The sequence below is a fragment of the Roseimaritima multifibrata genome (genome assembly GCF_007741495.1).
In the GTDB taxonomy this organism is placed as follows: Bacteria; Planctomycetota; Planctomycetia; order Pirellulales; family Pirellulaceae; genus Roseimaritima; species Roseimaritima multifibrata.
On record NZ_CP036262.1, the window covers coordinates 1,441,786 to 1,672,471 of the forward strand.

Below are 230,686 nucleotides of genomic sequence, written 5' to 3' on the forward strand. Positions count from 1 at the left end.
CGCTTGGCATTTTGCCAATGTGGGGCGGCTGCTTGAACGCGCCGATAAATCACTGCGGATCCTGGACGTTAAGTACTTCAATATTTTGCCTCGCGTCGAAGACGTTGGGACCGCGGTGGATGACCTTCAGTGGTCCGCCCTGCTGTCTGCGATCAGTGGGTTTGAAGCCTATCGCCACAAGCATCATCTGATCCGTGTTGAGAAAGTGATCGAGTTCTTTCTGTTCAACCCTATTTTTCCTCGGTCGGTGTTGTTCTGCGTCTTGTGGTTGCGAGATTCTTTGCAGCAGATCGAAACCGTTTCCAAGCAAGATTCAGAATCTGCTGCACTTCCGCTTGCGGATCGCCTATGCGAACACCTGTTGGCAACGCAGGTTGAGCAGGTTCTTGAAATTGGTATGCATCAATTCATCGATGACATGCAAACGGAATTGAATGAAATTGGCAAAGCGATGAACCTAGACTTTTTTCAGGTGGAAACTCACTGATATGACTATTCGCGTCGCACTGCACCACGAAACCGAATACTGCTATTCACGACCAATTAAGGTTGGCCCGCAGTTGGTTCGATTGCGTCCTGCCTACCATGGCCGGACTCCAATCGATGCTTACAGCCTGCGGATCGAACCGGGGGATCACTTTCAAAACTGGCAGCAGGATCCCTATGGAAATCCAATCGCTCGCATGGTTTTTCCCGATCCTTGTTCGCACCTGAAAATCACGGTCGATTTGGTCGCGGATATGACCGTCATCAATCCGTTTGACTTCTTTGTCGAAGAGGAAAGTGATTGTTGGCCCTTTGAATATGATGCCGATCTAAAGAAACAACTGGATCCTTATTTGGCGGTTTCTGAACCAACGCCACTGTTTGCCAAATGGGTTAAGTCCCTGCCGACCAAAGCCGACCGAATCGTCGATTTTTTGGTCGAAGTCAATCAGCAATTCAAGGACCGCGTCGATTACCTTGTGCGAATGGAACCGGGCGTCCAGTCGCCGGAAGAAACGTTACAGCTGAGCAGTGGATCGTGCCGTGATTCGGCTTGGCTGATGGTGGAATCCTTTCGCCAGATCGGTTTGGCTGCACGGTTTGTTTCAGGGTACTTGATTCAATTGGCTGCGGATGAAAAACCGTTGTTTGGCGAACCCGGCCCCGATACCGATTTTTGTGACCTGCATGCCTGGACCGAAGTCTTTCTTCCCGGTGCCGGTTGGGTCGGGCTGGATGCGACCAGTGGACTGTTTGCTGGTGAAGGGCATATCCCCCTTGCTTGCACTCCGTCATACACCGGGGCGGCCCCGATTACCGGGGGACATGAGGCATGTGATGTCGAATTCCACCACGCTATGTCGGTATCTCGCTATTACGAAGATCCTCGCGTTACCAAACCCTACTCCGATTCCCAGTGGGCCGAAATCCTAAAGGTCGGGGAAGAGGTCGATGCGAATCTTAAAGCGGAAGATGTCCGTCTGACGATGGGAGGCGAACCGACGTTTGTCTCTACCGACAACATGGAAGACCCGCAGTGGAATACCGAAGCGGTCGGAGAAGAAAAACGGGTCCTTAGCAATGTGCTGCTGCTTCGCTTGCGTGATCAATTTGCTCCCGGTGGGTTGCTGCACTACGGCCAAGGGAAATGGTATCCCGGGGAATCGTTGCCGCGCTGGGCTTTGTCCTGTTTGTGGCGTCTGGATGGAGAACCGATTTGGAAAGACCCGCAGTGGATCGCCGATGAAGGGAAAGACTACAAGCACACGCCCGAGGATGCTGGCCATTTTGTAAAGCACCTGGCCAGAGAACTAAACATCAGCGCGAAAATGACGTTTCCCGTCTATGAGGATACGTTTCATTACCTGTGGCGCGAAAACCAGTTGCCGATCGATGTTGATCCCAAGGACCCCAAGCTTGCCGATCCCAACGAGCGGGCGATGATGATCCGCACCTTCCAAAGTGGATTGGGAGCGGCCGTTGGGTATGTGCTGCCATTGCGACGAGCCTGGTGGCAGGCTCAGGCGGGCTGGATCGGTGGTCGTTGGCCTGTCCGTAGCGAAACGGTTTATCTGATCCCTGGGGATTCCCCGATTGGCTTGCGTTTGCCGTTGGGGTCGTTGCCGTCCTCTAGTGAGGCGACGGCCAACTTAGATACGCTGCCATTTGATCCGATGGCTCCTCGAGGCCCGTTGCCCAGCAGTGGGCATCTGCCGAAGGGGAACGAACCTGAAGTCGTTCGCGATGGCGCACGTGCCGATCCAGAGCGTGATCACTCGCACCCAATCAATCCACAAGTCTTGGATGAGGAAGATCAGGACAACCTGCCAACCAGCGATGTGGTGGTGCGGACGACGCTGTGCGTCGAATGCCGGCACGGTCGCCTGCATGTCTTCATGCCGCCAACGCAACGTCTGGAAGATTACCTCGATCTGATCGAGGCCGTCGAAGCGACCTGTGCGGCGTTGGATTTACCGGTGATCATCGAAGGCTATCTACCGCCTCCGGACCACCGCGTCGAAATCTTTAAGGTCACTCCCGATCCCGGAGTGATTGAAATCAATACGCAGCCATCGGAATCATGGAGTGAACTGGTTCACCTGACCGAAACGCTTTACGAAGAAGCGCGTCACTGTCATTTGGGAACCGATAAATTTGACTTGGACGGTCGGCATACCGGTACAGGAGGCGGCAACCATATCGTCCTAGGAAGTAAAACTCCGGGCGACAGCCCATTTCTGCGGCGTCCCGATCTGTTGGCAAGTATGCTGCGGTTTTGGAACAACCATCCCGCATTCTCGTATCTTTTCAGCAGCCGGTTCATCGGCCCGACCAGTCAGGCTCCGCGGTTCGATGAAAGCCGTCGTGATGCTGTCTACGAAATGGAGATTGCCCTTCAGCAGGTTCCGTCGCGTGAAGAGAAGATACCGCCGTGGTTGGTCGATCGACTGTTCCGCGATCTGTTGGTCGACCTGACCGGGAACACGCACCGAGCGGAAATTTGCATTGATAAAATGTATTCGCCCGATAGTGTCACCGGCCGATTGGGGTTGGTTGAATTGCGTGGGTTTGAAATGCCGCCGCATGCTCGTATGAGTCTGGCTCAGCAATTGTTGATTCGGAATATTGTGGCGGCCTTCTGGAAACAGCCCAACCAACGGCCGCTGTCGCACTGGGGGACTGCCTTGCATGACCGGTTCATGTTGCCTCACTTCGTTTGGCAGGATCTATGCGACGCCATCGCCGAATTGAAGACTTTTGAAAACGGTGCATCGATCGACCCGATGTGGTTTGTGCCACACCATGAATTTCGCTTCCCGAAAATTGGAGAAGTCGTCTACCAAGGGGTTCGCTTGCAATTGCATTCAGCGATCGAACCTTGGTACGTGATGGGCGAAGAACCTGCCGGAGGGGGGACCGCTCGGTTCGTCGATTCGTCGGTCGAACGCATTCAGGTTCTGGTCGATCAATTCGATGCGACTCGGTACGGGATCCTCTGCAACGGAGTGCCCGTTCCGATGCACCCCACGGGCGTTGAGGGGCAATATGTTGCGGGGATTCGATTCCGCGCTTGGCAGCCGCCCCGTTGCTTGCATCCGACGATAGGGATTCACGCTCCGCTGCGTGTGGAGATTGTCGATCTTAATAATGCCCGTTCGATCGGTGGGTGTACGTACCACGTTGCTCATCCGGGCGGGCGTGGCACCGATCGCTTCCCGATTAATGCGAATGAAGCGGAATCACGGCGGGCGGCTCGGTTTGAAACCATTGGGATGACCAGCGGTGTGATCGCCGATCTCCATCCGGCTCCGCCTCATGGTGCACTTGATTACCCGGTCACTCTGGATCTAAGGCGAATCGCTCGCTAAATCCTCCGTAATCGGTAAATTAAGCTAGCCGCAGCACTTGCTGCGGCTAGATCACCCGATTCATGCTTTGCCAGAGGAGGGTTGCGATCTAAAATGGGCCCGGGCTTGGGGGCGACATTCGTAACTGCGCTTCCTCTATTTTCCCTCCAGTATGTGGTCCTCCTTTGCCAGCCCCTCCTGTGGTCCAAGCCGCCCCTCCATTCGACGTTCAGCGTCCCGTCGGCAAAGCCTACGATGAATGCCGTCTGGCCGATGGCACGATTCGACCTGGTTGGCAGCCGATCGTCGATGGATTTAATCGACGAGGGACGCAGGGGCTGCAAAATGCGGCGGCGGAAACGGAGCGTTTGGTTCGAGAAAGTGGAGCCAATTTCCAGACGGTTGGAAGTGGCCAAAGCTCCCTTCGGCCGTGGCAGCTTGGCCCGATTCCGCTCGTTTTGGATTCGCAGACCTGGTCTCATTTGGAAACCGGTCTGCAACAGCGGGTCCGACTGTTGGAAGCGGTACTGGCCGATTTGCTGGGGCCGCAACACTTGCTCAAAGAGCGGATCTTGCCAGCGGAATTGCTGAGTGCAAATCCGGAGTATCCGAGGACCTATCATGAATTGCCACATCTTGGTCCACGGCTGAATATCAGCGCGACCGATTTGGCTAGAGCAAGTGATGGGAAGTGGTGGGTGACCGGCGACCGCACGCGGGCTCCCAGTGGGCTGGGGTATGCCCTTGAGAACCGAGTGATTACCAGCCGTGTTTCCCCAAAATTGATTCGTCGCAGCAATGTCACACGGTTGGCTGGTTTCTTCAGTACGCTGCAAGAACATCTCAATTCCTTGTCGCCCCACAGGAATGAAAACCCTCGAGTCGCGATTCTGACGCCCGGGAAAGAGAGTTACCGATATGTCGAAGATGCGTATCTGGCTCGCTACCTTGGATACACGCTGGTTCAAGGCCGAGATCTAGCGGTTCGTGGAAATCGACTGAACCTGAAGACCCTTGGTGGCTTGGTGCCGATCGACGTGCTCTGGCGACATATCTCGGACCGACAATGCGATCCGTTAGAATTGAATCCCAGTTCCCAGCAGGGCGTCACTGGATTGCTTCAGGCGATACGCGCCAAACGGGTCGCGGTCGCAAATAGTATCGGTACCAATCTGTCGCAGATGCCCGCTTTGCTTCCTTTTTTGACGGCGGCTTCACAGTTCCTCTTTCAAGAAACCCCGATTCTTCCCAGCATCGCCACCTATTGGTGCGGCGGGGAGCAGGAATGTAAGTACGTTCTTGAAAATCTAGATTCTCTGATGCTTCGTCCGGCGTTTTTCGTCACCCGCCACTCCGCGTTGGTGCCCGCAGAGATGACCGCGGAGGAAAAATCAGAATTGGTACGGAAGATCAAAGCCAATCCCCATCAGTACGTCGCCCAGCAACGTCCTTCGCGAAGCGTTACGCCGGTCTGGCACAATGGACAAATGCAATCATGGCACGTCGCCCTGCGATCATTCCATGTTCAAACCGAATCCAAAATCGCCGTTTTACCGGGCGGCCTGGTGCGGGTCAGCCCCGATTCCGCGTCGCTGGATCAAAACCCGACCACCGGTAGGTTAGGGCAGGATTGCTGGGTGGTAGCGAATGAACCGGTCGACCATGAAACGTCACTGCTATCTTCTTCACGCCAGCCGGTTCGTTTGGTGCGTGGCGGAGCAGAACTGCCTAGCCGTGTCGCAGAGAGTCTTTTCTGGTTTGGCCGAAGTGCGGAGCGGACCGAGATCATTGCTCGCCTGTTGCGGTGCATCTTGTTTCGGATCGCTGGTGAAACCGAAACAAGCGAAATGCCGGAACTGCCTCGGATGGTCGCGGCACTGGCTGCCCTTGGGCAAATCGAACCCGATCATGCGATCGAAGAATTCGGTAGCCTCTTGCCGGCACTTGAATCGGCGCTGCCTGAATCGCTTTATCGTCAAGACAATCCCTATAATTTGCGAGCTGGGATTGTCGGGATGGTGGAGAACGCGGCGGCCGTCCACGATCGCATCTCTTTGGATGCGTACCGGATGATTCACAAAATTCACGAGCATCTGGTTGCACCGCGAGCCGACTTGCAGCTGGATATTGGGACCGCAATCAATCGGTTGGATGGATTGATCTCGGACCTGTTGGCTTTGTCAGGGGTCGCTAGTGAAAGCATGACTCGGACTCACGGTTGGCGATTCATGCAATTGGGCCGGCGGATCGAAAGGGCTTATCAAACAGCCGAATTGCTGTTGGCAACATTGCAGAATCCTATTCTCGATGAACGCCCTCTGTTGGAATCCCTGCTGCAAGCGACCGATAGCCTGATGACCTATCGAGCACGGTATCTTTTGCAGTTACAGCCTTGTGCGGCGATCGATCTGATGATCAATGATGATTCCAATCCCCGCTCGATCCAATTCCAGTTGAACAAGATGTGCTGGTTGTTGAACGAGCTGCCAACGGAAGACAGCCAGTTCGGCCTTGGTGAGGATCAGAAACTTGTCCGTCAGTTGGCTCACCAAACTTTAATGTCCGATCCTCAGCAACTTTCGGAAACCGATGCCAAGGGGAATCGACCGGCTTTAGAGGCACTGCTCAGCGATTTAATTGAACAGTTGCCAAGAGTCTCGGATTTGATCGCCGCTCGGTACTTGCTCCATACCGGTGGACGCCAGGAATTGACTGGTCGCCTAACCGCTGCCGCCGCCTCCACTCTGCCGAAATAGCCGTAAAATCATGACGATTCCTGAATCGGCACACTATCGTATTGCTCATCGAACACACTATCGCTATGCGTCGATGGTTGCGATCTGCCAAAATCAATTGAGGATGATGCCACGCTCCTTTACCCGACGACTGTCGGGGTTGGAATGCCACCAAGTGGAAACTTGGATCGATCCTGAACCGACCGTGCTGCATGAGCATACGGATTACTACGGTAATCGAGTCCTTTCGTTTGCGATTGAATCGCTCCATCAAGAATTAACCGTGATGGTCAACAGCGAAGTGACGGTTCATCAGACGGGCGATGTCCTGAATCAAGAATCGCCCGCGTGGGAATCGATTGTCAAACGGATCAAAGCGACCGAAGACCGACGCTGGTTGATCGCGCAGGAGTATCAGTTCGATTCGCCTCGGATCACGCTTGGTCCGACCTACGAAGAATACGCCCGGCAATCGTTCACTCCGGGACGACCGTTGGTGGAAGCCGGAATCGAACTGACAAAACGGATTCACGACGATTTCAAGTACGATGTGACGGCGACCGACGTCAACACAACCACGGACAGAGCCTTTGAGCTCCGGGCGGGGGTTTGCCAGGATTTTGCACATGTTCAGATCGCTTGCCTGCGTTCTATCGGGATTCCTGCAAGGTACATCAGCGGATACCTAAGGACCGTCCCTCCACCAGGGGAACCGCGGTTGGTCGGTGCCGACGAATCTCACGCATGGATTAGCATGTACGCAGGGGACGCACTCGGATGGCTGGACATGGATCCAACCAATGCCTGTCCGGCCAATACCAATCACATCCCGATTTGCCTGGGACGCGACTACAGTGAAGTCACTCCAATGCGAGGTGTTGTGTTGGGTGGCGGAGCTACCAAATTGAGTGTTTCCGTAGACGTCGCTCCTATCTAAGCAGGGGCGAGCGATATTGTTAGCGGATCGGCGCAAGCCGACCGGCACATTCGTTTGGTTTCCGGAGCGACTGCCGGACGGCTCGCGCCGTTCCGCTAAGAAGGGGCGGGCGATATTGTTAACGGATCGGTGCAAGCCGCCCGGCACATTCGTTTGGTTTCCGGAGCGTCTGCCGGACGGCTCGCGCCGTTCCGCTAAGAAGGGGCGGACGATTTTGTTAGCGGATCGGCGCAAGCCGACCGGCACATTCGTTTTGTTTCCGGAGCGCCTGCCGGACGGCTCGCGCCGTTCCGCTAAGCAGGGGCGGACGATTTTGTTAGCGGAACGGCGCAAGCCGACCGGCACATTCGTTTGGTTTTCGGAGCGACTGCCGGACGGCTCGCGCCGTTCCGCTAAGAATGGGCGGACTTGGAATTGCCTTGTTTGGGATCGATTCTCCCGGTGGCGAGAGCGAGCGAGTAAAATCATTGAGTCCCCTCTTTTGATGTTCCTTTCCTTGACGAGAACCTTTTATGTCCGCTCGCTTCTTGCTTTGCTCGCTTGGGATACTACTTTGGGCTGGAGCGGTCGCTGCCGCTGACGACAGTCGTGCAAGTCGTCCCAATGTTTTGATGATTGCGATCGATGACCTGAATGACTGGGTGGGGCCACTGCGTGGGCATCCGCAAGTTCAAACCCCGGCGATGGATCGCTTGGCGGCTCGTGGTGTCACGTTCGCCAACGCACATTGTCAATCGCCGCTTTGTAATCCATCACGGACCAGTCTGATGACGGGGCGACGTCCTTCTTCGACGGGCGTTTATGGGTTGGCTCCCTGGTTTCGCAAGGTTCCCGAATTGAGCGACTTGGAAACCCTTCCGCAGTACTTTGCCAAGCATGGGTACCACACGGAAATCGGCGGCAAAATATATCACGGCCCCTACGGAAGGCAGGAGCAGGGAGAAGCGGATGTGTGGGGGCCAGCTGCTGGCGTTGGTGTGAAGCCACCTAAAAAACTGATCCCTCCAACCCCGATGGGAAACCATCCTTTGATGGACTGGGGAACGTTCCCGCATCGTGACGAAGATAAGGGGGACTACAAAGTTGCCAGCTGGGCGTGCGATCAATTGCAAGTCCAAGATTCTTCGGAACCGTGGTTCATGTCGGTCGGTTTCTTCTTGCCACATGTTCCCTGCTATGCGACGCAAAAATGGTTTGACCTCTATCCGCTGGAGTCACTGGAACTGCCTTCGATTCTGGCCAATGATCGCTCCGATACCCCGGACTCTTCTTGGTTCATCCACTGGACACTCCCGGAGCCTCGTACGAGCTGGCTTCGCAAGCACGATCAACTGAAGCCATTGGTCCGGGCCTATTTAGCTTCGGTCAGTTTCGTGGACAGTCAGGTCGGTCGGGTATTGGATGCCTTGGAAGAATCAGGGCAAGCCGAAAACACGATTGTCGTGCTGTGGTCCGACCATGGTTATCACCTGGGCGAAAAAGGGATCTCCGGGAAGAATTCGTTGTGGGATCGCTCAACTCGCGTCCCCTTGATTTTCGCAGGGCCCTCGATCCCTCAGGATCGCCGGACGGGCCAGCCAGCTGAATTGCTTGATATCTATCCAACGCTAGCTGACTTGGCTGGCTTAACGCCACCAAGCGACGTTGAAGGGATTTCTTTAAAGCCGCAGTTGCTGGATCCCGAAAACGCGATTCGGCAGCGGCCAGCAATCACGACGCATAACCAGAACAACCATGCCGTTCGCTCGGTCCGCTACCGCTACATCCGCTATGCGGACGGAGCGGAAGAACTGTACGACATGCAAACCGATCCCAATGAATATGAAAACCTAGCGGGCGACCCGCAGTACGCGGATGTCATTGCCGCGCACAAGGAGTGGCTGCCGCTTATCAATTTGCCGCCCGCTCCGGGGAGTGCTCACCGGATTTTGGTAAAAGATGGCGAGCAGTTCATTTGGGAAGGAAAACCCATCGATCCGGACAACCGATGGGAATAACATTCTGGCGTCCTATTTGTCGGCCGAGGGATTGGCATCGGCGATCTTTTTAGCATCGGTCAGGTTGAGGTAGTGACCATGGTCGGCGGTCAGGATGATCGCCGTTTCGTCCCACGCATCATGGGCTTCGACCCACTTGGCAATCGCGGCGAACGCTTCGTCGCCGCTGAGTACCGCACCGATTGAATTGTCCAGATTGTTGGCGTGGTTTGCCCAGTCAACATCGCCCGATTCGACCATCAACCAAAAACCTTCTTCGTCTTCGTTCAAGACATCGAGGGCGGCGGTCGCCAGTTCGGCCAAGTTAGGATTCTCTTCGATATCGGCGGCGGAGTATTTTTCGGCTCCTTTGACGTCGACCGTTGGGTTGTAGTTCTTGTCGGCTGTCTGGAAGGGAAGGTGTCCACCTCCGACGCCAAAGAATCCGACCAGGCGTCGACGTTCTTTGCGAGCCGTTTCAGCAGCATCTTGGAGAATTTGGTTTCCCTTTTTGCCGGGGGTTCGTTGGACGACGACCGCTCCTTTTTCAGCGACTCGATCAAGGTCACCGTCGGCGATGATTCGGTTGCCGGGGACAAAGTTCTCGCCCTGGTTGCTGTCCTTCGCTTTTATTTCGCCCCAGCCTCCGCCTAGCAACACGTCGACGCCAGGAAGCGGATCGGTGCGGTGCGAACTGGAGGGCAGGCCCAGTAAATCGCGAGAGATGTCTTGGTAGTCGTTGCGAGTCACGTTGTGGGCATATGCAGCTCCGGGCGTTGCATGGCTGACCGGGACGCTTGTCACGACGCCGATGGCAAATCCGTTCTCACGCTGCAGTTTGTGAGCAATCGGTTCAGCATGGCTGCTGTCGGCTTTGAAGTTGATCGACCCGTTGTAGGTTTTGACGCCGCTGGTCAATGACGTTGCGGAAGAAGCGCTGTCGGTCACGGTGTGTGGCTGCGTCCGATCTTGGCCCAACAGGTAGTCTCTGGATGCTGCTGGAGCCCAGGGAGTGTCGCCTCCTAGTTTGGGGTTGTAGCCGCCCGTAATTTCCCCCGTCCCACCGAGCACAATCTGCCCGTTCACGTCGGTTTTGACGCCGCCACGCAGTGGAGAGGTCACGAAAAATCCAAAATCGGTTTCGGTGCCCGGGTAATCTTGCCAGAACAATCCTGTCCCACGACCTTCCTTGTAGCTGACGGATCCTTTGTTGTAGATCGCAGCCGCACGCGTGGTTTGCCAGTCCATGCCGTCAAAGACAATCAGAATGACTTTCTTTTTGCCTGCTTTAACCGCCTGCTCCTGCAGACGATAGACATCGGTTTGGTCAAAATATTTGGCGTCGGGGTTCAGCGTGTTTTCGGGGACCGCGCCAAATAGCTTTTCCAGTCGTTCTTCGTCTTGATAAAGGCTCCCTTCGTTCCGCAGTTTGTCCATCGTCATCCCAAAGGTGTAAACCGGGATCAAGCGATTGGAGTGACTGGTCCAGGCGGAGTAGCGGCTAGGGGCGGTCCCCCAGTGTCCGAAGGAAACTTCTTTCGATTCCATCGAAGCTTCCTGCATTTCTCGGATGGGGTCTCCCTCAAGCGAGGTCGGAACCGAGGCCGGTTTTGTGGCTTCGCTAGCATCTGGAGCAGGCGGGGCTGCAAAGATGGCTGAATTTAAGCCAAGGGAAGCCGCAAACAGGGTGCTGGCAAGTCGGGTGGTAAGATGCATTTGCATTGAAAAAACCTAGGGTCGCAAGGTGGGATGGTTTTCTGAATGGAGGGAAACTAGAGGGGCTTCTGTCCGCAAGATAATCGATCGGACCATCATAGCTGGAATTATTTAACTGGATTTATTTAGCTGGTCGGCACCCAATAGCCGAATAATCGTTACGAGCGTCTTGGTCACGTGACTGGGACGGTTCAATGACCTCAGCCCCGAATCCGTATGCCACGTCATAACGTCTTGTCGATAGTGACGCTTGGCTGCCTAATGCTATGGGTGGGGGGCTCCTTCTCCAAATGTCTGGGGCAGGACGCGATTTCGTCTTCGCTGATTCAGACCATTGGTGAAGCCGATACCAGTCAGAGAACACGCCAAGAGGCGACTCGGCAAATTCCCATGGACCGCCTGACCCAAGTGGCTCAGCAGCGAATCCAACGAATTATAGCCTCTCCAACGCTCTTCCGCCGTTTGCCGTCGCAAAGAATCGACTGCGACCCCGAAATGTTTATCTTTTTGGTCCGGCATCCTGAAGTCATGGTCGGGATTTGGGAGGTCATGGGAATTACCAAAGTCCATACCCAGCGAACCGCTCCATTTAAGCTGGAAGCGAACGACAATGCGGGGACCGACTGCGTGATGGACCTGGTTTACGGGGATCATGCCACCCACCTGTTTTACGCCGAAGGTGAATACTCCGGGCCAATGGTCGCCAAACCGATCAAGGGGGCCGGCGTCTTTGTCTTGCATAGTCGCTATATCAAGCAGCCCGATGGGACGGTACACGTTGTCGGGACCTTGGACTGTTTCATTCAGCTGGGAAGTCTGGGGGCCGATCTGGTCGCGCGTACACTAAGCGGGCTGATTGGTCGGACCGCCGACAATAATTTTACCGAAACCGCTCGGTTTATTGCCCAGATCTCTCGTACGTCCACAACCAATCCGGAAGGAATGGTCGATCTGGCTAACCGCCTGCCACAGGTCGATCCGTCGATCCGAGAGAAATTCGCCGAACAGAGCCGCAGTGTTTATCAACGCAGCACAAGAACTGCCGCTTTGCTGGACACCGCGCGACCGGCTAGGTAGCCTTCTCTCTCGGGGCGCACGTTCAGTGCCCTTCATCATGCGACAGGACGGCTTTCGCCCAATGCCCTCTACTTTGGCACCTGCGGGCGGTTTTCCTCGCGGATCGGCGCAAGCCGACCGGCAAATTCATTGTGTTTTCAATACGATTGCCGGACGGCGCGCGCCGTTCCGCTAAGAAAGTAGATGGCATTGGGTTTTCGCCGTTCTCTGCTTACAGCCCACCCGGTTCCGGCTCGCTATGGCCGGTTTGCCGAACCGCGGCAGGAACCAGTCCGCTTGCGAAATTAGTGGTCAGACCAAACAATGCCAGCAAGTCTGCTGGATGTTTTGTTCTTGTTTTTTCGTTACTCCTAGCGCGGAAGCTCCTTCTCGCGTGGGCGCTTTCTCTGGGTCGCTATGTTAGCCCTGTTCTCTGGACCAAATTTGCCGATCACGATCTTGGTGGCGTACTGCGTCGCGGTGGTCGTTGCTTCGTTGGCAGGGGGAGGGATCACTCAGCGACTTCGGATCACGCATACCGGTATGCAGCATATTATCAGCCTTGTGGGAGGCGTGATGCTGGGAACGGCTGTCTTCCACCTGCTCCCCCACGCATTACACGATGTTGGTCGCACCGTCTCGGTCGATAACGTCATGCTGGCAATGATGTTGGGAATTGTGATGATGTTTGCCATGCTGCGGTTGTTCCATCATCACCACCATGGCGAGCAAACGGCGTTTCAGCCGACCTGTGACCACGAAGACCATGATCACGACCATGCGGAACACTCACACGATCACGGCCATGCCCATGCCCATGCGGACTCCGGCTCCGGCGACCATTCGGGACCTGCCGCCGGGGGCCATGTCAAGAAGTCCGGAATTGGTGGCAACGCCAAATGGCTTGGGGTTTTGCTTGGCCTTACGATCCATACCTTGATCGATGGCGTAACCCTGGCCGCTGCAGTCATGATGGACGCGTCCCATCCCGGACGGTCGAGCTTGTTGTTAGGGTTCGGAGCCTTCTTGGCCGTTTTTCTGCACAAGCCACTCGATGCGATTTCCATTACCTCGTTGATGGCCGCCAACGGAAAATCGGAATCGGCTCGCCGAATTGCGAACTTTGCCTTTGCACTTGCGTGTCCTTTAGGGGCGGCCCTGTGTTACGCCGGGCTTAGCCTGACCGCAGGGCCTGCGGTCGCTTACTTGTTGGCGTTTTCCGCCGGGGTGTTTCTCTGTATCGCACTAAGCGATTTGCTACCGGAAATGGAATTTCACTCTCACGATCGATTTTCTTTGACTTCCATGCTGCTGCTTGGCTTGATCGCCGCCTGGTTGCTGCGTTTTCTCGAAGGTGATCTGCACGGATAACGGCTATGTTCGAAACCATTGCTATCGCTCCACCCGATGCCATCCTTGGGCTTACGGATGCTTTTCAGCAGGATACCAATCCTGAAAAAATCAATCTGAGCGTCGGTGTCTATAAAGACGCCAACGGCCAGACGCCGGTCTTGCGCGCGGTAAAAGAAGCGGAGCAAAAAATCTTGGAAACGCAAACGTCGAAATCCTATTTAGGGATCGACGGCCTGCCGGGTTATTGCGACCAAGTTGCCAAGATGTTGTTTGCCGACCAGATCGATCGAAAGCGACTTGCGATCCTGCAAACCCCCGGTGGGACCGGAGCGGTTCGGATCGCCGGAGAATTTGTGGGATCACAGTTTGCCGGTAGCAAGGTCTGGATTTCGAATCCGACATGGGCCAACCATCCGGCGATCTTCCATTCCGCAGGAGTCGCCACGGAGCAGTATCGGTATTTAAATGGCGATCGCACCGGTCTGGATTTTGACGCCCTGCTAGAGGATCTTTCTTCGGGACCCGTTCCAGGCGACGCGGTGCTCCTGCACGCCTGTTGCCATAATCCCACGGGCGTCGATCCGACTGCCGATCAGTGGCGGCAGATCGCCGAACTATTAAAGGCACAGAAGCTGCTTCCGATTGTGGACTTCGCCTACCAAGGATTTGGGCAGGGCTTGCAGGAAGACGCCGAGGGACTGCGGATCCTGGTCGAAACCTGTCCCGAAATTCTTGTTTGCAGCTCCTTTTCGAAGAACTTTGGACTGTATAGCGAACGGGTTGGAGCCCTGACTCTGGTGGCTCAGGAACCTGCTGCGGCCTCCGCGGCGCTTAGCCAGCTGAAGCGACTGGTGCGAACGAATTACAGCAATCCACCACGCCATGGTGCCACGATTGTCGCGACGATTCTGCAGGACCCGCAGCTGACGGAAACTTGGGAAACCGAGTTGACGGAAATGCGAAACCGAATTGCAGGCATGCGAACCCGGTTCGTTCAGCAGATGAAAACGGCGGGCGTTAACCGTGATTTTCAATTCTTACTACAGCAGAACGGCATGTTCTCCTTTAGCGGTCTGAATCCTATGCAAGTCGATGAACTTCGCTCGAAGCACAGCGTCTACATCGTCGGTAGCGGACGAATCAACGTTGCGGGGATGACCGAGCACAATCTGCCTCGACTGGCTACGGCTATCGCAGCCGTTCTTTAACTTTCAAACCCTGCACTCCCTGCAAGCGATTTCCAATGACCGAATCCGCATCAAAAATCCACTTACCACCGCTGGCGCTGATCTTTGATTGCGACGGGACATTGGCCGATACCATGCCGCTTCACTATGAGGCCTGGGAACGGACGATGGGCGAGCACGATATTCCATTTCCCGAAGATCGGTTTTACTCGTTGGGAGGCAGGCCTAGCCATTCCATCGTCGCTTTGCTGGCGGAAGAGCATGGCAAAACGCTCGATGCGATGGCTGTGGCGGAATTGAAAGAACAGCGGTTCGTCGAGCAATTGGATAGGGTTCAGGCAATTGAACCGGTGGCTCAGATCGCTCGTGAACAGTTCGGCAATATGCCGATGGCTGTCGCTTCAGGAGGGACGCGACTGGTGGTCTCCCGGATTCTTGAACAGTTGGGGATCAGCCAACTGTTCAACTGCGTCGTCACCGCCGAAGATACTGAAAAGCATAAGCCAGAACCGGATGTTTTTCTGTTTGCTGCCCAGCAGCTTAATATCGCGCCGGAAAGATGCCTGGTCTACGAAGATGCAGACCTTGGCGTCGAGGCAGCTCGCCGAGCCGGGATGCAGTGCATCGATATCCGGCTTTGCGATTAAGCGAAGTGGCGAAGCACGCGTTTAGTCCTTGTTTGCGGCAAGGACACGCTTGACTTCTTTTAGTAGCAGCGGATAAGCGGCTTCGCTGATCCCATGGCCATATCCGCCCAGTTCTAAAATCCGTGTCTGTTTATGTCCGGCAACCTTCATCATCCGCATTAAATATGCATTTTCCTCGTAGCGTCCTAACATTTCTAGTTCACGGTCGCCGGTGATCAAAAGCATCGATGGAGCGTCCGCTCGGACATGGTACAGCGGTGCATACTCGTCGATGATCGGTTGCGTCCCTTGGATGTTCCGTTCGGCTCGCACCGTAAAGTGAGTGATCGCGTGACCGGTTAACGGGATCAGGCCCGCGATGTCATTGGCGTCGATTTCATGGGCCGCCAGCAATTGTTTGTCCAAGCCGACCATGCTGGTCAGGTATCCGCCAGCGGAGGCTCCCGAGATGAAAATCTTGGAGGGGTCGCCACCGAAGTCCTCGATGTTCTTAAACACCCACGCCACCGCCGCCGCAGCATCCTCGATGTAAACCGGAGCTTTAACTTTGGGATGCAAGCGATAATTGGGAGCGACGACACAGTACCCTTTGCGTTTTAGTTGCGCCGGGAGCGACTTGTTGCCGGCCTTTAAGCCTCCTCCGTGAAAAAAGACGATGGTCGCAAAATCGGGCTTGTTTGTTGGGAAATAAATGTCCAGTACGCAACGTTCTTGGGCGTATTCGTCCGCCAAATCGGGGCGATATGGAACGTTGGTTTTGGTTTCATATTCGACTTCGGCCGCAGACAGTGGAACGGCCGACATCATCAGCAGTGCGACGAAAATGAAGCATTTGCGGTCGGTTAGCATGGTGGTGCCTCTTTGCAGATTGTTCGTGAGTATGTTTGGGAATCGCAGACGCGTGAGCTATCTCTGTGAAGAGTTCTATAGCTTTGCGTTAAGGGGGGGCAGAAACATTGGGTAAGTGCCAATTCTACAATTGGGACCGTGGGCTCGTCCGTAAGGACGGTGCCGATGCCTGTTCCTGATCGTCCGCAAGGCATTCTACATGGAATCGAGCAAGAAGTTCGGCCCCGCATCCCAAGGCGGTTGATGGCTGTCTTATATTTTTTGAGAAAAAGCCAGGTCCTTGCTGCGCCGCGCCGAGGGGGGCTATCACAACTGGAATTTAGAGGCTCCGCTTAGCCTTTTGGGCCAAGTTCGGACAATGTCCCGTTGTCGTTCCGGCGACCTGTCCGTGCCTTGTAAACCGCACGTTCTGCGGGGGCGGACTTCGTGTGGGCTGTCACTGAGATCTAGTGGTAGGGCAATGCCGGGCGGCGATGCTTTCCGGTCGCCAAGGGGCGAAGGAAAGTCGCCCTGTTGCGCGGCTGGGGAATCCTGTGAATCGCACCGGCCCAGGGATGCGTATTTACGTCGAGACGCGGCCGTACTCAATTAATTGGTGTTTTTTTGAAGTTTTTTCTGCGTCAGCTAAGGCGGGTTTTTCGGGCCGTCTAACGCACCTCTTCGGAGTGGTGCTACGTCTCGGTTTGGAATGTTGGCGTTCGGTACGTACGTGCGCTCACCCTTGCTTTCGCCCTGCAAATTGCAGGTGAAAGCTCATTGAACGCGCTCCATTCGCGGTTTCGTTGCTGGAAGTATTTCAGCGGGGCTCCGCCTAATGCGCACCTGTTCTGACGCAAATGGCTTGCAGGTAGTTCCCGGGATTTCCTCATCCTTCCCGAAAAAAACTTGACTTTTAGCAGTCGGTCCTATCTAACGGCTTGCGTGGGGCAGTTGGGGTTTGGTTTGTTTTGTCAAGGGATAAACCGTTTCTTTTTCATTTATTTGAGGTGCTTTCTATGCGGGTTTCTAAGCAGGAAAGGGGAGCTTTCACACTTGTTGAATTGCTCGTGGTTATCGCAATTATTGGAGTCCTTGTAGGGCTGTTATTGCCGGCCGTTCAAGCGGCACGTGAAGCGGCTCGACGGATGAGCTGCACGAACAACATGAAGAACTTGTCGCTGGCGATGCACAATTACCACGACACGCTGGGAACTTTTCCGGCAGGGTCGTACAACTTGCGCACTGCCTGGCCGAGCAGTGGGTCGAATTGGCGTGCGCTGATCCTTCCCTACATTGAACAGCAACCTCTGTATGACCAGTTGCAGTTCGTGTCGACCGCTCCCTACACCTTTATGGCAGGTGGTGCAGCTGGCTCGAACGCATTGTTTGGCAATGAGGTCCTCGAGGGGCTAACGATTTCAACCTTCCGTTGTCCCTCCTCGGCCATCAAGGAATTTGATATCGCACCGGTGTCGAACAATAACGTGAAGCCAACTCTGGTGATTAGTTATGTCGGCATCCAAGGGGCCGCTCGTCCGGTTCCTGGTCTCGACCCCAATCGCGGAACCGCTGACCTTGGGCACGGCTGGTCGAGTGACAATGGGATGATGTTGGTCAACGAAGCGACGAAGATGCGGGACTGCACCGATGGTCTGTCCAACACCATGGTCCTTGCTGACCAATCCGGCTTGGTTAATGGAACTCACATCAGTGCAAATTACTATGGCGGCTGGCATGGTTCCCGGCACGGTCAGCCGGTTAGCGCTGGTGCAGGTGACCTGTGGCAAACCGGTACCACATGCGTCCGTTTTGCTCCGAACAGCAATATCATTCAAACCGGTGCAACCGACCGAATGTATCGCAACAATACGGTGATCAATTCGATGCACCCTTCGGGGATCTCAATCGCATTAGGGGACGGAAGCGTTTCGTTTCTTAGTGAGACTGTCGATTTCTTGACGCTTAAGAAAATGTGTTGCCGCTACGATGGGCAGCCTTTTGATCGACCGTAGGGATCGCCATTTTCTTTATCATTTACTCCTTTGTTGTAGAAAGCTAATCATTTGCTAATGAAGACTTTTTGTCATTCTTTGATGCCGGTTGCCTCCCTATTTTTTGCCGTAACTGCCGTTGGAATCGTCGGGTGTTCACCAAGCATTCCCCAGGGAACGCTGAAAGGAAATGTCACCTTGAATGGCGAACCTTACGAAAATGCGGCTATCATGTTTCTCGACCTGAATAGCGGTCAGGCGGCCGGAGCTGACATTGATGCGGGGGGTAGTTTTACCATTGCCGAACCAATGCACACCGGAACCTACAAGGCGTACTTGGCACCGCGAAGTTTGCCTCCGGAAGAGAATGGCCAGCCGATTCCTGTGTCTGCGGATTCTGCCGTTCCTGAGAAGTATTGGAACGAGAACACCACCGATATCGAAGTCGAAGTTAAAGAAGGTGAAAATAGTACGACGATCGCTCTAGAGAAATAATCGCTCTCTTGCCAATCTTTGTCGAACTGTTTTTCCGTTTATCGAACAAGCCGCGCCGTTTACGGGGCGGCTTGTTTTGTTGAGTGACGTCAGCCTTGTGTGCTTCTTGAGAGCCATGCTAGCGAGGTATGTCGCCGCGAAATTCAGCGTTCTGTTGCGGGCCAGCCATTTTTTAGGATCTTTTTCATTGCTTGGAGCGTTTCTTTGCTGACGTGATGTTCGATCCCTTCGCTGTCGATCGCCGCGGTACGCGAGCTGACGCCCATCGCTTCCAGAAAGGATTTGACGATTTCATGCCGCTTCCTAGCGGCAGTGGCGAGCCGTTTTCCTGCGGCGGTCAGTTCGATCGGCTGGTACGGCTGGGTTGTCACCAGTCCGTCACGCTGCAATCTCGCAACCGTATTGTTGACCGTTGCATGGGTCACCGAAAACTCTTGCACCAAATCCATCGATCGGCAAACCCCGTTCGCGGCGATCTTGTCTCCGATCGCTTCCACGTAGTCTTCGGCAACCTCGCTGGCGTGATCGTCTCGCGTACGTTTGTGGACTCGGTTGGTCAACGCTGAAGCTCGCAGGGAAGAGGAAGGGGGGTAACGGGCAAGTTGGTTCGGGATTCAGCGTAAAGCTGCAGAAGGGGGACATTGGTGGGTGAGCGAAAAGTCGCCAGCCGGATTATTCATAAACGATTTTGATACCGTGGTAAACCCTTTGTCTTGCCAGCGTTACGTCGCCGCTGGATCCCCCGTCACACTGCCGGCGGTGACACCGCCACTGGTTCCGGCAACCTGGCGATACCCTGCGCTCACCCTCACGGTCGTAGCGTCCGTCGCCAGTCGATGTGCCTTAGTGGACTGTCGCCGCTCCGGTCTGCCCGCCATCCTCCGTGTCACTTTTGTCGGCATACCCCTTTACCTCGCCGGGCATCGCACCTAATATCCCTAAAGTTAGCTCTGGCTAACTTTAGGGCCGAGCGATTTCGCTGCGGTCTTTTGTTTGACTTTCGAGTTAGCTTCGGCTAACTTTTGCTCGTTCGTTTTGTATAGGGAATGAAATGATTGTTGCCCATGAACATCGCAAAGTTCCACCTGTCTTGCAGTTCGCTCCGCAAACCCGGCCAAAGTGTTTTCGAGTTGGGTTCACATTGGTTGAACTGTTGGTTGTGATTGCCGTGATCGGAGTGCTGGTGGGGTTGTTGCTCCCTGCGGTGCAAGCGGCACGCGAAGCCGTTCGTAAAGTTTCTTGCAGTAACAATTTGCGGCAAGTGGGGCTGGCGATCCAGAACTATCATTCAACCTTCAACCGGTTGCCGGCCGGTTACGTATCGTATCCAACCAGCAATGGCGTTGCACCTGCGAATGTTATGATGGACGCGGTCACGTGGGACGCTGGTCCCGGTTGGGGATGGGGAGCCGCCATTCTGCCTTTTGCCGAAGGGACGACGATCGCGGACCATTTGCAGATGGAGCGTCCCCTTTGGTCGGTCGTCAATTCCCACGCAATTGCCTCTACCATTCCGATGTTTCTTTGCCCTAGTTCCAGCGGCAAAGATTCGCCGTTCACGATTGCCAACGCTTCCGGAGGCCCCTTAATCATCGATGGGCATTCGGTGGAAGTGGGACGCAGTCATTATGTTGCCAGCCATGGGCAGGAAAGCTGTTGGGGGGAATGCGGCAGTGTGGCAACCGGCGAAGTTTTTACAAACATCTACACGTCGGAAACGAAAATCGTGGCGATCGATGGCGATGCGGGACGTGTCGCCGATGGGCCTTTCTATCGCAATTCAAAAACTCGCTTTCGTGATGTGACCGATGGCTTGACCAATACCATTTTCTTTGGTGAACATAGCTCGTCGCTCAGCGATAAAACTTGGGTTGGGGTCGTGCCAGGGGCATACGTCCATCCACGGTTCTTGTCACCTGAGAATGGCTATGATGCCGCGGCGACGCTCACCTTGGTTCATGCAGGTCCATCGGGCGGTGAATTAGATATCACAGGCAGCCCGATCATTCACCCCATTAACTTTCCGACCTATCACGTCGGGCAGATGTTTTCAGAACATCCCGGCGGGGGCTACATCGGTATGGGCGACGGTTCCGTTCGGTTTGTCAGCGAAGTTGTGGATCTGTATCTCTGGGCCGAACTGTCCAGTATGGATGAGCACGAAGTCATCGACTGGGAGCGTCTTTAATGTCAAATGATTCTCTTAGTTCCCAATTGTCCGAAGTGCCATGGCGACTGGTCGTATGCGTGCTTCTTGTTGGTGTCGCGGCCATTTGGTGGCTAAGTCGACCACCGGTCAAGCTTGACGACAATCAGTATGCGACCACGATTGCACTTTACCGGATTTGCAATCAACGGAGCGATGCGGGACTTGATCAAATCGAGCTCCTTCTGGAGGCTTCGCTTGAGGAAAGCGGTCAGGTCGACGCGGCAGTGAAAGCGATGCAACGTATTATCGAGGACGGCCGGGAGGGGCATTGGCAGCAGGCGACCGCGGATTGCCGGCTTCTGCTGGACAGCCAAGTGAAACGTTGACGCCTTGAACGCTTTAGCGTTGCTTGTGGCAGCGTTATCATAGAGGTGTGAATCGTTTAGACGCGGTTCGTTCCAATCATACGCAATGTTCATTCCTCGCAGCGTGGTCCCGTGGTCATCGCTGCGAAAGGCAAGCTTAGGTGTTAGGTCGAATGCAATATTCTTCTTTTGAAGCACTGGATGTCGAAACCATTCGTTCGATTGATCGCATCGCGATGGAGCGATACAAGATGAGTGGTCTGGTCTTGATGGAGAATGCGGGCCGCGGGGCTGCCGAATATATCGATCGCTGGCTGGCCGCTAAGAGAGACCCGTTTGGCGATTCACCCAGTGAACTGAAGCGAATGACTGGTGAGACCGTCGTTTTGTGTGGTGCGGGAAATAATGCCGGCGACGGATACGTCGTCGCTAGGCATCTGCAGACCATGGGGCATACCGTAGAAATTTTCCAGTTGGCCGATCCCGAGAAGTTGACTGGAGACGCCGCGGCTAACTGGGAAATCGCTCAGTTAGCGGACATTCCCACAACGGTCCTTCTTACGCCCGATCAAATTCCAGCGGAGCTGTCGGCTCGGGACGCGAGTTGTGTTGTCGATGCGATGGTTGGAACAGGCGCGAATGGTCCGCTGCGCGAACCTTACGCTTCGGCGGTGGAAGTGGCAAACCAATTGCCTGCACTTCGCGTCGCACTGGACATTCCCAGTGGACTGGATGCGAACAGCGGCAAAGCGGATGGCATCTGCTTTTTGGCCGAGCGAACGATAACATTTGTTGCGGCAAAAACAGGGTTTCTCCAGCCAAGTGCTAAGCGTTGGTTAGGGGAGGTTGTGGTGGTTCCGATTGGTGTCCCACAGAAGTTGCTAGATGCGGTGTGCGGGACCGACAAGGCGAACTAGCATGCTCCGTTTGCTATAAGTTGCGAATCCTTCACGCTGGATTCTGCTTCGCCGAGGGAGTAGGCTTGGTTTGCATTCGCTTGCCGTAGAATCATTCGCTTGCCGTAGAATCATTCGCTTGCTGTAGAATTCGGATCGGCAATTCTGGTGGGTGCGAAATCTCTTGTGATTTGGGATGGGGTGCTTATGTTCGTTACTCGAATGAATGACCAAGAAAAGCAGGCCTTGTACAACGTCGTGAGCGAATGTGGTCGCCTGCTTGATTCGCTTGGTCACCCTTGGTGGCTTTCGCATGGGACGCTTTTGGGAGCGTGGAGGCATCATGATGTGATCCCCTGGGATGACGACCTGGACGTTGCCTTTCCCCGTGAGAAACTGCCTGAACTGATTGCAGCTGCGGCGGAAAGTGGTTGGAAGTTTTGCCGGTTGGGACCTTTTCTTGCCAAGATTTGGAATCCCAGCCTTGCCTTGTACCATACGAATCATCCGTGGACATGGCCATTCGCTGACATCACGCTCTACGATGAAACTTCCACGACGATAATCGTCGAGTACATGTATCATCGCAAGTTTGCCGTTGTTGAAAAATCAGACGTGCTGCCTTTACAGGACATCCCGTTTGGTCCGCTGCAACTTCCTGTTCCCAGGTCGCCCGAATTGCTGCTTAACCAGGTTTACCCCTACTGGAACAGCCAGCCCTCCTCCAGTGACTATGGCCATCGCATGGAACGCTCGTATGACGAGCCATCGGAGCGGCGCCGGATCGCAGACTTGGCGAAAGATTTTCAGATGTTCAATGTCGATGTCAGTGATTCGGATGCGACTTTAGTGGAGGTCTGCCATGGGGAGCACCCTCAATGGGCAGGGCCCGTCCACTTCTTTTCCGATGGGCGGATGTGCCGACCGAACAGCGACGAAGGGCGATATGAAAAAATCGGAGATCACGGAATGGTTCTCTTTTGGGATCAGTGGGAACCAGAGATTCTCATCCGCAAGGATTCGACCTCCCCGTATCGTGACCCCACAAAACCTTTCTTTCTGCAGGCGAGATAAGGTTCGCTGTTCAATGTCGATTTTTTGGGGGAGCCTAAAAGCGACCTGTCCCTGAGAAAGACAAGCGGTTAAGCTGAACACTGGTCTAATAGGTCTTTTGTGACGTCGATATTAATGAACCGTATTCTCTCGCTGCTACTGATTCCTTTGTTCATGCTGGGGCACATTTTGCCTCATTCGCATGCTGGGGTTGGTGTGGATGAAGCGCACGGGGACGCATATCGTCCGCATATTCATGTGTCTTCTGGGCATCATGACGGACACAACCATCATGCCGCTGGCGAACATCATCATGCCGGTGATCATACTGCACCAGAGAGCGCACCGGCTTCGGCGACTCTGGTTCTAACGGCTCCCGTTGATCATGATTTTGGGGCGATTTATATCGCCGATACGGACTGGACGACAATCCGTACAACCGCTGCTCCAACGGTCGCATCGGTTCCAAGTGTTTGGGGCTCGCTTGCTTTCTCGCTTGACCTTGATTCATGCTCGATAGGCAGGTGGGACGAACCGGTCGATCACTACGGCAGGCTACCGATCTATCTTCTCACTGCGTCGCTTCGGTTGTAGCAGGCCGGTTCACCGATTCACGGCTATCTAGATGCCGCGTATCTGTATCGGTGATTTTACCTTTCTAGGTTTTTCCTTGAGACATCTTGAACGTTCGCGTTTGCGCGCCCGGTTCATCGATGCGCGATGGGTGTTGCATGCTTTTTCGGACAGGACTCGTAAAATGAATCGATTGGTTTCGATTGCCAGATCATTGCTAGGGCCGGTGATTGTGCTCGCCGTTTTGTTTGCGGGGTGGACGTACCGCGAGCAGTTGTTTCCGCAACAAGAAACAGCCGAAGCGACGGATGATAATCCGAGGAAGGCGTCGGTGGAAAAACAAACGGTGCTTGAGATCAGCGAGCAGGCTCGTAGGAACCTTGCACTGGTCTCCAAAGCGGCGCGTCCGCAATCTTACTGGCGGACGATCGTGATTCCGGGGGAAGTTGCGGATCGACCGGGGCTTTCGGATCGCGGTGTCACCTCGCCAGCGGTCGGAGTCGTCACGGCGATTCATGCCTTTCCCGGCGATACGATGCGACCGGGGGAACCACTGTTTTCGATCCGTTTGTTCAGCGAATATCTGCAAGCCACTCAGACTCAGTTGTTCAAAGCACGGCAGGAAACCGTCATTGTCCAAGCCGAAATCGATCGCTTGGCGGCAGCCGTTCGTACGGGGGCCGTGTCGGGGGCCAAAACGATTGAATTGCAAAGCGAAATTAGTCGCCAAAACACATTGATACAAGCGGCGCGGCAAGAGCTGTTGACGCGTGGCCTGACACCCCAGCAAGTCCAACAGATCGAAGCGGGGACGTTTGTCTCGACCGTCGAAGTTGTCGCGCCACCGGTGCGTGATTTCGATAAGTTCACCGATGTTCAGCCTGTCGAAAAAATTCAACAGGTTCATCAGGTCAGCGAATTGGTGCAGGAGGTGCCGATTGCATATGAGGTTCAGGAATTAGCTGTCGAACTTGGGCAGCAGGTGCAAGCGGGGCAATTACTTGCGAATCTTTCCAATCACCAAATGCTTTATATCGTCGGTCACGCTTTTAAGAGAGAGGCGACGTTTCTTGAACTGGCAGCACAGGAACGACGCCCCGTCGAAATTGAGTTCGCCGAAGATGACCAGGGCGGTTGGCCAGAACTGCAGCAGACCTTCAAAATTCGACATCTATCGAATTCGATCGATACGAACAGTCGGACGTTTGATTTCTACGTCCCGTTGTCAAATCAATCCCGATCGTATGGCGACGAAGGGCGTGTTTTCCTTGTCTGGCGTTTTCGCCCAGGACAACGTGCTCGGATTCATGTCCCGGTCGAAAAGTTCGATAACGTGTTTGTGCTGCCTGCCGAGGCCGTCGTGCGAGAGGGGCCCGAGGCATACGTATTTCGCCAGAACGGCGATCTGTTTAAGCAGATTCCTGTTCATGTTCTGCACGAGGACCGGCGATCGGTTGTGCTTGCCAATGATGGCGGCATCACTGCGGGAGCTTTCCTGGCACAGAATTCGGCGGCTTCGCTGAATCGGGTCTTAAAGTCACAGTCCACTGGCGGACAAGAACCCGGGGTGCATGTGCATGCCGATGGCACCACCCATGCGGCCCACTAAGGAAAACCAATCATGCTGGATGCAATCATTAAGTTCTCGCTGCGATATCGCATGCTGGTCGTCGTGGTCAGTCTGTTTGTGCTGGTCTACGGATCGTATCTGGCGACGCAGATGTCGATTGACGTTTTCCCCGACCTGGATCGTCCTCGTGTTGTCATCATTACCGAAGCTCCTGGATTAGCAACGGAGGAAGTCGAAACACTGGTGACGCAGCCGATTGAGATTGCTCTGATGGGAGCCAATGGGGTTCAGGCAGTTCGCAGTCAATCGACAGCCGGGTTGAATGTGATCTATATCGAATTCGATTGGTCCACCGAAATTCGTGCGGCTCGCCAAACCGTGCAAGAACGCTTGTCGACACTTGAAGGTATTTTGCCGGATGGAATTCGACCGCAGATGACTCCTCCTTCTTCGATCATGGGGCAGATTATTGTCGCGGGGATTTACCGGCAAAGGGGGCCTGGCGGTGGACGATTGGTTCAGGTCGGCAATACGGAAATGATGGCCGAAATGGTCCGCGCTGGAAAAAAGAACATGCAGTTCGCCATTTGGAATCCAGGCGATCGCCATGATTTCGCAAGCTGGAAGAAAGTTTCAACACAGGAAATTCAGTGGGAACAGGATCCCAGTACTGACGCTCGGCTCCAAAAGTCCACCGTCGGAACCGCTGCAATCCGAATCGATGGGAAAACTTACGACGCTTATTTTTACAGCGACGCAAAACAGCAGCTGGAACTGCGAACCGTCGCGGACTGGATCATTCGTCCGCGGTTGTTGAAAGTAACCGGAGTGGCCGAGGTCTTTATGCTTGGCGGAGATCGCAAGCAGTACCAGATTCTGATCGATCCCACTGCATTGCTCGAATACGATGTCACCGTGCAGGACGTCGAACAGGCACTGCGATCCAGTAACATCAATACCAGCGGCGGCTTCGCCGTTACGGGGGAAACCGAGCGGCCGATTCGTATTCTAGGACGGTTGGGGCCAGAGTCACGCGTTGTGATCGAAGACCTGAAGAAAGTCCCCGTCGGTAACCATCCGAAACGTGCCGTTTTGCTGGAACAGGTTGCTCGAGTCATCGAGGGGCCGCAGATCAAGCGTGGTGACGGCAGCGTCGATGGGCATCCTGGTATCGTTTTCACAACCGTCAAACAGCCTCATGTCGATACACGCGAACTGAGTGACGCAATTGCAGCAGCGTTTGACGAAGTCGAAGCATCCCTGCCCGCCGATATCGTTGTCAATTCGGAACTGTTTCGACTGAGGAACTTTATTGACCGGGGTATCTTTAATGTTGCCGAAGCGCTTGCGATCGGAGCGGTGCTGGTCATCATCGTGCTGTTTTTGTTCCTGCTGAACTTTCGCACGACTTTTATAACGTTAACCGCAATCCCGCTATCGCTTGTCCTGACCACTCTGACTTTTCGTGTGATCGGTTGGCTAAGTGGTAGTGAACTGTCAATCAATGTGATGACGTTGGGCGGGATCGCCGTGGCGATGGGCGAATTAGTCGACGACGCAATTGTCGATGTGGAAAATATCTTTCGACGGCTTAAACAGAACAATCGCCTGCCGCTTGAAAAGCAGAAGTCACCCCTACTGATTACTTTTGAAGCGAGCAAAGAGATTCGGACTTCGATCGTGTTTGGAACCGCGGTTGTGATCCTTTCTTTCATGCCTCTGTTTGCTTTGTCAGGCGTGGAAGGTCGCTTGTTTTCGCCGCTGGGGTTCGCCTATATCGTTTCGATCCTTTCGTCATTTGTCGTGTCGATGACCGTCACGCCGGTCCTTTCTTACTACCTGCTACCGAATTCGCGTGCGACGCACCATGAAGGAGACGGCTTTCTGTTGCATGGGTTAAAGGCGATCGTGACCCACATGATCCGCCTAAGTATGGCGATGCCGCGAACGCTGTTTGTGTTGACATGGTTGGCCGTTGCATTGGCTGCGTGGCAAATGTCGATGTTAGGGCGAAACTTTTTGCCTCCTTTTGATGAAGGAAGCATTCAGGTAAACGTGACGCTGCCGCCGGGGTCATCCTTGGATGCTTCCAATGAAGTTTCGGGGGCGATTGATTTGGTCTTTCAATCGATGCAAAAAAACGCTGATAATCCGACGGGGGAAATTTTGCATTTCGTTCGTCGTACGGGGCGCGCTGAAATGGACGAGCATGCTTCTCCGGTGAACTTTGGCGAATACATTCTTAGTATGAATCCCGAATCGCCGACCGAACGGGAGCAGATTCTGGCGACCCTTCGTGAAAAAATTAGTGACGAAGCTCCTGGAGTGGACATCGAAGTCGAACAGCCATTGGCCCACTTGATCAGCCATATGATCTCGGGCGTTTACGCTCAGATTGCGATCAAGATTCACGGCGACGACCTGGATACCCTGCAGCGTGTCGCCGAGCAGGTTAAAGCGACCATTCAGGACGTGCCAGGAATCACGCCGCCGATCGTGGAACCCATTCAAGAGACGCCTGAGCTGCACATCGCACTTCGCGCTGACGATCTAGCGTTGCATGGAGTGACTCGCCAGTATGTCGCAGACGTTTTGCAGACGGCGTTACAGGGGGAGGTCGTTTCTCAAGTCTTGGAAGGCCAGCGGCGGTTCGATTTACTCGTCCGTCTGGAGGAAGAGTATCGCACGGATTATGCAAACCTGGATCGGCTTCGAATCGATTTGCCCGACCGTGAGGGGCAACCAGATCGAGGACAGATCGAACTTCGTGAAGTCGCGGATGTCGGGGTCGGAACCGGACCGAATTCGATCAATCGCGAAAACGCACGCCGCCGGATCGTGATTCGCTGTAACACCGAAGGCCGCGATTTAGCGGGCGCCGTCAATGATATTAAGAACCGTATTGGTAACCAGGTTGAAATGCCGGTAGGCTATTTCATTGAATATGGAGGCCAATTCGAAAGCCAGCAACGGGCGACGCGAATGATAGTTGTGTTGGCCGGAGTTTCGGTGATCGGGATGTTTGTGGTGCTGTTGATCTTGTTTCCCTCGATTCGCATTGTGCTGCAAATCTTAAATGCACTTCCCACAGCGTTTATCGGCGGCGTGATGGCACTGGTGATCACCCAGCAAAGTCTGACGGTGGCAAGTCTGGTTGGGTTCATCTCGCTTGGGGGCATCGCGGTACGCAACGGTATCTTGTTGGTGACTCACTACTTTCACCTAATGAAAGAAGAAGGAGAGGACTTTACAGAGGAAATGGTTTTGCGAGGCAGTCTGGAAAGGCTTGCACCTGTGTTGATGACCGCGTTGACAGCCGGTATCGGTCTCATACCACTTGTGCTGGGTGGGCAAGAGCCGGGGCGTGAAATTTTGTATCCCGTCGCCACCGTAATCCTCGGCGGGCTTGCAACATCGACCTTCTGTGAATTTCTGATTCACCCAGGATTCTTCTGGAAATTCTCTGGCAAGGATGCCGCTCGACTTGCCACGCTTGAAACGGAGGATGATGAATTTGGAATGAAATAGGCCAACCGTCGTACCGTCACTATTTTGTCTTTGCCTGCGTCAGAAATTGTCTGCCGAACACTTAAGGAATTTTTAATGAAACTCTCTGCCATCACATGCTCGATCATTTTTTGTGGGCTCATCGGATTCACTGGTTGTAAAAAGCAAGAGGAACCCAAAGCGGATCCGGCGGGCTCCGGTTCTGCAGCGTCTGAGGAAGGAAGCCATGTTCATGCCGATGGAACCGCACACGCTGCCCATGATGGGCACATGGCAGGCCCGCACGGCGGCACTGTGGTCGATTGGGGTGGCGGAGAGTACCACGTCGAATTTACCGTCGATCACGATAAACAAGAAGCGACTGTCTATATCCTCGGATCGGACGAAAAGTCCCCGGTCCTGGTCGACACTAAATCGATCGATCTGAGTATCAGTGATCCTGTCCTACAGCTCACGCTCGCCGCGGCCCCTCAGGAAGGAGACCCCGCAGGTGAAACGTCGCGGTTCGTCGGCACTCACGAGAAACTTTCTGTCGTCAAAGAGTACTCGGGAACAATTGTTGGCGTCATCGACGGAACCCCGTTCTCCGGTGATTTTGAAGAGGAAGCCCATGACGATGGCGAGCATGCACATTCGCACGCTGGGGATGATGCATTGGTCTGGGAAGGCGAGCCAAAGAAGCATTCCGGGTTGCTGATTCAGCTTGGGCACCACGGACAACATCTGCACGCAGGTGAAGAAGTCGAGCCCGCCGTATCGATTGTCCGCGGCGGAAAACCTGTCGCCGACGCCAAAGTCTTTAATGCCTTGGTAAGTGCGGATGGTGAAACCGTTTTGGCAAAAGAAGTCGCCACCGTTTACGAACCGGCCACGAAGGCGGAACCGGCTCACTACGCACAAGGAGCCCTCGCAATTCCCGCTGGAGTCGCAAAAGTCATCCTCCGCTACCGCATCGTCGTCGCGGATGGCGAGCCCGTAACATTCGACGTCCCAGTGGACGTTGAATAGGTCTTGCTACGCTCTGCCCAGCGTAGTTGCGTCATCACCGTAGCTACCGTCGCCAGACGGTGGTTCCGGCTGGATGATTGTCACGATGGGCACCACCTCATCAGGCCTTGGCGAAAGAATCCCTCGATTGCCAAACGCAAAAGAGCCCACGGTCCATGACCGTGGGCTCTTGTTCTGAAGTTAACCGTTCGAAGCACTTGGGGAGAAAAGCCTTCGAGGGAGCGTTTAACGCAACAGAGTCAACGAGAAGACAGGGCCAGCTAGGGCCACGTCGACATCTTCGGGATCGATGCCTGGCACTACGCTTAAGCTGCTGTATTGTTGGTGCTCGAAACCGACTGCTGCGACCATTTTGACACCGCGACCAAGATTGCGGCTGTAGTCCAGTCCCAAACGCATTTCGGTGATGGGCACGACAGAGTTGTCGATGGAGTTCGCCGGTGCGTTCATTTTGCCGTACAGTGCGCTATAGCGAGCTCCGGCATAGAAGCCCAATCGGTTGCTGATCGAACGACGTGCTTCTCCGTTCAATGTGAAGCCCACGCCATCCAATGAACGCGCTCCGGAAGCATTTTCGTCGGTGAAATCGATCGATCCCCAGCGGATACCACCCGAACCCAAGAAATTCCAGTTGTGTAGTTTCAGGCGGCTGGTTCCCTCGATGTCATACATCCGCACATCGAAATACTCATTGGGAGCTCCGCCGTCGGTATCGTATTTGAAGAAGCGGCCGCGAAGTCCCAAACCGTGCGCGCCTTCATAGCCAGCTTGTAGTCGGAAGCCTGCTTGGGTGTCGAAATCGTCAAACCATCGGCCTCCACCGCCACCGGCACCGTGATTGGCGTACAGTGACAACAACGGCAGTTCGAACGTCGCCGACCAGTCTCCGCTCCGATGTGGTCTGCAGTGCCCTTCGCAGACGTCGTAGTCCGCGTGGTTGACCAGTTGAATGGGTTCGTCAACAGCATTCAACGCTTCTTTGAAACTGACAGGCTGAGTCGTTTCGTCGGCCTGTGCTGCAACTCCGCACAACATGCCGATAGATAGAATCGTTGAAAAAAATAGCTTCTTCATTGCGACATTCCGTTGTTCGTTGGGGTCATTTGCGCCGGTACACCTGACGCTTTGAGCTCTAGCAAGGTCGACGCATTGGTGTGTGTTTGTGCACTGCGAAATCGCGGCGTAGTGCAATGCCCGCGATCGTTAGAACATCGCCAATGGTTAAAATCTGACAACGGCCTGGAAAGTGCCTCGGTAGAGGGTTCGCGGAGGCTCACTGGGCTGGTGGATTTCGTGCGAACGCCCCTGGGGGAAGTGGAATTCACCGGGCTGACTGTATGATCTCTTTTTAAATCACCAAACCTTTTTGTTTGGATCATGCAGTGGCCCACATTGGTCGGGTTCTTTCGTTTGTCGATTAAGAACCGTAAAAGGCACTAGCTCTTGCAGGCTGATTAATGCCCCTCTGTCGCGGCAGAGAAACGCCGCGCTGCCTGCCGTCGGTAAAGGTGCCGTTCGTACCTGATGCTTCTTCGGACTTCGCCCCTTCTTTGGCGGCGTTGAACGACCGTTCTGAGATTTCGCCACAAGGGGCATCCGAACATGGAATCAGAGACGAAATGACAGGGGGGCGTTTTCGCGTGGCAAAGCGAATCCGTACGGCGAACTTGAACGGCGAATCCTGTGCATCTGGAGTCGTGATCTTTATATCAGCCGTTCAGTTGTCATGGCGTTCTTCGCACCCTGCATGTATTGGTCTTCTCAAATCGCCCCAAGGAAGTAGTGCCCTGCTACTAGATAAATGGCTCCCGCCAGCGTTGCGGTTAGGAGGGCATAAGGCAGCTGGGTGGTGACGTGATCCATGTGGTCGGCGCCTGCGCCAAACGATGCCAAGCAGGTGGTGTCGGAAATCGGTGAGCAATGATCGCCAAACAATGCGCCTCCGGTGAGTGCACCGATCGTCACCAGCACACTGCTGGAGACAAGATCACCCGACAGGGCCAACGATAGCGGCATCACAAATGGAGTTAAGATCGCGTAGGTTCCCCACGACGTTCCCGTGAAAAATGAGATCAATGCCGCGGTACCAAACGTCATCAGTGGTAGCAGGCCGGCGGTCATCCAGGGACCAACGCTTGAGAGCACAAACTGAGGAGCTCCCAATGATTTTGAGATCGAATTAATGCAGTAGGCTGCGGCTAAAATTAGGACTGCGGGCAGGACGGCTTTCATCCCGCTGATCGCAACCGACATCCCCTCTTTAACGCTGCTGAAGTGCTTTCCAAGGGCCATCGCAATCGCCATATAACCGATGGCTGCGAGGAACGCCTCCAGGATCATCGTCGATCCGATAAACCAGAATGTCCCAAGCGAAATGCCGATAATCATCAGATTGGGAATCAGGAAAAAAAGAAGCAAATTGGGCGTTCCACGATCGCTGGGCGAAATCAAATCGAATTCGATTCCGGTCAATGGTGTTGCTCCGTCGCGAAGCACTTTGCCTGTCGTTCGGGCTCGCTTTTCGGCTTTTCGCATCGGTCCAAAATTTGGGAAAATTTGGAATGCGATCAATCCCGCCATGATCACGGTCAACCAACCATAGATGTTGTAGGGAATCGACTGTATGAATACCGCCATTCCTTGTTCGGCTGTATCGATGGGGCCATAGCCTTGAAGCAGGGCTGCGATATAGACCGCCCAGCCGCTGACAGGAATCAACGTGCAGATCGGAGCGCTTCCCGAATCAAGGATGTAAGCGAGCATTTCACGTGACACCTTATGCCGATCCGTCAGCGGACGTGTGATCGGCCCGCTGAACAAAGGGCTGAAGTAGTCACTGAAAAAGACACAACCACCCAGGATCCAGGCAAAACCTGTCGCCGCTCGTGGGGATCGAACTTTCTCCAACGCCCAAGCGGTAAATGCCTGTATCGCTCCGACGCGAATGTAAAAGGCAATCAATATGCCGACCGAAAGTTCGATCAACATCACCCAAATAAAGTCTTCGTTCCCCAGCGAGTGCCGCAGCAGTTGCGCCAACCCGGAAACCGGATCGTATCCTGCCAGAACCACGCCGACGATGCATCCGATCAATAAGGATATGACGGCGTCTTTCAGCACAAACGCAACGGCCAACGCAACCACGACAGGCAGTAACGATAAAAATCCGATCTCAACTTCGATACCCACTGGCGGGTTGCCTTTCATTCAGTGCATTCTAAAACCGCATCCGTGCACGATTGGTGCAGTACGTTGCGCCCTACTTCAGCATTTGCGTCAGTTGGTCCGCTGAATGTTCCCCTAGTCCATAGCGGTCCATCGTTCGTGGGGCCTCTGCCAGATAGTCTCGGTCCATCAAAACCGAAACGATTTGGATCAGGGCGGAAATATTGGAAACATCGACATTCAATTGTTCACCCAAGGACTTCAGGAAGACCAACCCATAGCCAACATCTTCTTGGAAATAGCGGTTATCAAGTTCGCTTTGTGCCTTGATTCCTGCAAATCCTCGAGCGGTCGAGAAACCTTTGTCATAGTCGGCGATCTGCATGTAGCCTTGTAGGCACCCCAGTTCTGGGTCGGGGATAATCTGCAGTCCCAACTTGCTTCCGATTGCGACCCGTTCTTTGTCGATCGCCTCCATCAATCGTCCGACTGCGGGTGTGACTCCCTCTTCATAGAAGAAGAAATCGCCGCCGGTGCGTTCAATCAAGGCAGCGTTTAACAGGGTGACCGCTGGATGGATTACGGGGTTGCCGTTTTGCAAACTGGTTTGTAAGACGTTTGTCGCCGGACTAATACACGGGTAGACGTCCTTCACACGGCTGAGCACCTGATCGGTGTTTTTGGCAGGATGAGCCGCCAGAAAGACGCCCGCTTTCAATTTTAGGAAGACGCGAATTTTTCCAGGTTCTGTCAACCGCACGGCATAGGGCAACGTGGAGGTCTCGGCCACGATAATTCCATCGTTTTCAAGATCGATTTCAGCGGCTTTGACGAATTCAAAGCTGCCGCCGCAAGAACTTGGGCAGATCACCACGGTTTGCCCTGGGCGTAGATGTGGTTTGCACGCTTCTGCAAAAGGAGCAGTGCTGTAAGCAGGTCCCACAGCAAAGATCATTTCGGCCCCGTCTAGCACATGGGCAATATCCGCTCCGGCGTACTCTATCGGCGCAAAACCTTTTAGTTGATCTTCGGAATGGATGCCGCCCGCTTCACTAATAGCGTTAGTATTTTTGGGAAACCGATCAAAGTCGAACAGTCGTACGGTATGTCCGTGCTGAGAAAAATCAAAGGCCATGGCGCAGCCACCATTGCCGGAACCCAAGATAGCAATCTGCATGTCATTTCTTCTTTCGTTGGTCAACGTTGTTGGTCAAAAGGATTATGAATTTCGTTTGCGGTAGGAAAGAGGTGTCTCCCCAAGCATTTTTTGAAATCTACGGCAAAGCTGCGAAGCACTGGAATATCCGCAAGACGCCGCAATGCGTTCGAGTGTCATGTCAGTATTCGCTAGCTGAGTCTTTGCCTTCTCAAACCGAACCCTGCGTATTTCATGGCCCAGCGTATGCCCGATTGTCTGCAGGAATAGTTGCTCTAGTGAGCGTCGAGAAATGGGGATCTGGTTTAGGACGTCCGAAACATTGATTCCTCGACTGGCATTTTCGCGAATGAACCGAATCGCTTGAACCACTTCTGGACGGTCGTATTTTAGGATGTCCGTCGATTGACGAACCGCAACGTGCAGTGGTTGGATTCGAATGGGCTGCCGAGGTGCTGCTGCTCCATCCAGCATTTGGTCCAGTAAAGCAGCCGCCTCAAAGCCATGTTGTTTTGCGGCCAGTACAATTCCGGACAATGGTGGGCTTGAAATCGCACTAAGCAGGGCATCGTCATCTCCGGTAAGGACGGCAAGGTCCTCAGGGACGCGGAGGTTCAGGAAGTGACACCACTCTGTGACCAGTCGTCCTTGCCGTCCATCCGCCGTGAATAGGCCTGTGTTTGCTGGTAGTTTCAGTAGCCACTTTCGGATTAAATTCTGCTGGGATTCCCAGTCATGTTTGAACCATACCTTGTCCTGGAACTTCCAGAATAGATCGCACTCGTGCCCCGCCTGTTGTAGTTTGGCTTGAACCTTCGCAACACGATGCTGTGAATATTGTGGGTGAGGAGGGTTGAAGCAGGCTAGCTTGTCACGCTCCAGTGATAGTAGGTGTTCGACAATCAAGTCCGCACGCGCTTCATCATCGGTTACCACGTTCGCAATGAGTGGATTGTAGGTTCCCGGTGTAAGCGTTTCTAAGTCGACGATGGGGATTTTGTAGGCAAGGTGCTGGCGTCGGCTTTGATGAGAAAGGAACCGTGAAATGATTCCATCGCCTCGCCAGCCAGGCGGCAATTGCAGTTTGCCATTCGAATCACGAGGAGCACACAGCAGTCTCCATCCACCATGTCGCTTCGCGTATTCAGCGATACCCTCAATCGCGGCAAGGCTCCATGAACCCTCGGGGTCAAACAGGATTGCCACCGATCGTTCACCGCGCGATGAAGTTGTTTCGGTTCGCGGAATTGCCATGGGTTAGCTAGGGAACTGCGGTCATAAGGAGCCTGGTGGAAAAACGAGAGTACTTGCCGGAACCTATCTAAGCAACCGTATCGAACGAACTTTGGTGGCTTGAAGGGTTGCGCAAATTGCTGTTGTGTTTGCGCAAATTTATTATTGTGGCAAAGCGTATCCAGACCTAAGCTTGGTCAACGTGGGGCAGCTGGCATCATCAAGGTAGACCTCGGTTCAAACCGCTACCAAGCCATGGCTTTGTTTCTTTCGTGGAATGTTGCCGAGCGCCAATTCACTGTCTTCGACGACCTAAAGGTAGGCCAATGCCCTCTGATAAACTCACATCCCGCTCCCGCTATTCTGGGACTCACGGCTTTACGCTTGTTGAACTTCTAGTGGTTATCGCCATTATCGGAGTCCTCGTTGGTTTGTTGCTGCCCGCGGTCCAGGCAGCTCGTGAAGCGGCTCGGCGGATGAGTTGCACGAATAACTTAAAGCAGATCGGTTTGGCGTTGCACAATTACCACGACACCTTTCAAACGCTCCCGCCAGGGTTAATCGATGATTCGAGCAGCCAGTCCAGTGCGGTTGCAGGCTGGGGATGGTGCGTCTTTATTTTGCCGGGGATTGAACAGTCGGCATTGTTCGATTCGATGCAAGTTAACCAGAAAACACTAAACGAACATCGTGGCAGTACCTCCGAAACGGTGACAACGGTCGAAACGACTACGCCAATAGCCGTGTTTGAGTGCCCTTCCGATCCAGGCCCAAGCATCAATGTCAAGCGTGGAGGGCATGCGAAATCGAACTATGTGGGCGTCTTCGGCAGCGGTTTTTCAACGTCCAGTGCCGGTGGCGGGTATCACGATTCAAATGCGAAAAGTTCTCAATTTAACGGAATGTTTGCGGGCAATAGTAGGGTTCGTTTTCGAGACATCCGCGATGGTTTGAGCAATACGTTTGCTGTTGGCGAGGTCCAGTCGGATGATAAGAACGCAGGCGTTTGGGTAGGAAACTTTGGGGCGAATCGTTGGGGAGGCGTATACTTCGACGCCCGGATTGGGTCGCTGATCAATGCGACCTCCGGGACCAATCCAAGCTGGGCAAGCACCGCCAACTTTAGTAGTTTTCATCCAAGTGGTAGCCAATTCGTCAAGGCGGACGGGTCGGTTGGTTTTGTCAGCGAAAATATTGACGGTCGAACGTACGAGAATCTAGCCAACCGCAAAGACGGTAACGTGATTGGCGAATACTAGGATCCATGTGATGATGAATCGTGACTCGGTAAAGGATCCGCAAGCAGATGGGGGCCCCGACGCAGCGCTGGGCGTGTTGTGTTGGCAGGAGGCTGGGTGTCCGCGCGGGCTTCAGCAATTAGAAACGCTGACTGGAAATAGCACCAATGCGGATTCCTATCGCTATCCTGTCTTGTTTCGACGGGTGCCGGGGGCCAACCTCGATTCGGTAGTGTTGTCGCCCGATTTTCGTGTCATGCAAGCGATGATTGATGCCGCCCATGAACTGGTGCAGGCTGGCGCGAAAGCGATCACGACCAGTTGTGGGTTTAACGCGGTCTTTCAGCAGGAGATTGCAGCTGCGTTGGACGTGCCTGTGTTCACTTCAGCTCTCCTTCAGATTCCATTCGTCCGTGCGATGCTGGGGGTGGACAAAGAGATTGTTGTTATCACCGCGAGTGGTCGCTCGTTGACAAAACGGCATTTTGAAAGCGTCGGTGTGTCCGACCTGCGTGGTTTGAAGGTGATCGGATTGGAGGATAACAAGCAGTGGAACAAAATCTTTTCCGCTCCCGAAGAAGAGATTGACATTCGTCAGTTTCGTGCCGACCTCGTGCAACTTGCTTGTCGTGCTTCGCAACAGGGAACAACCCGGGCGTTCGTCCTTGAGTGCACCGATCTGCCGCCATTTGCAAATGATATCAGCCAGGCTACGGGCTTGCCGGTTTTCGATTTTATTTCGATGTCCAACTTCGTGTTCAACGCCACCAATCATTCTTGAATGAATTTTGTACTGAAAGTCGTCACCCATGTTTGTTAAGAAGAACTATCAGTCCGTTTTGATTGCCGCCGCTATTTGGGTTTGCCAGCTGTCGTCTACAGTGGTCGCCGCGGAACTGAATGTCTCTGACTTTAGCTTTGACGGTGAGTATGGGTCCGCGGGGGCCTCCCTTGAAAAATTGGGAAGTAACCATTTCTTGATCCGCCTGAAATCGGTGCCAGAATTTCCAGCTTGGACAAACATGGTTCAGTTTGTCATCAAAAGCAATGCAAAGGGAAATCCATTGCAGATTGATTTGGAAGTGCCACCGTCGGGGAAAGGGTTAAACGAAAAGGGGGTGCGAGGATTTGTCAGTTGGTCCGCGAATCAAGAACATTGGAATCCCATTCCGCGAACGCTTATCGAACGTGATGGAAAAAAATACGTCAGTTTAGTTTTCCCTGAATTCACGCATGACAAGATTTATGTCGGTGGTGAAGTTCCGCTTTCCTACGATCGCTGCGTTGCACTGCTGAAGGAGTTCCAGTTGGACCCCAATGCTGAGTTGCATGAAATTGGGAAATCTGTTGAAGGGCGAGCCATCTATCGTCTGACAGTCACCGATCCTGCCGGCCCCGTTCCTGCAGAGAAACGTTGGGCGCATCATTTCGTCAATCAGCATTGCTATGAATACAACGCTCAGTGGCGAATGATCGGCATGATCCGCTATTTGTTAAGCGAAGCAGGTGCCGAATGCCGTCAACAGCACGTCTGGCATTTTGTTGTGCAGATGAATGTCGACGGGCCCGCTTCGGGGTTGGGACGAGTGAATTTGCAGGGCCGTGATATGAACCGATCCTATTCGGCGAAAGGGTCGGGGGTTGAGAATCAAGCCTATGAATCATTCGCCGTCCAGCGGGATCTTGAGCGGTTGATGACGTCGGAAACGCCAATCACGACTACATGGTCGATGCATACCTGGGATGGTCCCGTCGTTGAAACGATGGTTCGCCCAGGCTCCGAAATGGGCTCGAAGGTTGGCGAGTGGAAAGAGCTGCGTGACATCATCGGCGAGTTGGATACCAAGGGGCAATTTAAAAAATTGTATAGCCTTGGTGATAAGGGGCTCACACCCAAAGCTTGGTGCAGCGGAACGTATGTTCAATTTGGTGTTACCGCCTTTTGTTGCGAGGGTGGCGGGCACATTATGCGTCTGGAGCAGACACTACATACCGGCGAAGTGCTGGCCAAGGCACTGCACCAGTTTTATGGAAAAACCACGCCGTAAGTAGGCTCTTTACCCGTTCTGTTCAAGGCGTGTTTGCTTGGCATCGCGTCGTTTTAATCAGCTCGTGTTGTCCCGGTTGTAACATCCCTTCATCGCATGAATCGATGGTGGGGGCGAGGCAGCACGTCGCGGTACATTGAGATTCGAAAGATGAAAATTTCAGGAACGTTTTCTGTTCTTTGTGCAGTTGTTTTGCTTTTTGTGGGATGCACTGGCAACAGTGATCGTCCTGAGCTTGGATTGGTTACGGGGGTTGTCACCGTGGGTGGCGAGCCGGTCGAGAGTTTGTTGGTAACGTTCGTTCCCGATGAAGGACGCCCTTCCTCGGGGGTGACCGACGCACTTGGGCAATACGAACTTGAGTACATTGGAGCGAGCATGGGGGCCAAGCTTGGGCACCATCAGGTTCGGATCACAACTCTGGACATCGGGGAACCCAATCGTCCGACTCGGGAGTTGGTACCAAGCAAGTTCAACGTTCAGACCGAACTTACGGCGGAGGTCGAGGCTGACGACAATCGATTTGACTTTGCGTTGTAGATCGCTGACTCAGCCGTTTTCTTCTCGGTTGCGGCGGTCAAGTTCTTCTTCGTAGGCGATGTCGATCATGTGAAGGATCGAATCGACGTCGGCTGACTTTGTTGAAAATTTGAATTTGCCGGTCAGTTTCAGATCGGGATCCAGTTCACTCTTTTCGTGTAGTTCCCACATCTCTTCGGCGTAATGGGAATTCGCTAATTCGGGAGCGTACTGCGCGTAGTACTGTGTGATATTGCGAACGTCACGCAGCAACATGTCCTTCGCATTGTTGTTTCCCGAGGCACTGACGACCTGTGGGAAATCGATAATGACGGGGCCCGTTTCATCCTGGAGGACATTGAACTCCGATAGATCACCGTGGACCAAGCCGGCACACAGCATGCGCAGTACATAGGTCATGACGGTGGCGTGATCTTTTATGGCTTGCTCGGCCGACATGGTGATGTCGTTCAGCCGCGGTGCCACGCCCCCCTCTCCGTCAGTGATCAGCTCCATCAATAGCACGCCATCGAAGAAGCCGTATGCCTTGGGGACTCGGACACCCGCTTCGGCAAGTTTATACAGTGCGTCCACTTCGGTCTGTTGCCAGACGACTTCCTGCTGGTCTCGGCCAAATTTGGAACGCTTTTCGATTGCCCGTTGCCGGCGGCTGTTCCGGATTTTACGGCCTTCCTGGTACTGCACCGCATTCTTGAAGCTCCGTTTCGCCACATCTTTATACACCTTGGCACAGCGAGTCTCTTCGCCGCAGCGGACAAGAAAGACCTGGGCTTCTTTGCCGCTCATCAGCGATCCCAGGACCTTGTCGACAAGCCCGTCTTCGATAAGTGGCTGAATACGCTTAGGGACTTTCAAGATGCTACCGATTCAGAAGCATGGAAGCTTCCGCAGGAAAGGATGGGTGAATAATCAGGAGCCAGCGTCCCTAAAGTAACACCGCCACCTAGGCGTAGCGTAGCATGACCCCGTAAATCTCGTAAAGAGGCTCTGAATTGCCGCCGTCTTAGGGGGGGGCCTGGTCGAAGACGTCAAAGGGGGCGGCGGGATGGCCGAACCCCCGTAGCCTGGATATGTTGCGGTGGACTTGCCAGAATGGGCCTGGTGATCGATACATCCCTCAACGAATCCAGGAACGAAAACGGATGGGACAACTTAACGACGTGGGCGAAGCCGACGGATGGCGGTGTTGGTTGTGCGACGAGCCGGTCGACCCCGAGATGTCTCCCAACGACCCTCGTGGAGCCAGTTTGGATTCGCGAATCACCAAAGCCAGGGCGAAGAAAAAGAAACAGGACAAGGGAAACGTGCCGTCCGAACGCTTGGCACACAAGAGCTGCAACACGGGTAAAGGGGCCAAGGATGCGGTGGTCCCTTGGCCCGATCACCTGATTGTCGCTGACCCCGCACCGATCATCGCAGCTGCCGAGCGGCTTGAACGAAAAGGGGGCCGTGAAATCATGGCCCGTTGCCCTACGCATGAAGACGCTGTCGTCGTCGGTGCTTGGCTGATCGATCGGCTCTCTCGTCTCTCTCCCGGCTTGAACGTGCACTCTGACGTCGCGAGCACCGGCGGCCAATACCTTGTTAGCTTGCACGCGAAGTAGCAAACGCTTTTGAGCTTTTCCTCTCACAGCACTAGATACGACAAGTCTCTTTAGAAGCTTCCAGGCTGAGAGGTTGGCAGGAAAAAGAGGGCAGAAAAATCGAAGCGGATGTAGTCCGTCGCTGCACGGTCATCCATGGAATGGTTTTTCATTTCATTCCTAAATTTTCTTGCCCCCATCTTCTTGCCCCATTTTTCTTGCCTCCTAAAAACAAACGATAACCGGTTCCGTATTCCGGGCAGCGCGGCAGCCTGCAGTTTCCGTCGGTCCTTACGCGTTTGTTTTCTAGTCGTCTGAATCTTGGTGATTGCTAACCGTCGGAATTTCTTTACATTCAACGTGCACGCTCATTTTCTCAACCAATTAGGAAACATCATTATGGCTTCGACAATTGTTGTCTTGAAATTCCATTCACCCGAAGGTGCCGAGCAAGGATTGGCCATCGCTGTCGATCTGCAAAAGCAACATCTACTTGAAATACAGGATGTTGCAACGGTGACATGGCCCGAGGGCAAGAAAAAACCGAAGACCGTTCACGGGCTGGATGCATGCGGCGGCGCCTGGTACGGCGCGTTTTGGGGCATGCTGATCGGCTGTATCTTCTTTGCTCCTTTCTTGGGGGCGGCTTGGGGGGCAGCCATGGGCGCACTCAGTGCGAAGTTTGCTGACTATGGTGTTGGCAAGGACTTTATCGAGAACGTGCGTGGCAAGGTCACCGAAGGTTCGTCCGCGTTGTTTTTACTGGTTGGTCAGGTAACGACCGATCGCGTTGTGGAAGCCTTTAAGTCCGCTCCTGATTTCGAAGTTATCTCGACGAACCTTTCGGAAGACCAAGAAGAAAAACTGAAGGAAGCGTTTGCCCACTAGTGGTTTACGTAGGCTGAAGTCAAAGCGCAGGGGAGCTGGTCTTTCTCGATAGTTTGTCGGGAAAGAAGCGTTCCCTGTGCGTTGGGCTTCTTGCAGGTGGCTTTCGACGTGTGGGCATTGGGTGATCTTTGTGTCCTGCCCGCCCCGGGCTGTCGTTTCAGTCGGAAGCGGAGGCAAATTGTTGGCTTTCACTCTGCGAAAGTAACTCCAAAAGGAAGTTCGTTTGCGGAGCGAAAGGCGACAAAGTAGGTTCTCTTTAATGAATCTGCCGCAGAAAAGCTGCTGATTGTGCGTGTCGTGCGGGCTGGAACGATAATGCCGCGCCGATGGGAACTGCTGTAGCAGATAGAGACGTCCTTCCGATGAAGCTGGTGATGCCGACCGTGCGATTTGGAAGAACCAATGCAGTTCAAACGATACAGCCTAAATTTGATCCCTGACGTGATTGTGCGGCCTGCTAGCAAGGTTGCAACGAACGTACTTACATTCTGTATGGCCGGTATCGTTGTCTTGTCTGGATGCACGACCTCGTTGCGGCAATGGAAGCAAAATGGGTTTAAGGTTGGCCCGAACTACAACCGGCCGGTCGCGCTTGTTGAATCCGATTGGATCGATTATGCCGTCGATGATCGAGTCCTGCAGGTCTCCGATGACAGTGACATGTGGTGGCACGTCTTCAATGATCCGGTGCTGGATGATCTGATCGAAACCGCGTCTGAGTCGAATTTGACGCTACGCACCGTTGGGACTCGAATCACACAAGCACAAGCGGTGCGAGGGATTGCCGCCGGTAATCTGTTCCCGCAGGTGCAACAAATGTTTGGTGGATACGATCGGGTTCAGGTCAGTCGAAATATTGCGAACTCGGCACCCATTAAACACTTTGACCAGTGGGATACGGGCGCTAATTTGTCGTGGGAAATCGATTTCTGGGGACGTTATCGGCGGTCGTTGGAATCGGCCGACTCCGCTTTGGATGCCAGCGTAGAAGGTTACGACAATGTGCTGGTCCTATTGTTAGCCGATGTTGCGTCGTCGTACGTTCAGATTCGAACGCTACAGGAAGAGCTGCGACTGGTCAACGAAAACGTGGCGTTGCAAAAAGAGTCGCTGAGGATTGCGGATGCCCAGTTCCAATCCGGAGCGGCGGATCAGTCGGATGTGCTGCAATTGCGGAACAACGTTCAGCAGACCGAATCGCTAATTCCTGCACTGGAGGCGTCGCTGCGTCAATCGAACAATGCTTTGTGCATCCTGTTGGGCTTGCCTCCACAGGACCTGGTTGCACAGCTGGGGACCGGTCCTATTCCGACAGCGCCCAAGCAGGTCGCTGTGGGAATGCCAGCAGAACTGCTTAGACGCCGTCCGGATATCCGACAAGCGGAACGATTGGTGGCCGCTCAGTCGGCACAGATCGGAGTCGCTGAGGCTGAGCTCTACCCCGCATTTGGTATCAATGGAGTATTGAACTGGCAGGCAGACACACTGGATGGCGTCTTCTCACCGGGCAGTCTAGCTGGATCGGTTGGGACCGGATTCTCCTGGAACATTCTGAATTACGGTCGCATCAGGAATTCGGTCCTGCTGCAAGATGCAAAGTTTCAGGAGACGGTGTTTTCTTATCAGGAGACCGTGCTGAAGGCACAGCGTGAGGCAGAGGACGCCATCGTTGGTTTTCTCAAATCACAAGATCAAACAGACAAATTGCAGCTTGCCGTCGCCGATATTTCCGAGCTGAATGATCTATTACTTGTTCAGGCCAATGCGGGGGCGACCGACTTCAATCGTGTCTTCGTTGTCCAGTCTCAATTGACCGCCCAACAAGATAGTTTGGCGACCAGTCGTGGGGCGATCGCGCTGAATTTGATCCAGATTTATCGATCGCTTGGAGGCGGCTGGCAGATTCGGCTGCAGCCAACGTCGCAACCGTTTGCAGCTAATGTGCAAGGCGGGGAGGCCGATCAAACGTTGATCGGCGACGGACTTATCTCCGATCCCGTTCCGCAACCCATCGAAACGATTGAAGGAAACTAGCCATGCATCAACGCAATCAGGGAACAACTCTTGCAGGTCGGCTGGCCGTGTTGCTTATGGCGTTTGCCGTAGCCCCAGCGACGGCTGAAGATGCTGGCGGTGACGTGGCTCCGCCGGTAAAGCTGGCAGCGCCAACGGTTTTGGCGGCGCCAGCAGGCTTGGCAGCGCCGGTAACGCTGCCCACACCAAAGACGTTCAAGCCGCCCATCCTGGTGTGTGCTCCAGTCTATTGTCGCAAGCCGTTGCCTTGCTTGGCTCGTCCGCTTACTGGCTGTTGCCCCACCGTCGCGGAGCACTCAATACTACGACGGTTAGCGTGGAAATCGTGGGCCGACTGTGGGAGCCCCGCTTGCCATGGTGCGGACTGTGATGCGGTTCCGTCTATTGGTCATTCGCATGCGACGGTTGAGGAAACCGCTGCTTACGGAATTGGCAAAAAGTAGAGCCATTTCTTCAGTCGGATGGTCACTTTGCTGATCATTGCGAAAGGTTGTCCGTGATCGGTATAGATCGCGACCGCCCCTGGAGTCCCCATCGGCAACGAGTCCGCGTCGGTTGGGTTTTCCATTTTGAAGCGGACCGCTAGAAATCCGGCCGATCCAATCGAAGCGGCCGACGGAAGTTTTCCGCCTGTTTCAAATTGACCTTCGCCCGTTGCATCGATGATCGTGTCAACCGTTCCCCGGAACAGGTATCCAGGGCGGCTTTTGAAAACCATTTCAACTTGCTGTCCTGGTTTGACGTACATCAATTGATTTGCTGGGTAAGAAGCAACGATGCCTGTTTGGGAAGTATCGATGAACGTTCCCGCCGCAGCCAAGGGGATCGACGTGACGAAAGTGCCAGGTCGAATTTGCCAGTTGGTGATGAAACCGTCGGCGGGGGCTTTGACGGTGCACTGCTGCAAATTGAACTCAGCGATTTCGACTTGAGATCGCAGTCCATTGACGCTGTCATTGGCAGCGGTGACTGCGATTTGAGCCTGAGTCAGTCCTGCCTCTGCAGATGCTAGTCCTGCCTTGGACGCTGAATACTGGTTGCGTGCTTCTTCCAGTTTTAGTTTGGCGATTGCAGCTGGATTCAGTTTGTCAATGCTCATGGCGACATCCAAGCTGGCTTTGGCTTGAGCTATGTCCGCATTCGCTTTTTCGATGCCTGCTTGTGCAACCTTCACCGCAGCTTCCAGTTGCAGCACGTTGCTTTCACCCGCTTTTAGCTGAGAACTGGCAAGGTCCAGCGAGAGCTGGTATGGCGTCGAATCGATGTTGTACAGCACGTCCCCCTTTTTGAGTGGGACGTTAGGCTGTGCGGGGATACTGGTGACTTGTCCTTTGACCCAAGGCACCAACTGCACCACATAACGCGAAACAATGGCTTGCGATGAAATCGGGGCGGACGGTACCCACAGGACCACGACGGCTCCGATCATCAGCACTCCGGCAGCGACAGTGAGCGCAACAGGGTACGGACGCGGCTTTACTTTAAAGACGATGAACACGACAACAACGAAGGCCGTGTAAATCAAAGTTATGAAGGCGATCATTCAGGTGCTTCTTCCTTAACGGAACGTTCACTTCCCTGTTGATGCAGAAAAGCCCATACAAAAGCGAGTGGCCATAGTGCTCCGAGAGTCGCCAGGCTCATCCAGGAGGCCGCATTGATTGCGCTGGCTTGAGGATGCCCTCGTTTCGCTGCGATCTTTCCTGGAAGGGCGCCGATCGTCACGATCGCAACAAGCCCGATGACTACAAATGTTCCCAGGACGGCGAAAGCCATGATGTCAAATTTATCGATTTCCATCGCTGCTGTACTCCTCGTGACCACGTGTTTGCGATCACGTCCGGGACGTCGAATTTGCCACGCCCTGTACTCTTTGTGCCGAAATGGAGCGTCGCTGTAAATGAACATTGGTGATGCCATCTGTTTGAACAACTACTCTCTGAAATATTGCTCCCACTTTCGGTGACAGTCGTTCGGGAAGAACGGGTTGTGTCGCATGAGAATGCCATGTCGCGGTTCATGGACGGACGGGCAAGCCGTTCTTCTCAAGGGATCCGTCGGGTCGACCAAAGCGTTATAAACCCTACAGACGTTCCATCTTAAAGATCCTTCTATTTTGCTCCGGTTCAGGTCGATGAGGACTCTGGTGTGACCTTTAGGTGTGAAGGGTTCGGTTCCGGGATTGGATTCGGCTCTGTCTTTTATCGCAACAGCGGCCCTGGTCATAACGGCGTTCATGGAAGATCGGTTTAACGATTGTCACCATGCGGGGTCCGTTGTGCATACGCACCGTTTCATTGTAATTTTCTGCTTCTCGATGCTGCTGATCGCGGCCTCGGGCGGATGTTGCTGTGGTCGGTCCGATCAGCTCAAGGCACCTGGGATTGTGGCTCCTCTAGGGGCGGCTTGCTGGTACGATTGGCTTGCAAAGACAAGCGAACAGTGCCAGGACCCAATTGACGATTTTGAACTTGCTCGATTGCAAGCTTCGATTCGACCGACTCAATCCTCTTCGGTCTCTTTGGGTGAGCAAGCATTTGCAGTAGGGGAACGCCTGCACGCCAATCACGACCCGCGGGCTGTCGACTACTGGGCGCGATCGATCGCTTGGATGGACGACGCACGACGACAAAACAGCGACGTGCCCCCTTCGCGCTCATGCCGAACGTCACGCGTTCGCCAGAGTGCATGGATTCGAATTTTATCATGTGGGAAGGCCTATGGCCGGCTCGATCCAACATCGCATTTGCTGGTAAATGGTATTTCAGGAACCTGTCGCATTCCGGTCGCCCATCAAGGGTTCGCTTGGAAATCCAACGACTTTGATCGTTTGCTTGTGTTCGAACCTCCCACGGGTGAAATGGGGAACGTTCGTGGGCGAGGGATCCCGTTGGTCGTTCTAACTCAGAGCAAATCACCTGGGCTGATGCAGAATCAGCGGTGTGATTGCAGCTCTTCGGATGGGCAACATTCGGCCAGTTGCGATAAGTTCTTGCTGTCGCAAACTCCGTTTGCAGCCACGGCGTTGATCCATTTGCCGATTTCGCTATTTGAGGAAACGATTGCTTGCGACGAAGTCTGTTCAGGCAACGTCGATGTTGCCACCGTGACGCTCGTCAATCCGCTTACGGTCAATCCGATGGGCGGCGACGTCCAGATCGCGCAGAGTCCTGCGATGCCGCTGCTCTATGCTCGGCAAGCCAGTCAGTACAATCCCATCGCAGCATTCATCCGCGGTGACAATGGCGTCGATCGTCCAGAGCTGCGTTTTCTTGAGCCCTACCAAACCGACAAAATTCCGCTGATTTTGGTCCACGGCCTGGTCTCGGATCCAGCGACGTTTCTTGAAATGGCGGATGCGGTTCGCGCCGATCCGTTGTTACGGACGCGCTACCAAATTTGGGTTTTTAGATACCCCACCGGTGACGACTTCTTAAAGTCGGCGGCCGCCCTTCGCCAGAAGCTTGCTGAGGCGTTTGCATGTCAAAGTGCTGGGGCTGTGGAATGCGAGTTGCCCGCCACAGATCATCCATCGCAGCGCGCCGTGATCGTCGGTCACAGCCTGGGGGGCTTGTTGTCCAAGCTGCAGGTTACCAACAGTGGCGATCGATTGTGGCGTGCCGTTTCCAGTAAGCCGCTGGATCAGTTGCAGGGGACGCCACAAGACATTGCCGACCTTCAGAAATCTTTCTTTTTCAATGCCAGTCCGCATATCGGACGTGTTGTTTACATCGCGACACCGCATAAAGGCTCCCCCTGGGCGTCTCGAGGTATCGGCCGCTTGGCATCACTCTTAGCCCGCGGAAAGGCGAGCGATGGACGCGACTACGAAGAAGTCGTAGCGGCCAACCCCGGCGTATTCTCGGACTCGTTTTCTGGGACAGTGCAGTCCAGTGTGCAGTTGTTGCGTCCGAGCAGTTCATTGCTGCAGGCGCTTGCAGCGACTCCTTCCTCACCCGATGTCATCGTCAATTCAATCATCGGTGAACATTGTCGCTTGCCCCGCGCCGGTCAGTCCGATGTCGTTGTGCCAGTCGACAGCGCTTATCGCGAAGAAGCGGAAACGACCACGGTCGTCGATGCAACGCATACCTCAATCCTGCGTTCCAGCACAGCGCAGTACACGCTGCTGAAGATCTTGACCGAGCATCTTGCGGCGCCAGGCACGAATTGTGAACCGGACGAACATCCCCGCCGCCAATACTTGTCGTTGCCAGCGGAAGTCCAGCCCCCAAACCTCATTCCAGCTCCAATCCGCCTGTCAATTTAATCAAAAACAGTGGAAAAGGGGTCAGGAGCCTTTTTTGCTGATTTGCAAATGCTGGGACAGTTTTTAGCCGTCCCAGCGGGGTTGCAATCTAGACTCAAAGCAACTGATGTCATGCTTCGAGAAACGACTGGCGGCGGTTGCCTGCTTTCCGATCTTTCGTCGTCTAGCGACGGACCGCACCGCCAAGGTCGTGTTTCAGGTTGGGCCCAAGAGTTTTCTTGACTTAAATGGACCTGATCCAATATCTGCAAACGTCACCATTCAGATTACGGGGACGGGATGGTTTCGTTGCCGTTCCTGCTTCCCATAGCGTGGTAGACTTGCAGGTCGGTGGTGTCGGTAATCATTCGTACGGATCCATCGGCCAGAGTGTGGTTAACTCCACCGTTGTGACGACTGCGTGCTGGATAAATGCCAGCGCTACTGCCGTGGGCGCCCGTGCTAGTGCTTTTGTAACAACCGGGATATCTCCAGTTCGGTGTCGCGACGGTATTGAACACGGTGTAGGTGAAGATTCCGCGGCTATAGCGAGAGCCTGACACGCTGCTGTGACTGCTAGGGTTGGCGTCACATGCGGCTCCGGCAGCTTCGAGTTGAGCTTGCGTAATCGGTCCCTGCTGAGTCGATTCGTTGCCGCTCCAAGAGAGCCCGCGTACGTTGTCCGTCTCGCGGCGATACGATGAGTCGTCGTTGTCGCCGGTCAGCTGCTCAGCAACCATGATCGTATTGGACGTGCCGTCGGTAATGGCCGACATGTTGGTTCCCATTTGCGGTTGGAACACGCCGTTGTGTCGTGTCAATGGTGTGAGATCCCACCCGAGGTTGGAGCCCGCTGAGACTACATAGTTATTGTATCCCAAGCGACCGACAATCGGGTAAGGCATGTCCGAGGGGCAGACAAAACCCGGCACCTGAACGCCTTGGGTCGTAGAGTCTGCGCCCGCGTTGAGATAAAACTCGCGAGAGTTTGTTCTGATCTGGTCGTAGAGTGGAGATTGTTCGATGAAAGGCAAGAATTTGAGTTGCGCTGGGTAGCTGTACATCCCGATGCCACCTCCCACGCCCGGCACTTGGGTGTAGCCAGGAAAGGTAAGGTGTGTGTCGTGGTAGTTGTGCAGGGCCAATCCAAGTTGCTTCAAATTGTTGCTGCACTGCATGCGGCGGGCTGCTTCGCGAGCCGCTTGGACTGCTGGCAACAGCAACCCGACCAACACGCCGATGATCGCGATAACAACAAGAAGTTCGACGAGGGTAAAACCTCGCTTGAGGGAATGCTTTTTCATTTTATAAAACCAGAAAATAGAGGGATCGACCATAGCAGCTTATTGCTGAATCGGTAGAGTCAGCGAGATAACGATCCACGTGATGGAATTCGTCGAAAACCATTGGTTAACCTGAAAGCGAAAGTCGACGATGACATCCGTTCGGGCTAATCATGCAGTTTTCGACTGCGTTAACTCTAAGCTGGTATCGACCGTGTCAGGTCGATCGAAGGGGGGGGGAGGTGAGGTGGGGAGTGAGGTGGGCGCCCGAGGGCGTTTCGCTTCGGCTGTCAATATAAATACTGTAGTTTCAGCGTCGTCCATGTCAAAGTAACAAGCGATCGCTTGTTGCCAAATTCGGCTCACCAAGATGTGTCGTAACCGAACTATCGTATCCTTGTCTTTTCCTAAGCCATTGCTGCTTTGAAGGCATTTGGCAATTCGTCTCGTTGTTACGCTCATTTAAAAGCGGCGAGAGACAAGGATAAGTCGTGTGTGAGCGGACTATAGTTTGTCAGCCATTTCACGTGCTTTCGCCTTAATGGCTGCCGCATCGGATAGGGAGGTCAGTTGCTCGTAGTCCGTCAGGAGCTCTTGCGACTTCTCCGGGGCGCTCTCGCTAAGTCCCATCAGTTCTTCATGTAGCTGTTTCTTGGCGGCAGGTAGTCCTCCCGTGGTGGCAATCTTTTCCAACGTAACCTTCGCGTCCAAAGGTGGGGGGGTAACTGCAATGGGTGCTTCTCGTCCATCGCCGCAGCCGATGACCGCAGTCATCAACAGCATCACACAGACAAACCGAATTATCGACGTCATACATCATTCCTCGAAAGAAAGCCTGTCAACTTGATTTAACTAAAACAATTTTTTTGCGAACGTCACTGTCCGAATCACGAAGCTGAAACGGCGTGTCACCGTTCTTTTTCTTCTCCTTCGGCCGTGCTGGAATTGCCGTTCAATGCTGTCGGTAATGACTCGCATCGCTCCGTTCGCGAAAGCATCGTTAACGCCAACGTTGTGGCGGCAGCGAGCCAGATCAACGCCCGGCTGTTTGCCAGTTCCCGGAGTTGGTGCAACTGTCGCAGTCTAATAAGCGACTAATGCGTGTCAACAACCAAACAAACGCCTCGCGATGGGGCGATCTAATCGAAAACATGCGTTCAATTGGCACCGAATAAATTATGGGAAGTGGTCGCTTCTTAGTGCGGCGATAGTGGTGCGGTAATGCTCGCATCGATGTGATGTGTCTTTGTTGTGAGCGAGAAAATATATCGAAAAACTGCCATAAGCCGGCGTCGGATTTATGCGGATTAAGTGCCATTCAGGTCGGGCCCCTGCAGCCCCAGTTCACGTCTACTGCGACGCAAGCGTTCAGCCATTTTTTAGGGCATTGTTGTTGGCGGCGGATAAGACTCGCAAAGGAATGTCGTATTTTTGGGGGAGGAAATGCATCGCAGGATATAGCTTCGCCTTAGCGGAATCTATGGCGATTACGGGGAGGGTGGCAGGAGCCGTTTTAGTTGATTGGGCAAGCTGCTAAGGGTAAGTTGGTGTCATCACTCGCTTAAGGATATTGCTGTGCCACGCCCGCTCCGCTCTGATGTTGCTGGACAGATTTATCATGCTTTGAATCGCGGCAACAAGCGACAAACGGTTTTTCACAAAGCCGAAGATTACGAAGCGTTCGAGAGAGTCATTGCTGAAGGGCTTGCGAATCATCCGGTTGACATGCTGAGTTATTGTTGGATGCCCAATCATTGGCACATGGTTCTTGTCCCACAAGAAGACGGTGCAATGGGCCGGTTCCTGCACTGGGTTACCATGACGCACTCTGCGCGGCACCACGCACATTTTCAGACAACCGGCACAGGGCATGTGTACCAAGGTCGATTCAAAAGTTTCCCCATTCAGGACGATGAACATTTTTTCGTGGTCTGTCGTTATGTTGAGCGAAATGCATATGCAGCGGGATTGTGTGAGACGGCCGAAGCATGGAGATGGGGAAGTCTGTGGAATTGGGCCACCGGCCGGAGTCCGATTTCGTTGGCGAAATGGCCGGTTCCGCGACTGCCAAACTGGATTCAACGTGTCAATCAAGCCATCGGAGAGAAGGAACGGAAGCAACTCTTGCGATGTATTGAGCGAGGCCAACCGTTTGGGGAGTCAGGTTGGGTCGAATCGACCGCTCGTAGCCTCAATTTAGAATCCACGCTTCGGAATCGGGGGCGACCGAAAAAAATTATCCAAATCAAGAAATAGGCTTCTGCCCTTTTTCTCTCTGCGGGACGGAATCGTCCATGTTGGGGCTTGAAGTGGTGGCAAAAAAGTAGAGCATGAAAATGCAGCTGAGCCAGGTCCGTGTAGTCTTCGTTGTTGACGGACGGATTTAATCTCGTCCATCATCTTTTGCTCCTATTTTCTTGCCACTCAGAAAACGAACCAAGCCCCGCGTCGCATTCCACCGGTACGCTGATCCAGATCTCTAGTCGCCGGACTGGTGCCTATTGTTCGATGGATGCCGCTCGCTTTAAGAGGAGCGGTATGATCGCTTGCACCGTGGTCGCTCGCTGAAGTCTAGCGACCGACAAAAAACAGGTTCGTTTAATGGTTGCTGGTCTGCCGTACGCTTATTGATCTTTTCTCAGCGTTGCGGCTAGCTCAAGCGGATAGTCGGTCAGGATGCCGTTGATTCCGACATCGACTGCTTGTTTCCAGTTGTCAGGAACGTTCCCGCTTACTGTTACTCCTGCGATGAATGATCGCTTTCCTTCACTGCGAACGGCTTCCAATTGTTTTTTCGGAGGGAGGTATCGGAAGTAAATCCAATCGGTATTCATTGCAGCCAAAGCTTTTGGAAATTCGTCGATGTTGTTTGCGACGACTGCGGTTTCCGCTTTCACGGATGCCATTTTGAGTTTCTCTCGGACCCGCGGTTCAGAAATCGTTTTGCCGATGAACAGCAATCGGTGAAGTACCTTATGCTTCTCTGCCATCCGTATTATGTTCTGTTCGATGCCTTCTGCTTTTAGGTCAACTGCGATCAGGACATCGTGATGTTGGTACTCAGCAACTAGGCTTAGGACTTCGTCAATGGTCGGGACTTTTTCCCCGGCGAACTTGGCGTCAAACCAACTTCCGGCATCAAGGCTGCGGATTTCTGCAAGTGTTAAGTCAGCGACCTTGCCAGTGCCGCTGGTCGTTCGATCAACGGTGTCATCGTGAATGCAGACCAACTGGTTGTCCTTCGTCTTCTCTATGTCAAACTCGAAACCCAGCCGAAGTTCGAGGCACGCTCGGAAATTTGTCAGCGTATTCTCAGGAGCGTGATGCAGGAGTCCACGGTGCGCGACAATCCGTTGGTCACCATCGCCAGCATTCGCGGTGACGGCGAAGCAAATGAAAGCGGTCTGCAGGATTCTTTGAATCTTGGTCATTAAAAGTCGTGCTCCTCGTTAAGGATGAATCGTGTGCCTGCCTGACTTCGAATAGCGTCTCATACTTCAGGGCAACGCTGAGCATCCGTTCCTCGGGCTCTTTGTCGGTCAACTGTGCAAGCTCTTCAAAAAACTGCCAACAGCACTTAAGTAGTCTTTTTCGTTGGCTTCAAAAATCGTGTTGTGATTGCCCCGGGGAAATCGAATAAGTTGCTTCTGCCGTGAACCTGCCCATTTGTGATTTCGTTCGGCGTGAGCGATATCGATCAATCCGTCATTCTCGGTGTGAAGAGTCAGCAAAGGTTTAGTGTAACCCGCCAGCTTTTTCTTGTGATTGAAGTATCGCTTGACCTCTGCCTGAACATCCGTCTTATCGAATCCTGCCGACTTTAGGTTTGCATAAGTCAGAAATCGTTCCGAGGGATCGGCAATTCCGCTCTCGATGATCAAACCGGCAATGTTTGGCTGACGCTTGGCTAACTCAATGGCATAGAGTGATCCGATTGAACGCCCGAGCAGAATCGCATTTTGCGGGACAATCTCAGCGGCGATCATTGCTGCTTCGCCATCGCCGAGCATTTCAACTAGCTTTGCTTCTCCGGTCGAACCGCCATAATCTCGATACTCGACGAACAGGGAGTTTAGTCTCAGTTCAGCGAATGTATCTGCCATGAACGGCACGTAGTCCGCAACCGCTTCCCCGTTTCCGTGGAAGTGAATCAACGTAAACGCATCAGGATCGACGATTCTGCGATAGCACGCCAATTCTGCACCATCGGTTTTGACCAAGAAAGGATCGTCAAGCGTGCGATCTTGTGGAAACAAGTAGCGACCGCTGATCGCCGGATCGTCCAGTATGCTTTTCACTTCCGCATATCCTTTTCGTTAGGATTTCTCCCACGGGCCATCCTCTTTTTATCGGATGGAAAGAAACTACGCATCGCTGGTGAATATCGGTTGAGCTGCGGACGATCCCTCATCTCAGCGTTGCGTTCGGGCAGACACCCAACCATGACCGTTCATCCTCGCTGAGATTCAAGTTCACCGTTTCGCCTGCAACGACCGGATGTCTTGTGTTCAACCCAATGTCGCAGTCACACAGCAAGGCTCTTCGGTCTTTCGATCACCGATGAAATCCATTGTTCGCCCTGTCAGTTCTTGAAGTAGTCAGTATACGTGTTGCCGTCTTGTTGGGAAACAATCGGAGGCTCGCCGCTGCCCGTTGCTCATGCCCCCTTTTCTTCGAGCGGTTGTCTATCGCCCAAGGCTATCGCGTTCAATTCGGCCAGACGATAGTCTAAGCAGCTCATTGATGCTATTTTGAAACACCAGCGTTCGATTCTGGAAGATGAAACTTATCTTGATGGACCGATTCAATGATCTATGAAGTCTCCCATCGAATTCGTTTTCAATATGACGAGCCGGTATCGATTCAGCCACTCACCATCCGGTTGCAGCCGCGAAGCGATGGTGTCCAAAGAGTCCGAGACTGGAATTGTCAACTTGACCCTGCTCCTTGTTCATCGACATCGATTCTGGATGTGTTCGGCAACACGGCGTTACAGGTCGCATTCGAGGGCCTTCATCGCGAGCTGACGATCCAGACGAAATCGGAGGTCGAGGCGACACGAACCAATCCATTTGATTTTGTTTCGCTCGATTCAAGAGTAACGAATTTGCCCGCGTTTTATGATCTTCGCATCGGGCAGGCTCTCGCGCCCAACCTCCATCGGCAAGTGATGGATATTACGATCGGACATTGGGCTGGCGAGATTTCCGGAAGCGTTGCTTGGCAAACACAACCGTTCCTCTTGAAGCTCTGCGAAGTTATTCGTCGTGACTACTCATCGGAGACTCGCTACGAGGGAGCGGCGTTTTCGCCGACCAAGACATTTGCTGAAAAACGAGGTGCCTGTCGTGACCTAGCAGCCCTCTTTATGGACGCATGTCGCAGTCAAGGCTTGGCAGCGCGGTTTGTAAGCGGGTACGTCTATGAACCAGGGCGAACTCACGGCTCCGAACTACACGCCTGGGCCGAAGTCTATTTGCCAGGAGGCGGCTGGCGTGGCTACGACCCAACCCTCGGCATCGCTGTCGCCGACGCCCACATCCCGGTCGCCGCCGGCCCCGAGCCTGAGTGGGCTTCCCCAACCGAAGGTTGCTATCTCGGCAATGGTGATTCAAAAATCGACTATCAGGTGCAGGTGACTCGCAACCTGAAACCGACTGATTCTCATCGGAATTGATCTGGGAATCGCCTTGTAGATCAAGAAAAGGCTCCTGACCCCTTTTTCACTTGAGTGGTTGCACAGACCAGCCTCGGAGGTTGGTGGTGGGCGTGCGGGCTTTGCCGATCGGGTCGCCGGTTATCTTGAAAATCGCCCAGGCCGAGCGTCGGCCGATAAACGAATTTAGCTGCTCCGAGTCCCTCCATCTGATTAGATGCTGCAACGAGGCCTTGGACTGCATTTTCCCCAAAGAGACGGCCGCCATGCCGCGAACGATTTCGCTCTCTGGCAGGGTGGGGCTGTTGTCGTTCAGGCGTGACTGCAATTCGGATACTACATCCGCATTGGGCTGACCCTGCAAAATTTCACCAATTGCCCACACCGCTGCACCGCGAACCGAAGGCGAAAACGGCGAATTTTTGGGAACAAATGTCCGCAGCAACTCTAAGGATTCCGGCATTCGCAGCACCCCCATGGTTTCCACCAAGTGTATCAACGCATCCAATTTGGCTGCCGTGGGGGCGTCGGTAAGGTTTTGCAAATGTTTCCGCAACGCTGCCAAACTTTGTTCACTCCAGTCTGGCTGTGCTAACTCCTTAATGCTCCACGCGGCCGTCTCCATGACTTCACCGCGATCGTGCTCAAGCAGCTGAAACAGTCGCTGCCGTGCATCGCGTTGTTGTAATTTTGTTAGCAGGATCAGAGCCTGCTCGATACCGCGCCAATCGTTGCTGTCTAGCACGGTTGTGGCTTTTTGTACAACTTCTGGCGTCAGGGCTTCTTCGCTGGCGAACTGAAGCAGCCCATCGCGGGCGGTGCGGCGAGTCGTTAACACAGGGTCTTGTAACGCTCGAGCTAGTAATTCAATGTTTGCGAGTGTGCCTGTCGTTATCAACGCGTCGACCGTCACCGCCCGAATATTCGCGTCGCGATCGTCGATGTTCTGCTTTGCTCTGGCGATCACTTTCTGCGGGGCCACTTGCAGTAATTGGCGTAAAGCTTCGCCCGCGACCGCTGGAGCATCCAGATCCGCAAAGCGTTCCAGCAATTGAATCGCTTCGTCGGACTGTTCTTCGCCCAGCAACTGCACTCCCAACAGCCATTGCATCGGAGCGGACAAGGGGGCGTCTAGCATCGCTCGAGCCAGATCGACTCGGTGGGGTCCGGGCAACCTCGATAAGGATCGTGCCGCGACCATTCTTAAACTGAAGGGCTGATGGGAAGACTGTAGCAGTGCTGTCAGCGCCGTTTCGGACGCGGGGTCACGAACCGTGCCCAACGCTTCCACCGCCACTCGTAGCAATGCCGGATCTGCTTGGTCGGATTGCACGCGTTGCAGCCAAATGTCTCGCATCAAGTGGCTATCCCACGCTGCCAACGCGGGCTCCAGCACGATTGCCAACGCAGTTGGCCAGCGGACAACGGCCGCTGATAGTTCGTCGTTCGCTGGAGGTTTCCCCATTGCGATGTAGGCTTGAGCGGCCGACACGCGACAACTGACTGGAGTGTTGTCATCGTCGATGATTTGCCACAGCACGTCACGGAATTCAGGCAATGCCTGCATGCCCAGCGATTGGGCTAGCGTTAACGCGTCGGAGGCTTCACGTTTAAGGTCGATTTCATCTAGTAACAGAGATTGCATCCAACTGTTTTGTAAGTCTGGCGACCAGCGGATTTGAGGCTTTTTTAATTCAATCTTCGGTTGTTCAAGATAGCGAGGGGAAACGATCGGATCGTTTGAGGATTGATCGTCCGCGGCACGGCACGGCAGCGCCAAGCACATCCAGATGGTTGCCCAAGTCAGCCACGCCATCACTCGGGATACAGTAACTTTCATTCGGGCCTTGTCAAACGTTGGACTTGCAGACGCATGGCAAAATACATGGCAACGATTAATGCCGCGGACACGTACCAGGAGTACGGTAGCAGATGGTAAGCAGCGAACCCGGGAATGCGAAAAACACTCAATGCGGCAGCCATGGGGTTTAGGATCAATACGTTTTCAACCGTTTTAAATCCAAACGGTGCATCGCGAGCCAGCCATACCAGCAGCGAACCACCAAAAAGTGTGAGCACACAGATATAGGCAGCCGTGGTGGCCGCGGCGGTACGCCTGAAAATACTGCCGGCCGTTGCACTGATCATCAGCGCCAACAACCCCGCCAGGATCAAACAGACAAACCCTTGGGCGACTTGCACCCAGACCGTGGGCTGGATGTATAGCATCACCAGATAGCCGGGGATTGTGGAGGCGATTAGCAAAAGCATGGTCCAAAACACGCTCAGCAATTTTCCCCGCACGATCGCTCCGCCTGATAGGGGCGTACTGCGGAGCAATGGCCAAGCACCGCTTTCCCGTTCGCTGCTGATCAAGCCCGCTGCCAAGCTGGGCAAGAACATTACCAGCAGTCCCACTTGCAGCATCACTAGCGGCCCTCCCACGGCTTCCAGTTCCAGCCTGACCGTGCCGGCGGTCACTGAGAACGCGATCAACAGCGAAAGCACAGCACAGACCATCACCAGCCGAATCATCCAGTGGGACCGCCCGAAACGTCGTGAGCGGAACTCTTTGATCATCACCGGGTTACTCCAATTTCCGATGCTGCCACTGCGGCGACTGGGGTCGACCAAGAAAGCGACACGACGGATCGCCCGAATCCCTAGACTCTTGTCATCGGTGACCATCCCCTGACTGCGACTGCGGTCCATGCAACGAAAATGCAAGCGATATACCGTCCACATCGACATCCCCAATGAGGAGACCATCGCCAGCACAACATAGCGACCGAGCGCACTCCAGCCCTGCATCTTTTCCAGCGAACCGATATCCCCCTGGCCAGCGATTTGCATGACAGCCGGAATCGGTGATAGACAGCGAACCCAGGCGACCGTCGAGGAAACCAGCCCCGGATCGGACTGGAACAAAAAGTACGGCCCCAGCGTGATAAGGGACAATCCTAGCACGCAGCCATAGGTCAGTCGCACAGCGGAATCGGCGCTTGCCGCATAACTGCTGACCAGTAACCCAACCGCTACGTACTGCACGGCGACAACCAGCAAGAGACCGTACAACGTTACCAGTTGATCTTGGAGGTCAACGCCGCCCATCGCGTAACAGGCGGCGGCCGACGGTAGCGAGATGGCGATCATTAGCACTACAAATCCCAGCACCCCCAGTAGTTTGCCAAGGTAGATGGCTGGGGTTTTGAGCGGTGAATTAAGCAGCAAAGCCAGCGTCCCTGTCCGTCGTTCCATGACGATCGAGGTGGCAGGGAAGATCGGCGTCATCAACACCACGACGGCCAATAAACCGTAAGCGAACAAGCCGAACACGTTCTGCGAATTTGCGCCCGAAAGGTCCGCACGCGCGTCACTGGGCCAACGGACCACGATGATGGCCGTGTAGCAAACCGCCAGTAGCCACTGAATGATCGCGGCCCGACGGGTCCTCAGAATGGCAACAAATTCTCGTCGAATGATCGGAAGCATCTGAAATTTCAAAAACCGTTCGAGGAACGTCTAGCGGGATGGAGTGGACGCAGGGAGTGGAGATTCTTGCGATTCCTCGGTTTGTCGAATGACCGATAAAAAGGCGTCTTCCAAATCTGCTTGGAGTTCGCGGAACTGAGCAATTTTTACGCCCGCTTGAATCAATTTGCCCAGCACTTCGCTGAGCGCATCGTCGCTTCGCAGAGTCTCAAATCGCACCATCGATTCGGCTTGCGAAACGGTCACCGGTTCATCGGCTTGCAAGATTGTTTGTAACACTTGCTTGGCTTGATCAGGCGGTTCACCGGCAAGCAACTGGATTTCGATCATTCGCCGCTGGCTTAGGTCATGCATGATTTGCTCAAGCGATCCTGCAGCTCGCAACCGTCCGTGCGTCAGGATCGCCACCTGATCACAAATTCGAGACAATTCGGGCAAGATATGACTGGTCACGATCAACGTTTTGTCGCAGGCGGCCAAGTGCAGCAACAGTTCTCTCATTTCGATACGCGCTTGTGGATCCAGCCCATTTGCCGGTTCGTCAAAAATCAGAACCTCGGGATCATGCAGTAGCGTACGGGCAATCCCAACCCGTTGTTGCATGCCATGGCTGAGGCTTTCCACGAAGCGATCCTGCATATAGGTGCTGGACGTGATCTCAAGTACTTCGGCAATCCGGCGTTGGCGTTGGCGACGTGGAATCCCAAACGCAGCTCCGAAGAAGTCGAGGTATTCGCGGACCCGCATGTTGTCGTAGGCGCCAAACCCATCGGGCATATAGCCAACCAGCCGCTTAATGGTTGATGACTGCTTGGCACAATCCACGCCAGCGATACGGGCCGTACCCGAAGTCGGCTTAGCCAGTCCCACCAGAATTTTGATGGTCGTGGTTTTACCTGCGCCATTGGGGCCGATAAATCCCAAAATCTGTCCGCGGTGAACGGTCAGGCTGAGGTCGTCGATCGCTACGAAGTCGCCGTAACGTTTGGTCAGGTTTTGAATTTCAACAATGGGTTGAAGTTCACTCATCGTTGGGGCTCAACTTCCGCAGATTGCATTGTGGTTCCGGAAACATCCAAACGCATCGTTCGAATCGACCAAGTGTTGCTGGCTTGTTGTGCTTTGTCGTCCGTCGGCGGCGATTCACCGATCGTGAATTCAATCGTCAGGCCGCCTTCCGGATCAAGTTTTAGAGGAGTCGGTCCGGCCAGATCAAACGTCAGTTTTCCAGATTGATTTGCCCGCTCGACGATCGTTCGGCGTTGCTCGCCTTCGATGACTTCGATGGTCAATGTTCGCGAAGGGATACTGCAATCGAGAAACAAACTGGCCGAGTCCACTCGTAGCGGCAAGGCTTCCGCAGGCAATTGAAAACGCAGCCTGTTTCGGGCGCTTCTCCCATACGGAAATATCCAACGAGAGGTGGCATTTTCGAACGTGTTGGAGCGGCCGGATTTCGACACTACCGATTGGACCTGAAGCGTTGATCCGGGCAGGCTGATGTTTGTTCCTGGAGCGGTGCGTTGAATGGTCAGCGGGATCGCAACCAACGCCCCGCCGATCACGTTAACATCCTCGTCCCAGATCAGCCCGCTACCAAGCGATTCCGTCCAGCCGATCAAATAGCTGGTCGAATCCAGTCGAGCTTGGTAGCTGTCGTACCAGGCTTGGTAGATCGCCCGTCTTTGTCGCTGCGTCGAATCGACGAAGGTTGAACTGAAGAATTCATTCGGTGGCAATAGGTCATCGATGCCCGCAGAAAAGTTTCCTTCGGGCGTCAGGTTGGCGGCTAAAGGCTGGGATCGTGGAAACACCAACACGCCATCGACTAATCGCACCGGTTCTGTCCGGCCGGTGCCTCGCAAGGCGTCCGCGTTGACCACGCCGGTCAAACCCTGCGGTCCAAAAGCGGCGGTTGCGGTGACGGGCTGGGACAGCGTTTGATAGCGATCAAATTGAAACAGCTGCACACCCGTTGGCATTATGGTTTTGTCCCATCGCCAACGATTGGTATCGGTCCAAACAATGTTGCGAATCTTTCCAGCCAACCGTGGCGACTGCGGGTCCAGTCGGGTCGATCCATTGGACGACATATTGGCGGCGGCCAGTTTCGGCTGGTAGCTGGCGATACTGCCCGTCGTGGCAATCTCGTCCATTTCCGGCAAGACTTCCACGACTTGAAATGAGGACGCGGTTGCTGGCACAGCGTGGTGACTGGCCACTCCCATGGCGACCACCGTGGCAGTGGCTAATCCGGCAGTCGCCAATGTGACCCAAAGTAGATGCTCACGCCAACCCGCATAACTCAAGCCGACTCCGGCAACCCCGATTAAACCGCAGAAGCCCAGCAGTACACCGACCACGAACCCTCGTGACGGGATTTTGTAACCAATCCTCTCCGTTACATAAGCTGCACGGACGTCTACGGGGACGACCTCCGGAATCTCACGCGGTCGCATGCCAATTGCCACTTCACGCAATGGCTCCAAGCCTATGTAATCGGCATGAAACTGTTGGTTCTTGGCTGGCGGGTCCTCACTGCGACGGGGACGAATCAAGCCTCGCCCTTCGAGCATGCTGAAATAAACTTCTCCCAACCCCACCTTGGCTTTCATCAGCGCGGGCCAACCATCGATCTGATAAATCACCTCGACGCCCTCCGCGATCACCCGTTTGAACTGTACGGGCTGTTCCAGCAGTACCTCTGTGGGATCGCCTTGGAAGTCTTTACTTGCATGTTGGATGGCAAAATCGTGTATCGCCACTTGGTCGACCTGTTCGATAGAAACGGCCGATCCCAACAGCAGGCGGATCGTATCGATCGACGTCTTGTCGGCCTGAATCCACATGCATCCGCCTTTGCTGAGCCATTCTCGCAATGCTTGCCGAGCGGCGGGATTTTCGGCCAAGCGGTTGCCGGAAAGGATGACGCTGCCGACCGCATCCCAACCCTCGTACGACGAAGGCAACATGCGTTCGCTGCAGAGCATCATCCTGCGATCCAGACCGTTTGCCGCGCGTAGCGCGAGGGCCGCTTCATACGCAAAATCCAAATGAGGTTCGCTGGGCTCCAACGAAATCGGATGATCTTGGATGTAGGCTGTGTCGCTCGGGGACACCAGCCTCACGATGCCATCAAATTCCGCTTTGGGAATACGAGCGTCCGCAGCGACGTGTCCCAATATTTCCAGTTGTGCGTTCGGCGGCAGTTGTTCTGGCAGGCGAATTGGGATGGTGGAGTGTCGAACGGATCGCGCGGGCACCAATACGTCTCGCGAGAATCGTAACTCTTCCGACCCTTTGATTTGGACTGTCGCTTGCACGACCTGCGGTTCCTGCGTGCGATTGCCCACGACCACAGACACCTCGCCCCACTCTCCTGACGCATAGGCTTTCAGCCCGGTCGGTCCGCCCACGGATGATACAAAAATAGGGGGCAGGTTTTTGGCATCGCCGTCAGCGTCCTCAGCCCAACCGATTGCAGGTCCTGTCCAAATCGCTAACCCGACCAACAAAAAGAGCAGCGACGGTGGCTTCATGACGACGGGACCGAACAAATAGATGATCTATGCGAGGAACGCGGAATTGATCGGCCAGCATATCGTCCCAAGAAGCCCACAGCAAATCATCAAGGTCGTTCCTAGCTCGGGACGTCGATTCTTTTAGTGGTGGATAAGTTTTGCGGCGTGAGTGCCTCACTCACTTCACTCTCCCCTCGGGACGTGAAATCGATAGGTGATGAATCCTTGGCCCCGGCATGCTTCCGCTGAGAGGTGATCGCGAACTCAAATTCTTAGCGGAAGGGCGCGAGCCCTCCTGCCCAGAAACCAATTTTCAAGAGTCGCCTTTCGTTCGCATCGCCAGTTATAAATTTCACGTCTCAGGGGAGAGTGAAGCCTGAGACCAATTCAGAACCAATACTTGTTCTCTTCCCTTCTGCCGCGAACAAAATGAATGAGCGGTATGTCAAAGAAAGTGACTGGCGGTCGCACGCGACCGCCGTACCGTACTGTGGAAAAGGATTACTTGCCCAGCAGTTTAGTCAACGACGGTTCGATCGATTCGGCCCAAATCGTGTAGCCTGGCTCGCTCAGGTGCAATAGGTCGGGCATGATGTCTCGCGACAGGTTGCCGTCGTCATCTAAAAATTTGTCGCCAATGTCTAAATAGAACACGTGCTCGCCGTCCGCCAGTTTCTCAACGATGGCATTGCTCTTTTCGTTTACCTGGCGTTTGGCATCGGCGGGATTGGGTCCGCGTGGGAAGGTCGCCAGCACAAGAATTTTGGTTTCTGGCGTTTTTTCTCGAAGCTGTTTGACGATGACTTCAACGCCTTCGGCGATCTCTTCCGGCGAATTGCTTCCTGAGTTGTTGGTACCGATCATGATCACGGCAGCCTTGGGCGAAATGCCCTCTAGGTTGCCGTTGTCCAACCGCCAGATCACGTGCTGAGTCCGATCGCCACCGATGCCTAGGTTGACGGCGTTGCGGTCTCCATAGAATGTCTTCCAAACGTTTTTGCCATTGCCCTCCCAGCCTTGGGTAATCGAGTCGCCGATGAACACCAGATCGACATCGCCTTTTTTGACTCGGTCGTTCATCGACTGGTGGCGGTTCATCCATCCGCCCGCTCGCGGTACAGGTTTGACGGTATCAGGGGCAGTGGCGACGTCCTGTGCCGAGGCGCTGACTGCAATCAAAGCAACCAGAAGAAACGAATTCATTACAGATCGAAAACGGAGAGGCATCGTGGTAGGTTCCCAAGTGAGGTTAAACAGGAAGGGGCAAACAGAGACCTATGATAATTGACCGAGGCGCCCAGCGGGGCGGCCGGGCCCGCTTACGTTCTTCTTTGAGGCGGGAACTGGCCGCAGTAAGAAAACGGGCAGGGGCCGATTTGTTTGATTTCGTTGGCCAAATAGCCGGTTTGCGATGATCAAACGGGAGTCAGTTGAGCCATCAGTAAGAAAGGATGGCTGCAAAATTTATTCTGCAAAGCGCGGAACCAACCGTTCGAGGAACCGCATTTTGGGGAAGCCCATGACGCGCAGTTTCCCCTTAGAATCCAGTGTCTTCAAAGCGGGTGCGAACGAAAAAGTTTACCCAGCCCTCCGAATAGGCTCCTGACCCCTTTTCCGCCTCCGCGTACCGTAAGCGTTGGGAAGACCCGTTTATTTTCCGCACCGGTTTCGCCACTCGATTTCGCGCACACTGACTGGAATCACCCCGACATCTGGCTAGGGCATCTGGTTAGAATGTGCTTTTCTGGTTTCTGCTCAGGATCGTTGATTAGGAAGAAGGGCAAGCGTTATGAAGTTCCGATTGTTAATGGCTTTTGCCCTCGGGCTAGCGTGTTTAGACGTCGCCTCTTCCGCAGAAGAGGCTTCCACACGAAGGCCCAACATCGTCCTCGTGATGGCTGACGATCTGGGGTGGTCCGATGTGGGGTGCTACGGTGGAGAGATCCGCACGCCGCAAATCGACTCGCTGGCCCGAGACGGGATGCGATTCACTCAGTTCTATAACAATGCGATTTGCGGACCGACGCGGGCATCCCTGCTTACGGGCCTCTACTGCCAGCAGGTTGGCCATCGGGGCGATCGTTGGAATGAGCCCAAGAACTTTGACAAGTGCGCCACAATCGCGGAACTGCTGCAGGCCGGCGGATACCGTACGATGATGGTCGGGAAATGGCAGGGTCGTGACTTGGCAGTCGATCGGGGGTTCGATCGTTTTTTCGGTCCCATGTGTCAGGCAAAGATCAGTTACTTCCACCAGGTCGCGAAGAATCCTTTCCGACTCGACCGCGATCACTGGAAACTCCCTTCGGATTTCTATCTTACGGACGCGATCAACGAATTCGCGGTTCAATTTCTCGATGAGGCGGTCGGGCAATCCCAGCCCTTCTTCCTCTACGTGTCGCACATCGCTCCGCACTGGCCATTGCATGCTCGCGAAACGGACATCGCGGCCTATCGGCAGCAGTACCGGGAATCTGGCTGGGACCAATGGCGGCAACGACGTCTCCGGAAGCAACGCGAGTTGGGGGTCATCCCTGCTAACTGGGAAATGTCCCCTCGGCCGGCAAACATTCACGATTGGTCTGCAGACACGAACAAGGATTGGCAAGCCGAACGCATGGCGGCGTACGCCGCTCAAGTGGAGGCGATCGACCGCGGCCTGGGAGAGCTTCTGCAGATAATCCAGAACTCTGGTCAAGCCGACAACACTCTGGTGATGTTCCTCTCGGACAACGGGGCCGCTCCGGACGGCGGACTGAATCCAACGACCGGCGGCTTTGGGTTCACGCCCAAGACGCGGAACGATCGCTGGCGAAAGGACGGGGAGCCAATCCGCCCAGGCAGCGGTCCAGGCAATCCGCCCGGTCCGCACGATACCTTTGCCGCCTACGGATTGGCGTGGGCCAACCTCAGCAACACGCCCTTGCGTGGGACTAAACAGACCGGCTACGAAGGCGGCATTTGCACCCCGCTGGTCGCCCGCTGGCCTGGGGAGATTCGCAGTCGCGGAGAGGTTACGAATCAGGTGGGGCATGTGATCGATATCATGGCGACGTGCCTGGACGTCGCAGACGTAAAGTATCCCACGGAGTTTAACGACCGCAGGCTTTTGCCGATGGAAGGAAAGAGCCTACTGCCGATCCTCCAGGGGCATGACCGCGACGGGCATGAGGTGCTTTGTTGGAGTGTGCCGAAGCACCACGTCGTCCGCATGGGGCGATGGAAAGCCGTCCAGCCAAGGAGTGGGGGCGCATGGCAACTCTTTGATCTCGAAGCCGACGGCACGGAGACCGTTGACTTGGCCGAGCAGCAGCCGGAGCGAACGCGAGGGCTTGCCGATCGGTTTCACCAGTGGCGTCAACGTGTAGAAGCTCGATGATGAAATGACACCGACGTGGATTGCACACCTCGTTACGAAGTTATTGATCCCGCCGAAGCTCAAGTCTCTCATGCCTTACAGCGATGCGATCAAGGGCTTTCCCGTGCAATGCATGAGGACTTTACTTCGATCTGTGCCGCGATGGCTGAAGCACCAGAGATATGTTGTCGCACCGGTGTGGAAGGCCGGACCGACGACGTGGCTGAGCGCGAAAATCGAACTCGCCCAGCACTCAAGGTCAGCCTCCCCGTGAACGTTCCAAACAACCTATTTGGCTTGCATCGTTTTGGGAGCGTAGAGCTCTTTGACGCCCTCTTCTAATCCATAGAGATGTTCCACTTCCTCGCCGTTAAGCACACGGTCAAAGACGGCTAAGTCGTCCATGTGCCCCACGTACGAGGCCCCCAGAACCATCAACACAGAGGCTGGGTCCCAGTCAAACGTCAAGTCCCAGTCTTCGATGGACCCCATCAACTTGCCATTAAGATATAAACGTCCCGATGGCTTGGCGTTTCGGTTGTTGATGTTCTCGAGTGTAAAGACCACGTGCGTCCACGATTCGCGCGAGAACGACGGTTTTTCCACTTGTACCATCGGACGCTCATCGAAGGGGATATCGGCCCAAGAAACATTGTTCGGATTCCAAATCGAGGACAGAGGACGAATCGCATAACGGAAATAGCGTGGCGTTTCGTCTTTGGAGAACTCCAAAAAAATGAAACCCTTGTCGCCGCTGTCTCCGACGATTTGGATCGGATCACAATACCCCGGCTCAAGGTCTTTGTCGGGATCGAGTCTCAACCAAGCCGACACGGTTGAGTTCCACTCTTTGCCGTTGTAGTCCAGTACCCCTGAGTTGGTGAAAATCGGTTGGAACCGGCCCTTCTTTGTAAAATGAAGCGATCCGCCGTAGCGTCCTGACTCTGACTCAATTTTGCCCTCCTCCGTGGGTTTGGCGCGGTGCAGCTGTTTTCCTGCCCGCACGTAACACGTTCGATCTCCTCGCGAGAAATCTGCATCCAATCCTTGGTCAAAGGAGGCGTGTAGCGTCAACGAATTCGATAGATCGGACTTCTTTTCTTCTGAGGCCTGCAATATCTCGTCCGCTTCGTCCGCTGGGATGTCACGCACAAAAAGATTTCGCCAGCGAATCTCGCCACCATGGGTTTGTAACATGATCGGTCCGGTTGCTGGGAGCGACTGGTCGCGATCCCAATAGTTCTCCATCACGGCGCCGTCGACCACCAAGCAATCGTTCAACCAGACCCAGGTGCGGTCACTGACTTGGCGGATTCGCACTTGATTCCATTCGCCCAACGGATTGTCGGCGAACACCAGCGGGTCACGCCCTGAATTGCCTGGCGTGTTGTTAAATAATGCTCCTGAACCGAGGTGAGGTTTCCGGGTCGGCCTTTTAGGATCGAAGGTTTGATGCCAGTCCCAAATTTGAACCTGCGGTATGCCACGCAAATAGATCCCGCTATCCGCTTTGGCGATCGTCTTGTATTCAATGAGGAATTCGATGTCACCGAACTCTTCTTCACTGGTGGCATAGGGGCCATGCCCATTGTTGACCAATTCACCGTTTTCAATACGCCAGTGCTGGGAGAACTCCTCCCGCTGAGCCTTCAGGCTCGCCTCCTTCTTCTCACCGCTCAACTTGGTTACCAGGTGTGGGTTCAAACCGTACCATCCGGAGAGGTCCTGCGCATTGAAAATCGCCCGGAACCCTTCGGGGGGATTGAGGTCGGGCTCCGCGGCACAGGTAATCAGGGGCGAGAGAATGACGGCGATCACCATCGCCAACGATGCAAAATTGCGGGTCATGTTTCGGGGCCTATGCAATTTTTATGAAATCATACGAAGAGGAAGAATTGTAACTGAAACTTTCCCTTTGAACCCACGGGAGAACGAACGTTTTGAGGACTTTGGCTTTTCTTTGCCCGGATCGAGTGAATCAGAATCGATGATTTCAGCGATCACGAAAAGGGATTAAGATCAGGAGAAACACAAAACTATGGTGAAAGCTATGAAAATGAGAAAACGGACAACAATCATTACAGCGTTCTTGCTGGTGGGAGCGGCAATCCCGGCGGTGTCGGCAGATTCGCAAAACAAACCGGCAAGGCCGAATATTGTCCTGGTCATGGCGGATGATCTTGGGGGACGCGATTTGCCAGCGTACGGCAATCGTTTTAACGAGACACCCAATATTGATCGCTTGGCCGTACAAGGAACCGTGTTTCACAACGCTTACGCCGCCCCCGTCTGTTCGGCGACGCGGGCGAGTATCCAGTCGGGGCAATATCCCGCTCGGGTCGGGATCTTTGATTTTATCCCGGGACACTGGCGTCCCTTCGAAAAAGTGATTGCCCCCAAGCACAGGACCCAGCACTTGCCGGAAGATATTGTGACCCTTGGCGATGTGATGCAAAGTGCCGGGTACAAGACTGGATATTTCGGGAAATGGCACCTCAATAACGGCCGTGAAAATTTACCGAACACCCGTGGCTACGAATTCGCACACATGTATGCAGGCGGCGGATTCTATGCGCCCAAATTTGTACCCCCATACGATGCCGGTGGCGACAAGCGTCTGAGCAACCAACTGACGGAAATGAGCATTGACTTCATGAAGGAAAACAAGGACCAGCCATTCTTTCTCTTTCTCTCTCACTACGACGTGCATGTGCAGTTGGATGCTGACAAAGACCTGATCGATAAGTATTTGGATAAGAAAAAGACCCCCGACTATCCTGGCAACGCCGTCTATGCCGCGATGATCGAGCACGTGGACAATAGCGTTGGCGACATGATGCAAGCGACCGATGAATTGGGACTGACAGACAATACCATTTTCATTTTCTATTCTGACAACGGCGGAGTAGACAATCGCTTCGACAACGTTCCATTGTTGACCGGCAAGGGGAAAGCGGCTTATCCAGAAGGACATCCCCTGACATATATCGCTACATCAAACACACCGTTACGCGCAGGAAAGGGGACGCTCTATGAAGGGGGCATCCGAGTGCCGTTAATTGTGCGTTGGCCTGGGAAAGTAGCTTCAGGTGCCACCTCCGAGGCGATTGTGTCGAGTGTCGATTTCTATCCCACGTTTTTGGATTTGGTCCAAGGGAAAGCACCCGAGAAACAAGTCCTCGATGGCTTCTCCATGCTTCCCGCGTTGACCAAAAACAAGTTCGACACGGAACGCGAGCTGTTTACTCACTATCCGGTCTTCCACCACGAGCAACCGATGTCGGCATTGAGGAAAGGGGACTGGAAGATTGTGCAGAATCTGGTGTCGGGAGAATTCGAACTGTTTAACCTGAAATATGACGTCAACGAAATGACCGACCTGAAATTCAGTTACGCAGAAAAAACCGCTGAAATGAAAAAGGCCCTGGCGAAGTGGCAAAGTGACACGAACGCACAAAATCCGGTGCCAAATCCGGACTTCGATCCAAGCAAACGTTACGAATGGGGAACCCACCCCGACCGGAAGTAAACTTTTCGGCATAGTCCCACGTAGGCGAACCTCCCGCGACATGAGGCATCAAAGGGGTCAGGCCTCTTTGATTGTTGATTGGTTTTTCTTAGGATGCATCGATGCCAAGATCACCACGAGCTGACGAAGCGGGCGGGTTGTATCACGTCCTGAACCGCGCAAACATGCGATTGCCGATCTTTAAGAAGGAGCTTGATTATGTTGCCTTCGAGAAGATCCTGCATGAGGCCTTAGCGATTCATCAAATCGAACTTTATTGCTTCCAGCTGATGCCGAACCACTACCATCTCGTGCTTCGGCCGCTTGTGGATGGAGAAATGAGTCGGTTCATGGGCTGGGTCGGTGGTACGCACACAATGCGTTATCATTCGCATTACCACACCAGTGGTCAGGGACACTTGTACCAGCAGCGTTACAAAAGCTTTCCCATCCAGGATGACGATCACTTTTTTGTTGTTTGTCGATACGTTGAACGCAACGCTTTGCGAGCTGAAATGGTCGTTCGGGCCGAGGATTGGCGATGGGGATCTCTCTGGCATTGGTTGCAGAAACCTCCGGTGGAGCCGAAGCTGCTTTCCCCATGGCCGATTTCGCGGCTTCCCAACTGGGTCGATCGAGTCAACGAGCCGCTTACGCAATCCGAGCTCGATGCGGTTCGTTTGTCAGCGCAGCGAGGAAGACCGCTGGGCGATGAAGGCTGGGTAAATACCATTGCCAGACGGCTCAAACTCGAATCAACAATGCGCCCTCGAGGCCGGCCAAGAGTCCGTTTTCCCAAGCAATCTCAGAACAAAAAGGCCTGACCCCTTTGATCGCACCCTGCTTCAAGTGAGAGACGCAGCTAGTGATGTTGCCATATTTCTAGTTGGAAATGGATGGTCCCAGCTCACTCCGACGCTATTTGAATGCTAGTGTTGAGTACTCTTGTCTCCTGCAAAATGGATTTTTGAACGCACCTTGGTTGCTGTACGCTTCGAGTTCCGGTGCGGTTTCCCCTTATTAGCCACGGTTTTAAGTTCGCCCATGACTGATTTTTTCTGTGCGTCACCGGTTCTTTGCGAGAGAGGATTGATGTCGGTGGTCGGAATCCGTCGAATGGCTCGACGGCTTGCCTTGTACGGCGTGGCGTTTACCCTCATCGTGGCCGCTTCTTCAGGATCGTCCGATGCTGCGGATCGCGGTTCATCAACGGATCAGGCAGCCACCAGCCCGCCGGGCAATCCGCCCCAAAGCGTCAGCCGAGCGGATGTCGACGCGGCCCTTCGACTCATTCCCGAACGTGTGGAGGCGATGCGTCAGAAAAGCGGTGTGCCCGGTTTGGCGGTCGCCATCGTGTTCGACGACGAGGTTGTTTACTCCGCAGGCTTTGGCGTGCGCAAACTCGGCAGCGACGACCTGGTCGGACCGGACACGGTCTTTCAGATTGCCTCGTTGTCGAAGGCGCTGAGCGCCACGGTAGTTGCCGGGGTCGTCGGCGACGGCACAATCGCCTGGAACGACCCGATTGTTGAGAACTTCCCGGGCTTCGTGCTTTCGGACTCCTATGTCACTCAGCGCGTCACCTATGCCGACCTCTTTACTCATCGTAGCGGCTTGCCCGCGCACGCGGGGGACCTACTCGAAGATCTCGGCTTCGACCGCCAGCAGGTTTTGACGCGACTCTTTCGTCAGCCACTCTCTCCGTTCCGCGGCCAGCACCTTTATACCAACTTTGGGCTAACCGCCGCCGCCGAGGCCGCCGCTGTCGCTGCAGAAACCCGATGGGACGAATTGATGGAGGACAAGTTGTTCGCCCCCGCCCAGATGAGCAACTCGTCGGCCCGGTTCGACGATTACCTCGCCGCGGACGACCGGGCGGTACCGCACCAACGCGACATCCACGGCAACTGGATCGTGACGACGAACCAGCGTGATCCCGACGCGCAGTCGCCCGCCGGGGGCGTGTCGTCGACTGCCAACGATCTCGGCCAGTGGCTACGCCTGCAACTTGCTGGCGGTGAACTCAACGGCCAACGAATCATCGACCCGACGGCACTGCTCACCATGCAGACGCCGCACAGCATTAGCGGTCCACCGAACAATCCGAGTGCCCACACGAACCTGTACGGACTCGGTATGGGGATCAGCGTCCGTGACGATGGATATACCACTTGGTCTCATTCAGGAGCATTTCTGCTCGGGACCGGGACGAACTTCTCCATGATCCCGGGACAGCGTCTTGGGGTGGTGACGCTCACCAACGGCCAGCCTGTTGGGCTCGCAGAGGCGACGTCGGAGACAATACTCGACCTGATCGTCGACGGCGAAGTCGCGCGAGATTGGCTCGGCGGGTACATGGGCCGGTTCGCGGAACTCTACGAATCGGACACCCCGACCGACTGGACCGCGAGCGTTGCCGACCCGATTCCACCATCGCCATTGTTGACCTACGCCGGCACGTACGACAACGACTACTACGGTCCCATGACCGTCGATGACTCGACCGGGATCCTGGTGATGACGCTCGGGCCTAAATCGATGACGTTCGACTTGACTCCCCATGACGGTGACACCTTCCTCTTCACTCCGCCCGGTGAGAATTCGGTCGGGCCGACAGGGATCACTTTTGACGTCAAGGACGGACAATCGGTCTCGGCGACAGCGGAATTTTACGACATGACCGGCCTCGGTACCTGGACCCGACAAGACTGACCAAGTCGCATTTTTTGCCCTGAAAGGACGCAGCATTACAGCCTTGGGGAACGCCCAAGGATTGAATACCCAAGGTCCAAAAACGCCCTGACCCCTTTGATTGTACGTGCGTTTTCCACCACGCATTACGATCCACATGCCCGAGTAATGTATTCACGATGAGTCGTACCCCATCTAGAATAGTCTTTGAAAAGCAGGTCGACGGTCGAAAAGCAACCTGTGAAGTCAATTGTTTCGATGACGGAAGTGCTTGCCTGTCCGGAGAAGGCATTGACAGTTGGATTTTTGAGTTCACCGATGAAGCCATGGAGAGGGCTATCGTAAAGGCTGAAAGTCAGGGTTTTGTTCGCGTGACCAAAGAGTGATCGTGCGCCTCCTGGCAACCGATCAAAGGGGGCAAAGAAAACGCCGCAAGAAACCGGTTGTGAATGAAAGAGTCCTACAGAGGCATCAAAGGGGTCAAGGCATCAAAGGGGTCAGGCCTCTTTGATTTGACCGGTTTATCTGTCTTGCACGCAACCTCATGCCGTCGCGTTCGCGACTTTTAAGGTGCTAGGGGGCATGTTCCTGGGACTTGCGTCCCAGGCTTTCGCATGCCGTCGCGTTCGCGACTGTGCCCTTTCGAAGAGAATTGTATTCGTGGTGAATAAGTGCATCGCCCATATCACCCACAAAATCTTCTGAGGAGGCCATTTTTGTTGATTGTCGATAGGTTGAACGCAACGCTTTGCGAGCCGAAGCTGCTTTCCCCATGGCCGATATCGCGGCTTCCCAACTGGGTCGATCGAGTCAACGAGCCGCTTACGCAATCCGAGCTCGATGCGGTTCGTTTGTCAGCGCAGCGAGGAAGACCGCTGGGCGATGAAGGCTGGGTAAATACCATTGCCAGACGGCTCAAACTCGAATCAACAATGCGCCCTCGAGGCCGGCCAAGAATCCGTTTTCCCAAGCAATCTCAAAACAAAGAGGCCTGACCCCTTTGATCGCACCTGACCCCTTTGATCGCACTCATGTCATTGGTTCTGTTGATGGGGTCCGATGTAAGTGACGTTTGCGAGCAGCCAACCCAGTTAATCCGATCATTCCCCAAATTGCAATCGAGAATGGTTCGGGTACGTTGGCGTTGGATGTTCCAGGGGCTGAAAATGTAGAGATCGTCGTTGTTGCACTGCCGAGTGCGTCGTCAATTGCTTGGGCGCGAAAACCGAATACGTCACCTAACGAAACGAGGAATGCCGTGTTGCCTGATTGTGAAATTGAACCGGCGTCGTCAGTTAATTGGATGAACGTGCCGTTTAGTACGTAGCCGAACGGATCCCATTCAGCACTCGCATATGAGTCAGTTGTAAGATACTCCCAGGCAAAGCTGACCGTGCCTGACTGTGTCACTATCGCGGAAAAGTCAGTATTGACGAAAACTCCTGAACCGGTGTTCGAGGAGGTAATCGAAACGCTTGCAGGCGCGCCACTAATGGCAACGGACCCGTCGCCGCTATTTTGGTCTAATGTCCAGTTCATTGGCGCGTAATCCCCCGTGAAACCTAAAACGAGACCTGCATTCGCAAAAGAACTGGTTCCGATGGTGAGAATCGTGAAGAGGGTAAAGTTTACAATCGAAAGGTGATTCGCGAACATTTAATTCTCACATGCAAGGTGGTGAGTGGTATTTGCTAACCCCCTTGGTATTGTAGCGGTCTGAATCGATGACGCAATTAGCGGGCTGGAATTTTTTAAAATAGGTGAATTGAGCATTTTTGATGGGAATTGGCGAAGTGGAATGGGCAGGCTATGAAAGGGAGCAGGGCCGTTAGTGTGTTTTTTGCTCGTCTCCGTTTTTTAAAAAACTCGCGTCCGAGGATTAGGGACCGGTGAGTGTTCGCGTTTGTTTCTTTCTCACGCTGAACTGTGTGCTCACGTAAGGAGGACCGCGAAAGAGTCGAACGACGGCTCCCCTGTTTGTCTAGGGTGGGTGCCGAACGTGGTGCGGCGCTGGGCAGGAAAACTGGGGTTGGTTCGCCTGTTGGCGAATTGAGCCAGTCGAGTCGACTGGTTGCCGATGAGGAGCCTTCAGAAAACGGTCCTGCACCTTTAGTCGGTGGGGGAACCGAAGGGGGGGCACGGTGAATGGAAAAAGAGTTTACCGGTGAGCGGTTGTAAGTCCTCGATAGACAAAGACTTAAGAAGTGGGCGATACAGAATTCGAATCTGTGACCTCTGCGGTGTGAACACTGCGGATGCACGTCCAAAAACGTTGGTTTCCTAGTGTTTTTGAGGTTTTTCTAGCCCGTCGTTTTCATCCAGGGGCGCCATTTCGTGCACGTTTCGTGCATTATATCGTGCACGAATTTCCGTGAAGAATCGGAAACTCAGGCAGACAGTTCGTCTCGATCGCGATGAAGGGCTCATCACCCGTTTCGCTGTCATTGATCAGCTCGTCGAAAACTCTTGCGCGGCAGAAAAATTTCGTGTAGCGTGAAAACTCAACAACGTGCCAACGGCTGCACAGAAACACGACGACCATGATCTATTCATTCCTAAATCAAAAAGGCGGAGTTGGCAAAACGACCTTGTCGATTCACACGGCTTCGGAGTTTGCACGCCGAGGGCAGAAGGTTCTATTGATCGACGCCGATCCACAGGGGAGCGCACTGGCGTGGTCGAACTTCCGCGAGAGTCCAGAGTTCACCGTCGTGGGAATGCCGAAAGCAACGATCCACAAAGAGATCGAAATGCTGGCGGAAGACTATGACCATGTTGTCATCGATGGCCCACCACGCGTGACCGAGCTTGCTCGGTCAATCATCCTCGCGTCTGACATAGTTATCATCCCGCTGCAGCCTTCGCCAATGGATGTCTGGGCGTCAGCCGAAACGGTTGATTTGGTCAAGGAGGCCCAAACGTTTCGCCCGAAAATCAAAGTTTGCATGGCGGTCAATCGAAAGATCGCAAATACGGCCATCGGCCGTGATGTCCGTAAGGCACTGAAAGAACTAAAGGTGCCCGTACTCAAGAGTGATATTGGGCAGCGAGTCGCCTACGCGGAATCGGCAGCGATCGGATCGACGGTGCTTGGGAAGCGAATGTCCAAACCCGCACAGGAAGTCAAAAAATTCGTTAACGAACTGAGGAGGATAACATGAGCAAGCAGGTCAATATGTCAGCACGGCCCAAAGTAACCCCAAGCCCTGACACTTGGGTCGAAAGCCGCCAAGTGCCGGAGGTCAAATCGACGACCAAGCCGAAGCGATTGACAATTGATCTCGATCCCCAGCTGCACAAAGCTCTAAAATTGAGTTGCGTCAAACGCGAAATTCAAATTGCCGACTTACTGCGAGGATTAATTGAAGAAGATGTGAAGCAAGCCAAGGAATTGCCGTAATAGCCATAAGACATATCATCACACAATCGAAGGCATGGATCGGCCACGGAGTGCATGTTCTCGACCTGGGGTGTAATTTGCGTCTGTGATCAGAATCTCGTAAAACTTGGACTAACTGCTGAATCGCTTCGTTCTTGATAAGGGGTACCACGTGCCGCATTACTACGATTTGTTACCAGCCCAAGAGCTTGAGGAGCGCGGTTATCCAAGATTCGTCTCTAGAATGAGCGTTTCGGAAAAGAAGCGAGCGATAAAACAGGTGCTTGCGATCAAGGAGCATATTGTCGCCAGCGGCGTGCCGCGAAAACAAGATGGAAATCTCGTTTTCGCAACTTGGAATCTCAAAGAGTTTGGACAGGCCAAAAAGCACCCGGAGTTCTACTGCTATATCGCAGAGATAATGTTTGCATTTGATCTTGTAGTCATTCAAGAAGTGAGAAGATCGATCAGGGAGCTACAGATTCTGTCCAACATGTTGGGCGACAGTTGGACTTACGTGATCAACGACGTTACGGAAGGAAATGCTGGCAACGGTGAGCGAAGCGCAATCCTCTACGATACAAAGCGTGTCGATTTCAGCGGCTTCTCGGGGGAACTCGTGGTGGCGGACGGTCACCAGATAAAGCGAACACCCCACATCACAGGGTTCATCACGGGCTGGAAGCATTTCTCAATCATCAACGTCCATCTCGATCCAGGAAATTCCTCTACCAACGCCGCAGAAAGGAAAGGCGAACTCAAACGGATCATGAATACGCTTGAGCCGAAGGTTGGCATAGGTGGACTTGGATTCGAGAACATCATCCTAACTGGTGATTTCAATTTCTATCCGCAAGTAGATGACGCGAGCGTTGCGATGCTGAAGAATGACTATGGATTCGAGCAAGTGGAGAACTTGAGCGATGTCGATACAACCCTTGCAATGAACACCCATACATATGACCGAATGTTCATTCGTAGGGACGAGTTCTTCGAAATCGCAAAGGACAAAGACGGCAACGAAAACGGCAGAGTTGTGGAGTTTCGAACTTTGTTTGAGAGCAACTTGATAACTTACAAGGCCAAGGCAAAAGCGGACTACGAGAGCAGGAATCCAACCAAGACGTTAGACGATAACGCGTACCCGAATTATTTCTGGGTTCACTGGCTATCGCGACAAATCTCAGATCACTATCCAATCTGGCTGGAAATCAATACTGACTCCGCCGTAAGGTATTTGGAAAACAAGTTGGACGCCTTGTAAAACCGCTTACAAGATAGAGTCGATAAGCAAGCCAGGAGTGACTCATGCGATCGTGCCGAAACTGAACAGGTCAACACTGACGCCACTTATGCCAGCCATGGAACTTCCTCATCATGCATAACCACATCTGCCATACTAATAGCTAGGCCGTAGTCGATGCCAACGGCTTCCGCTTTTTCTAGTTCATGACCTTCACAACACACAGTAAAGGATCTGCCTCACAATCAGCATGCCTGCTCACCGCTAATTCCTTGAGTGGCCGGCAGGCTCATAAATAACAAGGCGACGAAGAAACGAAGCAATGACTCAGCATCAGGATGCACGAATGATGCAGTTAAAGGTAGAGTCCGAATCGAAAATAGACAACCAACTAAACAGGCATCATCATCCTCATTTAATTGATGTCGATAAAAGTCACCAAAATCCGGAAGTGAGTGCAGATGGCAGACTGGATAGAGAATCACAAGATAGCTTGGCCTGCGATCGTCGCCGTTGTTTCGTTTTTCGGAGGTGGCTTCTTCCGGTTCCTTTATGAACGATATTTCTCGGAGCGGGCAGTCCCAACCGAGAAACTCCTTAAACGCTTTGCAGGCAACCGTTTGGGAAGCTATGGCCGACGAAGGCTTCGCAACGAATCCCTGCAGGCCCTTGCGGGATGGCATGCAGAACTGGTCCCTCCGGCCATCGGCCACAAGCTCCGTGCTTGGCCGGAAACCGAATTTTCGGTCGTGGAGAAGGATTTTTCGGATGGAGTGACGGCCAGTCGGTGTCCGAGGTTGGAAGACGAGGAACCGTCGTATCGGCCACTTTACATTTCGGCTACTTCAGCTGCCGAAAGTTTAGCAGACTCCCGATCGGTCGTTCAATCGGTAATCGGGCAGATAAAACTGGTCGCTGATAACCAGGAAGGGTCGGCGGCACTAATAAAGTATCGGGTTGCGGATGACCGCCGTCCTGCTCGGCTATGGGTTTCTGCCCCTCAACTGCAAGTCACTTCAACACACCAGATTTATTCCCTCTCCCAAGACCTTGCCAAAGAAGTAAGACGCTGGATTCCAAGCGTCTCGATTGTCGTCGAAGTCTACATGTCTGATGACATTCAGTTAGACTTCGAGAAAGCGGCGGAATCCAATTCCGCAACCATCGTGAAGCAACTGCTCGGCGAAGACGTATTTGATGATGCTTTCTTGCGTCAGGCGTCAAATTCGAGCGAGGCATATGCAATTGCAAGAACATTTGCTTTCTACATGCTCAAACAGGGTGCGATTCTCGATGTGGCGGAACCGTCGATGTCTTATCCGGTTACGGACGATATTCTCGACGAGCGGTTCAAAACGCACTTCGCTAATGGGGTTTTGACCCCAGGCAAGTGGGAATGCGTTTCAATATTCGGTCCACCCGGATCGGGCAAAACCGACCTGGCTCGAAAGTGTGCTGCGTATCTAGTTTCGGAGCATAAGTCACTAATCGTTGCTCTGAGTACAGAAGGGTCACTTGCTGCGTTGGATTTTCTTACCCGTGGCCAGAACGAAGAAGAGGCGCGTCAAGCTTTGTCGAGCGCCGTGAAGAGGTTTGTGCCGACGGAACGGTCTGAGGACGCCAGTTGGGTGAAAGGGTGCCTGGACGCCTTCGTTCGTTGCTCACAAGTCAGTCCCGACCGACTTGTTTTCCTGATTGACGATCTGTTACCTCGACCGAACCTCAAAGAGATAATAACTGGCATCACCTCAAACGATTCGGCGAGGAAGCCGAAGCTTATACTGATAGGTCGGCCACGGCTCGACTTCCTGCCTAGGCCAAATTCAGTGTACGTAGAATGTGAGCACTGGGGGCGTGGAGATGCGACCAAAATGCTCAGGTCATGGGTCGAAGAAGGACTCAAAACACATGCAGCGAAAGCCTTGAAAGCTGGTTGGGCAGCAAAACGCAAAGCATTTTCCATATACCACCTTCGTGTTCTCGTTCAGTACGTGGATCGCCCGGACCTTGCTCCAAGCACCTTCATGCGGGAAGAACTTCAACGTATGACGGCTCCGCTGACGGAACATTTCGTAGGATTAAGTAGGCCACCTGAACAGACGCTTAGCGATATTCGGACAATGATAGAAAGTGCGATTCCCTCGTCAGAAATTCTCGAAGCGTTAGACGATCACAAGCCGGTAGACATTGTAAGCCTACTCGGGCAGCTTTCGTGGAATAGCAAGTACCACGAAGTAGCGTGGTCATCTGGTCGGACCAGCGGTGATCTGCAAGCTCTGATGAATCGTGACCGAGTGCTTAGTTGGTCCGGCAAAAAAATTCGTGACGTAGAAGAGGCGGACTCGTTCATCCGAACCTGCGTCGAAGCCGGAATCTTTCGACAGGTCCGAGGTGAAGGAGGTGCCCATTGGATCGACAATTTCATCGCCGATGGATTCGCCGCAAACTATATCGGCTCGGATATGTTGGAGGGCTCGTACGAAATTGGTGATCTGACAATCGCAGATATGGTCGAAAAGCTTCACCAGCGGAATTCACTTGACATCTTGCCGTTCGCTCTTCGCTCAAACCAACTCATGCGGGTAATTAGAGCCGTTGTGTTGAAGAAGCCCCACCTTGCCGATGCAGTTAACTCGCTTCTGACCGACGAGACAGTCTCAGCATGGCTGAAGGAGGAGCCACGATTGGCGGATGACCTTACGGGAGCACTGCTTGCAATGGCTAGTGAAATTGACTTAATACAAATCGGTCCATTGGGGGTCGCATTCTCCGAAATGACTGCCATTAGTGAAAACGCTGCAAGTTTAGCGAAGGAACGGCTTGGCAAAAGTGATCCAGGGGGAATGTTGGCACTTTCTGGTGTGGCGGCCGAATCCGATTCGATTTCCGGCTTTTTTGAACAAGCAGATTCTCTCGGCGTTGACAAAACAGATTCCACTGAGATCGCGTTTTGGTCTGCCCACAAATCTCGCACTCCAGACTTTCGCAAGAGAATCATCCAGCTTATCGAGGGCGGAACCTCAATGGGCGAGATCAATAGACTGTGGGGTCGTTGGTGCTCGAGTTGCGAAGGGCCAGAACTTGCAAACGAACTGTATGCGCTGCTGGAGGGTGGTGTGAAGGATACCAGCGCACTGTCCGAGCTTGTCGATCAGACTTGCAATGCAATTGCCGATCGTTCTCGGGGAAAGCGAATTCTGGATCGAGCGGGCTTCGTTGCTGCAATCCAGCACCTGCATTCCCAAAATGAGATTGATGTCGCAGAAGTTGCGGTTGGGTGGTTGGGCTACTTTTGGAATTCCGGGGTTTGCTCTCGTGCCGACCGGTGGTCTTTGGATAAGGTTGGGAGTGTCGCAATCCAGTTAGATAGCCAGATGCCGGCGAAAGTCAGTGAGGTGTTTTCCAAGTTGCGGGCTGGGGAAGCGGTGTCCCTTCCCTCATCGAGCCAGCTGAAACAAATCGGCGCTGACACCAGCACATGTCCTGAAATTGTTTCAGATAGGCTTCCAAAGAGGTTCTCATACACTTACGAGTTGCGACCCGGATGGCTAATGTGCGTGGATAAAGGAGAAACTCGCTATGTGGACCTAACGAACGAGCTAAACAAATTGAAGTTTCAATGGCGCATAGAGATGATTGTCCAATGACCGAGTAATAGGATGGGCTGAGGCGTAACAAATCGTTACCTTGTAAAGTTGAGAAGTGGTCGTCAGTATTCGCACTACCAGCTGCCGGACTGGCATCCCAGTCGGTTCGACGGTGCTCGGAAAGCGAATGTCCAAGCCCGCCCAGGAAATCAAAAAAATCGTTAACGAAATGAGGAGAATAACCTGAGCAAGCAGATCAACATATCAGCACGGCCCAAAGCAATCCCAAGCTCAGACACTTGGGTCGAAAACCGCCAAGTGCCGGAGATCAAGTCGACGATCAAGCCAAAGCGGTTGACAATTGATCTCGATCCTTAGTTGCACAAAGCTCTGAAACTGAGTTGCGTCAAACGCGAAATCCAAATTGCCGACCTGCTGCGAGGATTAATTGAAAAGGACTTGAATCAATCCGAGTAAATGCCGTAGTTTCCATAACGAACATTATCACACTGACCCCATTGTGATGGGCTAGCAGAGACTTCTGGGGTTACTTGTTCTTAAAACGGTTTGGTGGCATCCTCTGCAAATTCTATTTGATCCCCGTCAACCATTCTCGTTGCAACTTCCTTCATCTCTCTTTCGATTAGTCTATCGAGTGTCCAACCCTGAGCAAACTTTGCTGAGTTAGATTTAGGAAGCTGGTCGCTTCTCAGGTCTCGAACTCTAACCTTTGCCGGCATGGCGGCTCCTTCTCCCACAAAAATAGCCTCTTGCTGCGCGAGATTCGGAAGCGCCTTCGTCATGCCCGAAAGCCCATCCGGAAGAAACCTTGCTACTTGCTGCTGATCTCCGGCGTTAGTCAATCGAAGAACTAACCATGTTCCGCACTGCGCAATTACAGTGCTCTCAATATCTGAAGGACGTTGACTGACGAGCATAAGGCCAATCCCATATTTTCGTCCTTCTCTTGCGATGCGACGAATTGCAACCTGGGCTGCTGCGTATTCCGCTTCACCTCGGTCGGGAACATAGCGATGAGCCTCTTCGCATACTAAAAGGACAGGGTCTCGTTTCCGTTCAGTGTCTGTTTGGTAGAGTTTGTATTGAAACAATAGCCGTGCAAGCATTGATGCGAGTGGGCCAGCGACTTCGTTAGGAAGTCCAGAAATGTCGAGTATCCGAATAGGCTTTTCTGATCCATCTGCTGCTTGCGATGGACCTACGAGTTGGCCGATAATTTGCTCAAGTCGGAGGCTGTTTTTCGCCCAATTTGACATGAGGAAATCGATTCGTGGGTCTCGCCTTATAACAGACAGCTTGTCAATAATCGACTTGAACGACCTGGAAAATTCCGTCGCTGTTATAGGTCTCATCGTTCCTTTATTGTCTCTAGCAGCTTGCATGAACAGAATATGCCGATAAAGCTCATCGAGGCAAAAGGGACGCGGTTTGTCTCGATCGAATGACAAAAGCCGATCTGAATGTGAAGCGGTTTTGGGACGGGGGGAATCAAACTCAAGTCCATCCGTTGGTGCAGGGCTGCCATGGCTAGATGGAGCCTTGTCAACGAGTCCGGCAGCCACCATGCGAGCGTGGGTTAACGCTTTGTAAATGATATTGTTTTGAGACGTTGCTTCCTGTTCTGTCTTGCCGATTACAAGCATCCGAAATTCGTCTGCTGACATCAGCCAGTAAGGTAAGCTGATAGGTTCCCCTGTCGCAGCCTCATTGTTCAGTGGGTCGTAAGCACGGTAACGAACCGAACAACTTTCAAACGCTCGGCCGTATTCACCATGCGGGTCGAGGATCACAATCCTGGGATCAGAACGACTTCCGTTGGGCTGCTTATGTTCCACCATGCTGTGGAGCAGCGCGGCGACTGCACCAGATTTTCCTGAGCCAGTTGATCCGAGGACGGCACAATGCATCCCCAGCATTTTGTCTACGTTGGCTCGACATACGGCATTGTCTGCGCCGGAATAGTGAGCGAAAGCCACCAGAGGGCTGTAGTTTTCGTCGCATCGATCAGCTTCTGCGGTATCGTAAATCGATAGAGTTTCCTCTCGAGTCAATAAGTGAACGGTCTGACGTGGTAAGGGATAGGTGGTAACCCCTCTTGATAGGTGGAGCTTGGCATCTGTTGAGTTCCAGACAGCTTCAGCGAACAATTCGACTTCCATCAGTCGCTGGTCTGCTTCCGGTGGAATCGGTGACTGCAGATCTGTTTGTTCTTCTGATCGCATCCGTAATAAAGTCACGAATCCAAAAATCAGTTTTCGACCAAAGTGAATTTTAACCATGCTCCCAATCTGACCGATGGGATAAACCCTTCCTTCGTGGGTCCTGGTTAGTTCCGTCACATCACCTGAAAGTTCGACCTTGATTGAGGAGCCCGTAACCTCGACGATATCACCTACTTTCAGGTCTGCAACTAATTCAAAAGTACTACTCATCAGACACACGCCTCCGGTCCACTCTGTAATAATCGAGTCACCCCATCGAGTTTCCACCAGCCAAGTGTTTGTTCTTTTAGTGGTTGGGCAAATGGACCATTACCACCTACGAAAATCCCTTTCTCGGTAATGACGTACAATCGCTTGCACCAAGTCGAATTGGCCCAGTCATTTAGTACTCCGCTCATTTTTGATGCAAACGCCAAGATTGTCGTCTTGTTTTCGCGACGTTCCATTGCCAGTTGGATTTCCTGGTTGATGTGTTCGTCGCCAAAGCTGTATCCGCAAATTGCAAATACGTTTTCCTTGGTGCTGTTTAGTGATCTGCGAAGCAGGTCAAATTGAGAAGCAAATGGGTCACGTTGCGTCGCTACATATTTCGTAGATTGGGGGTAGATAAGAACTCGCGAAGTTTTTTCAGGATACACGTCACTGTCCCGCACTCGCCAAACTCTACCGTCGGATCCTAGGTGCCAGTCTATCGACCCGTGCAACTTAATGACTTGCGCTCGAATTCCGCTGACGGGCTCATCGTCTCCAAATCGTAAAGATCTAAAACCAATTGCTCCACCTTCGAAACCGTCCCAGTATGAAATACACTCCATAGCCAGTGCATCTTCAATAAGTGTGTCGTAGTTCGTCGTGAAAATTCGTACAGGTTTTCTGCGTTTGTCAACATTCGTCTGCCGGTGATTAAACACAGCACGAACAAAAGCAGTTTGATTGTCGATGGTGACAATCGGAGCGTGTGATGTTCCAACTCTCTCGGGGCGATCTTCTCCGTTGTAAGCAATATAGCCCCAGCGAACAGTTTCAGCGATTGAACAAAGAAGTCGTCGATGGAACTCTTCGAGCGTAGTAAGGTCGAATTTCGCCTTGCCAAACTGAACTTGCTTGTTTTTGCATCGCTCAGCGATTGCTCTGCGGTCTGCAATATGGCTTAAAATGTGCTCAATATGACAGTGTGGGTCAAGTTCTTCTTGTATTCCCGCTAACGCCTGGCCATCTGGCGCTTCGTTTGCTCGAGCAATTACCCGATCCGTTAGCGCCCTCATTAGCGGGATCCCTGAGTCGATGCTCGTGCCTGCTCCGAATAACCAAGATTGGTTGCTAGAACTTAATAAGTTATCCAGCTGTTGCAGCACATCAGACGTTCCGTTCTCTAATTCCATCCTAAGTCACCATAGTGTTTTTCATGTTCGTGAGGTGCGATCAATATAGCCACTTCTTACGCCCTAAAGAGAAGTGGGTAGGTTTCTTTCTCGCCTGCTTCTCGTCTGGTATCTTTGAGGAAAAAGGCCCTTGAAGTTAAGCTTTATGGGTTTCGGGCGCACTCGCTGAGCGACGTCGAAATCGCGGTTTGCTGTATGGATAGTCAAATGGTGGTCTCCAGCCGTTACCGCTAGGACGAGTAGGCGTCAACCATTAGGCGGAGGCATTTTTCAAGAAAGCCGCACTGGAACCCCGGTAATCTGCATTTAGGCACCTCAGCCAGTTTTTCCATAGGCAATGAGTATCCTCGCGGTATCTTGTCCATCAATAACCAGCAGGCTCGCTTGTTTTCCAAGTCGTCGCAGATTTTGTGCTTTCTGTTCTGCATCCCGAACAACCGACTCCGAAATCTTGCCAACAAACTGAATAGAAAAAATCTCGGCTGGCGAGTCGAACAGCTTCAACAGTTGGTTCCCTTGAGATCCACAGTGTTTGATCTCAAGCGTTGAGACCTTAACTCCTGGCCCTTTCAACATGAATGCGGTTGGTACTCGTAATCCATCCAAAATGACATTTGCAGTAATGAGGTCGTTCAGTTCAGCAGGGGAGTGTCGGGACGTAAATGGGATATCAAGGATCTCCTCGAATGCCGTGCGAATTCTGTCTTCGGGCCAATCGAGTACACCATTTCTTAGCATTCCATTTGCCGCCCTGGAGGAAACGTCCTTCACGAGGGAGAACGAATCTAAATCGTCAACATGCAGCCGATGTGGCCGAGTCAGATCATGCTGCAACTCGTTTTTCTGCTGGTCGATCCAGTCTCGCAATTCATAAATTGCGTTTCTAACAGCAAGCGAAATGTCGTCTTTTAGCTCCTGCTCGAAGCCTTCTCGCCGTGCACTCCCCAGTGGTAACTGTCCACTGGCTACCAACAGCTTTCGAAAATTGCGTCCTGGTTGAGCTTTCTTGTCAGCGGGTAGTCTTGCGATCCCGAGTTCCCTGCACAGGCTGGTTGCCGCCACGTTCAGTGCGTGGTCACGCGTGATCTTCTGATGAGATTGAGGAATAGGAATGTCCTTAGGGCAAATGCCATCCGCCGCTTCCAATTCACAGTCAGGCCATTGACAGTCACGTAAAGCACATTCGTAATGGCTCTCTACAGAAAAGTGTTGCTCATAGTAAAATCTGAGTTGGTCATCAAAATCGTCGTACAGCCTGATCAGTTCAGAAAACGCTGTTTTGCACATTGCGTTTGTCTCGTTAGGGGGAACTTCCGACTCTTGCCTCGAAATTATTCTACTCAAGCAATCGTGAACGCTTCGTGATTAATCAGCTGTCCTGATAAACGAATTCGCAAGACACCTTTTCCGCCAAGCTGCGAGCTTCGTTAGCGAGCCGACCTGACTATCTTACTGCCGTAAGTACGTCACTTCGAAGGCTTTGCAGGATCGGTGTTTTTGTAGGCGGTTGGAAATTGCAAAAGAATCGTTCGTGTCGTAGCGTTGGAAAACATCGAGGCCTCGGTCCAGGAGGATCTTCCATCCAGTGTCCGTGACGATGTGTCGAGCATGAATCGTCGTATCGAATGTCCATGAAAACAGGATTCCGATAGGCAGACAGTTCTTCTGGATTTTTTCAAAAAACTCGAGCTGCTTTTCGGGGCTGAATTCTTCTTCAGACGTGAGCAATTCGATTTCGACTCGTTCGTCATCGGGCTTTACACGAGCTATCGTCTCGATGAATTCCATCAAGTTGCGTGCTTGATGAAAAATTCGGACATATGGATCCGTTAATACGATCTTTTTCGCACCTACAACGTAAGGTCCAAATAAAGTGTCGAAGTCGATGCCTCGTTGATTCTCTTTCACCGTTACGTGCCCTTCTTCTGCCCCCGACTTTGCTGCCGTCGGCGATTGTTTTGTTGGCTCGATCTTGTGTGCTACCTCCTCTGTATCAGATTCGGGCTCGCCACTCTTGTAATAAATTGCTGGATACAACTCCTCTTCAAGCGTCTTCACCACCTCTTCCTGCCCCTCGGCGTTTGTGTAAGCGAAACGCACGTCAGCATACGTTTGATCGATACGCATTAGCTGGTCTTTGACTCGTTTCCGGCCCTCTATCGCAAACACGAGCAATTCTTCTAGCTCTTTCGTCGTTGCGTCTTGGTTTGGAAAAATGATCTTTACCAATCCCGAGAACGTTTTGTTGATCGCGTCGCGATCACGAGTTGAGATCTGTTCGGAGAGCTGGAAATCGTTTGCGTAGAGATGTGAGTAATCGAAGTTGCGTTGTTGCTTAAGAATCTCGGCTAGGTAATCGACCACGAAGCCGAAGTCTGACGTGTACATATCGCCGCGTAGAATATCAACTTCCCAGCCAGGAACAAAGAAATGCATTCGATCCAAGAATGCCGAGTCATGGAACTTTGTCGGTAGCTCGTCGAATAAGTCGCTGTGCCGGAGCATGTGAGCGACTGTGTGTTGTGTATTGCCAACGAACGCCATCGATGCTTCGGCGCCAAGCGTTTCAATACCTCGTGAGAACGTCTTGTTGGCCATGTAATTTTTCATGATATCGACGAGCGATTTGTCGACACGTTTGGCCTTGCCTGCGAATTCGTCGAATGCGACACAGTCCCAGTATCCCACTAGGCCAATTTTATAAGGGGCACGATTCTCGACAAATAATTTTGGTACGGACACCTCGCCCCCCGAAATCAGCATGCCATGAGGCGAGAACTCGCCATAGATATGCGATTTGCCTGTCCCTTTAGGCCCCAATTCGATCAAGTTGTAATTGCGTTCGCAGAATGGAATCAATCGCACCAGTTGCAGAAACTTGCTGCGACGCCCAAATGCGTCTGGGGTAAAGCCAATGCTTTGGATGAGAGTGTCAATCCATTCGTCGGTCGTGAACTGCTTTCGTGCAGCCAAGTACCCGTCGAAATCGAAGCTGGAAAGCTGAATCGGTTTCAGTGACTCTAAAACCCACGGTATCGATTTATCGTCGTCGTCGTGCTGGTATTCGATATCGGCGATGCACCAAACACCACCCACGAGCAATTTTTGATGCTTTTTCACGGTGCTGGCCGGCACCGCCACTTTGTTGATTCCGAGGTTGGCGAAAGTGGCTTCGTAAATATCATGCTTGTCATTCAAATTGACACTGATTCGATCGATTACTTTTCGCAGTTTTTTCTCGCGGATTTGTGAACGAACCAACCCCGCTTCACTTCGCGTCACGTAATGCTTGGCAACGATGTCCTTGACAGTTTCGATTCCCGTTTCAATCGAGTTTTCGTCGGCCGTCGCGCAGTATTGGCCAAGCAAGTATTCGAGCACGTAAGACGGCAGGACCGCATTTCCTTTAACGGCTTTGACCAAATCTTTGCGAACAACGAGACCGCCAAAATGTTCGTTGATTTTTCTGTCGAGCGGGCTCATTTGGGATGGGCTCATTTTGGATTTCCGATTCTCGATTTTGGATTATTTGCGCGAATGGTTTTTTGTGAGGCGACGACCATTGCGGTAATTTCGTCGAACTCTTTGAGAAGTTCGTTAGTCAAAATCGCTTGTAAAGGACCGCCGTAACGTGAACGGCACTGATTTGTAATCCTTGAACTGCGAAGTATCCGAGATCGGTTCTTCCATCTTCAGCATGATCTGCTGCTGGTTGTAATTGTCGGCTTGTTTGGACAGTAGCAATCGCACCTTTAGTTCTCGCTCGCGAGCGTTCTCGCTGGTCAGATCGAAAGCCAGTTCATGGCTGTCCGAAATCAGTTCTCCATCGGTTGCGTATAAACCGACTCGTAAATGGCGTGCCTGCACTTTTTCGGTTACTGGTTCCGACTGATAGAAGACCAATGCCAGCTGGCCCGTGGAGATCACGCTCGATGGCGTCGGAATCATGTCTACGTTCACCGCAGACACGTCCGACCCACGGCTCTTCTTGATCTCGATCACCGGGATAACTATTTCCTGCAACGTGCTCCCCCCATGCATGAATCGGGTGCTGCTTCCGCTCTTGCGGAAACGATTGATAGACTTCGGGACGGCAATCTGCAAATCGCCATCCAAGCCCAGTGCTTCAGATGAATAGAGATTTGCTCCCCCCGACACTTTTAAGTCTCGTCCCACGATAAATCGCCGGTCCGACGCCAAAATCTCTCCCTCGACCTGGGCCGCTGAGAAATCGCTCTCATCCACTTCATCCTGATACAAGAATCCATGGTCAGCAGTCACCACCACATTCGTGGCGTTCGCACTGGTCAGCTTTCGCACCACGCGAACCACGTCTTCCATGGCTGTCTCAGCCGCTTCAAACGCTTTACGCTCTGTCTTTTGAGTGTGTCCGATTTGATCGATCGAGTTGTGATAGATGTAGATCACGTCGTGGTCGCGGACCAGTGCTCGGACCTCCTCTTTGTTTTTATCCAAGATGTCGACTGCCTGCACAGCGAGTGCTGAGGCATCGGAAGCGATGCTCTTCGCGGCAGCTTTCAGTATTTTGTCACGGTTCACAGTGCCTGCGGTCGAAACGTCGTCCGCAATCACCGTGGTCGATTTGTCCTCCTGGATTCGTAATTGTTTGTGAGGCAGCAGTGCCCCCATCCCCAGTTGCGTGTAACTGGGAAGCGTAGTGATCATGTGATCCAGCTCGGCTTCAAATCGATCTTCCTGACGTACCCGTCGACATAATTCCTCGCCGACCTCGAAACGCATTGCATCCGAGATGATTACATAGACCTTTTTGTTCTTCTCCAATACGCGGCGCACGTATTTGTCAAAGAATCCGGTTTGCGAACGATTGCCTGGGATCCCCCATTTTTCCAATCCGTCCACTAATTCCTGCCACCGATCCCCCAGAGGCATCAAAAACGTGTTCGTGTACCGTTTGCAGATCTCGTTGGTCAGCGGTCCCAACAACGTCGCCCCGCCCGATTTGACGTTGTGGAAAATGAATTTCCGATAGACCTGGTCCAGCCTGTAGAACGATTGAATATAGGCCGATACGCCCTGCTGGAGTGAATCCAATTGAATTGAGAGTGTGTCGAGCAAATGCAGCAACTGGGCCGCATGATCCACTGCTTCATAGTAGTGTTCGTACTGCGCATACCAGTGTCCGCGACGTCGGCCACGGATCAACTGAGTGCACTCGCCAGAGGAGATCGTCTTTTTTCCGACTGCCGACGCCAGTTCGCTCAGAATTCGTTGGTCAACAAACTCAAAGTAATCCACTTCAGCCAGAGCTTTCAGATCACGGTTTTCAAGATCCGAGGAAATGCTTAGCATTTCGGCAGCCTGATGGGACAGAGTTTTAAACGCTGCTTCATGGTTTCGTGAGTCCTTCCATCTTTTCAGAAAGACAAGGGCTTCGCTTCCGAACCGAACTTCGCCGCCGACGTCCATACGGTAACAGGACTTGAATAGCTCGATCGCAAAATCCTTCACGGTGGGCGAATCGGCCGCGTACTGGTAGACGTTCTTGGTTTGCTCCCACAGAAATCCATCAAGTCCACATTTGCCGATCAGGTCGTAACGCTTTGCACCATCCCCCTTGGCAAGTTCGGCAAGCAGGTTCTCGATCACGCTATCCAAACGCGGTTCGCTGTCTGCACAATCGGCGCAGACGCCCAGCATCTTCATTGCGACCTGAGTCAATGTGTCGTTCTTGGTGACCTTCTTCTTCAGCGAGTCACGGCGTTTGGCACTATTGAAAAAGAACTCATGCCGCGAAACCAATGGCCGGAACTCATAGGGCAACTCTAACTCCGTCAGCCACAGTGAAGCCTTGTCGGTGCGAAAATCGGTGTGAGCCAACTGGACATCGAGCAGCCAGTTTTCCTTGTCCTCTGGAGGACCGCCGGTTTTGAAGACGAGGAACTTCTGCTTCGACTGCTGCCGTAGCATTCGGTACTTCAGCCCGAATTCGTTGTTGACGATTTCAACTTTTTCGACACCGGCGACCTCGACGGCGTCAAAGTCTTTGCGCAGTGAATCCTCTTCGTCGTACCAGAAGACGATACGATGTTTCGTGAAGAGTTTTTCGAGAGCTTGAATTATGCGTTCGGACATATTGTTTCAGTTTGCGTACAGTATCATTCTAAAATGTCGAAATCGACGGTCGGCAGCTACCTGCCAAGCCATCCCCCTTTCCAGACGTTCAAGCTGACTGTGATCGAATCCAACATCTCTTGGTTGGGCCTGCTGGCCTCAAAAGCGTCAGCACGTATTAAATCCGCAGCCGTGCTTACGCCTATCGCGTTCATCACCGCGAGCAGCAATTGGGTTTCGGAGACATTTCCGCCAGTTGCACTGTACAACTTTATAAAAAGTCTCAAAGCCAATTTACACTTGGCACGTAGCGTCCAGCTATTCTTTCCGAACTGTTCAATGATAGAAGTAAACGGCCATTTTGTCGGCTCCCAATTACTCAGCCGAGCGGCGGCTAGGGCGACATACGAATCCCAGAGCATTGGGGTGTAGTTCCACCCCATTAGCTTGGCAACGAATTCGTCTCTTTGCAAAGGTGTGATGGCTCCATCTTTTCGCAATTGAGCCAAAACTTTTTGTACACCGATTGAAGGCAGTTCGAAATCATGCAAAGCAGTCGTTTGAACAAACGCTTCATCCGACCAAAGTAGGTACCCCTCAACGTTGTCTGCAACGGCCATCGAATCGAGAACTGGAAATGCACCTACGTCGTCAAACGCCTCTCGGAGGTCAAGGGCAACTGAAGCTGCTGCAAACGAATCCACGACCGTACAATGTTGTTTAATATTATCGACGATCCCATTGGCAACCTCGATCCGTGTGTGCGATTCGCCCTCGGAGATCTCCTGAAAGGCAACCTGTCCACTTTCCGCGAGTGTCAGTGTTCCGGTCGAGCGATTCACACTTAGGTTTTCGGCCTCTAGTCTGAAATGCTCGAAAACCGATCGTGTAGCAACCAGCTGATATGTCCGAAGCGACTTCCACAAGCCCAGCTTCTCAATCGTTATGACCGCACTCAAGTCAAGCACCAAATGCTGGTTTTGCGTAAACGAGTTAGTCGCAAGCTCTTTTCCTTGTAACTTAACGAGATCGAAACTCGCGCGGATTCCGATGTCAGGCATCGACGCCAACACCTCATGGGCGTCGTAGAATCCAATTCCCAACCACTCGGCCAGAGCGGAAATCGGTAACGGATGGTTCCGGAACAGAGCCAAGATCGACTCGCAATGCTTACGTCGTTCTTCCAAGCTCCTTCGGATGGGGGAAAGATCCATGTCTTCGCCGTCCAACACACGGAGCATTTGAATCGTATTGGAGTGCGGAAATCTCAGCTGGAACTCCGTTAAGACTCTCTGGTAACGATAAACAAACTTTGACGAGATGGCTTCAATTGTAATTTCACGCGGCTGGATCGACTCTGGCGAGATAACTGCGATGTCGCCGATGTTTTTGCCGATAATCGCTTGAGCGAAGCCGCTATCCTCTGCAATTTCACCGTCGAAACGCTGCTCGGCAACATGCTGTTCAATGATAACGGTTTTTTTGTCACCCCCGAATTCGCGGAACGTCACCGCGCAATCAAGGCGCACGACGGTTGCATCAAGATCAAGATCACTCTTCCGCGCATGCTCCATGAACAACCATAGATAGTTGCTGTGCGATAATTCGTCTCCTTGGTTGAAACGCAACACGTCATAGGCATATCGTACTGCTGCTGAGTAGCGTTCCAAAGCAATTAGCGGGATCAGTACGCGTTTGCTCTCGTATGCCGAAACATCGTCGGTCATGGGCAGTCGAGACTCGTCCAGTTGATCGTAGCCCCCGTTCAATCGGGTTTCTGTTAGGCAAAGCCAAGCGTACAGACTGCGATCGTTTGGATGTTCGACAACCAGTTCGTGAATCAGTGCCGCCGCCTTCTTTGGCGTATATGCAAATAGAATCTGCATTTCTAATGAACGAGTCGCTTCGTTGTCGGCTTTGTTTGCCCGTAGCAACTCACAGGTTTTCAACATCACGTCATGCTGTTGAAGGCGTTGGGCACAATCCAGCAATGTCTTCGTCTCACTATTTAGTCGCGTGCTGTCTGTCCTTTGCTGCAGAAGCGGCAAAGCCTGTGCATCCTCGTCCAGATCGATGAAGACTTGAGCCAGCAGGCCAATGTAGTTCTCTGGCGAATCGGCCCTTAAATTTCGCTTGGCTTCCGCCGCGTGTTTTTTCGCCGCGACACTGTTCTTGCTCACATGTTGCAACCACGCCATGCAGCATTCAAATTCGAACGGATCAAGACGATCCTTAAGTGCATCTAATTGAACAATCGCCTCCTGTGTTTGGCAGTCGTCAATCGACCACTGAGCAACGAATCCAAGGCATTCATCCCGCCTTTGAAACTCCCCTTCTGAAAACAGGTCCAACATCGCGCCGATGAAGTCGACATCGCTATCTGGTTCACGATTGTACCGGGCGACGACAAGCTTTAGAAAACGCTGATTTAGATTGGCGTCATCAATCCCATGTTCTTGAAGAATGCGATTCGCGGTCTTGAATTTTCTCGTCGAGCACAAAAAACTGAGACATTGCTCAACATAGGGCCCTTTCTGGTCCGCCTTGTGAATGGCTTCTTCAAATGCCTCTGCGGCGTTGGGACGTCCTAACAGAAATCGTACGTTCCCTAAATTACGGCAAACGTCGGCGACTAGTCCATCAGGCAATGGCTCTACCGTCATGTCGTGGACAAGAAGGTAGTCGCGTTCGGCATGGACTAACCGCTCGGCTTTGAGTTTGGGATCGCCACTGAGGGCAAGGTTGTGATGGGCGAAGCCTCGTAGCAAATAGCCACGTGCTGAATCATTGTTGATTTCGATCGCGCGGTTGCTGTAGCGGATCGAATCCTCTGGCCGTTCGTCTTCCCTCGCTTCATCAGCCAGTGTTAGATTTAATTCCTCAGACGTGTCCAGTTGATCTTCGTACCAACTTTTTACCTCGTCGGAGTGGGGACGCGGTGCATTACGATAGGCGATCGTTGGCAGTGGTTCGGTGCGAATACCCTCTCGCAATAGTTCGCTCGCTTGTTCCCAAGCCTTGGCCTTTTTACCGAGCAGTTCCAACGCAAGCGAGCGGTTGATCCGTGCTTGGTCCAATTCTGGACGCGCATCGTATGCCTCTAGAAACCGATGGGCTGCCTCGTCAAACTGTCCGACCAGCATCAGGTATTTCGCATTGAATCGATGGACCAAGTAACGGTCGTCGGAACTCTGGTTCTCGGCGGGCATCGCGTCGATTTGCTCTAGTTCGTACTTGGCCAGCGATCTGTCATGGTTTTTTAAGTGCGTTTCGATGAGCTTGAACTTCGATTGCAGAATGTAATTTCCGGACTGAACCGAGTTTGCTGCAAACTCCGGCATTAGTTCCTTCATCACCGCCCGAAAAGATTCCACGCTTCCGTTCTTGCCCGCATTCTGCACGCGATCTCGTGCAACCGGGTCCAACTCACGCAGCTTGGTTTCGATCTCCTGCCAGGTCCATACAAACGTGGTGAAAGATTGACCGTGTTCTCGATCACGGTTGATTTCCAATACCGCGTTATCCGTATAGCGAGTCTTTTTCGCAGCGGTCAGGATATAAAACTCATCAAGCTTGAAATCACAGCTAGCGGCTTTCCTGACTTCCTCTCGGATCTCCGCGGGCGGACAAGTCTTGTGCGGTTCATGCAGTTTGCACTGTGCCGCGCGCAACGGGGTACCATGCGCCATATCGATGATGTCGATGCCGTTCTGCGACTCTCCCCGCTTGGCGTATTTCTCAAACGACTCGCACTTTAGGACAGCCTTCAGCAACCGCACGCAGAAGTCTGCAAACTCTTCGTCATGAGCGAATTGATTTGAAAAGGTCACGAATGTAGCCTCATTTACGAAAGTCCCGTCACTTTCTTGAGAGCTTTGCCGAACAGCGGGTAGTTGTGTTTGACGCCGTCGTCGAGGTCGATTTCGATCTTCTTTTGGGCGAGGGGGAACAAAGTGTCGCGTTCGTATTCTTCCAGGTCTTTGAGTTGCTTTTTGATCGCGGTGACTTCTTTGAGGGCTTTGGTTTGTTCGGACTTGGTCGATCCGCCGCTGTCGGCGACCATTTGGGCGTGGTCAGCGGCGTGGGCCAGTTTATCGCGGAAGTCGCGAAGGTATTGCAGCACGCTGCTGACGCAATCGGGACGGTAACGGTGCATATAGATCAAAGCGTTGAACGTCCCCTTCGGGCTGCTGAATAACCAGTAGATCGGCCGCTTCTTGTAAAGCTTGACGTGGTGGTTGTAGAACTCCTTGAGGAAGTAGTCGCGGATCGTCTTCCGCTTACGAGCCGTCGCGTTATCGGGATAGATTGCGTCTTCGAGAAACTTCAAGTTCTCGGCGTAGTGCTCCGTGCCGAAGGTGACCTTCAAGAACTCCTTAAAGCGTTCGCTAATGTCATCGGTGAACCAGTCCCCATCGAGCATTGGAATCACGTTGTCGTCATCGGGCATGAATGATGGCTCGGTCACCTGCTCCAGATATTCGGCCAGCGTGTCGCCCTGGTTGGCAAGGATCAATCCTGGTTTGTCGAGCGAGTAACGCCCCAGCATGCAGCCCACCGCGTAGCTGATGAACTCAATGCCATTCTTTTCGGCACTGGATTCTTCAACGGGAACACTTCCATCTAATTCTGTCTCGATTTCAAGTTCTGAAAAACTAAAGGCATCTCGAAACAGGTTATCGTTAGCATCTTCTGTTTCCTTTAGTTGCTCAACGTCACACGAGCGTTTCGCTGAGAGGGTGATCCAAGCGTTTTCTAAAAATTCGCATTTCTCCGCGATTGTTGGGTTGTGTACATAATCCCACGAAAGTTCTGATTGGTCCCAGTGGTCCTTACATAGTTCGACGCATTTGGCAGCCAGTTCACCCGCTGACTTGCTGTCGAATTTATCAGGCATTGGAACCTTTTTTACCGTCCCACATCGAAAACTCAAGCTCGGCATTACTAAGTGTGTTAGATATCTGAATGATTTGGAATTCAGCAGTGCCAGAGTTCCAAGAATGTCGTCCCCAACGACAACTGGTCCTTTCTGATCAAAAAGAAATCCGGCTGGAAAGAACTTTACCGCGAATCCGCGTGACCCAATATCTGGCCACGTGCCTCCAGCTTTGAAATAGAGGTTTTGGCTGGGCCTGACATGGCTCTTTAGCAGCTCCATTTGGCAACGGGTGATCTTGTCAAAAGCGATCACCCATTCAAGTTCGCCATACCATCGCGTAGCGGTTCCACCCTTATTGTATGGAACCCATTTCTTCTTTGATTTGTCTAGCGATTCATAGTCACTGGAGTGGGTCGTGATCCTATCACGGCTTACCTCGTGCCAGTGCCTAAGAAAACGGGGATTGTCACCTGTGTGGATTCCTTCGCGAAAAAGACCACGTGAGTCAACGCGTGGAAGCCGCTGGAATGCAGCGACGACTTGTTTCGGTGCCCAGTAGACCATGATGTCGTCCGGGAATTTTTTGAAGTCTTCTTGCAAGAAATCGAACCGGAGCTCTTCTGAATCTAGTCCGAGAGCCTTTTGCTCACCCTGACCATCCACGAGTCGGAAGAATGCCGACGTTCGGTCACTGCAGCGTTGGTCTTCAATAACAAAGGCGCAAGTCTGAACGATCTCACCGCTGATTTCAGTAAACGCACGTGTACCTAGCTGAGCAAACGTTGTGAAGCTAATTGAATCTAGCAACGTGCGTCTTAGTTCCTTGTAGGAGTCCTTAAACATCCATGTTTGCATAGTAATCATGGAAAGGAATCCACGTTTCGTGATCAGCGCCAAGAAGCGTTCAATACAGATTGCGAACAAATCCGATCTACTAACCTTATGGTTCTGACCTAACCCCTTCTTTAAGCGAGGGTTGAAGTTGGACGTCTTCATGTACGGCGGGTTCGCAACAACGACGTGATAATTGGGACTCAGATAGTCGGCTTGCCGCAGCGCCTCGAGTACTTTCTGGTGTGTATCCACCAAGAACAGGTCTTCGTCCATCTTTCGCTCGCGAAGTAGCTCCAGTACGTCGCTTACGTCCGTCACCAAGGGACGAATCAGCGAACCAAAGTTGTCCGCTTCTTCCCACTGATTCAGCGTGCCCTGCAAGCCCCCCGTGAACAGGTCGCGGCCGACCTTGTCCATGTAGTCGTCCAGTTCCTGCGGGTCGAACTTGACGTTCTCTAGCACGCAGATGTTTGGCTGGACAATTTTGCCCGCTGACAAGAAGCGGCGATATTTTTCGCGGGCTTTCATCTGCAACGCGAACGCCGCCAACGCCCCGGCTCGCTGGTCGATCTCAATGCCGTGCAAGTTATGCTTCAGGATCAACGCGGCTATCTCCGACGCTTGGTATCCCTGTTCCTCGTAGATCGCGAACAGCAGATCAAACGCGTACGTCAACATGTGACCGCTGCCGCACGCCGGATCGCAGACCTTCAATTCCTCTGGACTGGTAATCTTCAGAAAGTCCGTTTCTGGCTCCTCGGGACGGATGTAATAATCCATCCGATCGGCAAGTTTCGAGTCGGGATGGTTGAGCACCCACAACCGGCCCAATGAGTTTTCGACCAGGTAACGCACGATCCAGTGTGGTGTGAATAACTGCGTCGCTGCCGGGATGTTTTCGGGCGTGATTTTCTTGCCCTTCTTCAGCGCCGCGAAGACATCGTCTTTTTTGTCAGCGATGTAAAACTGGTACAGCCAGCCGATCACCTCGACCGATTCTTCGGTGTGCTCGGGCGAACAGTTCGCCGGCAACAGAGCCTCTCGCGCGTAAGTCGGGATGGCGCTACCGGAGAGTAAGTCTTCGGGCAGGAGCAGCTCGGTGTAGTCTGCAATCTGCTCGAACATGAATGGCATCAACGAGTGGTAGTGATTGCATGCAGCGACGAGTAATAAGCGATAGGCTTCGCCCTGCGGATCGTTACTCGGATCGGTTTCATCCAGGATGCGGATGACTTTCGCACGCGTCGCAGCCGGCACGATCTCGTCATCGATATGACCCGCCTTGGCTTCGCCAAGAATCTCCGGCAAGAACTGACCTTCGGCAGGCGATAGAATGCCGATCTTGGTATAGCGATTGACGTCCATGTAACGCAGCGCACAGAACCGGTTAAACCAGGTGTAAGCGACCGTTTCGATCGTCTGCTGTTTCCCCAGATCCGAAATCTTGGCTTCCAGATCCGCAACCGCCTTCGCATTCTCTCGCCGCGCAAGGCTCCCCTCAGCCAAGACCGCTTTCATCTTGGTGCCGACCTGCTCGATCAGTGCTTTACGAGCGAAGGAAGCGAACTTGCGAAGTTTGGAGGTTTCCATGTTCGGATTTTGGATTTTCGTTTGGGGATTTTGAATTGAGTTAGTTGAACAGGTCGGTTATTTGGGGTGGTGGTCAATCGTCAGTCGAAAATCGCCAATCCAGAATCGCTTTGTCCAATAGACGAACAGAGGAACCCTAAGAAAAACGGGGTTTCCTGCACATTTCACGTCCGATACGGCATCGCTTTGTCCGAGACATGAACAGAGGAAACCAAGCAAAAGACACGATTTCCAGCTTTTGAATGCGGCCAGCCTGGCAGTGCTGTCCGCGAGAAAAACAGAGAAAATGCCGAGGAAAACGCCTTTCACGGAAAACCATCCTCGATGAACCAGTGCCCTTTGTTCGAGAGCGAAACAGAGGATGCAAGTACCTCCGGTAGGTGGTGCACAATGCGAAAGGTTCATCATTCCATGTCCTCCGGGGGGCCGGGGAAATACTTCGTCCACCGGTTTTCCCCTTGTGAGTGAGCCCGTCCTTCAGCTTCAAGTTCTTTCAATAAACGACGAAGCGTTTTCCGCTCCTCGCGCGCCAGTACTTTCTGCAACTCGCTCATGTGCAGTCCATCAATCCGGTACTTCGTCAACTCGTTTTCGAGACGCTCCTTTTTTAGTTCCCTTTCTCGGAGACGATCGTAGACTTGGATTCGATCGGTAAACTCGTAGTACAATCGCGGCAGGATGAATCGCCCGCCCGAGGCACGTTCGATCAGCCTGAGTTCACGCAATCGCTCCAACGCCTCTTGCGAACACGACGGACGCTCCTTTTCCAGACTGAATGCCTCTAACGCAAGCCACTGCTCAGTAGAGAGCGGTTCGAGAACTTCTCGCTTGCATTTCAGAATGAATCGCACAAAGGCCCGATTCAGTACTTGGCCCGCCATTACGACGCTTACGGTGTAGGCATCTGAGCCCGAATAATCGGGCGTCCGTTTGCTGTCGCGAATCGCGAGTTGGTACATCAAATCGACACCTTGGCCGGCCCGCTCGACCAAGCCGCATTTTCCGAAGACTTCAGCAATGCGCCGGTTACGCGGCGATTGACGAACGAGAATATTCGCGGGGTTGATCTCAGGAACAAACCCGCCTGGACTGTCGAGTTCAATGTGCTCGGGATACTGCCGAATGAAGACATTACTTCCGAGTTGATAGTTGCGGTGACTGACGGCGTTCAGAATTGCCTCGCGCACCGCACGTTCCTGGAACGTCTTGACCTCAAGGATAAAGGGGCCGTCTTCGTAATGCTGTTTATCATTGCGTAAATTGACCAACTCCCACAGACGATCGAAGTAGAGGAAAAATCCTTCGGTGAATTCCTCTCGCTGGTTTGCGGCACCTGCTGCGTTGCTGGACCGGTACTCGAACACAACTTCTGCGCGGGCCAGATGTTTTCGGACTGCTTCGCGTGTTCCGAATAAGATCAAAGCAGCGAAGGTCACGCCGTCGTCACTGGCAACTTCGATATCACGCAGCAACTGATCGAGTGACAACGAGGCCAATTGTTGATTGCTCGTTTTCAACATCCATCTTGTGCGAAAATCTTCGATCGCTTGTTTTGATAGATCTTCGATTTTCAGTTGCGGGCAAATGTCGGCAGAAAAATCGTGCCCAGCTTCGGCGTAGATCTCTCGCAGACGCTCGCCAGACATGCCGACCAAGCTTTCATCTTTCCGTACCAAAAATTTGCCGCGAAACTGCATTGGAATTCCGACTGGACGACTCGGAACATGAAAAACAAGCACTCTGCCAGCCGGGTGATTGATGATGTCAAAACGGATCCCCAGATCGAGCCGCTGGTTGAGTTGGCTGCGCGTCTGTTCGGGCTGTGGAAAGGCGGTTGAACCGACGACTTCTCTCGGACGTCTGTCTGAAACGCCGAGGATGATTTTCCCGCCGCCTTCGTTTGCGAGCGCAACGCAATACTCCGTCAACTCATCGAGACCGTACCGAGTGCGTGCAGTCTTGAACTCCAGGTTTTCCCCTTCGGTTTCCTGCATCCATTGTTCAAGCTTGGAGGTATCTGCCATCTGCGTGCTTATCAGAAATTAATATTGGGGCGTTGGAAATTTACGTTGACTGCGATGAAGTTTCACTGATGCGCCGTGCCGGCCAGTTCGGAAAATTTGCATTCCACAATTCCAAGTCGTATACCTGGCAATCCTCGATGAACGCGCGTTTCCATCGGTTCGTTGGGCAGCCAAGCGGCGGCAAGAGAGCAGCTATCTTGTCGCCAAACTCGAAGGCTAGTTCGGAGTCGATGGTAAACAGGCTGTAGTACCGAATCGGCTTCAATGCTTTTTGCTCGGCCCATCCGTACACGAAGGAATCAATCAATTTGTTAGCGAAGCTCTGCGCTAACGATCCGTCTTCGTATTTCTCGATAATCTGTTGGATCCCTTCTGGCCTGGCATTTGGATGGGATGGATCTTTGATCTCAACGTAGGTAACGAATTCAGGCATCTCGACGATCAAGTCAACACGTCGCATGGCTCCAAGTCCGTGAAATTTAGGAAGTTCGGGCTTCATCTGATCGAACACAAACCCGTCTATCGCATCGGTAAAGTCGATCTCAATGTCTCGATCATCGGTCAAAATCATTTCGTTACCTCGCCGATTCGTTTTTTCAATTGAGCCTTGCTCAGTTCATCAAAGGTATCGGCGATCGGGTTTGGCTCGATTTTTCGATAATCCTCCGTTGCAGATACACGGACGCCGCAGTTTTCTTCCGCTCGATGTAACGAGTGGAACCGTACGTGGTCTCCTTGCGTTCTGTCGGTTAGTAAGTCGATCCACTTCAGCATGAAATAATCGTGTGTAGCGATAATGACTTGTTGATTGCTTCGTGTGAGAACCAGTAAGACATCGACCAGCATCCTCATCAGACGAGGATTCATGTTGCATTCTGGCTCGTCCCAAAATAACGGGCCGCTGACGCCTGGATCTAGCGACTGGTTCGCCAGTAAATGTTGCAGGACTCCTATCTTGCGGAAACCTTCGGCTGTCATATGCCCCGATAACTCTTCAAATGTTGCCTTTTTGAATACGGTCTCACGTAAGATGCCTAAATCTTTTTGCTCTTTGACGCGGCGGTCGTCATAAATGCCGGGAATAAACCGCATTTTTCGATTGACCATCGAAAATTTCCCGCCTACTGCCTCAGCGATTTCAGGGAAGACATGTCCAAAACGCGGATCGTTGTTGAGCCGGTCACTGATTTCATCGGGAGCGGGCTGGCTTAATGAATCTAAAAGGTCTCGATAGGTAGCATCGAAAATCAGGTCGAGCGTTGAATCATCAGCATCTTCGGAGGTCGTGCCGTCTAAAAAGGACAGAACTTCTTTTGTTGGGATAAAAACTGGTTTCCCCATCGCCGCTGAGCTTGGCCTTTCTCGATGCACAGTCGCGTACGTGTCGCGAGATGAAAATCTCACTTCTAAAGACTCACCATCGGCATACAAGGCGTTGATATAAGTCTCATCCCGTGCACCAAAGCGAGCCATCCGACCTAACCTGTCGTTTGCAGGCTTAAAGATTCGGACAAGATTGTTGCTGATGTCCCTTGCAACGGTCTTATTTGGTTCATCACTACCAACAACTAGCTTGCTTTTGGCGCATGCGAGTCCGTATCCTGCTTTTAGAAGATGCGTCTTCCCCAGGCCATTGGACCCGATGATGACATTCATCTTAGGCGATAAATCGAGCTCAACCTCACCCATGGTGGTTAGATTAGCGATGTTCAGTTTGTCGATCACAAGCGAATCCGTTTCCCTTCTTTGACGGCCCCTGCCATCGCGTTGCGTAATTTGCCGATGTAATGGTCTACGTCTTCGGTTGTCTCCAACCAAGGCTTGTCGAAATTTACCTCAAGGTGACTCAGCCCGATGAACTCAATGGGCGGTTTCCATTCCGGTTTGAGATCCCCATTCTTCGGTTCGTCTTTTGGGTCGGGCTTGGGAGCAGTCCACTGCGTGACCTTGCCGAGAATCTGGGTGTAGGACTTGTTCTCGAACCGTGCCGCAGCTTCGCGGACGACGGCGATGATGGGTTGCTTTTGGATCTGATCGACCGTGTCTTTAACAATCGCGTCGATTTCGTCGCGTTGCTCGGTTGTCAATGTGTCGTAGCCAGGAATTGCTTGCAGTTTTTTAACTCGCGATGTCACAGCTTCCTCAGCGGCGGCGCGGGCTTCGTTCGCCAACGTCTCCAAACGCGACTTCAATGAATCGACGAGCGTACGGACCTGCTGCATTGAGTTACCTGCGTAACACTTCGGGTCGGCCAGAATTTTCTTGAGATCTTTGGATTCATCGCCATCGAGATAGGCGAAGTTTGTTTCGTTGCGGGCGAGAAATTGTTTTGCCTCGGCGAACAGGCTAGCGTTCGGCCCCGACATGAACCGCCGGATCGGGTCGAGCAAGTCTTCTTTCAGATCTAGCAAGCGATCCCGCTCGCCATCGAAATCGGAAAGGAAATGTTTGTACGACTTCTTGCCGAGTTTTTTGAGCTCATCGATCGGGTCGGTGAGGGCATCGAGAAACGGGTAGGCGTGTGCTTGGACAGCAAGGCCACGCAAGTCGTCGCACAACGTCACAAAGGATTCGGCGGTTTCGCTGCCAAGTGCTTTGGCTTCGTTAGCATGCGGAGGCTGGTCGAAAAATTGTTCGTGGAATTCTCGTAGAGCTCGTGTCTGGCTGGCACTGAAGACCACCTGAGGCTCCAGCACCATATTGCCGAACTTGCCAGTGTTCTTCAGATGTGCGAGCAATGAAGAGCCGCCTAGCAATTGACCGTCGCTGCGGACTTCGACCTTGCCGCGTGCGATCAATTTGGCCAGAACGCACTGAATCGCAGGCAACGGCCATCCGTACGGTTTGGTTTCAAAGTCCTCGACCAACTTCTTGACGGTCGGGCGAATGCCTTTGTTCACACTCAGAGTGATAGAACTAAGCATTTCGCTTTCGGGCTCGGTGATGACGGCGGCGTCGTTACCGAACAGCCCATCACTGGATTGGTTCAGGCAATCTTCGATTTGGGCTTCGGTGAAGTTGACGCCACGAAGCATCCGAAGATTGGTGTAAGTTTGCTCGACGAGTATTTCAAAACCGTCGTGCAAACGCAGGCCAGGATCTTCTTTGGTCGACTCGACCTCACTGCCGACAACAAACATTGTTGACTTGCCCATCAACGCTTTGACATGCTCGACGAGTTGGCGTTCACGGTCCTGGTTGGCGGTCGTTTTATTGCTCAGAATCCGTTTGACGTTTTCTTTTTTGGTCGTTTGATAGTTTTGGCCGACGTACTTAGCAGTTTGCTTCATCAGCGTCAGGTCGCGGATTAATCGAGCGTCCGCTGGCAACATCACGGTCACTTCGTTTCGACCGATGTAAGCCATTTTGATTTGATCGGGATTGTCGCAATGCTCGTGGAACGGGCTGATGACGTGAACACCAAGCTCGTATTCTCGGCCGTACATCTTGTCATCCAACTTCCGCGTGAACGAAAAGTCTCGCTTGTTGGGTTCGTAGCGGAGCTTTCGACCTTTTAGCACTTTTTCAAAGATGATCTTGTGCAGCTCGTCAGCGACTTCGCTTGAGTCAACCTCGGTGTTCTTGATCTCCTGCTCGACATTTTTTTCTTCGTCGGTTAGGAATTCGTAATAATCCCCACTCCGTTCAATGTAGACCTGGCTTTCAAGCAAGCTTAATGCCTCCTCCACATCCTTCTGCAACAGGCCGACATCCTGATCGAAGCTCTCGATCATCAGCACGCTAAGATTATGGACGGATGCCCTAAACTCTTTAACGTACTTGACGAGTAGCAGCACTTTCAAAAGTTTGACTGCCAGTGCATTGTCAAGGTTTTTCTCCGCAATACGGACCGACAATAGGTGGCTTTTCAGTGCTGAACTGATCCCCTTGTACATCAGGTCGAACGTCGCCAATTTTCCGATTGGGTCATCGGCAATCGTGATGGCGACTTCTTGGAAAACGCCCAGCATGGAACGCTCGCCGACACTGCTGTGTTTTCCCTCAAACGCATTGTGAGCAGACAGCCCACGAATGGCCAACTGGAATAGCTCGAACTGATACGGGATAAACGGGTAGCAGTTGAAGAAGTGCTCTTCGTCTTGAAAGTTACGGTACTTTTGACCGTCCGCGAACTCAAACAGAGTCCGAAAGTTGTTGACCTCTTTATCATAGACCGGCTTTAGCTGCTGCTCGCCGTTTGCTGTTTTTAGCAGCAATCGTTTCTGGATGACCTCCGCAACGTTGGTGCTGGTCAGTTTCATTCGGTTGGCAAATCTAGCTTGGATTTTGGAGAAGTCGTTTGACTGCCCTTTCGTCATTTCACCAATAACATTGGTCATGTCCTCCTGCGCCGTGACGATGATCCAAGCGCGGCCACGGCACTTTGTCGCTAAGCTTTCTGCGATCGTTTGCAGGTTGGTCATTAGCTTGGTGTTGTCGGCAATATACTGCCCTACTTCGTCAACGAAGAAATTCAGCCGAAAGTCCTTCCCTAGGGTACCTTCTTTGCTGTCGATGTAGGATTTGACTTGCTCTGCAAAGTCCTCGATCGACAGGCTGTAATCGTCCTTGTGCTTCCCGATCACACCGCTGACGCTTTCACCGGTCACGTCAGTAAATGCTTTATCGACATGACTTCCAACACGCAGGACACGCTCTCGACCTATTTCCCAAGCGATCCCCGCATGTTTTTCGAAAGCTTGACGAAATGGCAGCAGTAAGCCGTCCTGATCAAGGTGACGCTCGAAGTTCGCGATATAGCCTTGCTTTCCGTAATATCCGCATTTCTCGTCGAACACTTTCACGAACACAGCCAACAATGCATCGACGTCCTTCTTGCTGATGACGTCCGCCTTTTGATCGATGTTAAACAGGATGCTTTCACTGGGGATAGCAAGTCCTTTGTCGATCCGGCCGACAAGCATGGTGTCCTTAATTTTGCTGCGCAGCGTTTGGCCGACATCCAATCCGTCGACCTGGCGACCGGAGAGCAATAACGCTAGCATTTTTAACAGATGCGATTTGCCAGAACCGAAAAAGCCGGAGAGCCAAACTCCATTGGCATTCTGGTAATTGGTGTAGGCTTCGAGAAAATCGTCTAGTCTACGTTCGATCTCGTCGGTAAAGACGTATTCTTCGACTTCGGTTTTCAGCCCCGCATCGTCATCGGCTTTGATGACACCTTCGATTGGCCGGTCGATTTTGTATTCAAAAATGTCGCGCAGTTGCATAGTTCTGTGTTCCGTTTGGCCGATGGCCATGTCATCGTTGCCCGGAGCAACGCCCCGTGAAATGGTCTAGATCTCTCGCTCATAGAGATTGAACGCACGATAGTATTTGTCGTCGCGAAGGCGGCCAAACAGATCGAGCGACGCTCCCTCTTCAAGTGAGTGGGAGTAATCTCCAGGGAAAAACATGATCGTGGGACGTTCCTTCGCTACACGCTGTAGGTTATTCAAGACCGTGTGGGATCGGATGTAAGGGAAGACCTCTCCGACTCCAGTCAAAAACATCACCTCGAATTCAGCATCTTTTATCTTAGCCTCGATCGCGGGCGCCAACTTCGTCTCCGCGTCTGTCAGGCTTTGCAACGCTTCTTTCAAATCGTCTTTGCTGTGTTCGGCCTCGTGTTCAAGCCAGAAGTCCCAGTCGCCTAGCTCATCCGATAGTTCCTTAGCGAGGTCGTAAAGGTTGACCTCGATAATGTGAATACCGTCTTTCTTCAGTCGCTTCATTAACATTTGCTGGAGCCCCTGCATGTCATTTTCTTCCGTGGGGCAGTATGGAACAACGAAAAACGGCACTTCGTTGCCGATGCCTTCCATGCGTTGAAACCGCTGACTGCAAATCACTTTACGGATGTGCTCGAAGCGTTCAGGGATCGATGCGGTTTGTAAACCACGAATCATTCGCGGCGACTCCTACTGCGGTATGGCGACGGGGAAGAACTGGAAATGGTCGCGGGAGTCTTCCAGAATCACGGACTGAACTTCTTGCGACATCAACGGCGGCAAAATGATGCCGTCGGCCGTGACCATCTCGGACTCACGGAGCATTCGCATCATAACACTTTGTAATTTGGTTCGCGTGCTATCCGCGAGATTTTCGATTTCATCATGCCAAGCGGATTTTGCGTCGAGAAAACAACTTACGTCAGCCGCAGCGATAAAGAGGTCTAGCTGTAAATATTTGGCTCGCAAAACTTCGCGTGCGAAGTCGGCAAGTGCTTGGTAACGCAGGCAACATGCAAGCCACAGTAAAAGCTTTTGGTCTAGGCGGGACCCGCTAGCCAATAAAGCCATTTCCCTCGCTGTCAAATGCTCCAGTCGCTTACGCACCTCGCGGAGCTTTCGCTGTGTCGTACTGACTGTCCGGCTCTGCAGCAAATTCCCTTCAGCAATCTCATCGACCACATGCTGCCAGTCGCCACGTACACTCGCGTAGACTTCCGCAACCACAATGGATTCGTGGTAGAGAAGTCCTCCAGCGGAAAACGATAGGACGTAGCGGTTTTCGATCATCTAGGGCTAACGAGCGTTTTTTGTCGGGTTTGCGGATTGGCCCAATTGCAGCACTGCTATCAGCCTTGCACCTGCCACCCGATCCACACTATGCAGGCGTCAGCAAATCATCAAGCTCTTGTTGTTCGAAGGAGCGATAGCCATTCTCCGGGGCGGCGGTGGGCGTAAGTTTGTTGACGTTTCCCCATTGCACCACGATTTTGGTCCCCCCCCAAGATACTTTGTATCGCCCGATACGCGAAGAAAGTCATGTAGTCTCGCCATTCCCCGCTTTTGTGGCCACCTAGATACTTGCCCCTGTCATGCAAACCCTACCAAATCGCCGTGTTCTTGCCCATCGGAGGGAGGTCAATTTGGTAGTTTCAGGACAGCCTGAGGTCGTCGCAGTGGTTGGTGGAATTAGAAGTTAGCGAGTAGTCCCCGCAGTCGCTTGGCTAAGTAACGGTCATCTTCCGGTCGTGATCGTATCCGGGAGCGGAAGGGTCGTTGTAGACGCAAAGAACTACGGAGTTGTACCAGTCACTGACCAAGTGATGCTGCCGTAAGATTTCATGGACGTCTTGTCGAACTCCACCAGGGTTGTGCCATTCACCATCGACCATGGTCTCGATAATATCTTGCCCGCCAGGATCGACGAAGAGGCTCTTGCCTAGCCTCGTGACCTGGGCTGACAACCCAAACGCAATGTGTGGTTCCACCGATGGATTGTAGATGTCCCAGTCCAGTGGCTCTGCTCCCAGTTCAACTAGCTTTTCAAATGCCAGACGGGCTTCATTCGTCATCATGTTTTGACTCCGTGTTTTGTGAGGCATGAACACGATCATTTTAGCAATGGAAATCACAAATGAAACAGGTTCATAAATCTGTGGATAGGTGCATCGTGAACCGTTGCGCGTTCGTGTCATGCGTGTCAGGTTGGTTGGGGCCTAAGCAGTGCTTAGGGGACAAGCCTATCTCTAAATTCTTGTTCTAGTTCTTCGTAATGCTATTGTCATTTGACCCTTCATGAGGTGGTCCATATCCTTCTACATGCTCATCGCCACACAGTCCCGTAACATCGCATCAACCAGCCAGTACTTCGATAAAGTGCTGACCCAGGGTGACTACTACTTGGGACAAGAAATCAACGGTCAGTGGCACGGAAAAGGTACCGCTCTACTCGGGCTTCAAGCCGGTGCTGACGTTACTAAAGAACAATTCACGCGTCTGCTCTCCGGTCATCATCCAATCGATGACACGCAACTGACGCAGCGAAACCGAAGTGATCGACGACCGGGAATGGATTTGACATTTTCGGTTCCTAAGAGCGTTTCACTAACTTGGGCGATCAATAGCGATGAACGTCTTGTGGATGCTCTTCGTGAAACAGTGCGAGAAACTATGGAGCTGGATGTTGAGCCGCTGATGCAACGTCGCGTCCGACAAGGAAAGCATGCGGTAAGCGAACAAAAAGCGACCACCGGCAAATTGTTGTACGCCGATTTCTTACATAAAACGTCACGTCCCGTCGATGGTCATCCTGACCCACATTTGCACGTCCATGCTTTCGTCATCAATTGGACGGAGGATGGCGGGAAACACTATGCAGGCCAATTTGAAGAGATTGTCAGGCAGCGCCCATCGTTACAGGCAAAATTCGAATCAAGGCTTGCACGGCGTCTGCGAGATCAATTGGGGTATGACGTGCGGCCGACTCGCTACGTTCAATCTGGACGCGTAAAAGCAGGCTGGGAGATCACGGGGATCGAAAGATCGACTGTTGAAAAATTTAGCCGTCGCACTGCCCAGGTAGAGCAGCATGCACTTGAAAAAGGTGTTTTTGATGCAGGTTCGAAAGCTAAGTTGGGCGCAAAAACTCGGGAAAAGAAGAATAGCGGCGAGAATGTTCCTTCGCTTCGGTCGCAGTGGAGAAATCGACTATCGCAGGAAGAGATTGAGATGTTTTCGAAGCTGAGCAAGCAAAGAGGTGCAACGCGTGCTGACGACGGGGATGCGGAGCGATCCCTGAAATACGCTTTGGATCACCACTTGTATCGCAGCAGCACGGTAGAACGCCATCAGATCATTGGAACGGCACTAGAGCATGCGTTGACGATATCACCAGAAGCGATGGAAAAGGCATTGGACCAGCTGAAAGTGATTCGCCGCGACACGAGCCACGAAGGTATCCAACGGAGCTACATCACGACGCGTGAAGTTCTGGACGCGGAGCGGCAGATGATTGCCTATGCTCGTGATGGCAGAGGCACCCGAGCGGCAATCAGCGAAACGCCGCATGAATTCAAGCGTGATTGGTTGAATGAGCAGCAAAAGAGTGCGGTTCAGGACGTGCTGAAATCACGGGACACGGTGACTGCAATCTCGGGAGGTGCGGGGACTGGAAAGAGTTCATTGATGGAGGAAGCTGCCGAAGCGATCGAGAAAGCCGGTCGCAGTGTTTTCACTTTTGCTCCCAGCACCGGCGCAAAGGAAGTCTTGGAGAAGAAAGGATTCAAAAACGCACAAACGGTTGAACACCTTATCCGCAACGAAAAACTACACGTGGAGTTGAAGAACCAAGTGATTTGGGTCGATGAGGCTGGGTTGCTGGATGTGCGTTCCATGAACGCTATCTTTGACATCGCGAAAAATGGAAACTCGCGTGTCGTCCTCTCGGGCGACACGCGGCAGCATGCCTCGCCCCGCCGTGGTGAAGGCATGCGGTTGCTTGAACGCGAAGCAGGAATGAGGATTGCACGGGTCGAGACCATTCAGCGTCAGAAGGGGCGGTATCGGGAAGCGATCGCCCAGATTAGCCGTGGGCATGAAATCGACCCGGCGTCGGGCAAGAGCGGTCTAATTGCTGGCTTTGATGCACTGGATCGCATGGGGAAAATTATTGAAATTGATCCCGAGAAGAAAACCGAAGCTCTGGTCGAAAACTATCTGAAAACGAGCGACAAAGGAAAGTCATCGCTTGTTGTTGCTCCAACGCACCGTGAAGCAGCCGAAGTCACGGAGCAAATCCGTGACAGTCTGCGTGAGCGAAAGGAATTGGCGGAGGATGAGCATCGTTTCTTGCAGCTGAAATCGCTGAATTTGACGGAAGCCGAGAAAGGAGAAGCGACCACCTATGAGCATCAGCAAGAGTCTGTTGTGCAGTTTCATCAAAATGCTTCAGGGGGAATTAAACGCGGTTCACGCTATTTGATCGCGGGGGCAGCCGGTAAGGAAATTTTGATGCGTCCGGTTGATGGTGGCAAAGAGCAGCCGTTGCCGCTGTCAAATCCGAGTCGATTTGAAGTTTATCAACGAACCGAGATCAAACTAGCTGCTGGGGATCATGTTCGGCTGACGCTCGGTGGAAAGGCACTGAATGACAAGCGGCGCCTAAGCAATGGTCGCCTGGATCAAATTTCGGGTTTCACCGAAACGGGAGATCTGAAAATGAAGAGCGGTGCAGTCGTCAGCCGCGACTACGGTCACGTCGATCATGGCTATGTGATAACAAGTCATGCTAGCCAAGGAAAAGATAGGGATGTGGCAATCGCGTCGATGGGAGCCGATTCATTGCCGGCCGTGAATGCTCGTCAGTTTTATGTTACTGCGTCCCGTGGGCGTGAGGATCTTAAGATCTACGTTGATGATAAAGCGAAAGTGCGGCGGGCAATTGTTCGGAGTGGAGAGCAATTATCCGCCAGCGAACTAATTCGCTCGACCATGCCCCCGGAATCGCCTGCCAAAACCGTCGTCCCAAATTTGGGACGAGAGCGCCAACGGCAACGAGCTGTCGCTGCATTCCGTACCAGAATAAGAGCGTGGTGGACGCAGTCACGGAGCCTCGTACGACGACAAGATACCCGAAAGCCAATTGCTGACCACGGCGAGCGCCCCAACCGTTCAGTGTTTCCTCAAACCGACCGCGACCGGAGATAACAATGGGAATTGCAAACAAAGCGTTTCAGCGTCAACAATCGGGGCGTCTTCACGCCGTCCCAAATTTGGGACAAGAGGATTTTCCGTATGAGAGGATCCAAAATGGAGAGATTCCACCGATGATGTTCCAGTTGCGATTTAGCGATGGGCGACGGTACAGCTACGCTTATAGCGATGTTCGGGAAATCTACCGCCGTGATGCTGGACATGTCGAAATCATGGTCTTAGGACGCACGGACTTGCTGTTGACTTTCCAAGGTCGAAAACTAGACGAGCTGGTCAACCTGTTTGGCAGCGGAAAAATAAAGTGGGTTCGGGAACGCGACCCCCGCAGCATTGCAGCGCAAGATGACGCAATTGAAGTGGATCGGCTAACGATTGAAGTTGCACCACCTCCAGCACCTAACAGCGTAACAGCGTAAACACGTTGTTACGGCACGTCGTGCTCAAGTTTGGCGAGCACCCTGCTCTGCCAAAGAATGCGATTAATCTGTTGGGAGAACCAACTGGGACCGATTAGGCCCAGTTGGTGTCTGCTTTAGTGTTCGCTTGGCAAATACAGAGTCCAATGCTCACCATCGAATGCAGCCCAAATATCGATTTTGGGGAGCGGGAAATCAGTGAATTCGATCTCCTGGGTGATAAAGGGTGCATCAGGACTGTCAGCCTTTGCGAAGAGTGTTGCGGCAGTCCCTTCCGTTCGTTGAAGCGTCCAGAAGTGCATCTCTTCGATGCGTGAATCTTTAAGAGCTGCCTGGCGAAAGCTTTTGCTGCCGATCCATGATGCTATCGCGTCGATTAGCCAGTACGCTTCACCTCGTTCAGCGACATGCTGAACTCCGAGCGTGTAGATCACTCGTCGATTGAATGAGTGTCTGTATCGCTCCAAATCCCCAGTAAAGTGCTGTAGTTGTGAGTAGGTTAGCTGTGTCATGATCTTGTCTCCTTTCGTTTGTTGGATCATGCCAGCTGACTAGCCGCTCCGTTTGGCGTTGGTGCAAGGGTCTTCGCGGGTACCGCGACATGGCGAAGCCTAGCGCAGCGACGTGCTGCAGCCGTGCCCTTGCAGCGTTGCCAAATGGAGCGGCAAGCTGCATGAATATCCAACCAATGGAAGGAGATAAAAGAAACATGCCAATGCCACACTCTGGAACTGCATCGGTTGGAGATTTGTGAATGATGCAGGAGCTAAGAAATTCGACGATGACGCTACTGAGAGTTGTACGTTGAAATCCGCGCTAAAATTGTGGAAAGAGAATGAAGCGGCAAGGTTGTCCCAAATTTGGGACAACCTCTTTTCAGCGTGTGAGAGCTGGCCAGCGGGCGAGAGTTGTGTCGCGAACGGCGACCACATCATCATCAGTAATGCACGCGAACGGAACACTTGTTTCAGAAAACGACCACTCGTAACGGGCCAGTTCCCATCCGGATGCGTCGGTGAAAACTTCGATCAGTGCCCCGCTCGCACAGGCTTGCCGTCTAAATAGTGACGGAGCCCGCTTGGCTCACGCCTAAGTTCCAGACGCATCGAGTTTCGTTGCTGTTCAGTCATGGTCCGTCCTCTTGGGTTTAGATTTTTCAGTTCCCGTAATCGTTCCGGACAGCAGTAGCACCGGCAAGTTAGAGACGCAACAAAATTGTTGGCTCCGTGCGGAGTCACAGGTTTTGACTTAGGCTCCCATTAGAAGATCGCAATTTGCGACGATACGACAGTAAGGAAAACCGCACCGCCGTGTTGTCGGCGATACGGTTGGCGTTTGCCGGGATGCAGAACTACTGCTCTCCTTCGCCCACGTTGTCGTCGGCGTCGGTTGATTTGCGGTCGGCGGCTTTGAGCTCCGTGATCCGATCGGCAATCTTGGCGTACAGAACACCGAGCTTCAGGTTATCAATCTCGCCGAGACTGTTGGTATCTTTCCACTGCCCGTCTGCGGTGGTATATCCGCGGGAGTAAACAACGGAGTACATCGGCGGTTTCCCGTCTTTGCCCTGGTTGCTCCAGATCGTGCCTTTCAGCAGTCCGTAGCGAAGTGTGTCGGCTGGTTGTTTTGAGTTTGTCTGTGTCATGGTCTTGGTCCTTTCTTTGTTGGTTGACCTGGCCCGTGTTCCCGCCGCGTGACGGATTCCGTCTGCATGGGGTTGGTGCGGCACGCAGGCGAAGCCGAGTACACGGCCCCATTGCGGATCGGAATCCGTTTCGTGGCAGCGTGACATGATCGTCATCCCATCAAGGCAAGGAGCAACGCCACTGCTCACTGTTCAATGCCACATCAGCTAGAGCAAATCAAGCTCTGACGATTAAAAGCAGACGTTTGTGTGCATTCAGAGAAAACGAACCGTTCGCTTGCCGCTTGTTTCGCCCGTCGCGGCTATTTGAGGAAAGGTTGGCGACATCATCGCGAGAGACTAATCGCTCACTCGGTGGTTGTACGGCGAAGCGATGATCGGTATCGCGGGGATCGTACCGATCGCAAATCAGCCGATGCTGGCACCCACGCGGTAAAGTAGGAGAGTGATAGTGCTCTGCCATACCGCCCAACCGTTCCCGCCGGAACGGTTGGGCGTTTTTTTGGGGGATACCGACACGGCGATTTGAATTCGCATCAATCTTTGAAAAATATTGTGCGCGGTGGTGGAAGCGGTATACTGGAACGTAGGCATGAACGCACTGCCCCGCGTTTGTCCATGTGAAAGCCGCCGTCCACTGCCCCGGATGACGGCTTTTTTTCTTGATCAGGCTAGCACCGAACGCGAAAAAGGGGGCAGCCGGAATTAAAGCAGGCGCGAAACCGCTGCTAAAACAAGTCCAGCTGTGATGTTGGCTGTGGCTTCCCTCCTCCTTCGTCTTGAGATATTTCAGGTAAGGCTGCTGGCTTCGTTTCAGTTTGTCGTGTTGATTCCCCGTTGAACGTCTCCCCCAGGATCAAATCAGCCGATTTCTGAGCGGCGCCCGCAGCTCCGATCACCAGACGCTTGTCACCTTTGAGAACGTCGATCCAGCTTTGCAAGTAAGAGGCTGACTGCTCAATGGTTGGTGGACTAATCCCGCTGGCGGCGTTTAAGAACGCCGCAGACATTTCCGCGATCAATTCCTCGCGGCTGTAATTTGGACTTCCAAAAGGTGCAAGTGTTTGATCGAGACCACGGTCAAGGCGGCTGCTGTGTCCTGTTGAATGGGAAAGCTCGTGAAATAGGGTGCTGTAATAGTTTTCGCGACAATCAAATTTTTCAGGATCAGGCATGTGAACGCTATCGGTGCGAGGACGGTAATACGCCCGTAGTCCTCCGTCGTGCTCAATGATCGGTTTTGACAGGTATCCGTTTATGATGCGTTCAGCTTCGACAAGCGGTTCGAAGGGAACGGCATTTTGATCCGCTTTCGGAGCGTCGGGAATCTCGATCCCATCAATTTGCTGGACATTAAAGGCGGTGTAGTGCTTGAGAACCGGAAGGGTGACGTCTTTTCCGGTCTCTTTGTCTTTGGTTTCGTACATTTTCCAGAATGTGACCAAGCTGCCTTTTTCGCCTTTGCGGACTTGCCCGCCATTGGCAAGTGCCTGTTTGAACGTCATCCAGTAGTCGGATGAATAACCGCCACTCCAGGCAGCCATGCCGAGCAGCAGGACATTGATCCCTCGATAGCGTTTGCCGCTATCCATGTTTTTGGGGAACCCGTCGCCGCTGCCGCGTTGGATCGGATTGCGCCAGGGTGGTGTCCCCTCTTCCAGGTAACCAATGATTTTGTCTGTAACCTCCTGATAAATGTCGCGTTTCGGTTTCTTCGCGTAGTTCTTCTTCTTTGCCATGCCGCCCTACCTTCCGGTGGCGGCGATCTCTGATGTGCGTCTCATGGGACTGCCCTTTCTTTAGTTGGTTTGACCCGTGCCGTTTTTGGCACGGATTGATTTACACTGTCAACGACATTTGATTCATGTCTACGGATTCCGTCGACGGCTCCCGCGACCATGCGACCGCCTCCCAGGACTGGGGAAACCCATCGAGGCTCAAGCGTCCGCGAAACATGACCGCGATGCCCTCGGCAAGCTGTGATCGACCGCAGCAATTTTCTGAGCGTTCGGCATAGGCTTTATGCATCAGTGCGAAAACAACTGCGTCACCGTCCCCTTGCTCGAAGCAATTGTCGAATCCGCGTGTATAGATGTTCGCCCAGGGTTCATCAGCAAGTTTGCGGATTGATTTTGCGGCATGGTGGACACGGAGACCGAAGCCTGGCAGGGTTGGATAGGGGTTCTTAGGTTTGTAAATGGTCATGATGTTGCCCTCCTTAAGGCTGCTGTGGGGTTTTGTCTGTGAGTTCGTGGCACGGCTCGGTGTTAGCGTGTGCCCTGATTTCTTTCTCGTAGGATGAGAGTTCGTTTTCGAGTTGGTTGATCAACTCGGTTAAATGTTTTTGAGGAGAAGCAGCATTCAAAAATGCGTTCAACCGATATCCAGTGTTTGCGATTTTGGTCAGATGGATTTCCTCCTCGTAGGATGAAAGTTCGCACAATCGTTCCTTAATGGACTCCGCTTGGTTCGCAACGTCCCGTAACTTTTTTGCTTGTCGGGTGAACTGCGAGAGCGGAACTTCGCGAATGTGAATGATTTCGTTGTGTGGCATGATGTTGTTTCCTTTCAATTAGAGATTGGGGTTTATGAACGAACGTGAAGCCAAAGGCGTAACGGGTCGCTCATAATCCCCATGCTGGAAAATGATTAAGCGGGGGGAGCACCGCCAGTCCCGAATTGCCGGAGGGGGATCACCCAGATTCCGCAGCACAGCGGAGAAATTTGGGGACACCGGCAAGAGCCGAAGGAGAGCGAAGCGAAGGACTTGCGAGGCGGGACCGAAGGGGTCCTAACGACTCAGCAGCAGCGTCTCTCTGCCGTCTGGCACACCGCCAAGTGAAAACAATTGACAGCCCTTCCGCAGTTGTGCTTTTGTAGCGAGCATGGACCCGACGAGTACATTCAATGCGATGCTGGAAGCATACGCCAATAGCGACCATGAAGAGGCTCGCGAACACGCGACCAACCTGATGGACTGGCTCCTGAAGGGCGGATTCCCGCCACGATTCTTCTTGGCCGCCAAAAGCCAGAGCGTCTTTGAACTTTCAACGAATTTCGCTGAGCAAGCATCTGCAGAAGTGTGCCGCAGGATTTTGCGCGACGACAATTTCGGACCGGATGAAACGGGAGGCGAGTACTGCGATCCGGAACCGTCCGGTCCGTGCCATCCGTCAGAGCTGATTCGCAACCAATGTGATCTGCCGTAAAGATGCAGAGCAATGATTCACTCAAAGAGCAGGTCAGCCAGCTTACCGGCGAGGTCAAAGTCCTGCGAGAAAGCGTGGACGAATTGAAGACGGCGCTCGAGTGGGCAATCCGCAACGCAAGGATTACTGTTCACTTCGATGAGACGGCAAATTCACAACCAAGCCAAGTTGCGGAGCCGCCCCCTACTCCCGCAACGCATCAAAAACAACTCACGCTCAATTTCGAAACCCAAGCGACATTCAAAGTTGCCGAGCAGCTTACAGCGAGTGAACAGCCGGGTAAAAACGTGTTGTCCATTGAAGATTACAAAGCCCGGACGCGAGCGATTTGGGACGCGGTGAATGCCTGGATCATCGAATTCACACCCAGCATCGAGTTTGATGCCCATGAACTGGGCGTCTATGAAAAGATCAAACCCGAATCGCAGGGCAGTTTTTCCGATGAAGATCAGGAGCGTTTGCTAAAGGACGACTATGCCCTAGCATGCGGCGTCGCGATCGCCGTTGAAGACGCTTCGATCCTGATGGAGGACCACGGTCACGCTGACGATGCGGAATCGCTGACACGGGCCTACTACCTGGCAATAGCTCTAAAGTCGGCCGATTTCGACCTCGAGCACTACTTGCCTGGATTTCCTGTCCACTGCATGGAACGTCCATGAACGAGAAAAGCGGTCAACCTTTCGGCAACCGCTTTGGTGGTTCAACAAAATGCCAATTATCGGACGATGGATCCGTTTTCGATCCAGAATATCCACTGGGTTCCACCTTGAGCCAATCGTTGATGACCTGGATTCATCGACCAGCAATGCCCTCCTTGATTCCCGCGATTACCCGTCACCGGGCACGAGCAGTGGAGAAACCAGCGCCCGGACGCGGGGCCGAGTGCTCCGCGTGAATGGCATTGTTACGCCGAGCATTTGTAGCCGCAAGTCGTGCAGTTGCGATGGGCAGGAACCCATGGTTCGCCAAGCTACCTATTGCCAGTTTTTACGCCAATCAGCGCGCGTGCAAGTCGGGCATCGTCGGCAAGAGCAAATCGAACTATCTGCTCAAATTCGGTATTCGAGATGCTCGACTCCAAAGTCACAAGAACACGATGTTCAGCAGTTGGTATACCCGTAGACTGATGGGGGCGATTGTCACGATCGACTGCAGCTACGAGTTCCCGTGCTAGTTCTTTGTCGCGTTCCAATAGTAACTCGATTCCAGCTACGAATGTCGGCAAAGACACATCAGACACCGCAACTGAGACACGAGATGCCGCGATAGACGGTATATTGCGGTGAAGTGATGTCACGTCGAACGCTGGTGTCGCGACTTGGCCCTGCTCGGGTTCGTCCGCGACCAAGATAGACGGAATACCAACAAGCATCGTCAACAGGGTGAATACGGCTGTCCTGTACATTGAAGTCTCCATTTCAAATTTAGGTTTGTGCATGCACTGTGGCGAACGTTAGAAATCACGTGGAACGGGCGAAAGAGTTGCAAGCAGACAAGTAAACGCACCACCCGTTCTCGCGTGCATTTCATGGTTCTGTCCCGAGGTTTCTCAATTGGACACTTTGCAATTCGGGAGCTCTGCTTGAAGCCAATTTCGCCCGGCGTCGGTAGTTTCCGTACCGCGCAATGATAATTTTTTTAAGGATTTCAGGTTGGAAAGATGCTTGAGACCATCGTCGGTGATGGCAGTATCGCGCAGCTCAAGGCTCTCCAACTTAGTCAGTCCGGAAAGATGAGACAGGCCCTGATCAGTGACTTGAGTGCCACTAAGTTGAACCCACTCAAGACTACCAAGATGTGAGATATGGGAAAGACCAACATCCATGAGTGGTGTGTTGTTCATGGGCAAACCCTTGAGTCCTTGGCAGTTCCGCAGATGCGACAGGCCTTCTCCCGACACGTTCGTGCCATTGAGCGCGAGCACTTCTAGTTCGGTCAGACCAGAAACATGGCGCAGTCCTTCGTCTGTAATCTTCTTGCGGTTCATTAAAGTTAATTGCTTCAGGGCGTCGAATCGCTCGACCACCTCCAAATCGTCATCCGATGGATCAGACTTATCATCGAAGTTCACGATCCAAACCGTTCGCACGTAGTCCTCGCCGGTCAGGTCGATCAGCCAAACGGGAGCCGGGAGATTGGGGCCTTTCCTCCAGTTCATGTTTGTATCGAGTGTGTAGTCATATGAAACGAATCCACCAAGCTGCTTGACTCGGTCAATCGCTTGCTTCTGTGACCGCGCCCGACTCGAAACGACAGCAAGCCAAACGCTGACGACAGTGACGACGAAGAGAAGAGACCGCATGCTGAAACGCAGCCAGCGACGGTGGCTCACTTTGGTAGACGATTCGAGACTGGATTCGGCCAAATTCATGTGAAGGTTCAGAGACAGAACGGTGGACATCACGGGGCACGGAAGGTTGACGATCCATTGCGAGAAATGCCGCAAGCCGTGCTCCCATGCATGTACGCCCAACATGGGCGTGATGTTGTGGGGTGCCCCTGCCTTCGGGCAGGTCAGTCCCCTGTGTTTAGTTCCGGTAACTCTTTCAGGGAGTCATCATACCAGATGAATAGCTCGTAAGAAAACAACACGAGGTGAGGGCAACTGCGGGGAGGTGACGAACCGTGGGAAGGAAGCCTGCGAATGTGTCGGTAAGCTGGCAAAGAAACCGTCGCCAGCCACATTCTCACCAAGACCCGTCAGGTGACGTACAGAAACCACATAGAGGCCGGTAGCTCCAGGCGAGTGTCCATGCGAATGCGAAGCCGAACCGGAAGACGGAGTGCAGGTAGATGTGGCACTTGGGCGGGGATACATCACGCTCTTATTTGGGGAGATCTGCCAGCGTACCCGTGAGTAGGGCTTGCCCGAAAGGCGGGGCGACCGAGGTAACTTGGCTCGTGCTCGGCAGAAGTCAGCAGAGGCCGTAGTACCGGACTTTCGCAACCCAGCGAAACCGGGAAGGGCTGAACGATTCTTTACAAGGCAATACTATCCATGACCTCGACGCGTTCGAAACACATAGAAGCCAGCTCGCGCAACCAACAAGGAGGCGAGCACTCAAAGGCCCCGTGCTCTTCGCAGCTCCAGTCGGAGAAATCGTCGTCGGCGGCCGTGGAACAGCTAACCTTGGACATTGTTTCAGAAGATTTGATGGAACAGATTGTGGACCCTGAAAACTTCGAAACCGCTTGGGCGCGAGTCCGAGCCAATCGTGGGGCTCCGGGACCGGACGGGATCACGCTCGACGAGTTCCCCGAGTTGTTCCGCTCGCAGTGGGCGGAGATACGACAACAACTGTTGGAAGGAACTTATCAGCCGGGCCCCGCCCGGCGTAAGTCGATTTCCAAAGACGACGGCGGCCAGCGCGATCTCGGAATACCAAACGTAATCGATCGCCTGATCCAGCAAGCCGTTTTAATAGTTCTGACACCGATCTTCGATCCGACCTTTTCGGATTCGAGTTTCGGTTTTCGACCGAACCGCTCTGCTCATGGAGCAGCTAAGCAAATACAGTCTCACATCCAAGCCGGTTATCGTCACTGTGTGGATATGGATTTGTCGAAATTTTTCGATCGAGTTCAACATGACGTGTTACTCAGCCGAGTGGCACGGAAGATTCGCGACAAACGATTGCTTGGTTTGATCGGACGGTACTTGCGAGCGGGCGTGATGGTCGACGCTCAGTTGCAGCCTTCGATCGAAGGGACGATGCAAGGCGGACCGCTTTCGCCGTTATTGGCGAACATCTTGTTAGACGATTTCGACAAGGAGTTGGAATCGCGCGGACTTCGCTTTGTACGCTACGCGGACGACTTCCTGGTGTTTACCAAGACCAGGAAAGCGGCCGAGCGCGTATTCGATTCGGTAGGTCGTTATTTGACACGGAAACTGAAGCTGGTTGTCAACCAGCAGAAGAGTCGCATCTGTGGTACGCACGGAGTCGAGTTTCTCGGCTTCGAATTCCGCGGCCTCGGAGGCAGCATTCGTGTGAGTCCTAAGAATATCGCCAAGTTCAAGGAGCGGGTGAAGGAAATCACACGCCGCAATCGCGGCGTGTCGATGACCAGTCGCCTGCGCGAACTACGGCCGTATTTCAACGGCTGGGTAGGTTACTTTCGTTGGGTTCCGATCAAGAGCACCTTCGGTGACTTGGACAAATGGGTTCGGCGGCGCATCCGCGCGTGCTACTGGAAACAGTGGCGTAAGCCCAAGGCCCGCGTCCGGAAACTGTTGAGCTTAGGAATCCATCGCAGGGTGGCATGCTCGCATGGTAACAGCAGCAAAGGGCCGTGGTTGATGTCCAAAACTTGGGCCGTGCATCAAGCACTGTCTATGGACTATCTCACGCAGTCGGGACTGCCTAGTCTGTTAGAGATCTGGAGCAAGTTTGCTGCGAAGAAACGAAACGCCTAGTGCGGATCCGCATGCTAGGTGTTGTGGGAGGGGTCCCGGGCAACCGGGCCCCTATCCCGATGTACGCCCAACATGGGCGTGATGTTGTGGGGTGCCCCTGCCTTCGGGCAGGTCAGTCCCCTGTGTTTAGTTCCGGTAACTCTTTTCAGGGAGTCATCATACCAGATGAATAGCTCGTAAGAAAACAACACGAGGTGAGGGCAACTGCGGGGAGGCGACGAACCGTGGGGAGGAAGCCTGCGAATGTGTCGGTAAGCTGGCAAAGAAACCGTCGCCAGCCACATTCTCACCAAGACCCGTCAGGTGACGTACAGAAACCACATAGAGGCCGGTAGCTCCAGGCGAGTGTCCATGCGAATGCGAAGCCGAACCGGAAGACGGAGTGCAGGTAGATGTGGCACTTGGGCGGGGATACATCACGCTCTTATTTGGGGAGATCTGCCAGCGTACCCGTGAGTAGGGCTTGCCCGAAAGGCGGGGCGACCGAGGTAACTTGGCTCGGGCTCGGCAGAAGTCAGCAGAGGCCGTAGTACCGGACTTTCGCAACCCAGCGAAACCGGGAAGGGCTGAACGATTCTTTACAAGGCAATACTATCCATGACCTCGATGCGTTCGAAACACATAGAAGCCAGCTCGCGCAACCAACAAGGAGGCGAGCACTCAAAGGCCCCGTGCTCTTCGCAGCTCCAGTCGGAGAAATCGTCGTCGGCGGCCGTGGAACAGCTAACCTTGGACATTGTTTCAGAAGATTTGATGGAACAGATTGTGGCCCCTGAAAACTTCGAAACCGCTTGGGCGCGAGTCCGAGCCAATCGGGGCGCTCCGGGACCGGACGGGATCACGCTCGACGAGTTCCCCGAGTTGTTCCGCTCGCAGTGGGCGGAGATACGACAACAACTGTTGGAAGGAACTTATCAGCCGGGCCCCACCCGGCGTAAGTCGATTTCCAAAGACGACGGCGGCCAGCGCGATCTCGGAATACCAAACGTAATCGATCGCCTGATCCAGCAAGCCGTTTTAATAGTTCTGACGCCGATCTTTGATCCGACCTTTTCGGATTCGAGTTTCGGCTTTCGACCGAACCGCTCTGCTCATGGAGCAGCTAAGCAAATACAGTCTCACATCCAAGCCGGTTATCGTCACTGTGTGGATATGGATTTATCGAAATTTTTCGATCGAGTTCAACATGACGTGTTACTCAGCCGAGTGGCACGGAAGATTCGCGACAAACGATTGCTTGGTTTGATCGGACGGTACTTGCGAGCGGGTGTGATGGTCGACGCTCAGTTGCAGCCTTCGATCGAAGGGACGATGCAAGGCGGACCGCTGTCGCCGCTGTTGGCGAACATCTTGTTAGACGATTTCGACAAGGAGTTGGAATCGCGCGGACTTTGCTTTGTACGCTACGCGGACGACTTTCTGGTGTTTACCAAGACCAGGAAAGCGGCCGAGCGCGTATTCGATTCGGTAGGTCGTTATTTGACACGGAAACTGAAGCTGGTTGTCAACCAGCAGAAGAGTCGCATCTGCGGTACGCACGGAGTCGAGTTTCTCGGCTTCGAATTCCGCGGCCTCGGAGGCAGCATTCGTGTGAGTCCTAAGAATATCGCCAAGTTCAAGGAGCGGGTGAAGGAAATCACACGCCGCAATCGCGGCGTGTCGATGACCAGTCGCCTACGCGAACTACGGCCGTATTTCAACGGCTGGGTAGGTTACTTTCGGTGGGTTCCGATCAAAAGCACCTTCGGTGACTTGGACAAATGGGTTCGGCGGCGCATCCGCGCGTGCTACTGGAAACAGTGGCGTAAGCCCAAGGCCCGCGTCCGGAAACTGTTGAGCTTAGGAATCCATCGCAGGGTGGCATGCTCGCATGGTAACAGCAGCAAAGGGCCGTGGTTGATGTCCAAAACTTGGGCCGTGCATCAAGCACTGTCTATGGAATATCTCACGCAGTCGGGACTGCCGAGTCTGTTAGAGATCTGGAGCAAGTTTGCTGCGAAGAAACGAAACGCCTAGTGCGGATCCGCATGCTAGGTGTTGTGGGAGGGGTCCCGGGCAACCGGGCCCCTATCCCGATTTTTTTGTTCTGCCGCGTTCTGCGTATGCCCGGACAATTTTTGGCATCGTGCAACCGTGAGTGTCCTGACGCAGCCGCACGATTGTTGATTTCGGTTTTCCTCTTCAATTATCGCCATGGACGCCGGACACATACGGAGCCAGTTGTTCTTCGGTGAATCCGGTCTCACGTAAATGCGTGACTATCAAGTGAAGGTATTCGGCAACCAAGTCGAGGTAAACATGTTTGTGCTCTTTTGCGATGTCAGCGTGCGTATTTGTCGCACGCATGACGAACACGGGAATCACATCGTAATTGTCGCTCAGGTAGAGGGCAATGATCGTGTTGATATATGAAACGAGTGGATACCAGACAGTGTTTCGTTTGTAGCATCCGTCGGGAGGGACACCCGCGCGATTAAGGCGTCCATGAAGTTGTTCGAGTTGATGCTGAACTGTGGCCATCGAATGTGTTCATTGAGCGACGTCGGTTTAGTGGCAGAACGATACGCATCAGTGGGGACGGGCGGACGAATTGCAAGCAGATGGAAAAACGGTCCACCCGTCCTCCACTGCATGCGATGGGTACGCCCGGCATGGGCGTGATCGTTTTGGGGTGCAAGTCCTCTGTACGAGATTGGAAACTTTCAGGTGTCAGTATACCAAATGATCGACCACGAAAGGGAAGTACTAGACGAGGGCAACTGCGGAAGGGCGACCGACCGTGGAGAGGAAGCCTGCGACCGTGTGCGTAAACGCCGGGTTTGTTTGTCGCCACCCGGACACGGTCTCGTCAAAGCTGCGAGGCTACGAACAGAAACGTCATACAAGGCCGGTTCGGTCAGGCGAGCACGCCCATCCGTGCGAAGCCGTCCCCAATCGATCGTTCAGGTAAATGGCGAGCTTGTGCAGCGATACATCACGCTCTTATCCGGGGAACTCTGCACAGCCTGGTCGAGGCCAGGCGTCGCTCCGACGAGTAGGGCTTGCCCGAAACAACGGAACGCGGCGGCGAAAGCCACCGTGGGCGGTGCAGAACTCAGCAGAGGTCATAGTACTGAACTTCCGCCTCCAACGGAAACAGGAAGGACCGAACGATGAAGAACAAGGAGGAGCCATCGGCCCACTCACGGCGAGGGAACCCCTCGGTGCAAGTTGATCTGTATTTTCCAGACAACGTCGGCACCGAGACCACCGGTTCACCATCCCGACCGGGAGATACCGCTGCGACGCGGGCCGGGCAGCCAGCCTTGAGCAACTCACTAGAGTCGCTGATGCAGCACGTGGTCGCCGACGCCAATTTCGAAGCCGCTTGGAAGAGCGTGAAGCGAAACCGCGGAGCCCCTGGCCCCGACGGAATCACGATCGCGGAATTCCCGGACTGGTTTCGTCCTCGTTGGCTGTCGATTCGGCAACAGCTGCTCGATGGCACGTATCGCCCCGATCCGGTGCGACGCAAGACCATCGACAAGCCCGATGGCGGCAAGCGTTTGCTTGGTATTCCAAACATCGTCGACCGCTTGATTCAACAAGCCATCGTCCAGATTCTCACGCCTGTGTTCGATCCGCACTTTAGCGACTCGAGCCACGGGTTTCGGCCTAAACGCTCGGCTCACGGAGCCGCCAAGCAAGTACGTCGGACGGTCCGGCGTGGTTACCGCTTCGTAGCGGACTTCGATTTATCGAAGTTCTTCGATCGAGTCCAACACGATGTCTTGATGTCGCGTGTGGCTCGTCGAGTTCGCGACAAGCGGCTACTGCAATTGATCGGACGCTACTTGCGAGCCGGTGTGATGGTCGAAGGTGTGCTGCAACCGACCGATCTAGGAACCCCGCAAGGCGGTCCATTGAGCCCGATCTTAAGCAACATCCTGCTTGATGATCTGGACAAAGAACTGGAACGTCGCGGGCTCCCGTTCGTTCGCTATGCGGATGACTTTGCGGTCTTCGCGAAGTCGCCTCGAGCGGCCGAGCGGATCATGAATTCGGTCGGACGTTACGTGGCGAAGAAACTTCGCTTGGTAGTCAATGAGGAGAAGAGCCGCGTGTTGGCTTGCACTGAGTTCGAGTTCCTAGGGTTCTCGTTCCCGAAGTCGCGAGCGAACATCAACGTGTCTGTTAAGTCCATCCTTCGCTTCAAACAGCGTGTCCGCGAGATCACCGGCAGAAGCCGAGGGATCTCGATGGACCGCCGACTGGGCGAGCTGCGACGATACGTTCGCGGCTGGATGGGTTACTTCGGGATCGCGTCGCAACTGAAACTGTTCGATAAACTCGACCAGTGGATTCGCCGCCGCATTCGGATGTGCTACTGGAAACAGTGGAAACGACCGAAACGTCGTCGAGCGATGTTGATTCGATTGGGAGTCCCTCGCCGCCAAGCGATCCGTCACGCACGCAGCCGCAAGGGGCACTGGCGTATGGCTAAAACCATCGCCAGCAACGTTGGTCTGACCAACAAATGGCTCCAAGAGGAAGGCTTACTCAGCTTGAAGACTCTGTGGGCACAGCTTGCTCCACTTCGTCGAACCGCGTAGTGCGGACCCGCACGCTACGTGGTGTGGGGAGGGGCACCGGAAACGGTGCCCCTTACCCGATTTACCCGCCGTTTTGGTCACTCGCTACCGGAATGCCGGTCGACAAAACGCTCGAGCTCGCGACCAGATTCGACTTTAAGTCCAGCAGGAATTGAAAGTGCGTCGAGACGAATATCATTGGCAACCCAAATATCCACAGTGACAATTCGCCGGTCACACTTGCAACGACCAGTGAGCAGGTCATCAGAGGGGCAGTATTTGCGAACAGACCAGTCGATTGACAGTTGGGCAGGAATTTGCTTGTCGGCTCGAGTTCGAGCTCGGAATACGGTCTGCGCCTCCTCCTCTGGGTTGTCAACAGTCTTGGTGCCAGCATGCAGGACAACCTTTGCGGCGGAACGCCCCTCCGTGTCAGCAGCAAGCGATGCTAAGTGCTGGTTAAGCTGTGCAGTGTCACCTTGAAAGTAGGCGGTGTTGCCGTGACCGGATATCCATCCGCCAATGCATCCGGCACCAGCCTCTGCTATGTCGCGTCGCCCATATGACATCGTGAGCGCCTGAGCGACAGTTCCGGCAAATAGGCATGCGGCCAGAGAAGCGGCACAAAACAGCGAGATTCGCATCGACGTACATCCTTGTATGGAGTGAAACGAGAAATTCTGTCGGGTAACTTATTCTTTGCCGGACGGACTGGGTGAGAATTAATGGTTTTGGGGTGTTCGCGGCGGTTCGGCAGTGAGAACAAGTGACTTATTCTCACCGGTTGCGGAGTTGTTCTCACTGCGTCCGTCCACCACCAGGACTTATTCTCGCCGCTGAATGGGGCCAAGGCAAGGTTCAATCCCCGCTTTTGATAGCTATTCAATTACGATGCGAAGCCCGGATGGACGCATTCCCCATTTTCGCAGATGCTTTCCGAGCATTCCCACCTCCTCACACCCCTTTCAATTGCCATCCTGTTTTACGTCGTATAAAGTGGGATATATGACGTAAAAGCTGGTCGTTCACCTGTGTTTGGGCGGTGCTTCTTTGCAGCTTTGATTCGCGGCAGTGACCAAATATTTCTCGCTTCGTGAAACTCGGTTGATTTTGATAGCTGCCACTCCATGTCCGGCCCAGCGTTCGCTTGGCAGCCGAATCCACCTGACGCACTGAGGGTTAGCTGAAAACGCAGAAACACGATTTGTCGCAACGGTGCGAAAACGCAAACACGTTCGCATGGTTCTACTTCCTCCCGTACCGGCAGCCCACTGCAAACATGTTTTCACGCTTACCAGTAAATCCACATGCACGCTCTGGCGTTGAAAAGTGTCGACGCAAGCACTTTCCGTCGTTCAACAGGTTTTCTGTGGTTACGATTTGATGGGTTCTGGGGTGCGATTGCTCTCTCGAATTGTCCGTTGCAACATATCGTTCCAGTCCGCTCCTGGATCTGGCGGAAAGTAGGGGACAACCTTCAGCTTCGAGTTGCTTAGCGCGTCGGCAATCCGCCGGGCAAGTTCGTGTCCGGCTTTGTCATTGTCGAGTGCCAACAGAATGCGAGTAGAATTGGTTGGCATCCGGGATGCGGCAGATTGAAGGGCTTCCAGCTGCATTTCACTTACCTGACCACCGGTGGAGAAAAATCGTCTTTTTTCGATTCCTTCGATCGAAGCTAGGCTGAGCATGTCGATAGCGGTTTCACACACGACCATTTCGCAGTCCGTTTCGCGGGGCCGGCTGCAGGCAAGCCCCTTCAAGCCGTTGGGGCTGAAACCCGTGAAGCTCTTTTTGCTTGCACCACCGTTTTTGATCTCAAAACCGCAGAGCGTTCCTTTGGTGCTGAAATGTGGGAAGAGGGCATTTGAACGACTGTCGATTCGAATTCTGTCTCGGAAGAGAGGAGCGGTTTGAACTTCAAGAGCTATGCGGCGGTACTGGGTCAAATAGGGGTGGCCACTGGCACCAATTGATCTTGCTTGCATCCATGCCGCTAGAACCTTCGTTTCATCGTGAGTTGATGAAACCAGTTTGAACGGCAAGGCAGAGGGAACTGAAAAGCTCGTTGGATCGTAGGCACGAAGCGTTTTGCGTACCTCGCCAAGTGTTCCGCCGTCCAGCCACTGACAGAAATCGATTATGGACCCGCCGCGTCCTCCCTTGTAGTCATAGAAGATAAATGTTCCTTCCGTTGACTTGCTCACGCCAATCTTTTCATCGCTTGGACTTCTTAGGACAATAGCACTTCGACTGCTGGCCCGCTGATCGATCACAAAGCTCCGGCTCTGGCAGTACTGAACCAAATCCAATCGTTTGAATGCCGCAAGTTCTGAATGTCTATCCATTCTTAACTTTACAACGGTTCGTCCCGGCGAATCAACGCTTCACGCAAACTCATCCACGCGAATTTTTCCAAAGGCTACACGCAGTCGTGTCCGCTTAGCCTCGCTTCGTTGGTGCCGCATCTGCAGCTGCTCGGCAAGCAGGGGCGAGCGGGCTATTTGTCGGGGCGGCCGAAAGTAAGTGTTGATTGGTTTCCCGATTCGATACCTACAATGCGAACCGTCTTGATGGGCTTTGCGACATCTGTTTGTCTTCCCGACGCCCCCTCAGGCTTCACGTTAAAGACTGGCAATTCTGGAGTGACGGGGTGTTAAATATTTGTGTTAATGAGTGTTAAGGCTGTGGATAAGCGAAACAACGTATTGAAATGGCTACGGAATTGGTTTTATCCGGTGTGCGAAAGCACGAAGAGAAGTGGGCAGCTACACAGTTCGGGGTGTGCAAAAGCACGAACAGCCTTCTGCAGCCAGTGCCGAGTGTGCAAAAGCACGAACCATGGTCTTTGCGAGTGTGATAGCACGAATAACTGTCTTGCGCGGGTGATAACACGAATGACTTGACTATTGCTTGAAAACGTAAGAGTATCGATTGATGACTCCGCAAGCATCCGCATCACGCCAAGTTTTACTGCCTGAACGGTACCCCGAAGGGGATCTGTTTATTTGCGATGTCAGTGATGCCATCCCAAAAAGTGACTTGGGATCGATGGAGCACCCGATCTTCAGCTTGTCGACGAAGCCGGACACGCAGCAACGGGTCTACGATCATGCCGGCGTCAAGATCACGATAACGCCCAGTAGCGTCGGTTTGGCGAGCGTGCATGACAAAGACATTTTGATTTATTGCATCAGTCAACTGGTTGCCAAAATGAACGCTGGCGAACCACTTGGCCGAACACTCCACATCCGAGCTCATGACTTATTGGTCACAACAAATCGGTCGACGGATGGTCGCGGTTACGAACAATTGATCGCGGCGATGGATCGCCTTAGTGGGACTCGGATCAAGACCAACTTGCGTAGCGGCGGTGAAGAGATCACGGAAGGTTTTGGACTTATCGATAGCTGGCGAATTCTGCGTCAAACCCAGTCGGGCCGGATGTCGGAAATGCGAATTAACCTATCTGATTGGATGTTTAACGCAGTTCAGGCGAGGGAAGTCTTGACCATTCACCGGAGCTATTTCCGTTTGCGAAAAAGTTTGGAAAGGCGGCTGTACGAGCTGGCTAGGAAGCATGTCGGGCGGCAGCACGAGTGGCGGATATCACTGGAGTTGCTTCGGAAAAAATGTGGATCGAATAGCACCTTAAAAGAGTTTCGTCGCATGATTCGTGCGATTGCAAAAGACGACGAAGCGAACGATCACATTCCTGATTACAGCGTTCGAATGGAGTTGGGGGCAGACGGCAAGCGGGAAATGGTCCGTTTTCAGAATCGAGGCACTTTGCCAGCGATGAAAACCGGTCCCGACATTGTTGTCCCTCCGCTTGATCCAGACACGTATCATGAAGCGAGGCTGGAAGCCCCAGGCTGGGACGTTTACGAATTGGAAAAGCAATGGCGCAGCTGGATCACGATGTCAGGCGCTGAGGCTCCTCGAAACCCAGACGCAGCATTTCTCGGCTTCTGCCGCCGTTGGCGTCAAACGAAACAACTTTAATCCTATCTGCTTGGACAGTTGGTTCTGGCAGGTCGGGTGCAACGATAAGGTTGGGCCCTGGTGCTTAATGCGTGGAGCAAACTCTTATGCTCCGTTCGTCACAAAAGTGTTGGTTGGTTTTGCTAGCAAAATTGCACGAACGGGGATGTTGAGGAACAGGAACAAGCAAAACGTTCAAAAAACACAGGAGAATGCGCGGGGGGTGGCAGAAAAGAAAAAAACTAACTTTCCAGGTTTCACGGTGGTCCGAAGCAAGTACGCTGGCTTCCTGTCGTCATAAATTACCTTCAAAGAAGCAATTGACAATGACTAAATCATCGTTTTATGCTGGCTCAATGGAGCTACCAAAGGGTATCGAATCCCGTTTAAAAAAGTATCAGGCTGACCCGAGTCTAGACTGCGAGAGAGCAGCTGATTACCGATTCGCCTGCGAGTACCTTCTGCAAACCGCGCAGATTGCGTGGTACGGCGAATGCAATTTTTCTGACTTGGAAGATGCGATCTACTGGGTAGATCGCTTAACCAATTATCCGATCGACGGGTTTCCTGACTCAAGCGAATCTGGATTGTCACCGGAAGACTTGGACGAGATCCACTGGAGGGCTCAGTCGTGGTACGAGGTTTTCAAAGCTACCGTGGCCAGTAATCCGAATGATTATAAGGACGACCCCAGTACCTTAAAAGAAGTCATTCGACGTGAAACTGACTTCTTTAACTTCTCCGAAAGCGAATCTGACGAGAATGAAAAAACCTTCGCAGATATCGGGACGCTCGACTATCTCTAAGCGTTTTCGCAGTTAAATTGATGAATCGCAGCGATGCGATCCCAGTTATTGCGAGGGTGCTGCTCAATCAGATCCAGAAGCGGATCTACTTGCTTGGAGTCGGTCGGATCATCGATAGCGACGAATGCATCGTAGATTCCCCGCAGGTCATTTAGGCTATACAGCGCCAAGTCACTGAGCGTTGTCTGTTTTGCGGGGAAATTGCTCTTTCTCCTCGCTTTGGCCATTTCGTATTTATAGTGATGAGTCAGTTGCCCGTGCCCGAAAATCGCCCTCCCCATCGAGGCGCGGTGGTCAGGCGCATCACCAGCCCAGGCTCTATGAAATCGGGAGTCATACCTGAGCGCTAGGTCCGCAATTTTGTCATCGGGATTGCTTTCCAAACTGGGTTTAAGTTCCTCCATGCCATCCAGCAAACGCTTCATTTCCCGCTGGATCGCGAGGGATTTTGCAGGATCGCGTGCGATCAACTTGAGTGCTCGCTTGGCGCAGAGAATTTCAATCCCGATGCGTAGCTCTAGATTGTCTGTAAGTTGGTCCAGAGACCAAATTCGACAGCAATACTTAAAGATTGTGGGATGGTGAGGGTTGGGTTTCTTGTAGAAAAGTCCATCTCGGCACAACTCCGTGTGAACTTGGTTTCGACCGTTTGGTGAGAGGTTACACGAATCAAGATCAGATTTTTTGACTTGGTGAGCGAAGGCCAGGACATCCGCGTCAAAAAGACCAACGGTTTCTTCCGCGTGAACGACAAACGCATCCGAATGAAGAACGTCACGCAGCAGGTCTTTGTATTCTTCCTTCAAAACATCGCAGATGATCGTGTTTGCCCGGTCGTGAGCGATCAGGCAGTCTGCTGTGGTGCCTAAAGGACCAGAGATCTTGTGAAGCGTCTTCTCAGTGCATCGTCCTGTTTTAAGAATGTTCCGGATCGTAGCTCGTGAGACTTTCGAAAGCCTAGCCAATTTTGCGATAGTCATTTCCTTTAGATCAAACAGACTGTTGAAGGTACCTAAGTCAATGGCAGGCATGGCAACTCTTCCATGGGGTAGAGGTGGGGAGGTGGGCGCGAAGCACTTAAGAACTTAATGGGATGAATTCAAGAAAGCAAGTTTCTTGGCTTGTATTCTGTTGATTTGCAGCTTGAGGACTTTTCCAAAAATGCCAGGGCAAGAATAGACGAAATTGCCGCTCTTGCTTCCTGTTTTCACCATGGCATTCTCGCCATCGGTTTCTTCTTAGAACTGCCAGTTGTCGCGACTTAATAGGTCTTTAGTATCAAGTCGGCAAGCGAGGTGCCCGGTATCCCGCAACGAATGAAGGCTAGGCGGTCGGACATGCTCGAACTTGGGTTTGGAACTCTACTGTTCCATGTATCAATGCAAGTCGTTGTATGCGTTTTGCAAATCACCGCAATATAGGACGAATCCAGATGCTCAATGGTATCCCGCAGGGTGGAAACTCAAACAATCATTCGTCTCGGAACGCTGACCGCAATGCGGGGCACCGTCGTCAGTCGGGGAGAAATGGGGCCGACGCGAAGCCCGAACGCTCGCCTCCGGATCATGGGCAAACGGAATTGCCGAAAATTGGGTTTAAGCCAGTGGCCGGTGATTCACAGTACTCGCCGTGCGAACTGACGGATGCAACCGAGAAAATGCATCGGAACTGCCTGCCGATTGAAAAAATCTCGCACAGTGAACGCAATTTAAAAAACCTGGCTGAAAACCCAGGGCACTACGCTTCCGTGATTTCTCAGCACCAACAGATTATTGCGAGTCACCTTGTGATGCTGGAAGAAGTCGAGGCGTGCCACAAGGGTCTACAGGAGGCAAAAAAGAAGGCAAAACGCCGCCGCGATTCGGCGCCGCCTCATAAGACCCACTATTCTTGGAACCCACGGTATCGAAAACAGCCGGGGGCGACCTCACGTCGGAAGCGAAAGTCCTGGAGCAGACTGGGAATCTTGACGTTCCCCTCTTTTCGGAAATGGCTCGGTGGCTTTACCGATGCAGGTTGGTTCGTGGTTGCGATAGCCTGCATGTTCGCAGTCATTCCGTTGATTTCGGTTCCACTTGAATTTCAGCTCTTTGCAACCCAGATCACCGCTGGGCCGCTTTTTGATCTCCCCGGAGCAACAAAGACTGCACCCACTATCCAACCCGGTTTTTGGGTCTGTGCCTCAGCGTGTTTCGCTCCGCTTATCTGCATGCTGATTGGGCTGAAAGTAATCAAACAGCCAGGGTTCTTTTGGTCAGACCAAGTCACGAAGTGGATGGGCATCAGCTTGTTTCTGGGAGCTTTGCTTGCCCTTTGGTTTTTTGCTTTTGTAACGTGCAGCACACCGGGCAGTAGTTCGATTACTAATCGCTTGCCACCCTCTAGTTCGGGCCTGCACTGGTCGCTCGTTGCCTTGCTTTCTTCAGTGATGGCTCTAACGAATACGTTTGCGATTTCGTGGGCGTGGGATTGGTTTTCGAAATTGCTGGAGGCCAAAGTGACGAAGTCGGTCCTACTCGATCAGGCGAATCAGGACCTGAGAAAAATCGGCGCAGCATTCGTTGCCAACCAAGCAACGAAACGGCAGATCACGGGGTTCTTAGAGCGATGTAAAAGTGCTGATCCCATTTTGCAGGGTGCGTTGGACAAAGCACGTCAGCGATTGTCCAGTGAGCAGGAACTTGCTGAGACTCTCCGTTCCGCCAATACGATGCTTGATCACGTCAACGAACTACTGGCGAAACTGAAGGGTGGCCAAACTTTGGCATGGATGGGCTTCGTCCTCGCGTTGACCCTGGGGTGCCATAACGCTCCACCACTACAGGATGGCAACCAGCAAGCTGGGGCGGCTGCTGAGCTTCCCGAGATCGAGTACTTCGTGTTCGATAATGGCGATTTCGCACCATCTACGGTTCGCGAGTTGTTGAAGGATATGGTTCTCAGTCGGTTACCTGGCGGAGCTCGCTTGTATGTAGTTCACGGATCTGACCGGAATTTGGCGGCTGCAATCGATGTGCCTTACGGAGATCAGATCCAGCGTGAAGCGAATCCGTATTTCGCTGCGGAGTGGCAAGGCATTGAATCTTTCTACAGCAATCCGCCAGTTCCCACTGAAACAACTCCATCGGTTATTGGGATCGCTCGGTCAGTCCAGGATCTTCGGAGGAACAAGCAAGCACCCTGCAAGATTGTCTGTTTGGGGTCGATCGTTTACCACGATCCAGAGTATGCCGGATTTTCTATGCGGAATCATCAAGTTCCGTCCACCGGATGGATTGGGGACAAGTCAGGGCCGTTTACTGATAACCCTTCCTTGCCTCGCAGTACTCAGGTGGAGTGTTTCGTTCCTTCTGGCAAGGTTGGCGACAACCTTCGTCACGGGCAATTGATTCGGGATTTCAGCGCGACTTACATTGCGAGTTTGAACGGGGCACATTTGACACGGATATCGCCTGACCTGTCTCTCGCGGGGATGTTCTCGGAATCCTTCATGCCCGTTCACAGTGGGCAGCCAGCAGGCGAGCAGGTCATTATTGACACTCGGGTGGAGGATGACGTTCTACCCGTGGAGACCCCCCGCAGCCGTGAAATCATTACGGTTCCGTTCGACGCAAGTGCACTGATGCCACGTCTGAGGTGGGAGGAGGGGTCCCTGCAACAAGTGATCCAGGATGGTGGAGGCGATCCAACGAAATTGTCAGCAATGTCGTGTGACGTATTTGTATGCGTCGACGGGAGTGGTTCGATGGTGCGTGTTCTGCGGGACTTCGGAAGCACGCTTGACCGTATTTGCGACGATCTGGGTCCGGTGCTCGGAAGGCTTCGAATTGGGGTGTTAGTAATTAGCGACAAGGCGTCGCGGCAGTTCCCTCTGCAGATTGTCACTGGCGGCTCACCGTCGCGAGCGAAGCTAAAGGAATTTACAACCGATATCGGGCCGTTGGGTGGAGACCCTGAAATGGGGCAATTGATACATGCGGGAAGCGAAGCGATCAAGACAGGCTCCACGCTAGATCCGAACCGAAGAATATTGATCGTCGCATCAGACTACATCAACGGTGACATCACGGACTTGTCGTCGAAGGTTGAGCGATGGCTTGCGTTAGCACCTGCTTGTAATCGTGTGCTGGCGGTTTGCACTAGCGCTGAGAAATCTGCCCAGTTTCAGCAGCTTTGCAATTCGGAGAACGCTCGAGCTGCTTCAGGAACGGACGCATTGATTGAAGAATTGACAAATATGACGAAATGATCGGGCAATGGTACCTGTTTGATTTGTTTTCGGTTTCTCGATGGAGGATTCAATTATGTCGATTTTGGATTTACTTCTTAAGCAATCTAGTGGCGTAGGGCTGGGCGCCAAGATCGTTGATCAGCTTTCGCAGGAAGAGCATTTCACGCTTGTCAAGCAACTGGAGGCATTGACGGACCGTGAGGTCAGCCATGTTGCAGGGAACTTGTGCGACGCATTAACCGGCGCGCGGTCGCTGGGGTACCTAAGGGCCTGCGGGATCGTTTTTGTTGCGATGACGCTCCTGTCGGGACCTCGTCAGGAACTTATCCAGGAGTTTGAGAAGGAAGTTGGGATCACGCGTTCCAAGCTATATCGCATGCGGCTGGTATGGGAAGTTTTCGGCCGTCGACTGAAAGATCAACCTGCGGTGCTAGAGCGATTCATCCCTCAAGCATTGAACAAATTGGCGGAAACGTGGGTATCGGATGACGCGCGAGACAATGCCATTGCTGCGGCTGAGCGTGGGGAGACCATCAACATTAAGGCTGCCGAGAAATTTACTGGACGTCGCCCGAAACCGGAAAGTTCGTCGACTGGGAAACGCTCCAAAGCTTCCGGTCCGTTGTTTCAACATTCTTCGGAGAGTGTAAACGTTGTCATCAAACGACGATCGAAGGGAAGTGCGGTCGACTTCCAGGCCATTGTCCTCGCTTTGGAAGAAGCACTTGCGAAAGCGCGGCAGGAGATGATCGACGTGAACGCTGGCCCGCTGCGAATCTCCGGTTAGTTGTTTTGCCACACCCATTTCACCGAAAAGGTGCTCAATGCCATTCGAGAAACTTGATAGCTTCACTAATCCGTTTGGGGACAGCAGTGAACCTGAGGAGGTCCAAGAATCCAACGATGATTTACGCTTGCCCGCAAGCGATGTTGTTGTTCGTAAGCCACTTGGCAAGAGGCTGAAGTACTACGCGGTCAACGCGATCGCGTTACCGACGGGTTTAATTGTCAGTGCAGAAGTCTCTGCAGCTGGCCTGCGATCCCTATTGGCTGTTACGCAAATGCCTTTGAGCCGATTGCCAATTTCAGGTGCCGCACAAATTTCCCAGTACCAGGGGATAGAACGCTTGGATCTTGCCATTCTGATGGCTGCCCTATTGTTTGCAGCGACAGCCGTGTTGTGGGCGAATGTGTTCAAGTGTCTTGCCAAGCCAGGACAGATCACCGCGGACTGGAAAAACCGAAAGGCCTGGCTGATCCTTCGCAGCGTAATTGCGGTGACTGTGCTTTCTTCCGAAGCCGTGCTGTTCTACCACGGCGTAGCGGCCGAAGGTGGTGGTGGTTGGACTGAAACGCCGGTCTATGTCCCGTTAGTCACATCGGTGCTTTGGATCGCGGCGGTCGCCATGCTTGGAGCCTACCACAGTGATTACGTAACTGAACACAAAGAGTAGTTTCACCTCCATCCCCCATAAGGAATGAACAGATGTCTTATTTCCACGATGCCCTCAAACTCTTGTTCACTGTACTACTTATTTGTTGTTCGGAAGGCTGTGTTCCAGTCGAAACGGACCAAAGTCCGGCTATGTTCGACAGCGACTTGGACGACGCAACGCTAAACATCATTGTCGATACTTCGTCATCATTTCGCCGCACCTTTGAAATGCAAGGGGGGCCATTGATGAGCAAAGTGATTGTCGATTTTATGCAGCAGAACGCAGGCAAAGACATTCGCATAACCATTAGCCAGATGCAGGCCCGCGACAACGTCGTCCTCTTCGAAGGCGGCGCCAACGAGTTCAGGAAACAATTCAAGGCACCTGAGTCTCTGCTGGAACTGGTGGAATCCGCCGCAGAGCCGAACACGTTTTCGCCAGTATTTGTGGCAACGGGGAAATCGATTCGATATGCCAACGAGTATCTCGCACCATCCCTGAAGCCTGGAGGCCGACTGCTGACGGTTATCTACTCTGACATGGTTGATACGGAGCCGAACCGCGCGACACGTAGTCAGGAGGGGCATCAGATGCTTGCCGAACTTGAGCGATACCGTGGGGCAGGTGGTCGGTTGGCTTTGTACTGCGTGACCGAGGAGGAACGGACACGTTGGTTCAAAATCGTTGACCTCGCGGGGTTTGAAAGAAGCGATGTCGCGATTTTCAGTGACCGAGTAGCCGATCCTGACCTTCCACAATGGTACTAGAGGAGTAGGACCATGCCAAAGCTCCATTCTTTACTGGCGGATTTGCCCCGTGGTCGTCGTCCTGGCGATATCGGTGCCCGTCCCGACGCCCATTTCGAAGCACCGGAGAATTTGGTTGCTACGCGATCATTGCGTTTTGATCCGGCGGTCAACGATTGCAACAAATGGTTCATTGGGGTTGTCGGCGGGAAGGCTCAGCAAGATGGTTTTACCCGTGAGGGGCGCCCCTCGCGTTATGTCACGGGGGGCGTTCCGCTTGCCTGTGCAATCGACAATCACATTTTTTTATTGGCATCCAGTCGCTCCGGAAAAGGTCGAGGCGTGCTAGGCACGAACTTGGCCTTGTCGCCACCGGGGGCAAGTTCGTTTGTGATCGACCCTAAAGGAGACTTGGCTTCTCAATTTATTCGCTACCACGCGTTGGCTCAGGAAAAGGTATGTGGGTTAATCGACCCCATGTTATGTGCCGATTCTAGAACTCGGGAGTACAGGGTCGGCATCTGTCCGATTCGCTTCGTTATGGGCAGCGGGATAGAGGGGCTTGTCGAGCGTGCAACGATCATCGCGGATTCGTTTGTGCCGGAAGATGTCAATGCCAGAGAACGGCATTGGGATGAGAAGGCAAAAATGGCATTGGGCCCGATCGCGGCACATCTAGCAACACACCCATTGTATGAAGGAATTCGGAATGGGGTCGAATTGTGGCGGGCAATCACACAAATTGCCAAGCCATCGTTGGTCGATGAAAGTCGTTTTTCCCTAGATGTTGAAATGATGAGCAGCGAGTTGGAGTACGTGCGCGACGGAGCTCGTATGTTGTTTGACTGCTCCGAAACAGAATTCAGTGGGATCGTATCGACTCTGCGGCGACACTTGGGGTTTTTGTCGATCCAGGCCATTCAAAACTGCATGCTGCTTCCGGTTCAGCATGATCCTAGTGTTCTTGCCAGCGGGGGCGTCTCGCTATTCAGTAGCTTGCCTGCAAAGTACCAATCGACGTGCGCCGGATGGCAACGATTCATTATCCAGGCCCATCTGGCTCAGTTTGAAGAACACCGTATCCGATCTCGCTACCAATGCACTTTCTACCTCGATGAATTCCATACGTTGGGGCGAATGAAAGTGGTGGAGCAAGGTGCTGCATTGCTTGCCGGGCTCGGGGTGCGACTGGCAGTATGCGCGCACAGTCTTGGACAAATCCGCAACTTGTACTCTGAAAATTTTGAGATCTTCCTTAGTAACGCGGGAGTCATACAAGCCTTTGCCGTTGCCGATCAGATGTCGCTTGAGTACCTGTCCAAAAGGCTGGGCAATACAAGCACGCTCAGTCATGCAAGCTCCGCTGCGACGTATGGCCAGCAAACCGGCGATGGCATGGGCGGTGACTCGTATCAGGTCGGGTCCGATCCGCTGATGGCGCCTCATGAAATCGAGCAGTACTTTGGCCGAGACGACTCGCAGCTGCGACAGCTAATTCTTAGGCCCTCGCATAAGCCTGCTATCACGCAACGGGCGTACTTGGACAAACACTCCATTTTTGCGAATCGGTTCGACGAGGTGCATACATGATCCGTATTTATCGAACGGCTGCCTTGCCGCCTTATCCTCCACTTTACTTTGACGATAGCAATGGAGAAATCATGATCGTCGGTCGCCATGCTGCCGGCTGGGGGCTCGCGATGGGAGGTTTAATTGCTCAATCGCTTTTATATGCCAGCAGTTTCTGGGTCGCCTTTAAGGCTTGGGAGTGGATCGGAGAGTATCCCTTTGAGGCGGAGCTAGTTCGACAATTTGTCCTACTCGTGCAAATCTTTGGGGCAGGGATCGTCATGCAGGTTTGGTTCAAAGTTGTTAAGCACTGCTGTGTCAAAACGCTTAAGACGTGGCTTGCCGAAAGGGTTTTTTACTCCACGGTTCGCATCTACATCAACCGTCGGCAAGTTGGTTTTAAGTGCAGGCGATATCGGAACGGAGTTGTCCTTCCTCGGCGATTAAAAGCTCGACGGATTCGCCTGGAGTTTATCTCCACCGACGATCGCATCGATCCGTATGGGAGCACGGAGAGCCAGGAGCAGCAAATGGCTAGAAGATCTAAACGCTGCCTTCTGCTGGTTGTCAGTACTTGGCCTCAAATCGCCTCTGGCAAAATGCCGGGACCACCCGACCGACGTGCGTTTCCGATCGCAGAAATGCCCACTTCGATTTGTCGCAAATTCAATACCGTGTGCAATGCCGCACTACGACTATCGGATCCAACTTTTCAGCCCAAACCCCAGTCCACTGTAGGTCAGGACATCGACGCCTAATTCCATCACTTTCGACTCTGAGGTATGCCGACAATGATTCGTCCAGTTCCCCACAGCGAACCGCTTCTACTCAACGTACGGGAGGTCGCAGCGATTTTGGCCGTGTCTGAATCAACCGTGTACGCCCTGATACGGCAGCGCAAGCTAAGTTGCTATCGATTTGGACGGTGTATTCGTATCCACCGTGATGCAATTACAGAGTATTTGGACTCGCAGCGAGTTGAGTGCACTCCTGCGGAATTTCTCAACGCGAAACGGCACTTCTAATCCTATCCCTAAACACTTGCAGCACAGGTGACGTAATGACCTACCGACACATTAAGCAGCGCAGTGCAGAGTCACGAAGTACCTTTCAGAGTGCTTCGTCGCGACCTGAGAAGAAGCTGGCAGCCACCTTTAATCAGCGGGGGCAGAAATTGTCGTCGCAGGCACAATTCAAGCTAACTGCCTCAAACTTGCCTATGAAGAAGTTGCCTGCACCCAATTTGGCTTTAACGCCCAAGATTCCCCGCATGCCCTTACCTCCCGCAATCAGTTTAGCGATGTCCCGGATTAACAGTCGAAAGCTACCGCGAACCATGCCTGAAAAGGCACGTCCGCGCCGCAGTCAATTCAATCGTAGTGCCAAGACGATCGGAAAACGTCACCAGCCCAAAAAGGGGCGTGGACGCGGCTAGAGGTTGCGCTCCGACCAACGGAAATGTTAGACTACTCAGTAGCAACGATTGGAGACGATGATGACCACAGATGAAGAACAGATGGAAGCTTGGCTCGCACCTGAAACCCGAGTCTTGCGAACAGAGCAGGGAGAGCACCTGGAGCTAACTCAAACGATGGCGTTTTGGGAGCAGTACGACGACATCCGACAAGCTGGAGCGACCGAAGCTTTTTTAGTGGCGGCTGGAAAAGATGGAATGGATGAATTCGGTTTGCCGTTTGAGCTGGCAATCCAGAACTACGTCGGACATGTCTGGAACGAGTGCATCCGTTAGCCGGGTTAACATGCTGACGCATTGACTGTTCACTGACCGGCAAATCCACGCTGCCTACGGTCATTGGGCAATTTTACGTTTCTTCCGATTGAATGCAAATCAGTCTGCGCTATGGTAGTTACCCATACCCTGGTGACGTTCTCGATCATGAGGAATTGGACTGCTCGAACCTAAGCAAAACCGGCTGCATTGTGGCTGAGGCAATGAAACACGCCGAATCGAGAGCGTGGACAATACTTAGCTCTAATCAGGATTTATTTGTCATTGTATTCAACTGCGGCGGTGAATCACTGCTAATGTTTGATGATGAAGAGTAATCCGATTCGCTCTGACTTGAAATCTGGCTGCTGTTACTTTGGTGAGGCCGCAAGACCTCAATTTTGTGCGCGAGCGACCGGGCTCCCTCGCAAACACTTCCCTACGTTTTTTGCTATCTTAATCATCTCGCAAATTAAAAAAGATTGGGGAAAATGGCAAAAAAGGCTGACGAAACCGATTCTGGCTCGGAATTAGGTACAGGGGAAGACACTGGAGTATTTGCAAAGCTGAAAGCGTTGTTTGCTAAGCTGTGCGCTGACCATGAACGCTTGCAATCGTGGGGAATTATCCTCGGAATGTTCACCTCGATTGTCGGAGTCGCGATCGCTGCGGTTTCGGTGTATGTGGCTGCTGCGCGTTATAGTCATACGGTGACCCAGTACGTGCAGATGGAGAAGCGATTTAGCGAGGAGGATCGTCGAAAAATTTTTGACGGATTAGCGGCTTCAGAAACGAGATATCAGGGGGAAAGGCCATTTGGACTCTTTGAAGGTGGTATGCAGCATACGCTTCAACTGGAAATCTACTTCAAGGGTGTGAAAGGCGAGTATCGTGCATTTTTCCGGCTGCCTCGAGCATCCCAAATTCGTACCGAAACCCGAACACGAAATGTAAAAGGGGCCGATGGCGAATTGATGACTCAGGAATATGTCGTTCAAATTCCAGTTTACGAAGGGCCGGTAGCCGTTCAGGTGTCTCCGTTTGGCTGTGTCGAATGCGAATCTGCGAGTCGCCTCGACTATTTTCGTCAGGCTCAAAGGATTACAGATGTCCAGTTGCCTGCAGATCACATTCGCATTGCACGGGCAGGCATAGATTTCGGCGAACTAGAACTGGCGCAATATCACCTCAGCCGTGCGGTTGAAGCTGCAGCGAACTCAGATCTTCCGTCGATCGTCATTTCGAGAGCTTATGTAGACGTTGGGAAGACCTACTATATTCTCCGTGATTTGGAGAGTGGAAGAGAATTTTTGGACAAAGGCAAATCGCTTTTGCGAGTGAACGCACGTGAGGGGCAGCTTGGAGAACTTCATGCAGTTCTCAGTTGGGAGGCCCAGTTTGCTGCAACTCGGCACGATCATTCAGATCTTGATGCTTTGCTTTCTGAATTTGCAGCAACTGTGGACGGATATCAGGTCGGAGAATCGATGACTAGCAAAATGATTCAAGACACATACGCGATCTGTCTCGCAATTCGTTCATCGTATCATGAGTTCGATCCGGTGATCAGCGTTCCAAAGGAGTACAAAGAATATCTCCCGTCCGCTGGAGGATGGGTTCGCCCGATTTCAGTTGCAAACACGAATGACCGCAATGAAGTGCCCGCATTCTTTAAATGGCAGAGTGAAGATTGATTTGGCTAAGTGAGAGAAATGCAGCCTTCGTAAATTAGGCACGAGCTTTGGCAAGGAGTGCTGCTGCCATCTAGACTCAAAACTGAAACGTTCTGGGGTTTCGCACTAGAAGGTGGATGGTCAAGCGGAGTTGCGTCCGCTGACTGCTTTCATTGCCTGTTGCCTTAAGAAATTTGGGTTCTTGGCGATGTGGGAATAAACGCGGGCCACCATGGACGGGTCCTTGTGCCCCATCAAATGTGCTACGGAAATAGGATCGATGCCTCCGGTCGTAAGTGCTTCCGTTGCCCATGAGTGTCTGGCACCGTACGCAATTACTCGGAACCCTACTTTTTTCGATATCCGCGTCAGCCGGCACTTGATGGAGTCTTTACTCCATGGATTGCCTCTCGTGTTGATGAAGACGGGCCCGGTCGGGTGCTCCTGGGCGAGTCGATTGACGATTTCCTGGGCTTCGGGGACCAGGTAAATCACGCGGGAGTCGGTTTCCCCTTTGGATTCATCGATGGGGAAAATGATCAGATCACCGCTATGAAGGTGCCGCTTTTCGATTGTGCGGGCTTCCTTGGGGCGGCATCCTGTGATGTAGAGGAAATCCAGGAAGTCTACAAACGGGCCGGTCGCTTCTGCACGAATCTGTGCCCATTGTTCGGGGGAGTAGAAAATGTCTCGTCTTTTTCGTTTGGGCTTTTTCATCCCGACAATGGGATTTCTGCTGATGTAGTCTTGTTCGACTGCCCAGTTCAGCATCCGCTGAACTTTCGACACGGCATCGTTCTGGCTTGTCGAGCTGATGGCGAGACCTTCATGCCATTTGGTGACGTGATGGGTTTTCAGCTGAGACGGTTTCAGTCGTTTGCCAACGGACTGGATGAACGATTTGAGGTAGTGAAGATAGCTATCGTAGGTCGTCGGTTTCCGATTGGCTTGGCACCAATCCAGGTAGACCTGCGATAGGTCGTAGAGCGACCCGACATCAGCGGCGACCGATTCACGATCGGTCATCAGTTCGTAGAACTTTTGCTCTGCCTGCTTCTTATCTTTCCCGAGCGAGATCTGGCGTCCATTGATGGAGCAGTACCAGCTTTTCGTTTGTTTGCGAAAGAAAGGTTTTGGCTTGCGGGGCATCGTTGCTCTCCAATTCGTGCATTAATACGTGCATTGACGGTTTAATGATTGGGAGCAAGATTCAGAAAGGCAAGGTTTTCCTTAGTGGGCGATACAGAATTCGAATCTGTGACCTCTGCGGTGTGAACACAGCGCTCTAACCAACTGAGCTAATCGCCCCTGCGTTGCGACAAGATAACGTCCTTCTGTACGAACAGCAACGGCTGTTCGTACAGAGTTTGAAACCTTGCCCCTTCCGTCTATTCGAAGGTTCGCCAGAGCTGGTCGAGGACGTCTTCATCGCTGTTGACGGTCGCTTCGCTGCTGTCCCTTGCTAGAAGGTCTAGCAGGTCGTCGTCACTGCCGCTTTCGTTGTCGAATTCAAGAGCTGGGGCTCCGACGACTTTGCTTGGCGATGGGACCGTTGTGTAAATCACGTCGTAGACGACTTCCGTCGGAGCACGGTCACTGCGATCGATGTCTGGAACCGCTTCTCCGCTGCGACCCGTTCGACTTTGCTGGTTGAGGTAGTTGATGACACGTAGTGCATCAAGCGGCTCAACGCGTTGGTTGCCGTCGACGTCGTAGAACGGTTGGCTGGCCGTGAACCATTGCTGGCCCACGGTCGGCTCGGTTCCCGCAGGAGAATCTTGATTCGCAACCCAGGTCTGTTGCTGGTACAGAACCACATCGCCTCGGTTGTAGGCTTTGTCGCTTGCCCAGGCCCCTGCGGTGTTCAATTGCGTTGGACGCTGGCGGTTTAGGTAGTTGATGATCTGGAGAGCATCGACTGGGGAAACCGCCCCGTCATCGTTGACGTCCACATTGTCGATTGGGTTTTGCAAACGACTGGAGACGACTTGCAACTGAACCGTTGCAACGTTGCTGGAGCGTCCAAGATTGTCGGAGACTTGGTAGGTAAACGTGTCCGTTCCGGAGAACCCTGCGTTGGGTACGTAGCGGACAATACCATTACCAAGCACGACGGCTTGGCCGGACCGTGGAGCGGTCACAATCACGACCGATTCAGGGTCGATGAACTTGTTGGGGTCGGTGTCGACCCCTTCGACGAAGTCTGGATCGTAATCGTTAGCGGTGACGTCGACATCGATCGCTTCACCGCGGAATGTTCCCGAACGGTCATTCACCGCAATCGGTGAGGTATTCGAAGCGATCGTGATCAGTCCGGTGCCCGAGCGAAGTCCTAAGTTGTCGGCAACCGTATAACGGATCGTATCCGTGCCACGGAAACCAGCAAACGGGGTGTAGATCAGCGAGCCGTCCGGTTGGGCTTCGATCGATCCAAATGCAGGCTGCAGGGTGATCTGCAACGAAGTTGGGTCGATCGATCCATCGATGTCGATGTCATTGTCAAGCGGCCGAATGACTGTCGTTCCGGTGCTCTGGACGTCAGGGTTGTCGGGTCGCAGGATGGGGGCATCATTGATGCCTGAAACAACCAAGCTGACCGTGGCTTCGTTGCTTACCAGTCCCGTGCCGTTGTCATCGGTCAACGTGTAGACAAAGGAGTCCGTGGTGGTTTCACCCGGAGCAAGGGCTTGCAGAAGCAAGGAGCCGCTGGGGTCGTAAACCACGTTGTTGTTGGCGTCCAAAGTAATGGTCGCACCGCTTAATGTCGTCCCGCTCTTGAGCGAAATGACCAGCGATTCATCTGGCGATGCAATGTCTGCATCGTTGTCATTCGCTTTGATTGCACTTGCAAGCAGCGTTTGAACATCGTCTTCGTTGACATTGAAGGTGTCATCGCCCGCGACTGGAGCGTCCGGGGTCGCGGTGATTACGATTTCCAGCGTGACCGCTTCGCTTGTGCCCGATTCCGAATCGATCGCTCGAATCGTGACGGGAACGATTCCGTTGGCGTTTGCTGCGGGAGTGAAACGAAGTGTTCCGTCGTCTTCGATTTCAGGTTGCGACTGGAACAGTGCCATGTCCGCTGCGGCGATCGAGGCTTCGAAGCGTACGTTTGGAGGCGTAACATCTTCTGCCTCAGGACCTGCGGAGATGTCGGTCGCCCAAGATTCTGCATACGGTCCGCTATCTTCAGAAACCGTGATTTCTGAATCACCGGGGATGAACGTTGGCGGATCGTTGACCGCCTGAACGGTAATTCGGAACTGCTTGGATTCACTGCGGTTGTTGCCTGGCACCTGACTGTCGTCTTGTGCATAGACGGTAAACAGTGCGGTACCGGAAATGTTCGGCAACGTTTGGAATCGCAGGGTGCCGTCCGGATCTGCAGAGACCAGCAGGTTGCCCTGGTCGTCCTTGGCGAAGATCGCTTCAGCGACTTGCGAATCGACTGGGGTGATGACGAACGTCACGCTCTCATTTTCAATTTCGTCATCCGCTCCGGCGGGCCCCGGTTGGATATTTGTTGCCCAGCTAGGAATTACGGAGAGACCAATTTGGTCGGCCGGAACATTTGGATCCGTTTCACCGGCATCTTCAACGACCGAGACGTCTCCGGCTCCTGAGAATTCAGGGCTGTTGTTGACCGCATTCACGATCAGGTCGACGGTGAAGAAGTTCCGTTTGCTGTCGGAGGTGGTGATTCCTGTTTCGCTAACCGAGAATCCGTTATCCGCAACGCTATAGACAAAGGAGTCGGTACCGTTGAAGAAGGCTTGCGGTCGGTAGCGAAGGAATTTGCGACCGGTTTGCGAATCGGTGATCTGAGTCAACGTTCCGCCAGCGGGTGTGGAGGCCGGAATCGGTTCGGCCAAGCGAAGGGTTTGTCCGCCGCCAGGGCCAGCCTCCGAACTGCCTTCGTTAGTTGGTCCAACAGTGAATTTGTCAAGCAAACCTTGAGGTTCGCCTGGTAGGGCTTCGTACGGGATGTCGATCGATCCGTCTTCGTTTAGTTCAAACTGAACCGGAAGCGAATTGGCGAACTGAGGAGCGTCGTTCTGAGGCTGGATCGTGATCGTCAACAAGACCGGTTCCGAAACCCACTCGTCGCCGCGACTTGGATCTGTCGGGCCGAAGTCGCGGAGAGTGACTTCGAAGACGGTCGTTCCGTATTGATCGGCCGCTGGCGTAAAGATCAGCGTTCCGTCGTCGGTGACTTGAGGTGGAGTGCTACCGAACAGCAGAGTGGCTTTGGCTTGGTCCACGGCGGTCACGACAAATTCAATGTCTTGCCCGTTGACCACATCGATTTCATCCAGAGCCGAGAACGGACCGGCCAGGATCGAGCGAGCGTAATCCGCTACTTCGACGGTGACACGGTCTTCGATAACCGTATAGCTATCGAAGGCTGCATCAAAGACAGGAGCGTCGTTTACCGGATTGAGGACAAAGAAGACGGTGTTTTCTTCGCCTTGGTTGTCATCGCTTAAGCCACTGCCTAGCTGCCACGTTTGGCCATCGTCCAGGACTCGGTAGGTAAACGAGTCTGGCGTCGAGAAATCACTGTTGGTGTTTTCCGGAGGCGTGTAGAGCAAGCGGATGATATTGCCGTTAACGTCGGTTTCGGCATCGATTTGCCCGCCGAGGCGAGTTTGCAAATCAAACGACGAAATGCGAAGCTTTTGGTTGCCACCGAGTGTGGTCGCATCTTCTTCGTTATCCGGGCCAGCGTTGAAGACGTCCAGCAATCCGATCAGGCCACCGGTGGTTCCCTCTGCGTTCAAGACGTAAGGAGTCGCGGCATTGGGGACTGCCTGCGAATTGTCTTCGGGAAGGACATAGGTGATCTGTCCCAGCCCATCTACCGAAGACTGTTCGTCAGGTCCGAGGTTGATGTTCGAATTGGTTAGAGACGCATCGATTCGTGGAGCATCGTTGACCGGACGGATTTGAATCGTCAGGGTGACAGGAATCGAGGTGTCGCGATCGGCTGCGTTCGGAGGAACGGAATTCCCCTCGTCCACTAAGGTGATGACAAAGACGGCCTCGCCGACTTGGTCAACACCTGGAGTGAACTGGAGGATCCCGGTGTCGCTGACTTCGACATCTCCGACCAAGAGGTCGTTTGGCGAACTGGCCATTTGGACGACGTTGAAGGATCGCCCTTGTGCAGCTAGTTCATCCAGTGCCGAGGAAGGACCGGTCTGGTACCCGCTGGCCCACTGAATCAAGTACGGCGAGTTGTCGTCCCGTTCAAGAACCTCAATCGTTGACTGGATGTTTCCATTGACGTCGGCGACCGATGGATTCGCAGTGAACTGAGGAGCGTCGTTGATCGGGTTCAGAATGAAGTGAACCGTGTTGGTCGCTTCTAAAGGATCACCGACAAGGCCATCGGCACCCGGAGCTAGTTCCCACGTTTCGCCGTTATCGCTAACGGTGTAGGTGAAGGAGTCCGCTGTCGGATTGGTGACGCTGTTAAGATTGGTCGGCGGCGTGTATAGCAACTGCGTTATCTCTCCGCCCACCATGATGGCAGAAACGGTTCCGCCCAGAGTCGTCGTCCCATCGAAGTCGACGATTTCGAGCGTTTGGCTGCCACCCAATGTGTTGGTGTCTTCTTCATTAAGGTCGGTGCCGTTGAAGTACGGACCAGCGTTGAAGACATCCAACAACCCGATGCGTGCAAACGATCCGTTCGCATCGATGACGTATTGCCCAGGAAGGGCCGTGATTGGTGAAGCGTTGTCTTCACGAAGAGTGAAGATGATTTCACCCGTGTCGGTGACTTCCCATTGATCGTCGAGATCAAAGTTGGCACCGTTCGACGGTGCAACACTTGAATCGATGACTGGATTGTCGTTAACCGGTCGGACCTGGATTGTCAGGGTGACAGGAACCGATACGTTGCGATTCGCCGGGTTGGTCGCATCGGTGTCGCCGCTATCGATCGCTGTCACAACGTAGACGGCTGAACCGACGGCGTCCATTCGAGGTGTAAAGACCAAGGTTCCGTCCGGGTTGATAACCGGAGCGGTTTCGAACAATGCACTTGGGCTGACGCTTTGCTCGACCAGTTCGAACTGCAGCGTTTGGTCTGCAATTTCGTCGGTCGCGGTCGTCGGCCCTACCAGGACAGGATCGGCCCAGACGATCGAGTAAGGTTGGCTTTCGTCGTCGCGTTCCAGCAGTTCAACGGTCGACTGGATGTCTCCATTGACGTCGGTCGTCGAACCGGGAACGGTAAAGATCGGAGCGTCGTTAATCGGGTTCAGAATGAAGTGAACCGTGTTGGTCGCGGTCAGCGGGTCTGCGGTCAGGTCGTCGGCCCCGGGAGCCAATTCCCAAGTCCTGCCGTCATCCGTCACGGTGTAAGTGAAGGAGTCCGCTGTCGGATCGGTGACGCTGTTCAGGTCGGTTGGCGGGGTGTACAGCAATTGCACGATCACTCCGCCTGACATGATGGCAGAGACGGTTCCACCAAGAGTCGTCGTCCCATCAAAGCTGAGGATTTCAAGTTGTTGATTTCCACCAAGCGTACCGTCTTCTTCGTTCAGGTCCGTGCCGTTGAAGTAAGGACCTGCGTTAAAGACATCCAGCAATCCGATTCGCGCGGAGCCAACGGCGTCCAGCACATACGAAGCGGGGGTGGCTGTCGAGTCCACGTTGTCTTCACGTAGAGTAAAGGTGATTTCCCCGGTGTTGGAAACCGACCAGTTATCGTCCACTTCGGGAGTCAAGTCCGAGGTGCCCGCAACACTTGAATCGATTACAGGATTGTCGTTAACCGGGCGGACCTGAATCGTCAGGGTGACTGGAACCGATACATTGCGATTCGCTGGGTTGGTTGCATCGGTGTCGCCAGTATCAACGGCGGTGACAACGTAGACGGCTGAACCGACGGCGTCCATTCGAGGTGTAAAGACCAAGGTTCCGTCCGGGTTGATAACCGGAGCGGTTTCGAACAGTGCACTTGGGCTGACGCTTTGCTCGACCAGTTCGAACTGCAGCGTTTGGTCCGCGGTTTCATCGGTCGCCGTGGTCGGACCGACCTGGACAGGGTCTGCCCAGACGATCGAGTAAGGTTGGCTCTCGTCGTCCCGTTCAAGCAGTTCAACGGTCGACTGGATGTCTCCGTTAACGTCGGTCGTCGAACCGGGAACGGTAAAGATCGGAGCGTCGTTGATCGGGTTCAGGACCAGATAAACCGTGTTGGTTTGAATCTGCGGGTCGGGGAGCAGGCCACCGATCGCACCCGGTACCGGAGGAAGATCCCAGGTTTGTCCGTTGTCACCGACGGTATATGTGAAGGAATCGGGATTCGCATCCGTAATGCTGTTTTGATCTGTCGGAGGCGTGTAGAGCAAACGGGTAATGAAACCGGTTACAGGATCAAATTCAGCATCAATTCGTCCGCCAAGTGTCGTCATGACAGGGAAAAGTGTCGGAGACGGAACCGCTGGAAGTGTCGTGTCGACGGCCAGTACTTGAAGGCCTTGTCCGCCACCAAGGTCGCCCGCGGGGTCGGTTATTTCTTCGTTGGTGTCGAGTGCGGCGTTTAGATACGGTCCTGCATTAAAGACATCTAGCAGACCGATTCGACCGCCCATACCAATCGCGTTGATTGCATATTGGCCAGGTGCAGCACCGGCATCGACGTTGTCTTCACGCAGGGTGTAAGTGATTTCGCCGGTGCTGGAAACCGACCAGTTGTCGTCGGTTTCTGGCGTCGGATCGGACGTTCCCGCGACTTCGGTGTCGATGAGCGGTTTGTCGTTTACCGGACGAACGTGAATCGTCAGGGTGACAGGTGTTGAGGTATCTTCGTCCCCTGGCGTTGGTGGATTCGCTGGGATTGCAGGATCGGAATTGGCTCCGTCTGCGGCGGTGACCACAAAGAGAGCGGTTCCGACAGCATTTTCAGCCGGGGTGAAATTCAACGTGCCGTCGGGGGCGATCGTTGGAGCTACCGCGAACAATCCGACTGGGTTGGTCGCATCGGGCACCAGCGTAAACTGCACCGACTGAGCAGGGCTCTGTTCATCGACGGCGGTCAGTGGTCCAGGACGAACATCGGTCGCCCATTGATGGTTAACCGCAATCGAATCGTCGTCCTGTTCCAGGACGGAGAAGGTCGGGAAGGCGACACTGAATTCAGGGGCATCGTTGACTGCAGTGATCGAAATCGTCAGGCGAACGGGATCGCCCACGGCATCGTCGCCAATCGCAGCGTCGGTATTGCCGTTATCTTCTGGAACCACGTCAAAGACCATGGTTCCATTGCGATTGGGTGCCAATTCAAAGTGGAGGCGGCCGTTGGAATCGATGGTTGGTAGCTGTGTGAACGTGGCAGTTGCATCCCCGGATACCGACGTCAACGCATAGGCGACCGTCTGCCCAGCTTCATCCACTGCCGAATCGGGACCCGGTTTGACCACGGTCCAAGGCAAATCGTAGATAGGTGAGTCTTCTAGGACCGTAATTTCTTGCTCGACCGCATCCGCACCGGAAGTTGGGATGAAGGGTTGATCATTGACCGGGGTAACCGAAATGGTCGCGGTGGCGATCGCATATTCCGGACGCAAGGCGGGATCGCGGAATAAACCATCGATGTCACGGACAGCCCCGTCATCGTAGACCGTGAAGGTGAACGAATCGAACAATTCTGCAAGGCCACCTTGCGGGTTATCTGTGTTGTAATCGCCGCTTGGGAAGTAGGTCAGATCGACAAGAGCTCCGCCGCTGAATCTTGCGGTGATGGTTTGTCCTTGGAGGCTGGTAAAGGTGTGCTCGCCATCGGCCAACAATGTTGGTGGGGCTGCATCCGCATCCAGGATTGCAGCATCGTTATTGATGCCGGTGATGATCAATTGCTGATCTTCTTCGTTGTAGGGGCTCACCACCGAAACGCTGAACGCACCAGGAACTGCATCGTCGGCGGGATCTAGCGGATCCCCGGCAAACAGTTGTGCTGCGGTGATGGTCAGTCCGGCCGGTGCATCTTCCAGCACGCTGTGGTTGGTATCTGCCACGACAGGAACATCGTTCACGGGATTGACCGTGATGGTGACGGTCGCAATTTGGCCGGAGCGTACGATGACGTGAGGGGAGCCTGCTGCACCGATCGGTTGTTCACCAGAAATCCGATAGGTGAACGTATCGGTTCCGTAGAAGCCTTCCGCTGCATCGTAGATGAATGAGCCATCATCGTTCAGCGATACCGTGCCGAACTCCGCTTCTTCGATCAGTTCTGCAACGACGAAGACCAGATCGCTGGTCAAAATATCGTTTGCCAAAACTCCATCTGCGGCGACCGTGATGCTGCCGTCTTCGTCCAGGCTGAACTGATCATCCACGGCTGTTGGCGGAGTGATTCGTTCGACACGAACTTGGTAGTCTTCCACTTCGCCACCGATGGCGACTCCCTCTGGAGCCTGGTTTCCGGTTGTGGAAAGTCGGAAGCGAGCCCAGCGTAGTCCTTCGGCGGCTGCGGCGGGAACCTGTACGTGCACGCGATTGTCGCCATCTAGAACGGCAACATTTTGGAGGATCTGTTCGCCTGGATCGTCCCAGTCGCCGTCGCCGTTGAAGTCAACCCAAGCATCCAGCAGCCCGGTACCTTGAACCGAGAGGGAGATATCGGTTCCCTGTGGATCCAGAGGATTCAGGAAGCCCAGGAAGTTTCCATCGCGGTCGACAAAAATACCGTCGACGGTGCTAGGGCTGTTGGGAGTTTGGAAGTTGTCGGAGATCCGAATTCCATCTTCGTCATCGACGCTAACCACGGTGAACCGCCCTAACTCGGTCGTGTCCCGTCGCACATCGGTGTGCAGCGTGATGCCTGCGGTATCGGCAGCCTTTTGTAGTTCGGTTTCAACAATTGCTGACATGCGGTCGGCAAGAGAGTTGGCGGATTCGCCGGGAATCGTCAGGACGGGAATGTTGCCAAATGCCGCGCTGTTGCCAGCACGTACCAATTCAAAGGTCAGGAGGATCGAACCAGCGACTTCAATCTGAAGCGTGTCTCCTTCGACAGGCGTCGACGTTACCGTCACATCCAAATGGCTGGTGTTGACTGCCGACGTTGTGAAACTAGCGGGGGAGGCAGCTAGAACGGAAACCGTATCGATCTGATCGTCTTGATTGATTGGCAGCCCATCCAGGTCAGCATCGACTTCGCTTCCCAATCGAGGCAGTCGGTCGTTGCTAAGCGTATGTCGAGCTCCGTTGTTGCCGGTCAGTGTGGGGTAAGCCGATGGGGCATCACCAAAATCGAGTTTGGCCCCCGGCATCAGGATCGTGAATTGAGTTTCCCCATTGGCTCGATTCGGTTTTAAATCATTGCCGGCGAAGTCTTTAATCGCCCCAATGGTCTCGTTCGTGAAGTAATCAACTGCTGTGGTGTCGGTTAACCAGACGGTGCCTCCACCAGGAGCGAAGGACGTACTGATTAATCCACTGCGGGCGATCGCCCCCATGACTTGGCCAGCAATCGCATCTGGGGTATAGCCCACCGTCGGGATATAAGCGATCGAGATGGCGCCCCCATTGATTCCGCTCTTCACTAATCCGCTGGCAAGAACATCGACGGACACACTTGTCAGCGGGGTTATCTCTGCATTCGGTTCCCCGAGCAGAATGACATTGTCAGTGGCGGTGGAGTTCAGTTCGCTGTACTCGGAATCGATTGCTTCAGCGATCTTGGTTGCGATCGCCGTCGCCGATGCGGAGCTGGTCACGAAGACCAGACGATCCGAAGAATTACGCAGCGGATCGGTGGAAACTTGGAAGAATGTCGTGTTGCCATTAACGGTGACGGAGAACCGATGACCATCGGCGATTGCTCCGTCGGCAGCTGCCGGAACGGTAAGCGTTAAGCCGGACGTTAACCCCGGTGTTCCCGTGATGGAGAGCGAACTGCCCTGCAGCAGGTCCAGTTGGTCGATTGGACGGCCGCCAAGGTAAACGCGTTCCCCTTCAATCACACGAGCGGTTGCCAAGCTGAGGTCTTGGGCGCGAACGGCATCCACAATGGCTTGCCCTATCTCGCTTGCCGAATCACTGCGACTGAATTCGATAACCTGGTCGGTTTCGGCGTCAAGGTCCGCGACGTCGTAGCCTGTTTCCTTGAATTCGAAGGTAATGGTTCCGATGTCGGTCGTGTAGGCGAATCGATCCCCATCGCTGACACCGCGAGCGGTCCCGGAAAGCTCAATTCCTGTTTGGTTTTCGGTGACAACGTGACCCTCAACGGTCCCCAGTTGAATTTGGGATTCACCAACTTTAACAGGAACTAGATTGAGACTTGCACTTACGGTCGGTTCGTTGATCGCATCAAAAATAGCATCGCGGATGTCTTCCGCTGAAACCGCACTTTGTAGGTCGACTTCGACATTGCTTCCTGACACGTTCCCGAAACGATTGAATTCAAACGTTCCAACCGTCCCGTCGGGAGCGGTAATCGAAAACGTGCTGCCATCGGTGAAGGAGGCGATATCGGTTGTGACATCCATCACCAACGAAGAGTCGAGTTGTAGAACATACCCGCTGTCGAATTCAAACAGTACCGAAGCACCATTGGAATCGGTAATGGTGATTTGATCACCATCGGCGATCGATGCCCCGTCCTGAGTTTGCAAGACCAATCGATCACGGTTGTTCAGCGTGATTTCATAGACCGAATTCGGTTGCCAGATTCCTGCGGAGGAGGTGAGCACAATCTTACGGCTGGTTGTGGAATAACCAAACGTATAGTCGACACCCGCAACCAATCGTCGACCATCTTCGGTAACGATTAGGGATTCACTAATGACGGTAGCCGGGTCGGGGCCTGTTCCCGATGATTCATCCAGTTGGATGATAAATTGGTTGAGGGTTCCTTCGATTAAGCGAACGAAGGTTTCGCTGCTGTCTTGGTCACGTCCTTCGGCGTCGTTATCCAAAGGTTGTTGGAGCGTTGCAATCGGCCCGTCAAAGTCACTGCGGTCTTGAGCTCCGCGATCGACAAACAGGTTTTCACCGGTGCCGGATGTATTGTTGACCGTCGCGTCATCGATCCGGCGTTGCCCTGTGATATCAACGGCAGGGGCAAGGATCGGGGAGAAAGAGATTCCCAACGCGGTCTTGAGAGCGCGAATCGAACTTCGTTCATCCGTGCTGCCGTTGGAACTATCGATCAAACGAGAGCCTTCACCAGGATAGAAATTCCCGGTGCTAGGATCAAAGAAGACCGCTTCTGAGGAGGGGACGCTGATCGGTACGGCCCCTTGGCCAATACCGGTGGTGTTGGTGGTGTTGTTCCAGTAGAGCGTCGCGAATTGTTCGATCGGTCCTGTCGTGCCGACGACTTCGATACCGTATCGCGAATTGGTGACAGCATTGTTAAGCAGCGTCGGTGCGGCGCGTTCATCGATTCGAATCCCGCTGTCACCGTTCCGGGTGCCATAGATCGTGTTGTTAACCAGCCGGGCAAACGGTTGAACCGTATCGGTACCGCTGTCGCCGCTGATCCGGATTCCACCGTCCTCATTGGAGAACAATACGTTATTGACGATGACGACGCCGGGAGCAAGGTTGTCAGGATTGGTCGTCGTGAACGCTTGCGGCGATCCTGGGTGGGGCGCCTCGGATCCGGCCAGCGGTGCGAGGGCGGTCGAACGCGAACCTGCGTCAGCGAAGATACCAAACGATTCGCTGAAGGAGATGCGGTTCCCTTGGAGGAGAACCTGTCCCTGATCACGAAAGCGGTTGGAATCGCCCGAATCGGTGCCGATTGTGTCGACACCACCGTAATTGACCGAAGTTACTGGAACGATCGTCCCATCTGCCTTGGTCAGCGTGTAGTTGCTGCCACCATTCAGGTCGCTGGAAGCATCGCCTTGCAAGATAATCCAATCGGCGAGTACGGCCCCGGCGGTTTCACCGCCGGGCGAGGATGCACTGACGCCAAACGATTGCTGGACTGAATTGGAGTTAATCGCGTCGCGGACGGCAACAGCGATCTGAGCTGCACTGTCGTTCGGTGAAAATCCAACGCGAATGTTGCCCGGGAGGACTCCTGTAGAGGAACCAACCGCATCATTGGCATCGAATTCAAAGGTGAGGGTTCTCCAGCCGTCCGACAACTGGAAACGATCCCCGTCGCTGAGCGATGGGCCATCGATCGTTTCGAATGACAGAGCGGTAGCTTGACCGATCCAGTCGTTGGTGTCGAAGTCTCGGAAGTAGAAGTTAAATGGGAATTCCGAAACGACTGCGTATTCTGCCGATGAGCGAATTTCAACCTGGAATTTACCTTCTTCAACTTCGCCTGGCTGTAAGCCACCGGAGATGATTTTGGGATCAAAGTAGGGGTTGCCGGTCGTGTTAGGTTGCTCGCTGACTAGTCCATTAAAAGCGACTTCACCACGTTCCGCAAAGCCAATGATCACATCATCGATGAAGATGCCATTGAAATTGTTGTTTTCACCGCGACGGCCAGCGACGCGTAGCGAGTCGGTCTGGCTGCTGCCGAAACCTTGGCTATCGATTCCTTGGTAGACACCTGAATGAGCACCAGGGAGATTAACGTTGGCGTATTCTCCCCCAAAGACTGTCAGTGGACCGGCATCCGAAACCGACAATCCGAATGTGCGGACGGTATCCCCAAATACTTGATAGGTATCAAGGGCGGTTGGATCTGCAGGATTCAAGCCAGCGGCCAAACCTTGACGCAGTGCGTCACGGATTTCGACCGAATTCATTCCAACGGAAACGGGAATGGAGGTGGCGAGGAAATTGTTGACGCCGAACTCTTCCACGACCATTGCCGCAGGGAGTGCTGACGTGACGATACTGACGTGCTCGCCAGGATTGACCGATTCGACGCCTAGTCGAGCGTCGGATTGAGCACTGTTGGAAATTCCGAAGTCGGCCTGGATTGCCAGGCGGATCGCATCGGCGACGGCTCCTGCTGAATCACTTATTCGGTAGGAAATCGCATTGACCGGTGCCGGAGTTCCACTGTCTAGATCATGGAACGTGTAAGTGATCGCAGGGCCCGTAGGAAGCAACGTCACGTTGTCTCGAGGCGTCAGTTCGATTGTGGCTCCGTTCGCGATCGCGGAGCCACTTGGAGTATCAAGGACCAGGCCAAAATCGAACTCGAAGTATTTTAAGACTGCGGTCGACGGGGAAAGAACGAACGACAGGTTATTTTCGTCGAGCATTCGGTCAGGCGAATTGGCTCGCATTTCCATCGAATAAGGAGAGACTTCACCTGCGGAATCGAATTCGTAGCGAATGCGAACGTCGCTGTCGCCAGCCCATGGAGCTAGCGAGATGCGGGCCTGTCGCCATTGATTTGCGTCAAATAGCTCTTGGGTAAATTCAACGGTTTCGTCGACAAAGCCGTTGTAGCGGAAGTCGAATTCATCGAGCGAGTCATTGAATTCAGAGTAGTCATCGTCTTTTTCACCGTTGTTGGTGGCGACCAGAACCCAGTCTGGATTGTCGACGCTACTGACATAAACGCGAAGCGCGTCGAGTGCATGGTCGGCTTCGAACGGGATGGCTTCTTTGTCCTCGGTCTCCAGCAAGTAGTTGAAGTACAACGTCGGTTCGTCTTGCCCAGAATAATCCGACAGATCGATGGAGTGACTTTGTACGCTCCCGTGAGCTCCGCCGGCGAAATTGTAGGCGTTGGCGGTTCGTGCGGTCGGATTGTATTGCCCGTCCCATTCAGAGCTTTCATTGATGTCAGAGTCATAGCCGAAGTACAAACTGTACTGACCGTCCGCTGCGCGGCGGGCTCCGTCCTCCGTTGCCAAGGTTCCATGGCCAGCAGCGCTAGCTTGCTGATTGTTGGTTTGATGCCACAGGTTAACGTCCAGGTTGCTGAACGCGATCCCTTTAATACTGCTGACACCAGTGGCGACATTGGTTTCGCCAAAGCCCACTTTGTTTTCCAGCACTCCTGACGTGTCAAAGGTAAACAGATTGCCTGAACTATCGGTTCCGAAGAGTGTTTCCGCATAAGGGAAGGATGACCGTTCGCCGTTCCCGTCATAGCCGTCTGCCACATTGCGTGGCCCGGTGGTCAATGCGGTAAATTCAATCGGATTACCGATATCATCACTGACAAACCCTACGAATTCGCCGATCGGGCGGTCACCATTTCGGTTGCCCGAGGTGTCGCCAAGCTGGGAACTTCGGATGATGGTCAAAGCCCCGGTATCGGTGACTGCATAGAGGTCATTTCCAACCGCTGTCAGGCCGACAATATCGCCAAAGACATCTAGATAGGCTTCGTAGTCTGCTTTGAATGTAGCGCTACCAACGATGGGGGAAGGCATTCCGGGAAGGTCGGGGGCCACACGCCCCAATTCAACGGCATCCGTGCCCGCACCTGAGGCCCGTCGATTTCCGGTTCGGTCGCCGCTGCTAGACGCACTGATGGCGGCACCCGTGGTGGGGTCTAGCCGGTAGATGTAATTCCGTGCGGGGGCGTCTTGTTCACCTAAAGGCGCGTCACTACTGGCCGCGTTATATCCGGTTGGCTGAGGGAACGTGACGGTTCCGTTCCCGCGGCTGGCAACACCGTATAGACGCAGCGTGTCGTTGTTGCCGCCCGTTACGCGGTAGGCAAGTCCGGAAAACAGCATGCCGTCGCCGTTACGAGTCGTGCCGGTACCGACGGGAGTTCCCACAACACGAACCGGCGGAGTGGCAGTGTTGAGGTAGGTTTCAAACGTGCTGATGCCTGAACTTCCGAAGGTCTGAAGGCTTCCGTTGCCTGCATCATCAAGCCGATAGAAGGTGGAGGTGTTTGCGTCGGTTTCGCCAGTCGATATTTCGCCTGTATACCCGTAGACGTAACCCGCTGGATGAAGGGCAATCGGTCCGACTCTTGAGAAGTCATTGCCGATGATCGCTTCGGTGACACCGATCTGAGCATTGTTGGCATAAAGTCTGGAAGTGTTATTGTTGGAGTTTCCAACAATAAACAACGGGACGTCGCCAAGCGCGTAGGGAGTCGTGTTGGTTTGCCCGGTTCCCGCTTCTTTAACGACGTCAAAGGCAACGCTGATTGGACCGCTGGCAGTGCTCTGGCGGACCGTTGCGTCGCTGAAACGGTCTTCAGCGATCCGTACGACCGAGGAAATCGGTTCTAAACGGAAATTTGGGTAGGAAGTTGATGGCTCAAAGTATTGGTCCATCTCGGTAGGGATCAGTGTATTGCTAACAACCAACAATTCGTAGAAACCGCCACGCAGTTCAACCGTTCCCAAAAACGGATCGCGTTGGCCGACCGAACCACGCGTCTGGTCATCCAGGTCGGCTCCTTCACCGGGGCCTCCGCGGTCGCCAGCAATGTTGGAGTCGGTTCCAATCATCACTAACTGGGCAGGGGCATTCGGGTCGATTCCGCGATAGTACAGCAGGATGGAAGTATCTGGACGACCGGCTCCGTCGGCAAAATCGACGTCGATCGATAAAGAGGTGAAGATCTCTTCACCAGCATCGATGTTGTCCGGGTTGACAGGATCTGCCTGTTTTTGAATCGAATCGCGTTCCACCTTGAACGAGAACTGATTGAAGGTGCGTCCTTCGGTGAGGTCGCCGGCGACGCTGATCGCGGCGCGATCGGAGTTGCCGATATTGCCAAGGTCGATGGCCCCGTTGGTAACGCTCCCTTCACCCGTAAGGAACGAGTGGGAGGGGAGCCCTTCGGTTTTGATTCCGATGTCGGCATAGCGAATGTCGGCATAGCGAACGGTCGAACCTGCAAACTCATCGGTTTCTTGTAAGCGAAGCTGCATCTGGTAGATGCCCGACGACTGGGCTGCACCGGTGATCCGCACAAAGTACTGCTGTTGGCTGCCTTCGACGCCGGGCAGGATCAGACGCATCCCCGCGTCATCCGGATTGGTCGTGTAGAAATCTCGATAGGTACCGTTTCCGTTTAGCACAGCGCTCGGGGATTTCTGCATTGGCAGGGCGTTTTCCCCCGCTTGCACGAATGGCAGTGCCCCAAGCAGTTGTTCATCGTGGCTGTTGTCGCTAGTCGCGATAACGGTTCCTGACCCATCTATCAGTTCGATGACCGAATCAAGCCGATTGACGGTACGATCGACATCGATCCAAACCGGAGTTCCCGCGGTGCCGAGGAACGAGTAAACATCGACATCACCAGGAGAGGCGATGGTTCCGTGGATGGTGTAACCGAGACGCAGGTTTTCATCCGCGGATTTTTCACCGGTTGCCAACAGTCCAAGGGTTTGGGAGTTTGCAGAGGTGCCATTCAGATCGCCGGCAGCGCCAATCGCTCCCTCTTTCTCGGTGATTACTTCGACATTGCGGTCGTGGGTGAATTCGGTAAACAGAATTCCGCCCCAATCACCAGGCGATCCCACGCTGGAACCATTTCCGTTTGTATCCAATGTCGGTTGACCTTGGGTGTCCAGACCGGCACCGACGGAATCGTCACCAAGGCTGGTCAGGATAACAGGAAAGCCAGGACTACCGATCACTTGCACAATGCCGCCGACACGATCTTCAATATCGAGAGGGCGACCTCCTGCGATCAATTCGGCACCGGCGCCAAACTTGACAACTAAGCTCTCTTCAGGATGACTTTGCAGGCGAAGTCCGCCGTAGGTATGCAGGTCAGGAGCGGTGATGTCGCCTTGCACGATATGGACAATATCGGTGTCATCCCAGACCGATTCGGTTGTCAGCATTTCAGCTCGTACCCGCATCCCCGCAAGTCCACCCGCATCGATTTGGTTACCAAAGACCAACGGACCAACGTTTCCTGGTGGGTGGTCGATCAAATCGACTTCGCCGGTTTGCCGACCGAAGTCATCCAGGGCGGTTGAGTTCAATGAATTGACGTTGATGCTGATCGCGGCGGTGCCCGCGGACATGTCAATGAACCGGTTGTTCAGGATCGCGGGTTGCGCCCCGACCGCAAAAATAACCGAACTGTCGTGCGGCCCTAAGCCGACGCGAGACCCGCCTTGTGCCAAACCGGAGTTCGCTTCGAAGGTCGTATTGGCGATACGAGCAAACGATTGCTGCAATTCGATCGCGCTAAAAGAGACACTTGTCCCGTTGACCGATGAGGTTCCGCCAGCGTAGGCGACGACGGCGTGATCGAGGCTAATTCTGGAAAACGGTCGGGAGTAGATCCCCGCCCAATCGCCTGCAGCTCCCTCGGTAAATCCATTCAGGTCGGTGTCGAACGTTCCACCAGCTCCGTAGCGATCGTCGCTACGGCTGGTGAAGATGACAGGGCGACCTTCGGTACCTTCCGCGATCAAATCCGCACCAAAACCGGTTTCGATGCGAACATCACTTCCTTTGATCACGATACCTGGATCGACGACCAAGCGGGCATCGGGGCGAGCCCGGTAGGATTCGCCCACTGGGTTGAATGGCGTCACGTTATCGGGGGTAGCCCGTCCGTCGACATAGGTTGTCGAGCTACGGTTTAGTTCCGCAACCAATTCGAAGACGCCGCTTCCATCAACGCTACGGTAAAGCCGCCGTGACACGTAGGGAGCCTCGGCCGCTGGCGTTTGTCCACCGGCGGGTACCACTTCGTTTCCGGCGGTCGGAAGTCCGGTAAGTCGGATAGCTTCTCCAGCGGTGTTCAAGACAAAATCGTCCGTCGCATCGGTGGGAAGGGATTCGACACCATACGCGTCGATGTAGGAAATTTTGTACTGGTAGGTGCCAGCTGCCAGACCCGCGGAGCCACTTGGAGCGGCCACATTGCCGAATGCAACGGTCGTTGGCGGAGCCGGTTGCGTATGCTGCACCGAGCCGCTTGGGTTACCGGTGATGATTAAGTTGTCGCCCAGGATATGAGTCACTTCCGTGTCATCAAATCGTCCGGCGACGTTTAATTGTTCACGCTCGCCGCCAGCCGCTGTGTCGATGCGGATTAACAACCCATTGATACTGTTGTCAAGAATTGTGTTGGCATAGATCTGCGGCCCGACACGGTCGTAGTCCGGGACAAACGCTTCATCGCTCTGATAGCGAGACGAAGTGAAGTTGGTTTCTTCAAAACTGGACGGGTCGGCGCTTAACGCGGCTCCGGAGTTCTGGTGAAAGAGGTTGTTCAGGATCGTCGGACGTGCTGAATCCATCCGGATCGGCGCGATTGCCTGATTGGTTCCATTCACTTCGACCAGGCCACCACCGTAACGAAGATCGGCACCGGCAATATAGTTTACGAAGATCCCTTCCCTTTCCAGGTCGGTGCGACCTTCGCCTCGGTCGACGCCGTTGCGAATGTCGATGCCTCCCCAGTCGCCTTGTCCAGGAGAGACATTCAACGGATTGTTTTCAAGTCCTTTCGTGGAATCGTTGTAACTGGTCATAAAGACAGGCAGGTGCGGGACACCAAGTACTTGGAATGCACCGCCACTCAGGTCGACTCCGTTGCTGCCGCTACCAACAGCAATCCGGCTGTCCGCCATTTTTAGAATCACACCCGCATCGACCATCACGGTGACGCCCTTGGGCACGATCAAGTTCTTGCCGTCTTTCAGGGTCGAATTGTTTAGCCCCTTACCGATGACATAAGAAAGATTGTCGGCCGCGCCGGCAAAGTTATCGTCGGCCAACCCAACGATCCCATCCGCACCGGCGTTACCGACGATTCGAACAATGTCCCCTTCGCTGGCTGCTGAGAGTGCGAGATCGATTTCGCGGAACGGCGAGGCGGTCGAACCATCGTTGACTCCGACGGGTGCCGAAGCATCGACGAACAGGGTGTTGGCAGCGTCGGCGGTCTGGAACCAGAAATCAAACGCGCCGCCGGGAGTCCCGTCACCGTCGCCGTCGATCGGGGTTCCTGCCGCGTCGGTGATGGTGGCACCGGTGTTCGATTTAAAGCGGACCAGCAGGTCGTACGCTCCTTCGCTGCTTCCGCCTGAACCCGTGCCATCACGCTGTGGATCAAAGTCCCCGTTGCCTCGCGCCGTGACTCCAACAAAATAGGCTGTGTTTTCATCTTCTGCGGGTAACTGAACAGACAATGCCGCATCGTCACCATAGGCGTCGTCATTGGCTGCGACTTGCACCAGTGGGCCACTGCCGACCTGTTTGTAGAGGACCAATTCCGAATTTAACAGGCTGCCGCCGAGGCGTCGTTCGGCAAACGTTTCCAGAATCAGTTCGCCGGAGGAGCCTGCAGGCAGATCCAGCCGATACATGTCGACATCGCGATTGTCGGGCCGATAGAGGTTCAAACCATGGACGATATCGACGTCGCCGGGGAAGGCCCATTCGGTGCTTGAACCGGAATAAAGCGTCTCGTTCCCTTGAACCGTTCCGCCTGGTTGTTCGTAGGTGTGCCCCAAGCCGTTGGAGTGCCCTAATTCGTGAATTGCGGTATGGAAAAAGTCTCCTCCATAGCTGTTGTCCCACGTTTCGGCACTGTCCATGATTGCCAAACCCGCACCAGCGACCCCGAAGGGGGCGCCGGGACCACTAACCTCCCCGTTGGGGAACATGTCGCCAACGACAACTGTGGTTCCTTGATCGACGGTTTCCACGAATTGGACGCCCAGCAATTGCCCGTAGATATCGTAGATCTCACGGATGCGTTGCATCTGTTCCGGGTTGATCAACGTCTGCAACGGTTGCCCGCTGGCGTTGGTTCCGTACGAGCGATTCAACGCGAAATTGAAGTAACGCGTTTGGATCCCAGCGGTTCCATCTCCTTCGCCACCCAAGTAGTGCGACTGCTCTTCGATATCGCGGTGCCCCGGTTCGCTCTCGCCTCCGGGATAATCAAATGGCAACCCGATATCAGCAATCGTGCTGGAGAGGGTGACTGCGGTGGAGTTGGTCAGGGTTGCAATCAGCTGGCTGGTCGCAACGCTATCGGCCGGATCTCCAACAATCGGGATGATTGCCGGTTGAAGAGGGGAGCTTGCTTGGCCCAATGGATCACTGGAGCCGACTTTAAGACGGAATGCACCGCTTCCGGCAAGCGCATTGATGTCCCCTGAAAAAGTCAGTTCAACGCGATTGACGCGGACCTGGACTGGAACGGTTCCCGGCCCGGAGGGGTTGGGGGCAAGCTGCTGTTCGAATTCGACAACATTCACACTGTCGGGAAGGAAGACCGTATCGTCTCCGCTGGAGACCGTGTCTTCGGTGCGGATCAGCTGATAGAACTGTCGATCCGAAAGAGTGGATGTTCCCCCTCCGGCAAACAGATCATTGTCATCGAAATAAACATGGATCGTATCGGTTTGATGCTGCAGGTCCCCGTTCGCATCTCGGATTACGGGTTGCGGTACAACGCCCTGAACACGAGCCCCGAGTTCTAATTCAAAATCAAGCGTGTCGCGATCGGTTCCGGCAATTTGAGGCTGGAAAATATCGCCATCGACGTTGCGGACCGCCTCCATCCCTGCGACTGGATTGTCGGTTCCGAAAACTTCGATCCGATAGCGACCATCCTCGAGAGGCTGGGCAAATCGAGCGACGACGACGGTGTCGGTTTCGCCAAGTCCCAGCCACCCTGGCTGGACGATTTGGTCGTCCGCGGTGCCGAGTTGTTGGTCGTCGCCTGCATAAGAGATCCGAATCCCCTGATCCAAGCTGGCAGGCTGAAGATCACTGCCACCGCCAAATCGGAAAGTCAGCTCCGTCGGGCCTGAATCGAGCAAATTAGGGCTGCTGCGACTGAAGATGGCGTCGGCATTCGGATTAACGCTAATCAAATCCAAATCCCCGGCCAGCATTTCCCGCTTTTCCAAAGATTGATGCAGCAGACGCCTTTGGCGCAGGCTACTTTTCATTCGGTTGCGTTTATCTCGACTGTTGGCGGGGGTCGGGCGACGACGAGCCATGCTGGCAAACCTTACTGAGGGAACAATGTGTGCAATAAACGCGATGAAAAACGCAAACCGCGGTCTTTAGCATAAACCGATCAGTGGACCGGTTTTAGGAATAAAACGCAACGGTTTGGTAAATGTTTCCAGAGATCAGAGATTCTCTACACTAATTTCACTAAACCACTCCGACAATGCTTTGTCGGTAGCCGATTCGCGAGAATTCCCCGAATCGTCAGAATCCATCCCTGAGAGCAATGTGTCGACCGCTTGGTCGACCCGGTTGTCAATCGCCTGGTAACCCGACTGCCAGCCAGCTTGCCGGACGTCCGCTTCCCCCGCTTCAGAGGCTCCAGCGGTGTCCGTATCGGACGTCTCACTGCTGCGGATGGTATTGGTCTGCGGCAAGTTGGTGGTGTCGACGGCCGCGTAGGCGGTCGTTGTCATCCATCCTGCGGCCGATTCACCCTGAGCAACCGATTCACCTTGGGCCAGCGATTCGCCTTGTGGGGCACGCGATTGCCTGTTCAATGCGGTGATTACGACCAGGGCGTCCTGTGGTTCCACGCGGCCGTCACCATTGACGTCGACGAAGTCAGGAGGTCCGGTTTGGATCGAACCGACCGGAATCGAATTGGTGTTCCGGCGATTCAGAAGGTTGATCACCTTCAAAGCATCGATCGGCGTAATGAAACCGTCCGCGTTGACGTCCGCTCTCATGCCAGACAGTGGGTTCTGGTATGCCGACTGAGTCAGGTTCAGGGTGACCGTCACAGGGGCACTGGTTCCGGTGCTGTCTTGTAGCACGTAGGTGAACGAGTCCGTGCCGCCTGGAGCTCCATCTTCATTTACGTAGACAAACGTTCCGTCCGCCGTGTTCAGCGTCAGCGTGCCTTCGGTCGTATCCGACTGCAGCACCAACGTGAAGTCATTCCCGTCGGGATCAAAGTCATTCGCCAACACACCCTGCTGAGGATCAAGGACGCTTAGCGTGCCACCTACAGAAACCGCATAGGTATCGTTGACGCCGGTAGGAGCATCGGGGACGGCACCGATCGTCAGCGTAAAGGAATCGGTCACTTCGAACGTGCCGTCGGAAGCTCCGATCGTGATCGGGATCGATCCGCTGGCGTCCGGACGAAGCATGATCTGCATCTGATCTCCGTTAAAGGTGATCCCGGAAACCAGTGGCGAATTCGCGAAACTGGCAGGCGAGATCACACGGTAGTTCAGTTGCGTGCGATCGGGGTCTGCGAAGATCGTGCTCAGGTCCGCCACGACGGTCTGGTCTTCTAGCCCCGAAAGGGGATCCAGAGTGGTCAGAACCTGTGGTGGATCGGGCGTGTCCGCAACCGCAACCGGGATGATCACCGTGGAGGTAACGTTTGGATCATTCGCGTCGGTCGCGGTGACTGTCAGTTCTGCGTTGCCAAAACCGTAGCTTGGCAGCGTCAGCAACAACTGAGACAGATCGTTGCCGGACTGCTGGACCTGAACCACGTCACTGTTATTGGTCGTGACGGTATAGATCAGCGGGTCCCCTTCTGGATCGAGGAACCAAGTGCCTAGGTCATAAGTGAACTGCTGCTCGGTCGCCTTGCTTTCGGTGAAGTTCAGTTCGTCATTTCCAGCGACACCATTGATGCCGACGAATTGAGCTGGATCGTTTTCACCGTTCACATCGATAACCACGATTCCGGTCGAGGTCGCCCCATCGGAGTCCGTGATACGGTACTCGAATTGGTCGACACCGGAGAAGTTATCGGCAGGTTGATAAAGCAGGTATGCGTCTTCGGTGCCGGAAGCGGGCACGTAGGTGACCGTGCCACCGCGGAGGGTGGTTTTAGGTGTCGCGAAGTCGCTGGTTATCAGGTTAATCGTTTGGTCTTCGTCCGCTGGACCACCGCTGTCGTTGCTAAGGATAGAGCCCGCCCCGGTCAGGGGCAGACGTGATCCGGTCGGTTGATCTTCAGCGACATCAAATCGATCGTTACCAGCGATTGGCGGATCGTTTACCGGAGCTAGGTTAATGACAACCGTACCTGGGACCGCTGAGGTTTGCGAAGCCTCGCCGGCACCGGTTGGGACGTCCGCAACGGTGTAGATAAAGCGGTCTGGGTTGGTGCCAAGAGCCGTGCTGTTGAAGTCAGCAGGAGGCGTGTACTGGACCGATCCATCTGCCAGGATTTGCAGGCTGCCACCTTGTTCGGTTGCGAACGGGACAAAGGTTCCCGCGACATTCCAGCCGACGGTCTTGATGACCAATTCCTGAGCAAGTTCATTTGCCGGTCCAGGAACAAACAGGCCATCGGTCAGAGCTTCGATCGTGAACTGTTCGACCTGATCTTCGTTCAGGTCGGCGTCGACAATCACCGCTCCAGGAGCCGTTGGGACAGGGGCATCGTTGACCGAGGCGACGTTCAACGTCACCGTGATGGCGGTCGGGCTGACCAGTTGGTCGGCTTCTTGTCCAGAAGGTCGGACATCGGTAACACGAACGGTAAATTGCAGTTCGCCGTTGAATTCAGCATCGGGTAAGAAGCTAAACCTTCCGTCGGCCTCCATCGTTAGGATCCCGCCTTCGCCGGTTTCGTTGACGATGCGTCTTGGTCCGACGTCATCGCTATAAACCGCCACCGGATCAAAGTCCGGATCGGTAATCCCGACAAGAACGCCATTGTCATTGGTGACACTAGGGGTTCCCGTACCGTCGATGTCGAAGACTTGTAGAAGGTTGTCTTCCTGGAGGTTGTATTCCAGTTGGCTGTTGGATGCGTTGACCGTTGGCGGTTGTCCGGGAAGAACGCGAACCAAGTAGTCTTCCACCTCTCCACTAACCGCTAGTCCGTTGGGGTTTAGGTTCCCCTCGGTGCTGATGCGGAATCGAGCATAAGTTTGCAGCGGAGCGAGTGGTGCGGCGGTCGTCGCAGGCATGACGATGTTAAACGTCTTGGTGACCGTTTGCACGACGGGAACGCCGTTGACGATCGTGATTCGCTCGGCAAAGGTTGCCATGTCAGAATCGATGTCGCGACCGATGATTTTCTCACCCGGATCGGACCAGTCACCATCGCCATTGAAGTCGATCCAGGCATCGACGATCCCTGCTCCTGTTACGGAAACATCGATCGGTGTCGAGAAGCCTGGGCTGCGGTTGAAGACGCCGGCAGGATTGTCCTCTGAAGAGAAGTTCACTCCATCTTCATCGTCGACGATCACCAACAGCGATTCAGGGCTGGCCGTTGGGATTTGCAAGTCGGCTGGCCGCAGTGGGCTTTCGTTAAAGGCACGCTCCAGGGCTTCGCCCATCGTTTCGCCTGCCTGCAGGGAAACCGCATAGTTGTCTTCGTCGAAGCGACCATCGGTATCGAATTCGAATGTTGCTCGAGCAACGCCCGTATCGATCGTGATCGTGTCGCCGTCGACTCCCGCAGGAACCGTGATCGCCAATTGGCCAGGCGTCTGGACGACCACAAAGGACGTGCCGGTCGATCCGACCACTTCGATGGCGTTGTCGTCACCGTTGGCTGCGGAGGTCGGTTGACCGTCCGATTCGCCGTCGATTAAGCGACCCAAGACCGGGCCGTCGCCGATGACGTGACGAGCACCGTTGACATCGAACAGCGTTGGGTAACGGCCGCGGACGCCATTCACAGGATCCGGAGCATCGCCGTAATCCAAACTGATTTCCGGCATCAGGATCGTGAACTGGGTCGTGTTGTCGCTGCGGTTCGGTTTCAAGTTGCGATCGGATTGGTCCGCGATCGATTGCAAGAAGTAGTTGTCGACTTGCGAGCCGATCGACTGTGCATTTTCGACAAACAAGGTGTCTCCGCCGCGATCGATTGCCACCAAGTCGGTGAATGGAGCTTCATTTTCTGGGTTGATTCCATTGATTGCATCGATCAGAGCATTCTTGACTTCGACGGCACTAAAGCCACGGTTGATCGAAACCGGAGCTGCACCGCCAGGGACGCCGGACAACACCATGGTTGCGGCTTGACTGGTGTCGATGATCGTTCCAGGGACATCGTTCAGTTCGACCGAATCGCCATCGGCGACTGGGGTCAGTCGAAGGGTCCCTTGGTTGTTTCGAATCGCCGACGCAAGGACTGCGGCGACTTCTTCGGGGCTTGCACCCGCAGCAAAGACTACGGGGGTAGCACCCGCTTGGGAAACGCCACCGCCGCCGATTGCCGCTTCAAATTCGAAGACCAGAGTCACACCATTTTGGGTGATCGAAATACGGTCGCCGTCTTGGACGGTGCCCCGAAGCAGTTCCAGCGGACTGGTTAGCGTATCAACTTGATCGCTTTGGATCGGTCCCAGATCGACGATACCGGTGTCGTTGCCAATGGAAACCGCATTGATTCCCAGTGCAGTGGCGTTGATCGCCGCCGCGGTGGAATCTGCCAGTGTGTTCGGCGCGTCTCCAGCGGAGTAAAGAATCGGCTGGGCCAATGGACTGACAAGGACACCGGTTTGGGTGTACTCAAAGAGCACGCTCACGCCATCGTTGATGATCGTGAACTGCGAATGGTCCGCAACCGTGGCTCCACCAAATGGTGGCACTTTCAGTTGCAAAGGTCCAAAGACCTGAAGTTTGCTAGGACCGGTGACCCCAGGCGTTCCGCTGATTACGACGCTTGTTGATCCAGCGGTGGTTAGTCCTAGTCCGGCCTCACCACCAACGGAGACGACACCGTTTCCGACCGCGACAACCGCGGTTCCATCCAGGCCGACGATGTCGTTGGCTTGGTCTTGAGCGGCAATCGCCTGAGCGATCTGTTCGGCCAGTTCTTCGCCGGTTGTTAAGCGAGTGAAGTCAATCGCGATCGAACCGGTCGCAACGCCGTCCGCACCGACCAAGTCGGTACGGTTCAGTTCAAAGACTACCGGATCTGAACCATCGTTAGGCGTCAGGGTCAACGTCGTCCCGTCTTGTGGGGTACGTGCCAAGCCGACGATGCGGGTTTGCCCCGAACCGGCGGTTGCCGTTCCGTTGACAGGCAATCCGAGGAGCAGCTGCCCACCGATCAAGGTTGGCGTGACATTCAGCGTGGTCGTCGCGATCGCTGTTTGGATGGCCTGGGAAACCAGGACGTCGTTGTTAGCGCCCGATACGGGGACTCGGACGCGATTCGCCGCGACACCGTTTCCGGAATCGAATTCAAAGATAACCTGCTGCAATCCGTCGTCGATGGTGAAGGTTTCGCCATCTTGGACGCCGCCAGGTCCAGCACCTGCTTCCGGAGGCTGAATTGCCAGAGTCGCGGAAGCTTGCAGTAGTCCGCTATCGAACGCGTCGATCGACGCTCCCGATTCGGCTCCGATGATGACTTGGCTGCCCGCCAGTTGCACGGAGATATCAAGGCCGGCTTGGCCTGTTACGGCCGTGGCAATCGCTTGAGCCAATTCCGCAGGAGTCGCACCTTGCACGAAGGGAACACGAATGTTTCCAGGCAAGATGTTGTTTTCATTTGCCAGATCGAATTCGAAGGTGACAGGAGGGTTGGTTCCGTCATCGATGGTGAATCGATCCGCATCCGCAATCCCGCCGGTTCCTGTTCCGGCAACCGGAACGATCAGGGCGAGGACTTCGGGGAACTGAATTTCATAACCCGATTCGAATTCCAGCGAAATCAATCCGCCGTTCTGGTCGGTGATCGTGATTTGATCTCCATCGCTTACCGAAGCGGCAGGAGGAGCAATCACCACAAATCGATCTTCGTTGTTCAGCGAGATGCGATAGGAGCGATCTTGTCGCCAGACGCCAGCAAGCGGGGTCAAGCGAATTTGGTTCTTGGTGGAATCGTAAGAGAAGGTGTAATCGATTCCTTCTTGAAGGAGCCGACCATTCTCGAACAGCGTTACCGTGGCCCCTTCTTTTCGAAGGCCTTCGATCACCGCACCAACAACCGTGTCGTCATCAATCCCACTGCCTGGGAATGGATCGGAGGTGTCGCCGGTATCGATCAGTTGGATACGGAATTCACCGTAGGTTCCGTCGCTCAGTTGCAGGAAGCTGACCGTTGGGTCGGTGTCGATTCCAGCGGCGTCATTGTCTTGCGGGAAGTTTGCCAGGGCAACGGGACCGACGAAGTCGGCAAGGTCCAGGGCACCGCGATCTTTGAAGACGTTGGCTCCCAAGCCTGGCAGCGATTGCGTTTCAGGATCATCGGCACGCAGTTGTCCGGTGTTGTCGCGAGCTGGTGCCAGAATTGGCGAAACCGACATTCCCAGTGACTGTTTCAGGGCAGCGAATGCGGCCCGTTCGTTTAACGAATTGATCGCACTGTCAACAGCCAATGAACCGGTGACCGGCAGGTATTTCGAAGCGAAAGGATCTTGAAGGAGTTCCCCGTCCGCCGGAATGACCAAGTTAAAGTCATCGGTCGCGTTGTTCGTATTAATCGGACCGACTTCGATCCCGATGTCGTAGAAAGTTGAAGAGCTAGTTCGAGGGATTGTGCGGTAGAGGGCAATTTCCTCTTCGGTTGCCATGAAGATGTTGCTGCTAACAATCACTTCGCCCGTTTTTACCATGCTAACGGAACCGCGGCTGATGTCACCGAACCCTCTGTCCCTGGATTCTTCGCGAATCACAGCCCCGTGGGTATTGATGATCACGTTGTTGACAAGCGTCGGGCTGGCTCCGGAAACAGCGGTGACCCCGGATTCGGGAATCAATTGATCGTTGTTCTTGTCTGGACGGGGGTCCATGCGGATCGCGCCATTGGCATCGATGTTGGAGGCTCGTTTAACCAACACATAGTGTTCGGTTTCGCCTGCACCACTGCTGGTGATTGAGGTGCGTCCGGTATCGACATCGTCGAATCCAAAACCTTCGATCGAGTCGTAAAAGCCCAGTGGTGTGGTGGAGTTGCTCCCCGCGTGATGGGGTCGGAAAGTCATGTTGTCCAGGAATTCGTCATCGCCAGCGATGCCGCCAAGGACTTCCGCGGTGACGCGTGCGATCGGTCCTGAACGTCCGTCCGGAAGGTCCACCAGTTGATTGTTGGGAAGAGGAGGGTTGTTTGAGTCAAATCCTTGGATCGCTCCACCGATTGCCAACGCCATGTCGGCTGCGGTGTAGTCGGCGGCGTAATTGATCGGAATACTTCCAGCGGTCGCACCGCCGGTACCCAGAACAAATTCAAAGCGAAGAGCGTTGGCAGGCAAGCCCGCGGTTTGCCGTGCAGGTGGCAGGTCGGTGACTTGATAGATGACAAAACTGTCGCCACTGGAGTAGGCCGAAGCCGGTTCGGCGTCAATCAGGAATTGCCGCGGAGCACGAACTTCGATCGATAGGTCGTAGGCACCTGTTTGAGCTGAATCGACTCGGTTGCCGAGCGACAATGCATCAAAGGAGTCGTTCCCTGCACCGCTGACGGCGATGTAATACGTGTCCTTTTCGGTCGCGGTGTAATCCATGTAAGGATCGACACCGGCGGTTTCGCCAGGAGCCGCTGCATTGGCCGCCAACGTTTGAGGATTTCCAGCGGAGTCGTAGAAAGTAACGACTTGACCACTGCTGTTGAACAGACGGATGGAGCTGTCGACCGAGCCATCGGTGTCGATGTCGACAAGCAATCGATCACCAACATCCAGTTGCACGCTAAAGAAGTCTACATCTTGCAGTGCAGAAACTCGCGTGCTGTCGCCCAACATTCCCGCAGTCGTAAACACATCCGGAGTATGGGAAATGCCTAATTGTGTCGGAACCGCTTCGCGAATCGTATCGTTCGGTTCGTCGGTCGCGTCCCCTGATGCAGAGGAAAGGGTGCCGTCGCTGCCGATGATGGTGTTGTTGACAATTCGGGCAAACGGTTGAACGCCGTCGTGAATCCCAACAGTGTTCACGTCCCACGGCAGGTCCGTGTCGTACCACACGTTGGATGCGCCATATAGATATAACGCGGGTTCTTGGAACGTCGTCTGAATGTTGTTAAAGCGGTTGCCAGCGGCAAGATCGGATGGATCGCTGGTTAGGACGTTGTTGCCGATAATCGGAACGACCAACTGAACCATGTCATTTTGAACTAGCGGGCTTGACAGGATCGCATCGCGAATCGAAAGCAGAAGTTCGTGCTTGTTGTAGCCGTAAGATCGCCGATTCTTCGCAGCCGAGTGATCCGTACGGTAATAAACGGGAATATTGCCGTCACGAACACCGTCGCCACCGGCACCTACGCCCGACTGAATGTCTTCAAATTCAAAGACAACACGTGTTCGTCCGACATCGATGCTGAACGTGTCGCCGTCATTGATGTTGTCCCCATAATGATGATTGGTATGAGAAGTTCCCGTTACCACGTCCGAGTCGGGGTCGGTGATAAACGAGTAGGGATTTATCACTAGCGGAACGGATTCACCTTGAATGTGGATCCCCGATAACTGTGAGTACTCAATAATGTTATTGACAATATACGCACCCGGAGCCAAACCACCTTGGACGCTATTGTTCAGCGTTGGCAGGTTTCGCACGGCGCCCATTCCGCTGTTACCTAGACGCGGATCCTCGATGTAGTTGTTGTAGCCGATATTCGCCAACGGGACGTCGCCGTCCGCTTCGAATGGGTTGGAACTGTAAATCGTGTCGATCGGGTCGGTTTTACGTATCGCAGGTTCGGACCAGACACCGTAGACATGCGAGTTGCTGATCGTATTGGAATCGATCAGGATTTGCGATTGAACGCGTTCGACATTCCGGTCACCGATTTCGTTTTCCAAAATCGCTGGGAAGATAATGCGTCCGGTGTTCGGGTCTGCCAACCGGTTTGCATCGGCTGGCGTATCGGTTGATAGCGATCCCGCGGCGATGAACAACGCACTGTCTAGGGTGTTCGTCGTCTGGTCTCCAATCACAAATTTGATCGAGTAAGCCCGTGAAGGAACCAGGGCGACGGGGCCAAGGTCGGTTTCCGCACTGCTGAGGTTGAGGACTTGGGTGAATCCGTCAAAACCGAATTCACGCAAGAACTGACCGCCATCGGACGGGCTGTTGTCAGTGTACTGAGCCGAACCGACAGGATAGTTGGCGCTGTCGATCGGGTTTCCACCCTTAACCGCTAGGTTGTAGGTGATCGTCGATGAGAGGTCGGTCAGCAGGATGGCGATCTGGTCAACGGGGTTCGCACCTGCATCGTTGCGATACTCTTCGGAAGCAAAGACCACTTGCATGTTTAGTGGCAATGCGGTGGTGCCATCGTAAACGAATTCGAATTCAAGCGAAGACGAATCGACGGTGGTGATGGCGGCTGCTGCATCCAGGTCCGCGTCGCCCACACCTGTGGCAGTGGTCGAACGCTGACCGCTGATGTTCGGGCCGTTCACTCCACCGATTCCGCCGGTTGAAATGACAACGCCGCTATCGATCCCAAGGGTGTATTCACCGCCAGAGAACAATCCTGTTCCGCTGCCGCTGTACTGATCGTTTCCGTTTAGGGTGATTCCTGGCCCGGCAAGCGATTCCGCCAATTCCGCGGCGGTTCCCGTACTAGTAACGTCCACCGCTTCGATATCTACGGTGTTGAAGTCGCCTTGGACAGGACCGACCAATTCGATGCGATTGTCGCGTGAACTATTGTCCTGCGGGATCGCACTGACTTTGAAATTCGCTTGGACACTGGAGTTGTTGATCGCTTGGCGAATCGCCTGAGCGATTTCGTAGTCCGCGTCAGCGGTTGTGAACGGTACCGGGATGCTACCGAGCGAGACGCTTCCCGAATCGTTGAATTCAAAGCGAACCGTGGTGGCTCCATCGCCCAGTTCAAAGAAGTCGCCATCCTGCAGGATGCGTCCTTCAGGGGCAAGCAAGCTGGTCGCGTTGGCAACCAACCGGGCGTTGGTGTCAAAGGTGCGGTCCAGCGTATGAACGCTGGTGAACCCACTGGTGGAGCTGGAGGAATAATCAGCACCTTGGCGGATTTCCAACTGGTACTCGCCCGAGAGGACTGAGCTGGTCGATCCGACGAAATTGAAGTCCGTCTGGCCTGGCGAAGCATTGGCAATCCGTTCACCACGTTCTGCAAAGCCGATCACGAAATCGTCCATCGACAGGTGCGGTGTCGTGTTTCCCGCCGAGCCTGTAGTACTTGTCGCGACAAAACGCAGGCGGATGTTGTCTTGCCCAACAACCGAATCAAGGGAAATTCGGGCTTGGCGGAACTGACTGTTCTGGTAGGCGTTTTGGAAATTGAAGCTCAGCTCGGTCGAACCGCTGTCGGTGTCCGCAAAAACCTGTAAATCGGTAGGGTTGAAGCCATCTTTGTAGTAATTGAAGTACAGGAATGGTTCATCCGCAGCGCTGTAGCCACCAAGGTTGAAGGCGTTGGTTTCAAACGTGGACGATCCCGCGGAAGTCGGCGTGTAGTGAAGGCTTTCGTTTCCAAGAGCACCACCTTGGAAGGCGTGTCCCTCTGCCGAAACATTGATCGAATACAACAGATTGTCCGGCAAACCGGCACCGGTGAATTGTCCCGTGGTCCCGTTATACGCAAGGTCGGTCAGGCCGACGGCGAACGTGTAGGTTCCAGCGGGCACATCGATGCTGATAAACGGATCGCGGCTGGAATCACTGCCGCCCTGACCTATATTCTGGCTGACGCCGCTGTTGCTGGCGACGACCGTCCCTGCTGCGTCCAGCAGAACAAGCCGCAGGTCGGCAGGTAAGACTGGATCGTCCTCCTCGTCTTGCGTAAATCCGTTCGAAACCTCATCGACGTCGATAATGATTTGCCCGGGATTGTCCATCGTGAAGCGATAACCGTCGATCGTGCCGTTGCCGGTTGCCGCAACTTTGATCCAAGGGATCGTTACCGATGTGTTGCTGAAAGTATCGCCGACATCCCCGCTGTAACGCAGGTTCCAGAGTGGATTGGCATCCAGATTTTGGGCAGCCGTTCGGGCGGGGCCATTCCCTTCGATTTCGTTGATGACACGGATCCCCGGAGCGTTGTCCGTGGTCGTATTGTCAAACAGATCTGAATCACCGTGCCCGCCGTTTTCGCTGCGACGGGAGTCGATCGTCCAGTTAGCTGGAAGCGTATCACGCGGGATCAAAACAGGGATCGCAGGTGCTTCGGCTGTATGAGCCCCTGTGACTTCCAGTTGGTCGTCGGCGATTCGTGCCACACTTGGCAGTGGTTCGCGGCGAAGTTCCGGATTCGTTGTGAATTCGGAGGGGGTTTGTCCATCGCTTAAGACAGCAACGTAGTAGACACCCGAGGTCGGGATCGATACCGGGCCGATGAATGGATCGGCCGTGCCGAAGCTTCCACGGTCAAACAGGTCGGCACTTTCGGTCGATTGCGAAATCGATTGGTCTTCGCCGATGTTGCCATCTTCGCTCCACAGAATCAGCTGAGCACGTTCGCGATTGAACACACTGTCTATTTCGCCGTCGGGATCCCAAAAGACTGCCAAGCTGGTGTCTGGACGTGAAAGTCCATCTGCGTAATCGACATCAAAGACCGTCGAGAAGTACTGCTGGGGACTGGTCTCGTTCGGTAGGTTGGTAAAGTCGGCGTAGAATTTATAGAAATCGACATCCGAACTGTTCGACAATGAACCGCCCACGCTAAGCGATACATCGTCGGTGTTCAGCAGGTTTCCGATGTACTGTGGGCGCTCAGCGGTGGAGTCAAGCCCGACCGTGATGGAATCGTTCGAGTTTCTTGAACCACCCGATTCTTCATTTTCTTGAGCGTCCCCAAGCAGCGGCGAATCAAGCATCAATCCACGCATGTGGATGGCGTTGTTCGCATAGCGGATGTCGGCATAACGCACGACCGAACCGCCAAATTCTTGGTCTTCACGCAAGCGTACTTGAACGCTGTAGGCACCTTCGGTTGTCCCCGCGAAGGTGTCATCGGGGTTGACGCTGGCACTGCGGATTCGGAAGGAGTAAGCCGATCGGCTGCCACTGGCACCCGGCAAGGTGACACGGAAGCCTGCATCGCGGACGTTGGTCGTCCCGTAATCGTTGTACTGCCCTTTGGAACCCAGGTCTTGGAATTCCGTGATCCCGCTAGCCAGCGATCCAACGCGTCCGTCGACCAACGAACTGGCCGTTAGGATTCCGCTGGGGTCAAAGACCTCGCCGGTGCTGTTGTCACTGCGGGCCAATAGGTTGCCGCTGGAATCGAGCAGTTCGATAACCGTATCGAGGGCAAACGCCGTTTGATCGACGTCGATCCAAACGGCTGTCCCCGCTTCGCCGGTGAAACTGTAGACATCGACGTCCCCTGGGTTGGCCAAATAACCGTGGACCGAGAATCCAAGCCGTAGGTTTTCATCGCCAGAGTAGAAGTCGGGAGCAAGGTCACCGAGGACTTGTGCTGAATTCGGTGAGCCATTGGTGCCGACCGATTCGACGGTAGCAAGTTCCAGTTCCAGAACCGTTTCGACGTTGCGGTCATTGCTGAATTCATCCAGCAAAATGCCTCGCCAATCATTCGATTCTGCTCGGCTACCAAGGTCGTCGTTGTTGGTGTCGGTCTGTGGCGTGCCATCGGGTTTGACACCCGCACCGATCGTATCGTCGGCAAGGCTGGTCAGAACCACAGGGAACCCAGGTTGACCAATGATCTGTAGGGTCCCCCCGATGCGATCATTGATGTCGGTGGCCGTGCCGAATGCGGTCAGCCCGGTGCCTGGTTCTGCATTGTAAGGAGAGGCGGCTCCCTGGAATTTGACGACCAAGCTTTCGTCAGGGTGACTTCGTAGCAACAGTCCCCCTTCGGAGTGCATGTTGCCAACGCGAATCGTATCGTAGACGACATGCACAATGTCGGTGTCGTCCCAGATGCTTGCGGTTGTCAACGTCTCGCCACGGATTTCCATCCCGTTGATGCCGTTGTCATCCAAGCGGTTGTAACGAACAAGTGGACCGCTGTTATTATTCAGTTCGCTGTAGCGATCGCTCGTGCCGGTTTGCCGGCCGGTGTCACTCACCAGATCGGCGATGAAACTGTTGGCATCGATGTCGATCACGCTACCGCCATTGCTGATAAACGTGTTGCCAACGATCGTCGGTTGGCTGCCGCGGACAAAAATGGTTGCTGGCGTGTTTGCCAAACGACCGAATCGTCCCGTAGGACCTTGGCCGCCTTGACCGTCCGCGTTTTGTTCAAACGTGGTCTCGGTGATCCGCCCGGTGCCCTGTTGCAGTTCAATCGCGTTAAAGGCTTTGGTGGTACCACCGATCGAAGTCAGGCCGCCACCAAAAGCGACGACTGCATTGTCCAAACTTAGATGGGCATTGGGGCCTACATAGATACCACCCCAGTTGCCTGGCTGAGCGTCGTTAACAGGACTGCCGTTGTTGTTCGTGTCACTGGTTCCGCCGGTCCCATAACGGTCGTCGCTAATGCTGGTAAAGACGACTTCTTGGCCAGGAAGTCCTTCGGCCAAAACCTGGGTCCCTTGTCCCAGTTCGATCCGAGAACCAGCCAGTTTCATGACCAAGCCTGGGTCAAAGACAAGGCTTGCATCCAGGCGTGCCCGAGTCCCGGTGCGGGTGTCGTCAAGGACGCCGTCGGTTGTCGATCCATCGTCGAAGAAAGTCGTGGAAGTGCCATCGATCTCTTCGATCAGAGAGTAAACGAAAGGACCGGCACCCGTTACTTCGGCGCGATAGATACGTCGAGTCCGGTAGCCCTCGGCCACGGTCGGTAGCGTCGCAAGGGCGATTGCATTGTTCGTCCCCGCGACGACAACGCTGGTCGTTTCGACAGACGCCAGGCTTTCGAATCCGTTGGCATCGACAAACGTAACGCGATAGGCGTATTCGCCATCGCTGAGCGTACCACCGACGGTGGCCGCTCCACTGACATTGGTTACATCGGGCGAGATTCCATCGGTCAGCGGGCCACCAGGGGTGCCGCGAAGCAATAGATTTTCGCTGAGGATGTGAACGACGTCGATATCATCCAGACGTCCGGCGAGCGATAGATCGCCGGTGTCGCGACCCGCGACCGTATCGATTTTGATAAACAGTCCATTCAAACTGTTGTCAACCAATACGTTGCTATGGATATCGGGACCGACGCGATCGTAGTCGCTGGTGAAGGTCCCCTCTTGCTGGAATCGAGGCGCTTGATAGCTGGTTTCCTCGAAACTGTTTGGTGCGGCACTCATCGCGGCACCGGAGCTGTTCGTGATTTCGTTGAACGTGATCGTCGGACGCATGTTGACGATCTCGATCGGGCTGACCGAAGACTGGAAGCCGTTGATGTTGACGTTGGCGCCACCGCCGTAGCGGATGTCTGCATGGTTCACCCACTGCAGGAAAATGCCTTCGTCTTCTAGGTTCAGGCGGCCACTAGCATCGTCGAAGTCGGCGCGGAAAACCAAACCACCCCAGTTCCCATTGGAGGGAGCAGGAGCGTTGCTGGGAACCGACTGGCCTGCGGTCCGGTCGCGTGTGCTGGTAAAGATAACGTCGCCGTCGTCACCGATGACCGCGCCAGTGGAATCCAACAAGCGAGGCGTTCCAAGAACCTGCAACGCACCGCTACTACGGTCGACCAGCAGGTCGGTGCTGCCGACACTGACGTAGGAATTGCGGAAGCGGAAGACGGCTCCGGCGTCGATCATCGTGGTCACGTCGCGTGGCACGACCATCGCTAGACCATCTTCCAGAACCCCACCGCCACTTTCGGGAAGCCCAAACTCATAGGCAAAGTTATCGGCTTCGGTCGCTAGCGATTGATCGTTTCCGCCGTTGCCGACGATCCGGACAATGTCCCCTGCTTCGGTAGCACCGAACGCGTTGGCAACGTTGGGATCACTGATGTTGTTAAACGGATTCGCCAAAGTCCCGTCCGCACTTGGGCCCGCAAGTTTGTCGACAAAGATCGTTTTGCCATGAACGGTCGCTCCGTTGAAATTACCGGAAAGGTCGATTTCTCGCTCATTGAATAGCGTGACAACCGATCCGCTGTAGGTGCTGGTAACGCCCGTCGCCAGTTGATTCTGGACAAGGGTTTGAGCAACGCGTTGGCTTAACGATTCCGCGGAATCGGCAAGGCTATAGGAAATGGGAATGTAGCGGTTGTCGCCAGTGGTACCCTGCAGCACAAACTGGAAGGTCCGTTCCGCTCCGTTTCCGCCAAGGATTCGAATCGTCGATCCGTTGGCGATTCCCGATCCGTCGACCGTAAACTCCAACTGTCGTTGAAGAGGGCGTGATTGGAACCAATAGTTAAACGCCCCGCCTGGGGTTCCATCGCCGTCACCATCGATTCGGACTCCTGGGACCAAGTCCCGGTCACTATCCAAGTCGCGGAGGACGTCCACTTCGTCGACTTGGGCTTCGAATACCAACTGCAAGTCGTACTTCCCTTGGGAACTACCACCAAAGCCGCTGCCGGAAATCGTTGGGTCGTAGTGGTCGTTCCCACTTGCGGCCACGCCGATGTAATAAACCCCGCTGCCAAGGTCGGCGCGAATCAGTGAATCTTCGCTGAAGTAATCATCGTTTCGCGATAGTTCAACAACATCCCCACCGGTCAAGTTGACCGTGAAGGCACTTTGGTTGAACGCACCGATATCGGTGGTTGCATCCCCTTTGACAAGCGTTGCCGTCAGCAATGACGAAGCGAATGGATCGTTGTTGATCGCATCCAACAAGTCTTGGACCGGGACGGCAGGCAGATTGCTGGCGGTGTTTTGCCGAGGGAATTCTACTCGGAATGAGTTCACGCCGGTGGGGATAACATCCACACTGGAATCGCCAAACGCGCGGTTGACCGCGACGAATTGAACCTGAGTACTGTTGCCCAGTTTGCCTGGCGCGATCGCTTCAAATTCGACCGATAGATCGACTCCGGCACCAAAATCGGTGAGGGCTTTTGCTTGGTGCTGTTGATAAAGGGTGAGCGTCGAATCAAGCAGGCTGCTGTCGACCAAGCGTTCCGCGAAAATTTCGGCAGACAGTTGGCCAACCTTGTCTTCGTCATCCAGATCAACCTGGAAACGGTACAGGTCGACATCCTGGCTATCCAGGTTGTAGAGATACTGTCCGTGAAGAACGTCGTAGTTGCCCGGGAAAATCGGTTCTAAAGGCCGGTCGTCTGCCGTCTGTAAATCGTTTGCTGAATTGAGCAGGTTCTGATTGATGCTGCTGTTGATGAACTGAGGTGCCAGGGTCAACAGTGTGGACGCAGGCAGTTCGGGGGTTCGTTCCAGCCCCAAGACGATTCCGATTCCGGCCATCACGGTCCGGAAGAAATCTTCGCCGTACTGATCCTGCCAGGCACGCTGCGATTCCAGCACCAGGGCGCTACTGGTAAAAGTTGGGTCGACGCGAGCCGCGAAATTCAGGCTCGATTGAAGGATATCATTGGGCCCTGTCAGCGAGGAAATATTCCCCATCAAGAACGAGACGCCTTGGTCGGCGGTCTCGGTGAACTGGACGCCGATGTTGGTGCCCCAAAGCTCCAAAGCCTCACGCACGCGGGTCTGCTGCCGGGAGGTCATTTCCGTTCCGGCAATCGTGACGCCAGGATTGAAATGGTAGGGGATGGTTGTGATCCCAGCGGTCGTGTCCGCACCAAACAGTTCGCTGTAATGCTGAACGAATCCAAGTCCAGCGGAATCTTCAAGGTCGCGGTGGCCAGGATCGGTGCTGCCGCCAAGCTGGTCTAATAAGAATGCCTGTGCGTCGATCGATTCCGATAGGATCAGGCTGGTGCGGGACTGTGAACCGCCACCTAAAACCCCAACGTCATAAGCCGAATTGAAAGTGTCCCCGGCGGCTACCATCTGCAACGCAGGTGCTAGTTCCAGGCCGGCTCCCGCTGGTGCCGACGCATTCCCGTTGATGATTACCTTCAGCAACAGATTGACGTCGCTTGCCAGTGCCGCGGTGCGGATGTCTTCGGCGGTGGCCACACCACTGCCGAGGTCAAAGACGACTTCGCGACCATTTTCAACACGAGCCGTTACGCCCGGGGTAAGCGAACGTTCGAAACGAACGGTGATTCCGTTGCCTGCTTCCCCTTCTTCGATGGCGCGGAATTCGACGGCTACGGCGCCGTCGGTTTGCAGATCGGTCCGAGCGGCAGCTTGGATCGCTACGGTTGTCGGCTGGATGATCAGTTCGGTTCGGTCGTCAACCGCCGTTCCAATCCGCAATCGGAAGGTCCCACCGTCGATGGTGCCCGGACCGTAATCGTCCGACATTGCCAAATTGCTGATGTCGTCCGCAAACGTCAGGGTAGCGGTGTGACTGACGGGGTCGTATTGGACATCGGTTGGCAGGAAGAATTCGTCGTCGGTTGTGCGGACCGTCTCGCGGGTGTTCAGCAACTGGTAGAAGCGAGGGTTTTCCGCCGATCGCAAGGTCGGATCGCCACTTGCGTCGTCTTCGACAAACAATTCGTCTTCGTTGAAGTAGACGACGATTACATCGCGGCGCTGGGTCAGTGAACCGTCGGCTTCGCGAACCACTGGCTGAGGAACGACCGCTTCCACAAGCGCTCCCAGACGTAGTTCAAAATCAACCTGTTCTTTGCGTGCTCCCAAATTGCCTGTCACCAACAATTCGCCAGGAGAGCCATCGGAACTGGTATTTCGCAATCCGACGATCCCTGCACTCGGATCATCAAAGGCGAAAACTTCAATTCGGTACTTATCATCGGGCAAAGCGCTGGGGAAGCTGACCAGCAATTCGTTGCCTGCGTCCGGATTGACCACGACCGAGCCATCCGGCAGGTCGACCATCAGGTCATCGCTGGTCCCCAATTGGTCGTCCGCGCCAGCGCGTGTGATCCGAACCGCATCGGTTGTTGAGGCATGGATCTGTTGGTCTTCATCGAAGCGGAAGGTCAACAGCCGGGGGGCAACGTCGCGAATCGATCCATCGACAAGCAGCGAGCCTTCGTTTGGCTGGATTCCAATCAATTGAGGCCCCGCCAGCAATTGACGCTGTTCCAAAGTCTCGACCAAATGACGCCGCCGTGCGTCCTTTGAAGCGTTGCGAGGCTGATTCTTGCGAAAAGATGAGAGAATCGAACGATTCCGTTTTCGGGAGGCCATTAACCAAACCTTACGTAGCGTTATTCGGCCCGCGATCGTGAAAGCGACCGGCGGGAACAATGATCTTGGTGGATATGCAATTGGCGTGACAGACTCGTCGCCGATGTAAGCAGCAGTCGAGTATAGTTGGGGGGCGCAAACCCGCAAATTTCCATAATTTTTAATGCATGGATCTCTACTGGTTTGCTTTCCAGGATGCCGTTTGTGCCGGTCGTAGTAACTGCCCAGCTCGTTGGCATCCCCTCCCTAGGGGGTCCGCTCGGTAGAGGGGACTTTCGGGGGGGCTTTATTATCACGTGGAGGTTTCGATGCGCCCCACTGGCAGAAAGTTCCCCACACCACCCCGGTAATCCGCATCGCCAGGATGATCGTTACAGTCTGTATCAATCTTGACGCGGTGACTTGACTTTTTTAGGAATTAAACGATTGTTTAAAACAACTGTTTAGTTCCTTTTGGTCGTTGGATTGCATGGCTCAGCCCGTTCCCGAAGACGATACGCGCCGGCGCATTCTTGATGCGGCAGGGCCTATCTTTGCCCAGATGGGGTTCAGCAAAGCGACTGTCCGCGATATTTGCTCGGCCGCTAAGGTGAATGTCGCCAGCGTTGGTTATCATTTTGGAGACAAGATGGGGCTTTACCTGAGCCTGGTGCGTCAGATTCGCAAGGCCCGCGAAGCCGCCTTTCCGATGCCCGAATTAGAGGGGACTGCCGAGCAGCACCTCTACCAGCAGGTCTATCTTCTTCTGCAGAGAATGCAGTCGGGGGATTGCAGTGGGTGGGAAGCCCAGTTGATGATGCGTGAAATGCAGAATCCGACCGAGGCCTTTCGGGAGATGGTCGAAGAGTATTTTCGGCCTCTTTTTGAACGAATTCAGCAGACCGCCGCGGAAATCCTCCAGGCCCCGGTCGCCCCTCATCAACTAGAGCAGATCGCCCTAAGTATTGTTGGCCAATGCTTTCATTTTCGAGTCAGCGAAAAAACGATTCAGCAGCTGATTCCGGCGCCTCGTTTGTCAGCACATTACGGGCTTGAGGATCTGGCCTGCCATGTTTCGGCGTTCACGTTGGCTTCGCTAACCAGTGCTTCTTATAACGAATGTTTGTCAAGGTTCCACGAGAGTTCTTGCCATGAGTGATTCCAACCCGAATTCTTCTGATCTCTCGGTTTCCACCGGGCCAAGCGATTCCCCCACGGCATCGCCTTATTCACCGGCACCGTCGGGGGGAGGGCAGCCACGTCGGTCAGGGATCGGCATGTCTCTGCTCTGGAACTTCGTTATTCCTTGTTTGATCCTGGCGGGCGCGTTTGGGATTTTCGTATGGTTTGGCGTATCGGCTGCGGAAGAGCGCCCCCCCGCCGATCAAAGTCTTGCGGGGCGGATGCAGCGGTTGCCGACGGCGGATGTTCAGCAGGTCCGCGGTCTCGCCGAGATTGGAAACCAGCTGAATCTGGAAGTCGACGGAGTGGTGGTGCCGTTTCGTGAGGTTCAGATCGCAACCGAAGTCGCCGGACGGGTGATCTCCAAAAGCCCTGCATGCGAAGCGGGAAATTATGTCACCGAAGGGCAATTGCTTTGTCAGATCGATCCTCAAGATTACGAATTAGAAGTCGATCGCTTGGTCCAGGCGGTTTCGCAAGCAAAGCAGACGATCGAAGAACTGGAACAAGAAAAGACCAATAGCCAGCGTTTGGTGGAGATCGCCGAGAGCGACATCGCGCTGCGGACTCGGGAGGTCAACCGGCTAGAGTCTTTACGGGCTGGTTTTTCGAGTGAATCGGAACGAGATTTTGCTCAGCAAGCGTTGTTGCAGTCCAGACAGGTGATGACCACTGCGAAAAATCAGCTTGAATTATTAACCAAACGTCGCGCGGGTCTGGAAGCATCGCTGGCAATTGCCGAGGTTCAGCTAAGAGTGGCTAGGTTGAATTTGGAGCGAACGCAAATTCGTGCCAAGGTAAGTGGAGTGATTGTCCGTGAAGACGCTGAACTGAATTCGTTTGTCCAGCGCGGCAGCACTATCCTGACGATCGAAGACACGTCCAAGGCGGAGGTTGCCGTCAACCTTCGGATGGATCATTTATTCTGGGTGCTCAATCAAGATCGAGGCAACCAGGTCAATAGCGAAGACGCACTTAGCCTGCCAGATCAACACGGGTACCGGCTGCCGCAGACGGCTGCGACGATCGAATATGAGGTCACTGGCCGCGATGATTCGGTTTACAAGTGGAGTGGCCAATTGATGCGATACGACGGGATTGGCTTGGATCAGCAGACCCGCACCGCACCGGTCCGGATTGTGGTCGATAACCCCCGGCGCTTCGAAAAACCGGATGGCTCGGAATCGCTTGCCTCGGGGCCAACGGCGTTGTTAAGGGGAATGTTTGTCAAAGTCGTGCTGCACATCAAACCGCAGCGTGAACTGGTTTTGTTGCCAGCGCTTGCGATGCAGCCGGGCAGTCGAATCTGGCAATTCACGCCCGACCCGAGCGTCTTGGATGTTAAGAAGGAACCTGCTGGCACGGATGCAAAACCGGCCGACGCAGCAGGAACCGCTGACGAAGGTTCAGGTCCCGCCGAAACCTTGGCGGACGAGCCAGCGGACGGGGAAGAAGACGAAGCCGAAAAGACCGCTCCGTTTGTTATGGAGGACTGGGTTGCCGGTCGAGTCTTGGTGATCGATCGAGTTCGAGCGATTGAATCGACCAGCCTGCAGCTTGGCAATCTGGGCGATGGGAAGGTTAAGGAGGGTGTCGCTGGCGAATCGAGTGCGACGAAGTTCTGGATATGTGAAGTGGCTGGCGGGGCCTTGAAACCAGGGGACTATGTAGTGACTTCACCACTGACGGCGGTTTCGCTTGATACGCCTCTGTCGGTTCGCGTGCCGCGTGCCCAAACCGCGCCAGGTCAACTTCCCGTTGCCTCCATCCCATAAGACCTGTTGGGGGCGGGCCCTTGCTGAAATGCCTGTCGTTATTGCCATCCTCTCTGTTACAGCCATCATCTAGCGAACACTGACATGAAGCGAATTGTTGCCTGGGCCATCGCCAGTTCACCTGGGATGAATGTGATCATGGTCGCTGCCATGCTGGTGGGGGCTGTCTGCCTGTACCAAATGCGCCGGGAAGTTTTTCCCGAATTCGAGTTGGAAGTGGTGATGGTCACCGTTCCGTATCCTGGTGCAACGCCCGATGACGTGGAGGAAGGGATCTGCCAGAAGATCGAGGAATCGGTACGCTCCCTTGAGGGGATCAAGCAAGTGACTTCGATCGCCCAAGAAGGGGCGGGATATGTGTTGATCGAACTGCGTAGTGATATTGAGGACGTTCAGAAAACGCTTTCCGAAATCGACCGCGAAGTCAAACGTATTTCGACATTCCCGGACCTTGCCGAAGACGTGCAAGTGCAGCAGATCACTTTTCGCGATGCCGCCATACGGGTCGGCGTGGTTGGTCCAGAATCGACCGACCCGCGAGCCGAGTGGCAGCTCCGGCAGGTCGCTGAGGAAGTCCGTGACGATATTTTGCAGCTGAAAACCGTTTCCGCTGCAGAGGTCGCAGGGGGACGCTCGTTTCAGATCGATGTCGAAATCGATGAGGCAACCTTGCGGCAATACGGTCTTTCACTAGAAGACGTTGCCGGTCGGATCCGAGCTCGCAACCTGGAACTTCCCGGGGGCCAATTAAAAGCGGAAGGCCAAGAGGTTTTGTTTCGAGCAAAAAACAAAGGCCGCGTTGGGGATGAGATACGGCGTCTACCGCTGATCACTCAGCAAAGCGGCGTGGTCCTCACGGTCGATGATCTGGGATCCGTCAGCGATGAATTCGATGATTCGGCAAACATTAGTGAGATCAACGGCATCCCGGCGATGGTTGTCAATGTAAACCGGACCAAAAGCGAAGACTTGCTGGCGATGGTCGATGATGTAAAGGCGTATTTGGCGGTGAAGGAGTTGCCTCCGGGGTACCGTTTTCTTCCTTGGGGAGATACCAGCGTCGACGTCCGTGACCGTTTGGATCTATTGCTTCGCAACGGCACCCAAGGTTTGATTCTGGTCTTCCTTGTGCTGGCTTTGTTTCTTGAATTGCGGCTGGCTGTGTGGGTCGCGATGGGGATTCCCATTTCGATTTTGGGAGCCGGGATTGCACTTGCTTGGGGCGACCAAACCCTGAACATGCTTAGCCTGTTTTCTTTTCTGGTGGCCCTTGGAATCGTTGTGGATGATGCGATTGTCGTAGGGGAGAATATCTATTCGCATCGCCAGCAGGGCAAGAACTTTCTGCAGGCGGCAATTGACGGTGCGAGCGAGGTGGCCCCCAGCGTGTGCGCCTCGGTGGTGACAACCGTTATCGCGTTTGGCCCGATGTTTTTTGTCTCGGGGGTGATGGGCAAGTTCATGGCGGTGATCCCGTTTGCGGTGGTTGCCATGTTAGCGATTTCGCTGTTGGAAAGCATCTTCATTCTGCCCTGCCACCTGGCACATCGGCATGATGGAGTGTTTAAGTTTTTGTCCATCGTCCTGTACCCACTGCGACCGCTTGGGATTTTGTTGAACTGGATGAATAAGCGTTCCAGCCTAGCGATGGAATGGGTTGCAAATCGAATCTACCTGCCGGTCCTTAAATTCAGCCTTGCTCGTCCGCTGGTCCCGCTTGCGATAACCCTGTCGTTATTTTTAATCACTATTGGAATGGTCCGTGGGGGTGTCGTTCCGCGGATCCTGTTTCCAAAATCGGACAACAATCTGATGCAGGCAACGGTGACGTTTCCCGATGGAACCCCGCAATCGGTAACCGATGTGGCCACTCGCGTAATGGAGCAGGCGGTTCGGGATGTCAGTGCAGAAATCGCAGCCGAGCGAGCGGCGGCCGAACAGGTTTCGATCGCCGATATTTATGGGCAACAAGAAGCGGGCGTGATTGGACCGGTCAAATTGACGTATCGCCAGGTGGGGGCGATCACCAATACACAGGGACCGATGGGAAACAGCACCGGCGGCGGAAGCCATGTCGGTCAAATATTCGTCGAACTGTTTGATACGACAACTCGAACGACTCATAGTGACGAAATTATGGCCCGCTGGCGAATCAAAGCAGGTGAATTCGCCGGAGTTGAGAAACTGACCTACGGATCCGTCGGAGTGGGGCCGGGAGGGAAAGCGATCGAATTCAAATTGTTGGCTCCGGCAAGTGCGACCGACCAGTTGGAAGCGGCGACCGAAGCTACCAAAGATCGCCTCGCCAAGTTTCAAGGTTTGTACGACATCGGCGATGATAACACTCCAGGGAAATGGGAATTCCAGCTGCGTGTGAAGGATGAAGCTCAAGCGACCGGAGTTACCGAGCAGGATCTCGGGCGAACGATTCGGAACGCCTATTACGGTGCCGAGGTCATGCGTCTGCAACGTGGGCGGCACGAAGTCAAATTGATGGTCCGCTATCCCGAAGACGAACGGAGCAGTCTTGCGGATTATCAAGAAGTTCGCGTGCGGACGATGGATGGACTGGAACGCCCGATCACCGAATTGGCTCAGGTCGATGTGGTTCGTGGGTATTCGGAAATCAACCGCGTCGATCAGCAGCGATCGATTACGATCTCCGCCGACCTTGATGAAACGAAAACCGAGCCCGATAAAGTTATCAATGAATTGAAGGATAACTTCATCCCTGAATTACAGAAAAAGTACCCTGGGATTTCGGTTCGATGGGAAGGGCAGCGTGAACAAAGCGTTGAATCGGTAGGGAGTTTGATGCGAGGATTTGCGGTCGCGATTACCGCCATGTTCGTCTTGTTGGTGCTGCAGTTCCGCAGTTATGTGCAGCCACTTTTGATTCTGGCGATCATCCCCTTTGGAATGATCGGGGCTGTCTGGGGCCATGCATTGTTGGGGTTGCCGCTGACCCTTTTCAGTATGTTCGGTTTGGTTGCATTGGCCGGAGTGGTCGTCAATGACAGTATCGTTCTGATCGACTTTATCAATCATCGAGTCCGAGATGGGATGCCGATTCGACAAGCGCTCTTAGAGGCGGGGGTTCGCCGCTTTCGTCCTGTGATGCTGACCAGCATGACAACCATCGCCGGGCTGCTGCCATTGTTGACCGAGAAGTCTTTTCAGGCTCAGTTGTTGATCCCGATGGCCGTCAGTTTGGCTTTTGGGTTGATGCTGGCGACTACCTTGGTGCTGCTGTTGATTCCGATCTTGTACATGATCTATCTGAACACGATCGAAGCTTTAGGGTTCAGCGCCATCGACGAAGAGCTGGTAGGCCAGCAGGTCGAAATCTAGAAGCAGGCGTCCAACTGGTTGATGTTTCTTAGCGGAACGGCGCGAGCCGTCCGGCAATCGTATGGAAAGCAGAATGAATTTTTCGGTCGGATTGCAGTGGTATGGCAAGCGACCAGAATCCCAACCCGCTGCGTAAGCGAGGGATAGCGTTCCCGGTCCCTCGCTTATGCAGCGGGTTAGGATCTCGGCTGCCTGCGACCTTACTTAACGCAGCGTCTCTTCGCAACGCTGTGATGTGCGAGCCTCGGGACTCATGCGATTTATAAATGAAGAAAGTCTGGCTCCCCTCGCCCCTAAGCGAGCTCTTTGGGGCGGAAGAAATCTCTGCTAGCTCATTGCGTGATCTCTGCCTCTTTTTTGATTTAGTGAAGCTTGCTTGGGGGAGAGGGGCTGGGGGAGAGGGGGAGATTTCCAGGCGGCGATTTTGCAGCGAAGACGCGGTGAATGCCTCGGATTTCATGCGATTATGCCACGCCTTGCCCAACGCTGTCGGCCCCTCTCCCCCAAAACAAGCTTTTGAATCGTACTTAATTGAATTAGCTGGCGAACCGTTGATCCAGTATCAAACGTGTTTTAAGCGAGCTTGTTTTGAGGGCGAGGGGAGCCAGACTTTTCTTCACTTATTCTTTTCACGCCTCGGAGAGGCTCGCCTACGCGGGAGCCTGTCCGATTCGTTCTGGCGATCTCATTCCCTCATTCCAAATCTTGGCTTCGGCTTAGCCAAGCTTTGCTAGGACTGCTTCACCCATTGCTTGGGTTCCGATCGACGGAGCACCGCTCGCGATGTCGGCGGTCCGCAGGCCGTCGGCTAGGACGCTGCGAACGGCTGCTTCGATGGCGGCGGCTTCTTCTTCTAGGTTCAACGAATGTCGCAGCAGCATCGCGGCGGCCAGGATGGTAGCCAGCGGGTTGGCAATGCCTTTGCCTGCGATATCGGGTGCGGACCCGTGAATCGGTTCATACAGGCCTGGTCCGCTGGCACCGATCGAAGCACTTGGCAGCATTCCGAGGGAACCGGGTAGCATCGAAGCTTCGTCGGTCAGGATATCGCCAAACAAATTGCCTGTGACAACAACATCGTAATCGCGTGGACGGCTGATCAGGTGCATTGCCATCGCATCGACCAGGACCACGTCGTATTGAACGTCGGGGAATTCTTCGCTCATGACGCGCTGAGCGGTTTGTCGCCATAAGCGACTTGGTTCCAGCACGTTCGCTTTATCGACACTGGTAAGGCGATTGTCACGTTGACGAGCGGCGAGTGCGGCCAGTCGAACGATCCGTTCGACTTCGGGGACACTGTAGACCATCGAAGCATAAGCCGATTCGACGCCGTCGACCGTATTACGACCGCTTTCCCCGAAATAGACGCCGCCGGTTAATTCCCGGAAGAAAAGGATATCGGTTCCGTCGACAATTTCTCGCTTCAGTGGCGAGGCATCGACCAATTCCGAGAAGGTCTGAATGGGACGCAGGTTAGCGAATAATTGCAATTCCTTGCGGATGCGGAGCAAGCCTTGTTCTGGACGAGTTTTTGCCGCAGGATCGTCCCACTTGGGGCCGCCGACGGCCCCTAATAGGATGGCTGCTGATTTTTTGCATGCATCAACCGTCGCTTGGGGAAGCGGATCCCCCGTTTCATCAATGGCGATTCCGCCAATGAGGTGGCTTTCGAATTGAAAGGTATGTCCGAATTTCTTTGCGATCTGAATCAGAACGTTTTCGGCTTGTTTGACGATTTCGGGTCCGATCCCGTCCCCGGGCAATAATACGATATTGGCGTTCACGTCAGTCAATCTTTCTCAGTATGGGGGGATGATTTTCCAGTACGGTCTTTTGCGGTAGGGGTACTGTAACCGAAACCGCCCCGAGCATTACAGCCGTCATAAAACGGCTGATTCCACACCTTTGTACCTCGGACGCCGGAATTACCGAATCGCTAAGGGGGCAGAAAACGTGGAAAACCGATACTTCAAATTGCCAAACCGCCTAGTTTTCGTATACACTACGCGTCCCACCTGTGTCCTGACTGTCCAGATTTTGAGATTCAGTCCCGCCGATTTTCCCGCTGTCCTTGAGTAATGGTTCGAATCGAAGTTTCGAGCCACGTTGCAAGACGCGGGCTTACCTACAGCAAACCTGACCTTTTGTTGCCAAGCCGCCTTTTTGGCTAGTGCATCGGTCTGAGTTGCCAATGGAGTCCCAACCATGTCTAACGAAGCGAAGACCTCCGAGCACTCCTCGGCTCGCGCTTTTTCGATGCGAAACATCGCCCCGTGGGGGGCTGGAATTGTCATCCTTTTGGCGATTTCTTCATTGTTGGCAGCAAATTGGCCGCATAAAGGGAACGACTTGGCGGCTCGGGCGCTCTGGCACGAAGTCGATCGAACGGGGCTTTCGATTTCAGTGATCGAACGCGGAAACCTGGAAAGCCAGGATAACGTGACGGTCTACTGCGAAGTGGAAGATGTTCAACGCGACGGAATCAATGGGACTCCGATCGTCTGGATCGTCGAAAACGGCTCCTCGGTAAAAAAGGGAGACCTGTTGGTCGAACTGGAATCGACGCCGATGCAGGAAGCCCTCGATGAACAATTGCTGGATACCGAAGAAGCGAGGACTCAGCAATTTCAGGCGGAAGCCAACTACGACAATCAGATGACTCAGAACAGCACTGCGGAAGCGGAAGCCAAGTTGAATGTTGAGCTGGCTCGGCTGAATTTGCAGATGTATATCGATGAAGAAAATGGCACGCACCGTCTGCAAATCGAAGAAGTCAAACGTGCGATCGACGACATCAACAACGAAATTTTGGCCGCTCAGGCCTCGATGGAATTGAAGGACGAGGATCGTCGCGGTTTGCAGTCGTTGTTCAAGCTTGGCTATGCCAACCGTAACGAACTGCGTCGTAGCGAACTGTCTTACCTGCAAGCGGAAGGGCAATACGCTGCCAAATTGAACCAATTGAAAACCAAACTGGCTTCGTTGGGCAAAATGCAGGATTACGAACGACGCATGCAGATCATGACGTTGGAAGGAAAACTGAACACCGCAATTCGTAGTCAGGAACAGACGGTCCGAAATAACGAAGCGGTTCTGGCCCAGCGAAAATCGCTGCTGCGAACACGAACCGAACAGTTAAAGAAAGAAGAGGAACGCCTGCTCCGTTATCAAACCCAACTGAAACTGTGCAAGATTTATGCACCACAGGACGGGATGGTCGCCTACGCCAGCGGACGCAACATCGAAATCCGCGAAGGGGTTCCGATTCGAATGCGTCAGCACCTGCTGTCGATTCCGTTGCTCTCTCAGATGCAAGTTCGCACGGCGGTTCATGAATCGGTGCTGGACCAAATGCAGCAGGGATTGACCGCGACGATCACCGTCGACGCATTTCCGGACCGTGAATACCAAGGAAAAGTGCATTCGATCGCGGTCCTCCCCGATCAGAACGGGCTGCGAGGAAGTGGCACAAAGGTCTACGAGACGGTGATCACGATCGACACCGAAGTTGAAAATCTAAAGCCGGGGATGACGGCCGTTGCCGAAATCCACATCGACGAAGCACCCGATGTGATTGCCGTTCCTGTGCAATCGATCCTCGAGCGCGATGGAGAGACATACTGCATGAAAGAGGGACCTGAAGGGGTTAGTCCGTGCCGTGTCAACTTGGGCCGCAGCAACGATGCCTACGTCGAAATTTTGGACGGAATCGACGCTTCTGACCGAATTGCTTTGAACCCAACGGACATTGCCGATGGGCTGCCGGAAGACCAAACGTGGTCGACCGATGATGCTTCTCAAGATATCCCGCATCCCAATCCTGAATTGGTTGCTGCCGCTAATTAAGGAACGCCTGCGATGCACTGGGCGACTCTGAAACTAGCGATTCGTAATGTCTTGCTACATAAAATGCGATCGTTTCTAACGCTGTTAGGGACGATCCTTGGCGTTGCCAGTGTGATTGCCATGCTCTCGGTCGGCGAAGGGAGCAAAAAAGAAGCGCTTGCTCAGATTCGCAAATTGGGGGCGGCCAATGTGATCGTGCGAAGCATCAAACCAAAACCTGATGAAGCGAGCGGCAGTAACGCAACACAGCCGGGGATGGTTTCGACGACCGGGAAGCAAACCATTCAGTATGGATTGACCCGAGCGGATTTGCGGATCCTGCAAGAACTGCCAACGGTCGAAAAAACGGTCCCCATGTTGGCCCTGCGGAAAGCGGTTCAGCATGGCAGACGGCGTTTAAGCGAGGCCCGTATCTTGGGGACGATTCCAGAATTTGCTGTCGTCAAAGGTGTCACCGTCCGCCCAGGTGGACGATTCTTGCGAGCCGAAGACGAACGAAGCATGGCGAACGTCGCGGTGCTGACTCAAGGAGCCGCGGTTGCTCTATTTGGATTCCATAATCCTGTTGGCGAACCGTTGTTGATCGGCAGCGGAGCCTATCGTGTCGTGGGGGTATTGGATTCTCAAGATTCCGGAGCCGCGAAAATGGGTAGTGGCGAAGCCGCTAATCAAAATCGAGACATCTATATCCCCTTGTCGGCAGCACGCAGCCGATTTGGTGAAACGCAGGTCGTTCCCGAATCGGGTGGGCGTCGGTCCGAGCGAGTCGAATTGAGCGAGATCACCCTGGCCGTCAACAATCAAGACGAAGAATTGGTTCGTCCGACGTCGGCGATGGTCCGCGATATTCTGGCGAAACAGCATCCCGTGCAATCGGATTATGAAGTCTATGTGCCGCTGGAGTTATTGGCTCAAGCGGAACATGAAAAACGGATTTGGAACATTGTTCTGGGTTCCATTGCAGGGATCTCTCTGTTGGTTGGAGGGATTGGAATCATGAACATCATGTTGGCGACCGTCACGGAGCGGACTCGAGAAATCGGGATTCGCCGTGCGATCGGAGCGAAGCGAAAAGATATTATCCGCCAGTTCCTTTTTGAAACCACGGTCCTTAGTACAACGGGGGGGCTGTTGGGAATCGCCCTCGGGGTCACGATCCCAGTGATCGTGACCTATATCCTTGAGGTCGAAACCGCGACCACGCTCAGTTCGATTCTGCTGGCGTTTGGAATCTCCGTCGTTACCGGGATCATCTTCGGTGTTTACCCCGCTTATAAAGCGGCTTCTATGAATCCGATCGAAGCGCTTCGGCATCAGTAACGATGCGCCCTCGCAACCGGATGGTGATTGCCTTGCCACCCGGCTGATCGGTCCACGTGTTAAATTTCCAACCGGCGAACGGATGGAAGTCGCAATTCGTTTGAATAGCAGACGGTCCATCTTCGTTTAGGTCCGATTGCAAGTAGTGGCGAAGTCTAGAGGTACAGAGTTACAGGCCGCATTGCTGAATATCAATCATCGGGCATGGAGGCCTGTACCTATATGTTGCTTAACGGACGGATTTTAGCGTTAGCAACGATTGTGCTGGCTCCTGTCGTTTTAGGGTTTGCGAACCTTGATACCCAAGTTGTTTTTGCGCAGGATTTTCCGCAGGGTCCGGTCGACGGAAATATCGCGGGGCAGCGCTCCAGCCCCGTTGCCGATGCTGTCGGTGGAAAATTGGTCGATGTAGACGTCTTGTCCAGAGATACCGTTGGCGATTCCAAACCTGACGAAACGGAAGACGAAGACTTTGACGAGGACTTCGACGAGGACGAGGATGAACTCGATTCCTTGCTGGACATCGCTGACAATGATGTCGGCGAATTGGCCAATGTAAATGTCCGTCGCAATGCGGCTGCACCCGCCCTGCAGACGGAGGTGACCTCGGTAAGCCGTCAGAAAAGTACCGTCGGTCGATCTCCGGCCGCTATCTTTGTGATCTCCAGCGATATGATCCGCCGATCGGGGGCACGCTCTGTTCCCGATGCCTTGAGAATGGCACCGGGTGTGGAAGTCGCTCGGATCGACTCCAGCAAGTGGGCGGTTAGCATTCGTGGATCGAATGGTCGTTTTGCAAATAAATTGCTGGTGCAGATTGATGGCCGGACCGTTTACACCCCGCTGTTTGGCGGGACTTTCTGGGATGTGCAGGATTTGCTGCTGGAAGACATTGAACGGATCGAGGTTTCTCGCGGACCGGGGGCCAGTGTGTGGGGAGCCAACGCAGTGAACGGTGTGATCAATATCATCACCAAAAGTGCCTCCGAGACCTTGGGAACGTATGTCGAAGCTGGGGCAGGGACCGAGGATCGCGGTTTCGTCGGTGCTAGGCATGGTTGGCAAACCGAATCGGGCGTCGACATGCGTGTGTTTGGGAAGTGGTTTGACCGTGACAATGGCTACGTGCCCGGTGGCGCAGCGCACGATGAGTGGGAAGTTTCACGCGGCGGGTTTCGCGCGGACTGGAAACCGGATCGCGATTCGACGTTGACGTTCCAAGGGGATGTCTACGACGGGGCCACCGGACGCGAAAATAACTATCCGGCGCCGCCTCCGATCTTTTCTGAAAACTTCATCGAAGACGCTGACTTGGCAGGATGGAATACCCTGCTGCGTTATACCCAAGCGAACGGTCCCGATAGTGAATGGTCGTTGCAGGGCTACTATGACCGGACGGAACGAGGTTACCCGGAGAAAGGATTTCGCGAAGATCGCGATACGGTGGATGTCGATTTTCAGCATCGTTTTCGTTGGCACGACAATCATGCGGTCATTTGGGGCGCCAGCTACCGAAACACTCGCGATAAATTGCAGAACGCACCGTTTTTTATCACTTTCACTCCCGAGCGGCGTGCGGACGATCTGTTCAGCTATTTCGTGCAGGATGAAATCACGCTGTTGGACGACGAACTGTTTTTAACAGCGGGTGCGAAATTTATTCATAGTGATTACACCCCATTCGAATTTCAGCCAACCGTTCGACTGCTTTGGACTCCGAACGAAAGTCAGTCGATCTGGTGCTCCTATTCCCGTGCGGTGCGATTACCGACTCGCGTTGGCGACGACGTGCAATTGATCTTGCAGCCCAGAGCCGATTTGGGTGGGGTGTTTCCGATCTTTACGGGGAACCACGATTTCGTCGCAGAGGATTTAGACGCCTGGGAGATCGGGATGCGTTCTCAACCGACCCGCCGTTTCTCCTGGGACATCTCTGCGTTCTATTTCGACTACGACGATTTGCAATCCGTGCAGCCGGGAACGCCTTATTTCGATCCGACCATTCCTGCCGGCTTCTTGCCGCTGAACCTTTCCAATGATGGAGAGGGACGCAGTTATGGTTTTGAATTAACGACTAACTATGAGCTTCGCGAATGGTGGAGGCTTTACGGATGCTACAGCAACCTCCGCGAAGAGTTTAACGGAGATGGCACGAACGCCGACAGCAGTCCAAACAACCAGGTCTATCTGCAGTCCTCTTGGGACTTGGAGCACAATCTGTCGCTCGATTTGATTTGGCGCTACGTCGACAATCTTCCTGCCCGTCAGGTGCCCAGTTACAACACGGCGGATGCACGGCTTGGTTGGACGCCATCGCGCAATCTAGAAATTGCTTTGGTCGGACGCAATCTACTGGACCCCAATCATCCTGAATTCGCCAGCGACAGCTTTACCAGCAATATCGCTACAAACGTCGAACGCGAATTTTACGGCATGATCAGCTTGAGATACTAGCAAAATGTCCACCACGTGGCGTAAACGTTGAATGCGAAACGCCTTGGGGTTATTGGAGGCCTATCCTCTGACGGGGATTTTGCTTTGAATCCTCGGTGGTTTAGTTTCCAGTCGAACGTTCCTTTGAATGCCGTGGAGTCGTAGCGAGATGCGTTTCCCAGCAATTCTTACTTGGTTAACACTGCTGGGAGTGTTGTGTGCTGGAGGGAAGGCCGTCGGAGAGACCCCGCCTGCTCCCCCCACCGAACAGGAAACGATTGTAAGGATCGCAAAAGAAGACAATATCAAAGCGGTCTATCTATACAGTTTCGGTCGTTTCACCAATTGGCCCGATCGGTTGCCAGGGGACGATTCGCCTTTTCGCGTCGGCATTGTTGGGCCCTCAGGGGTCCAAAAGAGCCTGATGAAGATCGCTCGGAAACGGACGATCCACGATCGCCCGATCGAAGTCGTCCCGTATCAATCGGCGGAGGATGTGGTCGTGGACGCATGCGACCTGCTGTTCGTGTCCTCTGCAATTCAGCCGGTTGATCTGACCTCTTTAATGCTGCGGGTTCGTGGAACCTCGGTACTTACCGTTACGGAGTCGCCGTCTCGCCCTGAAGGAACCGTGGTCAACTTTGTTGAAACCAGCGGTGCCATCCAGTTTGAAATCGATCTGGAAGAAGCGAAACGGAAAAGCCTTGCAATGGATGCTCGGTTGCTACGCCAGGGAATAAAAATGCTTCCTAGCAGTCCAAATCAAGGTCCTTGAAAATGTTGCCCAGGTGTCTGTCCGTTCCGGTACGTTGGGTTGTCGCGGTTTCTCCGCGACAATTCCTGCGCAACGTGTCGATCCGAACGAAATTGCTGCTGCTGGCAACCACTTCTGCGCTGTTGGCACTTGTCATCGCGTTTTCAGGGATGGCCGCCTACGACATTCAGTTCATTCGACAATCCAAAGTCGATCAGCTGGAATCGCAGGCCAAGATGTTGGCATTTAATAGTACGGGGGTGCTGACATTCCAGGACAAAGCCGCTACGCGTGAATTGCTCGCTTCGATGGCGATGTACCCAACCGTCGAATACGTATGCGTGCGAGACGAAACAGGAAGCTTGTTCGCCGAATTTCGCTCGCGTCCAAATAGCGTGGCTCGTCGACCAAGCAACCCAGCGAGCGGTCACCAAATCACGGACGAAGGTATCGAGGTTTTTCACCCAATCACCGACCGTGGTGAAAAAATTGGGTCGATTTATGTCTTTGCCAATATGTCCGATCTTGATTCGCATATTCGCCGCTATCTGTTAATCGGTTCCGGGATCATGCTGCTGTCACTGACCGGTGCAGGATTCATGTCCGTGTTATTGCAGCGATCGATTTCCAGGCCGGTCAAGGAACTGGCCGTGGCGGCAAAAACGGTTAAAGACCAACGGGATTTTTCGATTCGCGTGACCCCGCGGTCGACCGATGAACTGGGGGAATTAAGCGTTACTTTCAACAATATGTTGGATGAAATCCAAAGTTCTAAAGCGGCACTACAGACGGCCAATGATCGTCTGGAAGAACGGGTCGAGCAGCGAACGGCACAGTTGACGCAAGAGATTGAACGTCGCCAATCGGTGCAGGATGCATTGGTCGTTGCACGGGATGAAGCCGAGGCGGCCAGTCGCGCCAAAAGTGAATTCTTGGCGAACATGAGCCATGAAATCCGCACGCCTCTTAACGGGATACTTGGTTTTACCGAATTGCTCACGAATTCTTCGGCGGTTGCAGAGCCGACGCTGCGTAAAGACTATTTGGAAACGATTTCGGCAAGCGGCCAACACTTGCTAGCCCTGATCAATGACATTTTGGATCTGTCCAAAATCGAAGCGGGGCAGCTAGAAGTGGAATTATCCCCATGCTCGCCCCACGATGTACTGAACCAAGTTGTCAGCGTGTTGCGAGCCCGCGCCCAACAGAAAGGGCTGAAGCTGCGATGCGACTGGACGACCAAGGTCCCCGAATCGATCGTGACCGACGGCGGACGGTTGCGGCAGTTGTTGATGAATTTAGTTGGCAACGCCATTAAATTCACCAACGAAGGATCCGTTCGTATCAGTGCCGAACTTGATCATTTCAGTGAAGTTCTGACCATTCGCGTGATCGATACCGGGATCGGAATCCCTAACGAAAAACAGGCGAAAATTTTTAGTCCTTTTGTCCAGGCCGATAATTCGGTCACGCGGCGATACGGTGGTACGGGACTTGGATTGGCGATTTCTCGTAGGCTCTCCGCGGCACTTGGTGGGGAACTGCAGGTGGAAAGCAAAGAAGGGGAAGGAAGTATCTTTATCCTGAAAGTCCAAACGGGTTCGCTGAAGGACGTTGATCTTCTCTTAGCGCCTCCTGCGGATGCCTTGATCGGCATGCTGGATTCCGAGCTGAGTGAAGAGATTCGTTTGCCTGCCTGCAACATTCTGGTTGTTGAAGATGGCCAAATTAATCGCAAACTGGTTCGCATCATGCTTGAAGAGGCAGGTGCCAAAGTGACAACCGCAGAGAATGGATGGGTCGGGGTTCAGGCCGCACGTCGTGAAGCGTTTGATCTGGTTGTGATGGATATGCAGATGCCGGTGATGGACGGCTATACCGCCGCTTCGCAGCTGCGAAAAGACGGAATCACCGTGCCGATCGTGGCGTTGACCGCCCACGCGATGAAAGGGGATGAAGAGAAGTGCCTCGCGGCCGGCTGTTCGGATTATTTAACAAAGCCGATTCAAGGGACGTCCTTGTTGCAGAGTGTGCGAAATCTGATTCCTGGAGCGGCAGCTATAAAGGCTGACTTTGCGAAGCCGATTGTCGCTTCAAAGCCAGCAGGCCGAACCGTGGTTCAAGTGGAAGCGGAATCTACCACGTATGCTCCTGCCGATCTGAGGTCGACGTTGCCGTTGGAAAATCCGATCTATCAAGAAATCGTTGAAGAATTCATCGGTTTTCTGAACGAGCATGTCCGTGATATGAAATCGGCGTTAGTCGATCACGATTTTGATCAACTGACTCACCTAGCCCATGGTTTAAAAGGGGCGGGCGGGACCGCAGGGTTTTCCGCTTTAACGTCGCCCGCGGCGAGGGTCTGGGACGCCGCCAAGGACGAAGACTGCGACCAAATCGAGGAATCGCTCGCGGTGCTTGCTGAATTGACTCAGCAGATCACCGCGACACCGCAGCGAGTTTGAGTTTCCAGCGATTTGTAATTTCCTGTTACCGCTCGGTAAATGGTGACCTAATGTTGACTATCAACTAGGACGATCACCTCTCCAATTCAAAAATCCGGCAGTTTTGAACTGCCGTCACCGCTGGGCCTCCGATGACCGCTACGACTAGCGAATTAGCTTCATCGACAATCATGATTGTCGATGACATCCCCATCAATGTTAAAGTCGCGCGTGCTCATCTTGAATCTGCTGGATATAGGAACTTTGTGACCCTGACCGATCCGGCTGAAGCATTAACCGCCATCGATTACTCCAATCCCGATGTCGTGCTGTTGGATATCATGATGCCAGGAATCAGCGGGCTGGAAATACTGGAAGACATCCGGGCAAATCCCCAGACGGAGCACTTGCCCGTTCTAGTCCTTAGTGGGGCAGAAAGCCGTGATCTAAAGAATCAGGCACTCTTGCTAGGGGCGACCGATTTTCTGTCCAAGCCTATCGACATTGATGAATTATTGCCGCGTGTCCGCAATAGTTTGTTGATGAAGACGTATGAAGATGATCTGCGGTCGCAAGTTGTGCAGCGTACTAAGGAGCTGGAACAAGCTCATTATGAACTGATTCATTGTCTGGCTAGGGCGGCCGAGTTCCGCGATGGCGATACAGGGGCTCATATCGTTCGTGTCGGCAAGTACGCCGCCATCATCGCCGATGAACTGGGGATGGAACCTGAAAAAATCAATCGTCTGCAACAGGCCGCAACCCTTCATGATGTTGGGAAGATTGGGATTCCCGATGCCATCCTTCAAAAAGAAGGAAAACTGACCGATGACGAATACGAAAACATGCAGCGACATTGCGGGCTTGGAGGGCAGGTTTTAAACCAGGATTTGCACCGCACAGGAATCTCCCTGACGAACCATCCCACGATTGGAGCTGAGATCATGGCTGTCTGTTCCTCGCCAACAATCGTGCTGGCTCGGACGATCGCCCTCACGCACCATGAACGCTGGGATGGGAACGGTTATCCCCTCGGGTTAGGAGGTGAGAACATTCCAATTGAAGGAAGGATCACCGCGGTTGCGGATGTGTTTGATGCCTTGAGTAGTCGCCGCCCGTACAAGAAAGCGTTCTCGCTGGATAAATGTTTAAGCATCTTAGACGAAGAGAGCGGGTCGCATTTTGATCCGCGAATCGTAAGTGCCTTCCTCAACCGAGTTTCCGATATCGTCGCAGTTCAACTTGAGTATGCCGATGTCTGTTAATTCACTGGGCGCCCAAGAGCGACCACAGGTCTTGGTAGTCGATGACCATCCGACGACCAGGAAGTTGATGTCTGCATGGCTAGAACTTTCCGGGTATCCGGTCTCTCAGGCGGAAGATGGAATCCGCGCTTGGTCAGCCGCTCAATTCGATTGCCCGCCGATTGTGGTCACTGACTGGAACATGCCAGAAATGTCAGGGCTGGAATTGTGCCGCTCGATTCGCCGCAAACTGTGTAACGAAGACGTTTATATCCTGGTCGCTACATCACGCGATTCGGGAGACGATCTTTCCGAAGCGATGGCAGCCGGGGCGAACGATTTTCTCTCCAAACCGATTCAAGAAGACGAATTTTTGGCGAGAATCCAAAACGCTGAAAACGCGATTCGGCAGTTGCAGATGAAGACGGAGCTTGCCGAAGTCGATGGCTTGACCGGACTGCTGAACCGCCGCTCTTTTTTAGAGCGAAGTGAAGCCGCACTTGAAGTGACAAAGCAGCTCGGGCAACCGACTTCCTGCCTGATGATGGACATTGACTTGTTTAAGCAATTCAATGACCAGTATGGGCATGCCATGGGGGACGACGTTCTGCGACTGGTCGCCAGCATCATCAAAGAGACTTCCCAGAATCGTGAGATCGCAGGTCGCCTAGGTGGCGACGAATTCTGTATTTTGCTTTCGGAATATGATGAAAACGAAGCGATCCTGTATGCAGACCGCTTGCGTAAACTGATTATCGATCGGTCTTCGGAATTGATTGGTCCCCATGCTGTGGTTCGCACGACGATTGGCGTCAGTCCGTTTACCGCAGAATGCAGGACGATTACCGATTTGCTGGAATTGTCCGATCGAGCCTTGTTGTCGGCAAAAAATGAGGGGCGTGATCGGACGCAAAGCCATACCGGTTTACAGCGTCAGCGACTGAACGAAGGGGACAATGCGACGGTCGGGCAATTTGCACTCCTTCGCTCTACTTCGGCAGAAGCGATCATGACAACCGGCATGGCGGTGTACGGTGAACAGGAATTGTTCCGCAATACGTTGGCTTCCTTCCTGGCGTCGAATGCTGATAGTGCGTGCGTGGTGAATGAAAATCGTGAACTTGTCGGTATGGTTTCCGAACGCGATTTCTTAAATGCACTCGCTTCCCGCAAAGAATTAGATGCTCCGCTTAGCGATGTGATGAACGGAAACATCGCTCGATTCAGGCTGGATACAACGGCGGAAAAAATCTGGCAAACGCTCCAACGAACTCCGATGTTGCGGAGTGTTGTTGTCGACGGGCGAGGCGTTCCCGTGGGGATGATCGAACGTCGTTCGCTGCTGCGATTGCTAAGCGAGATCGAAGAAATCTAATTGCGAGGTGACAACGTTCACTCGGCGAGCAATGCTTCGATATGTTTTCTGAAATTGGCTTCTCCTGGATTCCCTTTCCAGTTGAGTTCTCCTTGCCACCAAGTGCGGATAAAGCCCTCTTTGTCGATCAGGTAGACGGTTGGCCACATCGTTGTTCCCCAGCCCTTCCAGTTCTCTGATTCCGTATCCATTAGGAGCGGATATTGGATGTCATTTTCAACGGCGGCCGCTGCAACTTTTTCCGCATCCCTTTCCGAACTTGTTTCCGGAGTTTGAATGCCGATTACAACCAGCCCTTGGTCGGCATAGTCTTTGTGCCAGGCCGTATAGTGCGGCAGGTTACGTTTGCAGTTGATGCACTGAAACGCGTAGAAGTGGACGGCGACTACCTGCCCTTTCAGATCCTGCAGGTTTCCTGGCAGCGCTTTGGCAAGCCACTGCGATGTTTGCAGTTCAAGGGATGGGGCCAACGGATAGATTCGCTGAACGGCGGAGAAGTCGAATGGTTCGCCTCGCAGGTTCGCGATTTTCTGTTTCTGTTCATTGGAAAGACTATCGACAATCCCATGGTGCTCTTCATCTTTGATCGCCTGCAGTTCTTCTTGCAGCGATCCGAGGTCGGAACCGGACGCGACCTTCTTGCTTAGCTCGGTTGCGGTGCGATCGGTTTTTAGGGCTGCCAGTCGAAAGGCACTGTGATCTTCCTCTGATAATTGAAGGACGGCGGCGACATCCTTTTGCAGAACAATTCGAGTCCCCAAGGCTTGGCGTTCCAGCTGTTCCAGACGAAGCCATTGCACTCGATCCAGAACCGTTAGAAGGCTCTCTTTTAGTTTTTCTGTTAGTTGGCGTTGGATCGCTAGCCGGTCGGTGGCCGGTTGGATTCGCGACGGCCACCAGATCGCATCGAGGGGACGCAGTAACGCGACGACTTTTTCGATCTGCTTGGGGCGGAGCTTCAGTTCGTCCCAAACCAATTGGTCGTGCAGCATCTGTAGAAGCGCGGGGGGCATTTCGATCGGTTCGTCGCCGGTGAATTGGCTTTCGGCGGTGTTCTCTTTGTCGGCTCCGTGAACCAAATTCTGTGGATGGCTCAGTTGCACCAGGGCCAGCAAAAGCAGAGCAAACGAGAGATGGAAATAGCAGGTTCGCATGGCAGCCACAAAGCAAAGGGTAAAGGATCATTCGATCCGCATTATAGAGCACGGGCCGGAAATCCCGAAATTCTAAGCGGTGCCCAGCCGAGAAGCGATTCGGCCCGCAGGCATGCGCTGGATCACATGGCAAACGAGCGACCCCCAAGGGAGTGAAGGAATCACTTCACTTTCCGCCCAATCCCTGGTAAGTGCTCTCGTTTGGTGGTCTGTTCCCGAAGCAGTCACGTAGCGCCGTTCGCCATAGCGTGGGCAGGCCGACAATACATTACCAATAGATTTCACGTCCCCCGAGACGAGGGGTCGTGCTTGTATTTGCTCCGCCGCCTATTGAAACGACAGCCCGTTGGGTTTCGAAGAAATTTGGGCGGGTCGCGATGTTGGCGGAGGTTTATGAACCGCTTGTTGCTTTGACGTATTCGACCAAGGCGATAACGTTTTCAACGGGGGTCTGCTGGAGGACGCCGTGGCCCAGATTGAAAATATGTCCGGGACGGCCGGCCGCTTGAGCGAGGACTTCGCTGGCTCGCAGGCGAATCTGTTCGGGGTCGCCCAGCAGGACTGCGGGATCGAGGTTTCCTTGGACGGGGCGATCATGGCCAATGCGTTGCCAAGCCGTGTCTAGCGGGATGCGCCAATCCACGCCGACAACCGTTCGGCGATCGCCTCGAAGGAGTGGAAGCAATTCGGGATTGCCGGTTGCAAAATTGATCACGGGAACACCTGGGGTGATCCCCTCAAAAATTTGCTTCATGTGGGGCAGCACAAACTGCCCATAGTCGATCGGGCTGAGGCAGCCTGCCCAGCTGTCGAATAATTGCACGCACTGGGCACCCGCGGCAATCTGTGCGTTTAGGTATCGAACGACCGAACGCGCCAGTTTGCCCATCAAACTATGCCATGCACCTGCATCGGTGTGCATCAGCTGTTTGGTGTGGACGTATTGTCGACTACCACCCCCTTCAATCGCATAACTGGCGAGCGTGAATGGGGAACCGGCAAACCCGATCAGAGGGAGATGTTGCGGCAAATCGGCACGTGTCTGGCGAACCGTTTCAAAAACAAAATCGAGCGAGGAAACGTCTTCTAGTTCTTGGACTCGATCGACTTCGTTGGGAGACCGGATGGGGTTATGGATGACCGGTCCGTCTCCTTTGACAAATTCCAGATCGAAACCCATCGGTTCCAGGATCGGCAATAGGTCGGAAAAGATAATCGCCGCGTCGACTCCAAGACGGTCGACTGCCGTGCACATCACTTCGCTGCAGAGTTCCGGTTTCTTACACAGTTCCAGGAACGACTGTTTGGCTCGGACTTCGCGGTATTCCTGCATGTAGCGTCCCGCCTGTCGCATCAGCCAGATCGGAGTCCGTTCGGTCGATTCGCCGCGGCAGGCCCGCATGAAAAGACTCTCTTGGCTTGGATGTGGTATGCGTTCGCCCGTCACAGGATCCATCACAGTCGTTACTTTCTTGTATTCTCCCAGCGTGCGACATCGTTTTGCGGCTTCAACAACCAGATGTCCCATCTTGGGATGAGGGGGTTCAAAATCAGCGGTTAGTTCACATTCTTGTAGCATTTCGGTCGTGGTCGGACCAATCGATCCGACGACCATGCTTCGCAGACGCGTGCGAAGCCGATCGGTCAGCTTCAGGTGCTCGGCCATGCGGAGCATATTAACAACTTGGTGGCCGCTGGTGACCAGCAGGACATCTCGGTCTCCGGCACAGATCGCTCGGACGTTCTGTTCGAGGGCGGAGGTATCTTCGGGGTATTCCCAGCCGTAGACCTTCAGTGCGAGGACTTGCCCGCCGCGGGCTTCCAGGCCGGCGATCAAGCTGGTGTTGGTGATTCCATATTCCTGTACCGCGACCGTTTGGTATTGCACGGGGGCCACCGAATCGACCAGTTGGAGCAGTTCGCGCCAAGTATTCGGTTCACCCACCTTGAAAGTTGGTTTTAGGCCAAATTCACGCATCGCGGCGACCGGTTTCGGGCCGCGGCAAACGGTGGTGATATCGGACAGTGAATCGAGGAATTGCTGCAGGTCGACATGACGCTCGATCGATTTGATCAATTGTCGAAACCCGACCCCGGTTAAGAGGATTACATAGGTAATTTCGCCCGTCATCACGCGATAGGCAAAATCGATCGCGGGCCGATTGGGTTCGATCGGGACCTCTCGCATCGACGGGCTGACATAGGCAACGCCGTTATGTTTCTCGATCAGCCGAGCCATATCGCCGGGGCGACGGCTTTGCAGGGCGGCGACGCGTAAACCGCCAAAATCGGGATCCATAATGCACTTGTCCGGAATTCAGAGTGGGAAACGTTGGTAGTGGTCCTGTAATCAAAGACGCAGGGAATGTATTGTAGACGCCCCATTCGATTCCGTTAGCCCGTGTCACCGACTATGCCGCGCCGCAGTCTTCGTAGCCTTCGGGCTGCCTTACCACTTGATCGTTACCTTTCGACGGTTGAGGAATTACCCCCACTGCTGACCAGTTCCTCGCTGTTTAACAATGATGCGCCCTTGGAAATCGAGGTCGGGTCCGGGAAAGGGCTGTTCATGCAGACCGCATCGGCAGCCGAACCGGATCACAATTTCCTCGGGATCGAAATCGCCCACAAATACGCTGCCTCGGCGGCCGCTCGCTTGGCTCGTAACGAGCAAAGCAATGCGAGAATGGTGGCAGGGGACGCCGAACCCTTGTTTCAGGCGAAGATCCCCGAGGGCTCTTTAGAGGCGGTTCACGTTTATTTTCCCGATCCTTGGTGGAAGACACGCCACAAGGGGCGGCGGGTTCTTAACGAGGCCTTTATCGAAAATGCCACGCGCTGCCTCAGAATCGGTGGACGCTTTCATTTCTGGACCGATGTCCTCGATTATTTCGAATCGACGATCGAAAAAGCTGCCCTGGTCGCTCCCAATCTTGGGCCTCCCATTCCAGAAATCGCCCCGGCTGCCGAACATGATCTGGACTATCGGACTCACTTTGAAAGGCGGAGCCGAAAGCATCGGATCCCGGTCTATCGCGTTTGTTACCGCAAACAGGCGTAGTCCTCTGCCGCGGTCCGCAGTCAAGTAACCGTTTAAGCCTCACCTCGTTTTCCACTTTCTACTGTTTAGGATTCTATCGGATGTCCTCCACTGACCTGTTGGCTGAACTCCGCTGGCGCGGCCTGATTCATCAATGCACCGATGAGGCGGGTTTAGAAAAATTGCTCAGTGAGCCGCAAACGATCTACATCGGTTTCGATCCAACGGCGACCAGTTTGCACATCGGCGGATTGATGCAGTTAATGCTTCTTCGCAGGTTCCAGAAAGCGGGCCATCGACCGATCGCCTTGGTGGGAGGGGCGACCGGGATGATCGGGGATCCGACGGGTAAAAGTGAAGAGCGGAATCTGCTGACCCCCGAGCAGTTGGCTGCGAATGTGGATGGGATCGCAGCCCAGATGCGTGCATTCATCGATTTTGACGGAGACCAGCCTGCGCTGTTGCTGAACAACCATGACTGGATGAAGGACTTTAGTTTTCTAGATTTCTTGCGTGATGTCGGGAAAAACTTTCCCGTCGGAACCATGCTGGGGAAAGAATCGGTCCGAGCTCGCCTGGAGAGTGAATCGGGGCTGAGCTACACCGAATTTAGTTACCAGTTGTTGCAGGCCTACGATTTTGTGCATCTGGCCCGCGAACACGGGTGTTTCATCCAGGGTGGCGGAAGCGATCAGTGGGGCAATATCACCGCTGGAATCGATTTGGCCCGAAGAATGTTGGGCAAACCGCTGGTCGGTTTAACGGCTCCCCTGCTGCTGACCAGCGACGGTCGCAAAATGGGAAAAACGGAAAAGGGAGCCATCTGGTTGGATCCGCAGCGAACCAGCCCCTACGCCTTTTACCAATACTGGCGGAATGTCGAAGATGTGGATGTGATGCGCTGCATCGCGTTCCTCACGGAAATCGACAAAGAAGAATACGACGAACTGGCGGTCAAGGTCGCCGAGGATCCAGGCCGCCGGGAAGCGCCTCAGCGATTGGCTGAATGGATGACCCGGTTCGTTCACGGTGAAGAAGGTTTGCAGGCGGCTTTGAAAGCCAGCAAGATGTTGTTCGGCGGTGAAATCGATTCGCTAAGCGATAACGCACTGGGAGAAATCTTTGAGGACGTTCCCAGTCAGGAATTCCCCCGATCCGCGCTGGAGGGGGAAGGCCTGTGGGTCGTCGAAGCGTTTCAGAAATCGGGTTTGGCAAGCAGCAATGGGGACGCTCGCCGGACGATTAAAGATGGTGGCGCGTACGTAAACAACCGCCGTGTTGTCGACATGGATAACCGTCTGACCGAAAAGGATCTGGCCAGCGAAACGGTCATGGTCCTGCGAAAAGGAAAACGGAAGTACGCCCTGCTGAAATTTTTGTAAAGGCGTAAAGGCAGGATCGCGCTCTAGCGATCCGAGCGTCGCCTTTCGCTCCGCGAAAGAAAAGTCCTTTTGGAGCTACTTTCGCGGACCGAAAGACTACAAAAACCGTCACCTATCAATTTCGCTGCGGCGCACGTCCAGCTGCCAGCGGATGGTTCGAGGAACCGTGTTCTCTTGAGGCGTGATCTTCAATCGTAGCAGCCGGTTGTCTGTATCCAGGCTCCATTCGGCAGCGGGTTGCTGCGCTGCGGAAGTTTGAGCGTCGATCGCCAGCGGGGTCAGGACCAGTGTCTGCTCTCCGTGCGTCACCTGCGCTTGGTTGTCTTGGATGGCGACTTCGACGTTGTCTGACAACCGGTACTGGCTGCCAAGGGCGAGCGGAAAAATGGGGTAGCGGCAGGCGATGTCGAATTTTAGCGACGGGGTTTTGTCGTTTAAAAACGCTTCCACACTGCTGCTCCAGTGCCCTTGGCCCGCTTGCCCAACGGCGAGAGCTGCATCGTTTTCGCCGATCGGTTCGACCGATAATTGCTGAAGGGGTGGGTCGGCGGGCCAGTTGTCCGAAGCGGTTTCCGCTGGATCGGACTGCAACAGGAGCGTGGGATCGCCGGAGCTGGCGAAACTGAAAATTTGATGCTGGTAGCGGTCGCCGGATCGAGGGAAGCGAATTTCAATCCCGGCGCCGTCCTGATTTTTTACCGATAGCTGTAGAGGTTCCATGTTTAGTCCTCCACCGTTAGTTCTGCAAAACGACGTAGCAATTCCAGTCCGTTGGCTTGGCTTTTTTCGGGGTGGAACTGCGTCGCGAACAGATTTCCGCGGCGGATCATTGCACAGAATTCGCCTCCGTAATCGCAGGTCAGGGCAACCACATTGGGATCGGCCGGGACGACGTAGTAGGAGTGTACAAAATAGAAGTACGCCTCCGCGATATTGTCGGGCAAGATCGGTGCCGTCGGTGGGCAGACGTTCACTGTGTTCCAGCCCATGTGTGGAACTTTAAAGCCTGCGGGGCGCTGGAAGCGGACGACTTCGCCTGGCAAAACGCCCAAACCTTCGAATGTTCCACCTTCATACCCGGTGTCAAACAGCAACTGCAGGCCTAAGCAGATTCCAAGGAAGGGGCGGTTGGTCTGGCAGTAGTCCTGGAGTGGCGAAACCAGGTCACGTCGTTTCAGTTCGGCCATCGCCTCGCCGAAACCACCGACGCCGGGCAGGATTAGCCTCTCCGCAGCCGCGATTTCCTTGGGATCGGAGGTGATGTGAGCGGTCGCGCCGACTCGCTCCATCGCTTTTTGGACACTCCGGAGATTGCCCATTTGGTAGTCAACAATGGTGATCATCTGCTTAGCAATACAAGCGAGTCAGGGGCTAGCGGGGAAAATCAAGCTTTAGAAACCTAATCGCCTGAACGGATGGTGTAAACAAACGGATAGTCCGTAGCCGGTATTTTCGGTTCCCCAATAGCGATAGCGCTGGGAATTTCGTGTACGGCGGCCGATCTGATACGTTATAGGGGTGAGGGATTATTATCGATAAACGGTTATCAATCCCATAATGATTGATATTTTGGGTTCTGGAGTCCAAACTGTGTATGGGGCTCATTGCTGTGAATGCAATCAATTAACCAAAGGATTGGCGTTGCTGCTGTTGCTGGAGAGTGAAAGTTGCTCTCTCGGCGGGTGTGGTTTCGCCATGATCCGAGGACTTTTCCGTTCGGCCACTGCTCTAATCTGAGTCGCTTGAATGTCAATCGATAGCGTGCCCTCTTACGATTCCGCATCATCGCGAACCCCTGTTCCTTTGGCTGGGGGGCCGGATAGTGGTGCGTCAGAGGATTTGCTGCAGGACGTTCATGTCGATGAGGACGAGGAAGGTCTGTACGAGGATGAAGAGGAGGAAGGTGAAGAATGGTTCACCGATGAATCGGTTGCATTCGTCGCCAGTCTGCTGACGCACATGGCGATTTTGCTGGGATTGGCGTTTATCCCCATCCTTATCGAAAAAGATCCTTCGGCGGTTGTTCTGGTCAGTTCGCCTCCTGAATATGACCAAGAACGTGTCGAAGTCATCACCGACATTGCCTACAGTTTGGCTCCGAGTGAAAAAATTGGAGCGAACAGCGAAGCCGAAGCCGAGCTTTCCGAAGCCTCTGCAGAAATGTTCGCCGAAGTCGCCGAGATCCCGCAGCCGATCGATTTGCGTGAAAGCCCCATCGCGACGATCAACATTTCCAAAATGTTTCAGGAAGCGGTCGCACCGGTCGATCGTCTGAAAGAACTGAAGGGAAAGACCGGCGTCGGTGCCGTGGGAGCCGCCGGTGCGGTCGATCGTTTGACCTGGGAAATCCTCCAGTCGATGCAAGAACGGCCGACACTGGTCGTGTGGCTGTTTGATCAAAGTGGCTCTTTGCATCGCCAGCGACAAGAAATTCGTGATCGGTTCGACCGAATCTATAAAGAATTGAAGCTTGTCGAAGAAAGCGGCCACGAAGCGTTCGAACGACAGGACCCCAGTACCGCTCAGCTGGTTACCAGTATCTTTGGGTTTGGGCAAAAGGTGGAATTGCTGACTCCCGAACCGATTGTCGATCTGGCTGAAATTAAAAGTATTGTCGATAACATCCAGGTCGATTCGTCCGGGGTGGAGCAAGTCTTTACTGCCATTTACTCCGCGGCCCGTGAATACAAGGGCTTGCGTCGCCACCGCTTGGGCGTGGGGGCTCAGAGGAATGTCATGCTGGTCGTGGTCACCGACGAACGGGGCGACGATGCGGATGGGCTGAACCCAACGATCGATATCTGCCGCAAGTATGGCATGCCGGTTTACGTCATCGGAGTCCCTGCACCGTTTGGACGCGAAACAACGTTTGTAAAATATGTCGACCCCGACCCGAAGTACGACCAGTCCCCGCAGTGGGCTCAAGTCGATCAAGGGCCTGAATCGCTGTTGCCCGAACGGGTCAAGATTGGGTTCACCGGGAACTATGCCGAAGAGCCCGTCATGGATAGTGGGTTTGGACCCTTCTCGCTCACGCGGCTTTGCTACGACACCGGGGGCATCTATTTCACGGTGCACCCCAACCGGAATGTGAACCGCCGTGTGAAGGGGAGCGAGATCGAAGCGTTCTCGGCGAATATGTCCTACTTCTTTGATCCCAACACGATGGCCCCATATCGGCCAGATTACGTTTCGAAAGAGGACTACGAGCGATTGGTGCAGTCCAGTCCGATGCGTCAAGCATTGGTCGCGGCCGCTCAGTTGCCCGGCGTCGATCGATTAGAACGCCCTCAGACTCGGTTTGTGAAGCGGAGTGAAGCGGGCTTGGTTGGGGATCTGACCACTGCCCAGCAAGACGCTGCAAAGCTGGAACCGCGAATCAACCGGATGGCCGACGTTTTGCTGCGTGGCGAAGATGGACGCAACGATGAAACCAGTCCTCGCTGGCAAGCAGGTTTTGATCTGGCCCTCGGCCGGGTACTGGCATTGAAAGTGCGTACGGAGACCTACAACGCGATGCTCGCGGCTGCCAAGCGAGGCATGCCCTTTAAGGATGAGAAGAACAACACCTGGGTGATTGCCCCTGACGCTGAAATCAGCGTTGGAAGTAAATGGGAGCGACAGTCGGCTCAGGCGGTCGAACTGCTTGAACGTGTTGTTAAGGAGCATGCAGGAACCCCGTGGGCGATCCTTGCCAAGCAAGAATTGGAAACGCCTCTTGGGTGGAAGTGGAAAGAAGAGTTCACCGATTTGAACCCGCGTCCCGCTGGCGGCGGCAACAATAACAACAACAATAATCCTCCGCCGAGCGACGATAAAAAACGGATGCTCAAAAAAGCCCCCAAGCGTCCAATCCCAAAACTGTAGTTCAGCCGAGGGGTGGATGGTTTGATGATGCCGTTGTTATCTGTGTCGGTTGTGCTTTCTGCAAACGCTTTCTTTTAGTGGATGTTGGGTCTATGTTGCGTGGACTGGTGGGCGGTTTCGCCGTTTTGGCTTGTGCGGCACTCGCTTCGGGTGGGCAGTTTAATCGAATCTTAGATATCGGCGATCCAGCCCCCGAATGGTCGGCGCTGCCAGGCACCGATGGAAAGACGCATGACGCAAAATCGCTTGCGGGCGCTCCGGTGGTGGTGGTCGTTTTCACCTGCAACAGCTGCCCCTATGCCGTCGATGCGGAGGAGCGAATCGTTCAGCTGCACGCCGACTACGCGGCCAAAAACGTGGCTGTCGTAGCGATCAACGTCAACTTGGTCGAAGAGGATCGGCTGCCGGCGATGAAAGAGAAAGTTGAAGCGAACGGTTGGAAGTTCCCGTATCTGTTTGACGAAAGCCAGCAGATCGCCAAGGAATTCGGAGCCAAATACACGCCGGAGGTTTACGTTTTGGATCGTGAACGCAAAGTCGCTTACATGGGGTCCATGGACGATAGTCCAGACGGCAAGAATGTAACGAAGACCTACGTGCGAGATGCCATCGACGCAGTCCTCGAGGGCCGTGACGTCGCTACCGCCGAAACCGTTCCTGTAGGCTGCCGAATTCGAATGTCCCGCCGCCGCTAAGCGGGCAGTCGCGTCAATCGGAAACGGAGAAAGCTTGTCGCCTTTCGCGGCGCGAAAAAACGTCTTTTTGGGAGCTGCTTTCGCGGCGCGAAAGGCGACAAAAACCGTCATTTGTAAATTTCGCTTCCGCCGGTTCTGTAGGTCGTGGCGAGAGAATGTTTGGCGTTCTCTCAGTGCCCGCCTTTTTTTCGATACTTGTTTGGGTTCTCCGCTTTTCCTGTGATCTCATACAAGAACCGGCTAGGCGTGGTTGGCCGCGGTTTCCCCCAGCGGCGGCGGGTGAGCGCCATCGAAAGGGTGAGCGTTTCCTGGGCTCGGGTGACACCGACGTAACAGAGGCGTCTTTCTTCGGCGATGTCGTTCTCGCTGCCACTCTTGACGCTTCGTCCGTGGGGCAGCAGACCTTCTTCCATCCCGACCATGTAGACGACGGGGAATTCCAAGCCTTTGGCCGCATGCATCGTCAGCAGCCAGACGGCGTTCTTTTGCGCTAGCTTGTCTTTCTCGTTCCCCATTTCTCGTCCGGCGAGCACCGTTTCGGAGAGGAAACCGGCAAGGTCGGGATCTTTGTCGCGGTCCTCGTAGGCCGAAATCGCATTGACCAGTTCTTGGATCGAATTGGTTCTTGCTTCGATCTCTTCGGGTTCGTTGTAGACCCTGCGGATTTCTGCAAAGTACTGCGTCCGTTCGATCAGCGTTTGGACCGCCCCGGTCAGCGACCCCAGGGTGGCTTCTTGAACGTCTTTCAGCAGCGACCGTAGGCTGTCGACGCCACGTTGTGCGGCTGGAGGCAGGTCCGACACAGCGTCTGGATCGGCCATGATTTGCCAAGCCGGTTTACCGCCCTGAACGGCTCGTGAAATGATTTCCTGAACCGATTTGTTTCCTAAGCCGCGCGGCGGCGTATTGATAACACGCAGGAGCGAGATTTCGTCGTTGGGCTGGTCGATCCATTTCAGGTAGGCCAACAGGTCTCGGATTTCGCGACGGTCAAAGAAAGATTGGCTTCCCAGCATCACGTAGGGAACGTTCATCTTTCTTAATTCCGTTTCGAACAAACGCGGCTGTTCGTTTGTGCGGAATAGAATCGCAACGTCGCGAGGTTCGTAGCGGCCGCGATCAAGCAGTCGGGCAATTTCGCCAACGACCAATTTTGATTCCTCGGTTTCATCCTTCAGCTGCAGGATCCGAGGTCGTTGGCCGACCGCGCGGATCGGGCGAAGGGTTTTGTCGTGCCGCGTTGCATTGAATTCGATCAAGCGGTTGGCCATTTCCAGGATTTGGCCGCTCGATCGATAATTGTCTTCCAGTCGAACGACCGTTGCGTCCGGCCAGTCCTTGTTGAAATTCAGGATGTGCGTAACGTCGGCGCCGCGCCAGCCATAGATCGATTGATCGTCATCCCCGACGACGCACAGGTTGCGGTGGGATTCCGACAGGCACTTAATGATCCGGTATTGGCTGCCGTTGGTGTCTTGGTATTCGTCGACCAAGATATGGTCGTATTTGCTGGATTCTTCTTTGCGGACTTCCTCGTCCTCTTGGAGAAGCATTTCGGTGTGGACCAGCAGGTCATCAAAATCCATCGCTCCGCACGAGCGGAGGCCATCCTGGTAGCGGCGGTAGGCGCTCGCAGCCAAGTGTTCTTTGTCGGTTTCGGCGACCGATCCAGCATCGGCGGGGAGGATGGATTGATTTTTCCAGCCACCAATAATCGACAGCAGGTCTCCCGGTTTCAGGGCGGTTCCTGGTAGCCGCAAATCGCGCAATACCGCACGCGCGAGCGATTCTTGATCACTTCGGTCATAAATTGCGAATTTAGCGGGAAAGCCAATCCGTTTGGCGTGCCGGCGCAGAATGCGAACGCACTGCGAATGGAACGTGCCAATCGTCGGTTTGGGGCTTTTGTCCGCCTTCCCTTTGCTGGAACGCTTTTTGGGGCCGATCAACTCGGTGACCCGCTCCTGCATTTCCCCAGCGGCTTTGTTGGTGAAAGTCACCGCCAAAATTCGGTCGGGGGAGGTTCCATGGCGGATCAGGTTGGCAATCCGGAAGGTCACCACGCGGGTCTTGCCCGTGCCAGCGCCTGCCAGAACCAACATTGGTCCTTTGAGTGTTTCGACGGCCTGTTTTTGGGCCGGATTCAGTCCATGCGTCATGGTCGCGAATGGTAGCGACCAAAAGTCAAATCGAGAAGCGGAGGGTTCTCAATTGGGGGCGAAATGCCGCTCCCCAAAGGTGATTAAGCCGCCGATTCGGTCAACTGCAGGGCGTCAAGCAGGTTTTCGAAACGCTCATCTGCCGCACGACGACGTTGTAGTCGTTCGTTGACGTCCCAACTGGACCGGATGGCCAGGACCCGAGCGGCGATTTCGATGTCCGATAAAACCGTCTCATTTTGAGAGCGACGGTTCGAATTTGCGACGCGGTTGGTTGTGTTCTGAGTCTGAGTTTGAACTGGGGCGTTTTCAATAGCAGTTGACATCGTGGTTTCTCCTGAAAGCGAAACATTGGTGACGCTTGGGCCGGGAGACTGTTTATAAGCCATCTCCGTAGGGCTTCGCTGGCCAACCTATGACCAGCTTTGAATCGTTCACCGCGAAGGTTGGTGATTCAATGATTGACTCTTAAGGCAATCATCGTGCCAATTACACTTATTGACGCAATCGACATAAAGAAGTTCGCCGGAAGAACCGTCAAATTGGTAAGAAACGTAGGAAAACGTGCCGAATTTTTTTGCAGGTCGGCTGATTCACGTTTTAAAAACGCAATGGTCAGTGATCGGTCGGCCAACATTTCGTTTCAAAATCTTGCAAGGTTTGCAACCGACCACCAGGAAGTTCGGTGATCTGGAGGCCTTCGTCGACCAAGGAAATGCAGGAAATTAGCTGTTTCAGGTCTTCCCGGAAGCAGTTTGCATGCAAGTGCACAAATTGCAATTGTTGCCCATTGTCGTACAACATGCCGGTAATCTGCCGTTGTAGCAGGCCGTCGATCATCCAGACAAAATATCCATCCAGTTCCAGGTCCAGCTTCGGTAATTCGGCCAGCCGGTCTGCGGAAGCTTCGAAACTGAGCTGAAGCGGGGTTCCGCTGGCTCCGGTGATTTGGATTTCAAATTTAGCTAAGCTCAAAGCAATCGGTCTCAAATGAAAAAAACGGAACGGGCGGCCCATATTCAGGAGCAATTGGCGGAACGGTATCCGGATCCTCCTATCCCCCTAGATCATACCGATCCCTTTACGCTTTTGGTGGCCGTCCTGTTAAGTGCCCAGTGTACCGACAAGAAAGTCAACGAAATCACCCCCGCTCTGTTCCGTGCCGGAGGGACGCCGGAGGCAATGTCTAAATTAGGGGTGGAGGCGATTCTGGAGATCATCCGCCCGCTTGGCTTGGCACCACAAAAGGCAAAAGCGATCGATGGTCTTTCCAGACGTTTGATCGATGTGTACGACAGTCAGGTCCCCGATAGTTTTGAAGCGTTAGAATCGTTGCCAGGGGTTGGGCACAAAACGGCAAGTGTGGTGATGGCCCAAGCCTTCGGCCATCCGGCTTTTCCGGTCGATACGCACATCCATCGTTTGGCTCAGCGGTGGGGTTTGACCGATGGCCGTAGCGTCAAACAAACCGAGCAGGATTTGAAACGTCTTTTTCCGCGAGAATCGTGGAACGAACTGCATTTGCAAATCATTTTTTACGGCCGTGAATTTTGTACCGCTCGCGGCTGCGACGGCACCAAGTGCCCGCTCTGTCGTGAACTGTACCCGCGCCGCCGAAGTCCGGTGGTGCATCGAAAAGCGTAAGACACTGTAAAGCGTAAGACATCGTTATGAACAAGCCTGCAGTTACTCCGAATCAGATCGCCTTTCGGTCGCTCCTGTTTCATTGGCGAATCTCGTTTGCAATCGCGATGGGCGTTGCTGTGGCGACGGCCGTCATCACGGGAGCCCTACTGGTGGGCGATTCCATGCGCGGGAGTCTGCGTGGGTTGACCGAGCAGCGGCTGGGACACGTGGCGTACACCCTGTTTCCTGGAGGGTTCTTTTCGCCGGCGGACTGGCTAGCGGAGGAAACCGATGTGACTCCGGTCGGGATTGTCTATTTTCCGCGCGGCGTGGTCGAATTTAGTCCGGATCAGGACGCCACCGGATCGGTCCGTAGGGCCGGTGGCGTTCAGGTGATCGCGACCGATGCCGATTTTTGGGATCTTGATACAAGTGGTGTACGTCCCAAGCAGATGCCGGATGAACAGAGTGTGGTTCTGAATCAAGCGGCGGCGATCGAGTTGGGAGTTCAGATTGGGGACGAGGTGACCGTCCGGTTACCCAAAGAGCAAGCCGTCCCGGCAGACAGTCCGCTTGGAAATAACGCGGCCGAGTCCGAAGGGCTGCCACGTATGAAGGTGGTGGACATCGTCCCCACTGTAGGGCTGGGCCGATTCTCGCTGACCGCTAGCCAAGTCGAACCACAGAACGTTTATCTATCGCGTGAATTGGTCGCCGACGTCCTCGCCCGTGAAGGACAGGTCAACGGACTGCTTATCGGAGCAACGAACAGCCCTCGTGATCTGGCGGCGGCGACCGACGTTGCCAAACGCTTGCAGGAGGATCTGCATCCGACGTTGGCCGATTTCGGATTGCAGCTGGAACAGGTACAGCAAGAATTTGATGGCGAACCGGTTATTGATTATTTCAGTCTGAGCAGCGATCGCTTGTTGATTTCCGATTCGATTCGAGCCATCGTGAGCGACCACTTGGGGGCCGAGAACGTCCATCCTGTGATGACTTACCTCGCCAACCGGATCGAGAAGATCGAACCGGACGGGCAGCTAACAGGACTTGTGCCTTACAGCACTTTGACGGGGATCGATTCGCTTCCCGATCTGCCGCTGGATTTTAACATTCCCGATTCGGCTGCAGCGGTCCCACCGGCAGTGGAGTCGGCTTCCGGCACACCTGCCGCTTGGACGGTCGAGGGTTTGAACCTTGATAGTCCTGCGGTCCCAATCGTTCTTAACGACTGGGCTGCAGATCGATTAAAGGCGAAGCCAGGCGATTCGGTGTTGGTCTCTTATTTTGAACCGGAAACCCAGCAAAGCCGCGAAGTCAAACGCCAGTTTCGGGGCATCGTCGCATCGATCGTTCCGATTGCGACTCCCGCCAAACCCTTTCGACGAAAGCGGCCCGCGATCTACGACGTTCGCCCGACTGTCTACAACGACCCGTTGCTGACTCCAACGGTTCCTGGGGTTACCGATCAAGAGAGTATCTCGGCTTGGAACGTTCCGTTTGAACTGGAGGATACGGTCGAAAAGGAAGACGACGAGTATTGGAACAACTATCGTCTAACGCCCAAGGCCTTCCTTCCGCTGAGTGATGCAGAGCGGCTGTTTGGTAGTCGTTTTGGCCAGACAACCAGTCTCCGTATCGATCGCAGCGTGGCGGTCGATCGAGAAGCATTGGTTGCCAGTTTGGACTCGGCCCTGCGGACCCATCAGGCCGATTTAGGGTTTGTGGTGCAGCCGATTCGAGCGACTCAACTGATCGCGTCAAAAGGGACGACTCCATTCGATGTGCTGTTCTTGTCGCTCAGCATGTTTGTGATTTTTGCCGCGTTGTTGTTGATTGCTTTGCTGGTTCGTCTGGGATTGTTGGGGCGTGCTAAAGAGTATGGGACGTTATTGGCAGGCGGTTGGACCAGCAAGTCGGCGGCCGGTTTGGTAACACGCGAAGGCTTGCTGGCTGCGGTCCCCGGAGCGATTTGCGGAGTTGTTTTGGGAGGGGCCTACGCGTGGGGAGTTTTATGGGCGCTGCGTACCCTGTGGGTCGGTGCGGTGACCGTTCCGTTCCTGCAGTTTCACTGGTCCTGGCTTAGTTTGCTGGGAGGTATGTTGGCAGGCATTGTGATGGCGGGAGTGACGATTCGCTGGACCGCTCGACAGCTAGGGAAAACGCCTCCGCGGATTTTGCTTGCCGGACAGTTTGGGGAATCGACGCAACCTGGAATCGGAGGTGCGTCCAGCTGGCTGAAACCGTTGGCTGGTGGGTTGGTCTTGGTCAGTCTGGTTCTTGGTGGGGTGGCAAGTCAATTGTCGGGACAGGGGCAGGCAGGAGCCTTTGTCGCAGCCGGGATGTTGCTGTTGATTGGGCTGTTGATGTGGATTCATGCATGGTTGCAGATTCCGGCAGCCGCGCGTCGATCGCGGCTTGGAGCGACCGATTCTTTGTGGAAACTAGCCGTGGGGAACGCGCGGCGGAATCCGCTGCGGAGTACGTTGACGATCGGCTTGATGGCTTCGGCCTGTTTCTTAATCCTGTCGATGAGTGCCTTTCAGTTGGCGCCGACGGACCGCGGGGTCGGCGGGTTTGATTTGATCGGGCAAACGGCTCAGCCCTTCTATCGCGATTTGAATGCGACGGAGGTTCGCGCTGAAATGTTTGGCGACCGGAGCTCCCTGCTGGACGATTCGGTATTGGTTGCCGCACGGATGCGATTGGGGCAGGATGCCAGTTGCAATAATCTGTATCAGGCGGCTCAGCCAACCGTTTTGGGGTTCCCCGATCGACTTGCTGCTTTGTACGAAAAGAACGAATTGACTCCCTTTGCATGGGGGGCCACCGCGCCGGTTGACGGCACCAAATCTCCGTGGCGGAACCTAGCCCAGGCGGCCACGGGGACCGCGGACGATCCGGTGCCGATGGTGCTTGACCAGAACACCGCGATGTGGGCCCTGCAGATGTATGGCGGCGTGGGCGGAGAACGCGGCTTTGTATTTGATGATGGGAAGGAACGCTACTTTAAAGTGGTCGGTCTGCTAACCAATTCAATGCTTCAGGGAGTTGTCATCATTGGCGAAGGCAACTTTAAAACCCTTTTCCCCGAGATCAGTGGTAACCAATATTTCTTGGTGCAAACGCCCGCTGAAAAGCGAGAGGCGGTCGCGGAACTGTTGGAAGATCGCCTGGGCGATGTCGGGATGGATGTTACCGATACTCGCGTGCGGTTAAGTCAGCTATTGGCCGTTCAGAATACCTACCTACGGACATTTCAAAGTCTAGGAGCCCTCGGGTTATTGCTCGGGTCGATTGGATTGGCAATCGCGCAGCTGCGTAGCGTGTTGGAGCGACGAGGCGAATTGGCGGTGATGCGAGCGCTTGGTTTTACTCGACAGCGAATTTCCCGCTGCGTTCTGCTGGAACACGCGGCCTTGTTAATCGCTGGAATCGGCTGTGGTTCGGTGGCTGCTTTGCTGGCCGTTATCCCCTATGCCCTCATCGGTCGGGCTCAGGTTCCGATTGTCGAACCATTGCTATGGATTGCGAGCGTGATGATCGTCGGTATGCTGGCGGGCGTTTTCGTGCTGTCACGTGTCTCGCGGATGCCTCTGGTAGCCGCGCTGCGCTCCCAATAACTGTCTTGTTGTCCTATGTCGAATTCTACGTTGTTGCTTGAGCTTGATCAGGTCACGGTTAACCGTGGCGAAGTCCGGATTCTGGACTCGGTCTCCGCTCAGATCCCGTTGGGCCGACATACGGCGATTCTGGGACCAAATGGTTCTGGAAAAACGTCTTTGCTGAAGTTGTTGATGCGGCAGTTCTATCCATCGATTACCGATAGCCACGCCGGCCAGGTCCGTATTTTGGGGCGATCCGATTGGCATATCGACGACCTGCGGAAACAGTTGGGGATCGTCAGCAATGAACTGGACCACACCTTTGCGTCGGGGCGTTCTGGCAGGATGACCGCCTTGGAAGCGACGTTATCTGGTTTTTCTGGAGTCCAGCTGAAACGCCATCTGAAATACGATGGCGAATCGGCCGTCGACTTAGCGCATGAAGCGCTCCGCCAAGTGGGGGCACAGCGTCTAACGGAGCGGACTTTGGAAACCATGTCGACCGGGGAACGTCGGCGGGTCTTGATTGCACGTGCTTTGGTGCATTCACCAAAGGCGTTGATTCTTGACGAACCAACGACCGGTTTAGATATCGCCGCTAGGACCGCATTGTTAGAACAGTTGGAAAAACTGGCGGAGGGGGGAACCACCCTGCTGCTGGTGACTCACCACCTGGAAGAAATCATTCCAGCGATTGAACACGTGATGTTACTGGGCAACGGCCGCGTTGAAATGGAAGGGCAACGGGGTGAGGTGTTGACCGACGAACCGCTAAGCAAGCTGTTCGGTTTGCCTTTGCATGTGGTTCGCGAAGGGGAGTATCTATTCGCTCGTCCCGGTGATCAAGAACGTCGGGTTTAGGGCCTCGAATCGAGTCCGATCAAGCTGGTCGTGACCGCGGGCAATATTGATCATCCGGACTTCGGGTTTCAATCCTGCGGCGCTGATTTGTTGTTGAACGGCAAGCAGGTTGTCGGGGCTGGAGACATTGATAACGATGCGTCCCTGTTCCCCCAAGTGCTGGATGGCGTCCCGAACCAAATCGGGGACCATACGCCCACTTCCGCCGACAAAGATCGCGTCGGGGATTGGTAGGTCGGCCCACGCTTCGGGGGCCTGCCCGTGAATGGGGACAAGGTTTGGGCATTCGAATCGAGCGGCGTTTTCGACCATCAGGCCGTAATCTTCTGCATCCATTTCGATTGCGTAAACTTTGCCAAGATGAGCCAAACCGGCTGCCTCAATCGCAAGGGCTCCGCTCCCTGCACCGACGTCCCACAGGGTGCTTTCTGGCATCAGATCTAATTCTGCCAACGCGATGCAGCGAACTTCCGCGGGGGTTATCAGCCCTCGCTTCGGGCGAGACTGCAGAAACATGTCGTCGGGGTTTCCGAATCGACGACGGCGTTCGCTTCCACTGGGGCGATCGGCTGCGCCCCGTTTACGGACAAGCACCATGACGTTTAACGGAGCAAACGTCTGCCCTTTCAGGTCGCCCAGTTCGGCTTGGGTTACCGTTTCGGCCGGGGTTCCAAGGTTTTCGCAGACGTACGCGGTGAAGTAATTGATCCGTCGATCAAGGAGCGCTTCAGCGACGACCGCGGGAGTGATTTCGTCGGTGGTAAACAGTCCAGCTCGCTCGGAGGTCCGGATGGTATCGACCACGCGGTCGAGAGGCTGTGTGGCGAGGTTGGACAGGTAGGCATCGTCCCAGCTTTCCATGACTCGCGCGAAAGCGAGTTGCATGGTGCTGACATGGGGAAGCACTTCAAAGCGATCCTTGCCCAGTTTTTCGCACAGAAAATTTGCGATTCCGTAAAACAGTGGGTCGCCTGACGCCAACAGTACTGCTCGGCGGTTTCCGACTTTCTCGACCGCCGCACACAGTTCGTCCAGGTCGCTGCCGATTTCGATCCGTTCAGAAGGCCCGATTTCAAAACGTTTGAGCAGGCTAGCGTTGCCAAGCAGCAACTCGGCTTGCTCGATTTGATGGCAAGCGTGTTGAGTCAGGCCGTTTTGTCCATCATCGCCGATACCGATGATCTGAATCCGAGGTGCTGATTCCAATGTTTCAATCCTATGGACGCCAACTGAGGATAAATCGCAAACGCAAAGTGGAATTGTGACGCCTAACATGGGGGTTTGGCAACGGGGACCAAGCTGGATGCCAAGCCGTTTGCAAAACAACGCCCCGGCGGCGCGGATTCAAACATTAGGGCAATCCATAGGGGGAATAGGTGCTTCAGCCGGTCTGCTAGGGAACCACGGAGCGTAGAAAGGGGGCTGGCCTGATGAAAATCATTTCATGTGCAAGGCTGAGCAGATGACGACGGGGCAGCTCGTCATGAAGCTGGTTCGCCGGTGCGGTGAATTGCGAAAGCTAAATTGGAAAAATTAAAATGCAAAATGGCTGTCTCTGCTCCGCAGCGGAGGCGACCTGCAAAATGTTTGACCTTGGTTGGCCCTCTTCGTTTGGCTAGCAATGACTCGACCGCCTGTTTGCTACGTTCCGCTGCCTAATCTTGCTCGTTTGAGACCTTCTCTTGAGTTTTTTGCGGGGTTTTGTTAATCCACAGTCCCTGAGGACTGTTTGCATGGATGCGACTTCGACGACCGAACCTTTTCCATTTCAATCGCCGGTGAACCCGACGGATGGTGAAGGTTCGATGGTGCGCGAAACGCGCCGGGAAATCGCTACGATTGTCCGTGAAACGGCTCAGCTAGCACGTCAGGAAATCGCTGCGGAATCCTTTTTTCGGACGCTTTGCGAGCGGGTGGGTCGTGCGATGGCGGCCGAAGGGGTCGTGGTCTGGCGACGTCATGAAGCGACCTTCCAAGTCGTCGCCCGCATCGGCAAAATCACCGATCAAAGCATCGACTGCAGCCAAGAAGCCTGCCACCAAAAAATGCTTGAAGAGGTGGTTCAGGGAGACCAGCCGGTCGTGGTCCCCTCCTCTCCCGAGGCGACCGATCCCTCGTTCCCTTCAAATCCTACGCTGGTTCCCGTTGCGGTGGTCCCGATCATCGAATCGGATACACGCTCGCCTGAGTACGTTCTGGAAGTCTTTCTGGAAGGTGACGGAGGCCCCGCATCGCAGCGAGGTTATCTGCGGTTTGCGGCTCAGATGGCCGATTTGGCCGGCGACTATTTGCGGCTGGATCGAATTCGTAAATCCGAACAGCAGGCGATCCGCTGGCAAGCCATTTCCGCGGCGCTGCCCGAATTGCATCGTTCGCTGGATCCCGATTTAACGGCGGCCAGGGTGGTCGATGCCGCCAGTGAACTTTTTGGCATCGACCGGGTTAGTTTATGTCAGGTTTCCGGAAACCGAGCCGACCTGATCGCCGTTAGCCATCTTGATGATTTTGATTCTCGGACGCCCGAGGCAGCCGAGATCTGTCGCTTGGCCATTCTTGGAAATGACGCACGCGACCGTTTTGGAAAAGAGTCCGCGCCTACCGAAACAGCGGAGGCTTCGGAAGCGGGGGCGGAGTCGCCTTTGAAATGCGAAGAGGTGATCGTCGTCGGTACGACCGAACGTTATCGCTTGGTTTTTCAGAATCGCATCCTTCGCGACTCCGATTCGTCGCGTTCCCAGGACGTGGCCCATTTTGCGGAGCATGCTGCAACCGCCCTCGAAAATGCCGAAACGTTTTGCCGTGTCCCCTGGGCTCGGACGGTCGCTTCGCTGCTGCCCGCTCGCGGTGGCAGGGGCCGCTCGCGAAGGGGGATGTTCGCATTGATCGTGCTGGCCTGTTTGGTTGCGGTCATCGCGTGTATGCCGGTCCCGATGAAGGTGACGGGGCGAGCCGAATTGTCAGCGGTGGGAACGCAGTTCTTGTATGCTCCCGCCGCGGGAACGATCAGCGAAGTCTTTGTGCAGCATGGGCAAGCGGTGCACGTCGGCGACCCTCTGATGCAGATGGTCGATCGAACATTGGACGAGCAAGCCGAGGTTCTGCTGGGACAGCAAGCGGTGCTGATCGAAAGAACCGCGGAATTGAGTGGGCAACTGATGAACGGGACGTCTCGCCGACGCGAGGACCAAACTCGCTCGCAATCCGAACAGAAGGTGATCGCACAGCAGTTGGATTCACTTGATCGTCAGTTGGCGATGCTGGCCGCGCAACGCGAACGGTTGACAATCCGCAGTGACCGCGAGGGGATCGTCGATGGCTGGCGTCTGAAACGAAATATGGAAGGACGCCCTGTCAAAGCGGGAGAACCGCTGTTGGCGGTCATCCAGCCTGAACAGGGCTGGTTGGTCGAGGCGTTCATTCCTCAGTCGCGGCTCGATCATTTTTTGACTCAGGTCGATTCCGTTTCGGTGGTGCCGTCCCAAGATCCGGAAGTTGCCATTGCGACCACGGACGACGAGCTAAACGATTTGTTCTCGGGCGTCTCCGAACGGCCGATGCTGAAAGCTCAGGTTGTTTTGCAGTCTCATCCGCAGTTGGCTTTTACGGCTCAGTTGGTGGACGTTGGCCCGGCAATCGTGCAGCAAGCTGATACCGGCCCGGTCTCGCGTGCTCTCTTTGAACTTTCGTCCGAAGGTTTGCCTGCGATTCAGACCGGCAGTCCGGCTACCGTTTCGATCGATTGTGGTCGCCGGCCGCTTGCGTACGTCGCCTTTCAGGATTTCATTCGAACCTTTCGAGGAGCCGTTGGGCTGTACTTATGAGCAAACCACTTATCCTTCGGTCTTCGCTGTTTGTGCTGCTGTGCCTTCTTCACATGATTCAGGGCGGTGGGACCATGTTCGGGCAGGTCCCGGCAGAAAACGGTGTCCCCGTCGAAGATTGTGTCGTCCGGTTCGCGGAAGAGGTGAATGTGCCGGCTGTTGAAACCGGTATTTTGGAATCGGTTGTCGCGAAATTGAACCAGACGATTGCCGCAGGCGATTTGTTGGCACAGCAGAAATCGGATCAAGTGGATCTGCAGTTGAGGATCGCGACGCTGCAGAAAAAGGCGGCTGAAGAAAGACTGTCCGATGACCTGGAACTGCAGTACGCGCGAACCGCTCAAGCGGAGGCAGAGGCGGAACTGGCATCGCATCGGGCGATCTACGAAGAAACCGCTGGGGCCGTAAGCCGGAACTCCATTCGTAAATTGGAACTTGCTGTCAAACGTACCGAGCTGCAGGTGCAGCAAGAACAGAAACGTCGGCGATTGGCTCAGGTTGAATTGGACCTTCGGCAAGCGGATATCCAGAAACTGGAACTCAATGCGGAACGCTTAAAGGTACACAGTCCGCTTCCGGGCGTCGTCTCGGAGGTCTTTCGGAGATCGGGCGAATGGGCTACCGCGGGCGATCCAATCGTCCGAATCGCCAGGCTCGATCGCCTGCACGCTCATTGCCTGCTAACGGTCGATAAACTGTCACCGCGTCGATGTTATGGCCAGCCGGTGACGGTTCGCTGGCAAGATCCCGAAGGAGAGCGTGAACTGCGCGGACGGGTGATTTCCGTGGATCCCGAACTTCTGACGTTGGGACGCTATCGTTTGCACGTCGAAATTGAAAACGTCCGCGACGGACAGCATTGGCGATTGCTGCCCGGTACCGAGGTCCAGATGACGGTGCATCCCAGTGCGGCGGTTGCCAACCCAATGATCGGTGGCGGAAACCTGCAAGGATTACGTTTTCAGGAAAGGCGGTAAAGATGTCATCGCCAGCCACACCGGTTTCGCGCCGTTCGTCAGCCCAGACGCCTGTCGTCCGCAAAGACGTTGTCCGCTTGCGAGCCCCGCAATCAAGCCAGCGACAGGTGTTGGTTTGGGATCCGCTGGCGAAAACGTTTACGCGTGTCGATCGGGAGCAGTGGGAATCTTTATCGCACGGAGGAACCGGCAACGACCCCGAGGTGATGGCAGCGCTCGATTCGGCTGGCTTGCTCCGTTCTCGGGCGAATGGGAATGCTCCGAACGGAAGCCGCAAAAAAGGAGCGGGCGGATTGGGGCAACTGTTTTCGATTCGCTTGCCCGGTCTTGAATCGGCTGGATTGGCAGGCTGGTTGGCGGACCGGAGCGGTTGGCTGTTTTCTCCGCTGGCGATTCTGCTGTGGATGATGTGGATCGCTGCGGTCGCTTTGGCGGTGCCGATCTACTGGGGACGGTTCCAAGCCAATCTGCCCGGTTTGCAAGAGTTCTTTTCAAGCGGAAACGCCCTGTTGTTAATGGGGACGATGGTTGTCACCAAGGCGATTCACGAACTTGCCCATGCAACGGCTTGCTCCCGGTTGGGGGCCCGTCCCGGCCAGATTGGAATCTTGCTGTTGTGCGGGGCACCCTGTCCCTACTGTGATGTAACCGATAGCTGGCGTTTGCCCTCCATGGTTCATCGAGCCGCAATCATGCTGGCCGGAGTCTATGTCGAATGGATCATCGCTTCCTTGGCGATGGTCGTCTGGTGGTGGAGTGACGCTGGCCTGCTGCATTTTGCGGCGTTGAATGTTGTGGTTGTCTGTGGGGTTAGTAGCCTGCTGTTTAATCTGAATCCATTGATGCGATACGATGGCTATTACGTGCTTTCCGATCTATGTGACAGTTCCAATCTTCGTGTGGAAGCATCGGAAGCTTTTTCAAGAGTGGTGATGCGACGCTTGGCCGGTCCCGGTTACCGCGCCGCTGTCGAAAACGGGATCCGCGAATGGTGGTTGTCGGCATACCATTTAGGTGCGGTCGTTTACCGGACCATGATTGTGCTGGTGATCGCCTACTGGTTGGTTGGGATTGCCGATGCGATTTCGCTGCGGCCCCTTGGCGTTTCGTTGGCCAGCGTGATGTTGTTGGCAATTCCCCTGAATGCCGGTAAGCGGATGTGGGGCACGGTGCGCGGAGCGGGTAAGTGGAGAAACGTCGCTAACGGGCGACGGTTAGCATTGGTTGCGGTTGCCTTGGGATTGGGGATCGCGCTGCTTGCCTGGCCCTTGCCCGACTCCTTCACCGCAAAAGGGACCGTCGACGTTACGGAAGCGGTTCCGGTTTTCCTTCCCGATCGTGGGCAGATCGCCGAAGTCGGATTTGATTACGGCGATCGTGTTTCCAAGGGAGAAACGCTGGTTCGATTGAACAATCCGCAATTGAACCTGCAAGCCCGCCAAGTGACCGGACAGTGGCAAACCATGCAGATTCAAACGGTTCAGTTGCGACGACGAGCGATTGAGCAAACCGAATTGTTGACGCAGTGGGACCAGCAGCAAGCGGCCCTGAAAAGTCTCGACGAACGAAATCAAGCGATGGCAAAAAGGATCGATGCCCTGCAGGTGGTTGCACCGTGCGACGGGGTGTTGTTGCCCGTCTTGGAAACCGATCAAGCCGCCCTGCCGGGATTGTGGGCGGACGAGATTACCCAAAAGCGGGCCGAAAGGTCTTTGCACTGGAGTAAAGGGGCCTGGGCGATGGACGCCGGGTATTGGTGCCGAATCGGTGATCCGAACGCTAGAGAAGTGGTGCTGGAAATCGACGCCGATCAGCGGTCTCGTGTGCGGATTGGCGATCGGTTAATGGTTCGGTGTGATCAATCGCCTGAGCAAATTCTTCGCTTGCAGGTCGATTCCATTTCGACACAGAACCGATCCTCTCATTCGGCGACCGGAACTCAGACGCAGTTTCAGGTATCCTGTCGACTACCCAATGATCGGGATATTCGTTGGCAAATGGGGGCGGGAGTGACCGCAAAGCTGCAAACCCCACCTCGTTCTATCTTTAATCGACTGCAAAAACATCTGAGTACCTTTCTGTATGGTGAACGATACGAAACCTGATTGGCTGCAGACCGTTTCCGCTCCCCACCCAAGTCGTCAGCCTCTGGATCGTTTCGAAAGAGATTGCCAGTTAACCATGACGCGTCGTAGCGGTCCTGGTGGGCAGCATCGAAACAAGACGTCAACGGCTATCGTGCTGGTGCATCAACCCACCCAGGTATCCGGAGAAGCCTCCGAGAGCCGCAGTCAAGCAAAGAACCGGAGCGTCGCAGTCCAGCGGTTGCGATTGAATCTGGCGGTGGTTATCCGCTGTCTGGAAAGTGACGAAGAGGCGGACATCGAACTGCGAAAAAAACACGCAGGAAGAAGCGTCTGGGTTGCCGAGCAGAATCCGCAGCGACCCGCGGTCATTTCATTGGTGCTGGATGATATGGTTCGGTATCAAGGCGATCTGCAGCAGGTTGCGAAGGAGTGGAGGACAACCGCCAGCCAGCTATTAAAACTGCTGCGAAGCGAAACGCCGGCGATCGATTACATGAATCGCCTGCGAGCCTTTTACGAATTGCGCCCGCTGCGGTAGGTGTCGGGCGAAAAGGGGATGTGGTCAATCAAATGCGATTTCATCGTTTCCCATGCATTGCCAGCCGGTTCGGTGCAATGGCACGTAGTCGAGTCTCTCCGAGACTCGTGCTTGTTAAGCTCTCCGCCTCGGAGAGGCGGAGCTACGAGGGTCGTGCTTTGTAAGCTCTCCGCCTCGGAGAGGCGGAGCTACGAGGGTCGTGCTTTGTAAGCTCTCCGCCTCGGAGAGGCGGAGCTACGAGGGTCGTGCGATTTACAAATGAAGAAAGTCTGGCTCCCCTCGCCCTCAAAACAAGCTCGCCTAAAACAGGTTTGATACTGGATCAACGGTTCGCCAGCTAATTCAATTAAGAACGATTCAAAAGCTTGTTTTGGGGGAGAGGGGCTGGGGGAGAGGGGCCGACAGCGTTGGGCAAGGCGTGGCATAATCGCATGAAATCCGAGGCATTCACCGCGTCTTCGCTGCAAAATCGCCGCCTGGAAATCTCCCCCTCTCCCCCAGCCCCTCTCCCCCAAGCAAGCTCCACTAAATCAAAAAAAGAGGCAGAGATCACGCAATGAGCTAGCAGAGATTTCTTCCGCCCCAAAGAGCTCGCTTGGGGGCGAGGGGAGCCAGACTTTCTTCATTTGTAAATCGCACGTCCCGAGAGGCGGAGCTACGAGTGTCGAGCTACGAGGGGCGAGCGTGTGCGCGCCTGGTCCGCTGAAGCTGTGAATCCTTTTGCGTCGCCCGTCGCTCCATGAAAGGCGACACTTGCCAAACTGGTCGACGTTGTTCTAAAAACCGCGGACTTTGACGAACCCTGAGATGGCTACGATCACGGCGGCTAGGAGGACCAGGACTTTAAGCCAGAACGCTCGGTTGCGGCGAATCGATTCTAGTTTCGGCGAGCGGCCTACTAAGGCGGAGGCGATGAAGAAGACGACTAGGGCTAGGATCATCTTGGTGCCGACCAGCCCGTGGTAGAGCCCGTCCCCTTTGTGATTGGGGATGGCTTGCATGTAGTTGTACAAACCGCTGACTAGGAACAAGAGGATTCCGATGTGGACAAATCGCTTCCAGCGTCCTGTGATCGCTTGGGCGAATTTTTGCCGTGGTCCGTCTTCCAGCGTAGTGGTTGCTGGCAGCAATACAAAAGCTGTGAAAATGCTTCCTCCGACCAGCGTGATTGCGGTCGCGACGTGAACAATGCGGGAAAGAACGTCTAATGAAAATTGAGGATCCACGTTGATTCTGCCGGTTACCGAGAGGGACAAAAAAGGGTTGCTTTATCATCCCACAAAGAGGCCGTTCCTTCCAGTAGCGACTATCGCATCGACTTGGCACGCTGGATGAACTGGTTGTTCGTTTCCGTCCAAAATGAGTGCCAGGCTGAGCTCATCCACTGATTGTGCGGATACTCCTCCTTTGCCCATTTTTCCCATGCCAAGTCTCGTTGGAGCTGTCCCTGAGGGCTAAGGTCGTGAAGCGTTGTGTAGCATGTGTGCATATAGTGTTCGAGAAATCGATGGGTCCGCAAGCGTTCGATTCCTAACACATGTTTGGGAGTCTGCATGGAAAAATTGAAGTTGTCTTTCGGCCCCGCTTGATAATCTTCTTCGATGAGTTGCCAGGTTCGAAGGATTGCAGCACGGCGAACGGATTGTCGTTCGTCGGAGGAGGCCAGACGATCCCGGAACGACTGTAGGTCTTTCTCGCTGAGGTTTTGAGAGGCGTTTGGTCCACTTAATTCCCGCGCCAGAATGAATTCGATTTCGTCCGCGTTCGCGCAGGCGGGCATTAATTGACTTGCTCGTTGGCGAGCGATAACAAGGAAACAAGCTTCCATCGTGTCATGGTAGTGAGCCTTTAGCGTAGGAGAGAGCTTCCGCCATGATCCATCGGGATTCAGCGTGAACTGAAACAGGGAGTTATAACTGTAGCCAGGATTTAAGTTGTTAATCCATACGGCATCCTCATTCTCAATGATTTGATGCAATGGTTCGGATCGCATTCCTTGTGTTGCCTGCTGAAAACCTCCAACGACGTACGTGTTGCCAGCTGGGGGCAGCGTTTGAACTTGGGCCGCCATTTGAGCTTCCCACTGCGGCAGGGCGGCGGGCATCGTAATCCACCGCATGCCAAAGAATCCGCCAAAGCAAATCAACAGACCGCCGGCGATCCAGCCGAGTGACCGCCCGTAGTACCCCCAGGTTCGGTTCCCTTCCGTCCAGCGTCGAGTCAGACGGAGCGTGGCTAGCCACCAAGTCAGCACAGCGATGGCTCCAAGCAGATGAATACTGTATCGGTAGCCATAGATAGAGAGCAGGAAGCCAGTGAGGAACATGGCGATTCCCAAGCTGACGGGGGCCAATAGAATCGCAATGATCGGACGTTGCACACTCAATGCCGTCAGTTGCCCGATCACAAAGCCAGCGATCTGTACGCTGACAAGGGCGAAAAAGATTGGCAGGTACTCTCCGGGTCTGAACGTTTGACTTAAGCTCAAAACAAGCACGGCGGTCCAGGCGATCAGGATGCCCAGTAGTACCAGAGGAAAAAACTGCCGAGTCCACCAGATTCGCCAGATGGGAATGCCCCGGTCAGCGAAGAACCGATAGCGTCCCTTGGTGTTGTCGGTAATGAAGGCCGAAACCCCTAAGAGGAGCGCAGCGGCAACCGTTCCGATCGCAAACAACGGAGAGTAGCTGCCGTTTGGTGAAATGCCGTTTGGAAGAAGAGTCAGGGTCGCTAGAAAAACGATTGCACCCGCGGTCAGCGTATAGGGCAGTGATTGCCGAACCTGCTGCCAGATCATCGCGATCCGTGGGTCGGGTGGAAAAGGGGGGACGATGTCCGCAGGGTAGTAAGCCCGCATCACCGGCATCGGTTTGGCTTCTTTCCAGGGACGTCTCTTGGTCCAAGGGTGCATCCAGGTTCGCCGCGCCAGCCATGCCGAAACGGCAAAGCAAATCAGACTGAAGACGGCCAGTGGGAGTTCTGAGTACCTGGTGGTCGATATAGAACTGCCGCCGATTCTGCTGGCAAAGACATCGATCGCTATCGAAATGAATGCCATGCAGGGGACCAGGCAAAGCAGGGCGGGTACGGCGTGCCGGATCCACCACGCCAAACAAAAACCAAGGGCCAGCATGGCGAGCGAAAACGTCAGGAAGTAGACGGGTTGGTTATTGAATTCCAGTACGCCGCCAGGGCGGAACGAACTGGAAAGGGCATAATAGGCCGCTAGGCTTGCACACCATGTCAGGACCAATCCGGCCAAAGCGACAAACCACTTCGTTAGAAATGACAGGGACCACGTTATCGGCAACGTACGCGACCAAGCGAGCGTTCCGGTGTCCTGTTCATGGCCAATCAGCATTGCCGGAGCCCCCAACGCAAACAGGTTGGGAAGAACAATCGCGACGATGCCGTAAGGGGTGTCATAGTTGTTTGGGTTGTCAAGCATCGCGGTAATTAGGAAGAGAATGCTTCCTAGCCCCATGGCTCCGATAAATAAGGGAGCGATTTGACACGATTCTTTCCAGAGCAAAGCGAGCAGCGGAGAGGGAGGACGGATCATGATTTTCTCACGTTTTAGAAAAGCACCAAGCAATCGTCAGATTTCAGTTCACGACCGAGGCGTGGTAACATTCGTGACGGAACAAACGATAAAACAACGCTTACGTTCCAGTCGACGCTTCGGCGGGAATCGGCTGGGAATCGCCTCGGGTGCAAGCGATGAAAATCTCTTCCAACGTCGGGGTGCGGATTTCCACGTTTTGGACTCCAGAGGTGTTCCGCAGGACTTGCAAGCTGTCGGGATCCAAGCGATGGACAACCAATTGACGCTGACGTCCGTTTGCCGTTTGGTTCAAGATCCGGCCGTTTGGCATCGGGAATTCGACCAGCGGGTCGGTCAGGCTGATCAGCACCTGCTGCGTCGCCTCTTTTAATTCTTGCAGCGGTTCGACCAGCGTGATCACGCCGTCTCGCATGATCGCAATCCAGTCGGCGACCCGTTCGACTTCGTCAATTTGATGGCTGGATAACAACACCGTCCGGCCCGTTGCCGCTCGATCGACCATCGATTCAAGGAATTGGCGACGGACCAGTGGATCCAGGCCACTGGTCGGTTCATCCAGGATCAGCAGGTCCGGTTCATGGGCAACCGCCAATGCCAGGGCAACCTTGGCACGTTGCCCCTTGCTCATGTGACGGATCTTACGCCCAGCAGGGACTTCGAATTGCCGGAGCAGTTGTTCGTAGCGAGCCTGAAAACCTGGAGGGTAAAACGAGGCGGTAAACCAGCCGATTCGTTCGGGCGTCATCCAGTCATAAAGGGCCGGGGCGTCGGAGACGTATCCGATGCGGCGGCGGATTTCCAAGCTTTGGGCTCGGCAATCCATCCCCAGGATCTGAGCTTCGCCGGAATCGGCTTCGAGGAATCCGGTCAGGATTCGGATCAATGTTGTTTTGCCCGCTCCGTTTTCTCCTAGCAACGCAAAGACAACGCCTGGAGGAACTTCCAAGTTCACGCCGCGAAGAGCGTCACAGCCCCGGAAGCCTTTTTTGACTTGCGATACGGATATCACTGCATTCATCGGTACGTACTCCGTAAACCAAAAAGAGTGGGGTTAAGCCAAAGCGGATAGTGCTTTTTCAAACATGGTGGTCACCTCTTCGCGACTTAAACCGGCATGGAGGCATTCTTCAAGGACTGCGTTCAAACGAACGGACAGCAGTTCGTGACGGGCTTTCGTGCACCGATTCACTGCATCGGGGCGGACGACCAAGCCTCTGCCACGCAGCGGTTCCAAGACCTGTTCCGCTTGAAGCTGCGCGTAGGCCTTGGAGATCGTGTTTGGGTTGATCGCCAATTCCTGAGCCAAATTCCGCACGCTGGGAAGCATCTGGCCAGCGACCAAAACCTTGTCGGCGACGGCAAATTTGACCTGTCGAACAAGCTGCTCGTAGATCGGAACCCCGTTGGACGGGTCGATGGAAAAGTACATTACACACAAACCTCAAATCGGGTTCGATACCTGAGTGACACTCGTCAAACGACAGGTGTCATGCATGAATAGTACAGTAGTTCGGTTGCCGGTCAAGACAATTCTGGAAAAGAACTTTGAAGGGGGAACGGGCGAGTGGTGGCGGCGAGTGTTCTGGTGCAAGTCGTTTCTTAGCGGTACGGCGCAAGCCGTCCGGCCACTGCTTTGGAAATCGCGCGTACTTGCCGGTCGGCTCGCGCCGATCCGCTAAGAACAAGGGGGCGATGCATCACCGGTTGTTACCGGTCGCATCAACTTACCGATACGCGCTGGCGAATTTTATTGACGCCACAGCCAGTTTTTGAATCCTGCACTTACCTCGGTTGGGTGTGTGTAGGCAACGCTTGCGACTAGCAACAGCAGCAGCATTCCGACGAAGAGCATGCCTGCGCCTCCGTACCGTTGGACGGTCGGCGCCGACTTCATTTCGAATCGCAGCCCGCCCAATAGCTCGGCCCAAAATTGCGGGGTTAGGTCTCTTTCGAATGCGACGACCTGCGAGGTGTCGAAGTGTCGGTGCCCGTCGATGCGGAGACGGATACCAAGTGTCGGCAGCCAAACTTGGCGCTGCCGTGAATCCTGTTGGGCTTTGGCATCCAGTCGCA

143 protein-coding genes and 1 tRNA gene (2 of these 144 running past the window's edge) are annotated in these 230,686 nt (G+C 54.0%); 80 read left to right on the forward strand and 64 right to left on the reverse strand.

Going from position 1 to position 230,686, the window contains the following annotated elements; translation table 11 throughout:
* From FF011L_RS05425 to FF011L_RS05445, 5 genes are all read left to right on the forward strand, one after another.
* A protein-coding gene (locus tag FF011L_RS05425; RefSeq protein WP_145350662.1) for an alpha-E domain-containing protein crosses the window boundary here: on the forward strand, window positions 1-487 show its 3' portion. The gene continues 461 nt to the left of window position 1, outside the view; only the last 487 of its 948 coding nucleotides appear in the window; the start codon falls outside the window, past its left edge; its stop codon occupies window positions 485-487.
* 1 nt (window position 488) lies between these two features.
* Window positions 489-3,854: a transglutaminase family protein gene (locus tag FF011L_RS05430; protein ID WP_145350663.1), complete on the forward strand. Its 3,366-nt coding sequence runs from the start codon at window positions 489-491 to the stop codon at window positions 3,852-3,854.
* Between the two features lie 164 nt (window positions 3,855-4,018).
* The gene (locus FF011L_RS05435) at window positions 4,019-6,589 is read left to right on the forward strand and encodes a circularly permuted type 2 ATP-grasp protein (RefSeq protein WP_246109761.1); all 2,571 of its coding nucleotides are present in this window, start codon (window positions 4,019-4,021) and stop codon (window positions 6,587-6,589) included.
* Between the two features lie 10 nt (window positions 6,590-6,599).
* Window positions 6,600-7,505: a transglutaminase family protein gene (locus tag FF011L_RS05440; RefSeq protein ID WP_315851701.1), complete on the forward strand. Its 906-nt coding sequence runs from the start codon at window positions 6,600-6,602 to the stop codon at window positions 7,503-7,505.
* 512 nt (window positions 7,506-8,017) lie between these two features.
* A complete protein-coding gene (locus FF011L_RS05445; RefSeq protein WP_145350664.1) occupies window positions 8,018-9,502 on the forward strand; it encodes a sulfatase in 1,485 nt (494 codons plus the stop codon).
* Between the two features lie 12 nt (window positions 9,503-9,514).
* Here the strand turns inward: FF011L_RS05445 and FF011L_RS05450 are convergent, their stop codons facing one another.
* On the reverse strand, window positions 9,515-11,203 hold the full coding sequence (locus FF011L_RS05450) for an alkaline phosphatase (protein ID WP_246109762.1): 1,689 nt from the start codon (window positions 11,201-11,203) through the stop codon (window positions 9,515-9,517).
* Window positions 11,204-11,413: 210 nt separating this feature from the next.
* Between FF011L_RS05450 and FF011L_RS05455 the strand changes: the two genes are divergently transcribed.
* The 4 genes from FF011L_RS05455 (at window position 11,414) to FF011L_RS05470 (ending at window position 15,440) form a co-directional block, all read left to right on the forward strand.
* Entirely contained in the window at window positions 11,414-12,274 is an 861-nt protein-coding gene (locus FF011L_RS05455; protein WP_145350665.1) for a hypothetical protein, read from the forward strand.
* 396 nt (window positions 12,275-12,670) lie between these two features.
* Window positions 12,671-13,624: a ZIP family metal transporter gene (locus FF011L_RS05460; protein WP_145350666.1), complete on the forward strand. Its 954-nt coding sequence runs from the start codon at window positions 12,671-12,673 to the stop codon at window positions 13,622-13,624.
* A 5-nt stretch (window positions 13,625-13,629) separates the two neighbouring features.
* Window positions 13,630-14,814: an amino acid aminotransferase gene (locus FF011L_RS05465; protein WP_145350667.1), complete on the forward strand. Its 1,185-nt coding sequence runs from the start codon at window positions 13,630-13,632 to the stop codon at window positions 14,812-14,814.
* A 35-nt stretch (window positions 14,815-14,849) separates the two neighbouring features.
* Window positions 14,850-15,440 carry an HAD family hydrolase gene (locus tag FF011L_RS05470; protein ID WP_145350668.1) on the forward strand — a complete coding sequence of 197 codons (591 nt, stop codon included), beginning with the start codon at window positions 14,850-14,852 and terminating at the stop codon, window positions 15,438-15,440.
* A 21-nt stretch (window positions 15,441-15,461) separates the two neighbouring features.
* Here FF011L_RS05470 and FF011L_RS05475 read toward each other — a convergent pair whose 3' ends face one another.
* On the reverse strand, window positions 15,462-16,289 hold the full coding sequence (locus tag FF011L_RS05475; RefSeq protein WP_145350669.1) for an alpha/beta hydrolase: 828 nt from the start codon (window positions 16,287-16,289) through the stop codon (window positions 15,462-15,464).
* Between the two features lie 995 nt (window positions 16,290-17,284).
* On the opposite strand from FF011L_RS05475, the gene FF011L_RS05480 reads away from it, so the two are divergent.
* Together FF011L_RS05480 and FF011L_RS05485 are read left to right on the forward strand one after the other, a co-directional pair.
* On the forward strand, window positions 17,285-18,280 hold the full coding sequence (locus tag FF011L_RS05480; RefSeq protein WP_145350670.1) for a DUF1559 domain-containing protein: 996 nt from the start codon (window positions 17,285-17,287) through the stop codon (window positions 18,278-18,280).
* Between the two features lie 177 nt (window positions 18,281-18,457).
* Complete coding sequence (locus FF011L_RS05485; RefSeq protein WP_145350671.1) at window positions 18,458-18,754, forward strand: hypothetical protein; 297 nt, start codon at window positions 18,458-18,460, stop codon at window positions 18,752-18,754.
* A gap of 143 nt (window positions 18,755-18,897) precedes the next feature.
* Here FF011L_RS05485 and mntR read toward each other — a convergent pair whose 3' ends face one another.
* Entirely contained in the window at window positions 18,898-19,368 is a 471-nt protein-coding gene (gene mntR / locus FF011L_RS05490) for a manganese-binding transcriptional regulator MntR (RefSeq protein WP_315851721.1), read from the reverse strand.
* An 82-nt stretch (window positions 19,369-19,450) separates the two neighbouring features.
* Between mntR and FF011L_RS05495 the strand changes: the two genes are divergently transcribed.
* The 9 genes from FF011L_RS05495 to FF011L_RS26180 all read left to right on the forward strand — a co-directional run bounded on the left by FF011L_RS05495 (window position 19,451) and on the right by FF011L_RS26180 (window position 29,875).
* Entirely contained in the window at window positions 19,451-19,687 is a 237-nt protein-coding gene (locus FF011L_RS05495) for a hypothetical protein (protein WP_145350673.1), read from the forward strand.
* 118 nt (window positions 19,688-19,805) lie between these two features.
* Window positions 19,806-20,942: a DUF1559 domain-containing protein gene (locus FF011L_RS05500; protein ID WP_145350674.1), complete on the forward strand. Its 1,137-nt coding sequence runs from the start codon at window positions 19,806-19,808 to the stop codon at window positions 20,940-20,942.
* Window positions 20,942-21,289: a hypothetical protein gene (locus FF011L_RS05505; RefSeq protein ID WP_145350675.1), complete on the forward strand. Its 348-nt coding sequence runs from the start codon at window positions 20,942-20,944 to the stop codon at window positions 21,287-21,289. The genes FF011L_RS05500 and FF011L_RS05505 overlap by 1 nt, the downstream gene beginning before the upstream one ends.
* A gap of 152 nt (window positions 21,290-21,441) precedes the next feature.
* Window positions 21,442-22,185 (forward strand): NAD(P)H-hydrate epimerase, encoded by a 744-nt coding sequence (locus FF011L_RS05510; protein WP_145350676.1) that lies wholly within the window; start codon window positions 21,442-21,444, stop codon window positions 22,183-22,185.
* A 201-nt stretch (window positions 22,186-22,386) separates the two neighbouring features.
* Window positions 22,387-23,238, forward strand: a complete 852-nt coding sequence (locus FF011L_RS05515) for a LicD family protein (RefSeq protein WP_145355025.1) — start codon at window positions 22,387-22,389, stop codon at window positions 23,236-23,238.
* A 114-nt stretch (window positions 23,239-23,352) separates the two neighbouring features.
* Complete coding sequence (locus tag FF011L_RS05520; protein WP_145350677.1) at window positions 23,353-23,811, forward strand: hypothetical protein; 459 nt, start codon at window positions 23,353-23,355, stop codon at window positions 23,809-23,811.
* A gap of 163 nt (window positions 23,812-23,974) precedes the next feature.
* Entirely contained in the window at window positions 23,975-25,399 is a 1,425-nt protein-coding gene (locus FF011L_RS05525; protein WP_145350678.1) for an efflux RND transporter periplasmic adaptor subunit, read from the forward strand.
* Window positions 25,400-25,411: 12 nt separating this feature from the next.
* Entirely contained in the window at window positions 25,412-28,888 is a 3,477-nt protein-coding gene (locus FF011L_RS05530) for an efflux RND transporter permease subunit (protein ID WP_145350679.1), read from the forward strand.
* Between the two features lie 75 nt (window positions 28,889-28,963).
* A complete protein-coding gene (locus tag FF011L_RS26180) occupies window positions 28,964-29,875 on the forward strand; it encodes a hypothetical protein (RefSeq protein ID WP_218933028.1) in 912 nt (303 codons plus the stop codon).
* 225 nt (window positions 29,876-30,100) lie between these two features.
* On the opposite strand, the gene FF011L_RS05540 is transcribed toward FF011L_RS26180, so the two are convergent.
* The 4 genes from FF011L_RS05540 to FF011L_RS05555 form a co-directional block, all read right to left on the reverse strand.
* Window positions 30,101-30,949, reverse strand: a complete 849-nt coding sequence (locus tag FF011L_RS05540) for an Lpg1974 family pore-forming outer membrane protein (protein ID WP_145350680.1) — start codon at window positions 30,947-30,949, stop codon at window positions 30,101-30,103.
* A gap of 687 nt (window positions 30,950-31,636) precedes the next feature.
* The gene (locus tag FF011L_RS05545; protein ID WP_145350681.1) at window positions 31,637-33,082 is read right to left on the reverse strand and encodes a Na+/H+ antiporter NhaC family protein; all 1,446 of its coding nucleotides are present in this window, start codon (window positions 33,080-33,082) and stop codon (window positions 31,637-31,639) included.
* Between the two features lie 52 nt (window positions 33,083-33,134).
* Window positions 33,135-34,217: an NAD/NADP-dependent octopine/nopaline dehydrogenase family protein gene (locus FF011L_RS05550; RefSeq protein WP_145350682.1), complete on the reverse strand. Its 1,083-nt coding sequence runs from the start codon at window positions 34,215-34,217 to the stop codon at window positions 33,135-33,137.
* A 42-nt stretch (window positions 34,218-34,259) separates the two neighbouring features.
* Window positions 34,260-35,450, reverse strand: a complete 1,191-nt coding sequence (locus FF011L_RS05555) for an AraC family transcriptional regulator (RefSeq protein ID WP_145350683.1) — start codon at window positions 35,448-35,450, stop codon at window positions 34,260-34,262.
* Window positions 35,451-35,755: 305 nt separating this feature from the next.
* Here FF011L_RS05555 and FF011L_RS05560 point away from each other — a divergent pair, with 305 nt between their 5' ends.
* From FF011L_RS05560 to FF011L_RS05575, 4 genes are all read left to right on the forward strand, one after another.
* Window positions 35,756-36,688 (forward strand): DUF1559 domain-containing protein, encoded by a 933-nt coding sequence (locus FF011L_RS05560; RefSeq protein ID WP_145350684.1) that lies wholly within the window; start codon window positions 35,756-35,758, stop codon window positions 36,686-36,688.
* 10 nt (window positions 36,689-36,698) lie between these two features.
* Window positions 36,699-37,448: an aspartate/glutamate racemase family protein gene (locus FF011L_RS05565; RefSeq protein ID WP_145350685.1), complete on the forward strand. Its 750-nt coding sequence runs from the start codon at window positions 36,699-36,701 to the stop codon at window positions 37,446-37,448.
* A 28-nt stretch (window positions 37,449-37,476) separates the two neighbouring features.
* A complete protein-coding gene (locus FF011L_RS05570) occupies window positions 37,477-38,715 on the forward strand; it encodes a M14 family zinc carboxypeptidase (RefSeq protein WP_145350686.1) in 1,239 nt (412 codons plus the stop codon).
* Window positions 38,716-38,865: 150 nt separating this feature from the next.
* A complete protein-coding gene (locus FF011L_RS05575; protein WP_145350687.1) occupies window positions 38,866-39,255 on the forward strand; it encodes a carboxypeptidase regulatory-like domain-containing protein in 390 nt (129 codons plus the stop codon).
* A gap of 9 nt (window positions 39,256-39,264) precedes the next feature.
* Here FF011L_RS05575 and FF011L_RS05580 read toward each other — a convergent pair whose 3' ends face one another.
* A complete protein-coding gene (locus FF011L_RS05580) occupies window positions 39,265-40,110 on the reverse strand; it encodes a PA4780 family RIO1-like protein kinase (protein ID WP_145350688.1) in 846 nt (281 codons plus the stop codon).
* Between the two features lie 287 nt (window positions 40,111-40,397).
* On the opposite strand from FF011L_RS05580, the gene FF011L_RS05585 reads away from it, so the two are divergent.
* The 4 genes from FF011L_RS05585 to FF011L_RS05600 all read left to right on the forward strand — a co-directional run bounded on the left by FF011L_RS05585 (window position 40,398) and on the right by FF011L_RS05600 (window position 44,203).
* The gene (locus FF011L_RS05585; RefSeq protein ID WP_145350689.1) at window positions 40,398-40,859 is read left to right on the forward strand and encodes a hypothetical protein; all 462 of its coding nucleotides are present in this window, start codon (window positions 40,398-40,400) and stop codon (window positions 40,857-40,859) included.
* A 378-nt stretch (window positions 40,860-41,237) separates the two neighbouring features.
* Window positions 41,238-41,726 (forward strand): DUF1269 domain-containing protein, encoded by a 489-nt coding sequence (locus FF011L_RS05590; protein ID WP_145350690.1) that lies wholly within the window; start codon window positions 41,238-41,240, stop codon window positions 41,724-41,726.
* A gap of 402 nt (window positions 41,727-42,128) precedes the next feature.
* Window positions 42,129-43,760 (forward strand): efflux transporter outer membrane subunit, encoded by a 1,632-nt coding sequence (locus tag FF011L_RS05595; RefSeq protein ID WP_145350691.1) that lies wholly within the window; start codon window positions 42,129-42,131, stop codon window positions 43,758-43,760.
* Between the two features lie 2 nt (window positions 43,761-43,762).
* Window positions 43,763-44,203: a hypothetical protein gene (locus FF011L_RS05600; protein ID WP_145350692.1), complete on the forward strand. Its 441-nt coding sequence runs from the start codon at window positions 43,763-43,765 to the stop codon at window positions 44,201-44,203.
* On the opposite strand, the gene FF011L_RS05605 is transcribed toward FF011L_RS05600, so the two are convergent.
* Both FF011L_RS05605 and FF011L_RS05610 read right to left on the reverse strand, forming a co-directional pair.
* The gene (locus tag FF011L_RS05605; RefSeq protein WP_145350693.1) at window positions 44,182-45,303 is read right to left on the reverse strand and encodes an HlyD family secretion protein; all 1,122 of its coding nucleotides are present in this window, start codon (window positions 45,301-45,303) and stop codon (window positions 44,182-44,184) included. The two genes, FF011L_RS05600 and FF011L_RS05605, sit on opposite strands and share 22 nt — an antisense overlap.
* Entirely contained in the window at window positions 45,300-45,560 is a 261-nt protein-coding gene (locus tag FF011L_RS05610) for a DUF3302 domain-containing protein (RefSeq protein WP_145350694.1), read from the reverse strand. The genes FF011L_RS05605 and FF011L_RS05610 overlap by 4 nt, the downstream gene beginning before the upstream one ends.
* A 586-nt stretch (window positions 45,561-46,146) precedes the next feature.
* Between FF011L_RS05610 and FF011L_RS05615 the strand changes: the two genes are divergently transcribed.
* Complete coding sequence (locus FF011L_RS05615) at window positions 46,147-48,030, forward strand: esterase/lipase family protein (protein ID WP_218933029.1); 1,884 nt, start codon at window positions 46,147-46,149, stop codon at window positions 48,028-48,030.
* A gap of 266 nt (window positions 48,031-48,296) precedes the next feature.
* On the opposite strand, the gene FF011L_RS05620 is transcribed toward FF011L_RS05615, so the two are convergent.
* Window positions 48,297-49,313, reverse strand: coding sequence for a DUF1559 domain-containing protein (locus FF011L_RS05620; protein ID WP_218933030.1), 1,017 nt, complete (start codon window positions 49,311-49,313; stop codon window positions 48,297-48,299).
* Window positions 49,314-49,796: 483 nt separating this feature from the next.
* A complete protein-coding gene (locus tag FF011L_RS05625) occupies window positions 49,797-50,105 on the reverse strand; it encodes a hypothetical protein (RefSeq protein WP_145350697.1) in 309 nt (102 codons plus the stop codon).
* A 762-nt stretch (window positions 50,106-50,867) separates the two neighbouring features.
* On the opposite strand from FF011L_RS05625, the gene FF011L_RS05630 reads away from it, so the two are divergent.
* A complete protein-coding gene (locus tag FF011L_RS05630; protein ID WP_145350698.1) occupies window positions 50,868-51,548 on the forward strand; it encodes a transposase in 681 nt (226 codons plus the stop codon).
* 368 nt (window positions 51,549-51,916) lie between these two features.
* Here FF011L_RS05630 and FF011L_RS05635 read toward each other — a convergent pair whose 3' ends face one another.
* Complete coding sequence (locus FF011L_RS05635) at window positions 51,917-52,597, reverse strand: glycerophosphodiester phosphodiesterase (RefSeq protein ID WP_246109962.1); 681 nt, start codon at window positions 52,595-52,597, stop codon at window positions 51,917-51,919.
* On the opposite strand from FF011L_RS05635, the gene FF011L_RS26760 reads away from it, so the two are divergent.
* Window positions 52,508-52,726: a hypothetical protein gene (locus FF011L_RS26760; protein ID WP_246109968.1), complete on the forward strand. Its 219-nt coding sequence runs from the start codon at window positions 52,508-52,510 to the stop codon at window positions 52,724-52,726. The genes FF011L_RS05635 and FF011L_RS26760 overlap by 90 nt on opposite strands.
* 105 nt (window positions 52,727-52,831) lie before the next feature.
* Here the strand turns inward: FF011L_RS26760 and FF011L_RS05640 are convergent, their stop codons facing one another.
* On the reverse strand, window positions 52,832-53,590 hold the full coding sequence (locus FF011L_RS05640; RefSeq protein ID WP_145350700.1) for an alpha/beta hydrolase: 759 nt from the start codon (window positions 53,588-53,590) through the stop codon (window positions 52,832-52,834).
* A gap of 509 nt (window positions 53,591-54,099) precedes the next feature.
* Between FF011L_RS05640 and FF011L_RS05645 the strand changes: the two genes are divergently transcribed.
* Window positions 54,100-54,969, forward strand: a complete 870-nt coding sequence (locus FF011L_RS05645; RefSeq protein WP_145350701.1) for a transglutaminase family protein — start codon at window positions 54,100-54,102, stop codon at window positions 54,967-54,969.
* 46 nt (window positions 54,970-55,015) lie between these two features.
* Here FF011L_RS05645 and FF011L_RS05650 read toward each other — a convergent pair whose 3' ends face one another.
* From FF011L_RS05650 to FF011L_RS05670, 5 genes are all read right to left on the reverse strand, one after another.
* On the reverse strand, window positions 55,016-56,788 hold the full coding sequence (locus tag FF011L_RS05650; RefSeq protein ID WP_145350702.1) for a HEAT repeat domain-containing protein: 1,773 nt from the start codon (window positions 56,786-56,788) through the stop codon (window positions 55,016-55,018).
* Window positions 56,785-58,440: an ABC transporter permease gene (locus FF011L_RS05655; RefSeq protein WP_145350703.1), complete on the reverse strand. Its 1,656-nt coding sequence runs from the start codon at window positions 58,438-58,440 to the stop codon at window positions 56,785-56,787. The genes FF011L_RS05650 and FF011L_RS05655 overlap by 4 nt, the downstream gene beginning before the upstream one ends.
* Before the next feature lie 30 nt (window positions 58,441-58,470).
* On the reverse strand, window positions 58,471-59,469 hold the full coding sequence (locus tag FF011L_RS05660) for an ABC transporter ATP-binding protein (protein WP_145350704.1): 999 nt from the start codon (window positions 59,467-59,469) through the stop codon (window positions 58,471-58,473).
* Window positions 59,466-61,997 carry a hypothetical protein gene (locus FF011L_RS05665; RefSeq protein WP_145350705.1) on the reverse strand — a complete coding sequence of 844 codons (2,532 nt, stop codon included), beginning with the start codon at window positions 61,995-61,997 and terminating at the stop codon, window positions 59,466-59,468. Before FF011L_RS05665 ends, FF011L_RS05660 begins: the two co-directional genes overlap by 4 nt.
* A gap of 465 nt (window positions 61,998-62,462) precedes the next feature.
* Complete coding sequence (locus FF011L_RS05670; protein ID WP_246109764.1) at window positions 62,463-63,164, reverse strand: platelet-activating factor acetylhydrolase IB subunit; 702 nt, start codon at window positions 63,162-63,164, stop codon at window positions 62,463-62,465.
* A 586-nt stretch (window positions 63,165-63,750) separates the two neighbouring features.
* On the opposite strand from FF011L_RS05670, the gene FF011L_RS05675 reads away from it, so the two are divergent.
* Window positions 63,751-65,340 (forward strand): arylsulfatase, encoded by a 1,590-nt coding sequence (locus tag FF011L_RS05675; protein ID WP_145350707.1) that lies wholly within the window; start codon window positions 63,751-63,753, stop codon window positions 65,338-65,340.
* Between the two features lie 267 nt (window positions 65,341-65,607).
* Here FF011L_RS05675 and FF011L_RS05680 read toward each other — a convergent pair whose 3' ends face one another.
* Window positions 65,608-67,167: a family 16 glycoside hydrolase gene (locus tag FF011L_RS05680; protein ID WP_145350708.1), complete on the reverse strand. Its 1,560-nt coding sequence runs from the start codon at window positions 67,165-67,167 to the stop codon at window positions 65,608-65,610.
* Between the two features lie 202 nt (window positions 67,168-67,369).
* On the opposite strand from FF011L_RS05680, the gene FF011L_RS05685 reads away from it, so the two are divergent.
* From FF011L_RS05685 to FF011L_RS05695, 3 genes are all read left to right on the forward strand, one after another.
* Window positions 67,370-68,848, forward strand: coding sequence for a sulfatase (locus FF011L_RS05685; protein WP_218933031.1), 1,479 nt, complete (start codon window positions 67,370-67,372; stop codon window positions 68,846-68,848).
* 101 nt (window positions 68,849-68,949) lie between these two features.
* Window positions 68,950-69,651 (forward strand): transposase, encoded by a 702-nt coding sequence (locus FF011L_RS05690; RefSeq protein WP_145350709.1) that lies wholly within the window; start codon window positions 68,950-68,952, stop codon window positions 69,649-69,651.
* A 292-nt stretch (window positions 69,652-69,943) separates the two neighbouring features.
* A complete protein-coding gene (locus FF011L_RS05695; protein ID WP_218933032.1) occupies window positions 69,944-71,539 on the forward strand; it encodes a serine hydrolase in 1,596 nt (531 codons plus the stop codon).
* 1,008 nt (window positions 71,540-72,547) lie between these two features.
* Here FF011L_RS05695 and FF011L_RS05700 read toward each other — a convergent pair.
* Window positions 72,548-73,174 (reverse strand): PEP-CTERM sorting domain-containing protein, encoded by a 627-nt coding sequence (locus tag FF011L_RS05700; RefSeq protein WP_145350711.1) that lies wholly within the window; start codon window positions 73,172-73,174, stop codon window positions 72,548-72,550.
* A gap of 884 nt (window positions 73,175-74,058) precedes the next feature.
* Between FF011L_RS05700 and parA the strand changes: the two genes are divergently transcribed.
* The 4 genes from parA (at window position 74,059) to FF011L_RS05720 (ending at window position 79,787) form a co-directional block, all read left to right on the forward strand.
* On the forward strand, window positions 74,059-74,679 hold the full coding sequence (gene parA, locus FF011L_RS05705) for a ParA family partition ATPase (RefSeq protein WP_145350712.1): 621 nt from the start codon (window positions 74,059-74,061) through the stop codon (window positions 74,677-74,679).
* Complete coding sequence (locus FF011L_RS05710) at window positions 74,676-74,918, forward strand: hypothetical protein (protein WP_145350713.1); 243 nt, start codon at window positions 74,676-74,678, stop codon at window positions 74,916-74,918. Before parA ends, FF011L_RS05710 begins: the two co-directional genes overlap by 4 nt.
* 151 nt (window positions 74,919-75,069) lie before the next feature.
* Window positions 75,070-76,161 (forward strand): exonuclease/endonuclease/phosphatase family protein, encoded by a 1,092-nt coding sequence (locus tag FF011L_RS05715; RefSeq protein ID WP_145350714.1) that lies wholly within the window; start codon window positions 75,070-75,072, stop codon window positions 76,159-76,161.
* Between the two features lie 440 nt (window positions 76,162-76,601).
* A complete protein-coding gene (locus FF011L_RS05720; protein WP_145350715.1) occupies window positions 76,602-79,787 on the forward strand; it encodes an ATP-binding protein in 3,186 nt (1,061 codons plus the stop codon).
* 497 nt (window positions 79,788-80,284) lie between these two features.
* On the opposite strand, the gene FF011L_RS05730 is transcribed toward FF011L_RS05720, so the two are convergent.
* The 14 genes from FF011L_RS05730 to FF011L_RS05795 all read right to left on the reverse strand — a co-directional run bounded on the left by FF011L_RS05730 (window position 80,285) and on the right by FF011L_RS05795 (window position 106,198).
* A complete protein-coding gene (locus tag FF011L_RS05730) occupies window positions 80,285-82,180 on the reverse strand; it encodes an ATP-binding protein (protein ID WP_145350716.1) in 1,896 nt (631 codons plus the stop codon).
* The gene (locus tag FF011L_RS05735; protein WP_145350717.1) at window positions 82,180-83,352 is read right to left on the reverse strand and encodes an SIR2 family protein; all 1,173 of its coding nucleotides are present in this window, start codon (window positions 83,350-83,352) and stop codon (window positions 82,180-82,182) included. Before FF011L_RS05735 ends, FF011L_RS05730 begins: the two co-directional genes overlap by 1 nt.
* A gap of 315 nt (window positions 83,353-83,667) precedes the next feature.
* Window positions 83,668-84,639 (reverse strand): hypothetical protein, encoded by a 972-nt coding sequence (locus FF011L_RS05740; RefSeq protein WP_145350718.1) that lies wholly within the window; start codon window positions 84,637-84,639, stop codon window positions 83,668-83,670.
* A gap of 162 nt (window positions 84,640-84,801) precedes the next feature.
* Entirely contained in the window at window positions 84,802-86,850 is a 2,049-nt protein-coding gene (brxL, locus tag FF011L_RS05745; protein WP_218933033.1) for a BREX system Lon protease-like protein BrxL, read from the reverse strand.
* Window positions 86,851-86,949: 99 nt separating this feature from the next.
* Window positions 86,950-89,466 carry a BREX-1 system phosphatase PglZ type A gene (gene pglZ / locus FF011L_RS05750; RefSeq protein ID WP_145350719.1) on the reverse strand — a complete coding sequence of 839 codons (2,517 nt, stop codon included), beginning with the start codon at window positions 89,464-89,466 and terminating at the stop codon, window positions 86,950-86,952.
* Window positions 89,467-89,522: 56 nt separating this feature from the next.
* Entirely contained in the window at window positions 89,523-93,275 is a 3,753-nt protein-coding gene (locus FF011L_RS05755) for a GreA/GreB family elongation factor (RefSeq protein ID WP_145350720.1), read from the reverse strand.
* Window positions 93,276-93,289: 14 nt separating this feature from the next.
* On the reverse strand, window positions 93,290-96,748 hold the full coding sequence (gene pglX / locus FF011L_RS05760; protein ID WP_145350721.1) for a BREX-1 system adenine-specific DNA-methyltransferase PglX: 3,459 nt from the start codon (window positions 96,746-96,748) through the stop codon (window positions 93,290-93,292).
* Between the two features lie 404 nt (window positions 96,749-97,152).
* A complete protein-coding gene (locus tag FF011L_RS05765; protein WP_145350722.1) occupies window positions 97,153-98,772 on the reverse strand; it encodes an ATP-binding protein in 1,620 nt (539 codons plus the stop codon).
* A gap of 40 nt (window positions 98,773-98,812) precedes the next feature.
* Window positions 98,813-99,343, reverse strand: coding sequence for a hypothetical protein (locus tag FF011L_RS05770; RefSeq protein WP_218933034.1), 531 nt, complete (start codon window positions 99,341-99,343; stop codon window positions 98,813-98,815).
* Entirely contained in the window at window positions 99,340-100,497 is a 1,158-nt protein-coding gene (locus FF011L_RS05775; RefSeq protein WP_145350723.1) for an AAA family ATPase, read from the reverse strand. Before FF011L_RS05775 ends, FF011L_RS05770 begins: the two co-directional genes overlap by 4 nt.
* A complete protein-coding gene (gene brxC / locus FF011L_RS05780) occupies window positions 100,494-104,003 on the reverse strand; it encodes a BREX system P-loop protein BrxC (RefSeq protein WP_145350724.1) in 3,510 nt (1,169 codons plus the stop codon). Before brxC ends, FF011L_RS05775 begins: the two co-directional genes overlap by 4 nt.
* A gap of 66 nt (window positions 104,004-104,069) precedes the next feature.
* Window positions 104,070-104,681 (reverse strand): DUF1788 domain-containing protein, encoded by a 612-nt coding sequence (locus tag FF011L_RS05785; protein WP_145350725.1) that lies wholly within the window; start codon window positions 104,679-104,681, stop codon window positions 104,070-104,072.
* Between the two features lie 12 nt (window positions 104,682-104,693).
* Complete coding sequence (locus FF011L_RS05790) at window positions 104,694-105,293, reverse strand: DUF1819 family protein (RefSeq protein ID WP_145350726.1); 600 nt, start codon at window positions 105,291-105,293, stop codon at window positions 104,694-104,696.
* A gap of 434 nt (window positions 105,294-105,727) precedes the next feature.
* Window positions 105,728-106,198, reverse strand: coding sequence for a hypothetical protein (locus FF011L_RS05795; protein WP_246109765.1), 471 nt, complete (start codon window positions 106,196-106,198; stop codon window positions 105,728-105,730).
* 124 nt (window positions 106,199-106,322) lie between these two features.
* Between FF011L_RS05795 and mobF the strand changes: the two genes are divergently transcribed.
* Window positions 106,323-109,208 carry a MobF family relaxase gene (gene mobF / locus FF011L_RS05800; RefSeq protein WP_145350727.1) on the forward strand — a complete coding sequence of 962 codons (2,886 nt, stop codon included), beginning with the start codon at window positions 106,323-106,325 and terminating at the stop codon, window positions 109,206-109,208.
* Between the two features lie 2 nt (window positions 109,209-109,210).
* A complete protein-coding gene (locus FF011L_RS05805) occupies window positions 109,211-109,630 on the forward strand; it encodes a hypothetical protein (RefSeq protein ID WP_145350728.1) in 420 nt (139 codons plus the stop codon).
* A gap of 116 nt (window positions 109,631-109,746) precedes the next feature.
* Here FF011L_RS05805 and FF011L_RS05810 read toward each other — a convergent pair whose 3' ends face one another.
* The 5 genes from FF011L_RS05810 to FF011L_RS05830 form a co-directional block, all read right to left on the reverse strand.
* Window positions 109,747-110,142 carry a DUF6876 family protein gene (locus FF011L_RS05810; RefSeq protein WP_145350729.1) on the reverse strand — a complete coding sequence of 132 codons (396 nt, stop codon included), beginning with the start codon at window positions 110,140-110,142 and terminating at the stop codon, window positions 109,747-109,749.
* Between the two features lie 839 nt (window positions 110,143-110,981).
* On the reverse strand, window positions 110,982-111,275 hold the full coding sequence (locus FF011L_RS05815; RefSeq protein WP_145350730.1) for a hypothetical protein: 294 nt from the start codon (window positions 111,273-111,275) through the stop codon (window positions 110,982-110,984).
* Between the two features lie 728 nt (window positions 111,276-112,003).
* Complete coding sequence (locus FF011L_RS05820) at window positions 112,004-113,014, reverse strand: ArdC family protein (protein ID WP_145350731.1); 1,011 nt, start codon at window positions 113,012-113,014, stop codon at window positions 112,004-112,006.
* A 100-nt stretch (window positions 113,015-113,114) separates the two neighbouring features.
* A complete protein-coding gene (locus tag FF011L_RS05825) occupies window positions 113,115-113,480 on the reverse strand; it encodes a hypothetical protein (protein WP_145350732.1) in 366 nt (121 codons plus the stop codon).
* Between the two features lie 13 nt (window positions 113,481-113,493).
* Entirely contained in the window at window positions 113,494-113,829 is a 336-nt protein-coding gene (locus FF011L_RS05830) for a hypothetical protein (protein ID WP_145350733.1), read from the reverse strand.
* A gap of 331 nt (window positions 113,830-114,160) precedes the next feature.
* Here FF011L_RS05830 and FF011L_RS05835 point away from each other — a divergent pair, with 331 nt between their 5' ends.
* Both FF011L_RS05835 and FF011L_RS05840 read left to right on the forward strand, forming a co-directional pair.
* On the forward strand, window positions 114,161-114,484 hold the full coding sequence (locus tag FF011L_RS05835; RefSeq protein ID WP_145350734.1) for a hypothetical protein: 324 nt from the start codon (window positions 114,161-114,163) through the stop codon (window positions 114,482-114,484).
* A gap of 2 nt (window positions 114,485-114,486) precedes the next feature.
* Window positions 114,487-115,146, forward strand: coding sequence for a hypothetical protein (locus FF011L_RS05840; protein WP_145350735.1), 660 nt, complete (start codon window positions 114,487-114,489; stop codon window positions 115,144-115,146).
* Window positions 115,147-115,457: 311 nt separating this feature from the next.
* Here the strand turns inward: FF011L_RS05840 and FF011L_RS05845 are convergent, their stop codons facing one another.
* Together FF011L_RS05845 and FF011L_RS05850 are read right to left on the reverse strand one after the other, a co-directional pair.
* On the reverse strand, window positions 115,458-115,892 hold the full coding sequence (locus FF011L_RS05845; RefSeq protein ID WP_145350736.1) for a hypothetical protein: 435 nt from the start codon (window positions 115,890-115,892) through the stop codon (window positions 115,458-115,460).
* Between the two features lie 144 nt (window positions 115,893-116,036).
* A complete protein-coding gene (locus FF011L_RS05850; RefSeq protein ID WP_218933035.1) occupies window positions 116,037-116,858 on the reverse strand; it encodes a leucine-rich repeat domain-containing protein in 822 nt (273 codons plus the stop codon).
* 759 nt (window positions 116,859-117,617) lie between these two features.
* Here FF011L_RS05850 and ltrA (FF011L_RS05855) point away from each other — a divergent pair.
* On the forward strand, window positions 117,618-118,904 hold the full coding sequence (ltrA, locus tag FF011L_RS05855) for a group II intron reverse transcriptase/maturase (RefSeq protein WP_218933036.1): 1,287 nt from the start codon (window positions 117,618-117,620) through the stop codon (window positions 118,902-118,904).
* 729 nt (window positions 118,905-119,633) lie between these two features.
* Complete coding sequence (gene ltrA, locus FF011L_RS05860) at window positions 119,634-120,920, forward strand: group II intron reverse transcriptase/maturase (protein ID WP_218933037.1); 1,287 nt, start codon at window positions 119,634-119,636, stop codon at window positions 120,918-120,920.
* A gap of 165 nt (window positions 120,921-121,085) precedes the next feature.
* On the opposite strand, the gene FF011L_RS05865 is transcribed toward ltrA (FF011L_RS05860), so the two are convergent.
* The gene (locus FF011L_RS05865; RefSeq protein ID WP_145350738.1) at window positions 121,086-121,424 is read right to left on the reverse strand and encodes a hypothetical protein; all 339 of its coding nucleotides are present in this window, start codon (window positions 121,422-121,424) and stop codon (window positions 121,086-121,088) included.
* Between the two features lie 632 nt (window positions 121,425-122,056).
* Between FF011L_RS05865 and ltrA (FF011L_RS05870) the strand changes: the two genes are divergently transcribed.
* Window positions 122,057-123,496 (forward strand): group II intron reverse transcriptase/maturase, encoded by a 1,440-nt coding sequence (gene ltrA / locus FF011L_RS05870; protein WP_218933038.1) that lies wholly within the window; start codon window positions 122,057-122,059, stop codon window positions 123,494-123,496.
* A 77-nt stretch (window positions 123,497-123,573) separates the two neighbouring features.
* On the opposite strand, the gene FF011L_RS05875 is transcribed toward ltrA (FF011L_RS05870), so the two are convergent.
* Entirely contained in the window at window positions 123,574-124,119 is a 546-nt protein-coding gene (locus FF011L_RS05875) for a hypothetical protein (protein ID WP_145350739.1), read from the reverse strand.
* Window positions 124,120-124,848: 729 nt separating this feature from the next.
* Window positions 124,849-125,820, reverse strand: coding sequence for a DUF3991 and TOPRIM domain-containing protein (locus FF011L_RS05880; RefSeq protein ID WP_145350740.1), 972 nt, complete (start codon window positions 125,818-125,820; stop codon window positions 124,849-124,851).
* Window positions 125,821-126,409: 589 nt separating this feature from the next.
* Between FF011L_RS05880 and FF011L_RS05885 the strand changes: the two genes are divergently transcribed.
* A complete protein-coding gene (locus tag FF011L_RS05885) occupies window positions 126,410-127,477 on the forward strand; it encodes a replication initiator protein A (RefSeq protein ID WP_145350741.1) in 1,068 nt (355 codons plus the stop codon).
* A gap of 305 nt (window positions 127,478-127,782) precedes the next feature.
* Window positions 127,783-128,262 carry a hypothetical protein gene (locus tag FF011L_RS05890; RefSeq protein ID WP_145350742.1) on the forward strand — a complete coding sequence of 160 codons (480 nt, stop codon included), beginning with the start codon at window positions 127,783-127,785 and terminating at the stop codon, window positions 128,260-128,262.
* Here FF011L_RS05890 and FF011L_RS05895 read toward each other — a convergent pair.
* Entirely contained in the window at window positions 128,259-129,293 is a 1,035-nt protein-coding gene (locus tag FF011L_RS05895; RefSeq protein ID WP_145350743.1) for a hypothetical protein, read from the reverse strand. The genes FF011L_RS05890 and FF011L_RS05895 overlap by 4 nt on opposite strands.
* A gap of 401 nt (window positions 129,294-129,694) precedes the next feature.
* Between FF011L_RS05895 and FF011L_RS05900 the strand changes: the two genes are divergently transcribed.
* The 9 genes from FF011L_RS05900 (at window position 129,695) to FF011L_RS05940 (ending at window position 139,667) form a co-directional block, all read left to right on the forward strand.
* Complete coding sequence (locus tag FF011L_RS05900; RefSeq protein ID WP_145350744.1) at window positions 129,695-132,511, forward strand: hypothetical protein; 2,817 nt, start codon at window positions 129,695-129,697, stop codon at window positions 132,509-132,511.
* 55 nt (window positions 132,512-132,566) lie between these two features.
* Window positions 132,567-133,280 carry a hypothetical protein gene (locus FF011L_RS05905; RefSeq protein WP_145350745.1) on the forward strand — a complete coding sequence of 238 codons (714 nt, stop codon included), beginning with the start codon at window positions 132,567-132,569 and terminating at the stop codon, window positions 133,278-133,280.
* A gap of 37 nt (window positions 133,281-133,317) precedes the next feature.
* On the forward strand, window positions 133,318-133,947 hold the full coding sequence (locus tag FF011L_RS05910; RefSeq protein ID WP_145350746.1) for a hypothetical protein: 630 nt from the start codon (window positions 133,318-133,320) through the stop codon (window positions 133,945-133,947).
* A 32-nt stretch (window positions 133,948-133,979) separates the two neighbouring features.
* Complete coding sequence (locus FF011L_RS05915; protein ID WP_145350747.1) at window positions 133,980-134,696, forward strand: hypothetical protein; 717 nt, start codon at window positions 133,980-133,982, stop codon at window positions 134,694-134,696.
* Between the two features lie 12 nt (window positions 134,697-134,708).
* Entirely contained in the window at window positions 134,709-136,265 is a 1,557-nt protein-coding gene (locus FF011L_RS05920) for a type IV secretory system conjugative DNA transfer family protein (protein ID WP_145350748.1), read from the forward strand.
* Window positions 136,262-137,002, forward strand: coding sequence for a hypothetical protein (locus FF011L_RS05925; protein WP_145350749.1), 741 nt, complete (start codon window positions 136,262-136,264; stop codon window positions 137,000-137,002). Before FF011L_RS05920 ends, FF011L_RS05925 begins: the two co-directional genes overlap by 4 nt.
* A 33-nt stretch (window positions 137,003-137,035) precedes the next feature.
* Window positions 137,036-137,269: a helix-turn-helix domain-containing protein gene (locus tag FF011L_RS27195; RefSeq protein WP_218933039.1), complete on the forward strand. Its 234-nt coding sequence runs from the start codon at window positions 137,036-137,038 to the stop codon at window positions 137,267-137,269.
* Window positions 137,270-137,736: 467 nt separating this feature from the next.
* The gene (locus FF011L_RS05935; protein ID WP_218933040.1) at window positions 137,737-137,994 is read left to right on the forward strand and encodes a hypothetical protein; all 258 of its coding nucleotides are present in this window, start codon (window positions 137,737-137,739) and stop codon (window positions 137,992-137,994) included.
* A gap of 470 nt (window positions 137,995-138,464) precedes the next feature.
* A complete protein-coding gene (locus FF011L_RS05940) occupies window positions 138,465-139,667 on the forward strand; it encodes a hypothetical protein (protein WP_145350752.1) in 1,203 nt (400 codons plus the stop codon).
* Window positions 139,668-139,787: 120 nt separating this feature from the next.
* Here the strand turns inward: FF011L_RS05940 and FF011L_RS05945 are convergent, their stop codons facing one another.
* The 4 genes from FF011L_RS05945 to FF011L_RS05960 all read right to left on the reverse strand — a co-directional run bounded on the left by FF011L_RS05945 (window position 139,788) and on the right by FF011L_RS05960 (window position 179,527).
* On the reverse strand, window positions 139,788-140,795 hold the full coding sequence (locus FF011L_RS05945) for a tyrosine-type recombinase/integrase (protein ID WP_218933041.1): 1,008 nt from the start codon (window positions 140,793-140,795) through the stop codon (window positions 139,788-139,790).
* A gap of 85 nt (window positions 140,796-140,880) precedes the next feature.
* Window positions 140,881-140,954 (reverse strand) — tRNA-Val (locus tag FF011L_RS05950).
* An 80-nt stretch (window positions 140,955-141,034) separates the two neighbouring features.
* The gene (locus tag FF011L_RS05955; RefSeq protein ID WP_145350753.1) at window positions 141,035-161,500 is read right to left on the reverse strand and encodes a tandem-95 repeat protein; all 20,466 of its coding nucleotides are present in this window, start codon (window positions 161,498-161,500) and stop codon (window positions 141,035-141,037) included.
* A 135-nt stretch (window positions 161,501-161,635) separates the two neighbouring features.
* Entirely contained in the window at window positions 161,636-179,527 is a 17,892-nt protein-coding gene (locus FF011L_RS05960; RefSeq protein ID WP_145350754.1) for a tandem-95 repeat protein, read from the reverse strand.
* A gap of 469 nt (window positions 179,528-179,996) precedes the next feature.
* Between FF011L_RS05960 and FF011L_RS05965 the strand changes: the two genes are divergently transcribed.
* From FF011L_RS05965 to FF011L_RS05975, 3 genes are all read left to right on the forward strand, one after another.
* The gene (locus FF011L_RS05965) at window positions 179,997-180,665 is read left to right on the forward strand and encodes a CerR family C-terminal domain-containing protein (RefSeq protein ID WP_145350755.1); all 669 of its coding nucleotides are present in this window, start codon (window positions 179,997-179,999) and stop codon (window positions 180,663-180,665) included.
* Window positions 180,658-182,463, forward strand: a complete 1,806-nt coding sequence (locus FF011L_RS05970; RefSeq protein WP_145350756.1) for an efflux RND transporter periplasmic adaptor subunit — start codon at window positions 180,658-180,660, stop codon at window positions 182,461-182,463. The genes FF011L_RS05965 and FF011L_RS05970 overlap by 8 nt, the downstream gene beginning before the upstream one ends.
* Window positions 182,464-182,547: 84 nt before the next feature.
* Entirely contained in the window at window positions 182,548-185,814 is a 3,267-nt protein-coding gene (locus FF011L_RS05975) for an efflux RND transporter permease subunit (protein ID WP_145350757.1), read from the forward strand.
* A 716-nt stretch (window positions 185,815-186,530) separates the two neighbouring features.
* Here FF011L_RS05975 and leuB read toward each other — a convergent pair.
* On the reverse strand, window positions 186,531-187,601 hold the full coding sequence (leuB, locus tag FF011L_RS05980) for a 3-isopropylmalate dehydrogenase (protein WP_145350758.1): 1,071 nt from the start codon (window positions 187,599-187,601) through the stop codon (window positions 186,531-186,533).
* A 421-nt stretch (window positions 187,602-188,022) separates the two neighbouring features.
* Between leuB and FF011L_RS05985 the strand changes: the two genes are divergently transcribed.
* The 7 genes from FF011L_RS05985 (at window position 188,023) to FF011L_RS06015 (ending at window position 199,233) form a co-directional block, all read left to right on the forward strand.
* Complete coding sequence (locus tag FF011L_RS05985) at window positions 188,023-189,663, forward strand: efflux RND transporter periplasmic adaptor subunit (protein WP_145350759.1); 1,641 nt, start codon at window positions 188,023-188,025, stop codon at window positions 189,661-189,663.
* A gap of 12 nt (window positions 189,664-189,675) precedes the next feature.
* The gene (locus tag FF011L_RS05990) at window positions 189,676-190,983 is read left to right on the forward strand and encodes an ABC transporter permease (RefSeq protein ID WP_145350760.1); all 1,308 of its coding nucleotides are present in this window, start codon (window positions 189,676-189,678) and stop codon (window positions 190,981-190,983) included.
* A 204-nt stretch (window positions 190,984-191,187) separates the two neighbouring features.
* On the forward strand, window positions 191,188-193,437 hold the full coding sequence (locus FF011L_RS05995; protein ID WP_145350761.1) for a TonB-dependent receptor plug domain-containing protein: 2,250 nt from the start codon (window positions 191,188-191,190) through the stop codon (window positions 193,435-193,437).
* A 148-nt stretch (window positions 193,438-193,585) separates the two neighbouring features.
* Window positions 193,586-194,191, forward strand: coding sequence for a YfiR family protein (locus tag FF011L_RS06000; protein ID WP_218933042.1), 606 nt, complete (start codon window positions 193,586-193,588; stop codon window positions 194,189-194,191).
* A gap of 2 nt (window positions 194,192-194,193) precedes the next feature.
* Window positions 194,194-196,635 carry an ATP-binding protein gene (locus tag FF011L_RS06005; RefSeq protein ID WP_145350763.1) on the forward strand — a complete coding sequence of 814 codons (2,442 nt, stop codon included), beginning with the start codon at window positions 194,194-194,196 and terminating at the stop codon, window positions 196,633-196,635.
* 131 nt (window positions 196,636-196,766) lie between these two features.
* Window positions 196,767-197,879: an HD domain-containing phosphohydrolase gene (locus FF011L_RS06010; RefSeq protein WP_145350764.1), complete on the forward strand. Its 1,113-nt coding sequence runs from the start codon at window positions 196,767-196,769 to the stop codon at window positions 197,877-197,879.
* Window positions 197,869-199,233, forward strand: coding sequence for a diguanylate cyclase (locus FF011L_RS06015; protein ID WP_218933043.1), 1,365 nt, complete (start codon window positions 197,869-197,871; stop codon window positions 199,231-199,233). Before FF011L_RS06010 ends, FF011L_RS06015 begins: the two co-directional genes overlap by 11 nt.
* Window positions 199,234-199,250: 17 nt before the next feature.
* Here the strand turns inward: FF011L_RS06015 and FF011L_RS06020 are convergent, their stop codons facing one another.
* Both FF011L_RS06020 and hemE read right to left on the reverse strand, forming a co-directional pair.
* Window positions 199,251-200,387, reverse strand: a complete 1,137-nt coding sequence (locus tag FF011L_RS06020) for a redoxin domain-containing protein (RefSeq protein WP_145350766.1) — start codon at window positions 200,385-200,387, stop codon at window positions 199,251-199,253.
* A gap of 391 nt (window positions 200,388-200,778) precedes the next feature.
* Window positions 200,779-202,686, reverse strand: a complete 1,908-nt coding sequence (gene hemE, locus FF011L_RS06025; RefSeq protein WP_145350767.1) for a uroporphyrinogen decarboxylase — start codon at window positions 202,684-202,686, stop codon at window positions 200,779-200,781.
* A 114-nt stretch (window positions 202,687-202,800) separates the two neighbouring features.
* Between hemE and trmB the strand changes: the two genes are divergently transcribed.
* Window positions 202,801-203,448 carry a tRNA (guanosine(46)-N7)-methyltransferase TrmB gene (gene trmB / locus FF011L_RS06030; RefSeq protein WP_145350768.1) on the forward strand — a complete coding sequence of 216 codons (648 nt, stop codon included), beginning with the start codon at window positions 202,801-202,803 and terminating at the stop codon, window positions 203,446-203,448.
* 80 nt (window positions 203,449-203,528) lie between these two features.
* Complete coding sequence (gene tyrS, locus FF011L_RS06035; protein WP_145350769.1) at window positions 203,529-204,809, forward strand: tyrosine--tRNA ligase; 1,281 nt, start codon at window positions 203,529-203,531, stop codon at window positions 204,807-204,809.
* Window positions 204,810-204,917: 108 nt separating this feature from the next.
* Here tyrS and FF011L_RS06040 read toward each other — a convergent pair whose 3' ends face one another.
* Window positions 204,918-205,529 (reverse strand): hypothetical protein, encoded by a 612-nt coding sequence (locus FF011L_RS06040; protein WP_145350770.1) that lies wholly within the window; start codon window positions 205,527-205,529, stop codon window positions 204,918-204,920.
* A 2-nt stretch (window positions 205,530-205,531) separates the two neighbouring features.
* A complete protein-coding gene (gene hisH / locus FF011L_RS06045) occupies window positions 205,532-206,152 on the reverse strand; it encodes an imidazole glycerol phosphate synthase subunit HisH (RefSeq protein WP_145350771.1) in 621 nt (206 codons plus the stop codon).
* Between the two features lie 403 nt (window positions 206,153-206,555).
* Here hisH and FF011L_RS06050 point away from each other — a divergent pair, with 403 nt between their 5' ends.
* Both FF011L_RS06050 and FF011L_RS06055 read left to right on the forward strand, forming a co-directional pair.
* A complete protein-coding gene (locus FF011L_RS06050; protein WP_145350772.1) occupies window positions 206,556-208,676 on the forward strand; it encodes a vWA domain-containing protein in 2,121 nt (706 codons plus the stop codon).
* A gap of 92 nt (window positions 208,677-208,768) precedes the next feature.
* Window positions 208,769-209,371 (forward strand): thioredoxin family protein, encoded by a 603-nt coding sequence (locus tag FF011L_RS06055; protein WP_145350773.1) that lies wholly within the window; start codon window positions 208,769-208,771, stop codon window positions 209,369-209,371.
* A gap of 170 nt (window positions 209,372-209,541) precedes the next feature.
* Here the strand turns inward: FF011L_RS06055 and FF011L_RS06060 are convergent, their stop codons facing one another.
* The 3 genes from FF011L_RS06060 to FF011L_RS06070 all read right to left on the reverse strand — a co-directional run bounded on the left by FF011L_RS06060 (window position 209,542) and on the right by FF011L_RS06070 (window position 212,505).
* On the reverse strand, window positions 209,542-211,530 hold the full coding sequence (locus FF011L_RS06060) for an ATP-dependent helicase (RefSeq protein WP_145350774.1): 1,989 nt from the start codon (window positions 211,528-211,530) through the stop codon (window positions 209,542-209,544).
* Between the two features lie 83 nt (window positions 211,531-211,613).
* On the reverse strand, window positions 211,614-211,856 hold the full coding sequence (locus tag FF011L_RS06065) for a hypothetical protein (RefSeq protein ID WP_145350775.1): 243 nt from the start codon (window positions 211,854-211,856) through the stop codon (window positions 211,614-211,616).
* A 289-nt stretch (window positions 211,857-212,145) separates the two neighbouring features.
* On the reverse strand, window positions 212,146-212,505 hold the full coding sequence (locus FF011L_RS06070; RefSeq protein ID WP_145350776.1) for a hypothetical protein: 360 nt from the start codon (window positions 212,503-212,505) through the stop codon (window positions 212,146-212,148).
* Window positions 212,506-212,520: 15 nt separating this feature from the next.
* Between FF011L_RS06070 and nth the strand changes: the two genes are divergently transcribed.
* From nth to FF011L_RS06085, 3 genes are read left to right on the forward strand one after another with little or no spacing between them, the layout of a single operon-like run.
* On the forward strand, window positions 212,521-213,174 hold the full coding sequence (gene nth, locus FF011L_RS06075; protein WP_145350777.1) for an endonuclease III: 654 nt from the start codon (window positions 212,521-212,523) through the stop codon (window positions 213,172-213,174).
* 26 nt (window positions 213,175-213,200) lie between these two features.
* Entirely contained in the window at window positions 213,201-216,782 is a 3,582-nt protein-coding gene (locus FF011L_RS06080) for an FtsX-like permease family protein (protein WP_145350778.1), read from the forward strand.
* A gap of 15 nt (window positions 216,783-216,797) precedes the next feature.
* On the forward strand, window positions 216,798-217,625 hold the full coding sequence (locus FF011L_RS06085) for an ABC transporter ATP-binding protein (protein ID WP_145350779.1): 828 nt from the start codon (window positions 216,798-216,800) through the stop codon (window positions 217,623-217,625).
* Here the strand turns inward: FF011L_RS06085 and cbiE are convergent.
* Complete coding sequence (gene cbiE / locus FF011L_RS06090; protein WP_246109766.1) at window positions 217,587-218,831, reverse strand: precorrin-6y C5,15-methyltransferase (decarboxylating) subunit CbiE; 1,245 nt, start codon at window positions 218,829-218,831, stop codon at window positions 217,587-217,589. The genes FF011L_RS06085 and cbiE overlap by 39 nt on opposite strands.
* A 527-nt stretch (window positions 218,832-219,358) precedes the next feature.
* Here cbiE and FF011L_RS06095 point away from each other — a divergent pair.
* From FF011L_RS06095 to FF011L_RS06110, 4 genes are read left to right on the forward strand one after another with little or no spacing between them, the layout of a single operon-like run.
* Window positions 219,359-221,446 carry an efflux RND transporter periplasmic adaptor subunit gene (locus FF011L_RS06095; RefSeq protein WP_145350781.1) on the forward strand — a complete coding sequence of 696 codons (2,088 nt, stop codon included), beginning with the start codon at window positions 219,359-219,361 and terminating at the stop codon, window positions 221,444-221,446.
* On the forward strand, window positions 221,443-222,423 hold the full coding sequence (locus tag FF011L_RS06100) for an HlyD family secretion protein (RefSeq protein ID WP_145350782.1): 981 nt from the start codon (window positions 221,443-221,445) through the stop codon (window positions 222,421-222,423). Before FF011L_RS06095 ends, FF011L_RS06100 begins: the two co-directional genes overlap by 4 nt.
* Before the next feature lie 2 nt (window positions 222,424-222,425).
* Window positions 222,426-224,528 carry an efflux RND transporter periplasmic adaptor subunit gene (locus FF011L_RS06105; protein ID WP_145350783.1) on the forward strand — a complete coding sequence of 701 codons (2,103 nt, stop codon included), beginning with the start codon at window positions 222,426-222,428 and terminating at the stop codon, window positions 224,526-224,528.
* The gene (locus FF011L_RS06110; protein WP_145350784.1) at window positions 224,506-225,048 is read left to right on the forward strand and encodes a peptide chain release factor family protein; all 543 of its coding nucleotides are present in this window, start codon (window positions 224,506-224,508) and stop codon (window positions 225,046-225,048) included. Before FF011L_RS06105 ends, FF011L_RS06110 begins: the two co-directional genes overlap by 23 nt.
* A gap of 776 nt (window positions 225,049-225,824) precedes the next feature.
* On the opposite strand, the gene FF011L_RS06115 is transcribed toward FF011L_RS06110, so the two are convergent.
* From FF011L_RS06115 to FF011L_RS06130, 4 genes are all read right to left on the reverse strand, one after another.
* Window positions 225,825-226,274, reverse strand: coding sequence for a hypothetical protein (locus FF011L_RS06115; RefSeq protein ID WP_145350785.1), 450 nt, complete (start codon window positions 226,272-226,274; stop codon window positions 225,825-225,827).
* 80 nt (window positions 226,275-226,354) lie between these two features.
* Window positions 226,355-228,610 (reverse strand): hypothetical protein, encoded by a 2,256-nt coding sequence (locus FF011L_RS06120; RefSeq protein ID WP_145350786.1) that lies wholly within the window; start codon window positions 228,608-228,610, stop codon window positions 226,355-226,357.
* Between the two features lie 100 nt (window positions 228,611-228,710).
* Window positions 228,711-229,631: an ABC transporter ATP-binding protein gene (locus FF011L_RS06125; RefSeq protein ID WP_145350787.1), complete on the reverse strand. Its 921-nt coding sequence runs from the start codon at window positions 229,629-229,631 to the stop codon at window positions 228,711-228,713.
* Between the two features lie 33 nt (window positions 229,632-229,664).
* Complete coding sequence (locus FF011L_RS06130; protein WP_145350788.1) at window positions 229,665-230,042, reverse strand: GntR family transcriptional regulator; 378 nt, start codon at window positions 230,040-230,042, stop codon at window positions 229,665-229,667.
* 64 nt (window positions 230,043-230,106) lie between these two features.
* Here FF011L_RS06130 and FF011L_RS06135 point away from each other — a divergent pair, with 64 nt between their 5' ends.
* Window positions 230,107-230,292, forward strand: coding sequence for a hypothetical protein (locus FF011L_RS06135; RefSeq protein WP_145350789.1), 186 nt, complete (start codon window positions 230,107-230,109; stop codon window positions 230,290-230,292).
* A gap of 68 nt (window positions 230,293-230,360) precedes the next feature.
* On the opposite strand, the gene FF011L_RS06140 is transcribed toward FF011L_RS06135, so the two are convergent.
* Window positions 230,361-230,686, reverse strand: the 3' portion of a protein-coding gene (locus tag FF011L_RS06140) for a hypothetical protein (protein ID WP_145350790.1). 340 nt of this gene lie beyond the right edge of the window; 326 of the gene's 666 nt are visible here — the last part of the coding sequence; the start codon falls outside the window, past its right edge — the gene reads right to left on this strand; its stop codon occupies window positions 230,361-230,363.

Bases quoted from the DNA above. Each gene is read 5' to 3' on its own strand.
- FF011L_RS05430 (WP_145350663.1), top strand. From the start codon at position 489: ATGACTATTCGCGTCGCACTGCACCACGAAACCGAATACTGCTATTCA.
- FF011L_RS05440 (WP_315851701.1), top strand. From the start codon at position 6,600: ATGACGATTCCTGAATCGGCACACTATCGTATTGCTCATCGAACACAC.
- FF011L_RS05445 (WP_145350664.1), top strand. From the start codon at position 8,018: ATGTCCGCTCGCTTCTTGCTTTGCTCGCTTGGGATACTACTTTGGGCT.
- FF011L_RS05450 (WP_246109762.1), bottom strand. From the start codon at position 11,203: ATGCAAATGCATCTTACCACCCGACTTGCCAGCACCCTGTTTGCGGCT.
- FF011L_RS05455 (WP_145350665.1), top strand. From the start codon at position 11,414: ATGCCACGTCATAACGTCTTGTCGATAGTGACGCTTGGCTGCCTAATG.
- FF011L_RS05460 (WP_145350666.1), top strand. From the start codon at position 12,671: ATGTTAGCCCTGTTCTCTGGACCAAATTTGCCGATCACGATCTTGGTG.
- FF011L_RS05465 (WP_145350667.1), top strand. From the start codon at position 13,630: ATGTTCGAAACCATTGCTATCGCTCCACCCGATGCCATCCTTGGGCTT.
- FF011L_RS05470 (WP_145350668.1), top strand. From the start codon at position 14,850: ATGACCGAATCCGCATCAAAAATCCACTTACCACCGCTGGCGCTGATC.
- FF011L_RS05475 (WP_145350669.1), bottom strand. From the start codon at position 16,289: ATGCTAACCGACCGCAAATGCTTCATTTTCGTCGCACTGCTGATGATG.
- FF011L_RS05480 (WP_145350670.1), top strand. From the start codon at position 17,285: ATGCGGGTTTCTAAGCAGGAAAGGGGAGCTTTCACACTTGTTGAATTG.
- FF011L_RS05500 (WP_145350674.1), top strand. From the start codon at position 19,806: ATGATTGTTGCCCATGAACATCGCAAAGTTCCACCTGTCTTGCAGTTC.
- FF011L_RS05505 (WP_145350675.1), top strand. From the start codon at position 20,942: ATGTCAAATGATTCTCTTAGTTCCCAATTGTCCGAAGTGCCATGGCGA.
- FF011L_RS05510 (WP_145350676.1), top strand. From the start codon at position 21,442: ATGCAATATTCTTCTTTTGAAGCACTGGATGTCGAAACCATTCGTTCG.
- FF011L_RS05515 (WP_145355025.1), top strand. From the start codon at position 22,387: ATGAATGACCAAGAAAAGCAGGCCTTGTACAACGTCGTGAGCGAATGT.
- FF011L_RS05520 (WP_145350677.1), top strand. From the start codon at position 23,353: ATGAACCGTATTCTCTCGCTGCTACTGATTCCTTTGTTCATGCTGGGG.
- FF011L_RS05525 (WP_145350678.1), top strand. From the start codon at position 23,975: ATGAATCGATTGGTTTCGATTGCCAGATCATTGCTAGGGCCGGTGATT.
- FF011L_RS05530 (WP_145350679.1), top strand. From the start codon at position 25,412: ATGCTGGATGCAATCATTAAGTTCTCGCTGCGATATCGCATGCTGGTC.
- FF011L_RS26180 (WP_218933028.1), top strand. From the start codon at position 28,964: ATGAAACTCTCTGCCATCACATGCTCGATCATTTTTTGTGGGCTCATC.
- FF011L_RS05540 (WP_145350680.1), bottom strand. From the start codon at position 30,949: ATGAAGAAGCTATTTTTTTCAACGATTCTATCTATCGGCATGTTGTGC.
- FF011L_RS05545 (WP_145350681.1), bottom strand. From the start codon at position 33,082: ATGAAAGGCAACCCGCCAGTGGGTATCGAAGTTGAGATCGGATTTTTA.
- FF011L_RS05550 (WP_145350682.1), bottom strand. From the start codon at position 34,217: ATGCAGATTGCTATCTTGGGTTCCGGCAATGGTGGCTGCGCCATGGCC.
- FF011L_RS05555 (WP_145350683.1), bottom strand. From the start codon at position 35,450: ATGGCAATTCCGCGAACCGAAACAACTTCATCGCGCGGTGAACGATCG.
- FF011L_RS05560 (WP_145350684.1), top strand. From the start codon at position 35,756: ATGCCCTCTGATAAACTCACATCCCGCTCCCGCTATTCTGGGACTCAC.
- FF011L_RS05565 (WP_145350685.1), top strand. From the start codon at position 36,699: ATGATGAATCGTGACTCGGTAAAGGATCCGCAAGCAGATGGGGGCCCC.
- FF011L_RS05570 (WP_145350686.1), top strand. From the start codon at position 37,477: ATGTTTGTTAAGAAGAACTATCAGTCCGTTTTGATTGCCGCCGCTATT.
- FF011L_RS05575 (WP_145350687.1), top strand. From the start codon at position 38,866: ATGAAAATTTCAGGAACGTTTTCTGTTCTTTGTGCAGTTGTTTTGCTT.
- FF011L_RS05585 (WP_145350689.1), top strand. From the start codon at position 40,398: ATGGGACAACTTAACGACGTGGGCGAAGCCGACGGATGGCGGTGTTGG.
- FF011L_RS05590 (WP_145350690.1), top strand. From the start codon at position 41,238: ATGGCTTCGACAATTGTTGTCTTGAAATTCCATTCACCCGAAGGTGCC.
- FF011L_RS05595 (WP_145350691.1), top strand. From the start codon at position 42,129: ATGCAGTTCAAACGATACAGCCTAAATTTGATCCCTGACGTGATTGTG.
- FF011L_RS05600 (WP_145350692.1), top strand. From the start codon at position 43,763: ATGCATCAACGCAATCAGGGAACAACTCTTGCAGGTCGGCTGGCCGTG.
- FF011L_RS05605 (WP_145350693.1), bottom strand. From the start codon at position 45,303: ATGATCGCCTTCATAACTTTGATTTACACGGCCTTCGTTGTTGTCGTG.
- FF011L_RS05610 (WP_145350694.1), bottom strand. From the start codon at position 45,560: ATGGAAATCGATAAATTTGACATCATGGCTTTCGCCGTCCTGGGAACA.
- FF011L_RS05620 (WP_218933030.1), bottom strand. From the start codon at position 49,313: ATGAAAAAGCATTCCCTCAAGCGAGGTTTTACCCTCGTCGAACTTCTT.
- FF011L_RS05625 (WP_145350697.1), bottom strand. From the start codon at position 50,105: ATGACGTCGATAATTCGGTTTGTCTGTGTGATGCTGTTGATGACTGCG.
- FF011L_RS05645 (WP_145350701.1), top strand. From the start codon at position 54,100: ATGATCTATGAAGTCTCCCATCGAATTCGTTTTCAATATGACGAGCCG.
- FF011L_RS05650 (WP_145350702.1), bottom strand. From the start codon at position 56,788: ATGAAAGTTACTGTATCCCGAGTGATGGCGTGGCTGACTTGGGCAACC.
- FF011L_RS05655 (WP_145350703.1), bottom strand. From the start codon at position 58,440: ATGCTTCCGATCATTCGACGAGAATTTGTTGCCATTCTGAGGACCCGT.
- FF011L_RS05660 (WP_145350704.1), bottom strand. From the start codon at position 59,469: ATGAGTGAACTTCAACCCATTGTTGAAATTCAAAACCTGACCAAACGT.
- FF011L_RS05670 (WP_246109764.1), bottom strand. From the start codon at position 63,164: ATGAATTCGTTTCTTCTGGTTGCTTTGATTGCAGTCAGCGCCTCGGCA.
- FF011L_RS05675 (WP_145350707.1), top strand. From the start codon at position 63,751: ATGAAGTTCCGATTGTTAATGGCTTTTGCCCTCGGGCTAGCGTGTTTA.
- FF011L_RS05680 (WP_145350708.1), bottom strand. From the start codon at position 67,167: ATGACCCGCAATTTTGCATCGTTGGCGATGGTGATCGCCGTCATTCTC.
- FF011L_RS05685 (WP_218933031.1), top strand. From the start codon at position 67,370: ATGAAAATGAGAAAACGGACAACAATCATTACAGCGTTCTTGCTGGTG.
- FF011L_RS05690 (WP_145350709.1), top strand. From the start codon at position 68,950: ATGCCAAGATCACCACGAGCTGACGAAGCGGGCGGGTTGTATCACGTC.
- FF011L_RS05695 (WP_218933032.1), top strand. From the start codon at position 69,944: ATGGCTCGACGGCTTGCCTTGTACGGCGTGGCGTTTACCCTCATCGTG.
- FF011L_RS05700 (WP_145350711.1), bottom strand. From the start codon at position 73,174: ATGTTCGCGAATCACCTTTCGATTGTAAACTTTACCCTCTTCACGATT.
- parA (WP_145350712.1), top strand. From the start codon at position 74,059: ATGATCTATTCATTCCTAAATCAAAAAGGCGGAGTTGGCAAAACGACC.
- FF011L_RS05710 (WP_145350713.1), top strand. From the start codon at position 74,676: ATGAGCAAGCAGGTCAATATGTCAGCACGGCCCAAAGTAACCCCAAGC.
- FF011L_RS05720 (WP_145350715.1), top strand. From the start codon at position 76,602: ATGGCAGACTGGATAGAGAATCACAAGATAGCTTGGCCTGCGATCGTC.
- FF011L_RS05730 (WP_145350716.1), bottom strand. From the start codon at position 82,180: ATGAGTAGTACTTTTGAATTAGTTGCAGACCTGAAAGTAGGTGATATC.
- FF011L_RS05735 (WP_145350717.1), bottom strand. From the start codon at position 83,352: ATGGAATTAGAGAACGGAACGTCTGATGTGCTGCAACAGCTGGATAAC.
- FF011L_RS05740 (WP_145350718.1), bottom strand. From the start codon at position 84,639: ATGTGCAAAACAGCGTTTTCTGAACTGATCAGGCTGTACGACGATTTT.
- brxL (WP_218933033.1), bottom strand. From the start codon at position 86,850: ATGAGCCCATCCCAAATGAGCCCGCTCGACAGAAAAATCAACGAACAT.
- pglZ (WP_145350719.1), bottom strand. From the start codon at position 89,466: ATGTCCGAACGCATAATTCAAGCTCTCGAAAAACTCTTCACGAAACAT.
- pglX (WP_145350721.1), bottom strand. From the start codon at position 96,748: ATGGAAACCTCCAAACTTCGCAAGTTCGCTTCCTTCGCTCGTAAAGCA.
- FF011L_RS05765 (WP_145350722.1), bottom strand. From the start codon at position 98,772: ATGGCAGATACCTCCAAGCTTGAACAATGGATGCAGGAAACCGAAGGG.
- FF011L_RS05770 (WP_218933034.1), bottom strand. From the start codon at position 99,343: ATGATTTTGACCGATGATCGAGACATTGAGATCGACTTTACCGATGCG.
- brxC (WP_145350724.1), bottom strand. From the start codon at position 104,003: ATGCAACTGCGCGACATTTTTGAATACAAAATCGACCGGCCAATCGAA.
- FF011L_RS05785 (WP_145350725.1), bottom strand. From the start codon at position 104,681: ATGATTCGTGGTTTACAAACCGCATCGATCCCTGAACGCTTCGAGCAC.
- FF011L_RS05790 (WP_145350726.1), bottom strand. From the start codon at position 105,293: ATGATCGAAAACCGCTACGTCCTATCGTTTTCCGCTGGAGGACTTCTC.
- FF011L_RS05795 (WP_246109765.1), bottom strand. From the start codon at position 106,198: ATGACACGAACGCGCAACGGTTCACGATGCACCTATCCACAGATTTAT.
- mobF (WP_145350727.1), top strand. From the start codon at position 106,323: ATGCTCATCGCCACACAGTCCCGTAACATCGCATCAACCAGCCAGTAC.
- FF011L_RS05805 (WP_145350728.1), top strand. From the start codon at position 109,211: ATGGGAATTGCAAACAAAGCGTTTCAGCGTCAACAATCGGGGCGTCTT.
- FF011L_RS05810 (WP_145350729.1), bottom strand. From the start codon at position 110,142: ATGACACAGCTAACCTACTCACAACTACAGCACTTTACTGGGGATTTG.
- FF011L_RS05815 (WP_145350730.1), bottom strand. From the start codon at position 111,275: ATGACACAGACAAACTCAAAACAACCAGCCGACACACTTCGCTACGGA.
- FF011L_RS05820 (WP_145350731.1), bottom strand. From the start codon at position 113,014: ATGGCAAAGAAGAAGAACTACGCGAAGAAACCGAAACGCGACATTTAT.
- FF011L_RS05825 (WP_145350732.1), bottom strand. From the start codon at position 113,480: ATGACCATTTACAAACCTAAGAACCCCTATCCAACCCTGCCAGGCTTC.
- FF011L_RS05830 (WP_145350733.1), bottom strand. From the start codon at position 113,829: ATGCCACACAACGAAATCATTCACATTCGCGAAGTTCCGCTCTCGCAG.
- FF011L_RS05835 (WP_145350734.1), top strand. From the start codon at position 114,161: ATGGACCCGACGAGTACATTCAATGCGATGCTGGAAGCATACGCCAAT.
- FF011L_RS05840 (WP_145350735.1), top strand. From the start codon at position 114,487: ATGCAGAGCAATGATTCACTCAAAGAGCAGGTCAGCCAGCTTACCGGC.
- FF011L_RS05845 (WP_145350736.1), bottom strand. From the start codon at position 115,892: ATGTACAGGACAGCCGTATTCACCCTGTTGACGATGCTTGTTGGTATT.
- FF011L_RS05850 (WP_218933035.1), bottom strand. From the start codon at position 116,858: ATGAATTTGGCCGAATCCAGTCTCGAATCGTCTACCAAAGTGAGCCAC.
- FF011L_RS05865 (WP_145350738.1), bottom strand. From the start codon at position 121,424: ATGGCCACAGTTCAGCATCAACTCGAACAACTTCATGGACGCCTTAAT.
- ltrA (WP_218933038.1), top strand. From the start codon at position 122,057: ATGAAGAACAAGGAGGAGCCATCGGCCCACTCACGGCGAGGGAACCCC.
- FF011L_RS05875 (WP_145350739.1), bottom strand. From the start codon at position 124,119: ATGCGAATCTCGCTGTTTTGTGCCGCTTCTCTGGCCGCATGCCTATTT.
- FF011L_RS05880 (WP_145350740.1), bottom strand. From the start codon at position 125,820: ATGGATAGACATTCAGAACTTGCGGCATTCAAACGATTGGATTTGGTT.
- FF011L_RS05885 (WP_145350741.1), top strand. From the start codon at position 126,410: ATGACTCCGCAAGCATCCGCATCACGCCAAGTTTTACTGCCTGAACGG.
- FF011L_RS05890 (WP_145350742.1), top strand. From the start codon at position 127,783: ATGACTAAATCATCGTTTTATGCTGGCTCAATGGAGCTACCAAAGGGT.
- FF011L_RS05895 (WP_145350743.1), bottom strand. From the start codon at position 129,293: ATGCCTGCCATTGACTTAGGTACCTTCAACAGTCTGTTTGATCTAAAG.
- FF011L_RS05900 (WP_145350744.1), top strand. From the start codon at position 129,695: ATGCTCAATGGTATCCCGCAGGGTGGAAACTCAAACAATCATTCGTCT.
- FF011L_RS05905 (WP_145350745.1), top strand. From the start codon at position 132,567: ATGTCGATTTTGGATTTACTTCTTAAGCAATCTAGTGGCGTAGGGCTG.
- FF011L_RS05910 (WP_145350746.1), top strand. From the start codon at position 133,318: ATGCCATTCGAGAAACTTGATAGCTTCACTAATCCGTTTGGGGACAGC.
- FF011L_RS05915 (WP_145350747.1), top strand. From the start codon at position 133,980: ATGTCTTATTTCCACGATGCCCTCAAACTCTTGTTCACTGTACTACTT.
- FF011L_RS05920 (WP_145350748.1), top strand. From the start codon at position 134,709: ATGCCAAAGCTCCATTCTTTACTGGCGGATTTGCCCCGTGGTCGTCGT.
- FF011L_RS05925 (WP_145350749.1), top strand. From the start codon at position 136,262: ATGATCCGTATTTATCGAACGGCTGCCTTGCCGCCTTATCCTCCACTT.
- FF011L_RS27195 (WP_218933039.1), top strand. From the start codon at position 137,036: ATGATTCGTCCAGTTCCCCACAGCGAACCGCTTCTACTCAACGTACGG.
- FF011L_RS05935 (WP_218933040.1), top strand. From the start codon at position 137,737: ATGATGACCACAGATGAAGAACAGATGGAAGCTTGGCTCGCACCTGAA.
- FF011L_RS05940 (WP_145350752.1), top strand. From the start codon at position 138,465: ATGGCAAAAAAGGCTGACGAAACCGATTCTGGCTCGGAATTAGGTACA.
- FF011L_RS05945 (WP_218933041.1), bottom strand. From the start codon at position 140,795: ATGCCCCGCAAGCCAAAACCTTTCTTTCGCAAACAAACGAAAAGCTGG.
- FF011L_RS05955 (WP_145350753.1), bottom strand. From the start codon at position 161,500: ATGGCTCGTCGTCGCCCGACCCCCGCCAACAGTCGAGATAAACGCAAC.
- FF011L_RS05960 (WP_145350754.1), bottom strand. From the start codon at position 179,527: ATGGCCTCCCGAAAACGGAATCGTTCGATTCTCTCATCTTTTCGCAAG.
- FF011L_RS05965 (WP_145350755.1), top strand. From the start codon at position 179,997: ATGGCTCAGCCCGTTCCCGAAGACGATACGCGCCGGCGCATTCTTGAT.
- FF011L_RS05970 (WP_145350756.1), top strand. From the start codon at position 180,658: ATGAGTGATTCCAACCCGAATTCTTCTGATCTCTCGGTTTCCACCGGG.
- FF011L_RS05975 (WP_145350757.1), top strand. From the start codon at position 182,548: ATGAAGCGAATTGTTGCCTGGGCCATCGCCAGTTCACCTGGGATGAAT.
- FF011L_RS05985 (WP_145350759.1), top strand. From the start codon at position 188,023: ATGTCTAACGAAGCGAAGACCTCCGAGCACTCCTCGGCTCGCGCTTTT.
- FF011L_RS05990 (WP_145350760.1), top strand. From the start codon at position 189,676: ATGCACTGGGCGACTCTGAAACTAGCGATTCGTAATGTCTTGCTACAT.
- FF011L_RS05995 (WP_145350761.1), top strand. From the start codon at position 191,188: ATGGAGGCCTGTACCTATATGTTGCTTAACGGACGGATTTTAGCGTTA.
- FF011L_RS06000 (WP_218933042.1), top strand. From the start codon at position 193,586: ATGCGTTTCCCAGCAATTCTTACTTGGTTAACACTGCTGGGAGTGTTG.
- FF011L_RS06005 (WP_145350763.1), top strand. From the start codon at position 194,194: ATGTTGCCCAGGTGTCTGTCCGTTCCGGTACGTTGGGTTGTCGCGGTT.
- FF011L_RS06010 (WP_145350764.1), top strand. From the start codon at position 196,767: ATGACCGCTACGACTAGCGAATTAGCTTCATCGACAATCATGATTGTC.
- FF011L_RS06015 (WP_218933043.1), top strand. From the start codon at position 197,869: ATGTCTGTTAATTCACTGGGCGCCCAAGAGCGACCACAGGTCTTGGTA.
- FF011L_RS06020 (WP_145350766.1), bottom strand. From the start codon at position 200,387: ATGCGAACCTGCTATTTCCATCTCTCGTTTGCTCTGCTTTTGCTGGCC.
- hemE (WP_145350767.1), bottom strand. From the start codon at position 202,686: ATGGATCCCGATTTTGGCGGTTTACGCGTCGCCGCCCTGCAAAGCCGT.
- trmB (WP_145350768.1), top strand. From the start codon at position 202,801: ATGCCGCGCCGCAGTCTTCGTAGCCTTCGGGCTGCCTTACCACTTGAT.
- tyrS (WP_145350769.1), top strand. From the start codon at position 203,529: ATGTCCTCCACTGACCTGTTGGCTGAACTCCGCTGGCGCGGCCTGATT.
- FF011L_RS06040 (WP_145350770.1), bottom strand. From the start codon at position 205,529: ATGGAACCTCTACAGCTATCGGTAAAAAATCAGGACGGCGCCGGGATT.
- hisH (WP_145350771.1), bottom strand. From the start codon at position 206,152: ATGATCACCATTGTTGACTACCAAATGGGCAATCTCCGGAGTGTCCAA.
- FF011L_RS06050 (WP_145350772.1), top strand. From the start codon at position 206,556: ATGTCAATCGATAGCGTGCCCTCTTACGATTCCGCATCATCGCGAACC.
- FF011L_RS06055 (WP_145350773.1), top strand. From the start codon at position 208,769: ATGTTGCGTGGACTGGTGGGCGGTTTCGCCGTTTTGGCTTGTGCGGCA.
- FF011L_RS06060 (WP_145350774.1), bottom strand. From the start codon at position 211,530: ATGACGCATGGACTGAATCCGGCCCAAAAACAGGCCGTCGAAACACTC.
- FF011L_RS06065 (WP_145350775.1), bottom strand. From the start codon at position 211,856: ATGTCAACTGCTATTGAAAACGCCCCAGTTCAAACTCAGACTCAGAAC.
- nth (WP_145350777.1), top strand. From the start codon at position 212,521: ATGAAAAAAACGGAACGGGCGGCCCATATTCAGGAGCAATTGGCGGAA.
- FF011L_RS06080 (WP_145350778.1), top strand. From the start codon at position 213,201: ATGAACAAGCCTGCAGTTACTCCGAATCAGATCGCCTTTCGGTCGCTC.
- FF011L_RS06085 (WP_145350779.1), top strand. From the start codon at position 216,798: ATGTCGAATTCTACGTTGTTGCTTGAGCTTGATCAGGTCACGGTTAAC.
- FF011L_RS06095 (WP_145350781.1), top strand. From the start codon at position 219,359: ATGGATGCGACTTCGACGACCGAACCTTTTCCATTTCAATCGCCGGTG.
- FF011L_RS06100 (WP_145350782.1), top strand. From the start codon at position 221,443: ATGAGCAAACCACTTATCCTTCGGTCTTCGCTGTTTGTGCTGCTGTGC.
- FF011L_RS06105 (WP_145350783.1), top strand. From the start codon at position 222,426: ATGTCATCGCCAGCCACACCGGTTTCGCGCCGTTCGTCAGCCCAGACG.
- FF011L_RS06110 (WP_145350784.1), top strand. From the start codon at position 224,506: ATGGTGAACGATACGAAACCTGATTGGCTGCAGACCGTTTCCGCTCCC.
- FF011L_RS06120 (WP_145350786.1), bottom strand. From the start codon at position 228,610: ATGATCCGTCCTCCCTCTCCGCTGCTCGCTTTGCTCTGGAAAGAATCG.
- FF011L_RS06125 (WP_145350787.1), bottom strand. From the start codon at position 229,631: ATGAATGCAGTGATATCCGTATCGCAAGTCAAAAAAGGCTTCCGGGGC.
- FF011L_RS06130 (WP_145350788.1), bottom strand. From the start codon at position 230,042: ATGTACTTTTCCATCGACCCGTCCAACGGGGTTCCGATCTACGAGCAG.
- FF011L_RS06135 (WP_145350789.1), top strand. From the start codon at position 230,107: ATGAATAGTACAGTAGTTCGGTTGCCGGTCAAGACAATTCTGGAAAAG.